Source organism: Flavobacterium noncentrifugens, from assembly GCF_900100375.1.
Classification (GTDB): Bacteria; Bacteroidota; Bacteroidia; order Flavobacteriales; family Flavobacteriaceae; genus Flavobacterium; species Flavobacterium noncentrifugens.
The window spans coordinates 115,344-346,029 of the sequence record NZ_FNEZ01000002.1 but is presented as its reverse complement, the minus strand read 5'-3'; the positions used below and the strand labels follow the sequence as shown (position 1 = coordinate 346,029).

At 40.9% G+C, this 230,686-nt stretch carries 213 protein-coding genes, 2 tRNA genes and 1 pseudogene (2 of these 216 only partly in view); 65 read left to right on the top strand and 151 right to left on the bottom strand.

The window, feature by feature from the left end; translation table 11 throughout:
- Positions 1–190: the 3' portion of a glycosyltransferase family 2 protein gene (locus BLS32_RS06240; protein WP_245699352.1), read on the top strand. Its footprint begins 779 nt before the window's first position; only the last 190 of its 969 coding nucleotides appear in the window; its start codon lies off the left edge, out of view; the stop codon is at positions 188–190.
- Positions 108–1,112, top strand: coding sequence for a polysaccharide deacetylase family protein (locus BLS32_RS06235; protein ID WP_170227541.1), 1,005 nt, complete (start codon positions 108–110; stop codon positions 1,110–1,112). The genes BLS32_RS06240 and BLS32_RS06235 overlap by 83 nt, the downstream gene beginning before the upstream one ends.
- On the opposite strand, the gene lpxK is transcribed toward BLS32_RS06235, so the two are convergent.
- Positions 1,107–2,144: a tetraacyldisaccharide 4'-kinase gene (gene lpxK / locus BLS32_RS06230; RefSeq protein ID WP_091392970.1), complete on the bottom strand. Its 1,038-nt coding sequence runs from the start codon at positions 2,142–2,144 to the stop codon at positions 1,107–1,109. The genes BLS32_RS06235 and lpxK overlap by 6 nt on opposite strands.
- 74 nt (positions 2,145–2,218) lie before the next feature.
- Between lpxK and BLS32_RS06225 the strand changes: the two genes are divergently transcribed.
- From BLS32_RS06225 to rluF, 5 genes are all read left to right on the top strand, one after another.
- Positions 2,219–2,788 (top strand): hypothetical protein, encoded by a 570-nt coding sequence (locus BLS32_RS06225; RefSeq protein ID WP_091392968.1) that lies wholly within the window; start codon positions 2,219–2,221, stop codon positions 2,786–2,788.
- Positions 2,789–2,797: 9 nt separating this feature from the next.
- Positions 2,798–3,892 (top strand): Nif3-like dinuclear metal center hexameric protein, encoded by a 1,095-nt coding sequence (locus BLS32_RS06220; protein WP_091392966.1) that lies wholly within the window; start codon positions 2,798–2,800, stop codon positions 3,890–3,892.
- A gap of 5 nt (positions 3,893–3,897) precedes the next feature.
- Complete coding sequence (locus tag BLS32_RS06215) at positions 3,898–4,677, top strand: zinc ribbon domain-containing protein (protein WP_091392964.1); 780 nt, start codon at positions 3,898–3,900, stop codon at positions 4,675–4,677.
- A 32-nt stretch (positions 4,678–4,709) separates the two neighbouring features.
- Positions 4,710–5,555 (top strand): alpha/beta hydrolase, encoded by an 846-nt coding sequence (locus BLS32_RS06210; RefSeq protein ID WP_091392962.1) that lies wholly within the window; start codon positions 4,710–4,712, stop codon positions 5,553–5,555.
- A gap of 214 nt (positions 5,556–5,769) precedes the next feature.
- On the top strand, positions 5,770–6,732 hold the full coding sequence (gene rluF, locus BLS32_RS06200; RefSeq protein WP_091392957.1) for a 23S rRNA pseudouridine(2604) synthase RluF: 963 nt from the start codon (positions 5,770–5,772) through the stop codon (positions 6,730–6,732).
- A gap of 53 nt (positions 6,733–6,785) precedes the next feature.
- On the opposite strand, the gene BLS32_RS06195 is transcribed toward rluF, so the two are convergent.
- Both BLS32_RS06195 and ffh read right to left on the bottom strand, forming a co-directional pair.
- Positions 6,786–7,673 carry a bifunctional 5,10-methylenetetrahydrofolate dehydrogenase/5,10-methenyltetrahydrofolate cyclohydrolase gene (locus tag BLS32_RS06195; RefSeq protein ID WP_091392955.1) on the bottom strand — a complete coding sequence of 296 codons (888 nt, stop codon included), beginning with the start codon at positions 7,671–7,673 and terminating at the stop codon, positions 6,786–6,788.
- 75 nt (positions 7,674–7,748) lie between these two features.
- On the bottom strand, positions 7,749–9,086 hold the full coding sequence (ffh, locus tag BLS32_RS06190) for a signal recognition particle protein (protein WP_091392953.1): 1,338 nt from the start codon (positions 9,084–9,086) through the stop codon (positions 7,749–7,751).
- A gap of 201 nt (positions 9,087–9,287) precedes the next feature.
- On the opposite strand from ffh, the gene BLS32_RS18430 reads away from it, so the two are divergent.
- Positions 9,288–9,461, top strand: coding sequence for a hypothetical protein (locus tag BLS32_RS18430; RefSeq protein ID WP_170227540.1), 174 nt, complete (start codon positions 9,288–9,290; stop codon positions 9,459–9,461).
- 60 nt (positions 9,462–9,521) lie between these two features.
- Here BLS32_RS18430 and argS read toward each other — a convergent pair whose 3' ends face one another.
- Positions 9,522–11,300 (bottom strand): arginine--tRNA ligase, encoded by a 1,779-nt coding sequence (argS, locus tag BLS32_RS06185; protein WP_091392951.1) that lies wholly within the window; start codon positions 11,298–11,300, stop codon positions 9,522–9,524.
- Between the two features lie 294 nt (positions 11,301–11,594).
- Between argS and BLS32_RS06180 the strand changes: the two genes are divergently transcribed.
- Complete coding sequence (locus BLS32_RS06180; protein WP_091392949.1) at positions 11,595–16,196, top strand: T9SS type B sorting domain-containing protein; 4,602 nt, start codon at positions 11,595–11,597, stop codon at positions 16,194–16,196.
- Between the two features lie 140 nt (positions 16,197–16,336).
- Positions 16,337–18,739 (top strand): TonB-dependent receptor, encoded by a 2,403-nt coding sequence (locus BLS32_RS06175; protein WP_091392947.1) that lies wholly within the window; start codon positions 16,337–16,339, stop codon positions 18,737–18,739.
- 114 nt (positions 18,740–18,853) lie between these two features.
- Here BLS32_RS06175 and BLS32_RS06170 read toward each other — a convergent pair whose 3' ends face one another.
- From BLS32_RS06170 to BLS32_RS06145, 6 genes are all read right to left on the bottom strand, one after another.
- Complete coding sequence (locus BLS32_RS06170; RefSeq protein WP_091392945.1) at positions 18,854–19,861, bottom strand: 3-oxoacyl-ACP synthase III family protein; 1,008 nt, start codon at positions 19,859–19,861, stop codon at positions 18,854–18,856.
- Positions 19,862–20,025: 164 nt separating this feature from the next.
- Complete coding sequence (locus BLS32_RS06165) at positions 20,026–20,973, bottom strand: ABC transporter ATP-binding protein (RefSeq protein WP_091392943.1); 948 nt, start codon at positions 20,971–20,973, stop codon at positions 20,026–20,028.
- A gap of 169 nt (positions 20,974–21,142) precedes the next feature.
- Complete coding sequence (locus tag BLS32_RS06160; protein ID WP_091392942.1) at positions 21,143–22,459, bottom strand: ABC1 kinase family protein; 1,317 nt, start codon at positions 22,457–22,459, stop codon at positions 21,143–21,145.
- 30 nt (positions 22,460–22,489) lie between these two features.
- Positions 22,490–23,164, bottom strand: coding sequence for a TetR family transcriptional regulator C-terminal domain-containing protein (locus BLS32_RS06155; protein ID WP_091392940.1), 675 nt, complete (start codon positions 23,162–23,164; stop codon positions 22,490–22,492).
- A gap of 165 nt (positions 23,165–23,329) precedes the next feature.
- A complete protein-coding gene (locus BLS32_RS06150) occupies positions 23,330–24,019 on the bottom strand; it encodes a YiaD family glycine zipper/OmpA-like lipoprotein (RefSeq protein ID WP_091392938.1) in 690 nt (229 codons plus the stop codon).
- Positions 24,020–24,039: 20 nt separating this feature from the next.
- The gene (locus tag BLS32_RS06145) at positions 24,040–24,522 is read right to left on the bottom strand and encodes a lipocalin family protein (protein ID WP_091392937.1); all 483 of its coding nucleotides are present in this window, start codon (positions 24,520–24,522) and stop codon (positions 24,040–24,042) included.
- A gap of 342 nt (positions 24,523–24,864) precedes the next feature.
- On the opposite strand from BLS32_RS06145, the gene htpG reads away from it, so the two are divergent.
- Together htpG and BLS32_RS06135 are read left to right on the top strand one after the other, a co-directional pair.
- Positions 24,865–26,766: a molecular chaperone HtpG gene (htpG, locus tag BLS32_RS06140; protein ID WP_091392935.1), complete on the top strand. Its 1,902-nt coding sequence runs from the start codon at positions 24,865–24,867 to the stop codon at positions 26,764–26,766.
- A gap of 120 nt (positions 26,767–26,886) precedes the next feature.
- A complete protein-coding gene (locus tag BLS32_RS06135; protein WP_139171702.1) occupies positions 26,887–27,369 on the top strand; it encodes a TlpA family protein disulfide reductase in 483 nt (160 codons plus the stop codon).
- Between the two features lie 6 nt (positions 27,370–27,375).
- Here the strand turns inward: BLS32_RS06135 and BLS32_RS06130 are convergent, their stop codons facing one another.
- The gene (locus BLS32_RS06130; protein WP_091392932.1) at positions 27,376–28,362 is read right to left on the bottom strand and encodes a GlxA family transcriptional regulator; all 987 of its coding nucleotides are present in this window, start codon (positions 28,360–28,362) and stop codon (positions 27,376–27,378) included.
- Positions 28,363–28,504: 142 nt separating this feature from the next.
- Here BLS32_RS06130 and BLS32_RS06125 point away from each other — a divergent pair, with 142 nt between their 5' ends.
- The 14 genes from BLS32_RS06125 (at position 28,505) to BLS32_RS06060 (ending at position 40,783) form a co-directional block, all read left to right on the top strand.
- Entirely contained in the window at positions 28,505–28,876 is a 372-nt protein-coding gene (locus BLS32_RS06125; protein ID WP_091392931.1) for a DoxX family protein, read from the top strand.
- 131 nt (positions 28,877–29,007) lie between these two features.
- Positions 29,008–29,235: a hypothetical protein gene (locus BLS32_RS06120; RefSeq protein WP_091394619.1), complete on the top strand. Its 228-nt coding sequence runs from the start codon at positions 29,008–29,010 to the stop codon at positions 29,233–29,235.
- Positions 29,236–29,251: 16 nt separating this feature from the next.
- Positions 29,252–30,061, top strand: coding sequence for a mechanosensitive ion channel family protein (locus BLS32_RS06115; protein ID WP_091392928.1), 810 nt, complete (start codon positions 29,252–29,254; stop codon positions 30,059–30,061).
- An 89-nt stretch (positions 30,062–30,150) separates the two neighbouring features.
- Positions 30,151–30,444 carry a hypothetical protein gene (locus BLS32_RS06110; RefSeq protein ID WP_091392927.1) on the top strand — a complete coding sequence of 98 codons (294 nt, stop codon included), beginning with the start codon at positions 30,151–30,153 and terminating at the stop codon, positions 30,442–30,444.
- A 420-nt stretch (positions 30,445–30,864) separates the two neighbouring features.
- Positions 30,865–31,299, top strand: coding sequence for a hypothetical protein (locus BLS32_RS06105; RefSeq protein WP_139171701.1), 435 nt, complete (start codon positions 30,865–30,867; stop codon positions 31,297–31,299).
- A gap of 187 nt (positions 31,300–31,486) precedes the next feature.
- A complete protein-coding gene (locus BLS32_RS06100) occupies positions 31,487–32,863 on the top strand; it encodes a T9SS type A sorting domain-containing protein (protein WP_170227539.1) in 1,377 nt (458 codons plus the stop codon).
- Between the two features lie 135 nt (positions 32,864–32,998).
- Positions 32,999–33,916 (top strand): EamA family transporter, encoded by a 918-nt coding sequence (locus tag BLS32_RS06095; protein ID WP_091392921.1) that lies wholly within the window; start codon positions 32,999–33,001, stop codon positions 33,914–33,916.
- A 45-nt stretch (positions 33,917–33,961) separates the two neighbouring features.
- Positions 33,962–35,314 carry a sensor histidine kinase gene (locus BLS32_RS06090; RefSeq protein ID WP_091392919.1) on the top strand — a complete coding sequence of 451 codons (1,353 nt, stop codon included), beginning with the start codon at positions 33,962–33,964 and terminating at the stop codon, positions 35,312–35,314.
- A gap of 127 nt (positions 35,315–35,441) precedes the next feature.
- Positions 35,442–35,807 carry a DoxX family protein gene (locus BLS32_RS06085; RefSeq protein ID WP_091392918.1) on the top strand — a complete coding sequence of 122 codons (366 nt, stop codon included), beginning with the start codon at positions 35,442–35,444 and terminating at the stop codon, positions 35,805–35,807.
- 21 nt (positions 35,808–35,828) lie between these two features.
- The gene (gene aqpZ, locus BLS32_RS06080) at positions 35,829–36,548 is read left to right on the top strand and encodes an aquaporin Z (RefSeq protein WP_091392916.1); all 720 of its coding nucleotides are present in this window, start codon (positions 35,829–35,831) and stop codon (positions 36,546–36,548) included.
- A gap of 206 nt (positions 36,549–36,754) precedes the next feature.
- Positions 36,755–37,591: a sterol desaturase family protein gene (locus BLS32_RS06075; RefSeq protein ID WP_091392915.1), complete on the top strand. Its 837-nt coding sequence runs from the start codon at positions 36,755–36,757 to the stop codon at positions 37,589–37,591.
- A 97-nt stretch (positions 37,592–37,688) separates the two neighbouring features.
- The gene (locus BLS32_RS06070) at positions 37,689–37,967 is read left to right on the top strand and encodes a DUF2805 domain-containing protein (RefSeq protein WP_091392913.1); all 279 of its coding nucleotides are present in this window, start codon (positions 37,689–37,691) and stop codon (positions 37,965–37,967) included.
- 133 nt (positions 37,968–38,100) lie between these two features.
- Positions 38,101–39,957, top strand: a complete 1,857-nt coding sequence (locus tag BLS32_RS06065; protein ID WP_091392912.1) for a M61 family metallopeptidase — start codon at positions 38,101–38,103, stop codon at positions 39,955–39,957.
- A gap of 106 nt (positions 39,958–40,063) precedes the next feature.
- A complete protein-coding gene (locus tag BLS32_RS06060) occupies positions 40,064–40,783 on the top strand; it encodes a DUF4369 domain-containing protein (protein ID WP_091392910.1) in 720 nt (239 codons plus the stop codon).
- Between the two features lie 113 nt (positions 40,784–40,896).
- Here BLS32_RS06060 and BLS32_RS06055 read toward each other — a convergent pair.
- The 7 genes from BLS32_RS06055 to BLS32_RS06025 form a co-directional block, all read right to left on the bottom strand.
- Positions 40,897–40,973, bottom strand: a tRNA-Thr gene (locus tag BLS32_RS06055).
- 75 nt (positions 40,974–41,048) lie between these two features.
- Positions 41,049–41,318: a hypothetical protein gene (locus tag BLS32_RS06050; protein ID WP_091392909.1), complete on the bottom strand. Its 270-nt coding sequence runs from the start codon at positions 41,316–41,318 to the stop codon at positions 41,049–41,051.
- 57 nt (positions 41,319–41,375) lie between these two features.
- On the bottom strand, positions 41,376–42,344 hold the full coding sequence (locus BLS32_RS06045) for a type I phosphomannose isomerase catalytic subunit (protein ID WP_091392907.1): 969 nt from the start codon (positions 42,342–42,344) through the stop codon (positions 41,376–41,378).
- 73 nt (positions 42,345–42,417) lie between these two features.
- A complete protein-coding gene (locus BLS32_RS06040) occupies positions 42,418–42,828 on the bottom strand; it encodes a 6-pyruvoyl trahydropterin synthase family protein (protein ID WP_091392906.1) in 411 nt (136 codons plus the stop codon).
- A 73-nt stretch (positions 42,829–42,901) separates the two neighbouring features.
- Entirely contained in the window at positions 42,902–43,438 is a 537-nt protein-coding gene (idi, locus tag BLS32_RS06035) for an isopentenyl-diphosphate Delta-isomerase (RefSeq protein ID WP_091392904.1), read from the bottom strand.
- A gap of 83 nt (positions 43,439–43,521) precedes the next feature.
- Entirely contained in the window at positions 43,522–45,084 is a 1,563-nt protein-coding gene (locus BLS32_RS06030) for an NAD(P)/FAD-dependent oxidoreductase (protein WP_091392902.1), read from the bottom strand.
- Positions 45,085–45,182: 98 nt separating this feature from the next.
- On the bottom strand, positions 45,183–46,730 hold the full coding sequence (locus BLS32_RS06025) for a T9SS type A sorting domain-containing protein (protein WP_139171700.1): 1,548 nt from the start codon (positions 46,728–46,730) through the stop codon (positions 45,183–45,185).
- Positions 46,731–46,816: 86 nt separating this feature from the next.
- On the opposite strand from BLS32_RS06025, the gene BLS32_RS06020 reads away from it, so the two are divergent.
- Positions 46,817–47,059: a hypothetical protein gene (locus BLS32_RS06020; protein WP_091392900.1), complete on the top strand. Its 243-nt coding sequence runs from the start codon at positions 46,817–46,819 to the stop codon at positions 47,057–47,059.
- Positions 47,060–47,158: 99 nt separating this feature from the next.
- Here the strand turns inward: BLS32_RS06020 and recQ are convergent, their stop codons facing one another.
- Positions 47,159–49,354, bottom strand: a complete 2,196-nt coding sequence (recQ, locus tag BLS32_RS06015; protein ID WP_091392898.1) for a DNA helicase RecQ — start codon at positions 49,352–49,354, stop codon at positions 47,159–47,161.
- An 86-nt stretch (positions 49,355–49,440) separates the two neighbouring features.
- Between recQ and BLS32_RS06010 the strand changes: the two genes are divergently transcribed.
- The 5 genes from BLS32_RS06010 (at position 49,441) to BLS32_RS05990 (ending at position 52,658) form a co-directional block, all read left to right on the top strand.
- Positions 49,441–50,406, top strand: coding sequence for a KpsF/GutQ family sugar-phosphate isomerase (locus BLS32_RS06010; RefSeq protein WP_170227538.1), 966 nt, complete (start codon positions 49,441–49,443; stop codon positions 50,404–50,406).
- Positions 50,406–51,269: a twin-arginine translocase subunit TatC gene (tatC, locus tag BLS32_RS06005; protein ID WP_170227537.1), complete on the top strand. Its 864-nt coding sequence runs from the start codon at positions 50,406–50,408 to the stop codon at positions 51,267–51,269. Before BLS32_RS06010 ends, tatC begins: the two co-directional genes overlap by 1 nt.
- Positions 51,262–51,609, top strand: a complete 348-nt coding sequence (locus tag BLS32_RS06000; RefSeq protein WP_091392897.1) for a carboxymuconolactone decarboxylase family protein — start codon at positions 51,262–51,264, stop codon at positions 51,607–51,609. Before tatC ends, BLS32_RS06000 begins: the two co-directional genes overlap by 8 nt.
- Before the next feature lie 87 nt (positions 51,610–51,696).
- Positions 51,697–52,437, top strand: coding sequence for an LPS export ABC transporter ATP-binding protein (lptB, locus tag BLS32_RS05995; protein WP_091392895.1), 741 nt, complete (start codon positions 51,697–51,699; stop codon positions 52,435–52,437).
- Between the two features lie 2 nt (positions 52,438–52,439).
- Positions 52,440–52,658 (top strand): DUF5808 domain-containing protein, encoded by a 219-nt coding sequence (locus tag BLS32_RS05990; protein ID WP_091392893.1) that lies wholly within the window; start codon positions 52,440–52,442, stop codon positions 52,656–52,658.
- Here BLS32_RS05990 and BLS32_RS05985 read toward each other — a convergent pair.
- Together BLS32_RS05985 and BLS32_RS05980 are read right to left on the bottom strand one after the other, a co-directional pair.
- Positions 52,651–53,508 carry a glycoside hydrolase family 25 protein gene (locus BLS32_RS05985; RefSeq protein ID WP_091392892.1) on the bottom strand — a complete coding sequence of 286 codons (858 nt, stop codon included), beginning with the start codon at positions 53,506–53,508 and terminating at the stop codon, positions 52,651–52,653. The genes BLS32_RS05990 and BLS32_RS05985 overlap by 8 nt on opposite strands.
- Positions 53,509–53,515: 7 nt before the next feature.
- Positions 53,516–54,220 (bottom strand): CDP-alcohol phosphatidyltransferase family protein, encoded by a 705-nt coding sequence (locus tag BLS32_RS05980; RefSeq protein WP_091392890.1) that lies wholly within the window; start codon positions 54,218–54,220, stop codon positions 53,516–53,518.
- A gap of 184 nt (positions 54,221–54,404) precedes the next feature.
- Here BLS32_RS05980 and BLS32_RS05975 point away from each other — a divergent pair, with 184 nt between their 5' ends.
- Both BLS32_RS05975 and BLS32_RS05970 read left to right on the top strand, forming a co-directional pair.
- Positions 54,405–55,472: a putative type IX sorting system protein PorV2 gene (locus BLS32_RS05975; RefSeq protein ID WP_449404071.1), complete on the top strand. Its 1,068-nt coding sequence runs from the start codon at positions 54,405–54,407 to the stop codon at positions 55,470–55,472.
- Between the two features lie 47 nt (positions 55,473–55,519).
- Positions 55,520–56,650 carry an Lnb N-terminal periplasmic domain-containing protein gene (locus BLS32_RS05970; RefSeq protein WP_091392888.1) on the top strand — a complete coding sequence of 377 codons (1,131 nt, stop codon included), beginning with the start codon at positions 55,520–55,522 and terminating at the stop codon, positions 56,648–56,650.
- 2 nt (positions 56,651–56,652) lie between these two features.
- Here BLS32_RS05970 and BLS32_RS05965 read toward each other — a convergent pair whose 3' ends face one another.
- From BLS32_RS05965 to BLS32_RS05835, 27 genes are all read right to left on the bottom strand, one after another.
- Positions 56,653–58,053, bottom strand: a complete 1,401-nt coding sequence (locus tag BLS32_RS05965; RefSeq protein ID WP_091392886.1) for an exopolysaccharide biosynthesis polyprenyl glycosylphosphotransferase — start codon at positions 58,051–58,053, stop codon at positions 56,653–56,655.
- Between the two features lie 54 nt (positions 58,054–58,107).
- A complete protein-coding gene (locus BLS32_RS05960; RefSeq protein ID WP_091392884.1) occupies positions 58,108–59,124 on the bottom strand; it encodes a glycosyltransferase family 4 protein in 1,017 nt (338 codons plus the stop codon).
- A complete protein-coding gene (locus BLS32_RS05955; protein WP_091392882.1) occupies positions 59,090–60,442 on the bottom strand; it encodes an O-antigen ligase family protein in 1,353 nt (450 codons plus the stop codon). Before BLS32_RS05955 ends, BLS32_RS05960 begins: the two co-directional genes overlap by 35 nt.
- A complete protein-coding gene (locus BLS32_RS05950; RefSeq protein WP_091392880.1) occupies positions 60,443–61,516 on the bottom strand; it encodes a glycosyltransferase in 1,074 nt (357 codons plus the stop codon).
- Positions 61,513–62,631 (bottom strand): glycosyltransferase family 4 protein, encoded by a 1,119-nt coding sequence (locus BLS32_RS05945; RefSeq protein ID WP_091392878.1) that lies wholly within the window; start codon positions 62,629–62,631, stop codon positions 61,513–61,515. The genes BLS32_RS05950 and BLS32_RS05945 overlap by 4 nt, the downstream gene beginning before the upstream one ends.
- The gene (locus BLS32_RS05940; RefSeq protein ID WP_091392876.1) at positions 62,628–63,641 is read right to left on the bottom strand and encodes a hypothetical protein; all 1,014 of its coding nucleotides are present in this window, start codon (positions 63,639–63,641) and stop codon (positions 62,628–62,630) included. The genes BLS32_RS05945 and BLS32_RS05940 overlap by 4 nt, the downstream gene beginning before the upstream one ends.
- Complete coding sequence (locus BLS32_RS05935) at positions 63,638–64,633, bottom strand: glycosyltransferase family 2 protein (RefSeq protein ID WP_091392873.1); 996 nt, start codon at positions 64,631–64,633, stop codon at positions 63,638–63,640. The genes BLS32_RS05940 and BLS32_RS05935 overlap by 4 nt, the downstream gene beginning before the upstream one ends.
- Complete coding sequence (locus tag BLS32_RS05930; protein ID WP_091392871.1) at positions 64,630–66,171, bottom strand: glycosyltransferase family 2 protein; 1,542 nt, start codon at positions 66,169–66,171, stop codon at positions 64,630–64,632. The genes BLS32_RS05935 and BLS32_RS05930 overlap by 4 nt, the downstream gene beginning before the upstream one ends.
- Positions 66,172–66,201: 30 nt before the next feature.
- Positions 66,202–67,428 carry a hypothetical protein gene (locus BLS32_RS05925; protein ID WP_091392869.1) on the bottom strand — a complete coding sequence of 409 codons (1,227 nt, stop codon included), beginning with the start codon at positions 67,426–67,428 and terminating at the stop codon, positions 66,202–66,204.
- Between the two features lie 58 nt (positions 67,429–67,486).
- Positions 67,487–68,647 (bottom strand): glycosyltransferase family 4 protein, encoded by a 1,161-nt coding sequence (locus tag BLS32_RS05920; protein ID WP_091392868.1) that lies wholly within the window; start codon positions 68,645–68,647, stop codon positions 67,487–67,489.
- Complete coding sequence (locus BLS32_RS05915) at positions 68,644–70,041, bottom strand: glycosyltransferase family 28 protein (RefSeq protein WP_091392866.1); 1,398 nt, start codon at positions 70,039–70,041, stop codon at positions 68,644–68,646. The genes BLS32_RS05920 and BLS32_RS05915 overlap by 4 nt, the downstream gene beginning before the upstream one ends.
- Positions 70,042–70,145: 104 nt before the next feature.
- On the bottom strand, positions 70,146–71,855 hold the full coding sequence (gene asnB / locus BLS32_RS05910; protein WP_091392864.1) for an asparagine synthase (glutamine-hydrolyzing): 1,710 nt from the start codon (positions 71,853–71,855) through the stop codon (positions 70,146–70,148).
- Between the two features lie 3 nt (positions 71,856–71,858).
- Positions 71,859–72,554 (bottom strand): acylneuraminate cytidylyltransferase family protein, encoded by a 696-nt coding sequence (locus BLS32_RS05905; protein WP_091392862.1) that lies wholly within the window; start codon positions 72,552–72,554, stop codon positions 71,859–71,861.
- The gene (gene neuC / locus BLS32_RS05900; RefSeq protein WP_091392860.1) at positions 72,554–73,714 is read right to left on the bottom strand and encodes a UDP-N-acetylglucosamine 2-epimerase; all 1,161 of its coding nucleotides are present in this window, start codon (positions 73,712–73,714) and stop codon (positions 72,554–72,556) included. Before neuC ends, BLS32_RS05905 begins: the two co-directional genes overlap by 1 nt.
- Positions 73,711–74,718 (bottom strand): N-acetylneuraminate synthase family protein, encoded by a 1,008-nt coding sequence (locus BLS32_RS05895; RefSeq protein ID WP_091392858.1) that lies wholly within the window; start codon positions 74,716–74,718, stop codon positions 73,711–73,713. Before BLS32_RS05895 ends, neuC begins: the two co-directional genes overlap by 4 nt.
- A gap of 28 nt (positions 74,719–74,746) precedes the next feature.
- The gene (locus BLS32_RS05890; protein WP_091392856.1) at positions 74,747–75,646 is read right to left on the bottom strand and encodes a glycosyltransferase family 2 protein; all 900 of its coding nucleotides are present in this window, start codon (positions 75,644–75,646) and stop codon (positions 74,747–74,749) included.
- Positions 75,647–75,668: 22 nt separating this feature from the next.
- Complete coding sequence (locus BLS32_RS05885) at positions 75,669–76,766, bottom strand: glycosyltransferase family 4 protein (RefSeq protein ID WP_091392853.1); 1,098 nt, start codon at positions 76,764–76,766, stop codon at positions 75,669–75,671.
- Between the two features lies 1 nt (position 76,767).
- Positions 76,768–77,787 carry a glycosyltransferase family A protein gene (locus tag BLS32_RS05880; RefSeq protein WP_091392852.1) on the bottom strand — a complete coding sequence of 340 codons (1,020 nt, stop codon included), beginning with the start codon at positions 77,785–77,787 and terminating at the stop codon, positions 76,768–76,770.
- A 10-nt stretch (positions 77,788–77,797) separates the two neighbouring features.
- Positions 77,798–78,949, bottom strand: coding sequence for a glycosyltransferase family 4 protein (locus BLS32_RS05875; RefSeq protein WP_091392850.1), 1,152 nt, complete (start codon positions 78,947–78,949; stop codon positions 77,798–77,800).
- Positions 78,950–78,980: 31 nt separating this feature from the next.
- Entirely contained in the window at positions 78,981–79,811 is an 831-nt protein-coding gene (locus tag BLS32_RS05870; RefSeq protein ID WP_091392848.1) for a glycosyltransferase family 2 protein, read from the bottom strand.
- On the bottom strand, positions 79,808–80,644 hold the full coding sequence (locus BLS32_RS05865; RefSeq protein WP_091392846.1) for a glycosyltransferase family 2 protein: 837 nt from the start codon (positions 80,642–80,644) through the stop codon (positions 79,808–79,810). The genes BLS32_RS05870 and BLS32_RS05865 overlap by 4 nt, the downstream gene beginning before the upstream one ends.
- On the bottom strand, positions 80,641–81,555 hold the full coding sequence (locus BLS32_RS05860; RefSeq protein WP_091392844.1) for a glycosyltransferase family 2 protein: 915 nt from the start codon (positions 81,553–81,555) through the stop codon (positions 80,641–80,643). Before BLS32_RS05860 ends, BLS32_RS05865 begins: the two co-directional genes overlap by 4 nt.
- 2 nt (positions 81,556–81,557) lie before the next feature.
- Complete coding sequence (locus tag BLS32_RS05855) at positions 81,558–82,205, bottom strand: acetyltransferase (protein WP_091392842.1); 648 nt, start codon at positions 82,203–82,205, stop codon at positions 81,558–81,560.
- On the bottom strand, positions 82,202–83,275 hold the full coding sequence (locus BLS32_RS05850; protein ID WP_091392840.1) for a DegT/DnrJ/EryC1/StrS family aminotransferase: 1,074 nt from the start codon (positions 83,273–83,275) through the stop codon (positions 82,202–82,204). The genes BLS32_RS05855 and BLS32_RS05850 overlap by 4 nt, the downstream gene beginning before the upstream one ends.
- Positions 83,276–83,278: 3 nt before the next feature.
- Positions 83,279–84,502 carry a glycosyltransferase family 4 protein gene (locus tag BLS32_RS05845; RefSeq protein ID WP_091392839.1) on the bottom strand — a complete coding sequence of 408 codons (1,224 nt, stop codon included), beginning with the start codon at positions 84,500–84,502 and terminating at the stop codon, positions 83,279–83,281.
- Between the two features lie 4 nt (positions 84,503–84,506).
- Positions 84,507–85,775 carry an ABC transporter ATP-binding protein gene (locus BLS32_RS05840; protein WP_091392837.1) on the bottom strand — a complete coding sequence of 423 codons (1,269 nt, stop codon included), beginning with the start codon at positions 85,773–85,775 and terminating at the stop codon, positions 84,507–84,509.
- Positions 85,775–86,635 carry an ABC transporter permease gene (locus tag BLS32_RS05835; RefSeq protein WP_307725610.1) on the bottom strand — a complete coding sequence of 287 codons (861 nt, stop codon included), beginning with the start codon at positions 86,633–86,635 and terminating at the stop codon, positions 85,775–85,777. The genes BLS32_RS05840 and BLS32_RS05835 overlap by 1 nt, the downstream gene beginning before the upstream one ends.
- A 179-nt stretch (positions 86,636–86,814) precedes the next feature.
- On the opposite strand from BLS32_RS05835, the gene BLS32_RS05830 reads away from it, so the two are divergent.
- Entirely contained in the window at positions 86,815–87,558 is a 744-nt protein-coding gene (locus BLS32_RS05830) for a tyrosine-protein phosphatase (RefSeq protein WP_091392834.1), read from the top strand.
- On the opposite strand, the gene BLS32_RS05825 is transcribed toward BLS32_RS05830, so the two are convergent.
- The 32 genes from BLS32_RS05825 to recR form a co-directional block, all read right to left on the bottom strand.
- Entirely contained in the window at positions 87,555–88,679 is a 1,125-nt protein-coding gene (locus BLS32_RS05825; RefSeq protein ID WP_091392832.1) for an acyltransferase family protein, read from the bottom strand. The genes BLS32_RS05830 and BLS32_RS05825 overlap by 4 nt on opposite strands.
- 12 nt (positions 88,680–88,691) lie before the next feature.
- Positions 88,692–91,061, bottom strand: a complete 2,370-nt coding sequence (locus BLS32_RS05820; RefSeq protein WP_091392830.1) for a GumC family protein — start codon at positions 91,059–91,061, stop codon at positions 88,692–88,694.
- Between the two features lie 17 nt (positions 91,062–91,078).
- A complete protein-coding gene (locus BLS32_RS05815; RefSeq protein ID WP_091392828.1) occupies positions 91,079–91,840 on the bottom strand; it encodes a polysaccharide biosynthesis/export family protein in 762 nt (253 codons plus the stop codon).
- Between the two features lie 77 nt (positions 91,841–91,917).
- Positions 91,918–93,852 (bottom strand): polysaccharide biosynthesis protein, encoded by a 1,935-nt coding sequence (locus BLS32_RS05810; RefSeq protein WP_091392826.1) that lies wholly within the window; start codon positions 93,850–93,852, stop codon positions 91,918–91,920.
- Positions 93,853–93,919: 67 nt separating this feature from the next.
- The gene (locus BLS32_RS05805; protein ID WP_091392824.1) at positions 93,920–95,062 is read right to left on the bottom strand and encodes a DegT/DnrJ/EryC1/StrS family aminotransferase; all 1,143 of its coding nucleotides are present in this window, start codon (positions 95,060–95,062) and stop codon (positions 93,920–93,922) included.
- 55 nt (positions 95,063–95,117) lie between these two features.
- The gene (locus tag BLS32_RS05800) at positions 95,118–95,774 is read right to left on the bottom strand and encodes an HAD family hydrolase (RefSeq protein ID WP_091392822.1); all 657 of its coding nucleotides are present in this window, start codon (positions 95,772–95,774) and stop codon (positions 95,118–95,120) included.
- Between the two features lie 2 nt (positions 95,775–95,776).
- Entirely contained in the window at positions 95,777–96,748 is a 972-nt protein-coding gene (locus BLS32_RS05795; RefSeq protein ID WP_091392821.1) for an ATP-grasp domain-containing protein, read from the bottom strand.
- A gap of 136 nt (positions 96,749–96,884) precedes the next feature.
- Entirely contained in the window at positions 96,885–97,895 is a 1,011-nt protein-coding gene (locus BLS32_RS05790; protein WP_091392819.1) for a glycosyltransferase, read from the bottom strand.
- A gap of 9 nt (positions 97,896–97,904) precedes the next feature.
- Complete coding sequence (locus BLS32_RS05785) at positions 97,905–98,513, bottom strand: sugar transferase (RefSeq protein ID WP_091392817.1); 609 nt, start codon at positions 98,511–98,513, stop codon at positions 97,905–97,907.
- Positions 98,506–99,453, bottom strand: coding sequence for an NAD-dependent epimerase/dehydratase family protein (locus BLS32_RS05780; protein WP_170227536.1), 948 nt, complete (start codon positions 99,451–99,453; stop codon positions 98,506–98,508). The genes BLS32_RS05785 and BLS32_RS05780 overlap by 8 nt, the downstream gene beginning before the upstream one ends.
- Positions 99,450–100,577 carry a glycosyltransferase gene (locus BLS32_RS05775; RefSeq protein WP_091392813.1) on the bottom strand — a complete coding sequence of 376 codons (1,128 nt, stop codon included), beginning with the start codon at positions 100,575–100,577 and terminating at the stop codon, positions 99,450–99,452. The genes BLS32_RS05780 and BLS32_RS05775 overlap by 4 nt, the downstream gene beginning before the upstream one ends.
- Positions 100,578–100,641: 64 nt before the next feature.
- Complete coding sequence (locus BLS32_RS05770; RefSeq protein WP_170227535.1) at positions 100,642–101,637, bottom strand: glycosyltransferase family 2 protein; 996 nt, start codon at positions 101,635–101,637, stop codon at positions 100,642–100,644.
- The gene (locus BLS32_RS05765) at positions 101,634–102,704 is read right to left on the bottom strand and encodes an EpsG family protein (RefSeq protein ID WP_091392809.1); all 1,071 of its coding nucleotides are present in this window, start codon (positions 102,702–102,704) and stop codon (positions 101,634–101,636) included. The genes BLS32_RS05770 and BLS32_RS05765 overlap by 4 nt, the downstream gene beginning before the upstream one ends.
- Positions 102,705–102,759: 55 nt before the next feature.
- A complete protein-coding gene (locus BLS32_RS05760) occupies positions 102,760–103,878 on the bottom strand; it encodes a glycosyltransferase family 4 protein (protein ID WP_091392807.1) in 1,119 nt (372 codons plus the stop codon).
- A gap of 1 nt (position 103,879) precedes the next feature.
- On the bottom strand, positions 103,880–104,602 hold the full coding sequence (locus tag BLS32_RS05755) for a glycosyltransferase family 32 protein (RefSeq protein WP_091392805.1): 723 nt from the start codon (positions 104,600–104,602) through the stop codon (positions 103,880–103,882).
- Positions 104,599–105,717, bottom strand: a complete 1,119-nt coding sequence (gene wecB / locus BLS32_RS05750; protein ID WP_091394609.1) for a non-hydrolyzing UDP-N-acetylglucosamine 2-epimerase — start codon at positions 105,715–105,717, stop codon at positions 104,599–104,601. Before wecB ends, BLS32_RS05755 begins: the two co-directional genes overlap by 4 nt.
- The gene (locus tag BLS32_RS05745; protein WP_091392804.1) at positions 105,717–106,709 is read right to left on the bottom strand and encodes a polysaccharide pyruvyl transferase family protein; all 993 of its coding nucleotides are present in this window, start codon (positions 106,707–106,709) and stop codon (positions 105,717–105,719) included. The genes wecB and BLS32_RS05745 overlap by 1 nt, the downstream gene beginning before the upstream one ends.
- 7 nt (positions 106,710–106,716) lie before the next feature.
- Entirely contained in the window at positions 106,717–107,994 is a 1,278-nt protein-coding gene (locus BLS32_RS05740; RefSeq protein ID WP_091392803.1) for a hypothetical protein, read from the bottom strand.
- Between the two features lie 3 nt (positions 107,995–107,997).
- Complete coding sequence (locus BLS32_RS05735; protein WP_091392801.1) at positions 107,998–109,503, bottom strand: lipopolysaccharide biosynthesis protein; 1,506 nt, start codon at positions 109,501–109,503, stop codon at positions 107,998–108,000.
- Positions 109,504–109,522: 19 nt separating this feature from the next.
- On the bottom strand, positions 109,523–110,491 hold the full coding sequence (locus BLS32_RS05730) for a Gfo/Idh/MocA family protein (protein WP_091392799.1): 969 nt from the start codon (positions 110,489–110,491) through the stop codon (positions 109,523–109,525).
- Between the two features lie 7 nt (positions 110,492–110,498).
- Complete coding sequence (gene rffA / locus BLS32_RS05725) at positions 110,499–111,644, bottom strand: dTDP-4-amino-4,6-dideoxygalactose transaminase (RefSeq protein ID WP_091392798.1); 1,146 nt, start codon at positions 111,642–111,644, stop codon at positions 110,499–110,501.
- 175 nt (positions 111,645–111,819) lie between these two features.
- Positions 111,820–112,482: an acetyltransferase gene (locus BLS32_RS05720; protein ID WP_091392796.1), complete on the bottom strand. Its 663-nt coding sequence runs from the start codon at positions 112,480–112,482 to the stop codon at positions 111,820–111,822.
- Position 112,483: 1 nt separating this feature from the next.
- A complete protein-coding gene (locus BLS32_RS05715; protein WP_091392795.1) occupies positions 112,484–113,407 on the bottom strand; it encodes a glycosyltransferase family 2 protein in 924 nt (307 codons plus the stop codon).
- A 190-nt stretch (positions 113,408–113,597) separates the two neighbouring features.
- Positions 113,598–114,710, bottom strand: a complete 1,113-nt coding sequence (locus BLS32_RS05710; protein ID WP_091392793.1) for an ATP-grasp domain-containing protein — start codon at positions 114,708–114,710, stop codon at positions 113,598–113,600.
- A 10-nt stretch (positions 114,711–114,720) separates the two neighbouring features.
- Positions 114,721–115,089 (bottom strand): EamA family transporter, encoded by a 369-nt coding sequence (locus tag BLS32_RS05705; RefSeq protein ID WP_091392791.1) that lies wholly within the window; start codon positions 115,087–115,089, stop codon positions 114,721–114,723.
- Positions 115,089–116,135 carry a dTDP-glucose 4,6-dehydratase gene (rfbB, locus tag BLS32_RS05700; protein ID WP_091392789.1) on the bottom strand — a complete coding sequence of 349 codons (1,047 nt, stop codon included), beginning with the start codon at positions 116,133–116,135 and terminating at the stop codon, positions 115,089–115,091. Before rfbB ends, BLS32_RS05705 begins: the two co-directional genes overlap by 1 nt.
- 20 nt (positions 116,136–116,155) lie before the next feature.
- On the bottom strand, positions 116,156–117,436 hold the full coding sequence (locus BLS32_RS05695; protein WP_170227534.1) for a nucleotide sugar dehydrogenase: 1,281 nt from the start codon (positions 117,434–117,436) through the stop codon (positions 116,156–116,158).
- A 17-nt stretch (positions 117,437–117,453) separates the two neighbouring features.
- On the bottom strand, positions 117,454–118,848 hold the full coding sequence (locus BLS32_RS05690) for a UDP-glucose 6-dehydrogenase (protein ID WP_091392787.1): 1,395 nt from the start codon (positions 118,846–118,848) through the stop codon (positions 117,454–117,456).
- Positions 118,849–118,869: 21 nt separating this feature from the next.
- Positions 118,870–119,853, bottom strand: coding sequence for an SDR family oxidoreductase (locus BLS32_RS05685; RefSeq protein WP_091392785.1), 984 nt, complete (start codon positions 119,851–119,853; stop codon positions 118,870–118,872).
- Between the two features lie 9 nt (positions 119,854–119,862).
- Positions 119,863–122,328, bottom strand: a complete 2,466-nt coding sequence (locus tag BLS32_RS05680) for an exopolysaccharide transport family protein (RefSeq protein ID WP_091392783.1) — start codon at positions 122,326–122,328, stop codon at positions 119,863–119,865.
- A 9-nt stretch (positions 122,329–122,337) separates the two neighbouring features.
- Entirely contained in the window at positions 122,338–123,126 is a 789-nt protein-coding gene (locus BLS32_RS05675) for a polysaccharide biosynthesis/export family protein (RefSeq protein WP_091394604.1), read from the bottom strand.
- A gap of 73 nt (positions 123,127–123,199) precedes the next feature.
- The gene (gene recR, locus BLS32_RS05670; RefSeq protein WP_091392782.1) at positions 123,200–123,820 is read right to left on the bottom strand and encodes a recombination mediator RecR; all 621 of its coding nucleotides are present in this window, start codon (positions 123,818–123,820) and stop codon (positions 123,200–123,202) included.
- A 230-nt stretch (positions 123,821–124,050) separates the two neighbouring features.
- Between recR and BLS32_RS05665 the strand changes: the two genes are divergently transcribed.
- The gene (locus BLS32_RS05665; protein ID WP_091392780.1) at positions 124,051–125,580 is read left to right on the top strand and encodes a sodium:solute symporter; all 1,530 of its coding nucleotides are present in this window, start codon (positions 124,051–124,053) and stop codon (positions 125,578–125,580) included.
- A 197-nt stretch (positions 125,581–125,777) separates the two neighbouring features.
- On the opposite strand, the gene BLS32_RS05660 is transcribed toward BLS32_RS05665, so the two are convergent.
- Positions 125,778–126,143 carry a CoA-binding protein gene (locus BLS32_RS05660; RefSeq protein WP_091392779.1) on the bottom strand — a complete coding sequence of 122 codons (366 nt, stop codon included), beginning with the start codon at positions 126,141–126,143 and terminating at the stop codon, positions 125,778–125,780.
- A 181-nt stretch (positions 126,144–126,324) separates the two neighbouring features.
- On the opposite strand from BLS32_RS05660, the gene BLS32_RS05655 reads away from it, so the two are divergent.
- Both BLS32_RS05655 and BLS32_RS05650 read left to right on the top strand, forming a co-directional pair.
- On the top strand, positions 126,325–126,957 hold the full coding sequence (locus BLS32_RS05655; protein WP_091392777.1) for a MarC family protein: 633 nt from the start codon (positions 126,325–126,327) through the stop codon (positions 126,955–126,957).
- A 60-nt stretch (positions 126,958–127,017) separates the two neighbouring features.
- On the top strand, positions 127,018–128,445 hold the full coding sequence (locus BLS32_RS05650) for an SDR family oxidoreductase (protein ID WP_091392776.1): 1,428 nt from the start codon (positions 127,018–127,020) through the stop codon (positions 128,443–128,445).
- A gap of 56 nt (positions 128,446–128,501) precedes the next feature.
- Here the strand turns inward: BLS32_RS05650 and BLS32_RS05645 are convergent, their stop codons facing one another.
- From BLS32_RS05645 to BLS32_RS05630, 4 genes are read right to left on the bottom strand one after another with little or no spacing between them, the layout of a single operon-like run.
- Complete coding sequence (locus BLS32_RS05645; RefSeq protein WP_091392774.1) at positions 128,502–129,719, bottom strand: T9SS type A sorting domain-containing protein; 1,218 nt, start codon at positions 129,717–129,719, stop codon at positions 128,502–128,504.
- Between the two features lie 20 nt (positions 129,720–129,739).
- Complete coding sequence (locus BLS32_RS05640; RefSeq protein WP_091392772.1) at positions 129,740–131,149, bottom strand: HmuY family protein; 1,410 nt, start codon at positions 131,147–131,149, stop codon at positions 129,740–129,742.
- A 2-nt stretch (positions 131,150–131,151) separates the two neighbouring features.
- The gene (locus tag BLS32_RS05635) at positions 131,152–133,269 is read right to left on the bottom strand and encodes a TonB-dependent receptor plug domain-containing protein (protein ID WP_091392770.1); all 2,118 of its coding nucleotides are present in this window, start codon (positions 133,267–133,269) and stop codon (positions 131,152–131,154) included.
- 6 nt (positions 133,270–133,275) lie between these two features.
- Positions 133,276–133,764, bottom strand: coding sequence for a DoxX family membrane protein (locus BLS32_RS05630; protein ID WP_091394602.1), 489 nt, complete (start codon positions 133,762–133,764; stop codon positions 133,276–133,278).
- A 113-nt stretch (positions 133,765–133,877) separates the two neighbouring features.
- Between BLS32_RS05630 and BLS32_RS05625 the strand changes: the two genes are divergently transcribed.
- The gene (locus BLS32_RS05625) at positions 133,878–134,777 is read left to right on the top strand and encodes a DUF6607 family protein (protein ID WP_091392769.1); all 900 of its coding nucleotides are present in this window, start codon (positions 133,878–133,880) and stop codon (positions 134,775–134,777) included.
- Between the two features lie 127 nt (positions 134,778–134,904).
- Here BLS32_RS05625 and ctlX read toward each other — a convergent pair whose 3' ends face one another.
- The 13 genes from ctlX to BLS32_RS18745 form a co-directional block, all read right to left on the bottom strand.
- The gene (gene ctlX, locus BLS32_RS05620) at positions 134,905–135,840 is read right to left on the bottom strand and encodes a citrulline utilization hydrolase CtlX (protein WP_091392767.1); all 936 of its coding nucleotides are present in this window, start codon (positions 135,838–135,840) and stop codon (positions 134,905–134,907) included.
- Positions 135,841–135,983: 143 nt separating this feature from the next.
- The gene (locus tag BLS32_RS05615) at positions 135,984–136,898 is read right to left on the bottom strand and encodes a dimethylarginine dimethylaminohydrolase family protein (protein ID WP_091392765.1); all 915 of its coding nucleotides are present in this window, start codon (positions 136,896–136,898) and stop codon (positions 135,984–135,986) included.
- Positions 136,899–136,973: 75 nt separating this feature from the next.
- On the bottom strand, positions 136,974–138,305 hold the full coding sequence (locus BLS32_RS05610; RefSeq protein ID WP_170227533.1) for a peptide-N-glycosidase F-related protein: 1,332 nt from the start codon (positions 138,303–138,305) through the stop codon (positions 136,974–136,976).
- A 161-nt stretch (positions 138,306–138,466) separates the two neighbouring features.
- Entirely contained in the window at positions 138,467–138,943 is a 477-nt protein-coding gene (locus tag BLS32_RS05605; RefSeq protein ID WP_139171699.1) for a GNAT family protein, read from the bottom strand.
- Positions 138,933–140,012, bottom strand: coding sequence for a GNAT family N-acetyltransferase (locus BLS32_RS05600; protein WP_091392761.1), 1,080 nt, complete (start codon positions 140,010–140,012; stop codon positions 138,933–138,935). Before BLS32_RS05600 ends, BLS32_RS05605 begins: the two co-directional genes overlap by 11 nt.
- Positions 140,012–141,628, bottom strand: coding sequence for a hypothetical protein (locus BLS32_RS05595; protein WP_139171698.1), 1,617 nt, complete (start codon positions 141,626–141,628; stop codon positions 140,012–140,014). Before BLS32_RS05595 ends, BLS32_RS05600 begins: the two co-directional genes overlap by 1 nt.
- A 169-nt stretch (positions 141,629–141,797) precedes the next feature.
- Positions 141,798–143,081, bottom strand: coding sequence for a citrate synthase (locus tag BLS32_RS05590; RefSeq protein WP_091392758.1), 1,284 nt, complete (start codon positions 143,079–143,081; stop codon positions 141,798–141,800).
- A gap of 202 nt (positions 143,082–143,283) precedes the next feature.
- A complete protein-coding gene (locus tag BLS32_RS05585; RefSeq protein WP_091392756.1) occupies positions 143,284–145,656 on the bottom strand; it encodes a T9SS type A sorting domain-containing protein in 2,373 nt (790 codons plus the stop codon).
- Positions 145,657–145,796: 140 nt separating this feature from the next.
- Positions 145,797–148,145, bottom strand: coding sequence for a DUF7619 domain-containing protein (locus BLS32_RS05580; protein WP_170227532.1), 2,349 nt, complete (start codon positions 148,143–148,145; stop codon positions 145,797–145,799).
- A gap of 137 nt (positions 148,146–148,282) precedes the next feature.
- Positions 148,283–149,575 (bottom strand): phosphopyruvate hydratase, encoded by a 1,293-nt coding sequence (gene eno / locus BLS32_RS05575; protein ID WP_091392752.1) that lies wholly within the window; start codon positions 149,573–149,575, stop codon positions 148,283–148,285.
- Positions 149,576–149,891: 316 nt separating this feature from the next.
- Entirely contained in the window at positions 149,892–150,152 is a 261-nt protein-coding gene (locus tag BLS32_RS05570; RefSeq protein WP_170227531.1) for a LytR/AlgR family response regulator transcription factor, read from the bottom strand.
- An 84-nt stretch (positions 150,153–150,236) separates the two neighbouring features.
- Positions 150,237–150,392 carry a hypothetical protein gene (locus BLS32_RS18425; RefSeq protein WP_170227530.1) on the bottom strand — a complete coding sequence of 52 codons (156 nt, stop codon included), beginning with the start codon at positions 150,390–150,392 and terminating at the stop codon, positions 150,237–150,239.
- Positions 150,393–150,402: 10 nt separating this feature from the next.
- Positions 150,403–150,531, bottom strand: a complete 129-nt coding sequence (locus BLS32_RS18745) for a hypothetical protein (protein ID WP_255314659.1) — start codon at positions 150,529–150,531, stop codon at positions 150,403–150,405.
- A 94-nt stretch (positions 150,532–150,625) separates the two neighbouring features.
- On the opposite strand from BLS32_RS18745, the gene BLS32_RS05565 reads away from it, so the two are divergent.
- The gene (locus BLS32_RS05565) at positions 150,626–151,177 is read left to right on the top strand and encodes a Kelch repeat-containing protein (RefSeq protein WP_170227529.1); all 552 of its coding nucleotides are present in this window, start codon (positions 150,626–150,628) and stop codon (positions 151,175–151,177) included.
- 131 nt (positions 151,178–151,308) lie between these two features.
- Positions 151,309–151,521 (top strand): T9SS type A sorting domain-containing protein, encoded by a 213-nt coding sequence (locus BLS32_RS05560; RefSeq protein WP_139171697.1) that lies wholly within the window; start codon positions 151,309–151,311, stop codon positions 151,519–151,521.
- Between the two features lie 149 nt (positions 151,522–151,670).
- Here the strand turns inward: BLS32_RS05560 and carA are convergent, their stop codons facing one another.
- From carA to rpsL, 33 genes are all read right to left on the bottom strand, one after another.
- Complete coding sequence (carA, locus tag BLS32_RS05555) at positions 151,671–152,774, bottom strand: glutamine-hydrolyzing carbamoyl-phosphate synthase small subunit (protein WP_091392743.1); 1,104 nt, start codon at positions 152,772–152,774, stop codon at positions 151,671–151,673.
- Positions 152,775–153,134: 360 nt separating this feature from the next.
- Positions 153,135–153,647: a 50S ribosomal protein L17 gene (gene rplQ / locus BLS32_RS05550; RefSeq protein WP_091392741.1), complete on the bottom strand. Its 513-nt coding sequence runs from the start codon at positions 153,645–153,647 to the stop codon at positions 153,135–153,137.
- A gap of 62 nt (positions 153,648–153,709) precedes the next feature.
- Positions 153,710–154,702, bottom strand: coding sequence for a DNA-directed RNA polymerase subunit alpha (locus BLS32_RS05545; protein WP_091392740.1), 993 nt, complete (start codon positions 154,700–154,702; stop codon positions 153,710–153,712).
- Between the two features lie 20 nt (positions 154,703–154,722).
- Complete coding sequence (gene rpsD, locus BLS32_RS05540; RefSeq protein WP_091392738.1) at positions 154,723–155,328, bottom strand: 30S ribosomal protein S4; 606 nt, start codon at positions 155,326–155,328, stop codon at positions 154,723–154,725.
- 90 nt (positions 155,329–155,418) lie between these two features.
- Positions 155,419–155,802 (bottom strand): 30S ribosomal protein S11, encoded by a 384-nt coding sequence (rpsK, locus tag BLS32_RS05535; protein ID WP_091392736.1) that lies wholly within the window; start codon positions 155,800–155,802, stop codon positions 155,419–155,421.
- An 8-nt stretch (positions 155,803–155,810) separates the two neighbouring features.
- A complete protein-coding gene (gene rpsM, locus BLS32_RS05530) occupies positions 155,811–156,185 on the bottom strand; it encodes a 30S ribosomal protein S13 (RefSeq protein ID WP_091392734.1) in 375 nt (124 codons plus the stop codon).
- Positions 156,186–156,187: 2 nt separating this feature from the next.
- Entirely contained in the window at positions 156,188–156,304 is a 117-nt protein-coding gene (gene ykgO, locus BLS32_RS05525; RefSeq protein ID WP_073370549.1) for a type B 50S ribosomal protein L36, read from the bottom strand.
- An 11-nt stretch (positions 156,305–156,315) separates the two neighbouring features.
- Positions 156,316–156,531 carry a translation initiation factor IF-1 gene (gene infA, locus BLS32_RS05520; RefSeq protein WP_007136545.1) on the bottom strand — a complete coding sequence of 72 codons (216 nt, stop codon included), beginning with the start codon at positions 156,529–156,531 and terminating at the stop codon, positions 156,316–156,318.
- Positions 156,532–156,535: 4 nt separating this feature from the next.
- Positions 156,536–157,882, bottom strand: coding sequence for a preprotein translocase subunit SecY (gene secY / locus BLS32_RS05515; protein ID WP_091392731.1), 1,347 nt, complete (start codon positions 157,880–157,882; stop codon positions 156,536–156,538).
- A gap of 13 nt (positions 157,883–157,895) precedes the next feature.
- A complete protein-coding gene (rplO, locus tag BLS32_RS05510) occupies positions 157,896–158,348 on the bottom strand; it encodes a 50S ribosomal protein L15 (RefSeq protein WP_091392729.1) in 453 nt (150 codons plus the stop codon).
- 12 nt (positions 158,349–158,360) lie between these two features.
- Positions 158,361–158,543: a 50S ribosomal protein L30 gene (gene rpmD, locus BLS32_RS05505; protein WP_035637325.1), complete on the bottom strand. Its 183-nt coding sequence runs from the start codon at positions 158,541–158,543 to the stop codon at positions 158,361–158,363.
- 12 nt (positions 158,544–158,555) lie between these two features.
- The gene (gene rpsE, locus BLS32_RS05500) at positions 158,556–159,083 is read right to left on the bottom strand and encodes a 30S ribosomal protein S5 (RefSeq protein WP_091392727.1); all 528 of its coding nucleotides are present in this window, start codon (positions 159,081–159,083) and stop codon (positions 158,556–158,558) included.
- A 4-nt stretch (positions 159,084–159,087) separates the two neighbouring features.
- Positions 159,088–159,438 (bottom strand): 50S ribosomal protein L18, encoded by a 351-nt coding sequence (gene rplR, locus BLS32_RS05495; protein WP_091392725.1) that lies wholly within the window; start codon positions 159,436–159,438, stop codon positions 159,088–159,090.
- Between the two features lie 14 nt (positions 159,439–159,452).
- On the bottom strand, positions 159,453–159,995 hold the full coding sequence (gene rplF, locus BLS32_RS05490; RefSeq protein ID WP_091392723.1) for a 50S ribosomal protein L6: 543 nt from the start codon (positions 159,993–159,995) through the stop codon (positions 159,453–159,455).
- Between the two features lie 14 nt (positions 159,996–160,009).
- Positions 160,010–160,408 (bottom strand): 30S ribosomal protein S8, encoded by a 399-nt coding sequence (gene rpsH, locus BLS32_RS05485; RefSeq protein ID WP_091392722.1) that lies wholly within the window; start codon positions 160,406–160,408, stop codon positions 160,010–160,012.
- Between the two features lie 147 nt (positions 160,409–160,555).
- On the bottom strand, positions 160,556–160,825 hold the full coding sequence (rpsN, locus tag BLS32_RS05480) for a 30S ribosomal protein S14 (RefSeq protein WP_091392720.1): 270 nt from the start codon (positions 160,823–160,825) through the stop codon (positions 160,556–160,558).
- A gap of 3 nt (positions 160,826–160,828) precedes the next feature.
- Positions 160,829–161,380: a 50S ribosomal protein L5 gene (gene rplE, locus BLS32_RS05475; RefSeq protein WP_091392718.1), complete on the bottom strand. Its 552-nt coding sequence runs from the start codon at positions 161,378–161,380 to the stop codon at positions 160,829–160,831.
- Positions 161,381–161,382: 2 nt separating this feature from the next.
- Positions 161,383–161,697 (bottom strand): 50S ribosomal protein L24, encoded by a 315-nt coding sequence (gene rplX / locus BLS32_RS05470; RefSeq protein ID WP_091392716.1) that lies wholly within the window; start codon positions 161,695–161,697, stop codon positions 161,383–161,385.
- Between the two features lie 11 nt (positions 161,698–161,708).
- Positions 161,709–162,077: a 50S ribosomal protein L14 gene (gene rplN / locus BLS32_RS05465; protein WP_091392714.1), complete on the bottom strand. Its 369-nt coding sequence runs from the start codon at positions 162,075–162,077 to the stop codon at positions 161,709–161,711.
- A gap of 2 nt (positions 162,078–162,079) precedes the next feature.
- Positions 162,080–162,340, bottom strand: coding sequence for a 30S ribosomal protein S17 (rpsQ, locus tag BLS32_RS05460; RefSeq protein WP_091394599.1), 261 nt, complete (start codon positions 162,338–162,340; stop codon positions 162,080–162,082).
- Positions 162,341–162,354: 14 nt separating this feature from the next.
- Positions 162,355–162,546, bottom strand: coding sequence for a 50S ribosomal protein L29 (gene rpmC, locus BLS32_RS05455; protein WP_091392712.1), 192 nt, complete (start codon positions 162,544–162,546; stop codon positions 162,355–162,357).
- Positions 162,547–162,558: 12 nt separating this feature from the next.
- Entirely contained in the window at positions 162,559–162,984 is a 426-nt protein-coding gene (gene rplP / locus BLS32_RS05450) for a 50S ribosomal protein L16 (RefSeq protein WP_007803637.1), read from the bottom strand.
- A gap of 20 nt (positions 162,985–163,004) precedes the next feature.
- On the bottom strand, positions 163,005–163,787 hold the full coding sequence (rpsC, locus tag BLS32_RS05445; RefSeq protein ID WP_091392711.1) for a 30S ribosomal protein S3: 783 nt from the start codon (positions 163,785–163,787) through the stop codon (positions 163,005–163,007).
- 5 nt (positions 163,788–163,792) lie between these two features.
- On the bottom strand, positions 163,793–164,203 hold the full coding sequence (gene rplV / locus BLS32_RS05440) for a 50S ribosomal protein L22 (protein WP_091392709.1): 411 nt from the start codon (positions 164,201–164,203) through the stop codon (positions 163,793–163,795).
- Between the two features lie 6 nt (positions 164,204–164,209).
- Positions 164,210–164,488 carry a 30S ribosomal protein S19 gene (rpsS, locus tag BLS32_RS05435; RefSeq protein ID WP_014085019.1) on the bottom strand — a complete coding sequence of 93 codons (279 nt, stop codon included), beginning with the start codon at positions 164,486–164,488 and terminating at the stop codon, positions 164,210–164,212.
- Positions 164,489–164,498: 10 nt separating this feature from the next.
- Complete coding sequence (gene rplB, locus BLS32_RS05430; RefSeq protein WP_091392707.1) at positions 164,499–165,323, bottom strand: 50S ribosomal protein L2; 825 nt, start codon at positions 165,321–165,323, stop codon at positions 164,499–164,501.
- A gap of 14 nt (positions 165,324–165,337) precedes the next feature.
- Positions 165,338–165,628 carry a 50S ribosomal protein L23 gene (gene rplW, locus BLS32_RS05425; RefSeq protein ID WP_091392705.1) on the bottom strand — a complete coding sequence of 97 codons (291 nt, stop codon included), beginning with the start codon at positions 165,626–165,628 and terminating at the stop codon, positions 165,338–165,340.
- 7 nt (positions 165,629–165,635) lie between these two features.
- Positions 165,636–166,265, bottom strand: a complete 630-nt coding sequence (gene rplD, locus BLS32_RS05420; protein WP_091392703.1) for a 50S ribosomal protein L4 — start codon at positions 166,263–166,265, stop codon at positions 165,636–165,638.
- Entirely contained in the window at positions 166,265–166,882 is a 618-nt protein-coding gene (gene rplC / locus BLS32_RS05415) for a 50S ribosomal protein L3 (RefSeq protein ID WP_091392701.1), read from the bottom strand. Before rplC ends, rplD begins: the two co-directional genes overlap by 1 nt.
- 358 nt (positions 166,883–167,240) lie before the next feature.
- Entirely contained in the window at positions 167,241–167,546 is a 306-nt protein-coding gene (gene rpsJ / locus BLS32_RS05410) for a 30S ribosomal protein S10 (RefSeq protein WP_011963470.1), read from the bottom strand.
- A 12-nt stretch (positions 167,547–167,558) separates the two neighbouring features.
- Complete coding sequence (fusA, locus tag BLS32_RS05405; RefSeq protein ID WP_091392700.1) at positions 167,559–169,715, bottom strand: elongation factor G; 2,157 nt, start codon at positions 169,713–169,715, stop codon at positions 167,559–167,561.
- Between the two features lie 9 nt (positions 169,716–169,724).
- Positions 169,725–170,201 (bottom strand): 30S ribosomal protein S7, encoded by a 477-nt coding sequence (rpsG, locus tag BLS32_RS05400; protein ID WP_091392698.1) that lies wholly within the window; start codon positions 170,199–170,201, stop codon positions 169,725–169,727.
- A gap of 22 nt (positions 170,202–170,223) precedes the next feature.
- Positions 170,224–170,607, bottom strand: a complete 384-nt coding sequence (rpsL, locus tag BLS32_RS05395) for a 30S ribosomal protein S12 (protein WP_007136570.1) — start codon at positions 170,605–170,607, stop codon at positions 170,224–170,226.
- A gap of 271 nt (positions 170,608–170,878) precedes the next feature.
- Here rpsL and BLS32_RS05390 point away from each other — a divergent pair, with 271 nt between their 5' ends.
- The 4 genes from BLS32_RS05390 (at position 170,879) to rlmB (ending at position 178,122) form a co-directional block, all read left to right on the top strand.
- The gene (locus BLS32_RS05390; RefSeq protein ID WP_091394597.1) at positions 170,879–172,546 is read left to right on the top strand and encodes a BamA/TamA family outer membrane protein; all 1,668 of its coding nucleotides are present in this window, start codon (positions 170,879–170,881) and stop codon (positions 172,544–172,546) included.
- A 98-nt stretch (positions 172,547–172,644) separates the two neighbouring features.
- On the top strand, positions 172,645–175,833 hold the full coding sequence (locus BLS32_RS05385; RefSeq protein ID WP_091392695.1) for a SusC/RagA family TonB-linked outer membrane protein: 3,189 nt from the start codon (positions 172,645–172,647) through the stop codon (positions 175,831–175,833).
- Between the two features lie 10 nt (positions 175,834–175,843).
- Positions 175,844–177,319, top strand: coding sequence for a SusD/RagB family nutrient-binding outer membrane lipoprotein (locus BLS32_RS05380; protein WP_091392693.1), 1,476 nt, complete (start codon positions 175,844–175,846; stop codon positions 177,317–177,319).
- 68 nt (positions 177,320–177,387) lie between these two features.
- Positions 177,388–178,122 carry a 23S rRNA (guanosine(2251)-2'-O)-methyltransferase RlmB gene (gene rlmB / locus BLS32_RS05375; protein ID WP_091392692.1) on the top strand — a complete coding sequence of 245 codons (735 nt, stop codon included), beginning with the start codon at positions 177,388–177,390 and terminating at the stop codon, positions 178,120–178,122.
- Here rlmB and BLS32_RS05370 read toward each other — a convergent pair.
- On the bottom strand, positions 178,119–178,886 hold the full coding sequence (locus BLS32_RS05370; RefSeq protein WP_091392690.1) for a rhomboid family intramembrane serine protease: 768 nt from the start codon (positions 178,884–178,886) through the stop codon (positions 178,119–178,121). The two genes, rlmB and BLS32_RS05370, sit on opposite strands and share 4 nt — an antisense overlap.
- Before the next feature lies 1 nt (position 178,887).
- Here BLS32_RS05370 and BLS32_RS05365 point away from each other — a divergent pair, with 1 nt between their 5' ends.
- A complete protein-coding gene (locus tag BLS32_RS05365) occupies positions 178,888–179,082 on the top strand; it encodes a hypothetical protein (protein ID WP_091392688.1) in 195 nt (64 codons plus the stop codon).
- An 84-nt stretch (positions 179,083–179,166) separates the two neighbouring features.
- Entirely contained in the window at positions 179,167–180,444 is a 1,278-nt protein-coding gene (locus tag BLS32_RS05360; protein WP_091392686.1) for a replication-associated recombination protein A, read from the top strand.
- On the opposite strand, the gene BLS32_RS05355 is transcribed toward BLS32_RS05360, so the two are convergent.
- The 3 genes from BLS32_RS05355 to radC all read right to left on the bottom strand — a co-directional run bounded on the left by BLS32_RS05355 (position 180,441) and on the right by radC (position 182,648).
- Positions 180,441–181,193, bottom strand: coding sequence for a hypothetical protein (locus BLS32_RS05355; protein WP_091392684.1), 753 nt, complete (start codon positions 181,191–181,193; stop codon positions 180,441–180,443). The two genes, BLS32_RS05360 and BLS32_RS05355, sit on opposite strands and share 4 nt — an antisense overlap.
- A gap of 1 nt (position 181,194) precedes the next feature.
- The gene (locus BLS32_RS05350; protein WP_091394594.1) at positions 181,195–181,881 is read right to left on the bottom strand and encodes a YjjG family noncanonical pyrimidine nucleotidase; all 687 of its coding nucleotides are present in this window, start codon (positions 181,879–181,881) and stop codon (positions 181,195–181,197) included.
- Between the two features lie 71 nt (positions 181,882–181,952).
- Complete coding sequence (gene radC / locus BLS32_RS05345; protein WP_091392682.1) at positions 181,953–182,648, bottom strand: RadC family protein; 696 nt, start codon at positions 182,646–182,648, stop codon at positions 181,953–181,955.
- Between the two features lie 131 nt (positions 182,649–182,779).
- On the opposite strand from radC, the gene BLS32_RS05340 reads away from it, so the two are divergent.
- Positions 182,780–183,310 (top strand): DUF1287 domain-containing protein, encoded by a 531-nt coding sequence (locus tag BLS32_RS05340; RefSeq protein ID WP_245699348.1) that lies wholly within the window; start codon positions 182,780–182,782, stop codon positions 183,308–183,310.
- A 125-nt stretch (positions 183,311–183,435) separates the two neighbouring features.
- On the opposite strand, the gene BLS32_RS05335 is transcribed toward BLS32_RS05340, so the two are convergent.
- Positions 183,436–184,794: a UDP-N-acetylmuramate--L-alanine ligase gene (locus BLS32_RS05335; protein WP_091392678.1), complete on the bottom strand. Its 1,359-nt coding sequence runs from the start codon at positions 184,792–184,794 to the stop codon at positions 183,436–183,438.
- 68 nt (positions 184,795–184,862) lie between these two features.
- Entirely contained in the window at positions 184,863–185,558 is a 696-nt protein-coding gene (locus tag BLS32_RS05330) for a tetratricopeptide repeat protein (RefSeq protein WP_091392676.1), read from the bottom strand.
- A gap of 209 nt (positions 185,559–185,767) precedes the next feature.
- Here BLS32_RS05330 and BLS32_RS05325 point away from each other — a divergent pair, with 209 nt between their 5' ends.
- The gene (locus BLS32_RS05325) at positions 185,768–192,193 is read left to right on the top strand and encodes a fibronectin type III domain-containing protein (RefSeq protein WP_091392675.1); all 6,426 of its coding nucleotides are present in this window, start codon (positions 185,768–185,770) and stop codon (positions 192,191–192,193) included.
- Between the two features lie 94 nt (positions 192,194–192,287).
- Here the strand turns inward: BLS32_RS05325 and BLS32_RS05320 are convergent, their stop codons facing one another.
- From BLS32_RS05320 to hpt, 5 genes are all read right to left on the bottom strand, one after another.
- A complete protein-coding gene (locus BLS32_RS05320) occupies positions 192,288–194,435 on the bottom strand; it encodes a S46 family peptidase (protein WP_091392673.1) in 2,148 nt (715 codons plus the stop codon).
- 392 nt (positions 194,436–194,827) lie between these two features.
- Positions 194,828–195,829, bottom strand: a complete 1,002-nt coding sequence (obgE, locus tag BLS32_RS05310) for a GTPase ObgE (RefSeq protein WP_091392670.1) — start codon at positions 195,827–195,829, stop codon at positions 194,828–194,830.
- A gap of 162 nt (positions 195,830–195,991) precedes the next feature.
- Positions 195,992–197,269 (bottom strand): hemolysin family protein, encoded by a 1,278-nt coding sequence (locus BLS32_RS05305; protein ID WP_091392668.1) that lies wholly within the window; start codon positions 197,267–197,269, stop codon positions 195,992–195,994.
- Positions 197,270–197,451: 182 nt separating this feature from the next.
- Positions 197,452–198,024: an adenylate kinase gene (locus tag BLS32_RS05300; RefSeq protein WP_091392665.1), complete on the bottom strand. Its 573-nt coding sequence runs from the start codon at positions 198,022–198,024 to the stop codon at positions 197,452–197,454.
- A gap of 43 nt (positions 198,025–198,067) precedes the next feature.
- Positions 198,068–198,598, bottom strand: coding sequence for a hypoxanthine phosphoribosyltransferase (gene hpt / locus BLS32_RS05295; RefSeq protein ID WP_091392663.1), 531 nt, complete (start codon positions 198,596–198,598; stop codon positions 198,068–198,070).
- Between the two features lie 183 nt (positions 198,599–198,781).
- On the opposite strand from hpt, the gene BLS32_RS05290 reads away from it, so the two are divergent.
- From BLS32_RS05290 to BLS32_RS05235, 12 genes are all read left to right on the top strand, one after another.
- Positions 198,782–200,056: a PQQ-dependent sugar dehydrogenase gene (locus BLS32_RS05290; RefSeq protein ID WP_091392661.1), complete on the top strand. Its 1,275-nt coding sequence runs from the start codon at positions 198,782–198,784 to the stop codon at positions 200,054–200,056.
- A 4-nt stretch (positions 200,057–200,060) separates the two neighbouring features.
- On the top strand, positions 200,061–202,136 hold the full coding sequence (locus BLS32_RS05285) for a TonB-dependent receptor (protein ID WP_091392660.1): 2,076 nt from the start codon (positions 200,061–200,063) through the stop codon (positions 202,134–202,136).
- A gap of 66 nt (positions 202,137–202,202) precedes the next feature.
- On the top strand, positions 202,203–202,790 hold the full coding sequence (locus tag BLS32_RS05280; protein WP_091392658.1) for a biliverdin-producing heme oxygenase: 588 nt from the start codon (positions 202,203–202,205) through the stop codon (positions 202,788–202,790).
- 3 nt (positions 202,791–202,793) lie between these two features.
- A complete protein-coding gene (locus BLS32_RS05275) occupies positions 202,794–205,073 on the top strand; it encodes an ATP-binding protein (RefSeq protein WP_091392657.1) in 2,280 nt (759 codons plus the stop codon).
- A gap of 10 nt (positions 205,074–205,083) precedes the next feature.
- Positions 205,084–205,608 carry a hypothetical protein gene (locus tag BLS32_RS05270; RefSeq protein ID WP_245699347.1) on the top strand — a complete coding sequence of 175 codons (525 nt, stop codon included), beginning with the start codon at positions 205,084–205,086 and terminating at the stop codon, positions 205,606–205,608.
- 54 nt (positions 205,609–205,662) lie between these two features.
- Positions 205,663–206,112: a hypothetical protein gene (locus BLS32_RS05265; RefSeq protein ID WP_091392653.1), complete on the top strand. Its 450-nt coding sequence runs from the start codon at positions 205,663–205,665 to the stop codon at positions 206,110–206,112.
- 278 nt (positions 206,113–206,390) lie between these two features.
- Positions 206,391–207,698, top strand: a complete 1,308-nt coding sequence (locus BLS32_RS05260) for a tyrosine-type recombinase/integrase (protein ID WP_091392651.1) — start codon at positions 206,391–206,393, stop codon at positions 207,696–207,698.
- Position 207,699: 1 nt separating this feature from the next.
- Positions 207,700–208,323, top strand: coding sequence for a hypothetical protein (locus BLS32_RS05255; RefSeq protein WP_091392650.1), 624 nt, complete (start codon positions 207,700–207,702; stop codon positions 208,321–208,323).
- A 73-nt stretch (positions 208,324–208,396) separates the two neighbouring features.
- Positions 208,397–208,675, top strand: a complete 279-nt coding sequence (locus BLS32_RS05250; protein WP_091392648.1) for a helix-turn-helix domain-containing protein — start codon at positions 208,397–208,399, stop codon at positions 208,673–208,675.
- Between the two features lie 34 nt (positions 208,676–208,709).
- Entirely contained in the window at positions 208,710–210,008 is a 1,299-nt protein-coding gene (locus BLS32_RS05245) for a hypothetical protein (protein WP_139171696.1), read from the top strand.
- A 210-nt stretch (positions 210,009–210,218) separates the two neighbouring features.
- Entirely contained in the window at positions 210,219–210,692 is a 474-nt protein-coding gene (locus tag BLS32_RS05240; RefSeq protein ID WP_091392645.1) for a lipocalin-like domain-containing protein, read from the top strand.
- Between the two features lie 2 nt (positions 210,693–210,694).
- Positions 210,695–211,030 carry a helix-turn-helix domain-containing protein gene (locus tag BLS32_RS05235; RefSeq protein WP_091392643.1) on the top strand — a complete coding sequence of 112 codons (336 nt, stop codon included), beginning with the start codon at positions 210,695–210,697 and terminating at the stop codon, positions 211,028–211,030.
- 640 nt (positions 211,031–211,670) lie between these two features.
- On the opposite strand, the gene BLS32_RS05230 is transcribed toward BLS32_RS05235, so the two are convergent.
- From BLS32_RS05230 to BLS32_RS05215, 4 genes are read right to left on the bottom strand one after another with little or no spacing between them, the layout of a single operon-like run.
- Positions 211,671–212,156 carry a hypothetical protein gene (locus BLS32_RS05230; protein ID WP_091392642.1) on the bottom strand — a complete coding sequence of 162 codons (486 nt, stop codon included), beginning with the start codon at positions 212,154–212,156 and terminating at the stop codon, positions 211,671–211,673.
- Positions 212,157–212,158: 2 nt separating this feature from the next.
- Positions 212,159–215,692: a DUF6443 domain-containing protein gene (locus tag BLS32_RS05225; protein WP_091392640.1), complete on the bottom strand. Its 3,534-nt coding sequence runs from the start codon at positions 215,690–215,692 to the stop codon at positions 212,159–212,161.
- 3 nt (positions 215,693–215,695) lie between these two features.
- Positions 215,696–218,728, bottom strand: a complete 3,033-nt coding sequence (locus tag BLS32_RS05220) for a hypothetical protein (protein ID WP_139171695.1) — start codon at positions 218,726–218,728, stop codon at positions 215,696–215,698.
- A 13-nt stretch (positions 218,729–218,741) separates the two neighbouring features.
- Positions 218,742–220,691, bottom strand: coding sequence for a T9SS type A sorting domain-containing protein (locus BLS32_RS05215; RefSeq protein ID WP_245699346.1), 1,950 nt, complete (start codon positions 220,689–220,691; stop codon positions 218,742–218,744).
- A 425-nt stretch (positions 220,692–221,116) separates the two neighbouring features.
- On the opposite strand from BLS32_RS05215, the gene BLS32_RS05210 reads away from it, so the two are divergent.
- A complete protein-coding gene (locus BLS32_RS05210; RefSeq protein WP_139171694.1) occupies positions 221,117–223,360 on the top strand; it encodes a hypothetical protein in 2,244 nt (747 codons plus the stop codon).
- Between the two features lie 434 nt (positions 223,361–223,794).
- On the opposite strand, the gene BLS32_RS05205 is transcribed toward BLS32_RS05210, so the two are convergent.
- The 5 genes and pseudogenes from BLS32_RS05205 to BLS32_RS05190 all read right to left on the bottom strand — a co-directional run bounded on the left by BLS32_RS05205 (position 223,795) and on the right by BLS32_RS05190 (position 227,699).
- Positions 223,795–223,876 (bottom strand) — tRNA-Leu (locus BLS32_RS05205).
- A gap of 115 nt (positions 223,877–223,991) precedes the next feature.
- Positions 223,992–224,372 carry a DoxX family membrane protein gene (locus tag BLS32_RS05200; protein ID WP_091392634.1) on the bottom strand — a complete coding sequence of 127 codons (381 nt, stop codon included), beginning with the start codon at positions 224,370–224,372 and terminating at the stop codon, positions 223,992–223,994.
- 37 nt (positions 224,373–224,409) lie between these two features.
- A pseudogene (locus BLS32_RS18740) lies at positions 224,410–224,574 on the bottom strand (hypothetical protein); the annotation flags it as partial.
- Between the two features lie 297 nt (positions 224,575–224,871).
- Entirely contained in the window at positions 224,872–225,309 is a 438-nt protein-coding gene (locus BLS32_RS05195) for an SRPBCC family protein (RefSeq protein ID WP_091394591.1), read from the bottom strand.
- A 104-nt stretch (positions 225,310–225,413) separates the two neighbouring features.
- Positions 225,414–227,699 (bottom strand): GH92 family glycosyl hydrolase, encoded by a 2,286-nt coding sequence (locus BLS32_RS05190; RefSeq protein ID WP_245699340.1) that lies wholly within the window; start codon positions 227,697–227,699, stop codon positions 225,414–225,416.
- Between the two features lie 305 nt (positions 227,700–228,004).
- Here BLS32_RS05190 and BLS32_RS05185 point away from each other — a divergent pair, with 305 nt between their 5' ends.
- The 3 genes from BLS32_RS05185 to BLS32_RS05175 form a co-directional block, all read left to right on the top strand.
- Positions 228,005–229,159 carry a 5-(carboxyamino)imidazole ribonucleotide synthase gene (locus BLS32_RS05185; RefSeq protein ID WP_091392632.1) on the top strand — a complete coding sequence of 385 codons (1,155 nt, stop codon included), beginning with the start codon at positions 228,005–228,007 and terminating at the stop codon, positions 229,157–229,159.
- A gap of 123 nt (positions 229,160–229,282) precedes the next feature.
- Entirely contained in the window at positions 229,283–229,765 is a 483-nt protein-coding gene (gene purE, locus BLS32_RS05180; RefSeq protein WP_091392630.1) for a 5-(carboxyamino)imidazole ribonucleotide mutase, read from the top strand.
- Between the two features lie 112 nt (positions 229,766–229,877).
- A protein-coding gene (locus tag BLS32_RS05175; protein ID WP_091392628.1) for a M3 family metallopeptidase crosses the window boundary here: on the top strand, positions 229,878–230,686 show its 5' end (the start). Its footprint extends 1,219 nt past the window's final position; the window shows 809 of its 2,028 coding nt (coding positions 1–809); the start codon lies at positions 229,878–229,880; its stop codon lies off the right edge, out of view.

The window sequence follows — 230,686 nt, the reverse complement described above, 5'->3', positions numbered from 1 at the left end:
ACCAATAGCAATGGCCCTTTTTGACCTTGTTGCTGCAATCCCCAAAATCATCAAATATAAAAACAGGTTGAGCCAACAGCAATATGCCTCATACAAACAGTTGGAAAGTGCCAAATTATATTGGAAACCCGAAAATGAAAAACAATCCGGCATCATTGCAGATCAATATGACAAAGCGGCTGTATTATAAAGCATTAAAGCTAAAAAACAGGCTGATACAAGGGAAACCGGTGCTCGTTTTCATGTACCATCGAATTGACAATGACGTCAGTGAAGAGTTGGGATTGCAGGTTACGTTGGACAATTTCGAACAGCAGCTCATTTACATCAAAAAAAACTATACCGTTTTGCGCCTCGATGATCAATGGGCGATTGATAAAAAAGCAGGTGCAGTCCTGACCTTTGATGATGGTTATGCCGATAATTTTCTTCACGCTTTGCCGCTTCTTGAAAAATATAATATTCCGGCTGCATTTTTTATTACCACTGCACACATTGGAACTTCAAAAGAATTTTGGTGGGATCATCTGGCATCAGATTATGCAAATTGTGGTGGCCATTTTTACCTTCCCGGAATGGAAGAAAAGGTTTCCAAAGCCGATTATTCGTATAAAAATTTGGCAGATCTGATTTTGAACTTCAAAAATCCCGAAAAAGAAAAATGGCTTGAAACATTTGAAAACCTGAATCAGATTGCTTTTAAAGCTCGTGAAGGTTACAGGTCTATGTCGGTCAGCGAGCTTCAGGCACTTGCAAAACATCCGTTGGCGAGTATCGGGTTGCACACGCACCATCATTATCCTTTGGGAACTTTATCCGAAGAGAACCAAAAAAAAGAGCTTTTAATGTCAGTGCAGAAATTACAGCAATTAACCGGAAAACCTGCCGATTACCTTGCTTTGCCTCATGGTTCTTACAATGAATCCACAGAAAAACTGGCAAAAGAAATCGGGCTAAAAGGCATTTTGCTTGCCAATAATGGCTATTCTAATAATGCAAACAGGCTTTCGGGTAAAATGAACCGGATTTTTATGCCTGACTTTACTGGTAAACGGCTTGAAAAATTCCTGGCAGGCTTTGAATTTAATTTTGGGTCGCTGAAGGATTTATAATTTTGCAGACCTGGATTCATCCTTTGTTTTTTCGGTGTATTTCAATAAAGTTTTATCAAAACTTTGGCTTTCGCTTATAAATTTGCTTTGTATCGGAAGATAAAAAAGTTGGCGGTCATCAATTTTTCCTTTGAGTCGGACGTAATCTTTTTCGGTAGTCACAACGATTTTTCCGTCGGCTTTATTTCTGATCGATGCAATATCAGCATCAGAAAAATCGTGGTGGTCGGGAAATTCCAGAATGACATCATTTTCATTTTTCAAATAGTCAAAAAACGGTTGCGGTTTCGCAATTCCGGCAAGCAGCACTTTTTTGGTGTTTTTTATCTGCACGACATCCAAAACCAAATCTTTGGAAAAAACCTGATGGTCATAATCGATGTAGGTAAAAAACAACTGCTGGTTGAAATTTGGATCAATTCTCTTCCAGATTACATCTTGTTCCGCCTCTGATAAATTTGGAGGACATTTGGTGACAATGATGACATTCGCCCTTATTGCCCCGCTTCTGCTTTCGCGTAAATTTCCCGTTGGCAGCATCCAATCGTCTGCATATAAATCGCCATAAGCCGTCAGCAGAATATAAAATCCGGCATTTACTTTCCGATGCTGGAATGCATCGTCGAGCAGTATGATTTCCGGTTTTGATTGTACCAACAATTGTTCGATGCCATTTTTCCTGTCGGCATCAACAGCCACATTAATTTGCGGGAATTTCTGGTAGAACTGAAAAGGTTCATCTCCTAAAATTTCAGCCGAAGCATTTGCATCAGCCAAAATAAATCCTTTCGATTTTCTTTTGTAACCGCGGCTTAACGTTGCTATTTTATATTTTGGAGCGAGCAAACGGATCAGGTATTCGATTTGTGGCGTTTTCCCGGTTCCGCCAACACTTAGGTTCCCAACGGCAATTACAGGAATTTTAAAAGCATGTGATTTTAGAATTCCGATGTCAAACAAAAAATTCCGCCCCTGCGTAACAAAGCCGTATAAAACGGCAAACGGAAACAGTATTTTTCTGAGGAAATTCATTCTACGAAAGTATAATATTTTATCTTTGAAAGGAAAATTAATTTGGAAATCCCATCTGAATCCAAAATATGAGAATGAAATATTTTACCCGGATTTTTCTGTTTCTGTTGCTTTTTTCGCGGCAATTTTTAGCGGCACAAACCGATGACGCACAAGTTCTTGAAATCATTTTACAGCGTTATTACAAAACCGAAAAGCCCGTTTACAAAGGCCGCAGCCAATTGTTGTATTTATATTGCAACCGCGCCAACAACAACGAAGAAATTTTTGAAGCGATTAAAAACCGCAAACTTCCGAACGATTTTTTACAGCAAATGCGCGTTCAGGTTGTAAATGACCAAGTCGAAAAAGACTGGTCGGCAGAATTGAATTCGATCTATGAAAACGACAAATTCAAGCTCAGGCAAAAAATCGTAGAATGCCTGTCGCTCGAAAAATACCAGGAAGTTTCGAAGCGGCTTCATTTAAACAATCAGCGGTTCATGATCATCAGCAAACCGCTTTATTATCCAAAAGACAATATCGCACTCGTAAAAGTCGTATTTTACAGAAATATCGAACACAACAGCGGCTCGATTTTATTGCTCGAAAAAACCGCAGCCGGCTGGGAAATCAAAGAATATTTGAGTCCGTGGGCTACTTAAAATCCAAAAATGAAAATCAAAGAAATTATTGCAGTCCTTGAAGAAATGGCGCCGTTGGCGTATGCCGAAGATTTTGACAACGTTGGGCTTTTGTTAGGCAATGCCAACGATGACGCGACCGGAATTCTCGTTTGCCACGATGCTTTGGAAAATGTCATTGATGAAGCGATTGCCAAAAACTGCAATTTCATCGTTTGCTTTCACCCGATTATCTTCTCTGGACTCAAGAAAATCACTGGCAAAAATTATGTCGAGCGCGTCGTGCTCAAAGCGATCAAAAACGACATTGCAATTTATGCGGTTCACACTGCTTTGGACAACCATCAAAACGGCGTGAATAAAATTTTCTGCGACGCTTTGGGTTTGGTCAACACCAAAATCCTGATTCCAAAGCAAAATTTCATCCAAAAATTAATCACTTATACGGTTCCTGAAAATGCTGAAAAACTCCGGAATTCGTTGTTTGAAGCCGGAGCTGGAAACATTGGGAATTATGAAGATTGCAGCTTCAATTCGACGGGAATCGGAACGTATATGGGAAATGAAAACAGCAATCCTGAAATTGGCGAACGTTTTGAATTTGTAGAATCGAACGAAATCAAAATCGAAGTGACATTTGAAAAGCATCTGCAAAGCAAAATTTTAAAAGCATTATTTCAGAATCATGTATATGAAGAAGTGGCTTACGAAATTTACAACCTTGAAAATCTGCATCAAAATATTGGCCTCGGAATGGTCGGCGAACTGCCGACGGCTTTATCAGAGCGTGATTTCCTCCAAATGATCAAAGATAAAATGCAATCGGACGGCATCCGCCACAGCGCATTGCTAGATAAAAACATCAGGAAAGTTGCCGTGCTTGGCGGTTCGGGAAGCTTCGCGATCAAAAACGCAATCCAGGCCGGGGCCGATGCTTTTTTAACCGCCGATTTGAAGTACCACAACTTTTATGAGGCTGATAATCAGCTGCTTTTAGCCGATGTCGGGCATTTTGAAAGCGAACGGTATACAAAAAATTATATTGTTGATTTTCTTAAGAAAAAAATCCTTAATTTTGCAATCATTTTATCAGAAGAAAATACAAATCCTGTTAAGTACTTATAAAAGTTATGGCGAATACGAAAGAATTAAGTGTTGAAGAAAAATTAAGAGCGTTATATGACCTCCAATTAATTGACACAAGAATTGATGAAATCAGAAATGTAAGAGGTGAACTTCCTTTAGAGGTTGAAGATCTCGAAGATGAAGTTGCTGGTTTGACCACTCGTTCTGAAAAACTGAAACAAGATTTAGACGGTATTGATGAGCAGATCAAATCGAAAAAAGCCGCGATCGAAGACCATCAGGCTGCGATTAAAAAATACACCAAACAACAGGACAGCGTTCGCAACAACCGGGAATTCAACTCTTTAACGAAAGAAGTGGAATTTCAGGAACTCGAAATCCAGTTGGCTGAAAAGCAGATCAAAGAATTGAAAGCTTCGATGGAGCACAAAAAAGAAGTGATCTCGAATTCAAAAGAAAAACTAGAGGCCAAATCAAGCCACCTGAAACATAAAAAATCAGAACTCAGCGACATCATGTCGGAGACTGAAAAAGAAGAAACGTTCCTGGCACAAAAATCTGCAGAATTCGAAGCCTTGATCGAAGAAAGATTGTTGGCCGCTTACAAAAGAATCCGCAGCAGCGTAAGAAACGGACTCGCAGTGGTGTCTATCGAAAGAGGCGCATCAGCAGGTTCCTTCTTTACCATTCCACCACAAACACAGGTAGAAATTGCAGGGAGAAAAAAAATCATCACTGACGAACACTCCGGAAGAATTTTGGTAGACAGTTCGTTAGCCGAAGAAGAAAGAGAGAAAATGCAACAGTTGTTTGCACAAATCTAAAAATAGCAGCCTCGTTTAACGGGGCTTTTTTTATGCGAAAATTAAAGTATTTCCTGCTGACCAAATCGATCGGATTGTACATCAACTTCCTAAGTTATACACATCCGAAAAAAGCGACATTGCTGGCATACAAACTTTTTAGCAACCCGCGCGAAGGAAGATTGTCTAAAGAAAACTTACCCGAAATCCTCAAAGAAACCGAACACAAAACATTAGCTTTTGAAGGGCAACAATTTCATTCCTACACCTGGAAAGGCAACGACCACATCATTTTATTGATCCACGGCTGGGAAAGCAACGCATCTCGCTGGGAAAAAATGCTGCCGTATTTACAGAAATCGGGAAGTACGATCGTGGCCATTGATGGCCCGGCGCATGGATTGTCTTCGGGATTGGAATTCAACGTACCAACTTACGCCGCATTTATCGATGTTGCCGCTAAAAAATTCCAGCCACATACAATCATAGGACATTCTATTGGCGGTGCGGCTTCGGTGTATTACCAGTACAAATACCAAAACATCAAACTTCAGAAAATGGTTTTGCTTGGCACACCTTCTGATTTGCGGACTTTAATCGCGAATTACGTGGCGCTTTTAAGCCTGAATTCCAAAATGGAAACGCTATTGGATGACTATTTCCTTCAAAAATTCCAGTTTCAATTAGACGCTTTTTCGGGGAAAATTTTCGGCGAAAAATTAAACCTTAAAGGCATCATTGCTCATGATCTTGATGACACCATAGTGGCATTCGGCGAAAGCCAAAAAATCGCGTCAGGCTGGAAAAACGCCACTTTCATCGAGACCAAAGGCCTTGGACATAGCATGCATGATGATGTTTTGTACAATCAGGTCATTAAATTTTTATTTGAGGATTAGGAGCTGTTTCCTGCTGTCCGCTGTATCTTTTGTTCCATTGCATTACACAAAAGGATACCGCTTTCCATCAGGGCTAAAACACAATTCAATAATCAAGATTGGTTTCCAGTTTTACTGCACTTATGTCGGTAATCCAAAATTCGCATTAAAAAAAACAAAAGATGATTTACGGATTTGAAATAAGCCAATCCGCAAATTTGCGTACTTTTGCCAAATGGAAGAGAATCTCAAACGACTCAATAAATTCATCGGCGAAACCGGATTTTGTTCGCGCCGTGAAGCCGATACTTTTATCGAACAAGGCCGCGTGACCGTGAATGGAAATGCTGCCGAAATGGGAATGAAAGTCACCAATGATGATGAAGTACGCATTGACGGCAAACTCATTCGCGAGAAAAATGAAAAACCGGTGTATTTGGCTTTCAATAAACCCGTAGGGACTGAATGCACGACAAATCTTGATGTACGCGAAAACATTGTCGATTTCATAAATTATCCGAAACGTATTTTCCCGATCGGAAGATTGGACAAAGCCAGTGAAGGCTTGATTTTCATGACCAATGACGGCGATATTGTCAACAAAATTTTACGTGCCCGAAACAACCACGAAAAAGAATATACGGTAACCGTAAGCAAACCAATCACCGATCGATTCATTGAAAAAATGGGCAACGGCGTTCCGATTTTAGATACGGTAACGAGAAAATGTAAGGTAGAACAAATCAGCAAATACATTTTCAAGATTATTTTGACACAAGGCTTAAACCGTCAGATTCGCCGCATGTGTGAATATTTGGGTTATGAAGTTACCGCACTAAAAAGAATCCGGATCATCAATATTTCACTCGATATTCCTGTTGGCCGATACCGCGATTTGACAGATGCCGAAATTCTTGAACTGAACAAATTGATCGAACCTTCCAGCAAAACCGAAGAAGCGAGTTTTCTGGAAGACAGGGCGAAAAGAAAAGAGCCAAGGGAACGCAGCGCATTTCCAGCAAGAAAAACGCATGAGCCTTTTGGAAATAAAAGAGAAAATGAAAGCAGGAAAATAGTTCCAAATAAAGATAAAACTGCAGAACAAAAACCGGAAGAAAATCTGAAACCCGCTTCAAGATGGAAAGTCAAAGTCATTAAAAAAGACGATCCGAATTATAAGAAAAAAGGCGATTATTAAGTAATCGAATGCTTATAAAAGTGAAAAGCCTCCATGAAAATGAAGGCTTTTTTTTATTTAGAACTTGCAAATTTTCGTTGTTCTCTCGCTAGCAATGTGTTTTTCAACAGCATCGCAATCGTCATCGGCCCAACGCCGCCGGGAACAGGTGTAATATGCGATACTTTTTTGCTAACATTTTCGAAATCGACATCGCCCGTAATATGGTAGCCTTTTTCAGAATCGTCGGCAACGCGTGTGATTCCTACGTCAATAACAACCGCGCCGTCTTTGACCATTTCGGCTTTAAGGTAATTTGGTACACCAAGCGCTGTAATGATAATATCGGCCTGGGTTGTGATTTGTGCAATGTTTTTAGTGTAACTATGCGTTAGGGTGACTGTTGAATTTCCGGGAAAGCCTTTTCTTCCCATTAAAATGCTCATCGGACGGCCAACAATGTGGCTGCGGCCAATGACAACCGTGTGTTTTCCTTTGGTTTCGACATTGTACCTTTCCAATAATTCTAAAATTCCGAACGGTGTGGCCGGAATGAATGTTGTCATGTCTAAAGCCATTTTCCCGAAATTCTCCGGATGAAAACCATCAACATCTTTGCTCGGGTCGATTGCCATCAAAACTTTTTGCGTGTCAATTTGCTTTGGAAGTGGCAATTGCACGATAAATCCGTCGATGTTATCATCTTCATTGAGTTGCTTGATCTTTTTAAGCAGTTCAGTTTCCGATGTCGTGCTTGGCATTTTGACCAAAGTTGATTCAAAACCCACACGCTCGCAGGCTTTGACTTTACTGCCAACGTAAGTCAAACTGGCGCCGTCGTTCCCTACAATAATCGCTGCAAGGTGCGGCACTTTTTCGCCATTTTTTTTCATCAGGTCGACTTCGGCTGTGATTTCGAGCTTGATGTCTTCAGATACTTTTTTTCCGTCGAGTAGTTGCATAGTTAGTATGTAGTTAAAAGTTGTGTCCGAAATTCTATTAAATAAAAAAGACGCGTTTGCACACGTCTTTAAGTCTTATCGCATTCCTTTCATGCCGCCCATCATTTTCATCAGGTTTTTTCCGCCCGGACCTTGCATCATTTTCATCATTTTGCTCATCTGGTCAAACTGTTTCATAAGTTGGTTGACCTGCTCTATTTTTGTTCCCGATCCTTTTGCGATGCGGGTTTTTCGTTTCACATCGATGATTGCGGGTTTGCTTCTTTCTATTGGCGTCATCGAATGGATAATTGCCTCAATATGTTTGAAAGCGTCGTCTTCGATCTCGACATCTTTCATCGCTTTGGACGCGCCCGGAATCATTCCGACCAAATCCTTCATATTACCCATTTTTTTCACCTGTTGGATCTGGGTCAGGAAATCGTCAAAACCGAATTCGTTCTTCGCGATTTTCTTTTGTAATTTGCGTGCTTCTTCTTCGTCAAATTGTTCCTGTGCACGCTCTACCAAGGATACCACGTCACCCATTCCGAGGATTCTTTCGGCCATACGAACCGGATAGAACACATCGATCGCGTCCATCTTCTCGCCTGTACCAACAAATTTGATTGGTTTGTTTACCACAGATTTGATCGAAATTGCCGCTCCACCACGTGTATCACCATCTAATTTTGTCAGGATCACACCGTCGAAATTCAGTCGGTCATTAAATGCTTTTGCAGTATTTACGGCGTCCTGTCCAGTCATTGCATCGACAACAAACAAGGTTTCCTGGGGCTGGATCGCTTTATGAACATTTGCAATTTCGTTCATCATTTCCTCATCGACAGCCAAACGTCCGGCAGTATCGACGATGACTACGTTGAAACCGTTTGCCTTGGCGTGTTTGATTGCGTTTTGCGCAATATCGACCGCGTTTTTATTGTCAGGTTCAGAGTAGACTTCAACGCCTATCTGGTCTCCAACAACGTGCAGCTGGTTGATCGCCGCCGGACGGTAAATGTCGCAGGCCACCAATAACGGCTTTTTATTTTTCTTTGTTTTAAGATAATTTGCAAGTTTTCCAGAGAAAGTAGTTTTACCAGAACCTTGTAAACCCGACATCAAAATCACAGTCGGATTTCCGGAAAGGTTGATTCCGGCCACGTCGCCACCCATTAACTCTGTCAGTTCGTCTTTAACGAGTTTTACCAGCAATTGCCCAGGCTGCAACGTAGTCAATACGTCCTGTCCAATCGCTTTTTCTTTGACTTTAGTCGTAAAATCTTTGGCAATTTTAAAGTTGACATCGGCATCAAGCAGTGCGCGGCGAACTTCTTTTAAAGTTTCGGCAACGTTGACTTCGGTGATTTTTCCGTGTCCTTTTAATATATGGAATGCTTTGTCGAGCTTGTCGCTTAAATTATCAAACATAATGTGTTCTTTTTTGAAGCTGCAAATATAAGGGAAAAGTGTAAAGGTTCAAAGTGGCAAAGTGGCAAAGTTTGAGGCTGTTGGCTACAAATTGAAGTTTTTGGTGAAAAGTATTGTAATCATGCAAAAAAAGTAAAATAACTTGTACGCTTCAAGTTATAAATACAGTGTAAATTTATTTAAATTTAAAATTTCCGGATTATGAAAACCATTCAAAAACTTAAATGTCTGGTGATGCTTTTTTTTCTGATTTTTATGATTTCGTGTGCCGGAACTAATAAAGGAACGGCATCAGACAGAACTTCAAACGGAAACACAAACGGCAATGGAAAAGTCCCAAAATCAAATGCCGTACACAATTTCAACAACAATTAAATAAAAAAAACAGCCGTTTCTGACTGGTTTTTCTTGATAATTGATTTGCTTTAAGCCGAATTACATTCTTTCGGGGACTGAAATTCCAAGCAGGTTGAAAGACAATTTAATCGTATTGGCTACTTTTTGTGAAAGCTGTACGCGGAATGTTTTTTTCGTCAGATCTTCCTCTCCCAAAATCGAAACCGTCTGATAGAACGAGTTGTATTCTTTGACGAGTTCATAAGTATAATTTGCGAGTAAGGCCGGACTGTGGTTTTCAGCGGCATTTTGAATTACTTCCGGAAAAAGTTCGAGTTGTTTCAGCAGTTCTTTTTCTTTTTCGTGCAGCTGGATGTTGTCGAAATTTGCAGACAGGTCAAAATCAGCTTTGCGCAGAATTGACTGGATCCTGGCGTACGTATATTGGATAAACGGGCCTGTATTTCCTGCGAAATCTACCGATTCTTCGGGATTAAAAAGAATCCTTTTCTTTGGGTCGACTTTTAAGATGTAATATTTTAGTGCACCAAGCCCGATCGTATTGTACAATTTTGCTTTTTCTTCGTCAGAATAACCGTCTAGTTTGCCGAGTTCCTCGGAAATTTTTTGTGCCGTTTCGGTCATTTCTTTCATTAAATCATCGGCATCGACAACTGTTCCTTCACGGCTTTTCATTTTTCCCGATGGCAGGTCAACCATTCCGTAAGACAAATGGAATAAATGATCAGACCAGTCGAAACCCAATTTTTTCAGGATCAAAAACAACACTTTAAAATGGTAATCCTGTTCATTTCCAACGGTGTACACCATTCCGCCAACATCGGGAAAATCTTTCACCCTTTGAATTGCGGTTCCGATGTCCTGCGTCATGTAAACTGCCGTTCCATCTGACCTCAGCACGATTTTTCGGTCAAGTTCGTCTGCAGTTAAATCGATCCAAACCGAACCGTCCGGATCTTTTTCGAATACGCCTTTTTCGAGTCCGAGTTGTACCACTTCTTTACCTAATAAATAGGTGTTGCTTTCGTAATAATACGAGTCAAAATCGACCCCGATATTTTTATACGTTTCGTCAAATCCTTTGTAAACCCAGCCGTTCATTTTGTTCCAGAGCGCCATGACGCTCTCGTCTCCGGCTTCCCAATCAAGTAGCATTTTCTGGGCTTCGAGCATGATTGGCGCTTGTTTTTTCGCTTCATCTTCGGTTTTGCCATCGGCTATCAATGCGACGATTTGCGCTTTGTAATTTTTATCGAATTCGACGTAATATTTACCTACAAGTTTGTCGCCTTTGAGGCCGGTGCTTTCCGGAGTTTCATTCAAACCAGATCTTTCCCAGGCCAGCATCGACTTGCAGATATGAATGCCACGATCGTTGATGATTTGTGTTTTATAGACTTTTTTTCCGGCTGCTTTTAGGATTTCGGCGACAGAATAGCCAAGAAGTACATTCCTGACATGCCCGAGGTGCAATGGTTTGTTTGTATTTGGAGAAGCATATTCAACCATGACCGCTTTTTCATCGGCTACAGCTTTGGCAAACCCGAATTTTGGATCTTGTTTGATTGCATTGAAAAATTTCAGGTAATAAGCATCTGAAACTACAATATTCAGAAATCCTGAAACCACGTTGAACGCGCTGACTTCAGAAACATTATCAATTAAATACTGTCCGATTTTATTGCCGATTTCTGCCGGATTTCCTTTGATGATTTTCAATAACGGAAAAATTACCATCGTAATATCGCCTTCAAAATCCTTGCGTGTGGCCTGAAATTCTATCTTCTCGAGCGAGACATTAAAAATATCGGCTAAGGCTTTTTGAATTTGCGGCGTAAGGATTTTCGGGAGTGACATAATATGATTTTTAAGTCTGCAAAGATAGTCATATCAGATGCAAATCTAAAATAGAATTGAATTGCTAAAGATAAAAATCTTCAAATTTAAATCCCACTTGATGAATGTGTTGCCGTTCCACTGATTCAAATCTTATTTATCAACAATTTTATAAACCAAAAATGTAAGAATTTTATTTGTTAAAACATTCAAATTATGCATTTCATCGACTTTATTTGTATTTAAACGATAAAATTACAAATCTTTGAAGTGTCAAAACAAATGCCCTGAAAAGAAAGTTTAATTAAGATTAACATGAAAAGAACCCTACTCCTTTTTGCCCTCATGTTTGCCGTTGCCGGATTTTCCCAATCCATTACTGTAAACACCTCAACCTACACCATTCCCCAACTGGTAAATTCGGTACTGATTAATTCTCCCTGCGTGAATGCGACAAACATTACGTGGAAGACGGGAACCAACTATGGTTCTTCAAACGGTATCGGATTTTTCCAGAACACCAACCCGAATTTCCCGATTCCGTCGGGCGTTATTATCAGTACCGGAGATGTTGCCCATGCTCCGGGACCGAATAATAACAATGCGGAACTTGAAGACGGAAGTGCTTCCTGGCCAGGAGATTCCGACCTCGAAGCGACATTGGCAGCAGCGTCAATTCCGATGAATTCTGTAAATGCTACAGTATTGGAATTTGATTTTTTGCCAAAATCACCCAATTTTAGTTTTGATTTCCTTTTTGCCTCAGAAGAATATGGAAATTACCAATGTGAATTCTCGGATGCCTTTGCATTTTTGCTTACCAATACGGTAACAGGCGAAACGAAGAACCTTGCTGTTGTGCCTGGTACGACAGCTCCGATTTCTGTAATTACCATCAGGGATTTTCTGTATAATTCAGGATGCCCTTCGGTAAACAGCCAGTTTTTTGGCGCTTACAATGGTGGAATTTCCGCTGCAGCTTCACCTACAAGCTACAACGGCCAAACCACTTTGTTGAACGCGTCGGCAGTATTGGTACCCAATACGCCTTACCACATTAAACTGGTTATTGCAGACCGTGACGATTACAAATCTGATTCTGCCATTTTCATTGCTTCAGACAGTTTTAATATCGGACAAAATGTTTTGGGGCCAGATATTACCATTGCCAGCCAGGCGGCCCTTTGCTATGGGGATCCACATACGATCAATTCAGGATTAGACCCGTTAACCCATACTTTTGACTGGAAAAAAGACGGTCAGCCTCTTCCCGATCACGGGCCTTCTTTAGGAATCAATGGACCAGGCCGTTATGAATTAATTTATCAGGCCGTTGGATGCCAGCCGGTTAGTGATGTCATCAAAATTGAATATTACCCACAAATCGTGACGGGAACACCTGTGAATTTATACAAATGCAACTCGGGTGCAGCAACTTATAATTACGATCTTACTTACAATACTACGTTGATCAAGACCGGGATGAATCCTGGAACGGTTGTTACATACCATAGTTCTTATCCTGATGCGCAGAATGGCGTTGGCGAATTGCCGCTGAATTATCCAAGCGCCGGTGGCCAAACCATTTATGCTAGGGTAAAAAGTTACAATACCACCTGCTATACGATCAAGCAATTTGATTTGGGCACTGCGCCAGCACCTGTTGCAAACAGGCCGCCGGACATGACTTTATGTGCCAGGTCGACTGCTTTAAACAACGGTATCTTTTTGATTTCTGACCAAACTTCGGATATTTTAGGTACGCAGGATGCTCAAATGAACCTTGTTTCATATTATACTTCTGAACCCAATGCACTGGCCGGAAATAACGAGCTTACTGCCGTAAGTGGTATGATTCGTTACATTGGAACTAATAATTCAGTAATATACGTCAGGGTTCAAAATGCGAGTGACAGGAATTGTTTCAGTACCACGAGCTTTACCTTATTTATCAAACCATTGCCACTAGTAGACAAACTTCTTGATGTTATCGTATGTAGCGATTATACGTTGCCTCCATTGGTAAACGGAAATTATTTTACCGGAACGAATGGCACCGGAACACCAAAATTTGCTGGGGATGTCATCAGTACGACCCAGGTAATTTTCATTTATACGGCGCCTCTAACGCCGAATGACTGTAGCAACCAGACTTCTTTTAAAGTGACGATCTTAGACCCAAATACGCTGTCTCCCGGAAACCAGATTTCATGCGGACCATATCGTTTGCCTGCCTTGGTAGCCGGAAATTATTTTACCGAGCCACACGGCGGTGGTACAAGACTGCCTGTAGGAACAGCAATTACAGAAACCCAGACTTTGTATGCCAACTATACATCGACGAATCCTGTATGTGAAATTGACGCCGGATTTACTGTCACTGTTGTACCTGTAATTGATTTGGGCACTTTTAGCGCGGTGTTTAGCTGTACTTCTTATACTTTACCTACATTATCCGCAGGTAAATATTTTACACTTCCTGGCGGACAAGGATCTGAAATTCTTGCCGGAACAGTAATAACCACGACACAAACAGTTTACGTATTTGCAGAGACAACTGAAGGCTGTAAAACTGAAAAGCATTTCGACGTAGTGATCGGTATCGATACGCCTGCAGATGTTTACCAATGCAACGGTTATACATTGCCAACGCTACGCATCGGGAATTATTTTACCGGAAGAGCCGGAACCGGAACGATTATCCCGGCCGGAACTGTGCTTGAAGCTACGGCTACCGTTTACATTTATGTGCCAACATCTGAAACGCCAAACTGTACGGATGACATTCATTATACGATCAATATTGCACAACCGCCGATCGATCATTTGGAGAGCCGCAGGGTTTGCGACGGATTTACATTGCCTCCGCTTACCAATGGCGAATACTATTTTCGTGCTGGCGGAATTGGAACACCAGTCCCAGCGGGAACTTACATCTCAATAGGAAGAACGATTTACATCTTTAAAAGATCGACACCGCAATGTTATAACGAATCGAGTTTCGTGATTATCATCAATCCGAAACCGGCTATCGATTCGCGTGGCGACCTCAACGTTTGTAATTCTTATACCCTCACAACATTGGATGTTGGGAAATATTATACCGGCCCAGGCGGAACCGGAGACGTCATTCCTTTCGGAACCGTATTGACCACTTCGCAAAGGGTTTACATTTATGCAGTTGGAAACGCAACTCCGGCACCTGCATGCTCGGCTGAAAGCAGCTTTTTTGTATCGATCACTGTCCTACGAGCAGACAAACCTGCAGATGTTGTAGAATGTGACAGCTACAGATTGCCAGCGCTGACCATTGGAAATTATTATACTTTGTCCGGCGGCCCAAGCGGCGGCGGGATCATGAAACATGCTGGCGATTTGATCACCACATCGCAAACACTGTATGTATTTACAGAAAACAACCAAAGGATCAATTGTACAGATGAAAACAGTTTTAACATTACGATCCATCATACACCTGTCGTAGCTGCTGTATCTGATAAATATGCCTGTAATTCTTACACGCTTCCCGCGTTAACCGTTGGCGATTATTACACCGGATCATTAAAAACCGGAAGGTTGCTGCACGCCGGAGATGTGTTGAGCGTAACGCAAACCATTTATGTGTATGCTGAAACAGGAACAACGAAAAATTGCTTCAACGAAAAAAGTTTTAAAGTAACTATTTTCAATGTGGATGAAATTGCCGATGTAACCATCTGCGAAAGCTACACCTTGCCACCACTAACCATTGGAAAATATTATACAGGACAAAACGGAACTGGGACAAACCTTGCTGTAGGCTCACATATCAATACGACACAAACGATTTATGTATATGCAAGATCACCGTTTACACCAACTTGTTATGACGAAAGTTCATTTATTGTTACCATCGTTGACACGCCAATTGCACATCCGGTAACGGCTGCAATGACCACGGTTTGTGATGAAGACGGAACAAATGACGGCGTGACAGCTTACAATCTGACACAATTAAATGCCACTTTATTGGGAAGCCAGACCGGCACCGAATTCACGGTGACTTACTTTGCAAACCCGACTGATGCTGCCACAAATGCAAATCCGATTACTTCAACCACAGCGCGTACTGCAGTGGCAAGAGTTTCGAATACACTGACGGCAAATTGTTTTGATTTGAGAGCTATTTCGATCACGGTTCATAAATTACCGGAACCGAAACCTCTTGGCGGAATCATCTGCTACGACAGTAAAAACCAAGTAGTTTTGAGGCCTTATAAAATCCTTAGCGGACTTGGTACAGGCTATACTTTTGAATGGTTCAATTCGAATGATGAACTTTTAGGAACCGCAAGCAGTTATACTGCAGTTTTACCCGGAGACTATTATGTAATCGCTACGAGTAATGTTACTGGCTGCCCATCGGAAGAAACGCATGTAACGGTTGCGCCATCTGAACCTGCATTGGTAAGTTATACGATCACCGATGATTTTGTAGACAGCCAGGTCATTACGGTTCAGGCTACAGGAGTTGGCGGGGATTATGAATACCAGCTTGATTTTGGCCCGTTCCAGGACAGCCCGGTTTTCGAAAATGTATCATCCGGATTCCATACGGTTCACGTGAGAGATAAAAACGGTTGCGGCATGTCGGATGCGGAAGCATTGGTTATCAATTATCCGAAGTTCTTTACACCAAACGGCGACGGATTCAATGATACCTGGAACATTGTTGACCTGAAATCCCAGGCGACAGCCAAGATCAATATCTTTGACCGATATGGAAAATTCATCAGTCAGATTACGCCAAGCGGCGCAGGCTGGGACGGAACGCTTCACAGCAAGGAACTGCCTTCTACCGATTATTGGTTTGTTGTAAACTATGAAGAAGACGGCATTCAAAAAGAATTTAAAGCGCATTTTGCGATGAAACGATAATCAGATAATTTGGCAAAAAAGCGGCTTCCAAAATATGGAAGCCGTTTTTATTTATATCCATTTTAAATTTAGAAACTGTTGTAACAATTATCTTTGCACCAAGTCTTGTATCGGGATTTAAAAAAATTTACAACAACAAAATGAAGCTAAAATTACTCTTACTTTTTTTCCTCGGAAGCCTTTTATCCGCAAATGCACAAAAGATCGGAAGCCTTTCCGGTAAAGTATCCGATAAAAATAACACGCCAATTTCTTATGCCAGCATTGTACTCAAAGCCGATAATAAAGTCATAACCGGCGGCATTACAGACGACAACGGCTTATTTGAAATCAAAAACCTGGAACTCAAAAAATATGCGGTCGAAATCCAGTTCATCGGCTACAAAGCCTATTCTGGCACGGCCGATTTCAGTTCAGGTCAAAAATCAATTGCGATTCCAAAAATTGTCCTTGAAGAAGAAGCCACACAATTGAGCGGCGTAAATGTCGTTGCAGAACGTTCGACCATCGAACAGAAAATCGACCGGAAAGTCATCAATGTAGGCAAAGACCTCACAACGGCCGGCGCAACAGCATCTGATATCATGAGCAACATTCCATCGGTAAATGTCGACCAGGACGGAAAATTATCGCTGCGTGGAAATGAAAACGTGCGTGTTTTGATTGACGGACGCCCGACGAATATCGATGCATCGCAACTTCTGAAGCAGATTCCGTCATCATCGATCAAAAAAATTGAGCTCATCACGAACCCAAGCGCAAAATACAATCCTGAAGGCATGTCGGGAATCATTAACATCGTGCTCCACAAGAACGCGAACGACGGATTTAATGCGACGATCAATGCCGGATTAACGGTAGCGCGCACGCCAAAACCAAGCAGTTCGATCGATTTGAATTACCGCACCGGAAAAATCAATTTCTTCGGAAATTACGGAAACAACTTTGGCGAACAATACAACCACGGACTTGTAAAAAGGCTCAGCGACAGCTCGTATCAGGAATTTGACGTCATCAACAACAATAAAAACCACCTGTTTAAAGCCGGAATGGATTATTTCATCAACGACAAAAACACGGTTTCGGTGTATACCAACCAGAATATTTTTTCGGGAACCGGGCCGGTGAATACCAATTTTTATTTTACTGAAATCGACAGCAATTTTATTTCACGCGACAATTACAGAAATGCAAACCGCAACGGAACTTACAATCTGGCTTACAAACATTTGTTCGAAAAAGAAGGCCATACTTTAGATTTTGAAGGCAATTACAACGATTACCATTCGACCCAAAACGCGGCTTTCTTTACAGATAAAACGCCTTTGATTTTGGATGATCCTGCATTTACTTACAACGACAATATTATTGATGACCGTAAAAATTCGACTGTAAATGTGGATTATGTGAATCCGCTTTCGGAAAAATCTACGTTGGAACTGGGTGCCGAATCGCGAATCGTCCGTACCGATAATGTCTATCGCACCTCTGGAAAAAACCTTCCAAATTCAAATTATTCGTATGATCTTGACATCTACTCTGCGTATGCGACTTTTGGCCAGAAATTCAAAAAATTCAGCTACCAGCTTGGCGCGAGGTTTGAAAGTTACAAGGTCAATGCGACTTTAGACGGCGCAACAGCTTACAAAGACGATTACATTACGATGTATCCGTCGGCTTATTTGAGTTATGCCTTAACGGATAAAAACAACTTCCAGCTGAGTTACAGCCGACGCGTAGACAGGCCAAGTTTAGAGCAAACCAAACCGATTCGCGAATTTAGCACCGCAAGGCTCACTTCAATCGGAAATCCGGCACTTGACCCACAATTTACGAATTCTGTGGAGTTAAATTATACGCGAACAATAACCAAAGGCTCGATCAGCGGAGGTGTTTTTTACCGCATCATCAATGACGAAATCGCTCGTGTTTTATTTCCGGATGAGAACAAACCAGGTGCCCAAATCATGACTTTCACCAATTACGACCGAAATTCCTCTTACGGATTTGAATTGTCTGCGAATTATAAAATCAATTCCTGGTGGGACATTCAGCCGGCAATCGATTTTTCAAGCCTGAGCCAAAAGGGCGCGGTTTCGATCCTTATTCCAAGGCAGCCTGGCGAAACTGTAGATAATTTTGAAACGGTCCTGAAAGAAATTACGGCAAATTCCTTTAATGCCAGAATGAACAGCAATTTCAAAGCGACGAAAAACCTGCGTTTGCTGTTGTTCGGATTTTACCGCGGTGCTGTTGACGGAATCCAGTTCAACCGAAAAGAAATGTACAAGATCGATGCCGGCGCACGTTACAGTTTCCTGAACAACAAAGCGACGATCAGCATTCGTTCGAACGACGTTTTCGATACAATGAAATTTGCATTTGAAGGCGACAATCCGTATCCTCAAAATGGAGAATTTAAATGGGAAAGCCAGTCGTTGTTTTTCGGGTTCAATTATATGTTTGGTTCCGGAAAAAACAAAGCACTACAAAGAAAAAAACGCGACGACAATACCAAACAAGGCGGCGGCGGATTATTTTAAACTATTTATACTATTTGAACCAGAATGCCGTTTATAATAATTATTTGAGTTTATTACAACAAAAAGCCCCGACTGTGCAAAGCGGGGCTTTTTTTTATTTGCCTTTTTGTCAGATTACCATCTGATGATGGCGCTTCCCCAGGTAAATCCGCTGCCGAAAGCGGCAAGCACTACCAAATCGCCTGATTTGATTTTTCCTTGTTCCCAGGCTTCAGTTAATGCAATCGGGATTGAGGCTGCGGTTGTATTTCCGTATTTCTGAATGTTGTTGAATACTTGGTCATCTGTCAATTTGAATTTTTGCTGGATGAATTGTGATATCCGGAGATTGGCCTGATGCGGAATCAGCATATTGATATCAGAAACCGACAAATCATTGGCTGCCAAGCCTTCATTGATGACTTCTGCAAAACGAACGACGGCGTTTTTAAATACAAATTGCCCGTTCATATATGGAAAATAACTTTCATCGTTCGGGTCGTTATCTGCTACAATATCCGAAACCCAGCGTCCGCCCATTCCCGGTGCTTTTACGATCAGTTCTTCGGCATGTTGCCCTTCTGAATGCAAATGTGTTGACAAAATTCCTTTTGACAAATCATCTTCTCTTGACAAAACTGCCGCTCCTGCCCCATCGCCGAAAATTACGGAAACGCCGCGGCCGCGCGATGTCATGTCCAATCCGGTAGAATGCACTTCGGAACCAATCACAAGGATATTCTTGTACATTCCTGTTTTGATGTATTGGTCGGCAACTGAGATCGCATACACAAATCCAGAGCATTGGTTCCTGACATCAAGTGCGCCAACGGTTTTGATTCCGAGGTCGCGCTGTACCAATACGCCTGGGCCAGGAAAATAATAATCCGGACTTAAGGTCGCAAATACAATAAAATCGATATCGTCTTTAGAAATTCCCGACCTATCGATCGCGATCTTAGCCGCTTTTACGCCCATGGAAGTCGTCGTATCTTCGCCTCTGATAATGTGGCGGCGTTCCTGGATTCCGGTGCGCTCCTGGATCCATTCGTCGTTGGTATCGATTAATCTGGAAAGGTCGTCATTGGTGACCACATTGTCCGGCACATAATAACCAAGCCCTGATATTTTTGAATGATACATTTTAGTAGTTTTAGTAAAATTGTGCAGCTAAATTTAAGCAGATGGCAAAACTGTAGGCACAAGATAGGATAATTTTAGAAAATTGCAATTTTAAAACATTCGGAAATAGTAGAAATGTTTTATTTTTAAACACATTAAGTTCATTACGATAAGTAACTTAATGGTCAATTTTTCACCAAATGAACAGTAGTTGCTTTATTCAAATTATTTTCATTTTCAAAAAAAACGATTAAACCAGAATTTGAAATTGCTTCGATCAGCCAGAAATTTCCTCTAAAATAAGATTTCTGAGCTTCAACTTTCAGTTTAGAATTTTCCGTTATTTTGAGCTGGTGCGGATATAAAAATACGGTTTCATCAGAATCTGAATCGGCTTCAAGCAAATATTTCGGAATTACGTTTACTTCATCAAATAAAGTTGCAGTGTAAAAATTTTGTGGATTGTTGTATACATTCTGAGGCTTGCCTTTTTGGATAATCTCACCGTTTTTCATGATCGCAACGGCATCGGCGAAAGCCAGAATATCTGTGCTGTCGTGCGTGGCCATGATGCAGGTAATGTTTTTTTCTTTCAGATATTGGAACAAATTCCGGCGTAGTTTATTTTTTCTGAAAGTGTCAATTTGGCTGAACGGTTCATCGAGCAGTAAAATTTCAGGTTCTAATGCCAAAACACGTGCGATTGCGACTCTTTGCTGTTGGCCACCGCTCAGAAATTTCGCTTTTACTTTTGCAAATTCTGTCATTTCAACCATTTCTAAAAGTTCGTGAACGCGCGCCGCTTTTCTGTCTTTATAAATATTTGACAGGAATTTCCCGATGTTTTCTTCGACGGTGATAAACGGCATCAGGTCGAAATCCTGAGCGAGATATTTGATGTAATCTTCGCCGGGAATTAAGTTGAATTTTGGGCCGAAGATCGGTTTTTCATCATACGAAATCGTGCCTGCATCCAAATCATATTGGCCGTAAATTAATTTTAATAAAGTACTTTTTCCGCAGCCGCTTTCGCCGATAATTGCAACACTTTGTCCTTTTTCAACTGAAAGATGGATGTTTTTTAAAACCGGGATGTTATCGTAGGAAAAAGTAAGCTGGTCGATTTTGAGCATAATAAAAGGATAGATTGCAAATTTAAGGAAATTTTTAAATGTACGATTCCAGATCTACGATTTACGAGCGCGCAACACGTAAATCGTAGATCTGAAATCGTAAATAAAAAATAAGAGCGAAAAACCTTTCGATTCTCCGCTCTTACAACCTAACCAATAAAACAAACATTTATTTTTGAAGCATGTAACTTCTGTATTGTTGTGTGTCAACGCGCGCTTTGAGGTCGTGCATTAAATTGTACAATCCGAAAAACGTTCGGTTGATGTACAAAAAGTGTTTCGATCCTCGGTTGCCGTTCATTTTCCGCAATTGGGTGTCTTTTGCAAACTCCTCGCCCATGGTTGCGATTGCTCCAAAAAAATCTTCATCTGAGAAATCAAAACGTTCTGAATGAAATGGTTTTGTAAATAAGCTCAATAATCGGTGAAATAATTTGGTAAAATAAGCCACTTCTTCAGGAGAATCATCGGTTCTTAAAATTTCCAACTGGTATAATTTTTCGCTGAACAAAGCCGGATTGTTGATAAATTTCGGATTCGCCAGTTCGAAATACGGAATGTAAAATTCGTTCGGCACTTTCTTGATGCATCCAAAATCGATCGGCATCAGGTTTGCATTTGCATCGATCAGGAAATTTCCCGGATGCGGATCTGCGTGAACCTGTCGCAGTTGGTGCATCTGGAACATATAAAAATCCCACAACGCTTGTCCGAGCTGGTCGCCTTTTTGCGTGTCGGTGTTGTGCGACGCGAATTCAGATAAATGCTCGCCTTCCATCCAATCCATTGTCAGGATTTTTTCAGATGATAATTCGGGATAATACGTTGGAAAACGCAAGTTTTTGATGTCTTTGCAGGCTTCGGCCATTTCTACCGATTGCTTTAATTCGAGAATATAATCGGTTTCTTCGAGCAATTTGTTTTCAACTTCCTTGAAATATTTCTCGGAATCTTTGCCTTTTAAGTTGAACATGCGCGTCGCAAATGGTTTCACCAAAGCCAAATCGGAACTGATACTATCGGCTACTCCGGGATATTGGATTTTCACAGCAAGTTTTTTCCCATCTTTATGCGCGACATGGACTTGCCCGATGCTCGCGGCATTTATAGAATCCGGAGTGAACGAATCATATATTTCTTCAGGAAATTTTCCAAGGTATTTTTTAAATGTTTTGCGAACCAATGGCGCTGATAACGGCGGGACAGAAAATTGCGACAGAGAGAATTTATCTACATAAGCCTGCGGCATAATGCTTTTGTCCATGCTTAGCATTTGTGCCACTTTTAGCGCAGACCCTTTTAAGTTTTGCAATCCGTCGTAAATGTCTTCCGCGTTGTTTTCGTTGAGTTTTTCTTTCGTTAAAGACGGATTGACTATTTTTTCGCCATAATAAGCGATGTAATTGCCGCCAACTTTAATTCCGGTTTTCATCAATTGCCCGGCGCGTTCTATTTTATTTGTTGGAATCGAATCTAATGTTTTCATGTAGGGAACTTTATCTGAGGCTTATAAAAATCATCTCATTTTGCTTTCTTTCCAAAGGAATTTCCCGAGGTCGAAAAGGTTTTCAAGCGGCTTGGTATCGAGTAAATCAACTACAGTATTGACCGATTTTTCGATCACGATGTCTGTTTTTTCGAAGCTTTTGGAATTGTCGTCCATCCAGAATTTCAAGATGAAAAGGAATTGGAGCCAGCCGCCTTCAGAGAAAACTGGTCCGGTTACTTTCGCTACTTTCCTGTCTTTCTCTGAGGTATCTGACTTTAAGAGATTTACGATAAAATCCTTGAAGTGGTTTCTGAAAAGCTTCAGGTCTTTGAGATTTTTCAATCCTTCATTGTTGTCTTTGAGCGAATACATGATGTAAGTTCGGTTCAGAGTCAGGATTTCAAAAAGCGTGAAATATAAAGTCAGCAGTTTGTTTTTATTGGTAAACGAATAATACGTCGGTTCTTTCGAAATGGCTTCGGTCGCATTTTCAAAAAACTTCACCCAAATGGCTTGTTTCACCGCATCGAAAGATCCGAAAAATGTATAGAATTCAGTTTCTTCAATATTATTCTGCTTGCAGAAAAGGTAAATATTCTTTGGTGGCTCATTGTTTTCAAGCACCGAAGTGATGTATAAAGTAATGATCTGTTTGTCATCGAGCAATTGCTTTGTAGCTGCGATTTTTTTTACGAGTGCCATAGTTTGAAGGATTTACAAAAGTCCCGTAAAGATACAATCTGTTTAAGTATAGTGAATTATGATTAAACAAAATCTTTTGTTAAACTTCGTTCATATATTTTGAAAGTTTACTGCATAAAAAAAGCTGCTTCGTTAAAAACAGCTTTTTTTATGATTATTGGAAAATTATTTTCCGTTTTGCGCGTCCTGAACCATTTTATCATTTGCGGTAATCGCAAACTCTACACGGCGGTTTTGGCTTCTGCCTTCAGGCGTATCGTTTGTAGCAATTGGATCCGCAATTCCGAGTCCGCTTACAGAAAAACGGGTTGCTGAAACGCCTTTTCCTGACAAATACGATTTTACTGACGCAGCCCTTTCTCCTGATAATTTCAGGTTATAATCTGCTGCACCGGTGTTATCAGTATATCCGTAAATCACAATATTGGTATCAGGATATTCACTAAAAACAGAAACCAGTTTGTCTAAGTTTGTTTTCGCTGCAGCGGTTAACGTTGACTTATTCGTGTCAAAACGAACCGAATTTTCACCTAAAACAAGTTTAATTCCTTCTCCAACACGAACGACATCTGCACCCGGAAGCGCATTGTCAATTTCACGTGCCTGTTTGTCCATTTTGTTTCCGATGACGCCACCGGCAACGCCACCGACAACACCACCAAGAACTGCTCCAAGCGCACCGTTTCCGCCTTTTCCTAAGTTATTTCCTAGTATTCCGCCAATTACAGCGCCACCAACAGCACCAATTCCGGCACCTCTTTGTGCTTTATTTGTATTTTTTGCCGCTTCGCAGCCTGAAAGTATAGAACCTGAGATCATTAAAATAGCAAGTCCTAATATTGAGAATTTTTTCATGAGTGGTAGATTTTATTTTTTTATTGATTTACTTTCTGAAACTGGTATACGACGTTTGTCAATTTTCCGCCAACGTCAATATGGTCAACCAGTTGGAAAGAATCCGGAGATTGATTGGCAACATCCAACACATAACCGTCGCGTACTTTTTTGGCTTTTTCCCCAGCGTTCAGTACTTTGAGTACAAATTTCCCTTCTTTGTTCACGAACCATTTGATTGGCGAACTGAACGACGGACAGTTGGCTTTTACAATCGCCATTTCTCCCGAATCATTATTGGAAACGAACTTCCAGGTGCTGCCTTCAAAACATTGCGAATCGGCAAGCCCGAAAGACGTTACTTTAATGTATTCTGAACCGGGATATGTTACAGAACTTACGACCCAGTTTCCTTTCATTCCAACTTGGGATTTGTTGTCAACTTTCGTATTTGTTGCCGGCGCAGTTGACTTGCAGGAAAGCATCAGTACGAACAGCGCACTCAATAGCATTAATTTTTTCATGTTAGATGGTTTTGAATTATTAATCGCTACAAAGATACATTTGTTAAAATCTTAAATTGTTTTAAAATTTGATAATTTAATATTAAAATTAACACTTGTCCGAACTTGAATAAAGTTGTATAAATGGAAATTACATGGTTTAATTCGTGTCTGTGTTAGCGATAGCAGCGGAAATCCTTTTTGTGTCATTGCGAGGCACGAAGCAATCATGAAAAAAGATTGCAGCGGATAGCGCGGGCCGCAGGCAACGCCATAAATGAGTACACGACAATTTGTCACTTTTAACAAAACGGTATCTTATTTGACTGCCGCGAACCAGAAAAAATTTAAACCTTATATATTATGACAACAGGAAAAATCAATGTTTCAGTAGAAAACATCTTTCCCTTAATCAAGAAATTCCTATACAGCGACCATGAAATTTTCCTGCGCGAACTGGTTTCGAACGGAACGGACGCGACTTTAAAATTGAAGCACCTGATTTCAATTGGCGAGGCGAAAACGGAATATGGCAATCCGATCATTGAAGTGAAGATCGATAAAGAAGGAAAAAAACTTCATATTATCGATCAAGGTTTGGGAATGACTGCCGATGAAGTGGAAAAATACATCAATCAGGTGGCGTTTTCTGGTGCTGAGGAATTTTTGGACAAATACAAAGATTCTGCTAAAGATTCCGGGATTATCGGACATTTCGGACTCGGATTTTATTCGGCTTTTATGGTTGCAGAGAAAGTGGAAATCATTACGAAATCTTACAAAGACGAACCGGCAGCGCACTGGACTTGCGATGGCAGCCCGGAATTCACATTAGAACCAGCTGACAAAACTTCACGCGGAACGGAGATCATTTTGCACATTGCTGAAGATTCTTTGGACTTTTTAGAAGAAAGCAAAATTACTGAATTGCTGAACAAGTACAATAAGTTTATGCCGATTCCGATCAAATTCGGGACACGTTCTGAAAAGATCGAACAGAAAAAAGGTGAATTTGTGGATTCTGAAGACAAAGACGAAGTTTTTAAAACCGTAGAAGTCGACAACATCATCAACAATCCAAATCCGGCATGGACCAAACAGCCGACGGAATTGTCTGACGAAGATTACAAAAGCTTTTACCGCGAATTGTATCCGATGCAATTTGAAGAACCGCTTTTTAACATCCATTTGAATGTCGATTATCCGTTTAACCTGACCGGAATTTTATATTTTCCAAAGTTGGGTTCAGATCTGCAAATCCAAAAGGATAAAATCCAGTTGTACCAAAATCAGGTTTATGTAACGGATAATGTGGAAGGAATTGTTCCTGAATTTTTGACGATGTTAAAAGGTGTGATCGATTCTCCGGACATTCCGCTGAACGTTTCAAGATCGTATTTGCAGGCTGACGGCGCGGTGAAAAAAATCTCGAATTATATTACTAAAAAAGTTGCTGATAAACTTAAACTCTTATTCACAGAAAACCGTGAAGATTTTGAGAAAAAATGGAATGACATCAAAATCGTATTGGAATACGGCATGTTGTCTGAACCAAAATTCTATGAAAAATCAGGTGCTTTTGTTTTGTATCCAACCGTTGACGGCAAATATTTCACGCTTGATGAATTAAAATCAACACTCAAAGACAACCAAACGGACAAAGACGGAAAACTGGTTGTTTTGTATGCTTCGAATAAAGATGCGCAGCACAGCTACATTGCTTCGGCGACAGAAAAAGGTTATGAAGTGGTTCTCTTGGATTCTCCGATCATTTCGCATTTGATCCAGAAATTAGAAGCCGACAATTCAGATCTGACGTTTGTTCGTGTTGATTCGGATCACGTGGAAAACCTGATTAAAAAAGATTCTGATTCGATTTCGAAATTGTCAGATGAAGAAAAAGAAACGTTGAAAAGCGTTGTAGAAACCATTGTTCCAAAAGCGAATTATTCGGTACAGATGGAAGCGTTAGACAGCGAAGCATCGCCATTTATTATTACCCAGCCTGAATTTATGCGCCGTATGAAAGAAATGAGCCAATCTGGCGGCGGCGGCATGTTCGGAATGGGGAATTTTCCTGAAATGTACAACTTGGTAGTGAATACAAACTCTGAATTGGCAACGAATATTTTGAATACTTCAGACAAATCGCATCAGGAACATCTGGTTAAGCAGGCATTGGATCTGGCAAAATTATCTCAGAATTTACTCAAAGGCGAAGAACTTACTGCTTTTGTAAAGAGAAGTTTCGAACTGATCAAATAATAAAAATAAAGGGTTAATAATCGGAAGCCTGTAAGTGAAAACTTGCAGGCTTTTTCGTTAATATGATTTCCAGTGTCGGCAAAAAGCCGTAACATTGCGCTTCTTCAAAAAACCATTTTCATGAAAAAAGCCTGGATATTTATCATCATTGCCGTTTTAGGCATTACCGGATTTTATGCCTGGAGAAAGATGGCTGGCGCTCCCGACATCCGGCTTGAAAATATTGCGTTGCAAAATCTTTCAGGTTTAGAGATCGATCTGGCACAACGCAACAGCCAGAAACCGATGATCATTACATTTTGGTCTGTTTCTTCAAAAGACAGTAAAGATGCATTTTTGCTTTTAAAAAATGCATACGCGAAACATGGAAGCAGCATCAATTTCATGATGGTTTCAGACGACGAAATCGAAGAGATCACGACTTTTAAAATGAACTACAGGTTGCCTTTTTACTTTGCCCGAAGTGTGAAACCTTTGGATGACTACAACATTTACAACCTGCCAACGGTTTATTTTTTCAATGCTGCCGGAAAATTGGTTTCCAAAAAATCGGGTCTGTTGACCCAAGCCGAAATTGAAACTGAGATTTCAAAAATAGATTGAATGATTTTAAGCGAAGATGACCGCTTCTTTATTGTATTTGTTTCGGTATTCAATCGGCGTAAGCCCGCTGATCTTTTTAAAAACATCCCGAAAAGCTTTGGTGTCATTATAACCTACGTCAAACATCACTTCGCTGATATTTTTCCGGCTGGTTTCAAAACTGCGCTTTGCCGCCTCGACTCTCACGCGCTGCATGTATTCAACAATCGTGTTGCCGGTCGCTTTTTTAAACCTGCGCTCGAGGCTTCTGCGCCCTGTTGCGAATAAAGCGGCGAGTTCGTCGATCGGGGTTTTATCTTCAAAATTGGTTTCAATATGCTCCTGCAGATTTTTGACAACCAGGTCTTCGTGGTCTTTTTGGCCTTGGAACATGATGAAAGGCGACTGACTGTTTCGGTCGATGTCGATCATGAAAGTCTTTGAGATCATGATCGCCATTTCACGTCCGGCATGCTTTTCAATCAGGTAAACCAGTAAATTCAGGAATGAATACGCGCCGCCACTGGTGTAAATACGGTCTTCATGCGTCATGATCTTGTCGTCAACTACGTGGACTTCGGGAAACAACTGCCTGAATTGCTGGGCTGCGGCCCAATGTGTCGCGCATTTTTTTCCGTTTAAAAGCCCGGTCGCAGCCAGAAAAAATGCCCCGATGCAAAAACTGGCCACTTCTGCCCCATCATGATATTGTTTTTTAATCCATTCCAATATTTCAAAATTGGCTTCGATAGCCGAAGCGATATCGCTGTGGATCGCTGGAATGATGATGATATCGGTTTTTACAACATCTGAAATCAGGCAATCGGGAACAATCGTGTAAGCACCGTTTCTTTGAATGATCTTTTCATTTATGCCTACCAGTTGCACTTTAAACAACGGTGGCATTCCCATTTTTGCTGCAAAAGCATTGGCTTCAGAAAATATGTGGTGCGATCCGTCGATGTTGGGAATGCTTGAATGGCCCTGCGGAACAATGATGGAAATGTGTTTCATTTTGCTATTAGTTTGGTTGATCTGATACAAATATAAAAAACAGTTTGTCGCGATCGACCTGCGGATAAGACGTTATTGCATATTTTATTTTATGAAGACTATTGTTAAATTTGTATAATCGACTTAAAATCAAACCAATATTATGAAAAATATTAAAATCACCTACTGGACACTGACCATTATTTTTGCAGCACTGATGATTCTTGACGGCATCGGCGGCGTCACCCAACAACAGGAAGGACAAGCAGCATTAAGGCAACTCGGCTATCCGATATATTTGATGTGCATCATTGGAACTGCAAAAATATTGGGCGCCATGGCTTTGGTCCAGAACAAATTCAGCACTTTAAAAGAATGGGCTTTCGCCGGATTTGCATTCAATTTTATCGGGGCATCATTGTCATGGGCTTTTAGTGGCGGACAAGTACTTTTAGTTTTGATTCCGCTGGTCATGCTGGTTTTCATGGCACTGGTCTATTATTTCTGGAAGCGGTTTCAGGAAACTTTACTGTAACAGCATCCTCCCAACGGAGGATTTTTTTGTAAAAATCTGTAACCTTTCCCTGAAATACTATAAGTGTAAAATGCCCATAAAAGAGGAAATTTGGATGGATTGCAATTTCCATAATGCTTTCAGGTTCAGATATGAAAACTTATAAAAATTTGAGCGGGAATTCGGGCATTAAAGCCTATCAGATCAGCCAGCAGAGCATTCGAATTGCTTTTTCTGACGGAAGTGTTTATCTGTACAATTACGCTTCCAACGGAAAACGCGCCGTAGAAATCATGAAAGGCCTGGCTGAAAAAGGAATCGGGCTAACGACTTACATCAACCAGGAAGTCAGGGATCAATATGCAGAAAAGCTCAAATGAAAGCAATTGAATTGTCATGGAAGATTTTGTTAAAGATGTACTCCAGCACGTAGAAAACTACTATTACGGAATTGTAAATGTGACGCCTAAAATTGTTCTGGCGGTTGTCGTTTCGCTTGTTTCGTGGTTTGTCGCTGCAAAAATCCAGCAGATTTCTGACAGAAGGCTTCAGAAAAAAATGCACGATGCCTTGCTGGCGAATTTCATTTCAAGATTGGTCAAAGCGTTTTTTTTAGTGATCGGATTTCTGATTGTCCTGCGGATCATCGGATTGACCGGAATTGCCCAAAGTTTGTTGGCCGGTGCCGGAATATCAGCGTTTATCATTGGCTTTGCCCTAAAAGACATAGGTGAAAATTTCCTTGCCGGCATATTACTCGCTTTTAAACGCCCTTTTTCCATCGGTGAAATTATTGAAAGTAACGGTGTAAAAGGAAAAGTCCTGGCATTGAATCTTCGCGATACGCAGATTAAAAGCGACGGAAAAGACATTTACATCCCAAATGCGCTGCTGATCAAAAATACGCTCATCAACTACAACAGTGAAGGATTTTTGTTGCAGGATTTTTTAATCGGGTTGGAATATGGCGCAGATTACCAACATGCAATTGCAGTCATTAAAAAAACACTTTCGGATATTGAAGATGTGATGAACGAAAACCTGCCGACTTCAGCAGTAGTATCGAATGTAACCGGAAGTACGATCCAGATCATGGTGCGGTATTGGGTTAAAACCGATGCCGATATGACGAATGGGGAAACCAAATCAAAAGTCATCATCTGCATCATGAAGGCGCTGAAAAAGGAAAATTTCGATATAAAATGATCTTTGAATTGTTGTAACAATTTCGCATAATTCAATAACAAAAAAACAAGGCTTAAAACCTTACTTTGTAAAAAACAAAATCTTACATTATGAAAAATATATGGACCACAGCCGCATTTTTGCTCACAGTAACGTTTGCTTCGGCACAACAAGGCGATCAGCAGCCAAACGATGATCAACTGCAACAACAGGCCCCAAGGGAAACTCAACGCACCGTGGAACGCTCTGCAAAAGTAGAAGCGGTTAAAACCGAAGGAAATGCTCAGGTAGAAGCTGAAAAAGAAACCAAAGACAAAAGCCAGACACAAAGACAAACCAAGGTGCAGCCGGTAGGAATTAATCCGTCGGATTCGGATGCAAAAAAACCGAAAAAAGCCAAATAATCTTGGTTTGAATGATGAAAGACGAGGTTATTAAAGTATAAAATTTTAAGTGTCGGAATTGTTATTTTTAACTGTAAACTTTAATTTAAACGCAGATTCCATAAAGCAGGAGGCAAACACAAAAGAATGCACGAAACAGCCAAAAACTGCTTAAGATTCTAAATCACTGAAAGTTTTAAAAATTGCAAAACCCTTTATCTGAATGGAAGCTGTATAAAGGACAATGTAATTCTAGTTTTTCACTATTCAATTGGAAGCTGATAGAGAAATTATAAATCGGATAATTTGCAAGTGCAGATTATCCTTTTTTTTGATCTGAACCTAAAAAATCACGTCTTCTTTTTTGCTTTTTTTAAAAAATCAAATGGCAAATTGTCTTTAAAATGCTACCTTTATAATCCTAACAGAAATCAATCATTCATGGAATTATTCAACAATCTTAGTCTGGAAGAGCAGCAAACTTTATTAAAATTTCCGGCATACATTACCATTTTAGCTTCAAACGCCGACGGCAAAGTTGATGATGCTGAAAAAGAAGCGGCAATCGACTTAACGCACATTCGAAGTTATAAAAGTGATGAAAAACTCTCCACTTTCTACAAAGAAGCCGAAAAAGTATTTGAGAAAAATATGGAAGAACTGATCAGCCAGCTTCCTGAAAATAAAGAAGAAAAAGAAGCGGCTATTGTTAATGAACTAAAAAAGCTGGAGGATATTTTGCTGAAATTGGGTTACAGTTATACAAAATCCATGCATGAAAGCATGCGTACTTTTAAAGAACACGTTTCCAATGCACACAACAATGTGTTACAGGGTTTTATATTCCCCATACCGATCAAAGGAATTACAGAATAAACAAGGCAGCTTCAGAGCTGCTTTTTTATTTGCTTTTAACATATATTCTTTTAAAAATTACCACATCGTTTTATTTCATAACAAAATAACAGTTTTGGCATAAAAATCATCAGTAAAAATACAACTTAGAATGTTTTTCCCTATTTTAGCGCCCTCATACCACAATTTATACCCCCATATTTTGATAATGAAAAGATATTTTCTTTTTCTAAGCCTCGTATTTGCTACTATTCGCCCGGTTTACGCACAATGCTGGTCACAGGTTTCAGGTGGCGGTTATCATGCCGTTGCGCTAAAGTCTGACGGCTCACTTTGGGCATGGGGAAAAAATGTATCGGGCCAATTGGGCGACGGAACTTTTGAAGATAAAACAACACCCGCACAAATTGGCAGCAATAAAAACTGGCTGATGATCTCTGCCGGAAATGAGCATACGATGGCCATTAAAAATGACGGCACCCTTTGGGCCTGGGGAGAAAATACTTATGGCCAATTAGGAGACAGCACTTACATCAGCAGCAATCTTCCAAAACAAATCGGAACGGATACCGACTGGAAATATGTTTCTGCAGGCTCTATTTTTACATTGGCGCTAAAAGAAGATGGCTCATTGTGGAGTTGGGGATGGAATGACCACTATGAACTGGGGACCGGAAATACAGAAAGCGTAACATTTCCAACACATGTTGGAGAAGATACTGATTGGCAGATGGTATCGGCAAGCACGCTTTCGGCCACTGCTATAAAAACAGACCACAGCATTTGGTCTTGGGGCGCAAACGTAGAAGGTTCGCTTGGCGCTGTGATTCTTCAGTTCCAGGAAATCCCGGCGCAAATCGGTGCTAATGTATTTGATTACGGCACCACTTCTTCGGGCGGGTTTACAAGCATGAACATCAAAACCGACGGCACCATCTGGGGATGGGGATTCAATGCTTATGGCACTGTTGGCAACGGTTCAAGCAGTAATGTGCGTGTGCCGGTTAGGATTGGCTCTGACAGTGATTGGGTACAAGCAGTCACCAGCACATCGATTACAAGAGGTATCAAAGAAAATGGACAATTGTGGGTATGGGGAAAAAACGATATTGGGCAATTGGGTGACGGAACAACAATCAATAAAAATTCGCCTGTTTTAATAGAACCTGATAAAAGCTGGAAATCAGTTTCGGGACGCCGTGAGTTCACAATTGCAATTGACAGCAACAATGCGTTATGGGCATGGGGAGACAATAGTTATGGACAATTAGGCGATGGCACACGAAACGACAAAACCACTCCTGTTGCAATCAGCAGCAATTGCCAACTTATGGCGCAACGATTTTCTGGAGCCAAAATTTCATTACAGCTTTATCCAAATCCGGTAAATGACATTTTATTTATTGACAACAGCGAGAAAACCCCGATCGATTTTTATACGATTACTGATATGACCGGAAAGAAAGTAACAGAACATGACGGCAGTGTCTCGGCGGTAAATTTGCAGGAATTGCCGGCAGGGATTTATATTTTTCAGGCTTTTTCAGGCAGCAGTTCTTTTCAATCTAAGTTTGTAAAACAATAATATACGTTTTTTGTTGAAAAGGCCCGGAGACTTTGTTTTTCGGGCCTTTTTATTTCCTGCATTTTTTAGTATTTTGATTTGTAGCTGAATATTCCTGTTGAAATGCTATATTTGCCCGCTTTTTAAAATTCAAAAATGACAAACAACAATCTTATTAAAGGGGTATTTCTTGTAAGCCTAGGCGCAACGAGCTACGGAATGCTCGCGACATTTGTAAAACTTGCCTATTCAGATACCGGAATTACCGGAAATCCTTTTACACCTGCTGAAGTGATTTCTTCACAGTTCATCCTGGGGATTATAGCCATTCTCATCATCAATTGGTTTCAGAAAATCCGAAATAACGGAACTGCCGTCAAAGCCAACCGCCGCGACATTACACAATTGATGGTCGCCGGAACTTCAACAGGGCTCACGAGCATTTTTTATTACCTCGCCGTAAAGTACATTCCGGTTTCTATCGGGATCGTATTGCTCATGCAAACCGTCTGGATGGGCGTATTGCTCGAAATGTTTCTCGAAAAGAAAATCCCTTCTCCTGTAAAGATCGTTGCCGTAGCGATTGTTCTTTTGGGTACTGCATTGGCAACAAACCTGATTCACAACAACAATGAACTTGACTGGCGCGGCATCGTACTCGGCCTTTTGGCTGCCGCTTCATTTACGACAACAATGTTTACTGCGAATCGCGTAGCGGTACACATTTCGTCGGCACAACGCAGTTTGTACATGCTTTTGGGCGGCGCTGTGATTGTTTTCATTTTTGCCTGCGTAACGATTTCAACTCCAATCAACTATGATATCTTTTACAAATGGGGAATTTTATTAGCCTTGTTTGGAACCGTGATTCCGCCGATGTTGCTTAATGCTGGTTTTCCGCATACTGGAATCGGACTTGGCAGTATTGTTTCTTCGTTAGAATTGCCTGTATCGGTAACAATGGCGTATTTTTTACTGAATGAAGAAGTCATCGGACTCCAATGGTTTGGCATTGCATTGATCTTGTTTGCGATTGTGATCATGAACGTTAATTTTAAGCCTAAAAGCAAATAATTTGCGTATATTCGGTACATCTGACTCTCAAATACCACAAAAAAGATGAAGAGATTTTCACTTAAAAATGTGATCGACATTACATTTTTTGTAATTATGATTGCGTTCTCCATATTGGTGTATTCCACTTACAACCGCGCGCAGCAGGTCAAGAAAAACCGGATTATCGTCAACCGCACGAGCAACATCAACAGCATACTCGAAAAAGTATTGTCAAGCGCCATTGATATTGAAACCGGAACCCGTGGTTTTACCATCACGGGAGATGACAACTATCTTGAAGTATACCAAAGCGGGCAAACCAACATCAAAGAGTGGATTGATTCATTAGAGTCTATGACTAAAAGTGACACGCTTCAAATCCTGAAACTCGACACGTTACAACAGCTTATTGATTCCAAGAAAAAAATCAGCGCATTAACGATCAAAACCCGAAAAGAGTTCGGTATGGAACGCGCCGCAGAAATTGTCAAAACCGGCCGCGGAAAAGAAATCATGGATTCCATCCGTGTCATCGTTGCCAATTATCAAAACAATGCTGTAAAAATATTGTCTGAAAACCTCAACGAAACAGAAGAAAACGTAAAAGCCAGAAACCGAAACTTTTCGCTTTTTACGATCATTACTTTCCTGATCGTTTTCTTTGCTTATGTCAAGATCAGGCAAAATGCGAAAAGGCTGATGCTTGACCAGATCATTCAGGAAAATTTGATGGATGAGCTTACCATGCAAAACCAGCAATTGAATGATTTTGCAAACATGACCTCGCACAACCTGAGGTCGCCTGCAGCAAACATTACTTCTCTGGTCGCGGCAATCTATGAAGACAGCACGATCGATGAATACAAAATGATTTTTGACATGCTCAGGAAAGTAGCATACAACCTCAACGAATCTTTGAACCAGTTGATGGAAGTGCTGCACATCAGAAAGAACAAATCCATCGAAAAGGAAACCATCACATTCGAAAATGTTTTTACAAAAACTGTTGAAACTTTACAAGGTGAAATATTGAAATCGGATGCGAAAATCACTTCTGATTTTACAAATGCCAGCCAGATTTTATATTCCCCGATTTATCTGGAAAGCGTGTTCCACAACCTGATCAGCAATGCTTTAAAATACCGAAACCCTTCAAGAACACCCGAAATTCATGTCTCGACCGAATTTAAGAACAACCATGTTTACCTTCACGTCATTGACAACGGACTCGGAATCGACCTTATTAAAAACGGCCACAAACTGTTTGGAATGAACCAGGTTTTCCACAACCATCCGGAAGCAAAGGGCATTGGCCTGTTCATGACCAAAGCACAAATCGAAACGATGAAAGGGAAAATTTCTGTGCAAAGTGAAGTAGGAAAAGGAACGCATTTCACTGTAATGTTCGGAAATTAAACCGTCATGAAATAGTAAAAATGCAATTTCGCGCCTGTTTTTTGGCATCATTTTAACATCTTACAGAAAAAAATCCTACATTAGCTTAAACCATAGTGCTAAAAGTACTTGAAATAAAGCAAAAAGTATGACATTTCCATGGCACTTATATGTAATGGCTCTGGGCTATATTCTTGCTGGAATGAACCATTTCCGGAAGCCGAGGCTGTATATGCGAATGATTCCAGAATTTTTTCCAAACCCAAAATTATTGAACATCATTAGTGGTGCCTTAGAGATCATTCTCGGCATACTGCTTTGCATTCCTGCGGCTTCACCCTACGCTGCCGTTGGGATCATTGCGCTGCTGATTGCCATTTTTCCTGCCAATTTGTTTATGTATATGAACGAAAAAGCAGCGCTCGGAATGCCAAAATGGGCACTCTTGTTACGGCTTCCATTACAAATCGTATTGATCATCTGGGCTTATCAATATTCGAATTTCATTAAATAATTATCAATAAACACAAACATTATGAAGAAATTTGCAGCAGAATTTATTGGAACATTCTGGTTGGTTTTAGGCGGTTGCGGAAGCGCTGTTTTGGCGGCCAACTTCACTTCGGAGCCTTTCATCGGAATCGGCCTGGTAGGCGTTTCACTCGCTTTCGGACTTACCGTTTTAACCATTGCTTATGCTTTGGGACGAATTTCAGGAGCGCATTTAAATCCGGCAGTAACCATCGGATTGTGGGCTGGTGGACGTGTTGAAGCCTCTACGGTCTTGCCATACGTCATCTCACAAATCCTTGGCGGAATTGCCGGAGCCGGCGTTTTATATGTCATCGCAACAGGAAACGGCAGCGGCATCGGGAATTTTGCAGCCAACGGTTTTGGCGAACATTCTCCTGGCGGTTATGATATGATGTCGTCGTTTGTAACCGAATTCGTTATGACGTTCATGTTCCTGATCATTATCTTCGGGGCAACCGAAAAAGACCGCGCACGTGAGGGTTTTGCAGGAATTGCAATCGGATTGGCATTGGCATTAATTCATTTGATCAGTATTCCCGTAACCAACACCTCGGTAAATCCTGCCCGAAGCATCAGCCAGGCCGTTTTCGTTCAAGGCTGGGCATTGCAGCAATTGTGGCTTTTTATCGCTGCTCCAATCCTTGGTGCCATTGCAGGAGGTTTGGTCTACAAACACCTATTGAGAAAAACAGAATTCGAACCGGAAGACAGGAAAGAATAATCATTGATTGCTTAATAATGGATAATTGATAATGAACAATTGATAATTATTTTGATTGTCATCACTTAGAAAGCTTCAATAACTGGAGCCTTGTGTTTATTAAATTTGGAAGATGCTCCATGCTCCGGACGGGGCACATACTTTACATTATCAATTGTCCATTATCAATTGCCTTTTAGTAAATTTGGGTGTAAATCTTTTTGAAAATGAATGACATCATTGCTTATTTTTCGACGATTCCGTCTTTACATCGCGGATTGATCTTGGCTGGCGGCATCGCTTTTTTCTGGCTTTTGGAAAGTATCAATCCATTGTTCAAGCTCAATTATAAAAAATGGAACCACGCCGGAATCAATATCTTTTTCACATTGACTACGATCATCGTGAATTTTGTCATGGCGTTCATTTTGCTCATGGCTGCACATTGGGTGACCAAAAACCATTTCGGAATCCTGCAATGGCTTCCTGAAATGAATATCTGGATTTTTACCCTTATCGGATTGCTGCTGATGGATCTGATCGGCGCCTATCTTGCCCATTGGGCGCAGCACAAAACCCATTGGATGTGGCGTTTTCACCTGATTCACCATACCGATACCTGGATCGATACCACTTCTGCAAACCGCCACCATCCAGGTGAAAGTGTCATCCGGTTTGTATTTACAACTTTGGCGGTTTTAGTTATCGGTGTGCCGATGTGGCTGGTTTTTTTGTACCAGTCGTTGTCTGTCATCTTTTCGCAATTCAACCACGCGAATATTTCACTTCCGAAAAATATCGATCGGATTTTAAGTTACGTGATCGTTTCGCCTGACATGCATAAAGTCCACCACCACTATGTTTTGCCTTACACCGACAGCAATTACGGGAATATTTTTTCGGTTTGGGACCGACTTTTCGGGACATTTTCGATATTGGAACGCGACAAAATTGTTTACGGCGTAGACACGCATCACAAGCCCGAAGCGCACAATAATCTTAAAAACCTGCTTAAAATCCCGTTTCAAAATTACCGTTCGGCATCCGAAAATAAAAATCGGTAAAAAAATTCGCGACAGCTGAAAAAGTGATTATTTTTTTTCTTAATATTGATTCGGAGTTTTAACCGCAATACGTATTTGTCTGAATTAATTTCGATTGATGAAAAAGAGTAAACGCATAGAATTGACCTGGGAACAAAATGAGAGGCTCGTAACGCTGGCACTTGAAGAACGGAATCCGTTTGAAATCATAAAAAAGGAATTTGGCTTTGCCGAAAAAGAAATTCTCGAAATTATGAAAAAAAGGCTCGCCGCAGACAAATTTGAACTGTGGAAGAAAAAAGCGATGGCAAGCAAACCAAAGCCTAAACCACCAAAAATTGACGATTTTGACGAAGATCTTGACGGCAAATATTACATCAAAAATAAAATCGATTAAATACAAACTCCTGTTCAAGCAGGAGTTTTTTTATGGCCGGAAATGTTTAATGTTAAGTCCGTACTAAAAACATTTAACACGCTGTAACTATTTTATACATTCGCGTACTTATTCCTTAAAAAAACAGAAATAAATGAAAAAATTAGTCCTGTCATTGGCATTAGCCACTGCTTTGTTCAGTATAAATGCAAATGCACAATCAAAAAACAGCAGTGACATGAAAGTAGACATTGACCTCAACAATGTCAAAGACGATAAAGTGATGGTTACGGTCACGCCGACAAAAGTAACAGCCTCTGAAATCACTTACCACATTCCCAAAACAGTTCCAGGAACTTATTCTGAAGACGATTACGGAAAATACATCGACAACCTCAAAGCATTCGATGCCAAAGGAAAACCGCTGTCAGTGGCCAAAATGGACGACAATTCATGGACCATTAAAGACGCAAAAAAACTTGCCAAAATTACTTATTGGGTCAATGACACCTACGATACAGAAGAACCCGGACATGAATTTGGCAGCAAATCTGTTTTTTCACCAGCCGGTACAAATATCCTCGAAGGCAAGAATTTCATGATTAATACACATGGATTTGTTGGTTATTTTGATGGAAAAATCACCGAGCCTTATACTTTAACGATCGATCATCCTGCAACACTTTGGGGCGCAACATCAATGACCGATACCGATGCAAGCGCGACAAAAGACAGTTTCACCGTTTCGCGTTATGCCGAATTGGTCGAAAACCCGATCATGTATGCCAAACCTGATTATACGACATTCAACATCAGCGGCATGGAAATCCTCATCGCAGTGTATTCTCCAAACGGTTTGATCACGGCAGAAAGCATCACTCCGGAAATGAAAACCATGATGACGGCGCAGAAAAATTTCCTTGGAAAATTCAATGCTACAAAAAAATACAGCGTCCTGATTTATTTATCAGATGTCAATACGAAAGACGCACAAGGTTTTGGTGCTTTAGAACATCCAACGGCTACGACTGTTGTGATGCCTGAAGCGATGCCGAAAGACCAACTGGCCGAACAATTGAAAGATGTCGTTTCTCATGAATTCTTTCACATTGTCACGCCATTGACGATTCATTCGAAAGAAATTCAGGATTTTGATTATGCAGCGCCAAAAATGTCAGAGCATTTGTGGATGTATGAAGGCGTAACCGAATATTTTGCAAACCTGTTCCAAATCAATCAAGGCTTAATTTCTGAAGATGATTTTTATACGAGAATGGCCGGAAAAATCGCTAATTCCAAAAACCTCGACGACACGATGCCATTTACAAAAATGAGTGCCAATGTGTTGGTAAAACCTTACAAAGACCAATATTTAAATGTTTATGAAAAAGGCGCACTCATTGGAATGTGCATCGATATCATCATCCGTGAGAAAAGCAACGGTGAAAGAGGAATTTTAGATTTGATGCAAAAACTGTCAAGCTTTTATGGTGTCAATAAAGCGTTCAACGACAACGAATTGTTTGCAAAAATCACTGAACTGACCTATCCTGAAGTGGGCGAATTCTTAAATACTTATGTGGCTGGGCCAACGCCAATACCATACGAAACATTCCTTGCAAAAGTGGGCGTGACCAAAGTAGCGACGAAAACCCCGGGCAATGTTTTCATCAAAGGACAAAAACCATACATCACAGTCAATCCGAATACCAAAGAAATCATTTTGTTTCCTGATGCGATTTTGCCTGATTTTTATGCCGCAGTTGGAATGAAAGGCGGTGATATCATTGCAGGCGTAAACGGAAAAGATTACAATCTTGACAACATTTACGACATGATCATGAGCAGCGAGAAATGGAAAGAAAATGATCCGATCGAAGTCAAGATCAAACGCGATGGCAAAGACATGACACTCAAAGGAAAAGTCAAATTGCCTTATGACGATGCCGAAACGTTCAAGGCGACAGACAGCAGCAAAACAAAACTCAAAGAAGCCTGGCTGAAAGGATAATTCCAAAAATCAATCCCCGATTTGTACTGCAGATTGGGGATTTTTTTATTATTTTGCGAACCCGGCGCCAAAGTGGCCGAACGGAACATCGTTAAAACAAAAATTCATGAAATATTCGATTGCTGCACTATTCGCGTCGCTTCTAATCATTGGCTGCAGCCAAAAAGACTCCGGTAAAAACCTTCACATTACCGGAAATATCAAAGGCCTGAAAAAAGGAACTTTATACATCCAGAAAATTGTCGATACGAGCCTGGTTGCCATCGACACGATCAAAATTGACGGCGATTCGCATTTTGCTGCCGAACTTGACATCAAATCCCCGGAAATGTATTATTTGTTCCTCGATCGCGGTGTGACGAATTCGCTCGACAACAATTTGCCGTTTTTTGCTGAAGCCGGAAACATCAATATCGACACCAGCCTAGACTATTTCACCTCCGATTCAAAAATTTCAGGCTCTAAAAATCAAGAGAAATACGGCGAATACAAAAAAGTAGCGGCACGTTTTAATGACCAAAACCTCAGTTTGATCGAAGCCAGGTTTCGCGCATTCAAAACAAACAACATTAAAACGATTGACAGCATTTCAGAGGCGCAGGCGCAAATTTTGAAAAGACGTTACCTGTATGCGACGAATTTTGCATTAAATAACAAAGACCTTGAAGTATCGCCTTACGTAGCGTTAACAGAAATTCCCGATATCAATCTTAAATACATTGATACGATCCAGAAATCGATGACACCAAAAGTTGCCCAGTCGATGTATGGAAAAAAACTGATCAAGTTTTACAACGATCGGAAGAAACAGGAAACCGCAAAATAAAAAAAGCCGCTGAATTTGTCAGCGGCTTTTTTATAATTAGATTTGAAAATTTCCAAGTTTGAAAATATTTCCAAAAACAAAAAACCACCACAACTAAATGTGATGGTTTTCTTTGGAGCCGATAGAGGGACTCGAACCCACGACCTGCTGATTACAAATCAGCTGCTCTAGCCAACTGAGCTACACCGGCGTCTCATTACGGGTGCAAATATAGAAGTGAATTTTAAATTTCCAAAATAAAATCACACTTTTTTATTGCTTTTTTTTATTGCAAATCGTTGATTTTAGCAACAAGTTGATTTGCAGCTTGTTCTAATTCTACATTGATTTGTTTGAAATGCGCTTTTTTGTTCTCTACGTTTTTAGCGTTCACTTTAGTGATTAAAGCATCAAATGTACCAATCGCTTCGTCGATCAATGCATTGGTTTCGTCTGTTGGTTTTCCTGAAGTTGACATTTCAAATAAATATACTGCTTCAATAATATCACCCAATACGTAGTTGATGTCTTTCTTTAAATTCTTAACGTTTGCCATTTTATTTTTAATTTTTAAAATCAGGTGCAAAAGTACACATATTCTTCTTATATATGACTATGAAATGTAAATTTCTAAAACAGAAGCTTTTCCGCTCAGCGCGAATGCTTTTAAAGCGGCTGGCATTAAAACCGTATCGCCTTTTTTATAGTCGAATGTTTCACCGTCGCTTTCAATCGAAAAATTTCCATCGACACACATGTAAACCGTAAAGCAATTGCCGTCTTTTACAACTTCCGATTTTCCGTCAAGCGGAATAAAACTTGTCGTAAAATACGGGCAATCAACCATAACATTCGGCTGGTTCTGTGTTTTGGAATATTGTTTTTGCGTGTCGGTCGTATTGTAATTGATCGCTTCCACTGCCAGATCGGTATGCAATTCGCGGGTATTTCCATTCGCGTCTTTTCGGTCAAAATCATAGATTCGATACGTAATGTCAGAAGTCTGCTGAATTTCTGCAATCACAAGTCCTGCGCCGATCGCGTGAACCGTTCCTGTTGGCAGAAAAAACACGTCGCCCTGCTTTGTTGCTACCGAATTCAAAATTGACAGTATATTTTTCTCTTTAATGCTTTTCAGATATTCCTCGGGGCTCGATTTTTCTTTAAATCCAACAATGATACGTGCATTTTCATCGGCCTGCATCACATACCACATTTCAGTTTTCCCGAAGGAATTGTGGCGTTTTTTTGCGAGTTCGTCGTTCGGATGCACCTGAATCGACAAGTCTTCGCGCGCATCAAGGTATTTGAACAACAACGGAAATTTCTTGCCAAAATCATTATGAATTTTTGTCCCGAGCAATTCGTCCGGAAATTCATTGATGATATCCGCAAGTGATTTTCCTTTTAAATAGCCATTAGCAATGACGCTGACATCGCCTTCAACATCAGACAATTCCCAGCTTTCCCCTGTAATTTTAGAAGTGATCGGCTTGTTTAAAAAGGTTTTTAATTTTTCTCCGCCCCAGATCCTGTCTTTCAGGATCGGCTCAAATTGAAAAGGATAAAGTGTTGTGCTCATATTTTTTTGACAAATTTCAGGATTTTGGACAATTGTTTTGTGATACGATTTCTGCAATTGTTTGCAGTATTTTTTACTTTCCGCTATAGGTCACGAAATTTCGCGGCGTTTCATATAAAACAATTTCCAGATCGAAATCGGGATTGATTTTACTTCGGATTTTATTCCAGATGACAACTACTATATTTTCCGCTGTCGGATTTAAGTCTGCAAATTCGGGAACATCAAGATTGAGGTTTTTGTGATCAAATGGTTTTTCAACTTCTTCAAGAATCAGGTCGGCCAATTCTTTAATATCCATAACATAACCCGTTTCCGGATCGATTTCGCCGGTCACGCTAACGGTCAATTCATAATTGTGTCCATGAAAATTGGCATTGTTGCATTTCCCAAAAACCGCATCATTTTTCTCGAATGACCAGTCTTTGCGGTGCAGACGGTGCGCGGCATTAAAATGGGCTTTCCTGCTTACAGTCACTTTCATCTGATTTTTGATTTACGATGTTGGATTTACAATTTCACTTCGGCTTCAGACATTTGACTTTCGACTTTCGACTCTATAATTTATGGTCTTCAAGATAATGGTAAAATTCGTCGAAAATGATCTTGAACCAAACCGTATAAATTTCGGGATTGGATTGCATGTCGGACTTTACATCTTCGATTGCCATCCATTTCCAGCTTTCGGCTTCTTCGGTATTTATTTTCGGATCATCATTGTAATATCCAATCATAACATGATCGAATTCGTGTTCGGTCAATCCATTGTCAAATGGCGCTTTGTAAATGAAATGGAACAATTCTTTGAGTTCGGTTTTAAAACCCATTTCTTCAAATAAACGGCGCGAACCGGCTTCAATATTGGCTTCGCCTTCGCGCTGGTGGCTGCAGCAAGTATTTGTCCACAACAATGGCGAATGGTATTTTCCGGCGGCGCGTTGCTGCAGCATGATCTCATTTTGATCATTCAGTATAAAAACAGAAAATGCCCTGTGAAGCAAGGCTTTTTCATGGGCTTCTAATTTCGGCATCAGCCCGATTTGTTCGTCGCGGTCATTTACGAGAATGACATTTTCTTCTGGAGTAAAGTTCATAGCTGCCCAAAAATACGAAAAAGTTGTTAAAAACCGATTGGTTTAACGTTCCGTTTCGAATTGTTTGAAAGAAAAATGTGAAATTATTTTTTAATAGTTTCTGCACATTTCAACGCACATTTCTCGCCATCGATCGCGGCAGAAATAATTCCGCCCGCATAACCCGCACCTTCTCCGCACGGATACAATCCTTTGATCTGAACGTGTTCATAGGTGACGACATCACGTGGAATCCGCACTGGCGACGATGTCCTGGATTCCGGAGCATGCAAAATTGCATCATTCGTCAAATAACCCCTGACCGATTTTCCGAATTCTGAAAAACCTTCGCGCATGATCTGCGTTAAAAAACCGGGGAAAACCTGCCCCATTTCTACAGGCGTTGTTCCCGGAACATAAGAAGTTTTCGGAATATCTGATGAGGTTTTGCTTTGTGTAAAATCGACCATCCTTTGTGCCGGGACTTTTTGGGTTTGTCCGGCTAAATGCCATGACTTTTGCTCGATGCTTTTCTGGAATTCCATTCCGGCCAATGCGCCAAATTTGGCAAAGGGCTTGAAATCTTCAAGTTTTAATTCGACCACAATTCCAGAATTGGCTGTAGCCTGATCGCGTTTTGACGGCGACCAGCCATTTGTAACGACTTCGCCCGGACTAGTTGCACAAGGTGCAATCACACCGCCCGGACACATGCAAAACGAATACATGCCCCGGCCATTGACTTGTTTTACAATTGAATAAGCGGCGGGCGGCAAATATTCGCCACGGTAATCACAGCTGTACTGGATTTTATCAATCAGTTCCTGCGGATGTTCGGCACGAACGCCAAGTGCGAATGGTTTGGCTTCGATAAAGATTTTTTTGCGGTCGAGCAATTCGAAAATGTCTCGCGCGGAATGTCCGGTGGCAAGGATAATTTTTGAAGCCGTGATCGTTTCGCCGGTATTGGTGACGATTCCCTGCACTTCATTATTTTTGAGAATGATGTCGGTCAAGCGCTTATCAAACAACACCTTTCCTCCAAATTCGATAATTTTTTCACGAATGTCTTCGATGATTTTCGGAAGTTTATTTGTTCCGATGTGAGGATGTGCTTCGATCAGGATATCGGGTGAAGCGCCAAAAGCTACGAAAAGATTCAGGATCCTGTCGACATCGCCACGTTTTTTGGAACGCGTGTATAATTTTCCGTCAGAATAGGTTCCTGCGCCGCCTTCGCCAAAACAATAATTCGAATCTTCGTTGACAATGTATTCGAGGTTGATCGCTTTCAGGTCGCGTCGCCTTCCGCGTACATCTTTGCCGCGTTCGATCACTATTGGCTTTAATCCGAGTTCAATCAATTGTAAAGCTGCAAAAAGTCCGGCCGGGCCTGCGCCAACGACAATCACTTCGGTAGCGTTTGAAACATTTTTATAGTCGGGAAGTTCTGTTTTTAACGCTTCAACTGTTTCACCTTCAAAGAAAATCAGCATTTTTAAGTTGACTTTGATCGCTTTCTGGCGCGCATCGATCGAACGTTTTAAAATCGTAACATGTGCAATTTCACTAACAGGAACACTGATCATCTTTGCGATGTGTTCTTTTAGCAATGCATTATTTGCAGCGATTTCAGGAGAAACCTGGATTAGAAGCTCTTTTGGCATGTTTCAATTTTTGGCAAAATTAGGACAAATAATCAAGTTGCGGAAATTAAAAAAGGCTTGACTCTCATCAAACCTTTTCTACAAATAATCTATAATTTTTATTTTTTGATGAACTTGTAATTCAACGTTTGGTTTCCTGCCTGGATTTTCACAAAGTAAACTCCGGTTTGCAAATCAGAAACTGAAATTTTATCCATCGCATTTTTAGCCTCTTTCACCAAAACGCCATTTATGGAATATACCGAAACATTGGTAATCGCTTCGCTGCTTTTATTTTCGATGTTTAAAACATCTGAAGCCGGGTTTGGGAAAATAGCAATTGAATTTTTCGCGATATTAAATCCGTTTGTGCCAAGTGCTACGCCAAGTTGCAAATAATCCGGCGTTCCGTTATTGTCGGTATCGTCATCAATTGGATTGTGGTTTCCGTTGTAATCTTCGTTAATCGTAAGCACGCCGTCGCCGTCGTCATCAGCATCGAGATAATCCGGGATTCCGTCACTGTCTGTATCCAGAACTGCATTGCCCGATTTTGGGAACACATATTCGACATTGGTCAGCACCAAATCCCCATCGTCGTCATTGTCGGTGAAATTCGGGATTCCGTCCCCGTCTGTGTCGTCATTGGCAAGATTTCCGTCGTGGTTCAGATCTTCATCTGCGGAAGCGACTGTGTCGGCATCAAAATCATTCGCGCAATCAACAGTGCGTAAGATAATTTGTTTTACCAGACCGCCAATGTTTGTGTAAATGGTTTGCTCGTTAGCGGTTGTGTTGGTATAATTTAAACTCAAAGCATTCGTTTCTGAAACGGCATCTGTTTCAGAACTGTAAAAATGAATGCCCGAAGGATTTGCCGGCCATAAGTCATTTTGCGCAACATTCAGGTTAAAGATTTCGAAACCATCCGTATTTGCGTCGCATTTTGTATAATTGTAAGCAGTTGACGATTCCAAATCCTGAAACCTCCAGCCTTCGTGGAAAGCGGTCCAGGCTCCGGTATTGCGACCAGGCGGCGTTACCGCTTCTGTGCCAGTACTGTTGATGATTCCAGTAACTGCAGCACCTTGTTCCCATCCTGCACATATTGGTTTGTCAATCAGTTGCACATCAATAATATTTGTTGTTTCATACAAGATCATTTGAAACGAGCTTTTCACCGCCTGGCATGAGTAATGTGAGTTGTTGTCAAACATGACAATAAATCTTCTGTAAGGTGCAAATCCAAATGTCCCCATAGTGATCGAACCTACATTTGGGTCTTGTGAACTATTGTACATGTCATGATACGCGCCAAGAATGGAATTTTTCGTTGCGAAATTAGCACTTGGTATGGTTAGTCCATTGAGGTCCCATTCAGACATTAGCCCGGTCATTCCAATCCTGAAGTCAATATATCCATTCGTGCTGATCACGATTTGGCTATACGAATTTCCATAAAAAGTGAAATTAAAAGGCAATGTGATGACTGGAGAATACAGATCGTCCGCAGTTCCCTGAACTTGTGTGTCTGCAGTATAAACCTGAAACGGAATTGGGGTTACAGTATAACTTTGTGCGATTCCTTTAGGTGAAAACGCCAGCAAACCAAGTAAAATGGCTTTTGGGCAAAAAGAAATAATTTTAGATAAGTAGTTGTTTTCCATGTGTTTGATTTTTTCCAAATATACTAAAAAAAACATCCGGTAAAAGACAATTCTTCGGTGCTGCAATTTATATTTGTAAAAAAAACATGTCTAGAAAAATCAAGCTGATTTGGGATTTTCGCGGCCCGGCTGCATTAAAAACTGCTGAGCATCACGAAATCCATCTAAAAGAATACATCACCATTGAAAAAATCGCTTTAAACATCACCGGTTTCCAGATCTTGAACGACATGCATGCCATTGCTTTCATGGTTGTGACCGATGAAAATATGATTGGGGTACGTGATGCGTTGAAGCCGCATCGGGGTGAACTTTATGACAATGAATAATTAACAGTTAATAATGACTTTATTTATGCATAAAAAAATCTCTTTTGGGGATTTTAATTATTAATTATTCATTGTCAATTATTCATTGTCAATTATTCATTAATTCGCGACTTCGCTGATGAATTTAATCCGCATCAAGCGCAGTTCGCTAATGTCATATTCACCATCGAATTCTTTCAGCGCATCTTCAATTTTATCAGATTCAGATTCCATAAAATAGTCGTGGATTTCTTCTTGCTGGTCGTCATCAAGCATGTCGTCAACCCAGTATTTGATGTTCAATTTGGTTCCTGAATAAACGATTTGCTCCATTTCCTTGATGAGTGCTTCCATGTTCAAACCTTTCGCAGAAGCGATATCGGTCAGTGCCAGTTTCCTGTCGATGTTTTGGATAATGTAAAGTTTGTTGGCCGAATTTGCCCCGGTAGATTTCACGACCAGATCGTCTGGCCTGATGATGTCATTGTCTGCAACATAACGGCTGATGAGTTCGATAAAATCTTTGCCGTATTTTTTGGCTTTTCCTTCTCCAACGCCATGAATGTTGATCAATTCTTCATTGCTTATCGGATATTTAAGCGCCATATCTTCCAAAGACGGATCCTGAAAAACGACAAATGGCGGCACTCCGAGTTTCTTCGCGACTTTTTTTCTTAAATCCCGAAGCATTCCCATCAAAGCTTCATCGGCAGTACCTGAAGATTTTGCCGCTGTTACGATTGATTCATCTTCAGATTCGTTGTATTCATGGTCTTCCGACATCATGAAACTCGTTGGATGGTTGATAAAATCGAGTCCTTTATCTGTGACTTTTAAAATGCCGTAGGTTTCAATGTCTTTTGATAACAAACCTTCGACTAAAACCTGCCGGATCAAGGCCATCCAATGCCTTTCTTCAAAATCGACGCCGCTTCCGAAGAATTGCTGCGCATCTGTCCGGTGTGCTTTTATAACAGCATTAACGCGTCCGATTAGCGTAAAAATAATTTCTTTTGATTTGTATAAATGTTTGGTATCGCGCACTACTTTGAGCAGTTTTACGACTTCGTCCATGGCTTCTTTTTTGCCTTTCGGATTGCGCACATTGTCATCCATATCGGCACCTTCGCCGGTTTCACTGCTGAATTCTTCTCCGAAATAATGCAGCAAAAATTTCCTTCGCGACATCGAGGTTTCGGCATAAGCTACGACTTCTTGCAGCAAGGCAAACCCGATTTCCTGTTCGGCTACGGGTTTTCCCGACATGAATTTCTCAAGCTTTTCTACATCTTTGTAAGAATAATAGGCCATACAATACCCTTCGCCTCCATCGCGTCCGGCACGCCCGGTTTCCTGGTAATAACTTTCGAGTGATTTTGGGATGTCGTGGTGAATCACAAAACGAACGTCCGGCTTGTCGATTCCCATTCCGAAAGCGATCGTCGCCACAACGACATCGACATCTTCCATCAAAAACATGTCCTGATGTTTGGCGCGTGTTTTGGCGTCGAGTCCGGCATGATAAGGAACCGCGCTGATTCCGTTGACCTGCAACACTTCGGCGATTGCTTCTACTTTTTTTCGGCTCAGGCAATAAATGATGCCCGATTTGCCTTTGTGTTGCTTGATGAAACGGATGATGTCCGATTCGATGTTTTTGGTTTTGGTGCGTACTTCGTAAAATAAATTCGGACGGTTAAACGAAGCTTTGAACGTCCTCGCATCCGACATATCAAGATTTTTAAGAATGTCTTCCTGCACTTTCGGCGTTGCCGTAGCCGTTAATCCGATCACGGGAACATTGCCAAGTTGTTTGATAATATGTCGCAAATTGCGGTATTCCGGACGAAAATCATGTCCCCATTCTGAAATGCAATGCGCTTCATCTATCGCTACAAATGAAATCGGCACGCTTTGCAAAAACTGTACATATTCTTCTTTAGTCAATGATTCCGGGGCAACATACAACAATTTGGTCAGCCCGGATGTGATGTCTTTTTTGACCTGCGTAATTTCAGATTTGGTTAAAGAGGAATTTAAAACGTGTGCAATGCCGTTTTCTGAAGACAAGCTCCTGATCGCATCGACCTGGTTTTTCATCAGTGCAATTAATGGCGAAACCACAATCGCAGTTCCGCCCTGAATGAGTGCCGGCAACTGGTAACACAAAGATTTTCCACCGCCTGTAGGCATGATGACGAATGTGTTTATTTGTGCTAAAATGCTTTTTATGACCTGTTCCTGTAGTCCTTTGAACTGGTTGAAACCAAAATACTTTTTGAGTTCTTTATGTATGTCAATTTCGCTTGAATTCATTCTTTGTTAATGGTATTTTGTATATTTTTGCAATCACATAAAGATACAACTTTCTTTATCACACACAAATTTTATACATTCTTGTTTTGATCACAAAAGAAAATATACTTGCTGTCGCAAAAAGCGCGATTCTTTCCGAAAGCGAGTCCATTAAAAAGCTGGTTGATTTTCTCGATTCGGGTTTTACTGATTCGGTCGAAATCATCTACCAATGCCAAGGCAGGCTGATCGTTACCGGAATTGGAAAAAGCGCCATCATCGCACAAAAGATCGTTGCCACAATGAATTCAACAGGAACGCCATCGATGTTTTTGCATGCTTCTGAAGCGATTCACGGTGACCTCGGCATGGTTCAGGACGGCGATGTGGTGATCTGCATTTCAAAAAGCGGCAATAGTCCGGAAATAAAAGCGTTGGCTCCGTTGCTGAAACGCTTCGGAAACACGTTGATCGCGATGACCGGCAACATTACTTCTTTCCTTGCAAAAAACTCCGATTATATTTTAAATACAACTGTTGATGCAGAAGCGTGCAGGAACAATCTCGCACCCACAAACAGTACGACCGCACAGCTTGTCATGGGCGATGCATTGGCTTTATGCCTGATGGAAATGCGCGATTTTAAACCTGAGGATTTTGCAAAATACCATCCGGGCGGCGCACTCGGAAAAAAATTATTGCTGCGCGTGGGCGACATGCTCGACCAAACGCACAAACCTGAAGTTTCACCCGATGCATCGATCAAAAAAGTCATTTTTGAGATTTCTGAAAAGCGCCTCGGCGTAACTGCGGTGATCGAAAATGAAAAAATTCTGGGAATAATAACCGATGGTGACATCCGTAGAATGCTGACCGACAGGGATTCGTTCGCTGATTTATCCGCTAAGGACATTATGACCAAAAATCCAAAAGTAATCCAATACACCGATATGGTCGTAGATGCTTTGAACGTGCTTGAGGATTTCTCGATCACGCAACTCGTTGTTGTAGAAAATGGCACTTACAAAGGCGTAATCCACCTGCATGACATCTTAAAAGAAGGAATAGTATAATGGCAAAAAAGATTAAGAAAAGCATCAACGAAATGTCGTTTTTAGACCATCTGGAAGAAGTGAGATGGCTACTCGTGAGAAGCACAATTGTAATTTTGATCACGGCGACCATTGTCTTTTTTATAAGCGACTGGATTTTTGACACGATCATTTTTGGACCAACAAGAGTGAGTTTTGTAACTTATACTGCAATGTGCGAATTGTCGAATTATGTGGGCTTTGCCGACAGCATTTGCGTCACCGAATTGCCGTTTATCATCCAGAATACCGATATGGAAGGCCAGGTCAATATCCTGGTGTGGATCTGTATCGTGGCCGGTTTCATCATTGCTTTTCCTTATATTTTATGGGAATTGTGGCGTTTCATCAGTCCGGCTTTGTATCCAAAAGAACGAAAACACGCTAAACTGTTCATTTTTATAGCTTCACTCCTGTTTTTTCTAGGCGTTTTATTTGGATATTATGTCGTAATTCCAATGTCGGTCAACTTTTTCGCCTCGTTTAAAGTCAGCGACGTTGTTAAAAATCAGTTCACTTTAGATTCTTACATCAGCATGATCAAAACCTCGGTCATTGCCAGCGGATTGTTCTTTGAATTGCCGATCATTATTTTCTTCCTGACTAAATTAGGATTGGTAACACCCGCATTTTTAAGAAAATACTGGAAATGGGCAGTTGTCATCATCCTGATCGTTGCTGCCATTGTAACGCCACCGGATGTTGTGAGCCAGTTGCTGGTCGCCATTCCGATGCTGATCATTTACGAAGCGAGTATTTTCATTTCCAAATGGGTTTACAAACAGCGGTTGAAAGACGAATTGAAAGAAAAACTGGCCAACACAAACCCCACTTCAAATGAGTAATATTGTAAAAGAATTCAATGACTACCGCTCTAAAATGAACGAAAAACTGCTTGATGACAACAACAAGATCATCAAACGGATTTTCAATCTGGATACGAATGCTTACGCAGCCGGAGCTTTGGATGTGAAAACAAAAGAACTGTTAGGTCTTGTGGCTTCGGCGGTTTTGCGTTGCGACGATTGCGTCAAATACCATCTTGAAACCAGCCACAAAGAAGGCGTGACAAAAGCAGAAGTCATGGAAGCGCTCGGAATTGCCACGCTCGTTGGCGGAACGATCGTAGTACCGCATTTGCGCCGGGCCTATGAATTCTGGGAAGCGTTGGAAGAACAGAAATAATTGTTAAAGGTTCATTTGTTGAATCGGTTTATTCGTTAATTTGCACAAAACACAGGCATTCAGTTACTCAGCCACTAAGCGACTCCAATGATTTTAAGAGCAGAAAATTTAGTCAAAACATACAAAGGCCGAAGCGTCGTAAAAGGCATTTCGGTAGAAGTCAACCAAGGTGAGATCGTTGGATTGCTAGGCCCGAACGGTGCCGGAAAAACAACTTCGTTTTATATGATCGTGGGTTTGGTCAAGCCGAATTCGGGAACGATCTACCTCGACGACATGGAAATTACTGATTTTCCAATGTACAAACGCGCCCAGCAAGGCATTGGTTATTTGGCACAGGAAGCTTCGGTTTTCAGGAAACTGAGCATTGAAGACAACATTCTGAGCGTATTGCAGCTTACCAAATTATCGAAAGCCGAACAGGAAGCCAAAATGGAATCACTGATCGATGAATTCAGCCTGCAGCACATTCGCACAAACCGCGGCGATTTGCTTTCAGGTGGTGAAAGAAGGCGTACGGAAATTGCGCGTGCACTCGCCACAGACCCAAAATTCATCCTGCTTGACGAGCCTTTCGCAGGTGTCGATCCTGTTGCGGTGGAAGACATTCAGAGAATCGTTGCCCAACTTAAAAATAAAAACATCGGGATCTTAATTACCGACCACAACGTACAGGAAACACTTGCCATTACGGATAAAACCTATCTCATGTTCGAAGGCGGCATCTTAAAAGCCGGAATTCCTGAAGAATTGGTGGAAGATGAAATGGTGCGCCGCGTCTATCTCGGGCAAAACTTTGAGCTTAGGAAGAAAAAGCTCGAATTTTAAAAATGCGGAAATTCGACCAAAACCAATATAATCAATGGCACAGCGATCCTGAAAATTGGGTTTGGGACATGTTTTATTTCAATCCGATAGACGACCGTTTATTTCCACCAAAAAAAATCAAGGAAATGGGCTGGACAATTAATTTCGGAAATCCAAACTCTGTTTTTCTTTTTCTTATCATACTCTGCATCATTATTTTTTTGGGAAAAACTTTTAGTTGATTGTCAGGTAACTCAACTGTTTTGGCGTTCCGTTGTAAATATTGAGGTCGACATTTCCGGGAATCCCTGCCACCGAAGCCTTTTCGGTAAATTGCCAGAAAAGCCAATCGTCTTTTAAATCTTCGACAAAAAAATTGTAATTCGCGATCCAGAATGTGTATTCGCTGAATTCTTCCTTTAAAAAAGCATTATAGTATTTTTCACCAGAATAAATAATTGGCTTCACTTTATAATGTGAATCTACCCTTTTTAGCCAGCGCCGCAAACCCGATTTCAGGCTGTCCATCGGTTGATTTTTTGGAAGTGATTCGATATCTAGAACCGGTGGCAAATCGCCTTTTTGAAGCTTTACCGTTTTAATGAAATTCTCGGCCTGTTCCAAAGAATTTTCATTCGGACGGTAATAATGATACGCACCGCGAATGATCTTCTTGTCTTTGGCGGAAGCCCAATTTGACTTAAAACAGGCGTCCTTGACATCTTTTCCGGCAGTTGCGCGAATAAAAACAAAGCCTAATTTATAAGTGTTTTCGACATATTGGACTTCGTTCCAATTGATCTCGCCCTGGTATTGTGAAATGTCAAAACCCACGACTTTATCTGGATATTTGCTTAAAACCTGGAAATTCCTGACATCGGAAAGGCGTTTTTGCTCTGCTTCCGTCTTTGGAAGTTTGTGTGATTTGAATCCGAGATAATACGCGATTCCATTCCGGTAATGGTAAATCGATCCGAAAAACAAAAGAAAGATTGAAATTCCAGCGAATATCTTTAAGCTTTTGCCGTTTGAAGTTTTCCTGGCGCGCGGCTTTCTTCTGGCCGGTGCTTTTCTGGCTGGAGCTTTCGGCATCGGAAAATTATTTTTTCAGGAATTTGTTGTTGACCACAGACATCAACACGTATGTAATAATAATCAGTGGAAGTGCCAGATATTGCAAAGTCAGCAACATGATTAAAGCGATTGCAAGAAAAACCATCTGGATTTTATTGGCTGCAAAAGTGAAGTTTTTAATCTTTAACGAAAACAGCGGAATCTCTGCATTTAAAATGTACGCGCTAAAAACTGCAATCGCGAGTAAAATGCCGTGATCGCTTAAAATCTCATCCAAAATAATGGAAGTACTGTGCATTTTAACCAATGGCAAGCTCAGAATAAACAGGGCATTCGCCGGTGTTGGCAATCCAATGAAAGAATCGGTCTGGCGCGTGTCGATATTGAAATTCGCCAACCTATAACACGATCCAAGCGTAATGATAAATCCTAAAAAAGGTACGATCGGCGAATTCCAGCCCGAACCGGTTTTCATCAAATCATACATTATCAATCCGGGAACGACGCCACTTGTAACCATATCTGCCAAGGAATCCAACTGCAATCCGAGCGGGCCGGCGACTTTGAATAATCTTGCGAAAAATCCGTCAAAAAAATCAAGAAAAATCCCAAGGCAAACGAATGCAAAAGCCATCTCAAAGTTGCGTTCAAAAGCAAAAACCGCCGCGATGCAGCCGCATAAAAGGTTGAGAAGTGTGATCGTATTCGGGACGTGTTTTTTAATGTTCATCTGCTTCAATTTTTGAAAAACAAATTTAGTACAATAAGTTAAAGACAAGTGCGTTTTTAGTAGAGATTTTACAAACTGTTTTCGCGATCATAATATTGCGGTTTGCCCCGGTTTCCTCGATAAAAATTTATATTTTTGAGCGCCGTTAAAAAGAACAAAACCCTTTTTGCATAAAAAATTTACCTTGAAAAAAATTCCGCTTTTCCTCTTACTCTTTTTGTTTGCTGCGTCTTACGGACAGGCTGTGCGGAAATATTCGAATGAATTCATGAACATTGGGGTCGATGCCGCTGCGCTGGGAATGGCGAATGCCGTAACTGCAAATACGTCAGATGTCAATGCGGGCTACTGGAATCCGGCCGGGTTGCTTGGCGTTGAAGACAGGCAGGTTTCTTTAATGCATGCGAGTTATTTTGCGAATATTGCCCAATATGATTATGCAGGCTTTGCTACTAAAATTGACGACAACAGCGCCTGGGGAATTTCGGCGATCCGTTTTGGTGTGGATGATATTTTGGACACGACCGAACTGATCGACGACCAGGGAAATATCGATTACAACCGCATCAGCAAATTTTCGACTGCCGATTATGGCGTGACTTTTTCATACGCCAGAAAATTGCCGCTTGAAGGGTTTCAATATGGAGTGAATGCGAAAATCATCCGCAGAATCATTGGAAAATTTGCAAATTCGTGGGGATTTGGAGTTGATGTTGGATTTCAGTTTGAACGCAACGACTGGAAATTCGGCCTGATGCTGCGCGACATTACGACAACTTACAACATCTGGAACATCGACGAAGACGAATACGCCAAGATTAAAAATGCAGTAGAAGGTCAAAACCAGGATTTGCCTGAAAGTACTGAGATCACGCTTCCAAAAGCACAACTCGGCATGTCGAAAAAGTTTGAATTTCACTATGATTACACGCTTTTGGCTTCAGCCAATCTGAATATGGAATTTTACCAGACGAATGACATTATTTCGACAAGTTTTGTGAGCATTGCTCCGGCAGTTGGTTTTGAATTTGGTTACACCGATCTGGTATTTCTACGCACCGGATTTGGGAATTTCCAGACGATCACACAAATCGACGATACGAAAAAACTGAGTTTCCAGCCCAATATCGGACTCGGATTTAAATACAAAGGCATACAGATCGATTACGCGCTGACCGATTTGGGAAACCAGAGTGCGGCCTTGTATTCGAATATTTTTTCAGTGAAAGTCGACCTTGGAATTTTCAGGTAGCATTGCGGAAATTGTCTTAAATTGCAGCGAATTTCTATTTCAACATTATGCGCGGATTAAAGGCTTCATTCCTAATTCTTTTTCTCTTTTTCAGCAGTTTTTCGGTTTTTTCACAAGCCAATACGCTTTCAGAACAGGCGCAGGTCAGCGTGATTACGTGCGGAATTGGCAATGAAGTGTATTCCCTTTTCGGACATACCGCGATTAGAATCAACGATCCGGCGCGTTCGCTTGATGTGGTTTACAATTACGGTGCATTCGATTTTGACACGCCAAATTTCGTACTTAAATTTTCAAAAGGAGATTTGCAATATTTCGTTACCGCCGGTACATTTGCCGATTTTAGGGAACAATATGTCTACGAAAAACGTTCGGTTTCTGAGCAGGTTTTGAATGTATCGCAGGAACAAAAACAAAAATTATTTGATAAACTCAATTCAACCTTATATTCGGATGAACGGTTTTATACTTACAAATTCATTGACCGCAACTGCACGACGATGGTCGTTGACATCCTGAATAAAATCCTCGGGAAAAATGCGATTGTAAAAGTGGGAAATACGGCTGTGACTTACCGCGAAGTACTGTATCCGTATTTCAGCAATCATTTTTATGAACAACTTGGAACCAGCATTATTTTCGGAAAAAAGGTGGATGAAAAGGCGACGAAGATTTTCCTTCCGTCAGAATTGGAAGAAAGTTTAAACGTTGTAAAATATAACGGAAAATTGCTTTCCAATCAAAAAGATCCCATTTTACAGATAGAACCCGAACATCCGTTTTCGTGGTGGAACAATGTGTTTACTTTCCTGATTTTGCTGATTCTTCTCGTCGTTGCAAAGACAAGGAATTTAAATCTTTTTTACTTTTTGATCGTTGGCGCGATCGGACTGTTCTTTTCGGTGGCCGGATTGTATTCCTTTCACCATGAGCTTCAATACAATTACAACATCTTGCTGTTCAATCCGGTTTTGCTGCTGCTGATTGTATTTATTTTGAGAAAAAAAAGCAAGTGGATATTCCGGGCTTCTGTTTTTGCAATGGCCTGCATCGCACTTTACGTGATTTACATGCTGAACAAAGTACATTTACTGATTGTTTCGCCGTTAATTGTTGTTAACCTGATTATTTTGATCAGATTGGCATTGGCAAACAAAACCCAGAAAATAAGCAGATAATCTTACTGGCCTCGGTAGAATAAAACCGTACTGAAGGTTTTGAAAACAATATTCACATCAAGGAAAATGCTGCGGTGTTTGATGTAATACAGGTCGTATTGCAGTTTGATCAAACTGTCATCGATCGTTTCCCCATAGGAATAATTCACCTGCGCCCAGCCTGTTAATCCGGGTTTTATCACATGACGCGTTTCATAAAACGGCATGACTTCGGCGATTTCATTTACAAAAACAGGACGTTCCGGACGTGGCCCAATGACGCCCATATCGCCTTTTAAGATATTGATAAATTGTGGAAATTCGTCAATCCTGGTTTTTCTGAGAAACTTGCCAAAAAGCGTGATTCTGGAATCATTGATCGTTGTAAATACCGCTCCATTGGCTTCAGCATTTTTAACCATTGTCCTGAATTTCAATATTTTAAAAACCTCCCCATTTTTCCCGATGCGTTCCTGCGTATAAAAAAGCCTTCCGCGGTTTCCGAGTAAATTTCCAATAATAATCAGCGGCAATAAAACCAATCCGATTGCAAGACCAGATAATGAAAAAATAATTTCAAGAATCCTGGTGACCAGCAAATACAAATGATTCTGGTTGCTTCGGCTGAACGGGAAATAACGGTAAAAATCACGCGCAACATATTGTACCGGAATTCTTTGTGTAATGTTTTCGTAAACTTGTGTGTATTCCCTGATAATAAACCCTTTTTCGAGCAAATGGATCAGCTGGTTGTACAGATTTACGGTAATTCCGTCGGTTTTCTGCGAAGCAATAACGATTTCTGAAACCGAATTGTGCAGTACAAATTCTTCCAGTTTATCGATGTTGATGTTTGAAATGAAATCATTTTGAAGATTCATCGGCGTATTCTGGACGCTGTCGGAATTGACATAACCCATGACTTTATAATGCGGATCGACACTTTCGAGCCCCAAAACAAGTTCTTCTACCTGCTCCCTATCGCAAATCAGTATTACTTTTTTGATGAAACGGTCTGATGCCAGAAAATGTACATAGAATAACCTCCATAGAAACAATGCCGATAAAATCGCCAGGAAAAAGAACAAAATCTGTATCCTGTTGGAAGGCAATTGTGGCGTATATATTGGCGTAAGCAGGTAAATTAATACGGTAACCGAAGTGGTCAATATGGTACTTTTTATGACCTGAAACTGGTTGCTGGCCACCTGTAGATTGTACATTTCGAATACTGTTCCGATGATATTGATGTACAAACCCAATACAATTGTCCAGTAAAAATTATTTGTGGAAATATTGAAATACTTGAAATCGAACACCACGCCAATCAGATACAAAACCAGAAGCACCGAAAGCACATCGAAAATGCGCAGCAAAATTTTGCGCTCTGAAATTTCGAAATGGATCTTCTTGTTATCAATCATCAGACAGGGGTTGTAAAAGTTCGCAATTTACTAAATTATGAAAGATGTTTGGCATTAAATTAAAATTTCATTCCACTTGGTTTTAACAATACTCCAGTCGAATTTTTCCACTAAATCTAAGGCATTGCCAATGATTTGGTTGCTCAGGCTGTCGTTAAAAATCAATTCTTTAATCGCCGAGACCATGGCGCTTGCATCGTTATCATTTACAAGCATGGCCGTTTTACTGTTTTCGAGCAAATACGGGATCCCGCCAACATTGGTAGAAACAACGGGAAGCCCCAGCGCCATTGCCTCCATGACACTGACTGGCGTGTTGTCAAAATGTGTGGTATTGATGAAAATGTCATATTCTGCTGAAAGTTTCGTCCAATCCGGTTTTGATAATTTCCCGGTAAAATTGACATTTAGATGGTTCACATCGGCAATTTGCTCTAGATCCTGCAGCTTATTTTCCTTATCCGGCCCAACCATGCACAGGCTGGCATCGGCAAAATCATTTTGAAGTTGGCCCAAAACCTGCAACGCCATTTCAGGATTGTAAATCGAAGCCAACGATCTCACCCATAACAATTTAGGCCGAAGTTTTTTGCGTTGCTTAAACGTGTAATTCTGGATTTCCAGCGTGTTTGGGATGAATAATAATTCTGCAAAGCCACGGTTTTCAAAAGCCTGAAGCAGATAATTTGAAGGTGCGACATTTTTGTAAGCATTCTTGAAAATCATCCGGCACAATACCGGATTGTTCTTCAGGCGGTTTGGAAGGTTTCCGCCATGTAAGTTCGCAATGTATTTTGCATCCAATATCCTGCACAATTGACTGATTATAAACGCAAACCAGAAATTACTGGTGCTGTAGGTATCGATCAGCACATAATCCGCTTTTTTAGCATACCGTATGGTTTTCAAAATCATATCGATAAGCCGCAATGCTTTATTTTTTTTTGATGAGGCATACCATAAATGATAACCTTCACTTTCAAGAAGCTGCCCAAGCGACTCGATCGAAGTCATCGTAACGCCATGGCTGGCAAGCTTATTCCCGATGTACAGCAGGTTCCGGTTCTTCATTCATGACAACTTTTAAAAGGGAAAGTGAATAAATATAAGCTGGCAGGGCCATCCGCATTGCAGCATGGTTGATGGTGAACAGCCAAAAAACGACAAAGCAAAACAAGTAAATATTATGGCTGTTGTCCAGTTTTAAAATAATCGGGGTAAACAGCAGTATCATCAATCCAATAATTCCAAGTGCGCCGTGTTCTGAAAGCATCCTGGTAATTTCGCTATGAGACAGTACGCGCTCTCCACCGTGCTTTTCCAAACGCAATTGCACGCTTCGCCCAGCACCCGCACCAAAAATCGGATTTTCGAGAAAAAGGTCGATTTCCTGAGCCGCAATCTCTTCCCTTCCTGTAAACTGGCTCGATTTTTCACGGCCTGCAGCATCCTGATTTGAGTAGCGCTTGTTTAAAAGCCCGTCTGTTTGATTTTGTGAATAGATCCAAACGGCAACCAGTGTCATTCCAAGGAATAAAATCAGGTAATTTATTTTGTTTTTCGCGCTGTTGCCTACTTTCGAATAAGTAAAATACAACAAGATGATGATCATAAATACACTCGTAAGGATTCCGCCCCGGGAAAACGTGACAAGTCCGCGAAAGCCGATAACCGCTACTAAAATCAAATTGACCGCAAGTGTCAGTTTTGTTTTTGAATTGAATAACAGCCTGGAAACGAAAATAAAAATGGCCAATCCAAGTGCGGTTGAAACCTGATTTGGCCCGAAACCGCCAGAAGTCTCACTACTGGAACCCGTTCCCGTTAAAACATCCCTTACGGTTGGCGAATACAAAATTAAAAACACCGTACACGAAACAATGGGCAATGCGACACACAATAGCGTTGTATTGATTTGCTTGAACGTTACTTCTCTTGTATAGGTAAACAACGAGCAAATGCCAAGGCATAACGGCCCTGAAATGGCAAATGAAATTTCTTTCCTCAAATCTCCTGTCCGGTCTATTACAGAAAGTGCGATCATCACACCTGGGATCAGCAACAATAAGAAAATCCAATAGGAAAGGCCGTGTTTCGAGATTCCGCTGTAATAAATCCCCATGAGAATGTATAAGATCACGCCGTATTTCGAAAATTCATATAACGGATTTCCATTGGTCATCCTTAAAATGATCTCGCTCCCAACCATATATGCGGTGGCATATAAAACTTCATTCTTTTTATTTTCAGTAATGAAGATGTAATACACGCCAAATATAATAATCGCAAAACCATATACTTTTGCAAGTAGCGGAAAATAGAAAAGCGCCGCACCCAGGACAATGTGACCCAAAATAAGATATAAGTAATTTTTATCTGAAGCCTGCATTTAGTTCATTTTTTTAATCCATGACAGGAATTGGTTTACAACTGCCTCTTCGGAATTATTTGCCTGTATCACTGAATAAAGTTCATTTCCGAAATCGGCACGCAAATCGGGATTTTCAATCAAACGCGTTAAAGCATCATAAAACAATGGTGCATTTCCGGCCGGAACCGTAAATCCATTTTTTCCATCTTTAACGATTAACGGAATTTCCCCAACATTCGTCAGCACCACCGGTTTTTTAAACAATCCGTATTCAAGCAATGCAACCGGCAAACCTTCTGAACCTGAAGTCAGTATGGCAATTTCCGATTGTTTGATAATATTTTCGGTATCATTTTTAGATCCGTACAAAAACACGTGTTCCTGAAGGTTTTCAGTTAGAATTGCATTCCTGACTTGCTTCGAATACCCATCTTCAAAATCTTTTCCAACCAGATGAAACGTCCAGTCCGGATGGCTTTCTTTGAGTTGTTTTGCTACTTCAATCAATAAAAAATGGTCTTTTTGGGCCCGAAGGTTTGCCAGGCATAAAATCCGTTTTCCATTGGAGCCATTCAAAACCGTTTCGGCGATTTCTTTTCCGTAATTTGTAAAATTGGGAAGATAGACCACTTTTTTACAGTGCAGCTCTTTTAACGCCCATTGTTGCAAAATCGTATTTACCGCTACAATTCCGCTAAAAAAGAACGAAGCAATTTTAAGCGCAGTTGCTTTTCTTGCATCCAGAAATTCGCTCATTCCGTAATGGTCATGCCAGATAATGCTGATTTTTGGATGGATAAATTTCAGCAAAACCGCTGTAAAAAATGATGTGCCGTGTGCCTGTACAAAATCTACCTGATGTGTTTTGCAGAAAGATTTCAGCCGGAAAATGGCGCCCAGATCAAATTTTCCTTTCCGATCCAAAAACAAATAAGCTACATCAGCTGCGATCTGGTTTTTAAGGCTGCCTTCTTTTCTCGTTGCCGCCAAACCCGAGAATGCTGCTTTTTTAGCAAGTGCATTGGCATAGTTTACTGCTACCCTTTCTGCACCGCCGGTTTCAAGCGAATCGATAATCTGGAGTATTCTCATGGACGAAGCAAGGCTTTTATTTGATTTTGGAACAAATCTAAGGTATAATCACGTGACCAAGCCACACTTTTTAAAACTTTATCATCATATTGCTGCTGGTTTTCAAGGATATTTTTGATTTCTGAAACATCCTGGTTTAAATCCATCGCCAGCAAAATGCCCCTTTTTCCATGATCCAGCATCGATGGCACGCAGGAAACTTTTGAGGCAACTGGCAAACAGCCCCAGAACATCGCTTCGGCGAGGACTTTCGGCCAGCCTTCACTTTGGGATGGCAACAGCACGAAATGGCTTTCCTGATAGGCTTTCCTAACGACAGCTTCGGCTTGGTTGCCTTGAAAACGAACAATATCCTGCAATTCGTGTGACAGACAATAATCTTTTAAAACCTGCATTTCGCGCCCTTCGCCAAATAAATCCAAAGACACTTTGAAACCCGATTGCGACAATTGCTGCACAAGCTGAATGGCGTAAAGCGGCCTTTTTCCAATGGCAAGCGAACCTACGAATAAAAACCTGATGTTGTTATGAAGCATCCTCGGCTCAACCGGGATTTTATCGCTGTCACGATATGTAGCCGTAAAAAATGGCTTGATGTTTTTCGAACTTCCTAGCCATTCCCCATAGACCAATACCTGCATGTTTTTTGTCAGGAACGTATTGTTGAGGATCCATTTCTGGATGCGGTAAGTTAGTGGCTGAGCAGCATCCGGATCCCAATTGCCCGCATATTTGGCAGTTTTCGTTTTTCCCGGAAAAAAGATCTGTATGAAACAGCCCAACAGTCCGATATTTCCCGGACAGCGCAAATGAATATGGTCTGCGCGACGCATGGCACGGAAAATTTTATACGCGGTTTTCGGCGTATGCAGCAATGAAGATAAAATCGATTTAAACCCGATTAAATTCATGCTTTTGATATCCGAAAATATTATATCTTTTTGATTGTAATCGATGGCAATGGCAGTTTTTTGCACGAGTTCCAACGGCGCAACAATTTCGACAGCATCGGTAAATTGCGTCCAGATATTCATTTCACGAACATAAGGTGCATAAGCAAAATAAGAATCATTTGCCAAACCGTGCGGAACATGTGTAATGATGGCAAATCTCATTTTTGTGCAGCCGTGTAAAGTATTTCGATGACTTTCTCGGGTGACAAATATGTATCAAAATAGGTTTTGGCATTGGTTTCCATCATTTTCCTATTGGCATCCGAAGCCAGGAAAGTGGCGATCTTTTCGTCAAAATCCCTGCGTTCATTGCCATCGGCATACAACAAATGAACGCCTTCAGTTAATGGCGCAGGCAAAACATTGTGATGCGGCGTAGACAAAATCGCTTTTCCCATCGCCAGGAATTCCCCGAGCTTCCATCCGTGGCAGGAAAAAACTGCGGGTGTGTTGAAAACCATCATCGATTGTTTTGTCTTTTGCATGTATTCTGAAAACGGATACCTTTTTTCGGTGATAATTCCGTCGAAGCCCACATTGTCGCCGTCTTTTCTTGGTGCAAACCCGCCTTCAAAAGTAATTTGTGGATTGGCTTTACAGGCCCGAATATAATTGGATCGGAACAAATTGGTTTGCGGCTCTTTTTTCCAGATCGTCGCCATGAAAAAAACGTAACGTTCGCGAAGCGTTTCCTTTTTAAAATATTCCGAAAGTGGCAGCCTGTTGTATTGGCGCCAATAATTTGCGAGCAATTCCTTTTTTCTTGAAATTCCTTTTCTGAAACGGATCGTATTTTGCAATCCTTTAAATATCGTTTGGGGCAAATTCCATATTTTGATACCGAAATTGGGACCGATAGGCATCACTTTGTCGTGTCCTTCACCAGGAATTGCATTTGGGTGGTAATTTACTTTTCCGTAAACGTCGCACCATTTGAGTTCATCGGGCCTGATGTAATTGGCATCGCGCGAATCAATGACAATTTTTATGGTTTTTCCCTTTGCTCTGACGATTACCGCAAAGGTATGCTGGTAAAAATCCGGGAAGTTCGAGGTATTGAATTCCACATTGCGGATGCCAAAATAATCCTGCAGGCCTTTTATGTAATAGGAATCATAAAAAACATTGCACAAACCATAAACCTGCAAGGAATCAATATTTTTGTCGGTCATATTTTTGGCTTATTAAAAAACAATGAAAACCAGGCGGACGTGCGGCCAAGCGATTCTGTCAAAGCTTCCTTCTTTTTAGCGGCCGTAAAGGTATTACTAAATCTGATGCCTGTCAATAATAAAGTAACTGCGTGCCACTTCATTCTGGCTTTTATGGATGGATTCGGATATTTTACGCGCCAGATGTACCAGCCGTTACGAACCACCATTTTTCCGTATTGGTACTTATCCGGCCTTCCTGAACTGTCGTGATAATGCCCGAGCTGCGCCGCAGTATTCACATATAGTTTCCCGGTTTTAGACAACCGCAAGGTAAAATCGGCATCTTCATACAAGCCGTAGCCGTCAAAATAAACCGAAAAACTAAAATCCTTAAAAACACTTCTCCGGAATGACGAAACGCCGCCCATCAATTGTTCAACCTCATAAATTTTTCCGGAAGGCGGCAGGAAACTAATGCTTCTTCCGTGTGAAAATTCAGGCAAAAAGCCAGGTTTTGCATCGGCATCAAGCCAGAATTTTTTTCTCAATACGAAACGGCTGCCATCTTTTCGCTTCCAGCCGTCGTATACAAATTCGTTGGCCGTCGCATTGTAACCGCTTGTGGCTTGCTGCCATTGGACTTCATTTGAAATATAACCGCCAACGCCAAGCGCTTTAGGATGTGTTTCGTAAGTCTTTAAAATTTCTTCAAAATAACGGGCGTCCAGAATCGTGTCATCGTCTAAAAAGCAGATGATTTCCGAATCGGAAGTGGCTTTTGAGATGCCAAAATTGCGTTGTTTTGTTAAGCCTCTGTCGGCCTTTTCGACCATGAAATATTTCAGGTTCTGAAACAGGTTTGATTCGAGCATGACTGCCGTTTGATTGTTCAGCGATCCATCAACAATGAGGATTTCATTCGGATAGACGGTTTGCGTTTTTACCGATTCGAGCAATTGAAGCAAAGGCTTCGGGCGCATGTAAGTGCAAATGATTAAAGTAAATCTCATGATAATTCTTCAGATTTTCTGGCCCAAAAAACACTGCTTTCCCACTGTTTGCTAAAGGCTTTGTAATATGGAAACGGATTCCGGATATGCTGGTATTTATAGTATTTAAAATACAGATTGGTTTTGTAACCCGAAATTTGTTCTTTAGTATAATATTGACGCAGGTATAACATCACTGTTGGTGCTGGTTTTGGCGGAATTTCAGCATCGCTCCACAACAAAACCGGCTTCGTCCTGAATCCGCCCATAGGCGCTTTCAAGTGAACAATCTGCAAATCAGTAAGATACAAGATGTCAAATCCTTTGTTGCGAAGCTGCATCCCAAAATCCTTGTCTTCATCATAACCAAACTCAAACGCCATATTGAAAGCGACGTCCTGCAAACAGCTTCTGCGTACAAATGCATTTCCGGCACCAAAATTAGGATATTGGTATACAGGCCGTTTTTTAATTTTTTCTTTGGGCTGCGGATATGAAATCTGGAGGCATTCTGCGCCAAACTGCCTGAACCTGTCGAATACTTTTTCAATCAGGTCGGGTTCAAAACGGTTGTCATCATCGGCAAGGAAAACATATTCACTTGTGGTATGAGAAAGGCAAACGTTGCGTGCATTACAGGCTCCGGCCTGATGAGTAAAAATGTGCTTGATCGCAAACGGCCAGGTTTCTGCGTCAAGATAATCCAGTTCAGACGTGCTTCCCGGCAACGGATTTTGTTCGACAATAATGACCTTTTCAGGCAAATGCGTTTGTGCTGCGAGGTCTTTTAATACGTCGTACAAATATTTTTTCCGTCCGATCGTTGGAATGATGACATCGATAGAAGCCGTATTGACAACCTGTTTCGAAGATTGGATGGCAATATTGGAAAGATTGCTTTTTTTAAACGTCCGGCTTTTGTAAAATACCGATTTTAAGAAGGCCGCTAATGGAAATTCGCGTTTGTGCAAAAACAAGTTCATCAGCAGCAACAAGATCCAACGACTTTTATAATGTTGTTTGACAAACCTGAAAACATCGGCTTTGCCTAATTTTTGGGTTTCTGAAATACTGGCGTCGGCGGCAATCAGCCTTGGCTCGGAATAACAGAACAAACCGGCTGGCATTGCTCTTTTTGCAAATGAATTCAGGAAATAATCAAGGGAATCTTTTTCAGAAAAGGCGCTGCGGCAGGCATTTAATACCGAAGTATGCACCGCGCCCACTTCACTACTCATTTGCCAGGTTGGATAAGTGACCTTTTTATTGACTTTGATGTAAATGGATTCTTCAGCGTATCCGATGCTGCTGTCGAGGAAATTTCCTTCAGAAGTGCGGTATGAAAAAAGAAGTTTTTTATGATGGAATAATTTCAGGATCCGGCTGGTATCGAGTACCTGTTTTAAATCGTCATGGCACCAAATCAAAATATCATCCGGATGTTGCTTTGCAAGCTGCAAAATGCCAGATACGATCGAGCCTGATGGCAAAGCATCCACAACGGCATTCCCGACAGCAACGGCTGTAATGGTATTATTTTTATGGTAAACAATGATCATTTGCCCAAATTTACTATTAACCGCTATTTATTAAAACCTCAGAAAAACTTTGTACATTCCATACAATGATAAACCGCATAAAACAAGGTAATTGCACCATAAAATCAGGTTGGCATGCTTGTCTTTTACAGAATAATACGAAAAGAAAAATATGACTGGGATATAAGCCGAACAAAGCCAGCGCAATTCGAGAAATGAAATGATGATGACGGAAAACGTAAAAGTCATTCCGACAAAAACCAACGGTATGTACCAGGAATTGGAAAATTTTCGCCTTACAAACAGTGCAATTCCAATAAAATAAAACGGGAATAAAATCATCAGCCCCAATTGCCTGAAGCCAAAAAACAGGCTTGACGAAAAATCTTTGACAATTTCCTTCATCGTCATTTTTGGGTCATGAAAAACAGCGGCAATCATATTGTCAGGCAGCGAACCCGGCCCGTGTTCTTTAACGTAGGCTTCTGTCTGTTCCCAGCTTGGATGCGACATGTTTTTGATTTTCCCTTCATTGACCCACATTTGCGCAAGATACTGACGTTGCGTCCAGTTGACTGCGACGCCTTCCGGCGGTTTTTTATTGTCATAAGACAATTTGTGGTTTTTGAGGATCGACGGCATATTGATACCGATAAAAAGTATGGCGAGCACTATCGGAATACGGATGTTTTTTGAAAACCGGAATCCATTTCTGTACAGAAAAAAGAAACTCAGCAAAATAGCAGGCGTGTAAACGATCGTCAGGGCACGTGTGAAAAACGCAATGACCAGTCCCGAAAAAGCAAGGGTTTCACTATTCATTTTGCCCTTTTCCAAAAAGTAAAAAATTTCAATAAAGAAAACTACCAGCCCCAGAATGAACAGTGGATCGTTTATTCCCGAAAAAAACAAGCGAATCGTTGCCAGGTAAAAAACAAGGTAAAAGTAAAATGCTTTATTTTCAACTTTCACAATTTTAAGGAAATAGGCAAATAACGCAATCAGGACGAGGATATTTGCCGCCTGAAGCGCCCGGAATGTTTCCATGAAAAGCGCAAAAGGATATGCCAGCATCGTATACGGAATCGAAATCTGGTTTGCTATCGCGGCAATCCAACCCTGATTTATAACCATATTGAGGTCGTTTACAAAGATGGGTTCATCACCCGAAGCCGGCCGCTGTATGAAATACGTCAATGAAATCACAAAATAAACAACTGACAAACAAGCGAATAGTATCGAAAGTTGTTTTGGAAAACGGTTTAATAAATTATTCATATTCTGAATTTATTTTTGCCAACAGGTTTTATTAGGAGCATTCCAGCTTAAAATCTCTTTATTTTGCTTTATATTTTTTCAATGCCAATTCATAAAAACCGACATTTTTACGGCTGATTACAGGAAGGTCAAACACGTCCAGGATCCTTTGCCTTGCCGCTTTTCCCATTGCTGATCGTTCTTCGTCGTTTGAAAGCAACTGATTAATCTTGGCTGCATATTCGGTATGATTTTGCGGATGCGCCAACAATCCGGTTTTGCCGTCTTCTATAATTTCTGTGGCCCAGCCAATGTCTGAAGCCACAACCGCTTTTTCCATCGCCATCGCTTCGAGCCAGGAAACCGGCAGTGCTTCGGCAAATGTAGGAAATATACAAATAGCGGCTTTAATAATATTTTCGCGCATTTCGCTGTAAGGAATGCTGCCGCGGTAGGTGACATTTTTTAACGCGGCGGGATCAAATAATTCCTGCATCATCTTCCATGTTGAGGCGTTTCCGGAAATGACATCATTGGAATCACGTCCAATCAAAATCAGCTTTGCTTTGAGGTTTTTCTTATAAACCTGGTTAAAAATCAATGGCAGTTCCAATGCGCCTTTTTTACGGATCAGCGTCCCAAAATATAAAATCGTATTTTCTTCTACCGAAACCTGGCCTCCCGTCGCGTCAAATGCCTGGCTATTTACGGCATTTGGGATGATCGCATACGATTGGCTTTGCCCAAAAACGGTATTCGTTATCATTGCCGTATATTGGCTCACCGAAAGCAGGTCGGTCGCATTTTGTAAGGCGCGCTTTTCGTGAAATTTATTGATCGCTTTGACAGGACGGTTGTCAAGATGGCAAAAATACGTATCAGAACCGTGAAGCTTTATAATCAGCGGGCAATTGGGTTTGATGAATGAGGTTATTCCGGTCCAGTCGGCCGCTTCAACCAAATCGAGTTCTTGTTTTTTTACGAGGGAATTGATCCGGTTTTCAATCTTTTTCTGGGTCAGGTAACGCGACAAGCCTTTGATCTTTATGTTTTTGATCTGATGGTAAACAATACCGTCTTCTGTAAAAACAGCGTCTTCTTTTTGTCCGTAAATTAAAATCGAAACCTCGTGCCCAAGCTGTGCCAATCCCTTGGAAAGGTTCATGATGCTCGTGCCGATTCCGCCGGCAGATCCGGTTTTTGGATGTGGGAATTCCGGGGTCAGGAAACCTATTTTCATGTGGTTATGATTGTTTTTATGCTGTCTATGATTCTTTCGGATGCCAGATTTACCGGATGCTGGTTGATGACTTTAAACCAATCTGCAGCCGCTTTGACATGCTGGTCGTGATGCTGCAGCAGATTTTTTATTTTCGCCTCGAATTCGGATGGATCATTGACCCAAACGACTGCCGTTTTTTCAGGCATCGACCGAAAGTGAACATATTTGTAAATTTTCTCGATCGTCCATTTCGGAAAATTGCTGTCTAAAACCTCATAGTTGACATAAATGCACGGTTTTCCAAAAGACACATAATCAAAAACCATTGAAGAACCCAGATTCACTACAAATTCGGTGTGCGCGATCGTATTGATCTGCAACGCCATATCTTCTTTTAAAGGCAGGATCGTATTCCAATTCGTGCCCATTTTTTCCCAGGCCGGCGCAATGGATGCGATAATATCCTTGTTAGACTCAAGTACGGCATCATATCGATCTGAAAAGTCAACCGGGCAACGGCGAAACACAATTCCGAGCTTATGCCCTTTTTCATTAAGCTTCCGGATGGCAGTGGCAGTATCGCTTAAATATTGCGGGTCATTTGGTGAAGTCGTAATGTCATCACCTGAAAAACAAATGTATTTTGTTTCCGGATCGAGGCCATGTGTTTTAAAAAATTCGGCTCGTGAAATTAACAATGAAGGATCAAAATGCGGTTCAAACTGGGGCGTTCCTGTAACAAAAACCTGTTTATCAGCTATATATGGATAATAATACAACAGCTCCTTTTTCATATGGCTGCTCCATACAAAATAATAATCGGTTTCGATGACCATCATGGCTTTTGGCAGGTTGTCCCATGAAAAAATGAAAGTAGCGGTTGGGATTCCCAAATCCTGCGCAGCTACAATCGGGGCGATTGCAGTTAAAGGGCGTTGGTTCGTACAGAAAACAATAGCAGGATTTTCTTTTCGAAGCGTTTCCAGGCAATTGGTATAATAGGGTGTTTTGCGCTCTAAAAAGGTGATGCGCTTCCTAAGCGTGGCGATTCCTTTTTCAGAATCAAAGACCGAGATCAAACCCCGCACAAAACTGCTTTTCAGTGCGGTCTTAAAACCTTTGTAGGACAGTGGGAAACGGTACCGGTCGTATACTTTGTCTCCTGATCTTTTGATGTTCTGGTTCAGGTCGATCTGGTTGCGCGCCCTTTTGACCAGATCGGTTAAGGCATGTGATTTTGAATGCGTAATCTTATGTTCTTTAAAACCCATTTCCGACAAATCGAATGGCGTATTGTTCCAAAACGACACATCAAATCCCTGACTTCCGGCATTTTCGTAAAAATTTGTAAAAGCAAAATTCCGCAATCCGACACCGTCTGGAAGCAAAATAAAAATTTTATTGTTTTTCATATATATGGCGTGGATCAAATGGTTTTACAAGAAAAAAACGGCAAAACAAAAAGCCGTTTTTAATAGGAGCCAAATATCGATAAATTTAATGGCTATTCAAAATCTCAGACTAAACCCTGGATCATTTCGAAAAGGCTGATGCATTGCCAGATGTGAAAAGCAGACTGCATATTCCCCTGTTGGTAATGCTGCCATTCTTTTTCAAGTGCCTCGACATCAAACCATCGCGCATAAATAGATCCGGTAATTTTATCGATGCAGGACGTTACCCAGTTTTTCAAATCGTTTCCAAGCCACTCGCGTTGCGGGGTTTGCAACGGGCGTTTGGGTGCATACACGAGGTTTTCTGAAAGGAATTCTGCCGCAATTTCACGCAGCATTACTTTTGTTACGCCTGCCTTTATTTTATACGATTCGGGCAACGAAAAAGCAAACTCCATCAGTCGGTAATCCAGAAATGGCTCCCGGAGTTCTGTTGAAAATGCCATCGAAATCCTGTCGTTAAAGCGCAGGGCACGTGGGATTTTTGTATAAAATATATCCCGGTATTCTTTATTCAGCAACGCTTTTTCAAAAGGCTCGTCATACACCGGCTTTTCGGCTTTATTTAAAAAATCGCCCGAAAGCATATTGATTTTGTAAGGTGATCCTTTCACGCCCTGAATCGTTGCATCCCCTGCCTGGCTGTAATAATCATATCCTGCCCATTGTTCGTCCATGCCTTGTCCGTCAAGCAGCACTTTCACACCGTCTTTAGAAGCCTGTGCAAAAATGGTCGCATACGCCAAGGTAGGGATTCCGCCGAAAGGCTCATCCTGGTGAAAATAAATGGTTTGTGAAAATTCTTCAACATCTTCAGGCCGCAGCAGTACCTTCGTGAGCGGGTAAGTGGTGTCCTTCAGCATCATTTCTACCCAGGGCCATTCGTCATAATTTTCATCTCCGGTATAAAAAGTATACGCATTGATGGCGCTTTTCCCGTGATCAAAATCGTTAACCAGTGCCAGTAAAACCGAACTGTCGAGGCCGCCGCTTAAGTTAAATCCGATAGGAACATCTGCCCTGAAGCGCAATTTAATGCTGTCTTTCAAAAGCGCCAGGTAATGGTTTCGGGCTTCGTCATGGGAAAGGTTTTTTGGTTGTTTTTTGAGTTCATTTTCAAAAAAGTACCATTTTGCAATCTCAAGTTCGCCGTTATTCAGTTCCAGATGGTGTCCGCCAGGCAGTTGCTGTACATTTTCCCAGAACGTTTCGTCAGGTTTTCCGTAAGATCCGTAAGCAAAATAAGAAGCCCAGACCTTTTCATTCGGCACTTTCTCAATTCCGGCAGCATGGATCGCCTTAATTTCAGAAGCAAAATAAAAACCATCGGCAGCAATCGTATAATGAAATGGCTTGACGCCGAAACGGTCGCGCGCTGCAAATAATGATTTATCGGTTTGATCCCAAACCGCAAAGGCAAACATGCCATTACACTTTGAAAGGCAATCTTTTCCCCAATGGATATAGGCTGCGAGCAACACTTCAGTGTCCGATTCTGTTTTAAAATCATAAACCCCGGAAAGCAATTCGCGTAGTTCAATATAATTGTATATTTCTCCGTTAAAAACAATAGCATACCGATTGGATGCATCAAAAAACGGTTGGTTTGCATTTGATGACAAATCGATGATCGACAAACGGTTGTGGCCCAAAGCGGCAAAACCTTCATCGTAAAAAAACCCTGTAGCGTCTGGCCCCCGGTGCTTTTGAGCATCCAGCATCACAGGAAGACGATCCTGAAATTTTCCAATTATTCCTGCAATTCCACACATAAATTAAAAAATATTTTTAGCCATTTGTTCTGCACGTTCCCAATCTGCCATCGTGTCGATGTTGACGTAAAATGCTTTTGGGGATTCTATAAAAGCGATACTTTGTCCGTAAAGTGAATGCTGTTTCTGGATAACATCCGTTTTTGTAATGTAAATCAGTCCGTCGCGATGAAAAGCATCGGGAAGTTCCTGGCGGCGCGTAATGATGTTTTTTTCGCCAGTTGCAATTTTCAGGTTGCCATCTGAATGGATTTCAAAAGTCCAATGCGGATTGTATTCGTGCGGCACTTTTTGGACAGAAACCAATGAATCGCAACCGCTTCTTGTAAATTTCAAAATCGCTTCATTTAAAAATTCGACACTGCGAAACGGGCTTGTAACCTGCAGCAAACACACGGCATTAAAGAAAACATTTTGCTTTTCGTAAAAATCCAGCGCGTGTTTGACAACATCAATTGTGGGTGTATGGTCCTGCGCCAATTCGGCCGGGCGCGTAAATGGAACATGAAGGTTTATTTCTTTTGCAACTTTAATAATCGAAATGTCGTCACTTGAAAGTATGACTTCATGCAACAATTCAGACTGCATGGCCACTTCTGCAGTATAAGCCAGCAATGTTTTTCCGTTTAAAGGCTTGATGTTTTTTCCGGGAACGCCTTTAGAACCGCCTCGTGCCGGAATAATCCCAAGGATTCTCATTAGTATGTGATGGTTTTATGGAATTGCAGCGGCAGCGTTTCGAGCAGGTCTGCAATGGCTTCCCCGGCATCTCCACCGCCATAAACATCCGATCTGGTGCGTTCATTTTTTGATGAGATCTGATTCACGGCAGCAACGATTTCATTCTCGTCATACGACACATCGATCACGTTCGTACCGCGGTCGCGCCTGTTTTGCCTGGATCCGATATTGATCACAGGAACACCCATAAACGAGCATTCGCGGATTCCGACGCTTGAATTCCCGATCAGGCAGATCGCCGAATCAAGCAAATTGAGAAAATCATCGCCTTCCATATTTTTGAAAAAGTGTACATTTTGCATGTCGTATTTTTCACGGAAAGACCGGATCCCTGTTGAAGTTCCGTCGGCACCGGCGTCGACATTCGGCCAAAACCAAAGCGTAGGCACATTCAGTTGCCTGATCGCATTCAGCGTGGCTTCAATATGTTTTCGGGAATCTTTATATTCAGTCGTCACAGGATGTTGCATCACAACCACGTATCCTTTATTCAAATCGGGTTTTGAACCCACGCCGCCATATTTTTCATATGGATCAAACGTCAGGCCTTGGTGTTCCAATATTTTTTTGGCGATGTCGATAGACGGACAGCCGGTATTAAAAACCATTTCAGGGTTTTCGCCAAGCCGGATCACGCGGTTCCTGGCATTTTCTGAAGACGTAAAATGATAATCGGCCAGTTTTGTAATCGAATGGCGTACTTTTTCATCAATGTTGCCGGTGACTTCGCCGCCTTGAACGTGCGCAAGCGGAATATTCATGTAAGCCGCCGCGATTGCTGTGGCCATGGTTTCAAAACGGTCGGCAACGGTCACGACGATATCCGGTTTCAGGTTGTCGAAAACGGTTGACAGTTCAAGAATTCCGATCCCGGTGGTTTTGGCTGCAGCCGTTAAATTCTCGCCTTCAAGCACATTGAACACTTTTGCGCTGATTTCGAAACCGTCCTTTTGAATGTAATTCACGGCACTTCCATAACGGTCCAGCAATGCCGACGCCGCAATGACCAACTGCAATTCGAGCGATTCGTGCGCTTTGATCGCGGTAAGCACCGTTTTGATGCGGCTGTATGATGGGCGCGCCGTGATCACGACGCAAATTTTTCTTTTCTGGCTCATATTAGATCTTCTTCATTTAAAAAATCCCATTGTTGTTTGTCTGATTTAAGGGTTTTCCCAATGAGCCGCTGGTAATCTGCTGCGGGAATCCCGAAACCTTTTGGTTTTTTGGCTTCGAGGTCATCAAACGAAACCTGATGGCCTTTTGGTAAATTTTTATTGAGTGCCAATGATTTTTCGAAAATGGATTTCAATTCACTGAATTCGGCATTGTTGTTTTTATCGATCGGATGGTGTAGTGATGTGTAAATTGCGTTTACAGCAGCAACCAGGTTTTTAGTTTCTTCAAATGTCAGCGAAGCTTTTGCATCGGGGCCGAATATGTCACGGCTGAAAACGACGTGGAATTCGAGAATTTCCGCGCCTAAAGCGACAGCAGCAATTCCGGCTGCGGTGGTGGCCGAATGATCGGAAAACCCGATTGGAACCTCGTACCTTTCTTTAAGTTGCCGGATCACATTCAACCCAAATTGCTCGGGTTTTGTGGGATAAGCCGTTGTACATTGCAATATCGAAAAATCGGCATTTTTACTTTTAAGGAAAGCTACCGTTTGGTCCAATTCTGCAAAACTGCTCATTCCCGATGAAATAATGATTGGCTTTCCGGTATTTGCAATCTTTTCGAGCAACAATAAATTATTGACTTCGCCTGATCCGACCTTATACGATTTTGTCCCGATTTCCTCAAGCCAATCGACCGCCAAATTGCTGAACGGCGAGCAAATGAAATCGAGCCCAACATCATCACAATGTTTTTTGAGTGCTTTCCACTGTTCGAGCGTAAATTCCATACGCTTCCAGTAATCGAATCGCGTATTATCTTCATACGAAAATTTCACCCGGAAAGGTTCATGCGCACTGCTCTCTGCCTCAGCAATGTGCAGCTGGAATTTCACAGCCTGAACGCCGGTTTTGGCAATCGCATCTATATAAGAATGTAGAATCCCTAAGCTTCCGTCGTGTGCCTGTGCGATCTCTGCTATAAGGTAGGGTTTGCTTTTCATCAGAATCAAAATAACGGGGTAAAAGTAATTATTTTTCGGGATTCCAATAAACTTTTGTTTCTTTTAATTGGGTATAACCGTCGTATTGTTTTGAACTGAATGCCTTCCTGTTTTTGATAAGTTTAGGCAAATGCAACATTACATCAAACATGGCTTGCGTAAGTGGTAAAATGACTTTAAAATCACCCTTTAAAATTTTGGATTTTAACTGTACTGCCAAGGAATAAGCGAGTTTTCTCGGGATTTTGGAATACGGGTAAAACATAAAGTACAAATACCAGCCGGCGCGCAATGACCTTCGGTAACGAAAGGCAAAATCATTTTTGGCAATCGACCTTGATTTTAAGTCGACGCGGTGCTGCACCAAAATTTCAGGGACATAATCGACGACAATATTGTTTTTAAAAAGTTCGAGGCTGGCAAAATCTTCTTCGCCATAAAATTCGAACCATTCGGGATAGTTGCTGATCGTGCGCCAGGCTTTCATCCGCCAGGCATGGCCACAACCTACAAAACCTTTGACGCGTTCTGTGAGATCGGCGGTAAAAATATTTTCTATGGCAGTTTCCGACCATAAAATCCTGAAAGCGACCAGGCCGCAATCGGGATTTTCATCAAAATGGGATTTTAAAATATCGAGCGGATTTTCAGTAACAAAATGCGCATCGTCATCAAGGGAAATGGCAAATTCGCCTTTGGCGGCATTCAGCATCGTATTGCGGCAAAACAAATAGCCTTTGCTTGATTCGTTCCGCAGCAATTGAACTTTGGGAAAATCCATCCTGACGGCTTCAAAAGTCCCATCATCCGAGCCATCGTCAAAAACCACGCAATCTACGTCGGGCCGTTGTATGAGCGACGAAATGCGGCTTAATGTAAACATTAAATCTGCTTTCCGGTTTTTTGTAGCTATTAAAATACTGAACATTCGATGGGTTTATAGGGGCAAATCAGGAAATGTTATTTTTTGCATTGCTGATGATGGCATTGATGTTTGAGATCCACTCTGTGATCGTATACATTTCACCATCACCATAAACAGGTTTTTCTTTGCCCGAAAGGTAGTCATTAATTGCGGTTTCCCACTCTGACACAAAATTCGGGTTTTCGATAAGCTTTCCATATTTTCCCTGGTGCAACACTTCTGGTACGCCGCCGGCTTTTGAAGCGATGCAATAACAGCCGCAATTGAGCGCTTCGATGAGGCTCAGGCCGAAACCTTCGTGGCATAAAGTGGGGAAGAGGTAGCAATCGGCCATTTGGTAAAATTCGGGCAATTCCGTATTTGGGATTCTTCCCATGAAAACAACGCCATCGATAGAAACGTCCCTTTTCGCGCCGATGACGAGAAAAACGATATCCTTGTGCTGTTCGTACACTTTTTTCCAGGCTTCAAGCATCAGGCTCAATCCTTTTTTTGGCCGGTCCTGCGAACACCAGATGAATACTTTTTTGCCTTCGTAACCGTGGGCCGCTTTTAAATTTTGCTGCTGAATGTTAGTCGGTTTGTAAAATTTTTTGGTGTCAATTCCGTTGGGAAGCAATGAAACTTTGCATGGAAAAACGGTGTAAAAAGCCTTGTGCGCTTTGTAGCTGCCGTTTGTAAGCAACACCAGCTCATCAATGTTTTCGTAAAAATTTTTGAACTTATGGATGTCGATAAACGGAGCGAAACCGTGGTAAAAAACCTGGATGGCGCAATCTTTCCGAATGCCTTTTCGAACCAGCATTTCATTGATCCTAACCGCGATATTAAAATTATCGATCACCTGGATGATAAATTTCTCCCCTTTGTTTTCTGCAATGACTTTTTCGAGCGCATCAATAAATCCGATACGAAAAAAATTATGCAGCCGCCTTCTGACCTTTAAATAAAAAGTATTTTCAACGATTTCATACTTTACATTCGGGAAGCGTTCTTCAGGGTTTTCGCAAATGATATAATCGATTTGATGTTTTCCCTGAAGGTAACTTTTATACATATTGGTCCAACTTCCAATCTTTGCGTACGGCAGCGGATATTGCGATAAAAGAATTACTTTGGCCATACTAATACGTTTTTGCAGCTGTTTCAGACAGCCCTTTTTTTACAAGCAAGCGGGTCATTATTTTTTTGCGTGACAGCAATTTTGAGAACAATTTGTATTTTATCAAGAATCCGATTTTTGAAATCGCCGTTTTCGGGTAATTCAGATTCTTTAGCAGTATTTGATTTTCCTCCCGGATTGCTTCAAAAGCTATTTTCATCCAGTCTTCATAGGTATTTCCCATGTGAAAAGCGAAATTATCCTCGGTCGACAAGCGCCACAATCCCTTTTTAATTACCGGAAGATCGAGAATTTCCTTTTCGCTGTCGCCACCGAGTTTGTAACTTGAATATTTGATGGGCAGCTTTTCAAAAATCTCATTTTTATAAGTGACCAGGAAATGGCCTGCACCCACTACTGCCTTCAAGTTTCTATTCGAAACGGTAAGATATGTTTTTTTATGAATTTCGTTATAAAAATCCGGATTTCCTATGCTGTTGGCAAAATTCTGAAGCGCCTGCGGGTTTTTAACTTTTGTAAAATATAAAGATTTTGAGAAGAACAACTCAAACCAAATGTTATACGTATAGGTTTTATATGATTTTGACGATGGCGTCGGGCAAACTGCACCCGCTTTCGGAAAGGCATCAAAAACATCATAAGTAGCATTTTGCCAGCCATTTAAAAACATAACATCTGAATCGGCAATCGTGATCAAAGGAAATGAATTTCCGGAAAGCCCTTTTAAAACCGCATTCAGTTTGCCGCAATTTGTCGTATGAATGAGTTCGTGGATTTTTCCTTTCCGCAGCAAATCATCAAGATAAAGTACGGTTTCCGGACTGCTTCCATTGTTTACGACTGTAATGAAAGTTTGCTGATGTGCCGTTTTAAACAGCGAATCCAAACAATAACCGAGGATTTTAAGGCCGTCTTTAAAATAACCTTCGCTATCCGGAAGATATACAGGAATAATCACCTGATGCTGGTATCCCGAACTTTGAAGTGGAGCATCTTTATGTGGATTGTAGCCTATTCTCATGGATGCAAATTTAGGAAATTAAAGTGGCAACCGTATTTAAATATTTACTGCTGATTTTCGCCGCGTTGTATTCGTTGAGATAGCGTTCCCTGATTGCAGCCGACTGTTGCTTTACCTGATCTGCATCAAGCGCTACGGCATCTTGCATCTGCGCGGCCAGATCACTGATGGTATTGTCAAACCAGAAATTGCTGAACGGCAGCCTTTCCTGCATGGCACCGGTTTTGGCCGAAATTATTATCCTGCCTGCCGCCATGGCTTCAATACCGGTTAAAGGGCCGGTTTCAAAATTATAATGGGAGATGATGACACAATCGGCGGTTTCAAAATACTCCGAGATTTTTTCATTCGGAACATGGCCGGTAAAAATGACATTTTCATTATGCGCGGCCATCTGCATCAAATCATTTTTTTTAGGCCCGTCGCCGATAATGTATAATTTGTGTCCTTCAGATTTTAATTGTTGAAAAGCGCCAATCACCACATCGATGTTTTTCTCTTCAACCAACCTTGCAATCGTTAAAAAAGTTTTTATTTTTTGGGATGCGGCCGGAATTTCCAACAGTTGCTTTTCATTTAGGGCACATTGGTCTATGATCCGGTAACCCTGATTTGGCACATCATCCAAAAGCCTGGCATTGCGCTGTGAATGATGCAGAAAGCAATTTACCTGCGCGATAAAATCAAAATTTTTCTCTTTGATCACGCCAGTCGTCCTGAAAACAACGTTTATCCCATGTTTCTTTGCGGCAGCTATGCACTGCGCCAATAATTTTGAGCGAAATTGTGCGCAGATAAAAACCAGGTCGTATTGCTGCACAATTTCCTCGACTACCAAATTTACTTTTTCATTGTATCGAAAATATTTTTTGGCAATCACATTATTTTTATAATCCCAAGGCCTGCCTTTTAACCTATTTTTTACATCGTTGATAAATTCAACTACTTTAAGAATAGGTGCTTTTTTGTATAGCAGTTGCTCTACAGAAAAAATTTTCAGTCCCGGATTCAAATCCAAAACCTGTGTTTTTTCCGATATAGAACCGGTTGAGCATACTTCTACGGTAAAATTTGCCGACAAGGCATTTGCAATGAACCCACATTCTACTTCCCGCCCGCCATAATCTGCAATTGGTCCGAATATCAATACTTTCTTTTTCATGATTGGGATTTATGACTCTGTTTGACCGCCATCAGACCACCATGACCCATCTGTTAAACAAGCCTAAATGGAATTTTATAAAAAGATCAGCTATTTTATTTTTTCGGTACAATTTTTTTGGACTTCCCCATTTTGCATGGAATTTCAAATGGTCCTGCAGGCTTTTTTTATCTGTAAAAGCATTTGCTCCGGCAACATAACCGGGCAATTCCTTAATCGACTTTGCCGCTTTTTCCTGTTGGATTTTATACCAGTCGCCTTTATCAATGTTCGCTTCCTTCGGGTCGAGATGCTTAACTTTTGAATGGTAAACGACAGCATGCCTAATGTTGTATTTTTTAAGCGTCATCGCATAATCGTTATCGGCATAATTAAAATCGAAGGTTTCGTCAAGATCGCCGATCGTATTGAAAACACTTCGCTTTGCAACAAAACACCATCCAAATACATGGGTTCTGACTTTATACCCGGTTTGAAAATCTGAAATGAAATTCGTGGTAAAATTCCCGTTTGGGGAAAAGGATTTGATCTTTGGATGCTGGTCTGCAACTTTTAAGATTTCGGTAAACCAATGGTCGTAAAAAATCAGGTCATTGTTGCAAAACGCAATATATTCGCCTGTTGCCGCATGCAGTCCGATGTTTAAAAACTTGTGGAAATTGAAAGCGGCTTCGGGAATGATCACTTTTACATCATTGGGATAAGCAAAACCAGAAGTGTGGTATTGCTTGTTCGATTCTACCAGAATCACTTCAATATCGAGGCTTTTTTCAGAATCCCGCAGCGTATTGATGCAATCGCTGGTCATTTTAAAAAGTGCATCAGAAATCGTGCGGGCCAGGATTATTACAGAAAGTTTCATTTTTTTGATTTGAATAATTTCTTTAAACGATTAGGCAATTTATAAATTTTATACATTACCGTTGATGTTGATTTTTTATGGAATGCCCTTAAAACCTTTAATTCTTTGTATAATTTTATCGGATTTCCAAAATGTGCCAGATAAAGATCGACATGGTTTTTATAGATGATGTTCAGGTGTTCTTTATGTCTTTTTTTGTCTTTTTCAAAGCTGTTGACCAGCGAACCCTGCTCGTGTTTCCTGTAATAATACAGGTAAGCATCAATTTTATGCACTTTTCCGCCGTGTTGTAAAATCGTGAGCCACAAATCCCAGTCTTCAAGTATCTGCAATGCTTCAGAATAACCGCCTGCTTTTAAAAAAGTCTCGCGCCTGAAAAATGCGCAGGCAATAATGCAGTTTTTAATGAGTAACGTTTCAAAATGATACGGCAGAAGCGTCAATGGTTTCTGGATGTAGCCAAATTGCATCACATTGCAATGCAAAACTTCTACATCATCCTGTGCATCCAGGATTTCGATGGCTCTGGCAAAATAGTCAGTCGCAACATAATCATCTGCGTCAAGCGGAAAAATGTACGTGCCCGTACTGTTTTCAATGCCGAAGTTTCTGGCCGAAGCCAATCCGCCATTGGTTTTTTTGACATATTTGAATTTCGGGCTTTTTGCCGTCCATTTTATTGCCACTTCATCAATATGGTCTGAACTTCCATCATCTACAATGATACATTCCCAATCTGAACATGACTGTGCTTCAACAGATTGTAAGGCCTGATCAAGATACTGCGCCTGGTTGTAACAAGGCACAATGACTGAAATTTTTGGTGCTGTCATCTGATTACCATACTTTTTAAACCCGAAAGGTATTTTTTAAAAGGGATTTTATAGCTGCAATGTTTAAAATTAACAAATATCACAGAAACTGCAGGCATAAACTTTTTGTTTAGTGCCAATATCCTGAATTTGCCAATCAGGTAATTGTTTATGTTGTTTTTGTCGTTGGTGCTGTAATGGCGGTAACCCAGGTATCTTTTCACAAGATTGATCTGCTGCAAATGCAAATTGGCTTTTTTGATGCCCTGAAGCGCAAACGTAGCCCCGCTTTCCTGGATCCGGTACACCGAAAAAACACTATTTTCCCTAAAAGCTTTTAGTCCTGACGTTTTCATCAGATACACATAAAGCGACCAATCCCCAAAAAAACTGTTGCTGAAAAACTGAAACGGCTTCAGATCGATGTTCCTGAAAAGCACCGTACAGGTCACGAGATTATTCTGCGTATAAAAATCGGTAATATTAAAAACAGCGTTGTCGTTCCCGCCCAGGATTTGCGTAGTAAGCATTCCGTTTGTTTCGACCTGTGCATTGCCGCTATGGATGATGTATCCTGGATTGGATTCCAGGAAATCAACTTGTTTTTGCAATTTTAGCGGATCGGTCCAATAATCATCGCCGTCACAGATTGCGATATATTTTCCGGTGCATTTTTCAAGCGCGAAATAAAAATTAGGGATCATGCCCAAATTTTCGGGATGGCTGAAATACTTGATCTTATTGCCGTTTGGATGGTTTTCGATAATCGATTTCACAACAGCATCTGTTGCATCGGGCGATTTATCATTGCAGACGATCAGGTCAAAATCAAAATTGCATTCCTGTAAAAGCACGGCATTGATGGCCTGTTCAATGAATTTTTCATGTCCATAAGTAATCATGCATACGTTAACTACAGCATTATTTGGCATTTTTAGAATGATAAAGGCGTTAATTCCTTGATGATTTTTGCCGGAATGCCAACGACAAGGCAATTATCGGGCAGGTCTTTTGTAACTACAGATCCAGCACCGATAACTACATTTTGACCAATCGTGATTTTAGGCAACACCGTTGCATTGGTTCCCAAAACCGAAAATGCGCCAATCGTACAGTTTCCTGAAATGCTTACTCCAGGCGACATTTCTGAAAATGTGCCAATCTTACAATCGTGTCCTACGGTACAATTCAGGTTTATCAGTACGCCTTTTTCGATGGTGACATCATTGGTGATTACTGTTCCGGTCATAATGTTGCAGCCTTCGGCTATGGTATTTCCATAATTTCCGATGCGCGCCAGCGGACTAACCGTTGAGGTAAAAACACCACCAAGCGCAGTGAATTTATCGTATAGTTTCTTTCTCAAAACCGGATTCCCGATGCCGATCGTAAAGCGGTTGTCTGTATTTTTAAAATAAGAAAGCACTGCTTCTGCAGTAGTCAGGACTGGAAAAATTTCATACAGCAATTTCGGGATGTCTGCATTGACGTCGTCAAAGAAAGCGACATTTTCGAGTTGTTTGCCCTGATGCAATACTTCGAGAACTTCTTTTGCAAATCCTTTAGCCCCAACAATGATCATATATTCGCATTTAAAACTGTGGTAATTCTTCTCAAATCGGTTTCAGTGATACTGGCCGACAAAGGTAGGCATAAAATCCTTGAGGCAATGCTTTCAGAAATAGGCATTGCTGTTCCTTTTGCGTATGGAATCCTATTCAGTGAAGGATAAAAATAACGCCTCGGAAAAATATGGTCGTCATTCAACGCTTTTTGCGCCTGTAATAAAACGGCTTCACTTTCGAAAACAACAGGGTAATAGCTGTAATTCCATGTCGTGTGTTCGCGGATTTTCATTTTATCAAGGCGTGAAAAATCAAGTTCACGGTCATAAAAATCTACGGCGGCTTTTCTTACTTCCATAATGGTTTCAAGGTGTTCGAATACCGCCAGCCCCATTGCGCCCTGAAGTTCGGAAATTTTTCCGTTGATGCCGAGGCCGTGAAAATCCAGCGGACCATTGTGCCCGAAATTGTGGCTGTAAAACAACTGATCGTGTAATTTTATATCGTTTGTAAACATGGCGCCGCCTTCGCCGGTATGAAATAACTTTGTTGCATGGAAACTACAGGTGCTCACATCCCCGGCCGTAAACAAGGATTGTGATTTGTATTTGACCCCAAACGCATGTGCAGCATCATAAATCACTTTTAGGCTGTGCTTTTTGGCAATTGCTGCAATCGCTTCAATATGGCATGGATTCCCAAAAACGTGGGTTGCCAGGATCGCTGTAGTTTTACTTGTTATTGCAGCTTCAATTTTTGTTTCATCAATCGTTAAATATTCCGGATGGATGTCGACAAAAACCGGGATGCAGTTTTCCCATACAATCGATGCTGTTGTGGCCACATAACTAAAAGGCGTGGTGATGATTTCACCCTGGCCGCCCAGCAATTTTAGCGCAATCTGAAGCGGCACCGTTCCGTTATTGGTGATGATGATATTGGGTATGTCGAGGTATTTTTTTAACTTTTCCTCCAGCTCCAGCACCAGTTCGCCGCGGTTTGTAAGCCATTGGTTATCCCAAGCGCGCTGGATTTGCTTAACATATTCGGCAATGGGCGGAAGGAAAGTTTGTGTTACATTGATCATAATTTATCTTTTATCAATTTCATATTGAAGAATGGCCTGCCTTGGCGGAAGCTGCGTCAGATCCGAATATACGTTTAAAAATTTATTTTTTCCTGCATTTGCCATCTGATGCAATTTTTCGGGATTTTCGATGAATGCTTTTATAGCACTCACGATGCTGTCGCTGTTGCTTTCGACGATCACCAATTCGGTTCCGTCATTAAACACGGTATTTTGGAAAAGCTTGTCGCTGATTACTGCCACCACGCCATTAAAAACTGCTTCGACAACCGTGCCCAGCGGAAATCCGTCAAAAGCGCCCTTTCCCAGTAAGAACGGACGATTTGGGGAAACGATCACATCCATATTGTTGTAAATTTCCTGCAATCCGTCAAATTTCTGATAGCCGTAAAAATGGATTTTATCTGCAATTGCTGAAACATCAATGTCGTTGGCATCGAAACCGCCAATGACATGAAATCTGATAAAATCAAACGTTGCTGTTAGCTTCACTGCCGCTTCAATAAAAACATCATAGCCTTTGTCCAGCCCTTTCGGCATGTATTTAGCCGCGCAAAAGCACAGGTCAAGGGTTTGTTTGTCTTTTAAATATTGCTTTTTACGGAAAACATTTTCTAGCGCACTTTGCGGAACAACGCCACCGAAAATATATTCAGCCTGTTCGGGTTTACAAAAACCGTTGTCGAGCAAATAATCCAAAGTGAGTTTTTGTGTGACGATTACTTTCCGAAACATTGGCGAAGCAAGTACTTTTTTAAGTTTGCTATCACTTTGTGTCCCTTCAATTTCAAATCCGCCACCGGGATAAAGCGTAAAAATAAAAGGAATTTGATAGTTCTCAATCCACTTCAGGTTGTCGAAAATGTTATTCAGGAAAATACAGTAGAAAACTTTGGTATTGACGTTAAAGAAACGCTTTTGGATGCGAATTTTCTTTTTCAGGCTAGGGTAATTTTCCGTAAAATCGGCTACATGTTTTTCATGGTCTGCAGCCGGCGTTTTTACCCACGCATACGATTTGGCGCTCCCGATGATTTTTGAATTTTTAAAGTGCTGCAGCAATGCTGTAAATTCAGCAAGCCGAAATCCGGATGACGGATGCGGGAAAAGGTCGTCATAGATGATAAGATCATATTTTTTAAGCCCTTTGTACGCAACCGAATCAAACTTTTTGGAAATTTTCGTTGCAAATCTGTACACAAGTGACCTAAAATATATCACAGCCATGCGATCAGTGTTTTAGTAAAAGATTGTCCCATTTGAGGTAAGGCCTCACTGCTCCGGCCCAATAGCCGAAATATTCTCCTCTTTTTGTACCTTCTTCATCAAAATCTACAGCTACGACTTTATCGAGTTGTGTAATGAGGTCAAAATTATTCCCGATCAGTAAAACTGTAAAATAATATTTTCCTTTATTAAAAAAGTCCTTTGGCAAAACACAGGTACTTTTGTAAATTCCTTTCGGAAGCGGCGATCTGCTAAGATTTGGTGATGATAATATGTAAGTGTCTTTGTCGTCAAAAACCGAAACCGAAACGTTTAGCGAATGGTTGTCGATCAGATTTTCATAAATGACCTCCAAAACCGCATCTTTTTCGATGGCAAAATAATTGTCTTCAGTGACAAGGCGCACAGACAGCACTTTTGCAGTAGCATTTCCTGGAGCCGTATCGATTGTCCATGATACTTCCGATTCCATTTCCTGAAAATTTGAATTGTACACATTCAGCACTTCATCGACACCTGCATTTTTAACAATACGGCCGTTTTCCATTAAAATCCCTTTGCTGCACAAGCTTTTTACGGCAGCCATATTGTGGCTTACAAACAAAACCGTACGTCCTTCCCCTTTTGAAATGTCGCCCATTTTTCCAAGGCATTTCTTTTGGAATTCGGCATCGCCAACCGCAAGGACTTCATCTACGATCAGGATTTCGCTTTCCAGGTGCGCGGCAACAGCAAATGCCAGCCTGACATACATTCCGCTGCTGTAGCGTTTTACAGGCGTGTCGATGTATCGTTCTACCCCGGAAAAATCAATGATCTCATCCATTTTCCGGGTGATCTCTTTTTTTCGCATTCCGAGAATCGCACCATTGAGGTAAATGTTTTCACGGCCTGAGAGTTCGGGATGGAAACCGGTTCCCACTTCAAGCAGGCTCGCGATGCGTCCCATGACTTTGATTTCCCCCGTCGTTGGGCTGGTTACGCGGGATAGTAATTTTAAAAGCGTGCTTTTTCCGGCGCCGTTTTTACCAATGATCCCTACGGCTTCTCCCTGGTTGATTTCAAAATTAATATCTTTTAAAGACCAGACAATGTCACTGGTGCCTTTGGTGCTTCTATCGTTGGTTTCCCCGATTTTTAAAAACGGATCCTCTTTGCGCCTGATTTTTGTAGCCCAGAAACGTTCGAAATCACGTGATACCGTTCCTGTGCCAATTTGCCCGATCTGGTATGCCTTGGATAAATTCTCTACTTTGATAACTTGCTGTTTCATTATATCGTGTCTACAAAGTTTTTCTCTGTTTTATTAAATATGACAATTCCCAGCATCAGGACTACCAGTGTAAAAATAGCTGAATAACCGAGGCTCCAGAGTGAAAATTGTCCTTTTCCCAGGAAAGAAAACCTGAAAGCTTCGATGATCCCAGTCATTGGATTGAGTTCGATAATCCTTTTATACGCAGGAGGCGCAGCGCTTAACGGATAAATTACGGTTGTCCCATACATTAATAACTGTACGCCAAAACTGACCAAAAAAGTCAGATCCCTGTATTTTGTGGTCATTGCAGTAATGATCAAACCGGTTCCCAAACCCAGCAATGCCATCAGGATGACCAGAATCGGAAAGAAAAAGATGCCGTAAGTGACATGGAAATTTTCACCCTTGATTCCAAAGTACGCCATCATGCAAAGCAGCAGCAGCAATTGAACGCCAAAACGCACCAGGTTGCTGACCACGATACTCAACGGCATAATCAGCCTTGGAAAATATACTTTTCCGAAAATGCTGGCGTTGTCGCGAAATACAGTGCTTGTTTTGGTCAGGCAATCTGAAAAATAATTCCAGGCCGTGATCCCAGAAAGGTAAAACAGGTATTGCGGAAGGCCGTCTGTACTGATTCCGGCCAGGTTTCCAAAAACGAAAGTAAATACGATTGTAGTAAAAATCGGCTGGATGAAAAACCAGAGCGGCCCTAAGACCGTTTGCTTGTAAAAGCTCACGAAATCCCTTCTGACAAACATGAACAAAAGATCCCTGTAGTGCCAAAGATCATTGAATTTTAGATCAAAAAGAGAAGTATGCCCTTTTATAACAAGATCCCAATCTTCTGAATTGTTTTTATCCATCATCATCTGTTTCCGAAGAGCCGCTCGATCCGCGTCCTTCTGTTTTATTTTGTGGGCAAATATAGTAATTAAACCAAAACGCCTATTTGTTAATCAATTATAATTTCTGAATGTGAAATGTATTTTTTTCGAAATAAATATCTGGTATTATTATGTAATTTTGCAGTTCATTAAATGGCTTCAAATTGTTTCACTACCTCGTAAAAAAACCATATTTAAAAGACCTGATCCCAAATGGGCACGTCGATTTTCATTCGCATCTTTTGCCGGGCATTGATGATGGTGCAAAATCCGATACCGATACGCTGCAACTCATTTCAAACTTACAGCAGTTGGGTTTTGAGCAGCTCATTACGACGCCACACATCATGAAAAATGTTTGGGAAAATACTTTTGAAAGCATTTCTGAAAAAGCTGAAGTAACCCGTGGGCTTCTTAAAAGCAACGGCTTTGAAATTCCGTTAAAAGCTGCAGCAGAATATCTGATTGATGCTAATTTTAGTGAATTGGTACAAAATGGCAGGTTGCTGGCTTTAAAGGAAAAACATGTATTGGTCGAAATGTCTTACATCAATCCGCCGATACAACTCTATGATATTCTTTTTGACATGCAGGTTGCAGGATACAAACCCGTATTGGCCCATCCTGAACGTTATGTGGTATACCATCACAATTTTGAGGAATATGAAAAGCTGAAACACGCAGGCTGCCAATTTCAGCTGAACCTGCTTTCAGTAGTGGGTTATTATGGTGAAGAAGTGGCTAATGTGGCTAAAAAACTCCTCAAAAAAGGGTTTATCGATTTTGCGGGTTCAGATGTGCACCACCAAAACCACATCGACGCTTTTTCTAAAAAAGTCCTTTTTAAGGATACAACTGCTTTAAACGAGGCTTTGGCCCAAAACCAGTTTTTCCGCTTTGGTATTTAAATTTTATGGCTCACCCTTGACGGGTAATATTTGTCCCTGATTTTAAGAAAATAAGTCTCAAGGTATTTTGTCATCAGGATTCCGGTGAAAATACTGGCTGCAGAGGTCAAAACAAATAAGATTGCACTATTGGGCTTGTAATTTAAAAATGTGACAATAGCAACGGCCAATCCGTTATAAAAAGTGTGGATCACATAAATGGAATAGGATGCAAATCCGATTTTCGCCACAAAATCTACTGCTGTTTTTGAAAAAATGCGGTCGAGTTTTTTATTGATTTCAGATTCGGTAAGAAAATAAAGCAACAATATGGCGAAAGCGATAAACAGGAAAGTAAATCCGAAAGTCCGCACGAAAACAGATTTGGTAAATTCAAAAAATGGGGAGAATGACACCAATAGCAATGCGATCACCAGCAATACCGAAGCCTGTTTTTTAACGATCCTGAACGTCGCTTCTTTCCTGAAATAATACCAATAAGACACCAGGACACCTGCAAATAAAGAATCTATCCTAAGGTGTGTCATTGTAATGTGCCTGATTACATTTTCGGGATCATAGGTATTCGAAAAAATGCGCATGAAAAGGCAAAGCACCATCACGGCAACGATAAAGCATTCAAATCTTGTAACAGCAGCATTGGGTTGCAAAGCCCCAAATTTAAATGCCTTTGTTTTGATTACAACAAACATCAATAAAGCAAACCCAAAATAAAAATGCTCTTCTACGGCCAGTGACCAGCTTGGAACATAGGCAAAACCCCAGCCCCACACATAATTCTGGACGAAGAACATATCTGACAAAAATCCGGTGATGTTAAACCGGTGCTTCATAATCACGATTGCCAAATACAGTAGGTACGTAAGGTAATAAATCGGGTAGATTTTAAATCCCCTGCGAATGAGGAATTTTCCCGGCTTGATGTCGCCAAAGCGCAAATATTCCTTAAAAAGCAAACCGGACACCAGGAATCCGCTGAGGACAAAAAACAAATCGACACCAACCCAGCCCATCTTTGTCGTAAAATCAAAAAGCTGCTGGTGGCGCAAGAGCACCAATAAAATTGCAATACCACGTAGAAAGTCCAATTCGCGTAAGCGCCCTTTTGTATTCGTTGTCAAATTATCTGATTTTTAAAAGAATCTCCTAAACCATGGCTTTTTTTCTACCTCAACATCCTGGCCATACCCATAGCCATAACCGTAACCGTAGCCATAGCGCGAGCTTTTGCTCCACAAAGTATCGTTCAGGACAATGGCCATATTGGTTAGTTTTTTCTCACGGTAAAAAGTTTCTGCCAACTTTAAAAGTCTTTTATCAAGATAATTGGCACGCATCACGTAGATGAAAGCATCTGCATTTTTCGCGATAAGGAGCGTATCTGTAACCACGCTGACCGGCGCCGTATCGACAATAATGTAGTCAAACTGGCTTTTAAATTCGACAAAAAGCGCATCGATCTTTTTATCCATCAACAACTCGACCGGATTTGGAGGAATGACTCCTGACGGCATCACATACAGGTGCTCAAAGTTTTCAAGCTTGATGATAAAATCGTTTGCATCGGCACCGTTTTGCGAAATATAATTCGTAAGTCCGCGATTTGGCAAATTGAAATACTTGTCAATTTTTGGATTTCTAATGTCAAGGCCGATCAACAGCACTTTTTTATTAGACAATGCAATAGTCGTAGCCAGGTTTACAGCAACGAAAGTTTTTCCTTCTTTAGGCAATGTCGAGGTTACAAAAACAGTTTTCGCTTTTGAAGGATCGACATTTCCAAGTATAAATTCGAGGTTCGTCCGAACGATACGAATGGCTTCAGCAGAACTGGAGCGGCTATTGGTGTTGATGACTTCGTCGCTTGATTCAGATTTTGGGATATCACCGAGAAAAGGAATCGTTGTTTTAGACTCCACGTCATAACGCGACTTGATCTTCGTATCCATCAGCTCCAGCAGGTATATGACGGCGAAAGGAATGAGCAATCCAAAAATCAACGCAATCATATAGATCATGTTTCGTTTTGGCGATACAGGGCTGTCTAGCGACATCGCGGTATCGATCACTTTGGCATTTGACGGCGTTACCGCAAGGGAAATTGCAATTTCCTCCCTTTTTTGCATCAGGTACAGATACAGGGATTCTTTGATTTGCTGCTGTCTCCCGATAATTCTAAATTCCCTTTCCTGGCGCGGAATCTGAGAGATTTTCCCTGAATTCATCCTGCTTTGCCTGTCGAGGTCGGTGCGTTTGATCTGAAGCGTTCCTAATAACGTCTTCAGGCTGACCTTAATATTCTCCTTAAGCTCTTCTATTTTATTATCGGCATTGATGACGGTGACATTTTTTAAGGTTCCGTCCTTGATCAACCTCCTGCGTTCCAAAACAAGTGTGTTGTGCTCGGCGATAAGCGTACTGGTATCTTCGGAAGGAATGATATTGATTGGCACCAAATCGTCTTTCCCGATGTTTTTCATAAATTCGACCATCGATTCCACGACCCTGATTTCAGTTTCTGTATCAATGAGTTCTTTTTCGTAGAGCGCTGAATTTTGAAGGTATAGGCCGGCTTCTGAAACGATATCCGTCACTTTATTGGATTGTTTAAATCCTTCGGCATCTTTTTCAACATCGCCCAACTCATCAGAGATCAGCTTTAGCCTGGCTTCGATAAATTTCTCTGTGTTTTGCGAAATGAAATTTTTATCTGCGATCGCGTCTTCATTGTAGATCTGAACAATGGTATTGAGCAGGTCTTCTGCTTTTTCCTTTACAGGGTCAACCATTGTAAGTTCAACGACACTGGTGTTTTTTCCCCTTTCAGAAATGACGAGGCTGTTTTTGTAACGCTGCGTAACATCGTTTAGCTTGTCAAACTGGATGATAATCTTAAAATTGGCATCCGTATTTTTTTTGATGACCTCTGTATTCTTAAGGATCATTAATTTGCCATGCTTTAATTTTATGGCATCGCCGTAAGCATATTGCCCAAGGTTTTTATCGTCTGATAATATTTCGAATTTATTTGCAGAAATAGAGGTTAATGTGAACGACTGATCCTGTTTGTAGAACTGCTCGTCCAAATCAAAAGCGGTACATTTTACAGGGCTGTCTTTATAGAGTTCGATCTTTTTCACCCTGCCTTCGGCGAAATACGAGATGTTAAGATTGATTTTTTTTACGGCATTTTCACTGATCGTATAAGATTTGATAACTTCCAATTCATTGTCTACGTTGCTCTTGACATTTTTCATCAGACCAAGATCTTCAAAAGCCGACAGCTCAGACTGCATCCCGCCTTTTCGTTCGTCTTTTACTAAAATTACTGTGGAAGCTTTATACAACGGAACGCTGTAACGAATGAAAATCGTCGCTACGATGACACAAAGCAAAACACTTAGCACAAACCATTTCCAGTACGACAAATAGGTTTCGAGTTGTTCCCTAATATTCAGGTTTTCTTCGTGTGTTTCTTTATTTAGAGACGGATGTGATTCCATTTAGGATATATATTTTTTTAATTCTTGAACAATACTACTGCGAGTGTAACCAGCAGGGAAAGCGATGAAAACAACACATACATATCCTGTCCGAGTACAGAATTGTTGATTCGGGTTTTGTTTTGCTCGACAAAAACAACGTCATTTTGTGACAGGTAATAAAATGGGGAATTCAGTAAATCAGGCTTTGTAAGATCGACTCTGGTGTACGTTTTTTTTCCTTCTTTGTCGCGGATGACCAATACATTTTCCCTCACGCCATAAATCGTTAAATCACCGGCCATAGCCAATGCTTCTAAAATGGTTACGCGCTCGCCTACTACATTGTAGCTTCCTGGTTTTGTAACTTCTCCGATAACGCTTACTTTAAAATTGGCGATCCTTAAGTTCACGATTGGTTTTCTGATGTATTCAGAGATTGCGGTTACCATCTTGTTGTTTGCTTCTGTTCTTGTGAGCCCGCCAAGCTTGATTTTTCCAAGGACAGGAAAATCAATGTACCCTGTGTTGTCAACCAGGTAGGTTTTCAGGCCTCTGTAATCGGCTTCGTTACTTTGGATTTCGGGAAGGTTAAAAGGTGCTGCAATTTCAGGGCTGTCGCTGCTTACGATAATGCTCAGTACATCATCGGGCTGGATAATGGCTTCATAGTCGGTCGAACTGTCATAACTTTTGGCATTTTCAATTCCTTGGAGGTAAACGATTTTTTTCCTTGATCCACAGGAAAAAAAGGCAATTGAGAGCAATAACAATAAGGCAATCCTATGAAAAATTCTCATATTTTATTTTTAAGTTGGCAAAGATATTACTTTACTCCGGTTATAGACCATACATTGTGCTTTTAACAACCTTTGGATTATTTATCTAAGGTTTGGAAGACCGAATTCATGCTTTTAAATTCAGGAACGATTTTTTTCATTTTCGAAACCATCTCTTCATTACTGATTGCATGAAAATCACTGAGTAATTCTGCTATAGCTGCATTAATCATTTCATAATTGTCTGAAATGTCCTGTGCAATCATGATCTGTTCATTGTGGGTAGAGAGTGTTTTTGAGGTATCATTCAGCAATTCCTCATACAATTTTTCGCCTGGGCGCAATCCGATGATCTTGATCTCTATTTCCTTATCAGGCGTATATCCGGCAAGGCGTATCATCTTTTTAGCCAGATCAATGATCTTGACCGGCTCGCCCATGTCAAAAATAAAGATTTCCCCTCCTTTGCCCATGGCCCCGGCTTCAAGGACAAGCTGGCAGGCTTCTGGAATGGTCATGAAATAACGGATGATCTCAGGATGCGTAATTGTAATTGGCCCGCCTTCCTGGATTTGTTTGGTAAATAATGGCACGATCGAGCCGTTAGAACCCAATACGTTCCCGAAACGCGTGGTAATGAATTTGGTGACATCGGTGCGGTTTTCTGTCGAAAGCGATTGCACGTATTTTTCTGCAATGCGCTTGCTTGCCCCCATGACACTGCTCGGATTTACAGCCTTATCGGTAGAAACCATCACGAAGCGCTCTACCTGGTGCAATACCGAAACATCTGCCAGATTTTTGGTTCCGACCACATTTGTAAAAACGGCCTGCGAAGGGTTTTCTTCCATCAATGGAACATGCTTGTAGGCTGCAGCATGATACACGACATCAGGTTTGTATTCTGAGAATATTTTTTCAAGAATGACTTTGTTTCTGATGTCGGCGAGCATCGAATGCACGATGACATTGCTGGTAATGCTGCTAATTTCAAGGCTCAGGTTATGCAACGGCGTTTCGGCCTGGTCCAGGATGATTATTTTTTCGGGCTTGAACCCAAGTACCTGCCTGGTGATCTCGCTTCCGATTGATCCGGCCGCCCCGGTAATGAGCACCGTTTTGCCGCTCAGCTGCGAGGAGATCGAACGCGTATCGAGTACGATCGGTTTTCTTTCCAATAAATCTTCAATATCAAAATTCTTGACCCGTTTGGATATCTGCTGCTGGTCTTCCCAGTCGGTAATCAACGGAACCGTAAAAATCTTGAAATTAAACTCCAGGCATTCTTCAACAAGCCTGATGGTTTCTTCTTTGCTGAGGCTTTTTTCTGCAATGATCAAAGCGTCGGCTTTCATTGCCCTGAGGATGACGTGGATTTTTTTATTTTGAGTGATGATCGGGATGTTCAGTATGCTTTTCCCTACTTTGTTGTGGTTGAACTTGTCTACAAAACCCACCAGCCTGAAACGGCTTGGTGTTTCTGTTTTCAGGGCATTGGCAACAGAAATGGCATTGGCATCGGCGCCATAAATCACCGCGTTTATCAGCTTTTTCTTGTCTTCAAAGTAGATGTATTGCTCAAAGAAAAACTTCACCAATATCCTGAATAAGAACAGCAGTAAAAATGAGATCACATAACTGATAAACAATGCCGTTGTGATGAACACCTTTTGCCCAAAAATAATTACCCACGAATAATTAAAGATCAGCAGGACAAAATAAGAAGTGGTTGTCGATGTAAGCAATTTTACACCATCGATAAATGTAGAATGCCTCAGGATTCCGGCATAAGTGCGATACACGAGAAAGAAGAATGCGTTTACGATGACAATCATGGCAAACCGTACCGGCATGTTCATATTGTAATAAAAAGAAACATTCAGGCTGGTTATGATAAAATGTGTAGCCATGCTTGCAAAAAGCACAATTGAAACATCGATCAAAAAAATAATCCATCTTGGCAGGTAACCAATATTCCTGAATCTTTTGGCCAATGCACTATTTTTTACTTTCTCAAAAATAGAATTATCCATACAAATTTATTAACCCCCAAAGCTAAAAAAAAATTAACAGTTCTCTAACAATTGTTGGATTTAATTTTTATTTAAAAAAACGGTCCAAAACTTTCTCAATCCTTGTGCGCTCTTCTGTCCCGAGATTTGATCCCGATGGCAAACACAAGCCATTTTCAAACAATTGGGCTGCAACCGAACCTCCGTAATAAGGAAATTCCGCAAAAACAGGCTGTAAATGCATGGGCTTCCACAAAGGGCGGCTTTCAATATTTTCTGCTTCAAGCGCCAGCCTCAAACCTTCACGGGTTTTCCCTGCTGCTTTCTCCGGATCCAGCAGTATTGCTGACAGCCAATGATTTGAAAAATAATTTCCATCAGGCTCTGAAAAAACAAAAACGCCTTCAATGTTTTTAAAATAAGTGCTATAAAAGTCATGCATTTCCCTTCGCAACCCGACGTGTTTGTCGAGAACTTCCATCTGGCCACGGCCAACGCCAGCGCAAATGTTGCTCAAGCGGTAGTTGTAACCTATTTCGCTATGCTGGTAATGCGCGGCCTGGTCTCTCGCCTGGGTTGCCAAAAAAATTGTTTTTTCTTTTACTTTTTTCGATTTGGCTACCAATGCGCCACCGCCTGAAGTGGTAATGATTTTATTGCCATTGAAAGACAAGGCGGCAATTTCCCCAAAAGTCCCGCAATTCCTGCCTTTATAAGTACTACCCAATGCTTCGGCACTGTCTTCGAGCAACGGAATGTCATATTTCTCAGCAACCGCAACGATTTCATCTGCTTTAAAAGGCATGCCATAGAGGTGAACGGCAATGATTGCTTTGGGCTTTTTGCCTTTTGCAATCCGGTCGACAATCGCCTCTTCGAGCTTTTCGGGGCAAATATTCCATGTTTCGGGCTCGCTATCAACAAAAACGGGGATCGCACCCAAATAGCGGATAGGATTTGCCGAGGCCGAAAACGTAAAGCTCTGGCAAATGACCTCGTCACCGGGATTTACGCCAAGCAATATAAGCCCCAGATGAATGGCAGCCGTTCCTGAGCTCAGTGCTGCAACATGAGAATCGCCTTTCAGGTATTGCTCCAGATCGGTTTCAAACCCGGTAACATTTGGTCCAAGCGGCGCTACCCAGTTGGTATCAAAGGTTTCCTGTACGAATTTTTGCTCGCCTCCGCCCATGTGCGGTGAAGAAAGCCAGATTTTTGATTTATTTTCCATAATTTTTAATGCGCATCTCTTTATTGGCAAAAACTTTAAACTGCAATTAAAAGCTTTAAGAATCTGACATTCCGGCTAATAAGTCATTGAGTTCGTGCAAATGGTTGATTTTATATTGCGGCAAATATGCTGCTTCCCTATTAAAATCCTGCCGGTGGATGTTTTGTCCGTCGTCCAGCAGGCAGACCGTTTTCCAGCCTAATTTGTTTGGCGCGATAAAGTCTTTTGAAATATTATCGCTGATGTAAAAGTAGTCTTTTGTTCCAAACTCGTGGAAAACCGAAAAATTCTGTTCAGAAGGTTTTTCAGACCCGAATTCTTCCGAAACCACGATCCTGTCAAATAAATGCCCGATGTCGAGTGCCTTGATCTTGTTGCGCTGCGTAACCGAAAAACCATCGGTTACAAGCCCTAAATTATGGCCCTCCCTTTTTAATGACAACAACAGATCCCGGCTTTCAGAAAGCGCGTCAAATTGTGGGACATGGTTTCGGTAAATGGCTTTCATGTCTTCTTTTACAGCATTTTCATACCTTTGCCCAAGGTTTCCAAAAACATCTTCTTTGGCCTGATACCAGCCGAACATTTCGTCGAAAAGCCCCGAATTTCCTGCATCTACCTGTGCTGCAATCGCACGGAAAGCCGATTTGAGGTATTCGATTTCTTTCACGAGCGTGTCGTCTAGATCAAAAACAAGGGTCATTTTTTGCATGGCTATTCTTTAAAATTGTGCACGAGCACTTCATCGTCATATCGAAGCATCATCAGGTTTTCTTCCCATTGGTTAAAAACCGGGATCGATTCGTTGCCCATCAGATATTCTTCAATGATCCATTTTGGGAAATTGCCGCCTGCGAGGTAGCTCAACGGATAACCGCCGCCAAATCTGGGGTTGATTTCGATGCCGTAAATCGCTTCGGTTTCTGAATGCACAAACACCTGGAATGTGATGCAGCCTCGAAAGCCTTCGATAAATTCCATTTTCTGCCAAAGTTCCTCTACAAATTTGCCGCGTTTGGTAATGGCTTTATTGACCTCGCCGTCTCGGACTTCTATACGCTTTCGCGGAATGAAACATTTTAACCTGCTGCTTTTGTCGTAATAAAGATCGATCGTATATTCTGTGAATTTTTTATGATCAAGGTATTCGAGGAACATCAGTTTTTCGTTTGAAAAATGATAATCGGTCAACTGCGAGGCTTCGGTAATGATAAAATTATCAACGCTGCGGCTGCCGTCAAAAGGCTTTATATACAGTGGAAGTTTATAATCCGACTTGTCAAATTCTTTTGCAAAATTGATTCCGTGTGCAGCAAAAAAATCGTGGGTTGCCCGCTTATGGCGGAATATTTTTACCGTTTCATAATCTGAAACAACAATCTCAATTCCGTTTTCCCTGAACAATCCGATATTTTGGGCCAAAATCAGCAGTTCGGTATCAATGGTAGGAATGATCAGTTTAACCTGATGTGCAATTGAAAGCCGCAGCAATTCGGGCAAATAATCAGGGCTGCTGATTCTTGGAATTTTAAAAAATCCGTCGGCAACGTGGCAGGCCGAAGACAAGTCGGGCATGGCATCGGCAGCGATGACCTTAGCTTCGGGAAACCCTTTTTTTAGCTCAGACTGAAAAAAACGCACCAGGGAAACCCTGCGCCCGGCTGATGTAATCAATATATTATTCATTTTTCTTTGTGTTCAGATATTAGCATCAAGGTTCAACCGGCCTGGATGTATTCTTTTTGATATCGAATATTCTTTTAAGTATAAATTTCTTGAAATCATTCCTCTTTTCAAGGCTCATCAGGTCAAAACCTGAATTTTACCGCACAATTTTAAATATCGAATTTGCTTTCAGAAAGGTACGCAACAGCAATGGGCTGTTAAAAATGCCGGTAAAAAGCTTTTCTTTTGGTGAACAATAATCTGTCCCGATGAAATTCCGGATCGGGTAAACCTTCAGGACGCGCATTTCATCAATTATTTTCCTGAATTCACGATATGGCATTTTTGATTTTACCAACCTGACAAACAGGAAAAAAGCATACGATTCCTGGCGTGCTTTTAATCTTCTGATTGCATTTTCATTTGCCTTTTTTTCATTTGCCAACGCAACAAGGCCCGAAAATTTCTTAATGACAAACAAAAAATCATTGTTCATTTTCTCGAGATGTTTTCTATCGCGGATCGTCATGATTGAATTGTCATTGACAAAATAACGGTAAACGCTCACTTTTACATAAGCAGCCCTTTGGCAACGCAACAGCAATTCGGTTGTAAACATGCCGTCTTCGACAAGCCTGCCGGGCTCGAAGCGCAAATTCATTTCTTTTAAAAATTGGGTGTTGACCAAATACCAAACCGCATTATTTGGATAATTGTATTGAGCGATGTAGTCACAACCGTTGTAGATTTTGAGGTTTTCAGCCGATGGGAGTTCGCTCTTCACAGACAAATTTGATTCACGCGTCATGACCAGGTCAAATCCCAGAAAATCCAGCATGCCTGTATCTGCGGTAGCTGTCAGGTATTTCAAGATATCTTTTTCGATATAATCGTCAGAATCTACAAAAAAAAGGTATTTCCCGGAAGCATGATCGATGCCGGTATTTCGTGCGCCGCTTAACCCTTGATTCTGCTGGCTGATCACTTTGATATTCTGGTGTTTTTGTGCGTAATGCGTGGCAATGTCAAGACTTTTATCCGGCGAACCGTCGTTGACAATCACGATTTCATAGTCGCGCTCCTGCAAATCCTGGTCAAGCAGGCTATCGAGGCATCTTGCCAGATAGCGTTCGACATTGTAAACCGGCACTACAATACTTACTAACATAATCTTATTTTAATGGTTATTGCCTTCAAATGGCTCAACCGATTTAGCGTCTGCAGCATTAATCCCTTCGCTTTTGAGGACTTTTTGGATCGTTTTGAAAAAGATCTTTACATCTACAGTAAAGCTTAAATGGTCTACATACCAAACGTCATATTCAAATTTCTTGTCCCAGGAAATCCCGTTGCGGCCATTTACCTGTGCCCAGCCTGTGATCCCGGGCTTTACTTCGTGCCTGCGGTTTTGAAAATCATTGTACAGATGCAGATAAGTCGTGAGCAACGGCCGCGGCCCGATCAGGCTCATGTCGCCTTTAAGGATATTGACCAGCTGCGGCAATTCATCTAGGGACGTTTTGCGTACAAAAGCGCCGGTTTTCGTTAATCTTTGTTCATCGGGAAGCAATTTTCCATTGGCATCGCGCCTGTCATTCATCGTTTTAAACTTGACGATCTTAAATACTTTTCCGTTTTTTCCGGGCCGTTCCTGAAAGAAAAAAGGCTTTCCATCATTCGCAAAATATAAAAAAACAGCCACCGGAATCATCAGCGGAAGCGCAAATAGCAAGGCTATAATTGCAAAGGTAAAGTCAAAGAGCGGTTTAAAGAATGATTTATACATGCTGTTTGTTTTTATAGAATGCCGTTAGGTTCTGTATTGCCTGATCGACGGTCACTACCGTATGATAACCCAGTTCCCGTTCAATTTTTGTGTTTGGATAAACGGCCCTTCCGCTAAGCGCTTTCACACGTGAAACGGTAAGCGGGTTATTGGGGACAATTGATAAGATCTTTGCGGCAAACAACATCAATGCTTTCGGGAACCTAAGTTTTGGCGTTGGCTTTTGCAGTTTTTCGGCTATGTTTCCAATAAATGCTTCCAAAGTGTACCAATCCGAAATATTGAAAATATGGTTCTTTGCTTTCGGATGCATGCCCGAAAGGTATAAGGCCTCAATCACATTTTCGACAGCCACATAATTTGCCGACGCGCCTTTTTGGCCAATGTAAAAATAAATGCCTTTTTCTATTGAATGCATCAGCGCAAAAAGCGATGCGTTGCGCATGCTTGAACCGATGACATTTGAAGGGCGCACAATTGTATATGTAAATGCTCCTGAATTTGAAGCATCGATAACCCGCAAATCGGATTCGAGTTTTGTTATTTCATATTCGTTGACAGGATTATAGGGCTGATTCTCTGTAACTGTTCCTGAAAAAATCGGGCCGTAAACCCCAACGCTGCTGAGCTGAACCCAGTGCTTTACATTTCCAGAAGCTTGTTTGATCAGGTTCTCGGTTCCGGTTACGTTGACCGCTTTCATCAATGATTCCTCCCGGATTTCGGCAGCACAATGGTACAATACATCCGTGTTTTCGACCAGCGAACGCAGGGCTTCCACGTCTGAAAGATCTCCAAAATGAAAATTGACCTTTTCTCCAAAACCCAATCCGGATTTTGGCCTTCTCGTCAGGATATGCACATCATCTCCCAAAGCCAAATGTTTTTCTACAAGCAATCTGCCTATAAACCCTGTTGCTCCTGTGATGGCTATTTTCATAACTTTAAGATGCGTTTGTAAAAAGCGACCCATTCTTTCGAGATCATTTCTGCAGAAAAATTGTCGAGGACATATTGCCTCGCATTTTTGCCCATAGCCTGCCGCAATTCGGGATCCATCATTTGCTCCATGCGTTGTGATATTTCGATCGCATCGCCCACTTTATGGCGCAATCCGGTCTCGCCTTCGACGATGGTTTCCATGAGTCCGTAAGTATCGCTGCTGATGATCGGGATTTCCAATAAGGAAGCTTCAATAATGCTGGTACCAAAACCTTCGCGATAGCTTGGCAGGCAAAAGACATCTGCTGCCTGAAGTACTTCGAAAGGCTTGCTGGTATGTCCGTAAAAAACAACCGCATCGATACAGCTTTTGCATATTTCCTTAATTTTTGGCGTAATGTTTTCTTCATCGGGACCAACAAGTACTAATGCCGATTCAGGGTATTTTTTATGGTGCATTGCAAATGCTTCGGCCAGGTCTAAAAGGCCTTTGTCTGCATTCATCCTTCCGAGAAATAAAAAAACGGCTTTATTGGCAACCTGCAGTTCTGCTCTTTCCTTGTTTCTGATTTGGGAATCCGGTACAAATCGTGACGTATCGACTCCACTAATAGACCCTTTGCCCAGAACCGCCGAATTTTTATCAGTAATAATGCCGTTTTTGATAAGAAATTGGCGTTGCGACTGGCCGTCAACAAGAATGTGTGTCGCGGCGCGCACAATCAAACGATCGATTGTTTTTAATATCTTTTTGAAAAGGCCTGTTTTTGTATGCCAGACCTGTCCTGTAAAAATATGTGTCCGTACTTTTATCCCGGCAAGCTTTGCAGCAAAAATACCGATAAGACCTGCTTTTGGAGTTACGGTCTGGACAGCATCAAAATGCATGGATTTTAAGTATTTCCTAAGCGACATTAAGGCGGCCGCATCATCGGTAAGGGTAATGTTGCGCTTAATCGAGATTGATTTGGTTCCTTTTAAATAGGAGCTTTCAAAATCTACACCTTCAAAATCAGCAACAAGATAAATATCAAAATATTCTGACAGATATTCAAAATGCTTTAAAAGAAATGCTTTCGCAGTAAGCGGTGATGCAACTATAAAACAGATCTTTTTTTTCATACGCCAATTAAAGTTCCAAAATTAGTGATTTGAATCGGTTTTGCTAATTTCTTTGCTTAAAACATCAGTCTGCTATCTTTTTTTTAGGCTTTACCAACAATAAAATCCTAAAGAGCATGAAGTTTTTAAGAAAAATCCGCCTAAACCAATCTTTGTGGCTCGGAATAATTTTATGTCCGATATAATAGAGGTCTTTGTCCTGCAATTCTTTTCTGTAGGCTTTGGCCAATTCGAAGCTTTCCGAATTTTTAAAGAACTGGAAAAACAAAGTAACAACCAATATTCCCAGATACTGCAGGTAAAACCCCTGCTCATTTTTCTTTGAATGGTCAATTTTGATATAATGATCGTGCAGGTTCTGGGCTATGGTCACAATGTCGCGATAGGCTTTTTGTTTTTTAGCTGTACTCGTATTTCTGGTAATGGAATCACCCGATTGGTAAAAACTGGCGACAATTTCCGGGATTGCCTGAATTTTTGAGGCTTTCGGAATCAGGCGCGTAAAAAATTCAAGGTCTTCAAAATAAATGTGTTCCATAAAATACAACGCATTGTCTTTGAGGAATTGTGTGCGGTAGAGTTTGTTGCATGCCGACCACATGTAGTTGTAATGCTGAGTATAATCAAATCCGTTACAGCTTTTCCCTTCAGAAGACAGGGAATTGTGGTAGGTGATTTTACCGTCTGGCGTAATGCCTTCTGCCCCAAATTCGAGCATGTCAACCTGAGCATTCCGTGCTTCTGACAGCGTTTTTGAAAGCATTCCGGGATTGATCCAGTCGTCGGCATCCAGAAATAAAATGTATTCCCCGGTCGCGTTTTTAATCCCGGTATTGCGCGCTCCGCCAAGTCCTTTATTTTGCTGCGAAATGACAATGATATTGGCGTGCTTTGCAGCAATCGATTCTACAATGGCCAGGCTGTTGTCGGGCGTTTCGTCATTGACAACAATGATTTCAAAATCATTTTCGGCAAGGTCATTATTAAGAACCGAACCGATGCATTTTTCAATATACCGCTCTACATTGTAAACCGGAATGATGACGCTCAACTTTTTCACGATATAAAGTTTAATACATATGTAAAGATATAATAGATCACCAATATTTTACCTATGGTTTTGTGCTGTTCCGTAATCAGCTTAATTTTAAGCAGCGGATAAATTATGATAATGGCGATCATAAACCAGGACAAATAGGCAAAGCGGTTTGAAAACCCGGCACGAATGATCAGGATCCAGAAAGTATTTACAATAAGATAAACATTTACAAGACGGGTGTAGAATGGGTCATCGAACTTTTTCTTTACAATATAATACCAGGCTGCAAATATCGCAGAGGCGCTGTAAATGATAAAGTCGAGGCGAAAACCTGAACTTTCAAGAGTTTCAACATCAGATAGATATGTTCCTACCCGATCGTCGTTAAAGCCCAGGCTTGTGAAGAGTGTGATAAAAAGCGTTCCTACGGCAAATGACAACGGGATGCTGATGAGCCAGAATTTCAGGTAGGTCCTAAAATCATTGTAAGCAAAAGTAATGCAAAGCGCCAAAATAGGCAATGACATGCTTTTATGAAATGAATAAGACACAAACAGGATAAGAGCCATAATTATTCTTTGGTTGGCAAACGAAATGGCCAATAAAAAAACAGATGTCGCCATGCCATTCCTGATTCCGTTGACTCCATAAGACAGAAAAGAAAACGACGTAACAAGCAGCAGAAAACTGTAAAACCAGTATTTTTTAAACCACTTGATCGAAACAAAAACCAGCGGAACGATATAAATCATAAAGCATACAAAGAAAAACATCTCAGCAGTCATGATTTTCGAGCAGTATTCCATTAAATAATAGAACCCGACATCAGTTGTTGCATCCCTTGCAAATGCAGAACCGTCGGCATACATTTCGAACATGTGGGCATACATTGGCATGTCGACAAAAATGTAATCGATTGGCCTGAAACCTACATATATGCCAAGAAAAACGGCCAGAAAAGCACCAAGAATATTCCATACCGGGAAATTTTTAGGAGCATCCAACACACTGATGTTCGAATACAAATAGCTCAAGAACACCACCAAAAGCAGAACATTAGCATAAATCGTGTAATAAATATTTATCATAATTAAGTTCTAAATGGCAATCTTTGGCTGTTGTAATCTGAAGCCGGTTTTATTTTTAGCTTGTTTTTATCAATTTGTCCCACAGTTCCATGACATGCTGCACATTAAATCTGGCTACATTCTTCAGCGCATTTTCACTCATTTCAGTACGGCGTTTTTCGTCTCGGATCAACAGAATGATTTGTTGTGCCAATGCGTTGACGTCGCCATTCTGAACTAAAACCCCGTCTTCTCCCGGCGTAAGCATGCTTGCCGGGCCGGTTGGGCAGTCAAAAGATACTGTAGGGAGCTTATTCGACATCGCTTCGAGCAAAACCATCGGGAAAGTTTCAAAGCGCGAACTCATTACATAAAATTGCGATTCGGATAATTTGTAGTTGATTTGATCGGTCGCAGGGTTCAGGTGCAGCGAATGCGACAGCTTCTTGGCTTCGATTTGTTGTACCAAGGCTTTATGGTCTTCCCCGTTTCCAAATATTTCCAATGTCCAACCGGTTCGTTCGCGGTCTACGATTTCCCACGCATCAATCAGCAAATCATATCCTTTTTGAAAACACAGCCTTCCTAATGAAATAATTTGATTCTTTTTTGGCAGATTGGGCAAGTCTTTTATTTCATCGAAGAAATTCGGGATGATGACTGCATTTTTGCGGTTGTAATGTTTGTATTCGGCATCATTCAGGAAAACGATTTTCGTATAAAACGATTCTACGAAAGCCGTCAGCACATAAGACAAACGCCTTTTGATCTTGCCGACAAACGACAGCCGCTCATAATTGAGTTCAAAACCGTAATAAGAAGTATGGTATTCGTTGAATATTTTATATTTTCCCGAAATAAACGGGAGCGCATACCGGATGATGTTCAGCGAAATCAAAAAAACCGCATCGGGCTTAAAATCGTGAATTGCCTTTTTCAGCTTTGAAATATGCCCTGGAAATTTCTTGAGGTTCGACAGGCTTAAAAAACTAACACCTTCTTCATAATTGATTTCAAGATCCATCCATTGCACCTTTTCATTCAGCGGCAGGAAAGATTTTTTCCCGAGCTGCTGGGAAGTGATCAGCAATACATCATAACCGTAATGTTCTACCCAATAATTCAGTTTCTGAATCAGGATTTTTTCGGCACCGCCGTGAAGGTAAACCTGGTCGGTTATGTAAATGATCCTCATGCTATTTTTTTACGACATCAATTAATTTCTGAACATTCTTATAGCCCAAAATCCCCATCACTTTAAGCTTCAGTACATTTTTCCATTTCTTTTGCATGGGCACCCAGGACTGAGCAAAATGGTGGATGCAATAAGAATTTTCGGTCAGTTCTATATTTCCGGTCTTGTAGCTTTTCGGGCAAAAATAATCGTTTGGATAAAATGCCACATAGCCTTCTTTTTCCTGGAATGTATTGCTCATAACAAAGCCTTTTTCAAGCATCATTTTAGTGATGATGATCGTATTGGATTCCATTTCCAGCGATCCGTCAGCGTTGATAAACGGGCGGTTGTCGTAATATTCGAGCAGTTCCCTCACCCATTCGCCGCCTTTTTCGCTGGCCATGATCCCTGTTGGCACAAAATCGTCATTTTCGAATCCGGAAAATGCCGGAAGATGAAGAAAATCATCGAGCGATTTGAGCACCTCAACATCCGTATCCATGTAAATGCCGCCAAATTCCTTCAGCGCATACAATCGGCTGACATCAGATACAAAAGCAAATTTCCTGCTTTCGAGCGCCTGTTTTGCAAAAATGAACCGATCGATTGGAAAATTGCCTTCATTCCATTCCATGATTTCATAATCGGGCAGGAATTTTTTCCAGGACGCGATGCATTTTTCTGCCAATGGCGGCAACGGATTTCCTCCGAACCAGCAGTAATGGATGATTTTTGGGATCATGCTAATTTTTGTTTGATAAAATCGATGATGCGCGCATTGGCCTTTCCGTCGCCGTAAGGATTGTGCGCTTTTGACATTTGGTCGTACAGTCCTTTATTGTTCAGCAATTCAAAAGCAGAATTTGAAATCGCATCAAAACTGGTACCTACGAGCTTTACCGTTCCGGCTTCTAGCGCTTCGGGCCTTTCGGTCGTTTCGCGCATCACGAGCACCGGTTTCCCGAGCGATGGCGCTTCTTCCTGTACGCCGCCAGAATCGGTGATGATCAGATAAGATTGTTGCATCATCCATACAAATGAAGGATAATCAAGCGGATCGGTCAAATGAATGTTCGGATATTCCGACAGCAATTTCATTACGGGTTCCTGAACATTCGGGTTTAAATGCACTGGGAAAACGATTTCCACATCGGCATTCGTTGCAATATTTGCAAGTGCTTTGCAGATGTTTAAAAATCCGTCACCAAAATTTTCACGTCGGTGTCCGGTGACCAGAATCACTTTTTTAGTGAAATCAACTTTGGATTTTAAGGCTTCGATTTTCTCGTTTGAGAAATCTTTCCCGAGTTTTTCAACCGTCCACAACAACGAGTCGATGACTGTATTTCCTGTGACTGTGATATTTTCTTCGGCAATTTTCTCGCCTAATAAATTGTTTTTTGAAATGGCCGTCGGGGCGAAATGGTATTCGGCAATTCGCGCCGTAACCTGGCGGTTGATCTCTTCCGGAAAAGGCGCATATTTGTCATACGTACGCAATCCGGCTTCGACATGCCCGGCTTTGATGCCACGGTGAAATGCTGCCCACGCGCAAATTGCAGACGTCGTCGTATCGCCGTGAACAAGCACCAGATCGGGTTTTGCTTCTTCGAGCACGGCATCCATTTTCATGAAAATCCGGCTGCTGAGTTCGTTCAGCGTTTGGTTCTTTTTCATGATATCTAGGTCATAATCCGGAACGATTTCGAAAAAATCCAAAACCTGGTCCAGCATTTCGCGGTGTTGTGCCGTGACGCAGACTTTCACCTCAAAATCAGTGTTTTTAAGGCTGTGTACGAGCGAACCCATTTTGATGGCTTCCGGCCGCGTTCCAAAACAAACAAGGACTTTTTTTATCATAATGCAGGCTGTGTTGTATTTTCAGAGATGAATTTTCTGCATTTTTCTTTGAGCGGTTCGGCTAAAGCGTGGTGCTTTCCGAAATTTTTCACCATCGTATCTTTGGTAATTTTTCCATCCAATCCGAAATTCGACGTAAATGCGCCGGTATTGGCATCGACATCAATGCGGTTGAACAATTCGAGGATTCCGTCGAAACGGCACGAATCTACAAAACTGTCAAATCCGTTCACGAAAATTACCGGAGTTCCCATCGCAAGGCAAGGCAGGGCGCAGTGAATTCTTGAAGTGATGACCAATTTTGCTTTGGCGTATTTGTGCAGCAATTCTTCGGCCATAGCGAATTTTTCGGCATCGTTATATTTGCCCGCAGGCGGCTCCTGGATTTCGTATTTGGCATTTTTGAGCAAGTCGGCATCAATAAAGTTGCTTAAATGCTTTGCTCTTTTTCCGAGCTTGAAAATATTCCCGCTTTGAACGCTTCTCAAAAATCTCCTGATGTCGTAAAAAGTCTTGTCTTTTGTCGGATAGCTATACAACGGATCTACGATGTAAATGTCGTTGCCCCTTTCGGAATCGTCCACTTTATAAGTGTCTAAAGTCAGCGTCAGGCAGCCTGTAAAATAAGCGTCAATGCCTTTCGCTTTCAGTGTATCTGCCGAAAATTGGTCGCGGCAACCAATCGGTTCATGTTTTTTCAAATAGGCAATCCCTTTTTCCGAAAGCATGTAAGGCGCAGCCGTATTGTTGATGTGAAACGACACAAACAACGGGTTGATGTTGTCATTTGGCACCCAATTGTGGATGTTGTGCGTAAACCAGCCATTCATGATGACTTTGGTTTCTTCCCCTTCATAATCTGCCAGTTTTTCCCTGTTGATGTAAGCATCCACGCGCGGGAGGAACTGTTTCGCAGCAAGGCTCTGGATGTTGTCACCGACGTTAAAAAACCGTTTGTTTTCTTCGTATGTTAATAAACCGTATCGCATATCTTAATTATATTTTTCTCCTGATGTTCAGGTAAACTTTAAACAGTTTCGGAAATTTGGCCATCAAAATATATTTCGCTTTTTTGATGCCCTGTCCTTTTGCCGCATTTTTATTAATGATCTCATCTAATGGCAAGGCGGCAAAGGTATTAATATTATTCATTTCTGAAATTTTATCAGAAATTACATATGGATTTTGCGATTCGCGTGCTTTTTCCTGAAGGCATTTCCATTCGTAGGCAACGCCGGTTGTCATGATTGCATTTTCTCCAAAATTCTTTAAGATCAGGTCGTAGAAATTTTTCCCTACATTAAAACCATAGTCGTTTGGATTTTCTCCCGACAATACAATTCCGAGCATTGTACGCTGGCATTTTGCACATTCGCTGCAATTGTAGCCCTTTCGGAATTCTGAATAGCACACGCGCAACTTCACGTGTTCGCCGGTTTTTTTGGCAAAATCGACTATGTTCTGGATCTTATCGGTGCGCCTTAAATGAAAACCGTCGTGTATGACTTTCGTATTGGCCCATTTGACTTTTTCGTCTGTTTCGGATGTAGAACCCCAGCCAAAACTGACTTCGCCAGTATTTGAAGAAGCAATCATAATCGTGGTGATTCCGTTCAGGTAACTTAACGGAGCGATCAGTCCGATCAGCGCCATGCCATGCTGGATTTTTCCCCACCAGTTGATCTCAACGAGCAAATCGACTTCATAGGTATAAAAGGTACGCAGGTTCGAAGTGACATAACACAATTTGCTGTCATTTACGATCGGTTCTTCTTTGTTGAAGCGTACGAAATCGTCCCAGCGTTTGGTATCGCTGATCTCGATATCGGCACCGTGAATGGAAACCAGAAACGGATCGGCAGCGATATTCCGCGTCAGCGATTCGAAAGAATCCAATCCGCCGCTGAATAAAAGTGCGGAATGGTTTTGTGTGAATGTATTTTGTACAAGCCTGTTCACATGCAGTTTTCCTTCGTTTTTAATATTGGAAAAATGCTTTGAAAATTCGGCTTTGAGTTCGATCAACGATTGGTAAAAAGTCGCGTCTAGCTCATCGACATATACATCAAAGCCAGCAAACCAGGCAATGGGCATGATGTTCGCCAAAAGCGGAATCACGACTATGCTTTCAGGAACGCCGCTTACGATTTTGTCATACGCAGCAAAAAAAGATTCTTTTTTACTGAAATATTTTGAAATGTCGCGGCTCGCTTCATAGTTGTAAACGATCGTTTTGCCATCGCCAGAAAAAGTGGAAGGACTAATTTTAAACATGCACTATTTTTTACGCAAAAAAGATGGTATGGAATCTTTGATTATTTTAAGCTCACTTTCGTTCATCCCGAATTTGTACATCAGCAATGAAAAAATACAGACAAACGCCGAAATTTTGATCAACAAATTAAACCAGTTTGCGCCGGGAATAAAATCGACGGCGTAACCGAGCGCCAAAATTACGATAAATGTTGGCAATAATCTACTTGAGAGTTCTTTAAAGAATCGTAAAATATCGAGGTGCATGACCTTATAATAATAAATGTTCATGATGACCTGGCTTAGCAACCAGCCCGAAGTCGAACCAACAATCAGTCCGATCACGCCCCAAAACCGGATCATATAAGCGCCAACGGCAGTTCCGAGCACGATCAAAGAAATATAAGTAATGGCCTTAAACGAGAATTTACTTTTGGCCTCGAGCAATGAATTGGCAAACGACTGAACAAGCGGCAATGTATAAGAAAACATAATGATGATCGCGATAAGCCAGGAGTTTTTGTATGTATCGCCGATCCAAAGGTGTACAAATTGCCTTCCGTAAAGTAAAAATCCGCCAAGGATCATCAACAGGGTAATCAATGAAAACCGCCCGATCCTGATCATCATCGAAGTCAACTCGTCTCGTGACGCATCCAGTACCGCCATCTGTGTTGCCCGCGGTAAAAATACACCCGAAATGGCTGTTGAAAAGGCACCGTAATAGGTTCCGAGCATAATCCCAACCCCATAAATCGCAACGGCCGTTGTACCGGAAACCACGCCTAGGATGATTTGGCCCGCGCGCCATTGGAATTGTCCTACTATAGCAAAAATAAAAATCCATACCGAATAGGAAAATATTTCCCTGATCAGCGGTTTATTGAAATGGTGCAGATGAAACCTGACTTTAAGCACTTTAATGACGTAATAGAAATCGATCGCAATCACAATAATATTGATCACCGTGTCGAGAATGACAATCGAAACCGATTTTCCGCCATAAAGTAGCAAACCTATAATCATCATGGAACGGCTCACATACTTAATAATGTTGACAGCTCTTGGAAATATAAAATGTTCGTATGCCGAGCAAACCGCCCCGAAAGCGCCGCCGGGCAAGGTGATCGCCAAATTCAAAATTAAAATGGCAAACATGATTTTTGCCTTTGCAAGTTCTTCAGCAGTCAGCTTTTCAAAAACCGATTCGATATTCATGTAAAGCGCCACGCCGGCAATAAGGATAATGCCTGCGATTACGCCATAGATGAGCATGGAAGTGGCGAGGAAATTCTCTTCGCTTTTGCGGTCTTGTTTTGCGCGGTATTTGGCAACAAACCGTATAATGGTGTTGTTTAACCCAAAATCGAGGACGCTGATGTACCCGATCAGCGAACCAATCAGCGTATACAACCCATATTCTGAATCCCCGAGCTTGGAAATCATGAATGGCGTGAGCAGCAATCCAATTCCGTTGGTCAGGATGATCGTGATGTAAGATAAAAAAGCGCCTTTTTTAAGCTGGCTCATAGGATGAAATTTATACTGATTATGCCTTGCTCAGGTCTTTAATTTGTTGTAGCGATTCACTTTGAAGCAAAATCGCGGTATAATGTTCCTCTTTGGATTTAACTCCGGTGATACTATCATAAAACGCTTGCATTGCACCAATGAAATGATTGCATGCCATTTCGGTAATAATTTCCAATTTGCCTTGCTGTTCGAGAATGATTGTTGGCTTAAAATCAGGAGCCGGCGTATACGCGCGTTCCACTTTGATTTTTCCTTTCGTGCCCCAGATCTCATAATTGCATTGGTAAAAATGATCCAGGCCAAAAACAATCTGTGCGCCGATTTCATTTTCGTCTTTTAGGAAAGCGCTGCCATATAAATTGGTTCCCGTTTTGGGATCTGTATATAAATTGGAAGCGGTCACTTTAAAATGATCTCCAAGCATAAAACGCACTGCGCGAAGCGGATATCCGGCTACGTCGAATAATGCACCGCCGCCAATTTTATCGTCATACCTGAAATTTTCAACAGCCAACGGCGGAACGCCAAAAGCACCTCGAAAATTCCGGATTTCCCCGATTGCGCCTTCCGCGACAAGCGATTTCACCTTTTGGTGTTGCGTATGGTACAAAAACATATAGCCTTCCATTAAAGCCACGCTTGATTTTTTGGCGTTTTCTACCATCGATTGTGCCGACGCAAATGAAATGGCAATTGATTTTTCGGCATATACATGTTTGCCCAAAAGCAACGCTTTATTCACCCATTCGTCATGAAGCCCTGTTGGCAGCGGCACATAAACGGCATCAATATCTTCTAAGAGCAAATTGTCATAACCGGTTATGGCTTTACATCCGAAAAGAAAAGCAAATTCCTGTGCCTTTTCAGGCGAACGGCTTGCGATGGCGACCACTTCAAATTGGTCTGGAAGTGCAAGCAAAGCAGGAACAACCGACTTTTTAGCGATTGCCGCACAGCCCATGATCCCAATTCTTATTTTTTTCATTCCAATGCTATTCGTAAATTTCCTGCAAAACCTGGCTGATGGCATTTACAGTATAATCAAGTCCGATTTCTCCTAGTTCTGTATAAAATGGCAGGCGCACAATCCTGTCGGCCTGATATTGTGTAATCGGCAGATCTTCAATTTTGTAGCCAAATTCCAAGCCTTTTGGAGCGGAGTGTAAAGGCTGGTAGCCGATGTAAGCTGCAATATTGTGATCGTCCCGAAGTTTCGCCATAAATTGCTGTTGGTGTTCGATCGTATCAATCACTACCCAGAACGCATGGTGGTTGATCTCTGCATGTTCAGGAACTTTCCGGAAAGTCAGTTTTCCTTTTTCCTGCCACGGCGTAAGCAATTCGATGTAGGCTTTTGTAATGTTGCTGCGCAGGCTTTTCATCTTGTCTTCGGCCTCGAGCTGCGCCAAAAGCATGGCCGCTAAAATATCTGACAATAAGTAACTTGACCCTTTATCGACCCAGTGGTATTTGCTTTTTACACCATTTAATACTAAAGTGCGGTCGGTGCCTTTTTCCTGTAAAAAATGTGCTCTTGCTTCCCATTCCGGAACGTTTACAACCAATGCGCCGCCTTCTCCGGAATTGTAATTTTTGGTTTCGTGAAAGCTAAAAGTGGCAATATGCGCCTGCGTGCCGCAAGGTTTTCCTTTGTAGTAGCTTCCGTATGACTGCGCGCAGTCTTGCATCACGATCAAATTGTGGCGGTTCGCAATATCCATGATCGTATCGATGTCGCAGGAAAGTCCGGCATAGTCAATTGGCAGGATCATTTTTGTTTTTGGCGTGATCAGTGCTTCGATTTTTGTCGCGTCGATGTTCATTGTTTCTGGCTCCACTTCGCAGAAAACCGGAACCGCACCAAACAAAACAACGGCATTTACTGTCGAACTGAATGTAAATGACGGCAGGATCACTTCATCTCCAGGCCCGATATTTGCCAGTACGGCGCCCATTTCAAGTGCTGCCGTTCCGGACGGAACCAGAAAAGTTTCATTAAATCCGTGCTTTTCCCTCATTAACGCGATGACTTTTTTGCAAAAATCATGGTTGCCGCAATGCCTGCCCGAATAGAGCGATTCTAGTAAATATTTTTCCTCGTTCCCTGTAAAATAAACTTTGTTGAATGGTATGATCATCGTTATGATTTTAATTAAAATTTACTGCTGCCAATAAATTTCCTGACTGTATGTTTAAATAATTGTTGGATTATAAAAAAATGCATTTGTAATTTTCCTGAAAAATTAAGGATTTGTAGGGCACTTTTAGCAAATCAACTGGATTTGTAATTCATGATTCTGATAGTGGCATCGGTTATAATTTAATGTCCCTGGAATCTTTGTCGATTTTTTTGGCCGGATTTCCGAGCATTACTGAATAGTCCCCAACGTCGTTCAGCACATTGGCTGCAGCCCCGATAACAGCACCTTTTCCGATGGTTACGTTGCTTCGCGTCGTACAATTCAATCCAAAAAAAGCCTGTTCTTCCACCACGTTTTTCCCGCCGATGGCACAATGAGACGTGATCGTGATATGGTCTTTAAAAATGGTATGGTGCGACAATATATTGTTTACAAAGACCAGGATGTTATTTCCGATCTCGCAAAAAGGCATGATCGTATTGCCTTCCATAATGAAGGTATTCTCGCCCACTTTCAATCCCGGCCATGAAGTTGATTTTGAGGAAACATAAGAGGCAAGCGTGTAGCCTTTGGCTTTGGCTTCGTAAAATTTATCTTTTCGCATTTGGCTCAGATTTGTGTATCCGATCGCAACATACATCGAATGGCTTTCTGGCGAAAAATGCTTTTCTACATCTTCAAATGGAACAACCGGCAAGCCCAAATACCTATCTTCTTTGATATAGTTGCTGCTCAACGTGAACGCGACCACTTCATAATCACTGTCATTTGTAAAATAGAAATGTGCCAATTGTGCCAGTTCTGTGATTCCAAAAATCACAAGTTTCTTTTTCATGCTATAGAATTTTCTTAATTATATAATTGGGCCTGCCCTGTACCTGCTTGAATATTTTGAAAATGTAAATTCCGATAAGTCCCAGAAATGTCGAGACAATTCCAAGGATCATTACATTGATTGCAATAATTGATGTCCATCCCAACTGCACTTCATTGTTGTAAATAATTTTAATGAGAACCAGGTAAATCACAAACAAAAAGCTGAACATTGACACCAGCAACCCGAAATAAAACAAAAATTCGAGTGGTTTACCTGAAAATGAAGTCACCGCCTGTACCATCAATTGCATGCGCATTTTTAAGGAATAGGTACTTTGTCCCTGGCGAAGCCCTTTTTTTACAGCGACGCCTTGCTGATTGAAGCCAACCCAATGCAACATGCCGCCAAGAAAAAGATTGGCATCTTTAAGCGTTAACAGGCTTTCGACATAATTGCGTGTCATGAGCCTTTCGGTCAGTATATTCGCAGGGATTTTTACTTCAGAAATATAGTTGATGACTTTCCAGAATATTTTCCCGGAAAAATTTTCAATGAATCCGCCTTTGCGTTGTTCCTGAAAACCATAAACCACATCGAGTTCTGGTTTTTCATCCATGATCCTGTAGAATTCCAACAATACGTTCGGATGCACTTCAAGATCATTGTCGATCAGGAAAATGCGTTCGCCTGTCACCTGCTGCAATCCGGCCTGGATCGCATAATGATGCCCGAAATTCCGGGAAAAGTCGACGATCTTAATTTGGGGGATTTCTTTTTTTTTTGCGATCAGGTGCGAGAGGGAATCGTCTGGCGAACCGTCATTTACAAAAATCAGTTCAAAATCAGAAATTTCCAGTGTTGTTATGGCCAACAATATTTCCTGAAGAAAGGTATCTAGAAAAGGTTTTGACCTGTATAAAGTGGACACAACAGATAATTTCATTTTGCAAACATTTTAGAATGGAATGTCACAAAAACGCGCCATCGCTTATGCAAGGTTTATTTTGCGAGCTGCAAATATAACTATTTTTAAGATTGAATGTTAACGTGAAAACCGGTATCGGGATTTTTTCAGGAAAATGGGATTTTATTATTGATTTCAGCCATTTCACGTTTCGTCGTGATTACGTCATTCAAAGCATAATCCGATGATCCGACTGGTAAATCAGGAAACCCGACCTGTCGTTGCTGCTTTTTATTGGTTCAATTTGGTCTTTCAGGATTTTTTTCTCCACATCAAAAGCGTTTTCCCGTTGAAAATAAGGCAGTAAATTTTCGGTTTCCTTGGATAAGAAATAGACGCCTGAAAATTTTTGACCCTTAAGAACCGGATTTTCAAACTGTCCGAGCGCCACATCCACAACACCTTTTACAAAGTCATAACCTGTTGAAAGTTTTACCAGATGCGATCCGATAAAATCGCCACCCATTCTGGCTCCAATTTCAATGATCGTGATTTGTCCGTTGGTATCAATTTTAAATTCGGAGTGGCTTGCGCCGAATTTGATCCCAAGCGCATCCAGGGCACTAAAAGTCAGATCCCTTATCGCTGCCTGCATTTCTTCCGGAAACTGCGAAGGCTGATGGTGCTGGAGTTCGACAAAATGGGGTTCGCCTGTTGTGATTTTATCGGTAATGGCAAGTAGAAAATGCTGTCCGGCGTGCGAAATGCACTCCACGCTAATTTCCGATCCATTGATAAATTCTTCCACGATCGCCTTCTTTTCAATCGATTCTGATGCCGCTTCCAAAATGGCTCCTGCAAGCGCAGCCTCATTGTAAACCTTAGTGACGCCTAGGCTTCCCGAGCGATCTGTTGGCTTTACAATCAGTGGAAACTGAAAACTTTCAAATGTTTTAGCTTCATATTTTTGAACGGCTGCAAAACGCGGGGAATCGATCTCATGCTTAAAAAAAGCAGCACGCATTAGTGCTTTATTGGTAGAAGCCAAAGCCGTTTGGTAGGAATTTCCAACCAAACCGAGTTTTTCTGCTGCATAACTGATCGCCGGGATGCAGATATCGGTAGCGATCGTCGTAATGCCGTCAATCCCGATTTTTAAGCAATGTTCATAGATCAGCTCTTTTTCTAGAACCGATATCGGATAAAAAAAATCGGCAGCATGCTTGCAAACCGCTTCCTCATTATCCCAGGCGAAACAATGTGTTTCGATTCCCATGTGCTTCGCTTTTTCTACGAGCGGCAATTGCAGGTAACTGGCTCCGAGTATCGCTAATTTTTTCATTCGATTTGGATTACCATTTTACGGTGACAATCGTTCCGAGGATAATCAGCGCAAGCCCGATCACTTTTCCAATGGTGAACGTTTCCCCGAGGAACAGGATCCCAACAAGAAAAACCAATGCCGGAGCAAGGCTCATAAAAGGATAGGCTTTCGTAATTTCGAAATGCGTCATAGCGCCCATCCAGAACATCGATGCTACAAAAGCTGAGACCAATCCCGAAAAAATAAATGGGTCGAACAGCAGTTTTACCATGAAGAAAAGTTTGTCAAGCAATCCTTCGGGCAACACAATCCTGAGTCCGGACAAGCGCCATTTCAGTATGATTTGTCCGTAGACGGTAAATAGTAATGTTCCTAATATATAAAAATACGGGTTCATTAATTGTACTGCTTCTCGTAGTATTTCTGGTATTCGCCTGAGGTCACGTTTTTAAGCCACGCTTCATTTGACAGATACCAATCGATCGTTCTTTCGAGGCCTTCTTCAAAAGTCACAGATGGTTCCCAACCCAGTTCGGTATTGATTTTTGAAGCATCGATCGCATAACGCAAATCGTGTCCCGGCCTGTCTTTCACGTAAGTGATTAATTCTGACGATTGTCCCGGCGTGCGCCCCAATTTTTCATCCATGATAGTACACAGCAATTTAACAAGGTCGATGTTCTGCCATTCATTAAAACCGCCGATATTGTAGGTTTCGTGGTTGTTTCCTTTATGGAAAACCAGATCGATCGCACGTGCGTGGTCTTCTACAAAAAGCCAATCGCGGGTATATTTTCCGTCGCCGTAAACTGGCAATGGTTTGTTGTTGATGATGTTGTTGATGAACAGCGGGATCAGCTTTTCAGGAAAATGGTTCGGCCCGTAATTATTTGAGCAATTGGTGATCACATAAGGCAGTCCATAAGTTTCGCCGTAAGCGCGCACAAAATGGTCTGAACTTGCTTTTGAAGCAGAATATGGGGAATTCGGGTCGTAAGAAGTCGTTTCGGTAAACAAGCCTTCAGCACCAAGGCTTCCGTAAACCTCATCGGTACTGATGTGGTAAAAACGCTTGCCTTCGAAATTGCCTTTCCATAGATTTTTGGCGGCATTCAAAAGGTTCATCGTTCCGATCACGTTCGTTCTCACAAATGCCAGCGGGTCTTCGATCGAGCGGTCTACATGCGATTCAGCTGCTAGGTGCACGACGCCGTCGAATTCGTGTTTTTTGAATAATTCATTGATAAAAGCTTCATCGGTAATGTCGCCTTTTACAAAAGTATAATTGTTTTGATTTTCAATATCTGAAATATTTTCAAGGTTTCCTGCATAAGTCAGTGCGTCGAGGTTAACGATCTGCGTATCTGGATAATTGGTTACAAAACGCCTTACGACATGCGAACCGATAAATCCGGCGCCTCCGGTAATAAGAATCTTTTTCATAATTTGGCAATCAAAATGGTTTATAAATTTCCGTCGACTTCAGTTCCTAAAACGCCTTTTACATCATATAGGATCGACTTTTCTTTTTTGAGTTTTTGTAAGTCCATACCAAGGAATTCCTTGTGTGCGACGCCCAGAATGATCGCATCGTATTTTTCTTCCGGAATGGTATTGATGGTTTTTAAACCGTATTCTTTCATTACTTCACCAACATTCGCCCACGGATCATAAATCGTCATGTTGACCTCATAATCTTTCAAGGCGCGGATGACATCTACGATTTTCGTATTCCTGACATCGGGGCAGTTTTCCTTGAATGTAATTCCGAGCATCAAAATATCGGAACCGTTGACTTTAATGCCTTTTTTAATCATCAGTTTCACAACCTGTGAAGCGACATATTCGCCCATGCTGTCGTTTAACCGCCTTCCGGCCAATATAATTTCGGGATGATACCCCATTTCCTGCGCTTTTTGTGCCAGATAATACGGATCGACTCCGATGCAGTGTCCGCCAACAAGCCCCGGCTTAAACGGGAGGAAATTCCATTTTGTACCAGCAGCTTCCAGAACAGCATGCGTATCGATTTCCAGAATGTTGAAAATTTTAGCCAATTCATTCACAAAAGCAATGTTGATGTCGCGTTGTGAATTTTCGATGACCTTTGCTGCTTCTGCCACTTTTATCGATGGTGCAAGATGCGTTCCTGCTGTAATGACCGATTTGTAAAGGTCGTTGACTTTGATGCCTATTTCTGGTGTGGAACCCGCTGTGACCTTTAGTATTTTTTCTACCGTATGCTCTTTATCTCCTGGATTGATGCGTTCAGGCGAATAACCAACGAAGAAATCTTCATTAAATTTCAATCCGCTGATGCGTTCCAGGACCGGCACGCATTCGTCTTCGGTCACTCCTGGATATACAGTCGATTCGTAGATGACGATGTCGCCTTTTTTAAGCACTTTTCCAACCGTTTCACTCGATTTGTATAAAGGCGTCAGGTCTGGTCGGTTGTTTTTATCGACTGGCGTCGGAACGGTAACAATATAATGGTTGCAGTTTGAAATGTCAGCCAATTGGTTGCTGCAGAAAAGACCGTTTTCTGATCCCGAAGCATCTGTCAGCAATACTGCTTTTAAATCGGCATCGGTGATCTCAAGCGTGCTGTCGCTGCCCGAAGTCAATTCTTTGATTCTGCCTTCGTTGATATCGAATCCCACTACATTATATTTTGTAGCGAAAAGCCGCGCCAATGGCAAGCCTACATAACCCAATCCGATAACTGCAAGTTTAATGCTCATATTAGTCGTTGTATTAATTAGGAACCTATTGCCTGGTAAACAAAACCGATTTCGGCCAGTGCTTTTCCATTCAACAAATTCCTGCCGTCAAAAATAAATGCCGGCTTTTGCATATTATCATAAATTTTTTTCCAGTCGTATGTTGTAAACTCATCCCACTCGGTCAGGATTGCAATCGCATGCGCGTCTTTGCAGGCTTCATATGGATTTTTAAAAGCAGTCGTGTTTTCCCTGTTGTGTTCCGGGCTGCGCGTTTCAAGATAATCCAGATCTGAAAGCACCTGTTTTTCGGAAACTTTCGGATCATAGACCGCGATCTTCGCCTGTTCGTTGATCAGTTCATTTGCTATGTAAATCGCCGATGATTCGCGAGTATCGTTTGTGTCCTTTTTAAAAGCCCAGCCTAAAAACGCGATTTTCTTATCTGAAACCGTGTTGTAAAGCGTTTGGACGATGTTGTTCGAAAAGCGTTTTTTCTGATGGTCGTTCATAATAATGACCTGTTCCCAGTAATCGGCAACTTCATTAAGCCCGAAGGATTTTGAGATGTAAACCAGGTTTAAAATGTCTTTCTGAAAACAAGAACCTCCAAAACCTACGGATGCTTTCAGGAATTTGGATCCAATGCGGCTGTCCATTCCGATGGCTTTCGCGACTTCATTGATATCGGCACCTGTTTTTTCACACAACTCAGACATTGCATTTATGGAAGAGACGCGTTGTGCCAGAAAAGCGTTTGCAGTTAGTTTTGACAATTCAGACGACCAGACATTTGTAGTCAGAATGCGGTCTTTGCTGACCCAATTCGCATAAATATCAACCAAAGCATTGATGGCATTTTGGCCTTCCGGCGAATGGTTGTCTCCGCCGATCAATACGCGGTCGGGCTGGATTAAATCAGGTACAGCCGTTCCTTCGGCAAGAAATTCCGGGTTTGAAAGAATCTGGAACTGCACGCCATTCCCGGTATTGTCAAGTATGCTTTTGATCGCTTCGGCGGTGCGCACCGGCAATGTCGATTTTTCGACTACGATCTTATCGTCTTTTGCAATGTGGGCAATCTGACGTGCGCAAAGTTCGATGTATTTTAAATCGGCTGCCATGCCTTTGCCTGTGCCGTATGTTTTCGTTGGGGTATTCACCGAAATAAAAATCATCTGGGCTTCGTAAATGGCCTTTTCAACATCTGTAGAAAAAAATAAATTTCTTCCCCTAGCTTCAGCTACGATTTCGCCAAGGCCAGGTTCGTAAATCGGGATGTTATTGATATCAGGATCGTTCCATCTGCTGATCCTGTCTTCATTTAAATCGACAACTGTAACCTGTATATCAGGGCATTTTTGCGCGATGACAGCCATGGTTGGGCCACCAACATAACCCGCTCCGATACAACAAATTTTTGTGATTTTCATTTTATAATAATTTCAATATCCTTATTTCAAATTGTTCCAGTACCATTTTACGGCTTCTTTGAGTCCGTCCTTGATCGAAAATTTCGGGTGGTAATCCAACAATGCTGTAGCTTTATCAATACTTGCCAGCGAATGCGGAATGTCGCCTGCCCTTTGCGGCCCGTAAGTTACCGGAACTTCAGCAATTTTTTCATCAAACTTAGAAAGGTATGTTTTTAAATAACCCACCAGATCGTTAAGTGTGTTGCGATCGCCGTAAGCCGTATTGTAAACCGTATTGATGGCGTCCGGATTTTGTGTGGTCATCGCCAGCTCATTCATCAGGATGACATTGTCGATGTATGTAAAATCGCGTGAAAAATTTCCGTCACCATTGATTACCGGGCTTTCGTGCTGCATTAGCTGCATCACGAATTTAGGGATCACCGCTGCATAAGCGCCATTTGGATCCTGTTTTCTTCCAAACACATTGAAATAACGCAAGCCGATGGTTTCGAGTCCGTAGGAACTGCTAAAAATCTGGGCATACATTTCATTGACATATTTTGTAATGGCGTATGGCGAAAGCGGGCTTCCAATGTGGTCTTCTGTTTTCGGCAAAGCTTCAGAATCTCCGTAAACAGAGGAACTCGCGGCGTAAACAAAGCGTTTTACCCCAGCATCATGGCTGGCAACGAGCATATTCAAAAATCCGGAAACGTTGACGTCGTTGCTCGTAATCGGGTCTTTAATCGAACGCGGCACTGAGCCCAGCGCAGCCTGATGCAGCACATAATCGGCGTTTGCAGCAGCTTTCTGGCAATCGGATAAATTCCGGATATCGCCTTCGATCAATGTAAAATTTGGATCATTGGCAAACCCTTCCAGATTGTGCCTGTAGCCTGTAGAAAAATTATCGAGGCAGGTTACTTTATAGCCTTCCGACAAAAAGTACTCACAAAGATTGGAGCCGATGAAGCCTGCACCTCCGGTAATTAAAATCGTACTGTTGCCGTTGCTTTTCATTAAATGCCTTTAAAGTTTGCTTCCGAAAATTTTTGCATACAATTTTTGCAGGAACGATTGTGGCTTGTCATTCTCATGGTAACCATTTGAATAGTTTCCGTAGCCGTAGCCGTAACCATAACCATAACCGTAAGATGTTCCGTATTTGGCCTTGTTTTCAAAACCGTTGAAGATGATGCTTACATTTTTCAATTCCCCGCTCTGGACGCGGCTGTTCAGTAAGGAAATCATATCTTTTTTGGTATAATTCTGCCTCATGATGTAGAGCGTAATGTCGACAAACTCGGCCAATTCTACTGCATCGGAAACCAGTCCTACCGGCGGCGTATCGAGAATAATGTAATCGTATTTCGACTTTAATTCGGCCATAAATTCCTTCATCGCATCGCCAATGATCAACTCAGAAGGATTTGGCGGAATAGGCCCTGAGGTCACAACATCCAAATGCGGGATGTGCGTTTTCTGGATAATTTCATCGATGCTTTTTTGGCCGATCAAAAAGTTCACGACCCCGATATCGTTCGTAATATTGAAATCGTCAAAGATTTTTGGCTTGCGCAAATCGAGTCCGACGATCACCGTTTTTTTATCGCTCAATGCAAATACGGTTGCGATGTTTATCGAACAGAATGTTTTTCCTTCCCCACTGATCGAAGAAGTCAGCATCAGGGTTTTTGAACCGTCAATCGACTTTTTCTTATACATAAACTGCAGCGAGGATCGGATGGCGCGAAATGCTTCCGATAAAGCTGATTTTGGTTTTTCGTAAACAGAAAGGTTCGACGTGGTATGTTTTTTTCCGATAACCCCGATGAGTGGGATTTTTGTGAGTTTCTGGATATCTTCAGCACTGAGGATCGCATTTTCAACAAAGAAAATAGCGAATACCAAAATCATCGGGATCAAAAGGCCCAGGAAAAATGCCGTGACATAGTTGACCCTTGTATTTGGCCCGATAAGCCCGCCGCCGATGTCTTTCGCAGGATCGATAAAATGAATATCCGAAAGATTGGCTGCCTTTACAATTTCTGCCTCGCTTCTTTTCTGGAGGAAACTGTTGTAAACATTGTCGCTCAGGTCATATTTCCTAAGGATTTTCATGTATTCCTGTTTGTCTTCCGGAAGTTTCCTGATTTCGCCTTCAGCCTGCGCAATTTTATTGGTAATCAATGACAAATCGTACTGCAGTGAATTTCCGGCAGAGTTGATGTTTTCAAGCAAAACCTTCTTCACGGCTTCCATTTGGTTGTCGAATTCCCTGAAAATTTTCTCGCTCTTTACAGAATAGGCCAGTTCAGACCTTTGCGTAGAAAGCCCGATGAGTTTGGCAACATTGCTCAAGACGTTTGGATCGTCGATTCCCGCAACTGTAGGTGCTGGAAGCTTAGAATAATCCTTGCTGTTTCTAAGGTATGACCTTAAGGTATTGTAGTAGGCTATTTTTCTAAGGATCAGGTCTTTATCCACATCATAGCCCGATAATTTACTGTTTACCGCTACTCCGCCACCTTCAATCTCGATGATATTGTTGTTGCGGTTGAAGTTTTTAAGTTCGTTTCCGGTTTCTTTAAGCTGGTTGCCCATGACCGTTAATGTACTGTCTATGAACGCAATGGTATTGGTCGCAAATTGGTTTTTGCGATCCAATTGTGACTTGATCAGCACCTTTACGGTTGAATTAAGGTAATCGACCAAGCGGTTTTTATTTGAACCCGACAAAGACAATGTAATGATCGAAGCGGCCCTGGCATCAAAACCAACGCCTATGCCCTGGTATCTCAATACCGTCTGGTCAAAATTATTAAACCTTATAAAATACTCTCCTCCGGTATACATTCCCGGCTCAGGATTAATTTCAAGCTTTAAGTTTAAAAACGGAAGCGAAACCTGCTCACCAACTTTATATCTTTTTATAAATTCACCCGGCGCGACGCTAACCTTTTCTGGAGTATTATCTGAATAGCGAATCGTTGGTGCCGAACCGCCGTCGAAATTGATCCTGAGCTCATAAACCATCGGGCTTATGAATTTGATACCGATCAGATTGGCAGCAAGCTGCGGTTTGCTTTCGTCAATAACCAGGTTAAACGGTGTTCTTCCGTAAACATCTGTGTAATTGTATTTTCCTTTGACCAGGTAATCGACATAAAATTTCAGTTGCTTGACCACAAGTTCGTTGTGGCTCCTTGATTTTAGTGTAGTGGAAATATTCTGAACCTGGTCAGAAGTTCCTCCCCAGTTAAAAACCAGGCTGGTGTTCGATGTGAAGAAAGGGTTGTTCTCTTCTTTTACCGCTATCATCGTTTCCATAGCGTATATTTTTTCCTTTCTGATATTCACCTGGCGTGCGATCGTGAAGGCAATGATCATGCTCACGACAAACCATTTCCAGTAACTGGCAATTTTTATCAGAAACCCTTTAAAATCAAAGTTTTTCTGGTTTTCAAGAAATGAAAAATCTTTAGTATCGATCATGCCTGTAAATTATCTCGTTAAAAGTAAGTAAGTTGTAGTCACCAGCGACAGCAGCGTAATGACCGTGGTTAATGATTCTATACCTGTTTTTCCGGTACCCCAGGTTTTTTGAGGCAATGCCTTTACATAAATATAATCGTTCGGCTTGACGTAATAATAAGGAGACTGCATGACTTTCACATCGGTCAGATCTATATCATGCATTTCCGTACCTTGTGGAAATTGCCTGATGATCGTTACTGCTTTCCTGTCGCCGGTAATGGTAATATCGCCAGAATTTGCAATCGCCTCCATAATGGTCACTTTTTCCTGATACAGTACTTTTGAGCCTGGGGAACCAATTTCACCATTGATGGTATAGCGCAGCCCGGCCAATTTTACGTTCACAAAAATATCAGCCTCTTTATTGAAATATTCCGAAAGCAGCCTTTTTTCAACATCGAGCCTTACTTCATCGAGGGTAAATCCAAGCACGTTGATCTCTCCTAAAACCGGCATCCTGATGTTGCCATGATCGTCAACCGTAAAGCCGTCAAAATAAAGCCCGGCTTCAGATTTTGCCGATTGCCCTGTTCCGGAAACAGAAAAAATGGAAACCAATTTCGGGTCATTTGCCTTGATCTCTATGCTTAACACATCATTCGTTTGTAAGCGGTAAGGTTTTACATTCACCGGATTTATAACATTTTCAGTATCTGAAGGGTCTTTTTTTTGAAGATAAGTCAGGTCTTTAAGCGGAACGCATGATGCAAACAACAAGCTGGCAACCGCTAGTAAAAACAATAATGATTTATTCATTTTCTTGGAAAAATTTAGCGAACAAAGATAGTTTTTCATTTATAATTACAAAAAAGAACGCGTATAATTTGAGTTAATTGTTTTTGAACGAATTTTCGAATGGAATTCGCTGTAAAATACTGCGCCCCAACGTGACTTCATCGGCATATTCGAGTTCATCACCAACAGCAATTCCACGGGCAATTGTCGAAGTGATCACCGGATAATCTTTAATTTGCCGGTATATGTAAAAATTAGTCGTATCGCCTTCCATGGTGGAGCTCAGCGCAAAAATCAGCTCATTTATTTTCCCGGATTTTACTTTTTCCACCAAGGAACCAATCGTCAGCTGGCTTGGGCCAATGCCGTCAATCGGTGAAATTTTCCCGCCCAGCACATGGTAAATCCCGCGAAACTGACGCGTATTCTCGATGGCCATCACATCGCGGATGTCTTCTACCACACAGATGATTTCATGGTCGCGCTTTGCATTCGAGCAAATTTCGCATACTTCCGCATCTGAAATATTGTGGCAATTCTGGCAGGATTTGACGTCTTCACGCATTTCCGTTAAAGCCTGTGATAAAAAAGCAGTTTGCTCTTTGGGCTGCTTCAGCAGATGCAAGACCAGCCGAAGCGCCGTGCGTTTTCCAATACCGGGAAGCTGTGCCATTTCCTGCACGGCTTTTTCCAACAATTTAGATGAAAATTCCATGGCGTAAATGTAAGGAATTAGTCAATTGGTCACACAAGGCTTTACTCGAACTGACGAAGTAATTAGAAAATTAGATAATGCTGCCGATTCGCAAATCACTCAGAATTAAAAATCTATAATTAGAAAATTCAGATATGTGCTTGTGCCCCCAATCGTCACATTTTCTAATTTTCTAATTGTCGCATTGACTCATTTATTTTTGTATTTTGGCTTCGAATAAAACCACTTCCATGACGCCAATTGCCATTTTATCGCTCATCATCATTTATTTCGGGATCCTGTTTTTCATTTCGCACGTGGTCAGCAAAAAAGACAGCGGCAATGATGCTTTTTTCAAGGCGAATAAAAATTCCAAATGGTATTTGGTCGCTTTCGGAATGATCGGTACGGCGCTTTCGGGCGTAACTTTTATTTCTGTTCCGGGCGAAGTAGGTTCCCCAAACGGCGAGCAATTCAAGTATTTCCAGTTCGTTCTTGGAAATGCGATCGGGTTTATCATGATCGCGACGATTTTGCTTCCTTTATATTATAGAATGAACCTGACGTCGATTTACGGTTACATCGAACGCCGTCTCGGAACGTATTCTTATAAAACTGCAGCGACGATTTTCCTGATCAGCAGAACGATCGGATCGGCATTTCGCCTGTACTTGGTTGTGATCGTTTTGCAGCGTTTTGTTTTTGACTTTTACGGAATTCCGTTTGCCGTGACCGTTTTGAGTTCGCTTGCGCTGATCTTTGCATACACGTACCGCGGCGGATTAAAAACGATTATCATCACCGATACTTTACAGACGTTTTTCCTCGTTTCTTCGGTTTTCCTGACGATTTATTTCATTTGCGACAGCTTGGATCTTAGCTTTGTTGGCGCGTTTGAAGAAGTCAAGAACAGCAATTATTCAAAAGTGTTTTTCTTTGAGGATTTTATTGGAAGCAAGTTTCATTTTGTGAAGCAGATCCTGGGCGGAATTTTCGTCACGCTCGCCATGGTTGGCCTTGACCAGGATTTGATGCAGAAAAACCTGAGCTGCAAGAACATTGGCGAAGCACAGAAAAACATGTTTACCTTTACCGGGATTTTTGTCGTAATCAATATTTTCTTCCTGAGCGTAGGCGCACTTTTATACATATATGCGAACAAAAACGGAATTTCGGTTCCGGCAGATCTTGTGACCGGAAAGCCGCGCACCGATTTGCTTTTCCCTGAAATAGCGTTTCACCATTTGAGTTTTATTCCGAGTGTGGTTTTCCTTTTGGGATTGACCGCTGCGACTTTTGCCACGACTGATTCGGCATTGACAGCATTAACGACTTCCTTTTGCGTGGATTTTCTAGGAATGGACAAAACGGTTTTGATTGATACCGATGCGTCGCGCCAAACCGCAAAAAACCAAGTGCGCACACGACATTTCGTGCACATTGGATTTTCATTCCTGATGTTTGTGGTGATTGTAATTTTTAATGCGATCAATGACAGCTCTGTGGTGAGCATGATTTTCAGGATCGCGTCTTATACTTACGGGCCGCTTTTGGGATTGTATAGTTTTGGATTATTTGTTCAGAACCGTTCTGTGAAAGACAAGCTCGTTCCGATTATTTGCCTGATTTCACCAGCGTTGACGTATTTTTTAAGCGAAAACTCCAAAACGCTTTTCGGCGGTTATGTTTTTGACAACGAACTCATCATTGTAAACGGACTGATCACTTTGATTGGATTGTTTGTGATTAGCAGCCCAACGAAAGAACAAACAAGATTTTAGAAATTTTTTCTTTTCGATGACGTTGCCCCTAGCCCCGATTGCAGCGAAAATCCTTTTGCGTAGCGCAGCGAAGGAAAAGATTGCAGTGGAAAGCGGGAATAGCTCCTAAAAAAATAAACAATTTAGGTATTAAGTTTCCTTAAGAAAAAAAAGTAGTTGTTAATGAAACTTAATACCTTAATGGTAAAATACAAAAGTTAATACTGTCCGGTAGAGAGCATTACCAAAGTACACGCAACCTCAACTTTTACGCCGTTTGCCTTTAACAATTGGTACAATTCGGGGTTTTCTGTGCCCGGATTGAAGATCACGCGCTTGGGTTGTAAAGCAGTAATGTAGTTGTAATATTCCTTTTGACGTTGCGGATTTAGATACAAAGTCACGGTATGAACATTCGTAAACGGAATTTGTTTGGTCTGGATTTTTATTCCCGCAACCTCAGCTTCTTTCAGTCCGAGCGCAACAACAGACTGGTCGTTGCTGACCAAACGGTTGATCGCCATATTGGAATACCTTGACGGATTTGCGGAAGCGCCAAGCACTAATGTTTTCTTGTTTTTCATGTCAGCAATTTTTAGCTTTTGCAAAAGTAGTGCAAAATTCTGGTTTTGATTGTCTATTAAAAATACTACCTTTAGGAGGAAAGATTCTTAAAATCGTTATAAAATGTGCGGTTTGGTAACGGCGAATTGATTTTAAGTTTACTTTGAAACGGCTGGGCGAACCTAATTTTACACGAAAACCATGGAACTTTTCATCTACCTTTTTGCAGCACTTTTTTCTGTTTTGAACCCGATTGGAACCGTGCCGATTTTCGTTGGACTGACGCAGCACGACGACAAAAAAGAACGTTCTCGGATTTCACTTTGGACGGCGATCGACGTGTTTATCATCCTGATCATTTCGTTTTTTATCGGGCAATATGTGCTGACGTTTTTTGGGATCAGCATTGACGCTTTGCGGATTGCGGGCGGATTGATCATCGTGAGTTCGGGGTTTAATTTGCTGTCGGGAAATTTTAGTAAAAAACGCGGCATCAATAAAAAGGTCGAAAATGATGTGCAGACCAGGAATGACATTGCTTTAACACCACTTGCCATTCCGATGCTCGCCGGGCCGGGTTCGATTTCGCTGCTGATCGCTTTTCACCAGGAACACCATTCCAATCTGGAGATCGGGATTTCTACACTGGCTATTTTAGCGGTTTCGTTTTCGATTTTCCTGATTATGAGAAGCGCGCATTATCTGGCGAAAATATTAGGTGCTTCAGGAATTGTAGCCATTTCGAGAATTGTAGGCTTTATAGTTATTGCCATTGGTATTCAATACATTGTGAGTGCGATCATCAGCATCGTCAAAGGCAATCTTATGCAATAATTGTGATTTGTTGAAGAATGCAATCCAAAATAGGTTTGCTATCTTTAATAAAAAGCGATTATGAAAATACTGCTGACTGGTGCAAATGGATATGTCGGCAAACGACTGTTGCCAGAATTGCTGAATTTAGGGCATGAGATTGTATGTTGCGTCCGAAATAAAAACCGGCTTGGGATTGATGAAGCGACCTTGGCAAAAATCACGATCTGGGAAGTGGATTTTCTTGATGAAATTGACTTAAAAAACATTCCGAAAAATATCGATGCGGCGTATTATCTGATTCATTCGATGCGGTCCAAAGGCGAATCATTTGAAAAACTTGAAAGCCAATCTGCTCAAAATTTCAATACTTACATGGATGCCATTGGCATAAAGCAAGTAGTTTTCCTTAGCGGAATCATTAACGATTCGAAACTCTCAAAACATTTGCAGTCACGCAGCAATGTGGAGCAGATTTTATACGATGGAAATTTCAATTTGACAGTGTTACGCGCCGGAATTATTGTGGGTTCGGGCAGTTCTTCTTTTGAGATCATTCGGGATTTGTGCGAAAAACTTCCGGTGATGATTACCCCAAAATGGGTGTTGACCAAAACGCAGCCAATTGCAATTCGCGATGTGATGCAATATTTAATTGGCGTATTGCTGCGTAAAGATTGCTACAATGATTCGTTTGACATTGCCGGCCCGGACGTTTTGACTTACAAAGAAATGCTGCTTTTATATTCGAAAACACGCGGTGTCAAATTGTGGATTTGGACGTTGCCGGTGATGACACCAAAATTGTCTTCTTATTGGTTGTATTTTGTGACTTCAACAACTTACCAACTCGCCGTAAATCTTGTCGATAGCATGCGGATCGAAGTAATTGCGAAAGACCAAAGGCTGCAAAAAATACTAAACATCAAACCGATTTCTTATGTCGAAGCAATCAAGCAGGCGTTTAAGAAAATTGAGCAGAACCTGGTGATTTCAAGCTGGAAAGACAGCCTTTCGAGCAGCCGGAGTTCAGACGATCTTTCAGGTTACATTCAGGTTCCCGTTTTTGGATGCTTAAAGGACGCGCAATCGATAAAAGTAGAGCATCCCGAATTGGCATTAGACAACATTTTTTCAATCGGTGGGCAAAAAGGCTGGTATTACGGCAATTGGATGTGGCAAATTCGTGGAGAAATGGACAAATTATTCGGTGGCGTTGGATTGAGGCGCGGCCGTACACATCCGAGTATTATCTATTCCGGGGATTCGCTGGATTTCTGGCGGGTGCTTTTTGCAAGCCGTACTGAAAAACGGTTGCTGCTTTTCGCCGAGATGAAACTACCCGGAGAAGCCTGGCTGGAATTCCGCATTGACGATGAAAATGTGTTGCATCAAATTGCCACTTTCCGTCCAAAAGGTTTGTTTGGCAGATTGTATTGGTATTCGCTTGTGCCTTTTCATTATTTTATTTTCGGTGGCATGATCCGGAAAATTGCCGGGATTAAATAAAAAGCCTCTGCAAATGCAGAGGCTTTTCGAAATAAAATAAACCAACTTAAAAATTCTTAATTTAAGACGATTTTCTTTGTGGTTGAATAATCGCCCGATTGGAATTGCAATACATAAATACCAGCGTTTAAAGCACCTAAATCAATTTGCTGGCTGAAGAAACCTGACGTATTTGCCATTTTGCTTTCGAATACTTTTGCACCTGTTAAGCTATAAATTGCTACGGTATTTTGTGCTGCTGCGCCTGAAGGCAATTCGTAAACAATATTGATCTTTTTGTCTGTCGACGGATTTGGATATACTCCGAAAGACGCTTTGTTTTCCAATGTCGTTGTAGACAACAAGCTCGTAACGTCTTCAGAATTGAAGGTAATTTCCCCTGTTGCACTTCCTGCGAAGGTGTTGAATTTCAATCTGTAAACCGTTCCGTTTGGATTTTTGATAAAGAACGCTTTTTGCGTATCAACAACATAAGCGCCGCCTGTGAATGTTTTCCAGTCGTAACCAATTTTGTTGATGTCTGCAGAAAATTCAAGATTTGTCGTTGCTCCGTCCGCATTTTCAGCAACCTGAAGGCTCGGATGGTGCAAAACGCCCGTTACGCCATACATCATGATTCCCAAATCGGTGTTGTATTTGGTAAAATTCAGATCCCAATCGGTATTCGCCGGTTCAGCAATGACGGGAGCATTGGTTTCCAAAGAATAGTAATTGAAGTTGTTTGTTGGATTTGTCGCGTTTGCCAATGTTACTGTCGTGTCAGCGCCCCAGCCTGCTCCGTCCCAGGTGGCATAAGTAAAGGTATAACCGCTGAAGAAATCGTCGATTTTGAATTTTTTGTATGCCGTAGCCGAATATTTGATCACGAAAACCACAGCTCCGGTGACGTGGTGGTTTGCAATGTTGTATTCGCCCCAGCCGTAAGTTGCCGATCCGTTGTCGAATGCGCCTTTTTCCCATTCTGTATCGCTGTTGTACAATTGTGTCCAGCTTGATTCCTGGCTGACATTCAATGTTGCCCAATCAGCAGTCGTTCCAGCTTCAAATACCGCAAGATTCTTCGCATCGTTGATTCTTGTTGCAAACCCAAAGTTGCTGGTTCTTAAAAAGGCAACGTCCCAGGAATTCTGCGGATATTGGTTTGTGGTTCCGTTTGACAGCTTGTAATAAACCTGGTTTGCATAGCCTGCGCCCATTGCAACCGATCCTGCTGTTTGTGCATTCGAACCCAATCCGAACAACACTGCTGCCATTAATAGTATTCTTTTTTTCATGGTGATAAATATTTAAGTGATTATTGTACTAGTTTGTATTGGAATTTTGGATAGCCGCGAACGCCGCCTTGATTGACAAAAGCCATCATTTTGATTTTATAATAATTGCCATCGATGTCTTTTAGTATGTAATATCGATCGGTGTATGCCGTTCCTGTAAACACGTCGCGCCATTCTGCCCCAATGATTCTTTGATCGGCTGTAAAGTTGGCGTCGTTAATATCTGTGAGAGCAAAATTTTCAAAGCTTTTTACTGACGTATTGACACGATATACTTTCACGCCTGCTTTTAAATTGTTCAGCACAAAATCGGAATAACCATAAGATCCTGAGCCTACAATTTCATTGGTAAAAACCGTAAAATTCAAATCCCATTTTGCTTTTTCAGGTTCGATGGTCACTACGTTTTGCGTGTTGAAACTGAAGAAAGTAAAATTGTAATCCGGTGATCGCGGAATCGTGACTTCGGTGTGCATCGTGCTGTTCAGATCGGCATATTGCAACACATAATTATCGCCGCTTTTGAGGATCCTGATTTTTTTCCATCCACGTGAACTTCCGGCAACGGCTACACTTCCCACCGGCGGAACATCTGTACCAATGGAATAGCCAAGATTTAACAGATAGACTTTATTGTCATTATCGTTCGCAGAAATTTCAGAAATCGCTGTTTTCCCAATGTCGCCATTTGGTGCGTCAACATAATTGACATTTGATGCTTCGAACGTGCCAACAGCTACCTGGCTTTGGTATTGTTGCACGGTGGCTGCGGTTACTGCATCAATATTGGTCGCATCCAACTGTTTGGCCGCCATGTAAAGCGATCCGTTGATGACGACGCGTGAGAGGCCGTCGCTGTAAAATCCAAGATCCCATTTGTCCCTTACAGAAGTGGTTACGAGTTCGGTACTTAAATCGATGAACACCTGATTGCCCTGGTTTGGCCCGCCAATTTCAGGTTCCAATGTGGCGCCGAGTGAAATTCCGAAACCGACGAGCGTCGATGTATAGCCCTGAATAGAAACCTGTGAATCGTAATTGATCTGGATGATGGAAAATCGTACCGATTTCAATTTGTCATCTTCCACATAAGGCTGTTCGATCTTATTTTCATACGTAAAAGAAATCTCCGTTTGCCCTGCCAGAAACGGCACTTCAAAAGTTCCCGATTCTGATGACGGTATGGTTTCAAAATCGACTGTATACTGCGCGTTTGTTGGGGTAACTTTGATAATAACGCTTCCATTGCTTGTTGCAGGCTCAGACAATTTCATCTTAATTTCAGCCTGCCCGTGCATTCGGGTAATATCATGGCTCAGATTTGCGAAACCTACGACAAAGGGCTGGCTCAGATCGGTTTTATCACTTTCACAGCCCGAAAATGCCAGTGCGATTAAAAATAGCGTCAGGAAATATATTTTTGCTTTCATGCTTAGAAATTAAAATGGTATAGTAATTTGAGGAAATAAGACCTTCCGTAACCCAGCAATTGGTTAGTAGAAGCAGCGGTATGCGTTCCTGCACCCGAAGCCGTTGTATTTACGGCAATGACATTGAATAAATTCCGCGCTCCAGCCGTCACTTCAAACCTGTCTTTGGCAAAAGTCTTGCGAATGGTTGCATCGAAAAAAGTGAAATCATTCTGTTTGCCTTTTACGATAGTATTATCTGACAATGTGACAAACTGATATTCAGGCCCGTTGTACTTAAGGAAAGCTGAGAAAACCGTTTTCCATTTAGGAATCCTGTAGGATACATTAGAATTGAGCTGCACACCGTATAAATAGTCATCATTGGCATCGGCTGCAGTTGCATCAATCACTTTAGAAACCCCGGAAAACGTAAATCCGCCACTAATTGTTAGGTTGTCATAATCCATTGAAGACGTGATCGAGGTTCCGAAAGTCCTATAGATATCGACGTTGTTGAATTGCAATTGCAAAGGTGTTGAATTCACGATGACGAGTTCGATCCTGTTAGCCACGTCCATGTAAAAAGCAGTAAATTTTGTCCTGAACTGCATTTTGTTTTCGGCAATAAATGTTTTATTCAGATGAAGGAATATTGATTTTCCCTGTTCCGGTTTTAAGTTCAGATTGCCTTGTACATCATGGTTTACATCTTTAAGGTACGTATACAATTCGTCGTAACTTGGCAGTTTTGGGGCTGTTCCAACTACCGCGCGCAATTCATAACCGCGGCCTAAATCATATCTGGCGCTTAGGGAAACCGCCGCCTGTGTATCAAACATTGAAGAAAACAACGCTCTTGCGCCGGGGCGCAATGAAAATTTATTGCTGATATTGATCTCTGTCGCTGCAAAAACATCGTAGGAACCCAACTTATTGTCGGTATTCTCACTTCTTCGCAAAAGATTGTCGCCGGTTGCCAGCACACTTGCATAGCCGCTGATGTCACTGACTTCATAACCCACAAGAAAATCTATAGTTTCATTTTTCAGGAAATTGCTGAAATTCCCTTTTGAATAAACCCCTTTGCGCGATTCATACCTGTACCTTTCGGTTTTTATATTTTCGTCACGGCGGATGTCGTAAATATTGTCTTCTGCGTCGCGTTTTTGTTCCTGGTACGACAGGGAAATGTCATAATTCAACGCATCAGCAAAGCGACCCGAGGCATTCAGGTTGTGGAAAAAACGCTTGGTTTTGTAAGTGATGTCGTTTGCCGTCGGGAAGCTTGTAGCGGTTGCCGCCTGGTCATTTGGTGTGACTGTGACATTGTAATTGTAAACATCTTCGGTAAAATATTCGAACTTGTAGAAAATCCTGTGGTTCTTCAGTGAATAGCTCAGCAAGGATTTGGCGGTAAGTTGGTTTTTAGGCCGCCATTCATAACCTCTAAGGCTGTCATTTTCTGAGTATTTCTCCCCTTTCCTATTGTTAAAAAAACCTTTAAAATCATTGGTCGTAACCATTGCATTTGCATAGAATTTACTATTGAAATTGTGTCCGATTTTCAAGGATTGGATGTGCCTTCCCATGTCATTCATATTGTATTCGCCACCTACGGATTCTTCCTGGATCGACGGCGTAATTTCCCATTTGTGGATGGAGCTTTTTTTAGTGATGATGTTGATGATCCCCGAAACGGCATTTGCTCCGTATTCTACGCCCATCGAACCTTCGACAATTTCGATTTGCTGCACGTCGTCGAGGTTCATCTGTGTCAGATCGATATTATTACCCAAGCCTTCATCACTGATCACAGGAATATTATCTACAAGGATCTTGAAATATTCGGCATCAAGCCCAAACATGCTAACGCCTGATTTTCCATTCGGGCTTGGCTTTACCGTAATGTTCAGCGACTGGTTCAGCAAATCGGCAAGATTGTTTCCTGCCTGGCGATCGATGTCGGCACGCGTGATCACATTCACCTGAAATACTGATTTTTTAACCGATTGCGGATTGAATTGCCCGGTGATCACAACCTCATCGAGCCTGTTTGCTTTTGGGATTGTGTCTTGCTGGGCCTGTGTGCAAATTCCGGTAAATGCTGTAAAAAGAAAGTATTTGATATTGAAATTCATCCTGTATTAGTTTGCTTTGAATTGTATTGCAGATTGGTCTACAAGTATTGATTTCCATTTTTCGTATGCCATAAAAACGACCCAGATATTGGCAAATAATAATGCCAATGTCAGGTAAAGTTCTCCGTCTTCACCAGGCTCCAGGAACAAATGAAAAAGAAAGATGTTGATGGTTAGAGGCAATGCGATAAAAGCACCTGCAATAGAAAAGATCTGGCTCAGTATCAAAGTGCCTGCAAACAATTCTGTAAAACCCAGGAATTGCCAGAAATAATTCGTTTGCTGCATGCCGAAAATGTAATTTTTGATCATTAACATATCGGTATCTGCTGCGATTTCCTGTCCGGATTTCACTTGCTCGATCAACGAATCAGGCTTTGGAAGCGGATTTTGGAATTTTGCAATTCCGCCATAAAACAACATCCCGCCAAGGAATAATTTAATGGCTATATTGAAAATTTTGAACTTTAATCCAGCTGTGTAATTGGCTTCCATAAGCATTTATTTAGACTGAGTATAGATAATTTTTTTTGCAAATATATTTATTATTTTTAACTGTTCTAAATAAAAACTGCTATTTTTGCAAAAGAAATTTTTAACCATATACAATGAAAACAGGAATACTTTCAGCTTTGGTTTTGCTATTATCGCTAAACATCAACGCCCAGGACCCGAAGAAAAAAGAAGACATCAAAGCCATCAAATCAATGTGCGGCTGCTATGAAGTGGAATTTAATTTTGCTGAAACGTTTCAGTATTCGAAAGACGAAAAATACGTCCCATCGAAAACCAAATACGATTACGGTTTGGAATGGGTCGAACTTGTGGAAGACCAGCCAAGTAAAATCGTTATGCAGCATTTACTGATCGTAAACGACACGATGATCATCAAACACTGGAGACAGGATTGGGAATTTGAGAACACGAGATTGTACAATTTTTACAAAGACACCAGCTGGAAATACCTTACACTGGATAAAAATAAAGTCAAAGGACAATGGACGCAGCGCGTTTTTCAGGTAGATGACAGTCCGCGTTATGAAGGCTCGGCAACCTGGGTTCACGTTGACGGCAGGCATTACTGGGAAAATAACACCGATGCGCCGCTTCCAAGAAGGGAACATACAATCAGAAAAGATTACAATGTATTGAACCGTACAAACGTACATGAGATCACTAAAGATGGCTGGATCCACGATCAGGACAACATCAAAATCGTTCGCGACGACACCGGAAAAGATGTCATTTTAGCCAAAGAAAAAGGCCATGATGTGTATAAAAAAGTAGCCGATTCAAAATGTCTTGCTGCACAAAAATTCTGGAAAGAAAATGCACCGTTGTGGAAAAACGTCCGTGACAAATGGGCAACGGTTTTTGCAAGGAACAAAGATTTGGATTTGTTCGACAAAGTAGAAAAGAAACCGCTTTACAGCTATTTATTCGATTTGAAACCAACCGCTACAAAAGCAGAAAGCGATAAGATCATTGATACTTTCGTGAAAAACTAAAAACATGTTTTCTCCAATAAAAAATCCAAATGCGAACCTCAACAATTCCCATTTGGATTTTTTATTTGACTTAATGAATCTTAATTCCTTAATGGTTTAAATTTTACCACTAAGGAATTAAGATTCATTAAGCTTTTGGCAAGAAGATTTCAGCCATCATGCAACGTGCACTTCCGCCGCCACAAGCTTCAATCGTGTCAAGGTTTGAGCTCAAAATTTCTACATGCTTTTCTAATTTTGAAATCTGGTCTGCAGTCAGGCTTTGACGTGCCGCAGCGCTCATCACCAAATAGCGTTTGTCATTCGCACCGCGCACTTCAAGCATGTTTCCAGCAAAATTATTGACTTGGTCTTCCGTGATCAGAATGATTTCCTTTTTGTCTTCCTTTAAATTGTCAAGCACCATTTTGCGCTCTTTTTTATCATCGATGCAATCGGCACAAATTACCGCAAAAGTTTCTCCAAGACACATCATGACATTCGTATGATAAATCAGTTTTCGTTCGCCATTCACGGTTTGAAATGCTTCAAAAATCACCGGTGCAAAATCAAAATCCTCGCAAAATTCAATAAACAATTCTTCATCGGCACGTGGCGATAACGCACAATACGCTTTTCCGTTGGCGCGGTCTAATACCAAACTTCCCGTGCCTTCAAGGAAAAATCCGTCATCTTCAGCTTCAGTATAATCCATGATATTTTCGACTTCAAAGCCTTGTTCTTCGAGCAGGTCGAGAATTTCTTCCCTGCGCTCCTGCCTTCTGTTTTCGGCAAACATCGGATACAAAGCCACATCGGCATTTTCATGGAATGAGATCCAGTTGTTCGGGAAAATCGAATCCGGCGTATCGGGATTTTCTGTATCGTTTACAACAATAACATCAACGCCAACCGCGCGCAATTTATCTACAAAAGCATCAAATTCCTGCTGCGCTTTTGCGTTTACGGTTGCAGGCAAAAGTCCGTCAAGCACTTTCTGGTAATAATTGTTTACGGCAGTCTGCTCGTTCATTCTAAACGCCACCGGGCGGATCATCAATATAGAATTGGTCGTTTGTTTCATATGCTATTTTTTTTGGGCGTTGCCCTGCGGGCCAGGCTATCGGCTGTGCGCGGCACTTGCCTCTATCCTTAACGCGGACAACGGTTTTTAATAATATTTCTCAGTTATGGAATGATTTCGTCGCAAAATGACAAACCACAAAGTTAATCGCGGATCAACGGCAAAGTCGAACATCTTAAAAGCCCTTCCTGCTTTGCAATTTCGGCATACGGAATTTCCTCTACCGTAAAGCCTTTTTCACGAAGCCAGCTGTTTAAGCGCGTGAAATTCTTCTCGGAAACCACAACGTCGGGCGCAATAGAAAATACATTCGAATTCATATTGTACATTTCGTCTCGCGTGATGTGGAACAGGTTTTCCTTTCCGAAAAGATCCAGCAAAAATACATAATCGGATTCTTCGCGGAACCCGCTTTTGTAGATGATTCCTTTATCAGTTCCAACCGGCTGAAAGCAGCAATCGAGGTGCAACGCATTGTCGCGCGCTTCAATTTTTGATTTAACAAGGTCAAATTCCTTTACTTTTTTATTCGGAAATAAATCTTTGATGTACTGCACGCCTTGCATGTTCGTGCGCGCCGTGATGTAATCTTTATAATCACTGCCTTTGTACGTCCCGATAAAGATGTAATCGTTCCACAACATCACATCGCCGCCTTCAATGTGCACTTCTTCCGGCGGACGAACGACTTTTTCAGGATTGATCTGGTCAATCACATATTGGATCGCGTCGAGTTCGCGTTCCCTGTCGGGCAGAATATTCGCTTTGACAAACGTATCGTCAATGACAAAACCGATGTCGCGGGAAAAAATCTGGTTGTAATTCTCGATCATTTCAGGGCGAAAAACTTTCACATCGTATTTTTTAAAAACAGTGTTGAAAGCTTCCATTTCATCGCACATGTCGCATTCTAGCGGATAGGTTCCGGCAAGGATGTGTTCGAGGGATTTTGGGTCATAAGCTTCATCGGCACCTGGCGTCGGGCCGTTGTTTACAGCCGATCCGAGAACAACGGCGCGCAGCCTTGAAGTCTCATTTTGTACATTTATATTCAGCATAGAAATCGTTTTCGCTGGCAAAGATAAAAAAAGCCTCCTGAAGTTGGGAAGCTTTTACATTTTAATAAGTTAAAGTTAATTCTTGATGAGTTTTTCGGTAAATATTTTTTGAATCGTACTGATGTTGATGTTGTAAATCCCTTTTTGAAGTTGCGAAATATTAACGGTTTCGCTTGTTCCTTTGGCCACTTCCTGCCCGAGTAAATTGTAGATTTTTATCGAAACGATCGGATCTGAACTGTCAACATGAACGACATCAGACGCCGGATTTGGATAAATACTGTAAGTTACGGTATCATAATTTGCCGTTTGCAGCGAACCGGTAGTAGAAGTTCCCTGCAAATAAAGCGACACCGGAATATAGCCTTGCTGCCCGATAAACCTTGCCTGAGGGACGTCAATCTTAAAAGTATGTTCGCCTGCAGCCAGATTTCCAAGTAAAATTTCCCGATTGGGAATTACCTGTCCAGGGCACCAATTGCTGTTGGATGCCCAGCTGGCATCGGTTCTTGGATTTGGCCCGTAGATTCCGTTGCCTTGGGTGTTGTACATCCGGTAAGGTTCGCATGAAATTCCACCCGGAGTGTAAGTCAGTTTTAATGCTCCATCAAGGTAAATGTAATGAAGCCTCCTGCGGTATTCTTCCCCACCTGAATTGGCACCGTGATTTGAAGTGATCAGGTGAAATTTGGCATCATTTACAGCTTCGGGAAGTATAAAAGTAATCGTGCGGACGGTTTGTCCAATAACATCAGTAGCGCCTTCGGTATAATTGTTCAGGTCTTTTTTAAAATTCAGCGGAAGCAAATAATTGTGTTCGGCATTTACGGCATCTGATCCTGAAACAAATTCGAGCGTTCCGAAAAACACGTCGTTTCTTCCGGCGCAGCCTGTGACCTGTGTGTTTGCGGCATACGGTACTCCGAAAACTTCCAGTTCGGCCCAGATATCATAGTTAGCAATGATGGCAGGATCTTTAAAAATCTGCGCTACATTATCGACAGAAAAAGTATAAGGCACTTGCGTAGGCTCAATATTTTTATTCATAAATGGCGTGATAAAACGGCCCAATTCAATTTTTGAAGGATTTGATGCCGAATATGGAGCACCTTTTGGAAAAAAAGACAGATTGACATTTCCAATGCGGTCGTAATTGTCGCAAGACGCTTTAATGGTGACATTGATCGTCATGGTATTTCCGAAAGACTGCAATTGGGCATCCGTGAGCCTTTTTGCATACAAGTCATTTCGGCCCCTTACGACACCATCGGGCGTTGGAAAATCTACAACCGAAGCATAGCCGTCATAGAATAAAATTTCGTTGAAAACGGTGACCGTTGTTTGCGCCGTTGTTTTAAATATTCCGAAAAAAGTGAAGCAAAAGACAATGAGTAGTTTTTTTTTCATAGTGGTGTGTTGCTATTTTTAGTGTAATTTATGCGATTCTTTTAAATAACCGTGTTGTTTAAAGTAGTGTGTATTTATAAATTTTGTTACTGAATAAAAAAATAGAACTTGATATTTTAGGGCAATTCATAAAAAAACGCTTTACGGAGGCTTTTTTTTGCTCAGGCCTGCTTTTTAATTTTTACATCATAATAAAATAAGAAGAACCTTTTCGCCGTGATTTTTGCCAACAGCCTGAAGCCTGCCTTTTCAATGCCCCTAATCGAACTTGCATTTTCAGGATGAACGAGTATGAATACTTTTCTACTTTGTTTACTTAAAAGGATTTCAGCGGCGATCTGCCTGATCACAAATGGATAGATCGACTTGCCCTTATATTCGGGAATTGTGACGCAATCGCCAATGGCCGGGCCTTTTTCGTTGATCAATTTGAGTACGTTTAATTTGCGAAACAGGAAACTGCTGTGTATGATTTGTCCGTTATCAGTAATGAAATATTTTCTACGGCCTTTGGAATCTTCTTCAGACAGGACTTTATATGGCAGTTCCGGCAGCGGAATAATTTCATCTGCAGTCATGCTGTACACCAGCAGGTCTATCGAGACCGTCCGAAAAGCTTTTTTTATTTTACTTATCATTTCTTTTAGTTAAAGTTGACAGCACTTTAGATATGATTTTTTTATGCGGCTTTAAGTGTTTTTCAAAAAAAAGATAGGCTTTAAAAACAGCTGGTTTTAAGACCCAGTGGTATTTGGAATCGGTGAAATAAAGCTGTGCTTCTGCATAACTGTTTTTTAGGTCTACGACGCCTTTTGATCCGCCAAGCGAAATATTGTAGCCGCTTAAATTTTCCCTGAATGACATTTCTATGGCTTTCCAGTGCAAAAAATGGCCGGCCAGGACATCTGGTTTTTCTTTTTTTGTACCGCCCAAAATATAGGTGTTGTAGTTGCCTGCACGAATGACAAGCGCAGCGCCTTTTAAATCTTCTCCCTGAAACGCACCGATGAATTTTGCAGTTCCGTCTTGAATCATCGCCAGTAATGTTTCTTTAAAAGCTTCCCAGGAACGCAGTGAATACTGGTGTTTTCTTGCATTTTCAAGGCACAAATCATAGCCTCGTTTTACTTCATCATGCTGGGTGAGGAATTTTTCCTGTAGCTCTTTTCGCAGCGAACTCCTGATGTAGCGGCGCACGGAAGGCCTGAAATTGTTGAGCAGGGATTCTTCATCTTCAAATTGCTTCAATCCAACCCAGTTTAATCCATTGGAAGAATAGACATACTTGAATAAATGGCCTTCTTTTGCATTGCTGACAGATGGAAGCGCCGGAAGGTCGTGATACAAATGGCTGTTCAATAGGTCTGAATGCGGCAGCGTAATGTGGCAATAACAGGATTTATAGGTTTTCGCGCGGACTTTTACATGAGCGATCATGTCATCCAGCAGGTATTCGAAATCCTTTGTAACAATTGGCCCGTAAGGCACAATGTAAAACCGGAACATCGCTACTTTTGCAATGATGGCTGCAAAACCGCCACGGATAATTCCGTTTTCCACAAATATTGCCATCTCATAATCAAAACCATAAGACCGGAAGGATTTCACCCAATCGGTCAATAATAAATGGCTGCCGCGGTTCTCGGAAAGTATGAAGGCATCCCACTTTTTTAACCATTCGGCATCCTTTGTATTGATTATTTCCATCAGTTTACTGTTCTATAGGTCAGTGATGCTGCTTGCTTGACGATGATTGTTCCGTCATGGTCGACATCGAGCAGGATCTTTTCAAAATTATTTAAAAAAAGCACAAGTTCATTCAATGTAGGATTCCATATTTTTTGCTCTTTGATTTTTGTTCCGAGGTAATGAAAGTTTTTTGAAACCTCAGCGTCGATTGTATCAGGCGTGCTAAACACCCGTCCGGTGTGATAAGCCATCGGAACTGAAAAATAGGTATGCGCGATAAAAAGCCCGTTTTCGAAAATCAGTTTATTGATATTATCCGAACACAAAGCTTTCCTGAAATCGACCATTTCGAGTGTTTGAAATACATAAAAATCGTCTGCTCCGATGCGATGCCTGAAAAAAACCGGCGCATATTTTGCCAATCGGAAAGGTTTATTTTTATGGACATTCCAATGCAACGCGATTTTAAATAACGGCCCAGCCAATTTTATAATATTCTGAAACAGCGGAACCAAAGAAGAAATTTTTTTCTGATGGGCGAGTTTTTTAAAATGCCCAGCCGTGCGTTTGTATCCGGTGACAAGCTGCTCATCTGCATAATAATGGAACATAATGCTCTTGATCATCATTCCTGCGCGATCCGAAAATTTTAATTTTTTAATGCCTTCGTAAAATCGGCCCAAAGTAAAATCATCGGGATTTATCTGATTGATCACGCCTGTCGTAGCGGTTCCTGAATCAATATAATTCCACAACGTATGAATGTTTTTAGACCGAAGCTTGGCTGCATAAACGGCATCGGTCATAACAGAACTTTGGTATAGCGAAAAATTATAAGGTTGGTAGCCATGGTCGATCCATGTTGGAATATCGGGAAACGGCGGTACAAAACCGCTAAAATCACCAAAACTTTCTTCGTCTGTTTTTATGGATTGTGATAAAGAATGGTAGGCCAGTTCATGCCCGTCGTCTTTCCAGGCAATCAATTCTGCGGCATCATTTTCAAAAGAAGCGTTGTCGGCTCTTTTTGAAAAATGGTTCATAAAAAAACCTTTAGTAACTTTTACCCCGCAGTCGCGGAAAAATTCTCTTTGCAGTTGCAGGCTTTCTGGGGTATCAAAATCACAATGGTCTGTAAAGCACGCGATCGCAGAAAAAGGGTAAACTGATCTGCTAAACTCAATGGCATTTTTGGCAGAAAAAAGCAACGCCGGATTTTCTGGAAAAGAAATATTGCTATTGGCTTTTGCCAGTTTCTTATCGTTGTGCGGCTTGGTATATACAGTTAATGGCGCGGCATCTTTGGGATTAAAACGCCAAAAAAGCACACGGGGCTGTTTCTTTTTAATTTCCCATATTCCGCCAGCAAAATTAGGCTGTACAAAAATTCCATTGCTTAGGCGTATGACCTTTGGCGAAAATCCTGAAGCTACATGCTCTCCGGTAACGGGCAGCCAATTGTAATCGTGGTTGCGGATTTCGGAAATGGCATGCTTAAATGTAAAAACCAGGTCAAACGACTGAATCTCGGGATTTTCAAATCCAGACAGGTCTATAACCACTTTATGACCCGCTATCAAACAAGGCCTGGACTGGCTTCCTGAGGTCGTAACTATTGAGATAGAATCCAGCATATTTGATTGGGTCGGTTAGAATATTGCAGCAATACATTCCGTTATTCATAATGGAATTTGCCTTTTAACTGTGGCGAACAAATATAAAAAAATCCCCTGAGTTCAGGGGATTTAATTTAATAAGTCAACGTCAATTATTACCGACCTGCTTTTGAAATTCTTTTCTGGATTATCTTTTATCCATATCTTTAAAATCCCGCAACGGATATCCGGTGTAAATTTGTCTCGGCCTTCCGATTGGTTCTTTATTGACACGCATTTCTTTCCATTGTGCGATCCATCCCGGCAAACGCCCGATGGCGAAAAGCACGGTAAACATATCTGTTGGGATTCCGAGGGCGCGGTAAATGATTCCCGAATAGAAATCGACGTTCGGGTATAATTTTCTGGATACGAAATAATCGTCTACCAAAGCCGCTTCCTCCAGTTTTTTGGCAATCACCAAAATCGGGTCATCAACGCCTAAATTTGACAACACTTCATCTGCTGCTTTTTTGATGATTTTTGCCCTTGGATCAAAGTTTTTGTAAACCCTGTGCCCAAAGCCCATCAATCTAAACGGATCGTCTTTGTCTTTGGCTTTGGCCAGGTATTTATCGGCATCGCCACCGTTTTTCTGGATTTCCTCAAGCATTTCAAGAACCGCCTGGTTTGCGCCTCCGTGCAATGGCCCCCAAAGTGCAGAAACACCCGCTGAAATCGAAGCAAACAAACCTGCATGTGACGAACCAACCATTCTTACTGTTGATGTCGAACAGTTTTGCTCGTGATCAGCGTGAAGGATGAACAGTTTATCCAAGGCATTGATCACCACCGGATTGGCTTTGTATGGTCCTGTTGGCAAGGCAAACATTAAGTTTAGGAAGTTCTCAACATACCCTTTGGTATTGTCGTAATAGTTTAATGGGAAACCGGAAGCTTTTCTGAAAGTCCACGTGGCCAAAACAAGGAATTTACCCATCGTTTTACACACCGCTTCATACATTTCTTTTTCATTTTCAACATTGACCACTTTTGGGTTAAATGCGGTCAATGCACTTGTCAATGACGATAAAACGCCCATTGGGTGCGCTGTTTTTGGAAAACCGTCGATGATGTTTTTCATCTCTTCGTTGACCAAAGTATATTTTCTAATGTCATTTTCAAACTGCTCCAATTGTTTGGCTGTTGGCAATTCGCCGAAAATAACAAGGTAGGAAACTTCGAGGAATCCGGCTTTATCGGCTAAATCTTCGATAGCATAACCTCTGTAACGCAAAATGCCTTCTTCCCCATCAAGGAACGTAATTTCGCTTTTGCATACGCCCGAATTTTTATAACCCGGATCCATGGTGATCGCTCCTGATAAATCGCGTAACTTGTTAATATCGATCGCCACTTCGTTTTCACTTCCAACGATTACCGGAAGTTCATACTTTTTGCCATCTAATTCTAATATTGCTGTTTTTGACATAATTATTGGTGGATTTTAATCTTGAAAATTATAATTTAACAAATCTATGGAATTTAGTATGAATTAAAAAATGATTCCTGCAGCGAAATCGTTAATAATTCTATAAATGATGTCAATTTGGTATATGTCAGAAATCATGCTTATTCAAAAAAGAAAGCCTGCGAAAATATCACAGGCTTCTTAAATTAACCAAATAACCTAACTAATTTTTAAGGAGCTTTTGTGTTGTCGAACCTTTGTCTGTAATGATTTTCACAAAGTACAATCCTGAAGATTTTAATGACATGTCCAAATGTGCCGATTCTGCATTTGGAAATTGCTTTTCGATAAGCCTTCCGCCAATGTCGAACAACGCAACTGATTTTAAAATTCCGCCCGATTTAATGTTTACGATATCATTTGCCGGATTTGGAAATATTCGTATGGAAAGGTCTGCAACAACATCTTTCACGCTAAGATTTGCAAATCTGGTGTCTGCCCTGTTGGTCACAATCGGGTAATTGTAATCAAAAAAAATGTTTGCCGTGTTCGAAACCGTGGTATTGGGAGCAAGATTTTCAAGCGTTCTAATTTTAAACAACACATTGCCATGCCCGCCGATTGGCAAATGGATGCCTTCAAAAATGAATTCAATGACATTGCCCGTTACTTTTACGCTCATACCATCGGTAGCATCTAAGATCTGAAAGGAATTGATATCGAATTGTACCGCATCAATGACATCTTTCACGACCACATTTTCAGCGACATGCGTTCCGGTATTTTCAAAATTGATCATGTAGTGCAAATATTTCCCGATCTGCGCTGCAGAAACCGCTGTTCCCTCGAGGCATTGTTTGTCATTCGGATCAAACGAACCAACAACGGTTTGGGTATATTGAAAAACATTGTCTTCGGGCGTTTCATCGGTTGCAACCGGATTGATCGTTGCCGAAAATGCCAATTGGTCATCAATGTTCACCGGCGGTGTTTCTGTTGGAGCATTCAGCTTTAGCGAAACATTGATCGAACGGCTTTCAAACGGCATGAGGCTGGTATAATTAAACGACAACAATCCTGTTGCCTGTGCATCTGGCACTATGGAAGCAGCAATAAAATCGAGCAATGCATCGTCAAAATTAAAGCTGATGTTGCCCGATAGCGTTTGATTTCCTTTGTTCTTATAAACGATTTGATATACTGCGTTAAAGCCTGGTCTTCCAGGTACAAGCGGCGCAACAACAATTTCAAGATCAGGATGCACGGCATTTGGTGTCAAGCAGAAATCCTGTGTTGTTACCGAATTGTCATTTTGAGGAAAGTTTACTGTGGCTAAAGTTGGAGTTGTCGTAAAATACGCCGGATTTTCAAATTCAGGTATCAAAGTAAAATTCCCTGCATCGGTATAAAAATAATAATTTCCTGAAGCATTTGTAAATGTTGAACCCTGATTCGTACCATCGTTGATTTTTACTTTCAGAAATGGATGTGGCGCGTCATTTTCATCACAACCATTGTTGCTTTCATCGAATGTGACTTTTCCCTTAATCGTGTTGTAATTTCCGCCGGGCGTAAACAAACAATAGGAATTCACCGGAATATTTAAAACCTGTAACATGGGAAAATCGGCTATCTGTATTTCGTCCATGCAAACAAATTCCAATTGGCTCTCATTGATAAAAACGTTGGTCTCTCTTCTTCCATTCTTTATATTTAAGGTATGCAGGTCTAATGTTGACAGATTGGCCTGATCCAGATTGGGACAATGCGAAAAATCAAGATCTGAAATTGTACTGGTAAAACCATTTAAATCTATATATACCAGCGAAACGCAGTCTGCCAAATCCAGAGTAGAAAGTTTGGTATAAGTAAGTCTCAGGTCATTCATACCTGAACAGCCTTGAAGATTTACGGATACTAATGTTGGCATTGTTCCACAGTCTAATTTGAGCAAACTATGGCAGCCACTGGCATTGATGGAAGTCAGTTTTGTTTCTCCAATGCGCAAAGTTTGCAGTGCCGCACACCCCGTTAGGTTCAACATCCCTGAAATTCTCTGATCATTGACACTACCAAATTCTCCGATGTTTAACTCCTCAAGCTGCGTCAAATTCGACACATCCAAATCGATAAGCGGACTTTCCCTGAGATTCATGATTTTTAGACTCGTACAGCCCGAAATATTCAAATGGAGAAGTGAATTTTGGCTCAGTTCCAGATTGGTCAAAAAATTCATTCCGCTCAAATCCAAAGTATCGAAAGTTGACAAATCATTCTGAGCATCCCAGATACTAAGCTGCACCAATTTATGGTTTTGGGTAAGATCAATAAACGCCACCGGATTTCCCCAATTGTCAAAAGACTCCAGATTTGAGAACGCCTGCAAGCCTTCGAAAGAAACAATGTCCAGGAACTCCAAACGCAGATTAGTTATTGCTTCAGCTTCGGAAACCTGGATTTGCCCATCACTATTGCTATCAATAACCGGATTATAAGTGAGCAAAGCATTCTTAAAATTCGCATCCGGGATGTTTACAACAGGCTGCGCCGCAGCTCCAATACCAATTAACAATAATGAAAGTAAAAGCTTTTTCATGTGGCTTACATTTATATTCCAAATATACTTTTTTTAAATCCGTCGGCATTCAGCCAATGAGAATTCGATGGGTTTGAATTAGAATTCGCATAAAAAAACCGGCTGTTTTTACAACCGGCTTTAGATTATTGGAAGAAGATTTATTTTTTAACGATCTTCTCTGTTTTCGAACCTTTATCCGATGTCACCTTCAGGAAATAAATCCCGGCATCCTTATCTGAAATATCGATCGAAACCCATTTTGAATTTGTCGTTTTGGTTTCGAGTATTCTTCCCTGAATGTCATACAATTCCACTATTTGAATGTTTGTTGCTGATTTGACATTCACGTCTGCACTTGCCGGATTTGGATAAACCGCAATCGAATGATCAACAGCAACCGCTGCAACCGACAGATTTTGAAATCGCGTCAATGCCGGATGGGTAACAATTGGCGCATTGTAATCAAAGAAAATATCTGCGGCATTTGAAACTGATGAGTTTGGCACGAGACTTTGAAGCGTTTTAATTTTAAACAACACATTGCCATGCCCGCCGATTGGCAAATGGATGCCTTCAAAAATGAATTCTACGACATTCCCATTTATGTTGACAGACATACCAGCGGTGGCGCTTAAAATCTGGAGCGAATTGATATCGAATTGCGTCACATCAATGACATCTTTCACGACCACATTTTCAGCGACATGCGTTCCGGTATTTTCAAAATTGATCATGTAGTGCAAATATTTCCCGATCTGCGCTGCAGAAACCGCTGTTCCCTCGAGGCATTGCTTGTCATTCGGATCAAACGAGCCAACAACGGTTTGGGTATATTGAAAAACATTGTCTTCGGGTGTTTCATCGGTTGCAACCGGATTGATCGTGGCCGAAAATGCCAATTGGTCATCAATGTTCACTGGCGGCGTTTCTGTTGGAGCATTCAGCTTTAGCGAAACATTGATCGAACGGCTTTCAAACGGCCTAAGGTTGGCATAATTAAACGACAACAATCCTGTTGCCTGTGCATCTGGCACTATGGAAGCAGCAATAAAATCGAGCAATGCATCGTCAAAATTAAAGCTGATGTTGCCTGAAAGCGTTTGATTGCCCTTGTTTTTGTAAACAATCTGATACATTGCATTAAATCCGGGTCTTGCAGGTACGAGTGGTGCAATGACGATTTCGAGATCGGGATGCACGGCATTGGCGGCAAAGCAAAAATTTTGTGTCGCTACCGAATTGTCATTCTCCGGAAAATTGATCGTTGCTGTGGCCGGAGTTGCCGTAAAATAGGCCGGATTTTCAAACTCTGGCGTTACCGTAAAATTCCCGGCATTGGTATAAAAACGATAGTCGCCTGAAGCATTTGTAAACGTGGAAGCCTGGTTGGTGCCATCGTTGATTTTCATTTTCATCAATGGATGCGGCGCATCATTCTCATCACAGCCGTTGCTGTTTTCATCGAAAGTTACTTTTCCGTTAATGGTATTGAAGTTTCCGCCAGGCGTGAATGAACAATAGGAATTGACTACTACAGCTGGATTTCGAAAGTTAAAGTCATTGTCATTAAGCTGGAATTCATCTGCACAAACAAACTCAAGCACATCTGAATCAACGCTTATAGTAGATTCATTACTGCCATTTTTTATATTCAGTGATTTTAATAGTGGATCTCGCTGTAGAAGCAATGTAGTCAATTTCGGCAAACGAGATAAATCTGCTGTTAGAAATGAGTTGCCGTTCATCCAAACATTTTGCAATATTGGGCAATTAAAAATTTCAAAATCTGTTATATTAAACCCTCCTACGGAAAGGTCTGTCAAACTCGGACATCCCGACACATGCAATATAGATTCAACATCATTATCCGTTAAATCGATCGATCTCAGTAATTGACAATTTGTGATCGTAACTTCTGTGAGGCTCGAAATGGATTCAAGAGACATTGTACTAATACCGGTAATGCGATTACAATTAGAAACCGTTAATGATCCTCTGAGCAAATTTCTCGTGAAAATAAAACCATTCAAATTTGGCAGGTTAATCAGTTTCAGGTTTTCAATAGGAGCAGCTTCCACTTCAAGGTTACTTAACACTGTGCAATTGTCAATATTAAGACTTGTCATTGGATTAAAACTTACCGTTAAAGTTGCCAGCAGCGCGTTATGACTTAAATCAAGGCTTGTAATATTATTTTTTTCAACATCCAAACCAGACAATAAAGGGCAATTGCTGAGATCGATCGTCGAGATTTGGTTGTTGTAACAACGAAATCCACGCAGATTTATAAAACTTCGAATGCCTTCGACAGATGCAATATTTTTACTTGACACATCCAAAAATTGGATTATTTCTGCTTCTGAAACTTGAATTTCCCCATCACTATTAGCATTAATGAATGAGTTTGTCAACAATGCGTTCTTAAAATTCACATCCGGAATATTCACAACAGGTTGTGCCGCTGCTCCAACGCCAAATAACAGTAATGAGAGTAAAAAAAATTTCATGTGTCTTACATTTATGCCCCAAATATACTTTTTTAAACCCGGCAGCATTCAGCCAATGAGAATTCGACGGTTTTGAATTAGAATTCGCATAAAAAAACCCGACTGTGTAGCCGGGTTTCAAAAATATCGTAAAATGATTATTTTATTTTGAATGCTTTTTTTCCAGGGAAATAAGCCGTGTCGCCCAATTCCTCTTCAATGCGAAGCAACTGGTTGTATTTTGCCATACGGTCTGAACGTGAAGCCGATCCGGTTTTGATTTGTCCGCAGTTTAAGGCTACAGCCAAATCTGCGATGGTGTTGTCTTCAGTTTCTCCCGAACGGTGCGACATTACAGAAGTATATCCTGCATTGTGCGCCATGTTTACCGCTGCGATTGTTTCTGTTAAAGTCCCGATTTGGTTTACTTTTACAAGGATCGAATTGGCAATTCCTTTTTCGATTCCGGTGGCCAAACGTTCTACGTTGGTTACAAACAAATCGTCTCCAACCAATTGTACTTTGTCGCCGATAAGGTCTGTCAAATATTTCCAGCCATCCCAATCGTCTTCCTGCATGCCATCTTCAATTGAAATAATTGGATAGTTTGCAGCTAGTTCAGCCAAATACTCCGCCTGCTCTTTTGACGAACGGATTTTTCCGCCTTCGCCTTCGAATTTTTTATAATCGTATTGCCCGTTTACATAGAATTCTGATGCCGCACAGTCTAGGGCGATCATGATTTCATCCCCGAATTTATAACCTGCATTTTCAACCGCTTTTTTGATCGTATCCAAGGCATCTTCGGTTCCGCCGGCTAAGTTCGGAGCAAATCCGCCTTCGTCACCTACTGCAGTTGACAAACCGCGGTCGTGCAATACTTTTTTCAAGTGGTGGAAAATCTCGGTTCCCATTTGCATCGCCTGAGAAAACGTTTCGGCTTTTACCGGAAAGATCATGAATTCCTGGAAAGCGATCGGTGCATCGGAATGCGAACCGCCGTTGATGATGTTCATCATCGGAACAGGAAGCGTGTTTCCTGAAACACCGCCTACATATCTGTACAATGGCATGCCAAGTTCATTTGCCGCCGCTTTGGCTACAGCCAATGAAACGCCTAGAATGGCATTCGCGCCAAGCTCTGATTTATTTGGAGTTCCGTCAAGATCGATCATCATTTTGTCGATCAGGTTCTGTTCGAAAACAGAGGTACCGAGGATTTCCTCTGCAATTCTTGTATTTACATTTTTAACTGCTTTCAGGACGCCTTTTCCAAGATACGCCTTTCCGCCGTCACGCAATTCTACAGCTTCGTGTTCTCCGGTTGATGCGCCAGATGGTACAGCAGCACGTCCTAAAACACCGTTTTCAGTCACTACATCTACTTCGATTGTAGGATTTCCTCTTGAGTCAAAAATCTGTCTTGCATGAATTTTAATAATAATGCTCATTGTATCTGTTTTTTGAATTGTTTACTTATTATATGCAAATATATTGGAAGTTAGGCAATCATACTGCTCAAAAATAAATAATTATCAACTTAATCGATGTAGTAATCCGAAATTTTAGCACCATACTTTTTACCTTTAAAATCCGATGTTTGATGTGAAATCTTTTTTGTAGCAAATTTTTAATATTATTTTTTTTGCTACACTTTTTGTAGCATTTTTTTAAAATTGGATTTTTTGCTACACATTACTTACCTAAACCTAATCACTTGTTTAATCACAATACTCATCTACTAAAGCGTTATTTTAAGTACCACAACTATTCAGTTCCTTTAAATCCCAGCGCTTGAAGTACGTAGCTTTTGTAACTTCGCCCGATCGGGATTTCGTTTTTGCCGATCTCGATGCTGCTGGCGTCAAAAAGATCGATCTTGTTCCGGGCGACGATAAAGGAGCGGTGCACGCGGATGAAATTTTCCGGCGGCAGCGCCTTTTCAACAGCTGCAAGCAGGTAACGGGTAAGAATCGTTTTGGTTTCGGTGACAATTTTGAGGTATTCGCGCTGGCTTTCAATAAACAAAATGCTGTAGCGAAATGCGCGCTTTTTTCTTGTTCAACATAAAAAACAGGCAGGCTTCTTCCTGTGCAACCACCGGATTTCGGTTTAGCTTTTTGGATGTGTCCGATCGACGACTTTGCTAATTGCCGCCATGAAGCGTTCAAACGGAATTGGTTTCAGTAAATAATCGATGACATTGTATTCGTAGCTTTTCAATGCAAATTCATGGTAAGCCGTTGTTATGAACAATTTTTTTTCCATAATCGCGAAGTTATGCATTTTGGTTCTTTTTCGGCATTTCTGAGACAGACAGCGGTTTTATCGATACGAACGGCAATTTAAAAATGATCTTCTTTCGATCAGCATCCAATGGATTAAAATCGCTTTCTGCAGTTTCCATGCGGTTGTTTGCAGCAATCGAAATTTAGGCTGAATCTTATTGGATAACTTTTATTGGTTAAAAAAAATCAGATTACTCACAAACCATGAAAATCATGAAAAAAATATTATTCTCCGTATTGGCATTCACAACCGTTGTAGGTTATAGCCAAAACTGGCATTCCGCAGCTGATATTCCGGTTCCGATCCGCGCAGGAAATACAGCTTCATATTCAAAAAATGGCGAAGGCTTTCTATTTATCGTTTCCGGTGGCGACAACAACGGGAACATCCCGCCGAAGCACCAGCGCTGCCAAATTAGCACGGACAGCTGGATAAGCCTGGCCCGGCCACCCAACGAAATAATGGGCGCAGCGACCGCTATTTTAAAAGACAGCCTGTATGTCATTGGCGGACTGAGAACTACTCCGGGTTCAGCCTTGCGAACGGTATACAAATACAGCATCAATGAAAATACGTGGTCTCAGGCGGCAAATTTTCCGTTTGCACTTGTTGATGCAAAAGCCGTCGCCTACCAGGACAGCCTGATATACATCACCGGCGGAAGCACCAACAATACTTTTGAAACCCATTCTGATGAATGTTATCTTTATGATGTGCGCATGACAGCTGGCAGACGCTGCCTCCGAAGCCTACTTCTTGGCTGACGGGAAACAGCGGCAGTGTGCAAAACAATGGCGAATGGTCGCTGATTTGCAGCAGCGGTTTTGATAGCAGATATTTATCGCAGACCGAAATATACAGCACCGCTTTCAACAAGTGAAAATTTGGCTAACAATTGTGGAAGGACTTCAAAGTGATTTATGGCAAGTACATTACGGTTAGGTTGTGCCACAACCACGGACGGATCGTAAAACAAATGACAGACATTGCCTCTGGAAAAGAAATCCAGGATGTATTGATAGAAAAAGACAGTTTGCCAAAAGGCATTTATTATTGCTCGTTGCATCATCAGGATGTTATGGCAACGAAAAAAATAATAGTGCATTAACCTCCTGAATTTAAAAAAGCCATAACGATAGGGTTGTTATGGCTTTTTTATTTTTAGCATTATCCTAAAATAGCGTGTGATTTAGAATTTTACTTGCCGTGTAAAAAAAAACTTAAGATTACGCGTTATTTAAAGACAGTACATTATTGTCATTTTGATTTGATATTTTCTATGAATTGGTCGAACAAATAAGTCGAATCGTGCGGGCCCGGACTGGCTTCGGGATGGTATTGCACCGAAAAGCAGTTTTTGGATTTCATGCGCATGCCAGCGACCGTTTCGTCGTTGATGTGCAGGTGCGTGATCTCGAAATCGGGATGCGCCATGAGTTCTTCTTTGTTGACGGCAAACCCGTGGTTTTGGGACGTGATTTCGCCTTCGCCTGTCAAAACATTTTTTACGGGATGGTTGATGCCGCGGTGTCCGTTGAACATTTTATAAGTCGAAATCCCGTTGGCGAGGCCGATAATCTGATGGCCGAGACAAATTCCAAAAACCGGATCGTTATTTTCCAATATTTTTTTGGCCGTTTCCTGCGCGACCAAAAGCGGCTCGGGATCGCCGGGTCCGTTTGAAAGGAAAAAACCATCGGGATTGAAGGTTTTCATTTCTTCGTAAGTCGCGTCGTATGGAAATACTTTGATGTAGCAGTCGCGTTTGGCGAGGTTTCTTAAAATGTTTTTTTTGATGCCGAGGTCTAAAGCTGCAATTTTGTAAGTAGCGCTTGCTTCTCCGATGAAATACGGCTCTTTGGTGGATACTTTCGAAGACAGTTCCAAACCTTTCATGTCGGGAACTTTTGCAAGTTCGGATTTTAATTCTTCTATGGATTTTCCGTCTGTGGAAATGATGGCATTCATCGCGCCGTTGTCACGGATGTAACTTACGAGGGCGCGCGTATCAACGTCTGAGATGCAGATTAAATTTTGCTTTCGGAAATAATCCTCGAGGTTTTCTGACGAATTCGCTCTCGAATGGTTGAAGCTGAAATTCTTGCAGACGAGTCCAGAGATCATGATCTTGTCGGCTTCGATGTCCTGGTCGTTGACGCCGTAATTGCCGATGTGGGCGTTTGTGGCCACCATGATCTGGCCGAAATAAGATGGATCGGTAAAGATTTCCTGGTAGCCGGTCATTCCGGTGTTGAAGCAGACTTCGCCGAAAGTGGTTCCGGATATTCCGATGGATTTGCCGTAGAAAATGGTGCCGTCGCTGAGTAATAAAATGGCTTTTTGTCGTGTGGTGTGTTTCATTTTTGGTGTGCGTAGTTATGCTTAGTTGTTGGGTGCAAATTTAGTTGTTTTTTGTTGTAGTTAAAACTTAAGTTTTCAAGTTCGGTTTTTTTGAACCATTAAGGTCATTAAGCAGCTCGCTTGAATTTATTGTGGAAATAACTGTTCCGGTTTAGCCCCGATTGCAGCGGCATCCTTTTGTGCAATGCAATGGAACAAAAGATAGAGCGAAAAGCGGGACAAGTGCTTCTTTTGGATGCTGTTGTTTGTGCTTCTGATTCCTCACTTCGTTTCGGAATGACAAAGAAGCATTGGGACGACAAAAAAAAAGGATAAACTACTAAAAGTTTATCCTTGATTTGTATCGAATAGTGAATTTCATTATTCAGCTGCTTCGGTGTTTTCAGTTTCTGTAGCAGGTGCTTCAGGTGCTTTGGCTTCAGGAGCGGCTTCAACAGCAGCTTCTTTTTTAGTAGCTTTACCACCACGACGGCTTTTTGCTTTTTTCACTTCTTTTTTGCCACCGTTGTACAATTCGTTGAAATCTACAAGCTCGATCATCGCCATGTCAGCGTTATCTCCCAAACGGTTTCCCACTTTGATGATACGTGTGTAACCACCCGGGCGATCTCCTACTTTAGCTGCTACATCACGGAACAAGTCTGTTACTGCATATTTGCTTCTAAGGTAAGCGAAAACGATACGACGGTTATGGGTTGTATCTTCTTTTGATTTTGTAATAAGCGGCTCAACGAATTGTTTAAGTGCTTTTGCTTTAGCAACAGTAGTGTTGATGCGTTTGTGCTCGATTAGAGAACAAGCCATATTCGCAAGCATTGCTGCTCTGTGACCTTTCTGTCTGCTTAAGTGGTTGAATTTTTTTCCGTGTCTCATGACGTGTATTTGTTAACTTCATCTTGCATCGATCCGCTCTGGAGCGCAAAATATGAAGTAATTTATTCTTTATCTAATTTGTATTTTGCCAAGTCCATTCCGAAAGTCAGGTTCTTTACTGCAACGAGTTCGTCAAGTTCAGTTAAAGATTTCTTACCGAAGTTACGGAACTTCATCAGGTCATTTTTATTGAATGATACTAAATCACCAAGGGTATCAACTTCTGCCGCTTTCAAACAATTTAATGCTCTTACAGAAAGGTCCATATCGACAAGTTTGGTTTTAAGCAATTGTCTCATGTGCAATGACTCTTCGTCATAAGATTCTGTTTGAGCGATTTCGTCAGCCTCAAGCGTGATTCTTTCGTCAGAGAATAACATGAAGTGGTGGATCAAAACTTTTGCAGCTTCGGTTAAAGCGTCTTTAGGGTTGATAGAACCATCTGTCTTGATTTCGAAAACTAATTTTTCGTAATCTGTTTTCTGCTCTACACGGAAGTTTTCGATCGCGTATTTCACGTTTTTCACTGGTGTGAAAATAGAATCCGTAAAGATCGTTCCGATAGCGGCATTTTGTTTTTTATTCTCTTCTGCAGGCACATACCCACGACCTTTTTCGATAGTTAATTCGAAGTTCAGTTTGATTTTCGGATCTAAATTACAGATTACCAATTCTGGGTTTAACACCTGGAAACCTGAAATAAATTTTTGAAAATCACCTGCAGTCAATTGGTCTTTACCAGTAACAGAAATCGTAACTGATTCGTTATCAACGTCTTCAATCTGGCGTTTGAAACGGACTTGTTTCAAATTAAGGATGATTTCTGTAACGTCTTCAACAACACCTGAAATAGTAGAAAATTCGTGGTCTACACCTTCAATTCTGACAGACGTAATTGCATATCCTTCTAAAGCGGAAAGCAAAACTCTTCTAAGTGCATTACCAACGGTCAATCCGTAGCCAGGTTCTAAAGGGCGAAATTCGAATTTCCCTTCAAAATCTGTTGAATCGATCATGATAACTTTATCGGGCTTCTGAAAATTAAATATTGCCATAATTTCGACTAAGTCAATTATTATTTGTTGTACAATTCGACGATAAGTTGTTCTTTGATGTTTTCCGGGATCTGCAATCTTGCAGGAACAGAAACGAATGTACCTTCTTTAAGGTCATTGTTCCATGTAATCCACTCATAAACATGACTTGAATTAGATAGTGAACGCTCAATAGCTTCCACTGATTTAGATTTTTCACGAACAGCCACTTTGTCGCCGGCTTTTAAATGGTAAGATGGAATGTTTACCAACTCTCCATTTACTGTAATGTGACGGTGAGAAACGATTTGACGCGCTGCTCTACGAGTAGGTGCAATACCCATTCTGTAAACCACGTTGTCTAATCTTGCCTCACACAACTGGATCAAAACTTCACCAGTTACTCCACGTGCAGCAGATGCTTTTTCGAATAGCCCACGGAATTGTTTTTCAAGGATTCCGTAAGTGTATTTCGCTTTTTGCTTTTCCATTAGCTGGACAGCGTATTCTGATTTTTTACCTCTTTTTTTCGCCTGTCCGTGTTGTCCAGGTGGGTAATTTCTTTTATCGAAAGATTTGTCATCTCCGAAGATCGCTTCACCGAATTTACGGGCGATTCTTGTACTTGGACCAGTATATCTTGCCATTTTAAATTGTTTTGGGTCAGAGATTGTGAATTCAGGTCAAATCCTTCGACAATCTGGGTCTGTCCCGGGTTATACTTACTTATTGTAAAATTAAACTCTACGTCTTTTTGGAGGACGACATCCATTGTGCGGCATTGGGGTAACGTCGATGATCTCTGTTACTTCAATTCCTGAGTTATGTACCGAACGGATGGCAGACTCACGTCCGTTTCCTGGTCCTTTTACATAAACTTTCACTTTTTTCAGTCCAGCCTCTAACGCTACTTTACTGCAATCTTCTGCTGCCATTTGAGCTGCATACGGAGTGTTCTTTTTAGAACCTCTGAAACCCATTTTACCTGCTGAAGACCAAGAAATAACTTCACCTTTTTTGTTAGTCAAAGAAATGATGATGTTATTGAAAGTCGCACTAATATGAGCTTCACCCGTTGATTCAACGATAACTTTACGTTTTTTTGCTGTTGCTTTAGCCATATTATTTATTATTTAGTTGCTTTTTTCTTGTTAGCAACAGTTTTGCGTTTACCTTTTCTTGTTCTGGAATTGTTTTTCGTTCTTTGTCCTCTTAACGGAAGACCAGATCTGTGACGGATTCCTCTGTAACATCCGATGTCCATTAAACGTTTGATGTTCAATGAAACTTCTGAACGCAACTCACCTTCAATTTTGTAAAATGAAACGGCCTCACGGATTGCTCCGATCTGGTCATCATTCCAATCCTGAACTTTGATATCTTCGCTTACACCGGCTTTTGCCAATACTTCTACAGCTCTGCTTCTACCTACTCCGAAGATGTATGTTAAAGCGATAACTCCTCTTTTGTTTTTTGGGATATCTACCCCTGCTATTCTTGCCATAATTATCCTTGTCTTTGTTTAAATCTAGGATTCTTTTTGTTGATTACGTATAATCTGCCTTTTCTGCGTACAATCTTGCACTCGGCACTTCTTTTCTTAACTGATGCTCTTACTTTCATCTTAGTATTTATTAATATCTATAAGTAATTCTTGCTTTTGACAGATCGTAAGGGCTCATTTCCAGTTTCACTTTATCACCAGGTAATAATTTGATGTAATGCATACGCATCTTTCCTGAAATGTGGGCAATTACTATATGTCCGTTTTCTAATTCTACTCGGAACATCGCATTGGACAATGCCTCAATGATCGATCCGTCTTGTTCTATTGCTGATTGTTTAGCCATAAAATTAAGCTACTGCTTTTCTGTTTTTACCACTTTTCATCAAACCGTCGTAATGTTTGTTTAATAAGTAAGAATTGATTTGCTGGATGGTATCGATAGCGACACCTACCATAATGATCAACGACGTACCACCAAAAAACATTGCCCATGATTGCTGAACATCCATAACACTTACAACAATTGCCGGGAACACAGCGATTAGCGCAAGAAATAAGGAACCAGGGAAAGTAATTAAAGACATCACTTTGTCAAGGTAGTCAGAAGTTTCTACTCCTGGACGGATGCCCGGGATGAAACCACCGCTTCTTTTGAGATCATCGGCCATTTTGTTGGTTGGAACCGTAATTGCGGTATAGAAGAATGTAAACACTACGATTAAAGTAGCGAATACAAAGTTATACCAGAATCCAAACATATTGCTAAAAGCGCCTGCGATCGTTTGTGATGCTTCAGATTGTGACAAACCGGCGAGTGCAGCAGGAATGAACATGATTGCCTGGGCAAAGATGATCGGCATTACCCCAGAAGCGTTAAGCTTCAACGGAATCCACTGTCTGTTTCCTCCGAATGCGTCCTGTTCGAAATCACCTGTAGTCGTACGACGGGCGTACTGTACCGGGATTTTTCTTACCGCCATAACAAGCAACACACAAGCAATAATCACCAAAAGCCAGATAATGATCTCGATCACCAATAACATTGGCCCACCGTTATTATTTGTAACCCTTGTTGTAAATTCCTGAATGAAAGCCTGAGGTAGTCTTGCAAGGATTCCCACCATAATTAAAAGTGAGATTCCGTTTCCAATCCCTTTGTCAGTGATTTTCTCTCCAAGCCACATTGCGAAAATGGTACCTGTAACGAGAATCACTACAGAAGAAAACAAGAATGAGAAAGAATCAAATCCTAAGAGGAAAGCACTGTTTGGCAATGTTCTGTACAAGTTGTAGATGTAACCAGGACCTTGTACCAATGTGATTGCAATGGTCAACCAACGTGTAATCTGGTTGATTTTCTTTCTGCCGCTTTCTCCATCTTTTTGCAGTTTCTGAAGGTAAGGAATCGCAATTCCCATCAACTGAACCACAATCGAAGCCGAGATGTAAGGCATAATACCCAAAGCAAAAACAGAAGCTTTTGAAAAAGATCCACCTGTAAACATATCCAGGATCGAGCCAATACCGTTTTTAGTCTGACCCGCTAAACTTGCTAACTGCGTTGCATCGATTCCCGGAAGGGTTACGTGTGCACCGAATCGGTAAACCAAAAGAAGCAATAACGTGAACGTAATGCGGTTTTTTAATTCCTCGATTTTCCAAACATTAGCTAATGATTCAAAAAATTTCTTCATCTTAATAGAAAAATTATAATGTTACAGCTTCTCCACCGGCAGCTTCAATAGCTGCTTTTGCAGTCGCAGTAAATTTGTGAGCGGTTACCTTTAATTTTGCTTTCAATTCGCCACGACCTAAGATCTTAACGATTTCATTTTTGGTAGCCAAACGGTTTGCTACGTAAGTTGTCATATCGACAGCATCCGTTACAATTCCGTTATCCACCAACAACTGAAGCGTATCAAGGTTAACACCTTCATAATCTTTACGGTTGATGTTCGTGAAACCAAACTTAGGCACACGTCTTTGAAGCGGCATTTGCCCACCTTCAAAACCAATCTTTTTAGAATAACCAGAACGCGATTTCGCTCCTTTGTGTCCTCTTGCAGAAGTACCACCTTTACCGGAACCTTCACCACGGCCTAATCTTTTATTCTGATTGTGCGTAGAACCTTCAGCAGGTTGTAAGTTACTTAAATTCATCACTTGTATTTGTTATTTAGCTTCTTCTACAGAAACCAAGTGTTTAACTTTGTTTATCATCCCAAGGATAGCAGGATTTGACTCATGCTCGACAACTTGTCCCATTTTACGGAGACCTAAAGCTTCAAGTCCTCTTTTTTGTGTAAGCGGACAGTTGATTTTGCTTCTTACTTGTTTTACTAATAATTTAGCCATAATTTCCTGTTATTAACCTTTAAAAACTTTCTCTAAAGAAACACCTCTTTGTTTTGCAACAGTATAAGCGCTTCTCATTTGCAGCAAAGCATCGAAAGTTGCTTTTACCACGTTGTGAGGGTTAGACGATCCTTGTGATTTTGACAATACGTCGTGAATTCCTACTGATTCAAGAACCGAACGAACAGCTCCACCAGCGATAACTCCTGTACCATGAGACGCAGGAATTAAGAATACACGTGCACCACCAAATTTTCCTTTTTGTTCGTGAGGAACAGATTGTCCGCTCAAAGGAATCTTTACAAGATTTTTCTTGGCATCTTCCACCGCTTTTGCGATTGCTTCAGAAACGTCTTTAGATTTCCCTAAACCGTGACCCACTACTCCATTTTCATCACCTACGACTACAATTGCAGAAAAACCGAAAGCTCTACCACCTTTTGTAACTTTAGTAACACGATTGACACTTACCAGACGGTCTTTTAATTCAAGACCACTAGGCTTTACCAACTCTACGTTTTTGTATTTACTATTAGACATATTATTAGAATTTAAGCCCAGCCGCTCTCGCGCCTTCTGCTAATGATTGAATACGGCCGTGGTATAAGTAACCGCCTCTGTCGAAGGTTACTGCTTCCAAACCGGCTTTTAATGCTTTTTCAGCGATCAGTTTTCCAACTGCAGTTGCTGTTTCTACATTAGTACCTTTACTTACTTCTTTTTCTCTCGAAGATGCAGCTAATAAAGTTACTCCATTCACATCATCAATTAGTTGTGCGTAGATCTCTTTATTACTTCTAAAAACAGAAAGTCTTGGTTTAGCAGCAGTTCCGCTAACGATCTTTCTGATTCTGAATTTAATTCTCTGTCTTCTCTCAGATTTTGTTAATGACATAATCTTACTATTTTTTAAGCGGATTTACCGGCTTTTCTTCTTAATACTTCTCCTACGAATTTAACACCTTTTCCTTTGTATGGTTCTGGTCTGCGGAAACCTCTGATTTTCGCAGCAACAGCTCCTAAAAGTTGTTTGTCAAATGATGTTAATTTCACGATTGGATTCTTACCTTTTTCAGAAATCGTTTCCAGAACTACTTCCGGAGCCACTTCTAAAACAATATTGTGAGAAAACCCAAGAGCCAAATCTAATTTCTGACCTTGGTTTGAAGCTCTGTAACCTACTCCAACCAATTCAAGTTCTTTAGTAAAACCTGTTGACACCCCTACGATCATGTTGTTGATCAAAGACCTGTATAAACCGTGTTTTGCTCTTTGGTCTTTATGATCCGAAGATCTTTCCACCTGAACCTGATTTCCATCAACCGTCACAGTTACATCAGAATATTCCTGAGTAAGCTGACCTAATTTTCCTTTTACTGTAATCAAATTGTCGGCAACTGAAACAGTTACGCCTTCAAGTATTGTTACGGGATTTTTTCCTATTCTTGACATCTCTTAATAGTTTATTAGTATACGTAACAAATTACTTCACCACCAACGTTAAGTTGTTTGGCTTGTTTTCCTGTCATCAAACCTTTTGAAGTGGAAACAATTGCAATTCCCAATCCGTTAAGGATACGTGGAATTGTCGAAGAACCTGAATACTTACGTAGACCTGGTTTACTAATTCTTTGGATATCTTTGATTACAGGCTCTTTAGTATCTTTGTCATACTTCAAAGCGATTTTGATAGAACCCTGCACAGCATTGTCCTCAAATTTGTAACTCAGGATGTACCCTTGGTCGAATAAAATCTTGGTGATTTCTTTCTTCATGTTAGAAGCAGGAATTTCAACCACTTTATGGTTGGCAGCCACTGCATTTCTAACCCTTGTTAAATAATCCGCGATTGGATCTGTATACATAATTATGGATTTGCGGAAACGGTTTTCGGCATAAAGTAATTTTATGCCGAACCTGTAACCAATTTATACAATTTAATTTGTTAAAGTTTGAGATTTATTCATATAAGAAGTAATTTCTTACAATTAAAATATCAAATTTAAACTTTTTTACCAGCTGGCTTTCTTCACACCTGGGATCAAACCGTTGTTTGCCATCTCACGGAATGTAACACGTGAAATACCAAACTGACGCATGTAACCTCTTGGTCTGCCTGTTAATTTGCAACGATTGTGCATACGAACCGGAGAAGCGTTTTTCGGTAATTTTTGCAAACCTACGAAATCTCCAGCTTCTAACAAAGCTTTTCTTTTCTCAGCATATTTTGCTACCGTTTTTTCTCTTTTCACCTCACGGGCTTTCATTGATTCTTTAGCCATGTCTTAGTTCTTTTTAAAAGGTAAACCCAATTCAGTTAATAATGACTTCGCTTCCTGATCTGTTTTTGCAGTCGTAACAAAAGTGATGTCCATTCCGGAGATTTTGTTCACTTTGTCAATATCAATTTCAGGGAAAATGATTTGTTCCAAAACACCAAGGTTGTAGTTTCCTCTTCCGTCAAAACCTGTAGCTTTGATTCCAGAGAAATCTCTAACACGTGGCAAAGCTGAAGTAATCAAACGGTCTAAGAATTCGTACATTCTTTCGCCACGCAATGTTACTTTAGCACCAATCGGCATTCCCTTTCTCAATTTGAACGACGCAACGTCTTTCTTAGAGATTGTAGAAATTGCTTTTTGACCAGTGATCTTTGTCAACTCATCTACAGCATAATCAATTAATTTCTTATCTGATACTGCTGCACCAACTCCTTTACTCAAAACGATTTTCTCCAATTTTGGAACCTGCATTACGTTTTTGTAACCGAATTCTTCTTTAAGTGCAGAAACGACTCTGCCCTTATATTCTTCTTTTAGTCTAGGTGTATATGCCATCACTATAGTACTTGATTAGATTTTTTTGAAAATCTTACTTTCTTATCTCCTTCCGTTTTCACACCAACTCTTGTTGTTTCTTTTGACTTAGGGTCAATCAACGAGATGTTTGAAATGTGAATAGGAGCTTCTTTCTTAACGATTCCGCCTTGTGGGCTTTTAGCACTTGGTTTCGTATGTTTCGATACCATGTTTACGCCTTCAACGACCGCTTTGTTTTTCTCTTTGTATACGCGTAAAACTTTACCTTCAGCACCTTTATGGTCGCCTGCGATCACTCTTACTACGTCACCTGATTTTATTTTTAGCTTTATCATCTTGCAAATAATTAAAGCACTTCTGGTGCTAATGATACAATTTTCATGAATTGTTTTTCACGAAGTTCTCTTGCAACCGGACCAAAAACACGTGTTCCTCTCATTTCGCCAGCCGCGTTCAAAAGAACACAGGCATTGTCGTCGAAACGGATGTAAGAACCATCGGCTCTTCTCACTTCTTTTTTGGTACGTACAACAACTGCAGTTGAAACAGCTCCTTTTTTAACGCTTCCGTTAGGTGCTGCATCTTTGATTGAAACTACAATTTTATCTCCAACAGAGGCATAACGACGTTTCGTTCCTCCAAGCACACGAATAGTCAAAACTTCTTTTGCTCCCGTGTTGTCTGCTACTTTTAATCTTGATTCCTGTTGTACCATAATTACTTAGCTCTTTCAATGATTTCAACTAATCTCCAACATTTGGTTTTTGACAAGGGACGTGTCTCAGAGATACGTACGGTGTCACCGATGTTGCAGTCGTTTGTTTCGTCGTGTGCGTGATACTTTTTAGTTTTCAACACGAACTTACCGTATAACGGGTGTTTTACTCTAGTTACCTGCGCCACAACAATAGACTTGTCCATTTTGTTAGAGGTTACTACACCTATTCTTTCTTTTCTTAAATTTCTTTTATCTTCCATTTTAGCAGAATCCATTATTGTAATTCTCTTTTGCTGATCTCTGTTGCGATTCTCGCTACGGCTCTCCTTACAGTTCTGATCTGTAATGGATTCTCGATTGGAGAAAGGGAATGAGCCATTTTCAGGTCATTGTACGTTTTCTGAGTCTGGCTCAGTTTTTCCTGCAACTCTGCTACAGAAAGATCTTTTATTTCTGATTGTTTCATAATAAATATAAATTATGCTTCGAAATCTCTAGCAACGACGAATTTAGTTTTCACCGGAAGTTTTTGGGCTGCAAGACGCAAGGCCTCTTTTGCAACTGACAAAGGAACTCCTCCAACTTCAAACATAATTCTCCCTGGTTTAACAACAGCAGCCCAATATTCAACGGCTCCTTTACCTTTACCCATACGTACCTCAAGAGGTTTTTTGGTGATAGGCTTGTCTGGGAAAATTTTGATCCATAATTGACCCTCTCTTTTCATGAAACGTGTTGCAGCAATACGTGCAGCTTCAATTTGACGAGACGTCAAAAACATACCATCTTCGTGTACAGATTTGATTCCGAACATTCCGTTAGAAAGTTCATGCCCTCTTTGAGAGTTCCCTTTCATCTTACCTTTTTGTACTTTTCGGTATTTTGTTCTTTTAGGTTGTAACATTTTTCTTTACTTTAAAAAGTTTACTTTCTTTTACGGTCTCCACCAGGGCGATCTCCACCAGGTTTTCTGTCTTTGTTGAAAGGTTTGCGGTCTCCTCTTGGAGCATCGCCACCTTTACCACCACCGCCAGTTCCGGATTGTTTTTTATCCATTCCTACAAGTGGAGAAAGATCTCTCTTTCCGTAAACTTCACCTTTCATGATCCACACTTTGATACCCATTCTACCGTAAGTAGTGTGAGCTTCAGCAAGTGCGTAATCAATATCGGCTCTGAAAGTTGATAGAGGAATACGTCCTTCTTTGAAACCTTCTGAACGCGCCATCTCAGCACCATTCAAACGACCAGAGATCAAAACTTTGATACCTTCTGCGTTCATACGCATCGAGGCAGCAATAGCCATTTTGATTGCTCTTCTGTAAGAAATACGGCTTTCGATCTGACGTGCAATGCTAGTCGCAACTAGATAAGCATCAAGCTCAGGTCTTTTGATTTCAAAGATGTTGATTTGAACCTCTTTGTCGGTAACTTTCTTAAGTTCTTCTTTCAACTTGTCTACCTCTTGTCCGCCTTTTCCGATAATGATACCAGGTCTTGCAGTAGTGATAGTAACGGTTACAAGTTTTAAAGTTCTCTCGATAATTACTTTCGATACACTAGCTTTTGATAAACGGGCGTGGATGTACTTTCTGATTTTATAATCTTCGGCGATTTTGTCACCGTAATCATTTCCACCATACCAGTTAGAATCCCAACCTCTGATGATCCCAAGTCTGTTTCCAATTGGATTTGTCTTTTGTCCCATCTTAATTAATTGCTTTGTGTGTTATTGTTATCTCCAAGCACGATTGTTACGTGGTTAGAACGTTTTCTGATTCTGTGTGCGCGACCTTGTGGAGCCGGACGAAGTCTTTTCAACATCATTCCGCCGTCTACTCTGATCTCTTTAACAAATAAGCCTGCTTCAGAAACATTTCCATCGGCATTTTTCTGCTCCCAATTGTTGATTGCAGACAATACCAATTTCTCTAATTTTCTTGAAGCTTCTTTTGAGCTGAATCTTAAAATATTCAAAGCTCTTTCCACTTTCTGACCTCTTACCAAGTCTGCTACTAAACGCATTTTTCTAGGTGAAGTAGGGCAGTTATTCAACTTTGCGAAAGCAATCTGCTTGTTAGCTTCTTTGATGCCTTCTGCTCTTTCTCTTTTACGAACTCCCATTGCTTCTTATTTTTTACCTTTATTTTTTGCTCCAGCGTGACCTCTAAAAGATCTTGTTGGTGAAAATTCTCCTAATTTGTGACCTACCATGTTTTCTGTTACGTAAACCGGTACAAACTGACGACCATTGTGAACTGCGATAGTTTGTCCAACAAAATCCGGAGTAATCATAGAAGCGCGAGACCAAGTCTTTACTACTCCTTTATTACCTTTCTCGATATTTTCCTGAACTTTTTTATCTAATTTATAGTGAACAAAAGGTCCTTTTTTTAATGAACGTGCCATGTCTATCTAATTATTTCTTTCTACGTTCTACAATATACTTGTTGCTCGGGTTCACTTTAGAACGAGTTCTATAACCTTTTGCCGGAATACCTTTTCTTGAACGTGGATGTCCACCTGAAGAACGGCCTTCACCACCACCCATCGGGTGATCAACAGGGTTCATTGCAACTGGTCTTGTTCTAGGTCTTCTTCCTAACCATCTTGTTCTACCTGCTTTACCAGATACGATCAATTGGTGATCTGAATTAGAAACTGCTCCAATAGTAGCCGAACAAGTCAACAAGATCAATCTTGTTTCTCCAGAAGGCATTTTGATAGTAGCATATTTTCCGTCTCTTGCCATTAACTGTGCGAATGTTCCGGCAGAACGAGCAATAACAGCTCCTTGTCCTGGACGCAATTCGATACAAGAGATTACGGTTCCCAATGGGATTTTACTCAATGGTAAAGTGTTACCAATTTCTGGTTGAGAGTCAGCACCAGAAACTAATTTCTGACCAACCTGCAATCCGTTTTGAGCAATTACATACGTTTTCTCACCATCTGCATACCACAGAAGCGCGATGAACGCTGTACGATTCGGGTCATACTCGATTGATTTCACTGTAGCCGGAATTCCGTCTTTAGTTCTTTTGAAATCGATGATACGATACCTTTGTTTGTGACCACCACCCGTATAACGCATGGTCATCTTTCCTTGACTATTTCTACCTCCAGAGTTTTTTATCGGCGCTATCAAAGAGCGTTCCGGCTTATCAGTTGTAATAGCGTCAAAACTATTCACAACTCTAAATCGCTGACCCGGGGTAATAGGTTTTAATTTTCTAACTGACATGTTTCTGCCTTGATTTAGATATTATTATAGAAATCTATTGTTTCTCCTGCTTGTACTTGTACAATCGCTTTTTTGTAAGCGTTAGACTTTCCACTGATCAAACCACTTTTAGTGTATTTAGTTGTTCTGTCCGGTCTTACGTTCATCGTATTGACAGAAACAATCGTTACTCCGTAAGCAGCTTCAACAGCTTTCTTAATTTGTACTTTGTTTGCTTTTTTGTCAACCACGAATCCGAAACGGTTTAAAACTTCACTTTCTTTGGTTACTTTTTCAGTTACTATAGGTTTAATTATGATGCTCATATTCCTATTATTTGCTTAAATTTTCTTCAATTCCTTCTAAAGAACCTTCCAAAAGCACTAAATTATTAGCGTTAAGAATGGCGTAAGTACTTAATTCTGAGCTACTTACAACGTTAGAAGCTTTTAAATTGCGTGAGGACAAATATACATTTTTATTTGAATCACCCAACACGAATAATGATTTTTTATTCTCTAACCCCAAAGCTTTCAAAACATTAATGAAGTTTTTAGTGTTTGGTGCGTCGAATTGAAAATCCTCAAGCACGATGATATTGGACTCTTTTGCTTTGATTGAAAAAGCTGATTTTCTTGCCAAACGTTTCAAGCTTTTGTTCAATTTGAACGAGTAGCTTCTTGGTCTTGGTCCGAAAACAGTACCTCCACCTTTAAACAAAGGGTTCTTTGCACTACCGGCACGGGCTGTACCTGTACCTTTTTGTTTTTTGATCTTACGTGTAGATCCCGCAACTTCAGCTCTTTCCTTAGCTTTGTGCGTACCTTGTCTTTGGTTGGCCAAATACTGCTTTACATCTAAGTAAACCGCGTGGTTGTTTGGCTCGATTCCAAATACTGAATCAGATAGAGTGATCGATCTGCCAGTTTCTTTTCCGGTGCTATTTAAAACTTTTACTTCCATTACTTCTGAATGATTACATAAGAGTTATTGTGTCCAGGAACGCATCCTTTTACCAAAAGCAGGTTCTTTTCAGCCACTACTTTTAAAACTCTAAGGTTTTGTACTTTTACATTATCTCCACCCATTCTTCCAGCCATGCGCATTCCTTTGAATACACGTGACGGATAAGATGAAGCTCCTACCGAACCCGGTGCTCTTAAACGGTTGTGCTGACCATGAGTCGCTTGTCCAACACCACCAAAACCGTGACGTTTAACAACACCCTGGAAACCTTTACCTTTAGATACACCTTGTACATCTACAAATTCTCCTTCTGCAAATACAGACACATCAATGATGTCTCCTAATTTTTGCTCAGTTGCGAAATCTTGGAATTCAACGACTTTTTTCTTAGCAACAGTTCCCGCTTTTTTGAAGTGACCTACGGCCGCTTGCGTGGAGTGTTTCTCGTTTTTGTCATCGAAACCAAGTTGCAACGCTTCGTACCCGTCAACACCTTTGGTTCTGACTTGGGTAACAACGCATGGACCAGCTTCAATCACGGTACAAGGAATATTTTTCCCGTTCTCGTCAAAGATGCTTGTCATGCCGATTTTTCTACCAATTAACCCAGACATAAATATTAATTAATGATTACTAAAATTCCCTTCAATTTGAAAACAACAGAAGTTTCCAAACAGGGAGTGCAAAAGTATATATTAAAATTGGATATTCCAAACCCAAAAAAGAATTAAATGGCTGATTATTACATTCTAACGAAAAACCAAACATTTTCAAAGATTACAGCTACCAATAAAACAGCTCGTTTCTTTAATAAGAATAAAATATTCCAGCAATAGAAAACCATTCGGAAACCGCATTATTAAAGGCTTTACAATAAAATTCGTTTAGAGATATTTTTCGGAAAACTCAATTGCAAACAATAAAAAAAGCGAAACATTTCTGTCTCGCTTTTTTGTACAAAATATGATAAAATCACACTTTAATTTCTACTTCTACACCGCTAGGCAATTCCAATTTCATCAACGCATCAATCGTTTTTGATGATGAAGAGTAAATGTCGATCAATCGCTTGTATGACATGACTTCGAATTGCTCACGTGCTTTTTTGTTTACGTGCGGAGAACGCAATACGGTAAACAATTTTTTGTGCGTTGGCAACGGAATCGGGCCAGTAACCACAGCTCCGGTGCTTTTTACAGTTTTTACGATTTTCTCTGCTGATTTATCTACCAGCATGTGATCGTAAGATTTCAATTTTATTCTGATTTTTTGACTCATTTTCTTTTAGAATTAGGCGTTACCTTTTGCTTTTTTGATTACCGCTTCAGATATGTTTGAAGGTGTTTCAGCATAGTGAGAGAACTCCATGGTTGAAGTGGCTCTACCTGATGACAATGTTCTTAATGTAGTTACATATCCGAACATTTCAGACAATGGCACATCCGCTTTAATCGTTTTAGCACCGTTTCTGTCTCCCATATCATTCACCTGTCCGCGACGACGGTTGATGTCACCAACGATATCTCCCATGTTTTCTTCCGGTGTAATCACTTCCATTTTCATGATTGGCTCAAGGATGATCGCTCCAGCAGCTTTAGCAACTTCTCTGTAACCCATTCTTGCTGCGAGCTCAAAAGAGAGTGCGTCAGAATCGACCGGGTGGAAAGATCCGTCCAATAAAGTTACTTTCAAACTATCCACTTGGTAACCAGCTAATGGCCCAAGTTTCATCGCTTCTCTGAAACCTTTTTCTACAGATGGAATGTATTCCTTAGGAACGTTACCACCTTTTACTGCATTGACAAACTGCAATCCTACAGGAACTTTACCGTCAACTTCATCTGCTGGCTCCAGTCTAAATACGATATCACCGAATTTACCACGACCACCTGATTGTTTTTTGTAAGTTTCTCTGTGCTGTGCAGATTTTGTAAAAGCTTCTTTGTATTCAACCTGCGGCTCACCTTGGTTTACCTCTACTTTGAATTCACGTTTCATACGGTCTACAAGGATGTCTAAGTGCAACTCACCCATACCTGAAATGATCGTTTGACCTGAAGCTTCGTCAGTTCTAACCGTAAATGTTGGATCTTCTTCAGCCAATTTAGCCAAAGCCATACCCATTTTATCAACGTCTGCTTTTGTTTTTGGTTCGATAGCGATACCAATTACCGGCGCAGGGAATTTCATTGATTCAAGGATAATCGGGTGTTTTTCATCACACAATGTATCTCCTGTTTTGATATCTTTAAATCCAACAGCCGCTCCAATATCACCAGCCTCGATATAATCAATTGGGTTTTGTTTGTTTGCGTGCATCTGGTAGATACGGGAAATTCTTTCTTTGTTTCCAGAACGCGTGTTCAATACGTAAGAACCTGCATCAAGACGACCTGAATAAGCACGGAAGAAAGCCAAACGACCTACGAATGGGTCAGTAGCAATTTTAAATGCCAAAGCAGCGAACGGCTCTTTAACGTCTGGTTTACGTAAGATTTTTGTCTGGTCTTCTTCCAACAATTCAGCATCATCAGGATGAATTCCTTCGATACCTTCTTTGTCCATTGGAGAAGGCAAATATTTACAAACCGCGTCCAACATAAATTGAACTCCTTTGTTTTTAAATGAAGATCCGGCGATCATCGGGATGATAGCCATATCCATGGTTGCAGCCCTAAGCGCTACGTTGATCTCTTCTTCTGTAATAGAATCCGGATCTTCCATGTATTTGTCAAGCAGGTTTTCGTCGTAATCGGCAACAGCTTCAATAAGGATGTCTCTGTATTCTTTCACTTCTGCAAGCATGTCTTCAGGAATCGGCACAATATCGAATGTAGCCCCTAAAGTTTCGTCATGCCAAATGATCGCTTGGTTTTTAACCAAATCCACAACCCCTTTGAAATCATTTTCTTCACCAATTGGCAAAGTGATCGCAACAGCGTTTGATTTTAGCATGTCTCTAACTTGCTGGCATACGCCTAAAAAGTTAGAACCCTGACGGTCCATTTTGTTTACGAATCCCATACGTGGCACTCTGTACTGATCTGCAAGTCTCCAGTTGGTTTCTGATTGTGGCTCAACACCATCAACTGCAGAAAACAAGAAAACAAGACCATCAAGTACACGAAGTGAACGGTTTACCTCTACGGTAAAATCTACGTGTCCGGGAGTATCGATAATGTTAAAGTGGTAAGGAAGCGTGTTTGGCAAAACTTTACCTTGCTCTGTTGGAAAATTCCACTCACAAGTTGTTGCAGCCGAAGTAATGGTAATACCACGCTCCTGCTCCTGTGCCATCCAGTCCATTGTTGCAGCACCATCATGTACTTCACCAATTTTGTGTGATTTACCAGTATAAAAAAGGATGCGCTCTGTTGTTGTCGTTTTACCGGCATCAATGTGAGCAGCGATTCCAATGTTTCTTGTATATTTTAAATCTCTTGCCATTTCTTATGATTAAAATCTAAAGTGAGAGAATGCTTTATTTGCTTCAGCCATTTTATGAGTATCCATTCTCTTTTTAACAGCAGCACCTTCTTCTTTAGCCGCAGCTAAAACTTCAGAGGCTAGTTTTTGAGCCATAGATTTCTCATTTCTTCTTCTTGCATAAAGGATCATCCATTTCATTGCCATAGAGATCTTTCTGTCTGGTCTGATTTGCATTGGGATTTGAAATGTAGCTCCACCAACTCTTCTGCTACGTACTTCTACGTGTGGCATCACGTTGGTCAATGCATCTTTCCAGATTTCCAATGATGATTTCTCAGCATCTTGCTTTTTTGCTTCTACGATGTCAATAGCATCATAAAACACTTTAAAAGCTGTTGATTTTTTACCGTCCCACATTAAGTTGTTCACAAAACGCGTTACCAGTTGGTCGTTAAACCTCGGATCTGGTAAAAGTGGTCTTTTCTTTGCCGCTCTTTTTCTCATGTCTTTTTCTTAAAAGTTTAAATTACTTTTTTGCTTCTTTAGGGCGTTTAGCACCGTATTTAGATCTTCTTTGCGTTCTTCCTGCTACACCTGATGTATCAAGCGCACCACGAACGATGTGGTATCTAACTCCCGGTAAATCTTTAACCCTTCCACCCCTAACTAATACTATCGAGTGCTCTTGTAGATTGTGTCCTTCTCCAGGGATGTAAGCATTTACTTCATTTCCATTGGTCAAACGTACACGCGCTACTTTACGCATCGCTGAGTTTGGTTTTTTTGGAGTTGTAGTGTAAACACGCGTACAAACACCTCTTCTTTGAGGACAAGAATCTAAAGCAACCGATTTACTCTTCTTAGTTATCTGAGTTCTTCCAGTTCTTACTAATTGTTGAATTGTTGGCATAATTAATACTAAAAATTACTTATATATGATTTTCCCGCTTTTTACGGGGTTGCAAATGTAGTAATTATTTTTAATGAAACAAATCATAATTCATTAATTTTTGCACGAACTAATTATTTGTTTCTGAAAGGAATATACAATAGCTAGGGTATAATTCCAATCTTAAAAAAAATAATTTCCCAAAGACCATTTTAATTGTATTTTCACGGATTTAAAATTTATAACATAGCATGATTTTTTGCGTTACTTTTATCAAAATTTACAATTGATTTTGAAAAGGCTTCTCCTATTTTTTTTCCTATTGCAGCTCACACAAACACTTAATGCACAAAAACTGCACTTAAAGGCTATTGGGAAAACCGTCACCGAAACAAAAATCATTGACTCTATCGGCTATGTACAGGATCACGGGAATGCAAAATCCGTTGTTGACGAATCCAATCTTTTAGCAGACAAACTTATTCGCAGCGGCTACATTGAAAACGAGATTTCAGGAAGCCAAAAAACAAATGATTCCACATTTTTATTTGAATTCACTCTTGGAAAAAAAACCGACTTCATACATATATATATAGGTAGAAATCACGATTTGCAGTTATTGGATATTTTTGATCTAAAAAAAGACACCTTAACCATTCCCATCAGCGAAACCGAAAGTTTCATGAATCAAACTTTGTCGAAACTTGAAAAAAAAGGCTATGCCCTTTCTAAATTACAACTGATCAATGTCCAAAAAAGACAAGGACACCTGGAAGCTGAACTTTTATATGTTGCAGAAAAGCAAAGGCAGCTTAACGAAATTGTCATTAACGGATATGCAAAATTTCCCGAAGGCCACAAAGCCAATATCAGGCGGATTTATAAAAACCAGGTTTTCAATCAGGACAACCTTAAAAAACTGCATGACGACATTGCAAAATTCCGGTTTGTAAAGCAAACTAAATATCCTGAAATCTTATTTTCGAAAGATTCGACCAAAATCTACGTCTATGTTGAAAAAACAAAAGCGAATACGTTTGACGGTTTTATTGGATTTTCGAACAGTGACGAAAAGAAAATCACTTTTAACGGCTATGTCGATTTGCTGCTCAACAACATTTTAAATACCGGCGAAACTTTTACCATTTACTGGAAAAGCGACGGAAACGATCAAAAAACATTTAATGCCGGAGTAGAGCTGCCTTATATTTTTAAAAGTCCGTTTGGATTAAAAGGACAGTTGAATATTTTCAAGCAGGACAGCACGTTTCAAAATACAAGAACCGCAATCGACCTGGGTTATTTTTTTAATTACAACAGCCGGCTTTATCTCGGATACCAATCGACTGAATCAAGTGACATCCAAAATCTGAACACCTCATCTATTAGCGATTATAAAAATTCCTTTTTAACAACAAATTTCGAATTCTTTCAATTTAGCCCCGAAAATCTTTTATTTCCCGAAAAAACAAAAATCATTGTTAAAGCAGGTGTTGGATCCCGTGAATCCAAGTTTAACAAAAACAGCCAATTTTTTCTAAATATTGATGCTGCACATAATATTTACTTGAATGAAAAAAACAATTTTCACATCAGGACACAAAACTATTATTTAAGCAGCGACACATATATCGTAAACGAATTGTATCGCTTTGGCGGCATAAATTCTGTCAGGGGTTTTAATGAAAATAGCCTGCAAGCCAATGCTTTCGCATCTATTTTAACCGAATACAGATATATTGTTGCACCTGCAATTTACGTTCACTCGATTATTGATTATGGCTACTTCCAGGATAAAACCTCAAATACAAAAGGCAATCTTTTAGGCCTTGGCTTCGGTTTTGGATTGCTTACAAAAAACGGTTTTTTTAACATTGTGTACGCAAATGGAAGCAATGGAAATGTCGCCATCAAACTTTCAAATTCAATCGTACACATCAGTTTCAAAACGAATTTTTAGTCTTTTTTTAAAAAAAACTCGATAAAAAGTCGCTCGAACATTAGGATTGTTAACAATTAATTTAGACTTTTGAGGTAACTAATTCAAAATAATTTAAAATGAAACTAAAGTTTAATGGATTTTTAGCGCTGCTACTGGTGCTAATAACGCAGATTACATTTGCGCAGGACATTGCTGTAACTGGTGTTGTTCAAGATCAGGCAGGCATGCCTGTACCTGGCGCGAATGTTCTTGTTAAAGGAACGTCTAATGGCGTTCAGACTGATTTTGATGGTAAATTCAAAATTTCTGCAGCGAAAGGCCAGGTATTGGTTTTTAGCTTTTTGGGAATGAAAACCCAGGAAATGCCGGCTTCGGCAAACATGACTGTTAAATTGGCTGATGATTCAGTACAATTGGAAGGCGTTGTAGTTACCGCTTTGGGAATTACAAGGGATAAAAAATCTTTGGGATATGCCACTCAAAAAGTCGATGGCAGCGAAGTAAACGTTGTGCCAAACACCAACTTCGTGAACAACCTGTCAGGTAAAGTTGCGGGTCTTCAGGTGAAAACCAACAACAATCTTGGAGGTTCGACCAACGTGGTGATCCGTGGTTATAAATCAATCGGGTTTAACAACCAGGCGTTATTTGTTATCGACGGGATTCCTGTAGACAACTCCAACACAAACAGCAGGAACCAAGAAACTGGGCGTTATGGATACGATTATGGAAATGCCGCTGCGGATATCAACCCTGCAGACATTGAGTCGATCAACGTCTTGAAAGGTGCTGCAGCTACAGCCTTGTACGGTTCCCGTGCAGCCAATGGTGCGATCATGATCACGACCAAAAAAGGAAAAGAAGGCACCGGATTTGGCGTGTCTTTCGAATCTAGCGTAAGCGTTGGATCTATTGACAAAGATACTTTTGCAAAATACCAAAAAGAATACGGACAAGGTTATTTTGGTGATCTTTTCAGAACATCAAGAGATATCAATGGAGATGGTGTTGCCGATACTTCAGTTAGAACTGGGGACGATGCGTCATTCGGGCCTAAATTTGACGGACAATTGGTATACCAATGGGACTCATTTACTCCGGAATCTCCATACTACAGAACTGCACGTCCATGGGTTGCTGCTAAAAATGATCCTATTAAATTTTTCCAGACTCCGTTTACACACAGCAACACCGTTAGATTTGATGGAGGAAATGATAAAGGGGCTTTCAGCTTGTCATATACAAACTTAAGCGCTACAGGTTTAATGCCGAACAGCGAGCAAAATAAAAACTCTTTCCTTGGGAATGCAAGTTACAAACTGAATGATAAGTTAACAGCTTCATTCATGGCGAACTACATCAACACAAGAACGCTTGGAAGAAACGGTACAGGTTACAATGGAAACCTTGTGTCAGGTTTTAGACAGTGGTGGGCTACCAACGTAGATGTTAAAGAATTGCGTGACATTTACAATGCAACAGGTAAAAACTACTCTTGGAACCCAACAAGTAATACAAACTTAACTCCGGCATACTGGAACAATCCTTATTTCGAAAGATTTGAGAGCTATCAAAATGATACGCGTAACAGGATTTTGGCAAACACCAGTTTGAACTACAAACTCCTCAAATGGTTAGATGTTACAGGACGCCTAACAGTTGACAATTATTCTGAAGTACAGGAAGAAAGACTAGCTGTAGGCTCTTACGGAGGAAACTCTTTTGGAACTGCACAAACGAATGAGTCATCAGGTTACCAAAGATTCAACAGAAACTACTCTGAATTCAATTACGACTTGATGTTCAATTACAACTGGGACATTACTGAAAAATTCAATTTGAAAGGGGTTGCCGGTGTGAATATCAGAAGACAGAAAATTAATTCGGTAATGGTTTCAACTTCAGGCGGACTATACGTTCCTAACGTTTACTCTTTGGCGAATTCCGTAAATCTACTTGAAGATCCTATTCAAGCTGAACAGAATCGCGGGGTCGATGGATACTACATCAGCGCATCATTTGGATACGATGACTTCTTATTCCTTGATGCCACAGCGAGAAAAGATTACTCTTCAACATTGCCATCGAGAGACAATGGCTATTTCTACCCATCAGTTTCAGGAAGTTTGGTATTCTCAAACTTGGTTAAAGCAGATTGGTTGTCACTTGGTAAAGTTAGAATTGGATATGCAGAAGTAGGTAACGACGCGCCAATCTACAGTATATATGATACCTATCAAAAACCTGCGAAATTTGGAACAACCCTTTATTCTGTGAATTCTACAAAAAACAATCCTGCATTAAAATCTGAGTTAACGAGAAGTTTGGAAGCAGGTCTTGAATTACAGTTCTTCAAAAAAAGAGTTGGATTGGATTTGTCTGTTTACAAAACCAACACAGTAAACCAAATTGTAGACCTTCCTGTTTCTGAAGCGAGTGGCTACACAAGGGTTTTCAAAAATGTCGGTGATGTACAAAACAGAGGTATTGAAGCTACATTGTCGTTAACGCCTGTGAAGACAGAAAGTTTTAGCTGGGACATTACAGCCAACTGGGCGGTTAATGAAAATAAAGTGGTTGAATTGGCTCCAGGGATTGACAACTACCAATTGGCTACTTACCAAGGTGGTGTATCTGTCAACGCTCAGGTTGGAAAGCCTTACGGAATCATCCAGGGATCTGACTACGTTTATGTTAACGGACAACGCGTTGTGGATCAAACAACCGGAAAATACGTGATTTCTGCAACCAACGATAAAGATTTGGGAACTTTTACACCAAAATGGACAGGTGGTTTAAACAACAGGCTTACTTATAAAAATGTTACCATGAGCTTCCTTATCGATGTTCAAAAAGGCGGTAAAGTATTTTCTCTTGACAGATGGTATGGTGAAGGAACCGGTATTTATTCCAATACTGTTGGAAACATCAGAAATCCAGAAGGCGTTGTACTTGCAGGTGTTACGCCTGAAGGAGCTCCAAATACAGTAGCAGTTGATCAAACAACAGGTCTTGATGGTTATTTAGGTTATTTGGGATCTGCCAATTCAGATTACGTATATGATGCTTCTTATGTAAAACTTCGTGAAGTAACATTAGGGTATACATTTACTAAAAAAGCACTGAACAACACTTTCCAAGATCTTTATATCGGTTTGTCTGGAACAAACTTATGGATCATTGATAAAAACCTTCCTGATGCAGATCCTGAATCTGGTTTAGGTTCAGGAAATTTACAAGGATTTCAGTCAGGTGTTCTTCCAACAACAAGAACATTCGCTCTTAATCTAAAAGCAAAATTTTAAAAAAAAAAACATGAAAAAAATAATCATATTATTAGGGATATTTTCTCTAACCATCTCATGTAATGATAACCTTACAGACGTGAACGTGGATCCAATTAATCCTACTGTGGTTCCCGCGGCATCATTACTTGGAAATGCAGAAAAGAACCTGGTCGATTATATGACCAGCACGAACGTAAATACGAATGTATTCCGTCTTTTCTCCCAACAATGGACAGAAACCACCTATTTGGACGAGTCACGCTACGATATTTTACAGCGTAACGTTGCTGACAATACATGGAGAACCTTGTACAGAAATGTTTTAAGGGATTTAAAAGAGGCTAAAACAATTACAGAAGAAGAAAATCCTGTAACTCCAGCAGAAATTGCTTTAAAAAACAACAAACTGGCAGTTATCGAAATGTTAACCGTTTACACTTATAGTGTAACGGTTGATATCTTTGGAAATATTCCTTATACGCAAGCATTAGACCCTTTGGCTAATCCTTCACCTGCTTATGATGATGCAAAAGTGATTTATGCTGATTTGTTTAACAGACTTGATGCTGCACTTGATAACGTTACTGCTGCTTCGGGAAGTTTTGGAGCAGCTGAATTCATCTATGGTGGCGATATGTCAAGCTGGACAACGTTTGGGAATTCATTAAAATTAAGAATGGCCATTACTGTTGCTGATGCACCTACTCTTGCTGCTACAGCAAAAACTGCTGCTGAAGAAGCGGTAGCTGCAGGTGTTTTTGAGTCAAGCGACGAAGATGCCACATTGGCTTACTTGCCGACACAGCCAAATACAAATCCTTTGTACGAAGACTTGGTAACAAGTGGTCGTTATGACTTTATTGCTGCTGAGCCATTCGTAGATAAAATGAATGCACTGAATGACCCAAGAAGACCATTTTACTACATCCCTATTGATGGAGTGTTCATAGGAGGCCCGTATGCTCAAGGTGGGGATTTTGCAGAATATTCTTCTCCTGGAGATCCTCTTGAAGGAGATCAAACTGTTCTTTTAGATCCTACTTTAAAAGGAATTCTTTTAAGTTATACTGAAGTATCATTCTACTTAGCTGAAGCAGCTGAAAGAGGATGGAATGTTGGTAGCAGTGCTGAAACCAATTACAACAATGCAATTACTTCGTCAATTTTATACTGGGGCGGTACGGATGCTGATGCTGCTACCTATTTGGCTCAGCCAACTGTAGCTTATGCAACCGCAGCTCCAACATGGCAGGAAAAAATCGGGAACCAGGCTTGGATTGGTTACTATAACAGAGGTTTTGAAGCTTGGACAACATGGAGAAGACTTGATTTTCCAGCTTTGGTGGCGCCTGCAAATGCTGCATCTGCAGCAGAAGGCCAAATCCCAAAAAGATTTACATACCCTGTATTAGAGCAAACACTTAACGGTGTTAACTATGCTGCCGCAGGTGCTGCGATTGGTGGTGACAAATTGAAAACCAAATTATTCTGGGACATTCACTAATCACACGATTCCTATAATATTTCTAAAACCACCAGTTTACGCTGGTGGTTTTTTTATATCTTTGCACCATGGAAAAAGAACATTTGATTTTTGGAATACGTGCCATTGTTGAAGCCATTCAGTCTGGCAAAGAAGTGGATAAAGTTTTTATACAAAAGGAAGCTTCGGGCGAATTGATGAAAGACTTAATGAAGGTGATGAAACGCGCCAATGTCAACTTTACTTATGTCCCGGTTGAAAAACTAAACAGGCTTACGCCGAACAACCACCAAGGTGCAGTTGCTACCATATCTCCCATCGGATTTATGGATCTTGAAACACTTGTTGAATCAACAATAGAATCGGGTAAAAAACCACTGTTCTTAATCCTCGACCAAATTTCAGATGCGCGTAATTTCGGGGCCATAATCAGGACTGCAGAATGCACAGGCGTTAATGGGATCATTGTTCAAAAAGCAGGTTCTGCTCCAGTAAATGGTGATACCGTAAAGACTTCTGCGGGAGCGGTTTTTAACGTTCCGATATGTAAAGTAGAACACATTAAAGATGCCGTTTTTTACTTACAAGGTTCAGGAATCAAAACCGTCGCAGCCACTGAAAAAACAGATCAGAATATTTACGACATTGCACTTAACGAACCGGTTGCAATCATCATGGGTTCTGAAGACCGAGGTATCAACCCTTCGGTTTTGAAAATTGTAGATGAGAAAGCCAAGCTTCCCATGTTTGGAACGATCGGGTCTTTAAATGTTTCTGTAGCCTGTGGCGCTTTTCTTTATGAAGCTGTGCGTCAGAGAAATTAACTTTCAGCTTTGTTTTCCAACGGATTTTCTGAAGGCCTGAAATTGTAAATCACCGTAACGTTTTCAGGAACTGAAATTTCTATATCAGGTTCAGGAATTGGTAAATTCACAAAATTTCCATTTTCATCAAACCGTTCCAAAAACTTATCGCCAGCCGGATCAAAATCAGATTTCTCCCAATCGTATTTGATCATTTTTTGGTATTCAGGTGTTTTTAAAAGTATGGCAAATGCAAATCCTGTGATCAATCCACCCAAATGTCCTTCCCACGAAATGGTTTTGTCTACATCCGGAAACACATACCAAACCAAACTTCCATAGATCATAATCACCACCAACGACAAAGCTACAAGCCGGTAATATTTGGTGCGCAGGCCTTTGAAAAAGATAAAACTTACCAACACATAGATGAGTCCGCTTGCGCCAATATGATACGAATCACGTCCGATGACCCAAGTGATCAATCCCGAAAACAATATTCCGTAGCCGACAACCTTAAAGAATTGCTCGCGATAAAAATACCTTAATGCCGCAAGCAAAATCAGCATCGGAATGGAGTTGTTGTACAAATGCTGGATACTTCCGTGCAGGAACGGACTAAAAATAACCCCACGCAATCCCTCAAAAGTCCGTGGATAAATCCCTAATTCGCCTAAATTTAAACGAAAAGTAACTTCGGCCCAAAACACGATCCAAAGACTTAACACAAATAAAAAAGGCAGTAAAATGACCGAGGCTGAGAATTTAAAATGATTGTCGTTCATAATGGGAATGCTAAAATTTACAGCGGGTTCTCAAAAATACATCCAAAGAATTTTTAATGCTATTTTGTCAGATGAAATGACTTTCTGGCGCTACTGCCCTAGCCCGGATGGAAGCGGCATCCTTTTGCGGCATAGCACAGCGGAGCCGGAAAAGATAGAGCGGACAGCCGGAAATGCTTCTGATAAAAGAAAATAAGGTGCGAACTGGCGAAGCAAACATGTTCTCATAAAAATAGATTAAATCGAAAAATCAAAACTCAAAAAACTGTAATTTTACAAAATGGAAGCACCATTAGCAGAAAGAATCCGCCCACAGCACCTTGAAGATTACGTAAGCCAGCTACATCTTGTTGGCCCAAACGGTTCGTTGACACAGCAAATTTCGAAAGGAATTATCCCGTCACTCATTTTTTGGGGGCCGCCCGGAACCGGAAAAACAACGCTTGCACAAATCATCGCGCAGGAATCAAAACGGCCGTTTTATATTTTGAGCGCGATCAATTCGGGGGTAAAAGACATTCGCGACGTGATTGAAAAAGCCAAACAAAGCGGTGGTTTGTTTACTGCAAAAAATCCGATCTTATTTATTGACGAGATCCACCGGTTCAGCAAATCGCAACAGGATTCACTGCTTGCTGCGGTAGAAAAAGGCTGGATCACACTTATTGGGGCAACGACTGAAAACCCGAGTTTTGAAGTCATTCCCGCTTTATTATCACGTTGCCAGGTTTACATATTAAATGCCTTTTCAAGGGAAGATCTTGAAGCTTTACTCAACCGTGCGACGAAAACCGATGTTATTTTAAGTGCTAAAAAAATCAATATCAAAGAATCAGAAGCGCTGTTGCGGCTTTCCGGCGGCGATGGCAGAAAGCTATTAAATATTTTCGAACTGGTCGTAAATGCGTCCAATGACGACGAAATTTTGATCACGAATGAAAAAGTGCTTCAAATCGTGCAGCAAAATACCGTTTTATATGACAAAACAGGTGAACAGCATTATGATATCGTTTCGGCTTTTATCAAATCAATTCGTGGAAGCGATCCAAACGGGGCCGTGTATTGGCTTGCACGGATGATTGAAGGCGGTGAAGATGTCAAATTCATTGCACGCCGCATGCTCATTTTGTCGAGTGAAGATATTGGAAACGCCAATCCGACTGCGTTTATCATGGCCAACAATACCTTTCAGGCCGTTTCCACGATCGGTTACCCAGAAAGCAGGATCATCCTGAGCCAATGTGCGGTATACCTCGCGACTTCTCCAAAAAGCAATGCGAGTTATGAAGCGATCGGCAAAGCACAACAATTGGTAAAGCAAACCGGCGACCTTCCGGTACCGTTGCATTTGCGCAATGCACCTACGAAATTAATGAAGGAATTGGGCTATGGCGACGATTATAAATATGCGCACAGCTATGCAAACAATTTCGCAGAACAGGAATTTTTACCCGACGCAATTGCTAACACACCACTGTATGTTCCCGGAAACAATTCCCGTGAAAACAGTACCAGGGATTTTTTAAAAAACCGCTGGAAAAATAAATACGGTTATTAAAATTTGATATTTAGCATTTCTGACATCGGTTTTCCATCGACATAATATTCAAAAATCCAGTTGCCGTTGTCGTTTTTGAGCATGCCTCTAAGTTCGCCTTTTTCTGCAATGTAAGTATCTTTTGTACTGGTATTGTAAATTTTCATCACTGTTTTTGGCGTATTGTCAATCAATTGGTAGCCGTTTGAAATGGGCTGTGCAAAAAGTGTTTCTTTTGCAGATGCATTTGCAGCAACTTCGCTTCTGGCAGGAACAACCTCTTTTTTTACAGTAGTTCCGTCATTTGTAGTTTTAATGGTAGACCGCTCAACCGAAATTCCGGAACCGTTGTATTTGTATTGCAATTCATCAAATGATTTCGAGGCATCGCGCAACGCCATATTGTATGACAGTTGGTAATCTTTTTCCTTGTTTTGCCCTTCGTCTGTAGCAAACAAAACATTTCCTTTGCAATCTTTAAGCTGTACCTGGATTTTTGTCTTCAAAAAACCGCCATTGGAAACCACGTCAGCATACAGTTTGTTGCAATTATAATCGCTTACTTCTGCCGGTAGGTTTTCATTGTCATAAAACACTACAAATCCATATTTTTCAAGCATGCTCTTGGTAAGTACATTCATATTGTACTGATTCGGCTTTTTCAAAAAAGCAAATTGTGCCGGAACGATCACGTATTTGTAATCGTTTACACTTTGTGCAAAGGCGATAGATCCTGTTAAAAACAACAATAAGGCTAAAGCTTTTTTCATATTATAGGAAGTTTTTTAATTCTGATAAATGGTTAATTTGTTTGATATTTCTGGCTGTAGCCAATTTGTTGATGTTGAATAAAATCGCATCGATCCCAAAATCCAAAGCACCGTTAACATCGGCATCAATGCAGTCGCCGATCATAATGCTGTTTTCTTTCCTGGCATTCGCCGATTGCAGGGCATATTCAAAAATCTGTGGATTTGGCTTCTTCACGCCTGCTTTTTCCGAATCGGTTATCGTATGAAAATAATGATGGATGTTTGAATTATTCAGCTTATTCGCCTGGATTTCTGCAAAACCATTTGTAATAATGTGCAGCCTGTATTTTGGTTTCAGATATTCCAATAATTCAATCGTACCTTCAAAAAGATGGTTGCTTTTTGGAAGAAAATAAATGTAATCTTCCGATAAAACCTTGATTTGGTCTACGTCAATGTCGTAATTCACGGCATCAAATGCTTCTTTAAACCTGCCATAACGCAATTCGGTTTGCGAGATTTTTTCGTGCCTGTACCATTCCCAATATTTCAAATTTATCGGAACATAATGCATCAGGAAATCATCTAAATCAATATTGATCTGGTGCTTTTCAAAAATAATCGCGAACGCCAATGCCGAATTTTTCTCGAAATCCCACAGCGTGTGGTCCAAATCAAAAAATACATCCGAAATTACATTTGTCATAAATATTTTCTTTAAAAACTGCTGCAAGATACTAAATTCAGTAAACGCGGCAGCCAAAATTTGGTTAAGGCTTACAAAATTCCTTCATCTGCAAAACTGTAATAAGCGGTTTCGGTAACAATCAAATGATCGAGCACTTTAATGTCGAGGTTTTCCCCTGCAATTTTGAGTTTCCGCGTAATCTGTTTGTCGGCTTCGCTTGCCTTTAATACGCCTGACGGATGGTTGTGGCACAAGATAATCGCGGTTGCATTTTGTTCGATTCCAATTTTGAAAACCAAGCGCACATCAACTACAGTTCCGGTTATCCCGCCTTTTGAAAGCTGGCATTTGTGGATGATCTTGTTCGAATTGTTCAGGTAAATGATCCAGAATTCTTCATGCGGAAGCTCGCCAATTAAAGGCTGCATGATCTGGAAAACCGTTTTGCTGGAGCTGATTTTTGAAAGTTCGATAGCGTCTTCCGATTTTCTGCGGCGGCCGAGTTCCATCGCGGCAATGATCGTGATCGCTTTGGCTTCGCCGATTCCTTTAAAAAGCATCAGCTGCTCTATCGAAGATTTCCCAAAAGCATTGAGGTTGTTGTTTGATTTGGAGAGCATTCTTTTGCTCAGGTCGACTGCAGTTTCGTTGCGGCTTCCCGAACCGATTAAAATGGCGATCAGTTCGGCATCGCTGAGCGCAGATTTGCCTTTGAGCATTAATTTTTCGCGCGGGCGGTCGTCTTCAGACCAGCTCCGGATGGGAAAGGATGAATTTTCAGACATGATTTTGGCTTATAAATTTTAATTGGCTTTGATGGGGATACTTAAAGTTTCGATTGCCGCGTTTAAGTTTCAAATACTAAAATATGAAATCGGCATTGATTCTCGCGGCATTTGTTGTTTTTTCTTCAAAAATGACAGTCAAAAATTTTTCACAGCAGCTTTCGGATGCGGCAATTGCGCTAACAAAAAATGCGGTAAAATACGATCCGAAATATTTTTCGATTCCGTACCCAAATGGCGATGTGCCGCCGACAAGCGGTGTTTGCACAGATGTTGTGATTCGCGCTTATCGCAAAACCGGCGTCGATCTGCAAAAAGAAGTGCACGAAGACATGAAGCGCCATTTTCATTTGTATCCGAAAATATGGGGACTAAAATCGACCGATACGAATATCGACCACCGCCGCGTGCCGAACTTGCAGGTATTTTTTACCCGAAAAGGACAAAGCCTTGGCATTTCAAACCAGGCGGCAGCTTATAAAACCGGCGATCTGGTGACGTGGATGATCAATGCCAAATTGCCGCACATCGGGGTTGTCACGCATCTGAAATCTGCGGATGGCAAACGGAACCTGATCGTGCACAATGTAGGTGCCGGACAGGTTCTCGAAGACTGTCTTTTCAACTATCCGGTTACGGGGCATTATCGTTACGCTAAATAAACACGAACTGGAACAGAAAAGCTGCGGTTTAGCCCTGATGGAAGCGGCATCCTTTTGAGGCTTTTGCCGAAAAAGATAAAGCGAACAGCAGGAAAGTTGTTCGTTATTGCTCAAATGCCGTGCTCCTAAATCAGCGTTTTGATCTCATCAAAATTGAGTCCGCCATAATTTCCCGAGCTCATCAAAAGCAGTGCAATGCCTTTGGTGTCGTATTTTAAATGGAACAAATATTCCTTGAACGCCGCGGGATTTGTGTAAATGATCAGGTCTTTGCGGTTGAATGCTTTCCCAATTTGCTCAGCCGTAATTTCGTCTAGTTGTTTGATTTTTACCGCGTCGGGCGAATAAAAAACCACGGCAACATCGGCGGCATCGAGCGCGCCTTCGTATTCTTTGAGAAACTCGGGATTCAGGCTGCTATACGTGTGCAATTCAAGGCATGCGATCAAGATGCGGTCGGGATATTGTTCCTTGACGGCTTTTGTCGTAGCGGAAACTTTGCTTGGCGAATGCGCGAAATCTTTGTATGCGACGTTGTTTTTATTTTCAGCGATTTTTTCGAGTCGTTTGGATGCGCCTTTGAAACTGGCGATGGCTTCGTAAAAATCGGCTTCGTCCACGCCCATGTTCTGGCAAATCCATTTGGCGCCGGCGAGGTTGTTTAGATTGTGCGCGCCAAAAATTTCGATTGGCATTGGACCTTCGGGCGTTTCAAGCAACGTAATGCCGTTTTCAACGGAATATTTTGGCGTGGTATACGGCAATTTCCGGATTGGATTTGTTGCGACCTCGGCGACGCGCTTGACCTCGGCATCGTCTTCGTTGTACACCAATATTCCGCCGTTTGTAATCAATTTAATGAACGTTTCGAATTGTTCGACGTAATTTTCATACGTTGGAAACACGTTAATATGATCCCAGGCAATTCCGGAAATCAGTGCGATATTGGGTTGATACAGGTGAAATTTTGGACGGCGGTCCATGGGTGAGGACAAATATTCGTCGCCTTCGAGTATGATAAAATCGTTGGTTTCTGTAAGATGAACCATCGTATCGAAACCTTCGAGCTGTGCGCCCACCATGTAATCGACTTCGATGTTGTGAAAATGCATGACATGCAGGATCATTGACGTGATCGTCGTTTTTCCGTGCGATCCGCCGATGACGACGCGGGTTTTATTTTTGGATTGTTCGTATAGAAATTCTGGATAGGAATAAATTTTAAGTCCGAGTTCCTGGGCTTTAAGCAGTTCCGGATTGTCGGCTTTGGCATGCATTCCGAGGATTACCGCTTTGATATCTGAAGTGATCTTTTGGGGAAACCAGCCCATTTCTTCGGGTAGCAAGCCTTTTTTTTGCAAACGTGTTTTTGAAGGCTCAAAAATGGCGTCGTCGCTGCCGGTTACCTGATAGCCTTTGTTGTGTAATGCCAGTGCGAGATTGTGCATGGCGCTGCCGCCGATTGCGATAAAATGGGTGCGCATAAATGTGATTTTAGGATTTGGTTCCGCAGCCAAAAATACATAAAAACTTTGAAGAAAACGGGTTGTTTTTATGAGCCTTTTGATGCAAAAGCGTCCATGACCTGTTTGGCTTTTTCGGGTTGGTGAAGCTTGTTTTTATATAGGTCGGCCAGTTTTTGATAAGTCGTTTTGGAATTTCCGATGGCAATCGCTTTTTTATAATAGCCTTCTGCAATGGTGTAGCGCTCGAAATATTCGGCGATACAGCCTTTGGCGAGATAGCCGTCGACCGGTGAAATCTTTGAAAGTGCATTGGCATATATAGTCGCCTTGCGTTCGCTCCCGCCAAAAATTCCCGGCAATTGCAGGTAATATTCAATGAGTGCCCAATGGGCTTCGATGTGGTTTGGATCTGATTTAACCGCCTGCAAAAAAGCCGATTCAATATCGCTGATCAAGGTTAAAGCTTTGAATTTATTGGTGTTTTGGGCCAACATCGCAAGCGCGCCGCCATATTTGTATTGGTAATTTGCTGAATTTGGCTTCGCCGATTTTAATTTTTGATAGTAAAAACTGGCTTTTTCCCAATTTCCCAAATGGCTTTGGATGTCGCCCAGATATTCGATTGCTTTAAGATGTTTCGGGTTTTCTTTTAGAAATTGTTCAAACAACGGCTGCGCCTGGATGTAATTCCCGGAATAGAATTGTTTCTCAGCATCTACAAACGATTGTTGCGCGAATGTCGAAACACAAACGAATAAAAAAACCAAATACACGTATTTCATATTTCAAATCTGGAACTTCAAAAATAGCATTATTGTTTTTATAAATTATATAATGATTTTTTATTCAAATTAACAACATATTTCATATAGTTTTATATTTTTTATAATTCATTCCATAAAATTACACGTATTTAAGCGACAATTTGACACTTTTTGTCGATTATATGTAATAATCTATTATTTTTGAAAAATACTTTTTTTATAACCCCATGAAAGAAAACTACCACACACAAAAAACGTTTTTGTTTTTCATATTGTCGTTGCTCTTTACTTTGACCTTAGCAAATGCACAATGTTCTAACTATCAGTTTTTTGAAAGCTTTAGTACGACTTTGCCAACCTCTGGGGGAACATGGCAAAACAGCGGTGTTACTTACACTACGACAAATCCTAGAACGGGAAATAACGGTCTGTTGTTTGATGCTACTGGCGAATTTATTAGAACGCCCCAAATTGCAACTCCAGGAATTTTTTCTTTTTGGTATCGGGGAAATACGAATACTGCCACCCACTCTTTCACTTTGGAAACATCGCCAGATGGTGCTTTTTGGACTTCCAGAGGCGCAACGACTACCCCAACTGCCACATACCAACAATTTTCAGTCAATCTTGGTGCATTAGGTCTTACAAATGTTTACGTTAGAATTATTGATACCAGACCAACCGGTGCACAGAATCGGTTTATTGATGACATTTCCTGGACATCGGCAACTGCGGGTAATAATTTGCTGATCCCTGCAATTTCAAACTGCTCACAAACCGTTAACTGCGGGACAACATACAACTTTACGGATGCCGGTGGTTCGAGTGATACTTATAGTGTTTCACAAGATTACACCATAACATTTACACCAAGCGTTGGGACAAACAAAGTACAATTGGTTTTCAGTTCATTTACAACAGAAGCTTATGATGGAATGCTTATCTATAATGGGCCCTCCACAGCTTTTCCGTTGATTTCTTCTGGCTTACCCGCAGGCAGCGGAACGCTTACACCAGCTGGATCTTTTTATGGAACTACAAGCCCAGGAACGATTACATCATCTGACGCAAGTGGGGCAATCACGATCCGTTTTAGATCCGACGTCAGTAACAACCTTGCAGGTTGGATTGCAGCGGTAAGTTGCGTCACCGTATCTGCATGTGTAGCACCATCACAAGCTACAGTTTTCGCGCCTGTAACGGCCACTTCTTCAACGGCTGGAGGATCATTTACCAGTTCTTCGGCAAACGGATATCTTGTTGTTCGTTCGCTGACAAGCACACCGCCATCCCAGCCAGCAAATGGCACAATTTACTCAGCGGCAAATATTGCAACTCTCGGCACTGGCTTCACATTCATTCAAACCGGCACCGCGTTGAGCTTTGTAGAATCAGCGCTTGCAGGAAACACACAATTTTATTATTTTGTTTATGCTTACAACAATACTTTATGTTCTGGAGGCCCGGCCTACAATACTGCAGGCCCATTGACAGGAAATGTGGTGACTTGTCCAGCTGTTGTAAACAGTGTTGCGGTTACCGGAACTACGGCTACAGGATTTTCGGTAAATTGGGCAGCACCAACCGGCGGATCTGCTGCAGGCATTACCTATACATTACAAGTAACAACAGATCCCGGATATGCTACTAACGTAACAGGTTCGCCTTTTACAATAGCCGCGCCGGTAACAACACTATCTGTTACAGGGCTCACTTCCGGACAAATATATTACTATCGCGTCAGGGCTTCAAACGGCTGCAACAGCGCTTGGTCTAGCGGCAACACCACACTAACTTGTGTGGCTCCAGCGAAAGCAACTGTATTTTCACCCGGGACAATTACAAGCACTAGTGTAGCCGCAACATTTTCAGGAACTGCAAACAGCTATCTTGTGATACGCTCGCTTAGCAGCACCGCTCCAAGCCAGCCCGCTAATGGAACTATATATTCTGCCGGGAATATTGGCACATTAGGGACAGGACTGACTTTCATCCAGACCGGAACTTCAACAACCATCTCAAATACTGGATTGATTGGCAATACCCCCTATTATTATTTCATTTATGCCTATAACAATACAAATTGTTCAGGCGGTCCATTGTATAATAATTTAGGTGCGTTAACTGGAAATATGACAACTTGCCCGGCTGTTGCAAACAGCGTTGGGGTTTCAGCAACTACGACTTCCGGATTTACATTGACTTGGGCTGCGCCGACTGGCGGATCTGCCGCAGCCATTACTTATTCAATACAGGTTACAACGGATACCGGATATTCTGCAAACGTTACAGGCTCACCATTTGCGATAAGCGCGCCAACGACTACGATAAATATATCAGGATTGGGTTCAGGAACGATATATTATTATCGCGTGAAGGCTTCAAACGGATGCGACAGTGCCTGGGTTAGCGCAAACACCACAACAAACTGTGCGCCACTACCGCTTACTTATACCGAAGGTTTTAACTCCACAACTTTACCTTTATGTACGATCGTTACCAATGTCGCCGTTCAAACGGCATCAAAAATTTCATTCGTAGCGAATTCAGGCAATGTATCTGCGTCAGCAAATGAAGGCGCTTACTTTTTGAAATATGCTTCTTATAATGACAATAATGGCGGCGCAGGATCTGAGGAGCGTTTTAGAAGCGCCCCATTGGTTACAACCGGCACCGCCAGCATCGATGTAGAATTTGACTGGTTTCAGATGAACGGCCTGGATTACAACACGGGCAATTACCTGAACGAAGGGGCTATGGTACAATGGTCTACCAATGGAACCACATGGAACAACAGCACTTTTTTCCCACGCCAGAATGCAAGTGCCGCAGCAGCTGGGGAATGGAGCAGAAAAGTGGTTACGTTGCCTGCAGGAGCCGGAAACCAACCGCTTTTATATATCGGCCTGAAATTTCATTCCGAATATGGATACAACTGTTACCTCGATCATCTGGTCGTAAAGCGTACTCCCACTTGTTTGGCCCCTAATTTAAAAGATGCAGGGCCTGTCTACGCCACTTCGGCAACTATCAACTGGGCTGCTGCATCAATTGTCCCTGCAAATGGATATCAATATGTCGTTTCCACATCTGCCACAGTACCTACAGGAGCTGGAACACCGGTTACAGCATTATCAGCAAATGTTATCGGGCTGACTGCAAATACAACCTATTATGTTTATGTGAGAAGCGATTGCGCCGGCGGTGATTTTAGCGAATGGTCGACACCCAATTCCTTTTATACAGGCTATTGTTCTGCGACAGCGAACACGACAAATACAAAATATATAAGCAACTTTACAACAACCGGCGGTACCGCAAATATTGCAAACACTTCGGGATATACTGCCGGCGGTTACACCAATTATACTGCGATGAGTGTAAGCCAGCAACCTTATGCTTCTGTTAATTTCTCTACGGCGTTTACAGGCGGAAACTTCGGGTTTAACATCTGGATTGACTGGAATAATGATATGGATTTTAACGATATTGGCGAGAAAGTATACCAATCTGGCGTCACCGTTTCAGGTGCTACCGGAACCATCACCGTTCCCGGTTCCGCTTTAGTCGGCGACCACAGAATGCGTATCAGAGGCGGAAACGGGACAAATCCAAGTGCCTGTGCAAATGTCAACGTGAGTGAAACCGAAGATTATACCTTCACTGTTCTGGCATTGCCCTGTAGTGGAAACCCTTCAAATATCACTACAACAGCCATTGGAATTACAAACGCTGCCCTGGCTTGGACGGCCGCATCGCCAACACCTGCAAATGGTTATGACATTTATTACAGTTCATCAGGTGTCGTTCCAGGACCAGCAACTGCAACAACAGCAAGTTCAACGACTACAACCGTGACACTTTCTCCATTAACAGGCGGGACTTTCTATAATGTGTGGATTCGTTCGAATTGCGGTGGAACAGGTACAGGCGTATGGATTGGCCCACTTACTTTCTCTACTAATACCGCACCGCCAGTAACCACGCCTACATCTGTTTGTCAAGGTGGAACATCTACAATAAGCGCGACCGCAAGTTGTACCGTAGGAACCACAGTTGGAACAACTATAATTGGAGGCTGGAATGCTGGTACAGATCAAATTGCAAACCGTCCCATTACATTCATGAGCAACTCTCCAACTTGTTCATTTTCTACGGTAACTTCCAATTATACAACTATGGATTTTCAGGTAAGCGTTACCGGAAGCTACACTTTCATTATGCAGCCCAATACCGGTTATGACGGAATGGGTTATATCGTTGTTCAGCCATTCACGCCCGGAACCTGCGGCGGAACCTGGATTGTGGGAGATGATGATGGTGGCGGCGACAGTAGCCTGGAAGCGTTGATGACTGCAACATTAACAGCTGGTATAACTTACACACTGGTTTCAACCGTTTGGTCAAGCAACAACATAAGCATTACTGATACCTTCCAGTGGAATATTTCAGGCCCAACCGGAGGATCTGTAACGACTTATAATGACGGCGTAATTCAATGGTATACTGCTGCAACAGGCGGAAATCCAATCGCAACCGGAACGCCGTTTAACCCTGTAGGTGTTACCGGATCAGGGATTACCAATACGAATACACCGGGCACAACAACTTTCTATGCTGCATGTTCAGAAACACCAACGGTAAGGACTGCGACAGATTTCGTTATTACCGGACCAACATCTGTAGTAACAGGAAGCGGATCTGCCTGTTCGCCAACAGGTGCAAAAGTGAGCATCGCGCTTACCGGAACGCCACCGTGGAATTTAACCTACACCGACGGCATCACTCCTGTTACCGTGAACGGAATCACTGCAAGTCCGTACGAATTTTTCATTTCGCCTTCAGCTACAACAACTTACACCGTGACTTCTGTTAGTGATTCCGGTTGTTCAGGCCTTGCGATAAACAATACAGGAACAGCTTCTGTGGTCATCAAATCATGGGGCGGTGCTTCTCCGGATTGGGCGAATGGCGCAAACTGGACTCCAAACGGAATTCCTTCAGCAACAGATTGCGTAGTGATTTCCAGTACAGACGCGAACCCTGTTATCGGAGGAATAAATTACAATGCGCTGGCCTATAACCTTAAAATTCTCAACGGAGGCAAATTAACCATAAATCCGTCTAACTCTATTACTGTCACTGATGCCGTTACCGTAAATACCGGCGGGCAGCTTCTGATCAAAGATTCGGCTTCATTGGTACAAATCAATAGCACGCAAAATGCCGGGATCATGAATATGGAGCGCATTACAAAACCAATATATGCGTTCGATTATACGTATTGGAGTTCGCCCCTGACCCAGGCATCAAACTACACATTGGGAATGCTTTCGCCTGACACGAGGTTTGACAAATATTTTAGCTGGAATCCAACAGTAGGTGGCAATGCCGGTGTTTGGTCGCCGGAAACATCTGCAACGATCATGGATCCTAGAAGAGGATACATCTTACGCGCACCACAGAGTTTTCCGTATTTTGCAACTGACCCGCGATGGAATTACACGGCAAACTTTATCGGGACATTCAACAACGGTGACATTTCTTGCCCGATCGGTTTTGGAAATTTAGGCGCCGCTGTCGAATCTGATAAATTCAATCTTTTGGGAAATCCATATCCGTCAAGCGTAAATGCCACGGCTTTCCTGAACCTGCCAAACAACCGTGCCTTAATCGATGGAACCATGTATTTCTGGACACACAACACACCGGTAACACTGAACGTTGCCGATCCGTTTTATCCAAACAGAACGCTTTATGCATACAGCCAGTCTGATTATGCGACGTGGAACCTGCTTGGATCAACAGGTACCGGATTTGCGGGAGCTGCTGGTTCTGGCGGAGTTGCACCAAATGGATTTATCGCTTCGGGACAATCTTTTTTCGTAAGAAGCCGTAGCGTTTCCAGAAATGCGCTTTTTACAAATGCGATGCGAACGGCCGGAAACAACAGTACTTTTTTCAAAAACAACGAAACCGAGCCTGAGAAGCACAGGATCTGGCTGGATCTGACAAACCAGCAAGGCAGTTTCAATCAAATCCTTGTTGGATATACGCCAGAAGCAACGGCCGATCTCGATTGGGGATTTGACAGTTTGCTGAACAGCGACCTCAACAATACCACATTCTATTCGATGGCAGCGCAAAAAACGCTCGTGATCCAGGGAAGACCAATGCCTTTTGATGATAATGACCGGGTACAAATTGGCTTTACAGCCGGTACAGCCGACCTTTATACGATCCGGATTGACCATTTGGACGGATTGTTCGAATTTCAGAACATTTACCTTGAGGACGATCAATTGCATCTTATTCATGATCTTAAGGCGAGTCCGTATGAATTCCAGTCTTTGGTTGGGAATTTCAACGACCGTTTTGTATTGATTTACAAAGATCAGGCTTTGGGCTTACCAGAACTTGAATCAACTGATCTTGTTGCATTTATCAACAACAGCAAATTGCACATTTCGGCTTCAGATGTTATTGCTTTGGTTCAGGTTTATGATACAAATGGGAAGCTAATCGCTACTTACAATCCGAACAAGCAAGTAAAAACATTTGAAAATGACTTTGTGCATGCAACCGGAATTTATCTGACTACAATCAAACTTGAAAACGGCAATACGGTTTCGAAAAAACTTATGAATAAATAATAGAAAATATTTTATAGAAGTGAATCTGATTCGAATAAAAAACAAAAATCCGGGCTGCATCACAACCCGGATTTTCTATTTCAGTCAGAAATGATTATTTCGCAATCGTCATTTCGTCAACAATGTGTTTCGCTCCTGAAAGCTTGTCGATGATCCATAACACATAGCGAATGTCTACGTTGATGGTTCTTTGCAAAGCCGGATCGAAGATTACGTCACCAGCCATCGCTTCGATGTTTCCGTCAAACGCAATCCCGATCAGTTCGCCTTTTCCGTTCAATACCGGAGAACCTGAATTCCCGCCTGTAATGTCATTGTCGGTGAGGAAATTAATTGGCATATATCCAGCTTTATCAGCATAACGCCCATAATCTTTGGCTTTGTTCATTTCGATCAATTTCACCGGAAGGTCAAATTCCTCATCGCCTTTTTTGTATTTTTTCACCATGCTTTCCATGGTCGTGTAGTTGTTGATTTTCGCGTCAGCATTTCTTTTATCTGCTGGCAAAGCACGTACTTTTCCGTAAGTCAGGCGCAAAGTCGAATTGGCGTCCGGGTATTTGATCATACCAATTTTAGATTCTCTCAAACCATCTACCAACAATCTGAAACCCGCCCCAAAATCGTTTTGAGCCTGTGCCAGTTCCGGAGATTTCATGCCAATATGTGCAATCAAACCTTTAGACAAAGTCAATAACGGATCATTGTCTAATTTTTCCTGTGTTGGCGCATCTAAAAATGCTTTCACTTTTGCAGGCGAAACCACAATACTATTATCGATGGCATCACTTGCATATTTCGTAAAATCGTTGTTGTTTTCTTTAGCCAATTTTTCAACTATTGGTGCAACAGGATAACCTGTAGATTTGGTTGCGTATAATTTCAATTGTGCCGCCAATAAATCTTTTTCAGCCGGAAGGTACATTTCTTTTTGTCCTTCTTCAACGCTTTTCATGATTTCCGGATACATCTCCTTGCGTTTCGCTTCGTCTGCTTTCACATATGCATCAAGGGATTTCCCAAGTGTCGTGCTTACGACGGCAAAAGCAGTCGTACGGAACATTTGCTGCAAATAATTGTCATGACGTGATTTTTCATTCGTCATGGCGTAATATTTATTGATGTTCGCAACAGCATTTCCGTATTTCGCTTTATTTTCAGGCTTGTTTGCCCAGGTATTAAATTTAGTTTCCTGGTCCGTTTTGGTTTTTACCGTTCCGTGTTTAGTCAAAGCATCGATCATTCCCTGGCGGTTTTTCCAGTAATTGGCAGTCGAAGCATATTTGGAAGCATACGCCAAACGAACCGTCGCGTCTTTATCCATATACTTTTTCATCTGGTCCATTCCTGTTTTTGCACCTTCAACCCATGCAGGATACGCATATTTGATATTTTGCTCGATTCCGTTTGCCGGCATCCAACGGTTGGTTCTTCCAGGATATCCTAAGATCATCGCGAAATCATTTTCTTTCACACCGTTTAAACTTACAGGCAAATAATGCTTTGGCTGCAACGGCACATTATTTTCAGAATATTCAGCCGGATTCCCGTCTTTGTCAGCATATACGCGAAACATTGAGAAATCCCCAGTCTGGCGCGGCCATTCCCAGTTGTCGGTATCGCCACCGAATTTTCCGATGCTTTCCGGCGGAGTTCCCACCAAACGCACATCTTTAAAATCCTGGTATACAAAGTAATAATATTCATTTCCCTGGAAGAAAGGACGTACAGAAACGGTATATTTTCCGCCTTCGTTATTTTCCTTTTCAATCACAGCCATTTCCTGCTGGATCGCTTTTCCTCTTTCTTCTTCGGACATTTTATCGTTCACTTTGGCCAAAATCCTTTTTGAAACATCATCCATACGCACGAAAAAACGCACATAAAGGCTTGAAGGTTTCAGTTCAGATTTTCTGTCCGGCGCCCAATACCCGTTTTTAAGGTAGTTTTTCTCAGCTGTAGAAAGTTCCGCTATCGCGTCGTATCCGCAGTGGTGATTCGTTAAAACCAAACCTTCTTTAGAAACGATTTCTGCTGTACAACCGCCGTTAAACTGCACAATCGCATCTTTCAGACTGTGGTGGTTGATGCTGTAAATTTCCTCAGCCGTCAACTGCAGTCCCATTTTTTGCATGTCTCGGTGGTTCAGCCTTTCAATGAACATCAAAAACCACATTCCTTCGTCGGCTTTTACCGGAAAAGCCATGAGGCACATGGTCAAGAATAAAATAATTTTCTTCATTTTGTTTAAATTAAGTTAGTTAATCGCGTAAATAGTCGGCAGAGGTTGAGGTTTGTTACAAATCGTGCTTTAATTTACGTGCTTTTCAGCGGTGCGAATATAATTCATTTCGACAAAAGGCAAATCCTTTAGCAGTGAAAACTAAAACGTTGTAGTTGATTTTTAACTTATTTTTTGGATTTTGGCGAACGGCCGCGCTGTCCGCTGTATCTTTTTCCCTTAAAGAAACGGAAAAAAGGATGCCGCTGCCATCGCTGTCGCGGAGAAGATTAAAGTCGAAAGTTAAAAAGTTAAAAAGTTGGAAAGTTGAGATTAGTAACAAAAAAAAAACACCTTCAAATGAAGGTGCTTAATATCTACAATTCTTAAATCGTAATTCTTAAATCTCAAATCTACTGGTTCAGCATTTTCCACAAACTGTCTTTCAATTCGGTTAAACCCTGCTGTGCCACAGACGAAATCATCATATACGGAATGTCTTTAAATTCCTTGTCCAATTGAATTTTCATCTCGGATTTTAGTTCCTCATCGAGCATGTCGCATTTGGAGATCACGATCATGCGTTCCTTATCCAGAATTTCGGGGTTGTAACGGCGCAATTCATCGATCAGGATTTCATATTCTTTTTTGATATCGTCGGCATCGGCCGGAATCAAAAATAACAGGATTGAATTTCTTTCAATATGTCTTAAGAAATAATGCCCAAGGCCTTTTCCTTCTGCCGCACCTTCAATAATTCCCGGAATATCGGCAATTACAAACGACTGAAAATCGCGGTAAGCGACAATTCCCAAATTTGGTTTTAGGGTCGTAAACGGATAATCTGCAATTTTTGGTTTGGCCGATGTCAGCACTGAAAGCAAAGTCGATTTTCCTGCATTTGGAAAACCTACCAAACCAACATCTGCAAGGACTTTGAGTTCCAGAACCATGTCTTTTTCTTCAGACGGCAAACCCGGCTGCGAATATCTGGGCGTTTGGTTTGTCGAGCTTCTGAAATGCCAGTTCCCGAGTCCGCCTTTTCCGCCAAGCGCAACGATTCTTTTCTCTTCATGTTCGGTGATTTCAAACAGAATTTCATTGGTGTCTTTATCGCGAACGACTGTTCCGAGCGGCACTTCAATGTATTTATCGTCGCCGTCTGCACCTGAACTTCTGTCGCCGCCGCCATCACCGCCGTGTCCTGCTTTGACGTGTTTGGCAAATTTGAGGTGAAACAAGGTCCATAGACTTTTGTTGCCAACGAGGTACACGTGTCCTCCACGTCCGCCATCGCCGCCATCGGGACCACCTTTTTCAATGAATTTTTCGCGGTGCAAATGTGTCGAGCCTTTTCCTCCTTTTCCGGAAGAAACATATATTTTTACGTAGTCTACAAAATTCCCTTCGGTCATTATATTTTAGATTTCAGATTTCAGATTTCAGATTTATAAGTTGCGTAAAAGCAATTTTTAAAATTAAAATCGCATCTATTTTATATTTGAATTATAATTTTAGCCAGATGCTATTCCGCAAGTCATGCGCTTTCGACATTTGACATTTGACTTTCGACAAAATTACTTTTCCCGCAATGATTTTACCATTACTTTATCGATTTTCACGCCGTCCATGTCAATCACTTCGAGTTCAAAATTTTGCCAGATGAGTTTTTCGCCTTGTTTCGGGATGTGCGACAATTCGGTCATGATCAATCCGCTTACGGTTGTAACTTCATAATCATTAATGAGTTCATCAAGCTCGAAATAAGTTAGAAAATCGTGCAGCGAATAATGTCCGTCAACGAGCCAGGTTCCGTCTTCGCGCGCTACCAACTGAAAATCATCTTTATAAAAATCCGAAGCATCGCCAACGAGTGCTTCCAAAATATCATTTAACGTAATAATTCCCTGAAAAACGCCGTATTCATCCGAAACCAAAGCATAATGCACGCCTGATTTTTTAAAATTTTCGAGTGCTTTATACGCCGTTGTCTGCTCCATAATGTAGGGCGCTTCGGTCATAATTCTTTCGAGATTGAAATTTTCTTCACTAAAATGCGCGAATATATTTTTAAGGTTTACAACACCTAAAATGTCATCATGGTTCTTGCCGTAAACCGGATAAATCGAATGCAACTCTTCAAGCATCAATTCACGGACATGATTTTTGTCTGCGCTGATTGGCAAATAGGCCACTGATTTTCTGTGAGTCATCAACGAATTCACTTTTCGGTCGCCAATGTGAAACACGCGCTCTACAATATCCTGTTCAATTTCCTGTACTTCGCCGCCTTCTGTGCCTTCTTTGATGATCGCCTTAATTTCTTCTTCAGTGACTTTTCCGTCGGCTGAAGGTTTGATCATTAATATTTTGAGTAAGGCTTCGGTCGAAATCGTCAAAAGCCAAATAAATGGCGCGGTAATGATCGAGATCCATTTCATGGGAAGTGCGACCGATTTTGCGATTTTTTCAGGATAGTTCAATCCAATTCGTTTTGGCAGCAATTCTCCGAGAACCAAGGAGAAAAAGGTTAAAACGACGACTACAATTCCGACTGCGATCGAATCGGCATACGGTTTTAACGTAGCAAAACCTTCTACAAAAGTCTTCACATCGGTTGTAATTTTATCGCCCGAAAAGATACCCGTTAAGATTCCGATCAGCGTAATCCCGATTTGCACGGTGGATAAAAATTTATTGGGCGAATTGGCCAGGTCGAGTGCGGCAATTGCGCTTGCGTTGCCTTTTTTGGCAGCATTTTCGAGACGGTTTTTTCGCGCCGAGATCAGAGCGATTTCCGACATCGAGAACACGCCGTTGAGAAGGATCAGAAAAAATATTATCAGTATTTCCATAATTGTGCGGAGCCAAATCGCGAATTTGAGGCGGTTGTTTTAGCCCGGATGGCAGCGGAAAGCCCGGAGGCTGAAAAATTAATTTTTGCCGATAAAAAAAAGCGACCAACGGAAGCTCTTTTTTGTCGTGGAAAAATATTTTTTCGGGCGAGGACTTGCAGCGTACAGCCGGATTGGCTTCTTTACAAATTGTCGATGACTTTGCTGAGCCTTTCGGTAATTTCTTCGATCGAGCCGATGCCGTTTACGGCGTGAAATTTCCCTTGTTTATCGTAAAACTCCGTTAATGGAGCGGTTTTTTCATTGTATTCCTGATAGCGGTTCCGGATTTTTTCTTCATCCTGATCGTCCGGCCTTCCGGAAGTTTTTCCGCGTTCGAGCAATCGTTGTACTAAAATTTCATCGTTTGCTTCGAGTGCGATCGTTGCCGTAATTTTCCAGTTTTTTGTCTCCAGAAAAGTGTCTAAAGCTTCGGCCTGCGCAATTGTTCTTGGAAATCCGTCAAATAAAAATCCGTCTTTATCGAGATTTTTGTCCACTTCGTCCTCAAGCATTTTAATCGTGACTGCATCGGGAACCAAATCGCCTTTGTCCATAAAGCTTTTGGCAAGTTTACCCAAATCGGTGTCGTTTTTTATGTTGAACCTAAAAATATCACCGGTTGATAAATGTACTAAATTGTATTTTGTTTTTAAAAATTCGGCCTGCGTTCCTTTTCCTGCGCCGGGCTTTCCGAATAATACGATGTTGATCATTTTAGAATTATAGTTGAGTTGTTGCTTTGTTTTGAATCTTAAATTATTCGGCCAATTGATAGACTTCCGGGAGGTTTCTTCCGTGTCCGTCATAATCGAGCCCGAAGCCTACGATGAATTTGTTTGGGATCCTGATTCCTACGTAATCGAGCTTGATGTCTTTTTTATAAGCGTCAGGCTTTAAGAACAGCGTTGCGATCTTGAAATGCTTTACGTTTTGTTTTTTGAACATGGCTTTGAGTTCTTCGAGCGTGTTTCCGGTATCCACAATGTCTTCAATAACGATCACGGTTCTATCAGTCAAATCCTGGTTTAAACCGATGAGTTGCTTGACTTCATGCGTGGTTTCCATGCCTTCATAAGATGCCATTTTGATGAAACTGACTTCGCACGGCTTGGTGTAATGTTTCATGAAATCGGAAATGACCATGAAAGCACCGTTTAAAACGCCTACGAAAACGGGAATATCATCGGCAAAATCTGCTTCTACCTGACGCGCCATTTCGGCAATTGCAAAGTCGATTTCCTGCGCGGAAATAAACGGGACAAACTGTTTATCGTGTAATTGTATCACTGGTTTCAGTTTTAAAATAATTTGCAAATATACTGAATTAGAATGGAGTACTTTAACAGAAATTGCAGTTTGGGCGCACTTTTTTCAGACTGTTAAATAACCTATAATATTCGGATGTAATTTTTCCGAAAAAATATTTAATGCCTAAATTGTTAGGGATAATTACTTTTTAACAACAACACTATGAAAACCACGACACTATCTTTTACGCTTTTTACGGCAATAATTATGGCTTCCTGCAACGGCCAGGTCAAGAAGGAAGACAAAGAAGCTTTGGCAAAACAGCCCGGAACTACAGTCAAAACGGCGATTGGCGACCTTACATTACCACCGCCATTCGCGACAAAATCCAAAACCAATCGAAACAGCATGGTCGACTGGCCGGAAGGTGCGACTCCAAAAGCTCCGGAAGGATTTACCGTTACAAAATTTGCAGATGGCCTCGACAATCCGCGATGGACATACATCGCGCCAAACGGTGATATTTTCGTCTGCGAAAGCGGTACGATGACAAGCAAAAACCAGATCACGGTTTTTCGTGATAAAGACAAAGACGGCACTTTTGAAACCCGCGAAACCTATTTAAAAGGACTCAACAAACCATTTGGGATGCTCGTTGCCGACAACCATTTTTATGTAGCAAATACGGATGGTTTGTACCGATATCCATACAAAGAAGCTGAATTGAAAATGAGTGCGAAAGCCGTGAAAGTACTCGAACTTCCCGCTGGCGGCTACAACAACCATTGGACGCGGAACTTAATTTCGAATGCCGATGGCTCGAAAATTTATATTTCTGTCGGTTCCGGAAGCAATGTGGGTGAAAACGGCATGGATAAAGAAGTACGCCGCGCGAATATTTTAGAGATCAATCCAGATGGAACAGGTGAAAGAATTTTTGCAAGCGGATTACGCAATCCAGTCGGGATGGACTGGAATCCCGGAAACGGCGAATTGTGGACTGCAGTAAATGAACGCGACGAACTTGGCGACGATCTCGTTCCCGATTACATCACAAGCGTCAAACAAGGCGGATTTTATGGTTGGCCCTACTCCTATTACGGCAATATTTTAGATCCGAGAATGAAAGGGCAAGGCAAAGATTTAGCAGCAAAAGCAATTGTTCCTGACGTTCCGGTTGGCGCGCACACGGCTTCTCTCGGATTGGCATTTTATGACAAAGAAGCTTTTCCTGCGAAATACAGAAATGGTGCATTCATTGGGCAACACGGCTCGTGGAACCGTTCGAAAATCTCAGGATATAAAGTTGTTTTTGTCCCATTTAAAAATGACGTTCCATCGGGAAAACCTGAAGATTTTTTAACCGGATTTATCGCGAATGAAGAAAAAGCCGAAGTTTATGGGCGTCCGGTTGCAGTTACTGTGATGAACGACGGTTCGCTTTTGGTGAACGACGACAGCGGAAATACGATCTGGAAAGTAACCGCAAACAAATAATTTGATGCTTTTTAAAAAGATTTTAGTACTGGGAATGCTTTTGTGTTTCCAGTGTTTTTTTGGACAAAAAGTACGCGATTCCATTCCGGATAAACTCGAAGAAGTCGTTATCAGTTCGCTGCACCTCAACGACAGTTTACTGAACGCACCGGCTGCGATTGGGATTTTGTCGCCAAAAGATTTGCAAAGAAATAATTTAACCGACATTTCAGCTGCAGTGAATTTAATTCCGGGCGTTTTGATGCAATCGGCAAATATTACGACCAGCCGGATTTCAATCCGCGGAATCGGCGCCAGAACGCCTTATGGAACCAATAAAATACGCGCCTTTTACGGCAGCATTCCGCTAACTTCCGGCGACAGCGAAACGACGATTGAAGACATTGACGTTGAAAATATCGATCAGGTCGAAATTATCAAAGGCCCGCTTTCGAGCCTTTATGGTTCGGGTTTGGGCGGCGCGATTTTAATCAGCCCGAAATTATCGGGAACCGCAGGAAACAATCTGAAATTAAGCACGGTTTACGGTTCATTTGGATTGATGAAAAACACCGTCAGTTACAGTTTAAACGAAAAAACGGCAAGCCTGAATTTAAGTTACCACAAACTCGCATCCGACGGCTGGCGAAACAACAGTGCTTATTACCGCGAAGGGCTGACTTTAGCGGGAGAATTGTTACGAAAAAAAGAAAGCAAGCTCACTTATTTTGGAAATTACACGTATTTGAAAGCCTATTTGCCAAGTTCGATCGACAGGAAAACATTCGATGAAAATCCGCGTGCAGCAGCGGCAACCTGGGCAGCTTCGCAAGGCTACAAACAGTACAATTCTTTCCTTGGCGGATTGTCATACGACTGGAAAATCTCCCAAAAAATCAAAAACTCAACCGCAGTTTTCGTCAATTACAAACAAAATAATGAACCGCGCCCATTTGATATTTTAAAGCAATATACTTTTGCTTATGGTGTACGGACGCAGTTTTCGGGCGATTTTGACATTGCGAATATTAAAACAAAATTCAATGCCGGATTCGAATATTTTAAAGATGATTATTCGGGTCGAACGCTTCAAAATTTATACAAACAAAACAACGGACTTGGAAGTTTGGAAGGTTTTCAACTGACAGGAACGCAGCAAAATCGAAGTTTTTTGAATGCTTTTGCGCAACTTCGGATGCAGCTTTCAAAGAAATTTGAAGTCCAGGCCGGAATGAACATCAACAAAACCGAATTTACTTTAGACAATAATTTTCCTGAAATTTCATCTGAGAAATACAGTTATGATGCGATCTGGTCGCCGCAAATTTCATTGCTTTTCAAGCCGACGAATTTCCAGACAATTTATCTTTCAGCAAGCAAAGGGTTTTCATTGCCGAGCGTCGAGGAAACTTTGACCGCCTCGGGAAACATCAATTCAGACATCAAACCAGAAAGCGGCTACAATTATGAACTCGGTGGGAAATTTTATTTTTTCGACAGGAAGTTGTTTGCTGAAATAGCGATGTATCGAATGGAAATCAACAATTTACTAGTTGCCCAACGCGTCAGCGACGATCAATATGTGGGCATTAATGCAGGTGAAACCTTGCATCAGGGAATCGAAATTTCACTAAATTACAATTGGCAGATCAATAAAATATTTGTATTGAATCCGTATGTTGCGGCTTCTATTGGCGAATACAAATTTGAAAGATTCAACAACCTCGGAAACGATTTTTCAGGACATAAATTAACCGGCGTTCCTGCAAATACAGCAAATGCCGGACTGACATTGAACAGCAGTTTTGGCTGGTATTTGTCGGGCGATTTCAGGTTTGTTGATAAAATTCCGTTAAACGATTCCAATGCCGATTTTACGGATGCCTATCAAATTCTGGATTTGAAAACAGGCTACCGATTCGAAATCTTTCAAAATCTTAATGCCAATCTAGCTGCCGGAATCAACAATGTTACCGATAAACAATACGCTTCATTAATTCTGCCAAACGCTACAGGAGTTGGAACTGCCGCACCGCGATTTTATTATCCGGGTTTGCCTGTGAATTATTACGGCAGTTTTTCAGTCGCTTATCATTTTTAATGAATGTCTGATAGAAATCGCTATATTTGGTTGTGATGCAAATGACGAAATCCCATAGATCAAACCATGAATAACATAGAAAATTCCCTTACTTTTTTAGACCAGTTAAGAGCCAATACGGCCGATTCACATAAAAATTTAGAAAGCCTGCCAGTTTCGGCTTCGATCACTTCGACAAAAGTTACCGCTGAAGCGTATGCACATTACCTGAAGCTGATGCATGATGTCATCGAAGATACAGAAAACAACATTTTTCCATTGCTCCAGAATATTTTTCCCGATCTTGAAGAAAGAAAAAAATTGCCGTTGATTGATGCCGATCTGGCTTTTTTGAATGCTTCCAAAACCGATTCAAATTTACCATTTACCCAAAATTCAGAAAATTTTTCCGTTCCGTTTGCTGTTGGGATCTTATATGTTGTTGAAGGTTCGTCACTCGGCGGCAGATTTATCTTAAAAAACCTCCAATCGGTCTTGGGTTATGAAGAAAACGGTGTTTCGTATTTTAACGGTTACGGCAATAAAACCGGAAGTTCGTGGAAAAATTTCCTGAATATTTTAACCGAATACGAAGAAAAAAACGGCAACAGTGATGAAATTATCGCTGGGGCGGATTTTGCCTTTCAGGCCATTCACCAGCATTTTTCCAAATAAAATATGAAGTACAAGGATATTGTCAACCGCAACCTTGTCAACCTGACGAATTGCGAGAATGAACCGATTCATATTCCGGGTAGCATCCAGCCGCACGGTTTTTTGATTGGCATTGACGAGGAAAGCAGGAAAATTACTTTTTGCAGCGGGAACAGTGCCGGATATTGCGGATTATCTTATGATTTTTTGCTGGGAAAAACTTTTGGCGAAGCATTTGGTGATGAAAACCGGACAATTGTAACAGATTATGTACAAAATTTCGGACTTGACTCATCAGTACCGCAAAAACTTTTCATCAACAATAAAAATTTTCTTTGCAGCATTCATAAAAGCGGTCCGACTTTTATTATTGAAGCAGAACCCGAAAATCCCGAAACCAATTTACAGGAAAACCTTTACAAGCAATCGGTGAAGTTTGTTTCGTATATGAATACGACTTCGACCCTCAAGGAATTGTGTGAGCTTGTCGCCAAAGGAACGCGTGAAATTACCGGTTACGATCGTGTGATGATTTACCGTTTTGACAAAGAATACAATGGCGAAGTATTTGCAGAAAGCTGCCGCGAAGACATTGAACCTTTCCTGGGATTGCATTATCCGCACAGCGACATTCCACCGCAGGCGCGCGAATTGTATATGCGAAACCTGTTGCGTTTAATCACCGATATTAATTATACGCCGGTTCCGATTTACACGATTGCCGATGCATCGGATAAAGACCTTGACCTCAGCATTTCGGTTTTGAGAAGCACTTCACCTATTCATGTGGAATATCTGCAAAATATGGGTGTTGGTGCCACATTGACCATTTCGCTGATCCATCGCGGAAGGTTGTGGGGATTGATTGCGTGCCATCATTATTCCCAGAAAAACCTTTCTCCGGAAATCCGGTTGGCAGCGCAATTGCAAGGCCAGTTTATCACTTCGCAAATTGATGTGCGCCAGTCGAATGAGGAATACGAAGTGGCGCGAAAGACTAATATTTCACTCGAAAAACTAACGGCGTTCAATTTGCCTCCGGTTATAGAATCTTTTAAAATTATAAGCATCAGCCCAGAATTGCTGCGGGTTTGCAATGCAGCTGGCGTATCCTTGCTAATCAATGGAAATGTGTATAAAAACGGGCTTGCACCATCAGATGATGACATTCGCTATTTGGCAAATTGGTGTTCTGAATACAGCAACGACAGCACTTTTTTCACAGATAAACTTGTCAATTTTATTTCCGATAAAAAGTCATTATGTGAGCAAATTTCGGGCATTAATTACCATTCGCTGGGCAACGGAAACGCCATCATTTGGTACCGTCCCGAAACACTGACAGAAGTCAATTGGGGCGGCGATCCTGAAAAAGCGATTATTCGCGACAGCCGCGGCCTGCATCCCCGGAATTCATTTAATCTGTGGAAACAGGTCGTGAAATTCCGAAGCAACGATTGGCAGCAGCCAGAACTCAATGCCGCTGCAAATTACGCCCATGCGCTGCAAAAGCAAATTGGCTTGTACCTCATCAGCCTTGAAGAAGAACGATACCGAAAACTAAGCGAGCAACTCAAGGAATCGAATGCCGAACTCGAAAATATCAACTGGATCAGCACGCATGATTTACAGGAACCGCTTCGGAAAATCCAGTTTTTTGCATCGATGCTGCTTACGAGCGAAACCGAAATCCTTCCTGAAAAAGCTTTTGAATCGGTGAAGCGAATGAGCAGTTCGGCCAACAGGATGCAGACTTTACTGATAGACATCTTAAAATATACCCGGATCAAATACAACGCCGAATCATTTGAAGACATTGACCTAAACCAGATTTTGGACGAAGTGTTAACTGACATGAAAGACACTATCGGCGAAAGCAAAGCCTTTGTAAAAAGCGAAAAACTTCCTGTTGTGAACGGCGTTTCTTTTTTATTAAAGCAGCTTTTTATGAACCTGATCCAGAATTCACTTAAATATGCTGATGAAAACCGCGCTCCGGTAATTCAGATTTTATTGGCATCAGAGCGCAAAAAAAACATTCACGCACAGAACCAGTTTTGCCATGAAATCACTTTTTCGGATAATGGTATCGGGTTTTCGGAACAGTATTCAGAATCGATCTTTAATATTTTTACACGCTTGCACGGACATGCCGAATACAAAGGCTCGGGCGTTGGACTGGCGCTTTGCAAGAAAATCATGCAAAACCACGGCGGAACTATAATTGCTGAAGGAAGGCCAGATGAAGGTGCGGTATTTACACTCTTTTTCCCTTGCAAAGATGAGGAACCTGCAACTGTATAATCAAATTGCGGTGAGTTCAGCGCACCGAAAAAGCCGTGAATTCAATTCGGATTACATTTTAAAGCATCCGGAAGATTTCGAGGATTTGCTCGCTATTGCATTCGGCCTGGAAGATAAAAACCATCACAAAGCCTGCTGGATTTTAGAGTTGGTTTTGGAATCGAAACTGGAATGGATTGATGATTATCTGGATGTGTTTTGCAAAATTTTACCATTGTACAAACAAGACGGCGCCGTCAGAAGCATTTCTAAGATCTGCCTGTTCCTGTCGCAAAAGCATATTGGCGAATTAAAAAACGACCGTGTTTACCTGCGTTCCAAACACATCCGCGTGATTACCGAAACCTGTTTTGACTGGATGATCGGCCAAACAAAAGTGGCATCAAAAGTATATGCGATGCGTGCATTGTTTGAATTTGGAAAAATCAAAAAAACCGTATATCCCGAGCTTAAAAACATTATTGAGAAGGACTTTTCTTTGCATACTGCTGCTTACAAAATAGCCACGAAAGACATTTTAAAAAGAATGAAATAGCTTTATTTTGTGGTTTTTAAAAATTTTACGACATTCGCCTAAAAATAAATTGCTATGAAAAAATTAAAAAAATTATTTATTTTACTGATCATCCCAATCATGGTTATTTCATGCGGTAGTGATGATGACGCTATAAAAGAAATCATTCCCGGCCCGCCAACAGGTACAGATGTGCGTTATAAATTTACGGTTTCGTCAGCCGATGTCGTGACAAGTTTTAAATATAAAAGTGTTGATGGCACAATGGAATCTGGTTTTTTCAACGACGTTTCACCGCTTTCATTTTCGAAAACCATTATTGTTCAAAAACCGTTTCTAACAAAAATGGATTTGAATTTTCAGAATAAAACCGGCGTTGACCATAACTATTCGGTAGAAATTTATGTTGATGGCGTGTTGTCTGATACGCAGGTTGGAACCGTGCCGGCTCCGCCAGTTGTTCCCGTAAATCCAGAGGTTCCTTATCCTCCGTTTTCAGTCACGAAAACATATTTGGTAAATTAAATAAAAAAAAGGATAGCATAAAGCTATCCTTTTTTTGTGCCCTAGACTGGACTCGAACCAGCACTCCAGTAAGCACTTCTCAGTTAGTTTTCACCAATTCAGTAAACGCTTCTAAGACAACTTAATCCCCATAATATAAGAACCCTAATGGATTTTTGCAATAAAAGGTTTGGTGATCTAAAAGGAATCAAATAGAATTATAACGCAATTTGGTTGGGCAATTGTTGGTCAGTTATATCAAATCAGATATATTTGCATTGTACCAATCATAATTTTACATGGCATCGATACAATTCCGTATACGCAGTAAGGCAAATAAGCACGTTGCAATTAAAGTCCGACTATCTATTAGTCGTTCGGGTGTGTTCGAATTAAATAGCGGCTTCAACACACATCCTGACAATTGGGGTAAAAATAATTTTCCGAAACAAAATAGTGAAGATGGTAAAAAGCTTTTCTCCAATCTAAAAAAACTGGAGACATTCATTCACGCAAAACTTAATGAAGATCAAGGCAGCGAAACCGTAATTAATTCTTACTGGTTAGAAAAGTGTGTGAATGATTGTTTTAATCGAGTATCCGCGTCCGATAGTAATATCTTTTCTAACTATGTTCAGCATATAATCGACAATGCCAGTACACGTAAAGTTAAAAGAGCAGGAAAGATAAAAATCGGTTTGAGCAAAAACACGATTAAAAACTACCGTATGTTCAAGAACGTATTTACCCGATATGAAGTTTCAATCAAGAGACAAATATCCTTTATGGAAATCAACAACCCGTTCATAGAACGATTTACGACATGGCTTTTGAATAACGAAAATTACGGTGTCAGCTATGCAGGAAAGCACTTAGATATGATAAAAACCGTTTGCTTAGATGCTGATCGCAATGAAATTCGGGTTCATCCACATTCGAAGGTTATTCAGTCATTTAGAAAAACTGACGATGATCGATACATTCAAACCTTATCATTTGAAGAACTCGACAAAGTGCGCGAGGCAATAATTGAAACTGAAGAACTAAAAAATGTTAGGAATTGGATGCTTTTAGGATGCGAAATTGCGCAGCGAAGCGGTGACTTACTCGAATTGAAACCTGAAGATTTTCGATATAAAAACGGCCTACTTTATCTCGACGTTGATCAAGAAAAAGTTGGAAAGGATGTAACCGTTCCAATCATAAAGCCACATATCATTAAAATAATTGAAAATGACTTTCCAAAACAGATTAATTATGACCGATTCAACGACCTAATAAAGGTAGTTTGCCAAGTTGCAGGCCTAACACAAATTGTTGAAGGCGAAAAACGAAATCCGCTTACAAATCGAGTTGAATTTGGCAGGTATCCAAAATGGGAACTTATATCAACTCATTGTCTTCGTCGCTCTTTTGCAACCAACTATTATATGAGGATTCCAACCCCATTATTGATGACTATAACTGGTCATAGCAAGGAAAGCACTTTTTTAGTCTATATAAACAAACGACAGGACAAAGACGCAAATGCCGATTTATTTAGAAAATTAGTACAAGATTGGGAAAGAGAAAAGATAACAAAACTTCAAGTAATTAGAAGCAGTTAAAATGACTAAAATAAAACAAGATAAGAATAGCATCGAAAAGACACATGGATTGAAACCGCTTTCGATTGGCATCTATAATGACTATGTGGACGTGTATGTTCGCAAAAAGATTTTCGCATCAGAGTCAGAATTGGTGGAATCGGAATTGGAACGGATCAAACGGGCAATGAACGAGGAACTAACGATGGATGCGGAATTTACCCCCGAAACCGCGCAAATCTTTGAAGATTATTATAATTACCGCCGCCACTTACGCGAGCGAGGCAAATATTTGGAAACCGAACGAAAAACAAATTTGATCTATGAACGACTATTTGATGCCGATGGCTTAGAAAAAGAAGATCTTAACAGCACACGTTCACTTAACGCTGTACAAAAGGTTATTCTTGCCCAAGAACTGGGACTCTTGTCATTTTTACGTGAAAACGTCGCTTTCTCAACGTCGGTGAATAATCTTGCACATTTCATTGCTTTGTTAACCGGAGAAAAAAGAAGCACTGTGCAACCATACTTGAACGCGCTTCTCAATGACACTTCAGCAGAAAACAAGAATCCATATAATTCCAAAACCTCAGTTGAAAAGGTAAAGGCAATGCTGATATCAAAGGGCATACTATCAAAATAGCCGTACATCCATCTTTTTAGGGAATGCCCTAATTTAAACCTAAAAGTTCTTTGTCTCATAAAATTAAATATTTATGAGCGTAGTACAATTTATTCAGGTAACGCCTGATCAACTTCAAAGCCTAATTGCAGGCGAAATCAAAAGAGTTTTAAACGAATTCTTAAAGAACTTCACTCCGCAGCAACATAACGAGTACTTAACTCGTAAACAGGTTGCTGATCTTTTTGACATCGATTTATCTACGTTAAACAATTGGTCAAAGTCGGGAAAACTTTCGCCTTGTTACAAAGGCAATAGGGTATATTTTCTGAGGTCGGAGATTGATCAAAGTATGGTTCGCTTACGCGATTAGCATGGCAGCATTAGACTACGTAAAACTCGCCCTAATGAACATTGACATCGAGCGCCTTCTCAAAAACAAGGCGCTGGATTTTAAATGTGAGATTTCGACATCAACTGCGGAAATTTTCGAAGAAGTCATTACCGCAGACTATAGAACTTGTGAGATTAAAATTATAACAAAACATGAATTCGGGAAATGCGGAAAATCAAAAAAGAAAATTCAGCATGTGGAATTTTCGGGAAGCGTACACAAACTTTGGAATCACATACATGAAGTAAAAGCACCTAACCACGACCCTAAAAAAAGAGACAAAGGTTTCAATGGCAACCTATTTACGTATTGTTCTATAGCCGAAACGCGTCAGCATTTAATGACCTTATTCGGATGTACTGCGTCCCAAATGATTTTTCAGAATGTGGAATTTGGAGTTAATGTTGAACCAGCTTTCAATCCTCGCTATTTTATTGACGGATTGCTTTTTCACCAAAACATTGGGTTCCAATACGATTACGAAGGTAATTACGCACAGGTAAGACATCAGAGATATCTAATAAAAATATATTTCAAATCTTGGCAGTATGGTATGACGACTGATACGTTGCGCATAGAAGTAAAATATACAAGGATGCAAGACTTAAAATCTATCGGTGTGAGAACTTTTGAAGATATAGTTCCAGATACGCTCGAAAAAGCGGCAAAAATGCTTTTGATCAAATTTGAAGAAATTGTCGCGTATGATTATAGCATTAGAAATCATGAATTATCCAAAAAAGACAGAAGTTTATTGACACAATTTGCCAATCCTCGATATTGGTTACGTGATATATCAGCCAAATATCGCGACCGACCTAAGAAAAAACTTAAAAAAATTATTGAACAGCACTCAGACAACTTGCAAAAACAAATTTTGAAAGAAATCGAGGAAAAATGTGTAACGATTAACCGACACTGTGATGAGTGCAAATGCGTAACCATTAACAGTTCTATTTTAGGCGTATCGATTCAACCAAGAGGAGTTTTCGACATCGCTCAGTCCAGATCAACAACTGTTTGCTCCGTAACCGGACTGGACATTTCGATGCAAAGAGCAGACAGCATTCTTTTGAGCCATACAGGATTAAAGTTTTATAGAGAAAAAGAACCAGGAGTTTTCAGTGCTCTTTTGGAAAAGTATTTATCGCCTTTGTGGAGATACGCTTCGCCGAAAAAGCAAATTAAGGAACTCGCTCACAACATCCGAAATGTGCGAAGCAATCAGCAAATTAGGCAACGACAACTTTATCCAGATTACCAGCCGACAATTTTTAGACTCAGTGCAATTGCAAACGCGGGTCAATATTAAATGAATTTGTATTAGCACCTGAAAATAACGTATTGTTTTCATTATTGCCAGTCGCCGAATTACCACTCAACATGACATGGACAAATAATGATACACTGCGCCCTTTTGGGCGTGGCTGGATCTATTGTTCATGAAGGCTGTGGTAAGCCTGGCGGCGCATGGTGAAAGCTGCGCTCCTTTTTTTAATCATTAACGCTAAATTACCACAAAATGAAAAGACTTATTATCGCAGTTGCCTTAATGCTGCTATTTTCCTGTTCCAGCGATGGAAACAATGATGAAACTACAGAAAACCTATCACCGGCTTCCACAAATCTGACAGGCCATTGGAACCTAATTGCTAAAACAGTAAACGGCCAACCGCAAGCAATTAGTGGATGCGAAGAAGACTATAACTGGTATGAATTTGGAACAGACAACGGTGCTATAATTGGAAAATTTTCTATGTATCAGACCGGCGGAAACAATTACTGTCGGCAGATAACAGGACAAGGGGCGTATTCAGTAACCGGTGATATCCTGACTTATACATCCGGTGAAAACGGCTCCATTACAAAATATAACATCATAAGTGCCAATTCGCTAACTATTCGTTTGGAAAGGTTTTATTCAAAAACCGCGACAGGAGAGGCCACTGTTCCACAAGCTCAAAGAGTTGTCGAAACATGCAATAAATCCCAATAGCGATGACAACTTACAGCAAAGATGATTTCGGCATTGTAATCGATGGACAATTACACTCGGTTGATTGGATGCCCTACCTTGTTGATTCGCTTTCGAACAAAGTGCTAAACAACATCATTAGTAAAATTGACAAAAAGCTTCAAACGAATCCGCCAGATTTTACATCAGACGCAAGAAATTATACTGTTGGTCAGGTAGCGAAGATGACCAACAAATCGGTTTCAACAATAACACGTCATTGTAGAATTGGTCTACTGAAAGCCAGTAAAGTAGGAAAATCATGGCTAATTAGGGAAAAAGATTACATTATATATAGAGATAACGTTGATGACGAATAAAAATCAACCATCGAAACTTTAACAGCGACGTACTTTAATCTACAAAATTAAGCAAGAATGCAGATAAGTTTGAACACCGGAAGCGCATTAAAAACTCATACTGAGTATCGCATTGACGCGATATAGCAATGAATCGGAATCCTAATAAATGCACCATCAAAAGAGTCAAAATTTGGTGGTGCTCTCTTTTAAAGATGACCCCATACCCTATTTTCATTCCGTTTTCTAAAATGTAAATATCGGAGAAATGGGCGCTACCCTACCGAAGTCGGTGACATATAAAAAATACGTTTTATCATTAAGGGGCCGATAACCTTACTATCATCGATTCCTCAGTGATACTATAACAAAAAATGTAGCAGTTGTATTTGCGTGCCTGCGCGTTCGGTGATTTTTACACTTCCGCACGCAGGGATACACAAAAATAAATTTGATTTGTAAAATGATAAAACCGGTTAATATTAAATCTCTGCTCTGTATGATTTTTGAGATTTGAACAACTGAAATCATCACAAAAAAAGTATAGATGCTTGCCGCAAAGTTTTTCTTATAATTAATCACAAAGATTACAATTCTTTGCTATCGTTTTAAAACGAAAACTATATGCCGTATCCGGTTTTAGTCTTATATAATCAGATACTTATTTAGTAACCTCCCTCCAGTAATCTTCTGCATTAGGAACTCTAAAAGAGTTTCCAAATCTTTCTTCTATCGTTGTCTTGGAATGTTCTGCATGTTTCTCATATGCGAGAAAAAGATAGTAATTTGCTAACTTATTAGTTTTGCTCTTTGGATTTTTTAACGAATATAGTAAAGTATACACATCAAAATAGGCTAATGGATAATCTTGTTCAGCAGTTAACATTGCATAATAAAGAAATTCTTTTGAGTGGCCACTATAGTAAAATATATGTCTCAGCTTTCGGTAGGCTAACGTATCCCCTTCCTTTACTTTGTATATTAACTGTTTAATTTTTTCAGTATTTTGAAATTCATCCAAATATGATTGAGATGGACTGGTAACTTTTTCATGTTGAATTTCTGTCGCACCTATATCTTTTTTTCTGTTGCAAGAAATGTAAAAAGCAGATATTAAAATTAGCACGTATGATGACTTTATTTTCATTATTATTTGTTTTTTAAATATGAATTGTACAATTCTCTGTTTACTTCTTTACCATTTTTATAAGTTACAATGTATCCATTTCGATCTTTCATATCGATATTACTGCTTACTCGCGTAATTGACGCTTTTCCATTCGCTTTTGCGTAGCCAACATATCCGTCAAAACCTGTAACTGTAGCATTAGGATGTTCCTTCGATATTTGTTTTGCCATTGGGTTATCGCCACTTGCAGATTCGCAAGTATAAAGAGTTAAACTAAATTTAGTCATTTTTTCAACTTTTCTATAGGCAACACTCATTTCCTTCATAGCAATATCAAATTCTTTTGCATTCATAAGATCTCGATCTGGTTTATGTTTGTTATCTCCAATGTGAACTTCACTACCATGTCCATAAACCGTGAAAACCATATCGCCATTCTTATAATTACCAACTTTATTAGCTTCATCAAAAACATCATTAAACGGTTTTTGATGTATATCTTCGGATGTTGGTTTAAACAAATTTACAGGGGGTTCATCATCATTTTCTTCTTCAGCCGCTACATCATTTCTTAATTTTACAAATGCAATTTTAGCTTCCTGCCCGGTTAGTGTTGTGCCCCAGGCCTGAAAATCACCCGCCTGCATTCCATCTGGGTCAACAAAATAAATTGGATTGTTCAACGCGTAAGTATATGGAGAAAACCTTCGTGATGTTTCAGCTAAAGGGTCAATGTTCATCCACCTACCAATTGCAGGGTCATAATTCCTCGCGCCATAATCATACATATTTAGCCCCAACTCGTCCTGGTATTCTTTTCCACTGTATTTGTATTTGTAAACTGGCTCCAATGCTTGTTCCGGCTGATTACCTCTTAATTTCAAAATGCTAACGTTATAACTTTTGTGCTTTAGCCCGAAAGGATAAAAATGACTTTGCTCCATAATAGCCAGGCCGCTTGGGGATCCTGGGTCAGAAGTATAACTCAATCGCACGTTGCCTAAATGGTCGATATAATTGTAAACATATTTGTAAACGCCTGAATCAAAATTCACATAACCTTCAGCTGTAGGGAAAAACTTTAAAACGTTGCCTGTGTATTGAAAGCCGTCCAGATAATCCGTCAGGATTGTTGTTGATCCCTGCGAAAGGATTTTCTGCACTTTTACTCCCGCCGCATTGTAAATATAATTGATTTTCCGAAGCGGGCTTAACACAGTCACAATTTCCGTAGGCAGATTTAAATGGTTGTATTTGATAGGGTTCGCGCCATTACTATTAATTCCCTTATTCAGATCGGTAATCATGTTGCCGTTTGCATCATACTGGAAATCATCGCCCGTATTGGCTCCATCTGCAAAACCCTGCGTACTGTATTGCCCGGAGTTGTCGGTTACTTTCATCAGGCGGTTACTGTTCGCTTGATATACATAACTGAGCCTGTCGATTTCCAGAGCTTGCGTCGAAGAATCGAAATCGCCATTTCGTATCAAATCTGTAATATTGCCATTTTTGTCATAGAATGCGCTTTCATCGTAGGAATTGGTAACCGCTATAGATGTTCCTGGTTTTTGATATGTAGCAGAAGCTAACCGGTTTAGATGGTCATATTTATAACCGTATTTCCGTAAAACATTATCTGCTGAAGTGCGCCAAAAGGTTTCGGAAATGTTGCCGTTGAACAATGCTGTACCTGTATAATTGGTTTCGTTCTCTACTGTATTGTAATTAATCTTGTAGCCAAATAAATCTTTTTCAGAAGTGTTCAGGACTACTTGACCTGTATCAGGATCATTATTAAGGCCTGTTAACCATCCACGGATATTATAAACGTAATCTATTTTTTGTAATGGTGCAGCTGCTGTATTTCCTACTTTTTTATAAGACAGAACCCCGAGGTGGTTGTAATTGTTTTCAGCCAGCAATTCCACTGTGCCGTTATTCACCTGATGGGTATGGGACAAAAGTCTGTCCTGCCCTGAATATGTAAAAACTTCGGTGGTTTTTAATTCCGTACTGCTGCTTAAACGTTTGTGTCGTGTTTCAGTCTTCAGGATTTTACCTACAAAATCGATCTTACTGTCTGTTTGGGTATATCCACCAAGATAATTTTTTTTATAGTTTCTTACTGCCCTGGCTTTGTTATCATATAAAATATAAGTCGTTTCTCCCAAAATGTTGCTTGCAGCTTGTAGTACGCGCACCCATGATCCAGTTTGAAGACCTCTTGGCTTTTGTGTGCTGTTGTTATAATAAACCGTCTGGCTGTTGTCTGTCAATACTGTCGAGAATAGCGTCGGCGCATTAGCAAAAGCATAATCGTCATAATAGGTTACCGTAAGCAGTTTAAAAGTTGTTGGAACAACCGTATTGCTGTAGCGCACATCAATTCCATCAATATTGCCAGAAGCCAGCTTGGTTTCATTGAAATTATTGGTCACTACATTTTTTGCTTGTTGTAGGGTTGCGCGCGCGCCAGTGTTTACAGTTGCGGCATACCAACCGGTGTAAACCACACGGCTAAGCGCGTCATATTTTGTGATGAGCCAGCCTACATTGTTTGGCGCGGTGGCATCTGTAAAAGGAGAGAAAGCAGGCCCGGTTGCTACAACACGACCAAGGCGATCATAAACGATAAATTCCCAGTCTTTTCCGGGAAGCTTTTTCTCAATCAAGCGATTCTGGTGGTCGTAGCGGTATTGATAACATAAGCCATTTTTAATTTCATCACTGACGCGGTTGCTTGTATTTGCAAGTGGCGGAATCACATAAGTTAGATTGCCATAAATATCATAAACATAATAAGTATCATGCGCTACAGAATTGTTAAAAGTTCGCTTCAATATCATTTGTCCATACAGGTTTTTAAATTCCTGTACCGTATTATTGTCACCATCAGTAGCCCTCCAGTTTTCATTTTTTGTAATACTTTTGTAAAGCTCGTTTGCATTGTAGTAAACATTGTAATCATCCAAGCTAATGCCATAATCGCTTGTTGCAGAAGTGGTTGCAGTATATTTTTTTACTTCGTTTGCTACGTTGGTCTGATACGCAAACTTTACTTCGTTTCCGCTACCCATAGCCCAAGCATTTCCTGTGGCAGACTGCTTCGACAATCTATTTAATGGAGAAAGCTCGAACAATTTGTCGCTATAGGGTACTGTTTGCCAATATTGGTCATTATACTGGTTATTGATGGATTGTATTACTTGTGCATTATCAGAAAAATTACCAGTGTCATAATAAGTATTAAAGGGTAAGTATTCCTTCGTTTGTCTACCTATTGAGTCATACACAACCGGTGTAACTATATCCATTGCTGAAATTGTCTGGCGACAATCGATCTTTTGTTTTAAACGACCCAGTCCGTCAAAGTAATTGATGATTTGCAACTTTTTATCAGAAGTCACTGCTTCTCCACTACCAACAATATTTACACCGTTTTGTGTAGGTACTTTATATGTCTTTGACCAAACAAAATTCTCTAAAACATTCGGAGTTTGCCCTGAAACGACAAGAGGAAATATAAGAAACAGAAAATATGTTTTTTTCATGTATTATGGTTTATAGTTGTATATATTCTCATTTATTATATTGTCATCTTTGTCTTTGACAAATTTAAGCCTGCCTGAAGAATCGTAAAAATATTTAAAAATGTCCCCTTTAGGATCAGTCACTGTACTTACTCCTACTAAGGGAATATGCGTATACGTAGTCACCAATGCTTTGGGCAGTAAATTTCTAAGATTGTTTATAGAAGCTAAATTACCCTCATTTAAAGCATCAAGTCCTTCCCCATCGGGATCAATATTTAATGCTGCTGCAATTTGATAATAGTCGGCGTTTTCGATTTTTGCAATCGGCAAACACTTGTTATATCCCCAGATAATTGACGTTGGCATGTCGTTCTCATATTGATACTGCCATACGTTGCCAAGATAGTCATATTGTAGTGCTAATGTTTTTTGCTCCGAAGACGTTGGGGCATATGGCTTTGCAGATGATATATATTCAGGCAGATACAATGAGCCAAGTACAGTATAAGAACAGCTCTCTGTAGCGGTAAGCACGTTATTTTTATAATATTGTGTACTCACTGGGATTGCTGAAACAACCTCAGAATAGGCTATTTCTTTCTTTTGAGAATCGACACCATTGGTTGTAGTAATGGACGCAATATCCCTATTTGAGTTGTAAATGTAGTTTGTTGTGGTCACCATCGGATTTCCATCAAAATATTCTGTCTGGACGCTACTTTTAAGCAAAGTCTGTTTAGAAAAAATAGGATATGAGCTGAATAAAAATCGGGGAATCATTCTAAAGAGACTGCCATTATTAGAACTGCATGATGGTGAAAAATAGGTTCCGTAAGGGGTAATTTTTACTCCATAGTCGATTACACTGAGATAGTTATTGTAATCAAAAATCGTATTTTTCAATAATTGGTTAGAGCCATTATATATATTTTCTTCCATAACTGACCCGTTATCAAACCCCGTTTGTGGTGATGTAAAATTGCCATTTAATTTCTTTCCAGAAGCGTAAGCCACATTTTCTGGTAGGTTACGGTAGTTCTTATCAATATATCCGGAATCACTATCGGTTTCCTGCGTAATTCTCACTCTATCGTAACCGATATAATTTGATACTCCGATTGGAGATACATTAAAATAACTTGCAGCTGACAATTCACGCACTTCAGTATGATAGAGATAGCCCGCATAATCCGGATGTTGAGCTGCCGCGTCATATTGTGTGCTTTTTCCAACCAATAATGGTAACATTGTTTTTCCTCCAAAATACTCATATAATTTTGAGGTAATCAGCTTGCCGTCTGAATCGTAGTTTTGGATTTTTCTAATTCTTAATCCATTTCCTTTTGTTCGCGCTTGTGCCGTAACCTGTTGATTAAAAAATAAATTTACCGCTTCGTTCAGTTCATATTTAAAAGAAGTGTAACCTTTGGTGGGATATGTAATTTTTTCCAAAATATAGGCCTTTGCAAAAGTTTCATTAGCATTAAGGTTGTTTCCTTGATTTACCATATCGGCGTACCCTACAAATTGATTCGGGTTAGGTGCAAACGACGTGTTGCCTACGCTTCCGTTAAAATACCCCCAAAAATCAATTGCGAAAGAATTTTTCTTAGGAAGACTCTGAGGATTGTAGGAGAAAGTATATAATTGGTTGTTAATATTGACTGAGTTTAGTTTCAACCTATACATCGCTTCATTCGCTGTATGTCCAGTTACAAGAGTATTTGACGTTGCCGAAGTAAAATAGTCATAGGCAAATTTGACGCTCTTTATTCTATTTGCATTATAATCTCGTACAACAATTGAATCCAATTTCTTTAATAGCGGACTGTCTGTGCGGGTGGAGTAGTGGAAATTGACTTTACCTTCATTCCAGGTAATTGAATTTATCAGCTTCACATTTTGTTTTGTAGATGACGTATAAGTTGTTGACTTTGTAGTCGCCGTTATTGGAGCGTAGTTATTAGCATCATAACTTACCGAATTGTCACCCCAATTTTCCATTGTCAAATTGCCAAAAGTCTGACATCTGGTTCCGGAAGCGTACGTCTGACTGGAGATTGTTGTTTGACAAAAAGTCTGCGAAACTGCGGGCGCGTTAATCACATTGTTAATATCTGAATAATCTATTGTGACTGTTTTTCCCTTTATGTCAGTAATGTTTGTTAATTTCCAAGTTCTCGAACTGATGACATTTGTAAAATTAGTTGTGGGTTGTGAATTAAGGTAGCCTTTAACATTTTCTACAGCTTCAAATGTGTAAGTTGTTTCTTCAGGATCAATAATTACAAAACTTGTTTGTTCAGGATTGGTTAACCCGAATTCAATTCGGTATCCCACTCTATTTAAACATTTGAAATTTACCACGTTCTCAGCCGAAAGAAAATCTGTTGTAAATACAAGTGAATGTCCAAGAAAATTTGCTGTAAAAATATCCGGCTCTGAATCATACCACTCCTGAGCAATCATGTCATACATTTCAGTCAGCGCTCCGTTTGCTATTCCATAATATCCATATGTGACTGTATTTCCCACCGTTGCACTTGGTGTTGACAAAGGATATTGGCTTCCTGGAGCATAACATAATTGATTCTGATAAGATACATAAGGACAAGCATAAGGTGCATTTCCAGGATAAACAAACCCTTGATAATCTGGTCTCTGTTTTCGATATCTGCCAATTTGATAATCATACAATGCTCTAAAATCATCGATATCATTAACCGTTTGGACTATAGAGCCAAAATTAATATCCCAGCCCAGCCCCACCATTGTAGCATCGTCTGCCACACGATTTCCACTGGTGGCCTTATAAGTAAGGTTAAGTGGAAAAAGTGGTATATCTACTAAAGGTAAATTGATACTTGCAGAGCCGTTGTATTCGTTTAATCCTATTTCCTGAAATTTAAACATTGATGCCGCCGAAGGACTTGAAGGCATGTTTGGCATATACTTATCCTGAATCTGTTGGCCGCTTTGCGCGACAGAAGTTTGCGCAATCAGAAGACAGAACATCAACGCTCTAAAAATTGGTTTTTTTGATTCGTTTTTCATTTTAACTATGTAATTACTTTTTAACCACTTTAATTCCGTCACTCTGTACATTTGTCTTAATGTTTATTATGTAAATACCTTCCGGATACGCACTTAAATTTATCGGAATAGTCCTTCCTGTAATTTCAAAGCTCTGTAAAGTATGCCCAGCTAAATCAACCACAGTTGCAGTTCCGTTTTCAAATTCATACCCTACAATCACGTTAGTAAAATCACCTGCCGGGTTCGGGAACGCTTCAATTGTTGCTTTTACAACTCTCGGCTTTTCTTTATCTAAAAGTTTTACAACCCAAAAATCGCTGTTTCCATAATGTGTTTTCTTATCGCGTGATGGTGGGATGTTCGCTTTTCCTCCACCAAGGGCTGATGACAACCCATCCATAGCTTTTCCAGCATCCATTCCTGAGCCGCTATTTCCACCGCCGATAGAAGGCACATTCCCTAACGGACTTTTGGGGGCGTTTACGCCGAATTTTAGAGGAGAATCTGCACCTAAGTCAGTTGCTTTGTTGATTTGATCAGCGGCCGCTCCGACCGTTTCAATATAACCTTTGTTAAAACTTTCCGCCGCTTCAGCAATTTTGCCATTGGCTTTGTCTGTCACGTCTTTTATACCTTGTAATTGCTCGCCATTTCCCAAGCCAATTGAGGAACCGTCACCCACACCTGAGTTTGTTCCCGCGATTCCCATTGCACTTCGCACCGGGTTTGAAGTCCCGGCAAGCAAATAACCGCCGTCCCTGGTTTCCACTACTTTTGTCAGAATGTCCTCTCCGTCGCTACCAACGGTTTTATCCCATAGTTGCTCTCCTGTTTCTGATATTTTTAAGGCGATGTAATCATTTATTCCTTTCTCATCTTTTTTCTTGTTATTCGCTTGTGATTTTGCGAAACCTCCGATTAGTAGAGTATGGTCTTTATTTTCTACAATTGAAGTCAATATATCTGAGACACCGAAGTCATAGGTTTCCTGCCAAAACATTGCGCCTTCCTTATCAAGTTTAACAACCCAGAAATCAGTACCTTTACCATTGCTTTTCTTTTTGCCGTAATTTGATCCCGAATTGGAATTTCCACCCAGAATGTAACCGCCGTCATAAGTCTGGTGTACTACGGCCAATTCATCATCTTTATCACCGCCTATGACTTGTTGCCACTCTTCCTCACCATCTTTATCAAGTTTGATGACCCAGTAATCGCCGATACCTATATTGTCGTCTTTTTTATTGCCTGAAGCTGGCGAATTGGAATATCCTCCTAAAATGTATCCCTGATCGGCAGTTTGCTCGATGCTGCGTAATTCGTCAAGATAAATTCCACCGAAAGTTTTCTCCCACATAACTTTTCCATCTTTATCCAGTTTGACGACCCAATAATCGAGATTTCCGTAGCCGTTTTGTTTTTTGTTTTCGGACTTGTCGGAACCTGATGAACCGCCTACAATGTATCCGCCTTCTTTACTCTGTGCAATGCTTTTTATTTTCTCCTGCCCCAGCCCGCCAATGGTTTTTTGCCATTGTTCGCCTCCACCAGCATCAAGCTTGATAATCCAGAAATCATCCCCGCCGTAAGTATCATCTTTTTTAGATTGTCCTTGTCCAGAATTAGAATTTCCGGCAAGAATAAAACCACCATCGTTGGTGAGCCGTATCGATTGCAGGAAGTCGGAACCGCTTCCACCGAAACTTTTTTGCCAATCCATGTCCCCGCTTTCATCCATTTTCCAAATCCAGTAATCCAAGTCTCCAGCACCTTCGGAAGTTTTATTTCCCGTTTTGCCCGAAAGCGAACTTCCTGCCAAGATAAATCCGTAATCAGCCGTTGGTACAGCATCAAATAAATATTCAGCATTTTTCCCTCCATAGGATTTTTCCCAAAGCATATCCTGAGAATAATCTATCGTGGGTGTTATGAATAATGACACGCCAATAAAATTTCGAACGATTAAAAAAATATTTTTCATAGTATATTAATTATGCAGCCGATGGACGACGGTGATTCATTTGTATTATGCGATAGCCTGCATGGAACAGATTGCAGACATAAAAGAATTCATCAATATGCGCCCAGTCAAGGGAAGGCATCAAGAATGATCCATTAAAAGCGGAAGTGGTATTTGCTTTTATTTATTTGCGCAAACCTATTGAAAAGCTTATTAAGTAGCAACTTTCTTTTATGCTTTTTTTAACAAATTTCGTAGATCAAAATAAATCTACAGAAAAGTTTAATCGGTTAACCTTTTCATCGTGAAGAATATATCGATGTTTTTATTACATTCACGTAAAAAATTATAGTGCCATTAAGTCGAGGAAGAAAATTGCAAAGAAAAAACCGGCAAGCAAGAGTAAAAAAAAGTTGCATAGGCCGTACGAGGTAGTTAAGCAAAGAATGTTTGAAACTCCGAACCCATTTCGAACGGATTTATCTTTTGAAGAAAAAATGGCGGTATTTAAGGATATAGCCGCAGACGCAAACGCGGAATATGAGGTCGAATTCGAAAAAATTATGCAATATTTTAAACGTTACGATCCGTTATATCTCTGTGCTTTTGCTTTTAACTACTTTTTAGATAATAGAGCTGGAATCGATACTGAGGCGATTGAAGGCAAGATAGATTTCCCTCCCTTTTATGTTGAGATTTTACAATGTCTTGCATTGTTTCAAAATCGTCATTATAATGCTGAACCGCTCCATAGCAATGCTCCACATTTCCGAGATACATTAATTAAACTTAATACCAATTTATCCTATTCCTATTACGGATTAACACAGAATGTTAGTTCAATTGATGAGTTACATCTGGTAATGTTACGGATGGGAATGATGCTTCACACATTGGCTGTCAGAAATTGGGCATATGAATCTCAAATGCAGTCCGTAGCGCGTGATTTAGCGTCAATCATTCAAACGCGATTTCGCGATAAGTTAGGTTTCGACCCGCACATATTCTTAGATATATTATTTGGAATCGTAAGTAATACGAGTAGTAAGCTCAATACACATTTTCAAAATATCAGAAAAGTAGTTAAAGGAAAAACGCATGATGAGGTATTTGATAAATATGAAGAAATTTTTGATGTAGAAGTCACGAGTGTCGATCAACGAGAGAAAATGTGGCGGGGTGTTTCTCGAAAACTGATGTCATTAAAGATAGTGCTAATGGAACATTCGGACTTGGCACTGGAAAAAGTTTTCACTTCATCTGCCAAAGAACTGAAAATGTTAACACAGCATGAAATTACGGTTGAAGAATGTCATCTAATTTTTGAGAAAATTTCACTTCGATTTGGTGAACTCCAAGGAACCGACAAAAATCACATTTTTCTAAACAATCCCGTCCACCGAAAGCCTTTTATAAAAACTGATGAGTCTGAATATTTTTCCGTGCTGCCGTATATGTTTTCCCACCTATCGGTTGACCTATTAGAAGGATTTATCAATACCGACAAAGAACTCACCAAATATTATTTAGCTGAAAAAGGAAAATATCTTGAAAAGAAAATTGAAGATTTGTTCCGAACAGCGTTTCCGACAGCACAAATTTTTGTAGGAAGCAAATGGAAATGTCCTGACACTAATAAACTTTACGAAAATGACCTTCTAATAATTGTTAAGGAATTCGCAGTAATTGTCGAAGCCAAATCCGGTACAATTAGTCCGCCAGCCCGTCGAGGGGCAAAAGATCGGTTATTTGAAACATTAAAACAATTGGTGGTAGCGCCTTCAGAACAAGCAATCAGATTTGAAACTTTTCTTAAAAGCAATCCGAAAGTTCATACTTTTAAGACGACCGGCGGCAAATCTAACGTATTCGATTCGAGCGGCATTAAATACTTCATTCCTTTGGGAGTAACTTTGTCGCATTTAGGATCAATTGGCTGTAATTTAAAGAAACTTACCGAGGCAAAAATAATTCCAAACAAAATTAATGAATTAGCTCCATCGATAAGCCTCACTGATTTAGAAATCATTTTTGATCTGCTACCATTACAGTCAGAAAAATTACATTACTTCGCGCGAAGAAGGGAGTTCGACGCACACATGACTTTTCAGGGCGATGAACTCGATTTAATTGGATTCTATTTGGACACCGGCTTTAACATCGGCGAAGATGAATTCAACGGCTCATTTATGAACTTAACATTAAAATCTAAAGAACTTGATCCTTATTTTATGGGAAAGGAGCATGGTGTAGCGGTTAAGAAGCCACATTTAATCAAAACCAGATACTGGCAAGACATTTTGAATGTAGTCGAAGAACGAAAAAGCCCTAATTGGCTTCAGTCATCTTATATACTCTTACACACATTATTGAAAGATCAAATACTGTTCGAAAAAAAGTTTAATGAACTGAAAATGATTGTACGAAAGGGAAAACCGCTGAAGAAACATAACTGGTCACTTTTAAAGACTGGCCCAAAAAGAAGACAATACGCAATAATTGGATATCCATACAAAAATATAACAATTGATGAAAGAAATGATGTGATTAAGATGATTGTCGATTCAGGTGAAGTACAGGACGCGCGCGGAATCGTAATAATTGGTTGTAATCTTGACAATGAACATTATCCTTATTCCGTACTTGCAGGAAGTTCATTAACTGATTTTTTTGATCGATTAGATATTTAAAGGATAAACTTCGAAGACACCCGCCCTTTCTGTTCCAAAATAATTGAGTAATATTGAAAATTGCTTTTCAACTTCAATCTTATTCAAATCCTTGCAACATAAACAAACTCTGTGTTAGCCGCTGCATCAACATATCTTTCTTCAACAATTTTCATTAGTAACGGCAAATATTCATTATCGTCGTAAAATTTGCGTCATATCGCCTTTATAAAATAAACATTGAAATGTTCTAAGGCGTTCAACTTTAAGTATCAGCCGAGTAGAAAAATTCACAATAAATTACCTACGTAATCTAATTCATATGAACGTTTGATGAGTTTGGCAGAAAATTTAAGTCAAATAGAAAAATTTATATATTCGTTGGGCGATTGTTGGGCAAATAACATAAAACAAAAATGCAACTATCTTAAATATAGATAATTGCATTTTAAAAGTACCCCAGACCGGACTCGAACCAGCACACCCGAAAGCGCTGCGACCTGAACACAGTGCGTCTACCAATTTCGCCACTAGGGCATTCAGAGGCACAAAACTACTGTATTTTTTTATTTCGAAATGCAGTTTTCTATAATTTTTATGCCTTTTTTCGTGCAATTAAAATAAGTACGACAGCGTATGGTATTTTAAGCTGTTATTTCGATTCAAAAAGCGGTGCATATTTTTGCCTGTATACATAAAACAAAAACAATTGCGCGACGAACAAAGCTACCGCAATTGGCGCACCTTCGGGCATGTGCATGATGTTTATCAATAAAATATTGATTGTAATCGGAAAAAGGACCACATTGGCAAGCGCCACAAAACGCCCTGATAAAAAGGCCAGGCCACAAAGGAGTTCAATTGCTTTTGCAAAATCCATGATGTAACCCGAAGCGTTGAGCCCATCCATAAATACTTTTGTATTTCCCTGCGGTGGCGGTGGCGGTGGCATCAAATGAAAGAAATAAGTAACTGACGCAAAAAGGAACATTAGTCCCAGCAAAATCCGAACAATAATTGTTGCAATTTTCATAAATATTTGGTTTTGATTAATGTTTGTTGGGTTAAATTTATTTAATTTCCCGAAGCAAATCTGTCAGTCGGTCAAAACTTTCCTTCCAGCCTTCTTCCATTCCGGCAATCGCTTCGTAGGTTTCGGGTTCGGCTTTTATGACTTCAGCGTGAAGCTGCAGCATGGTTTGCCCATGGTTTTCTTCAGATGTAATGGTGTTGCTGTCTTCGAGTTTGTAACCGCCATTCTCATCTTCAAAGCAGCCGTGGAAAACAACAAATGCTCAGGCGGATCGATCATGCGAAACATCCCTATCATTGGGTAACAGTACCATCCGGCACGGTCATATCAATCCGGATTTTACCATTTGGACGCAGATCCAATTCGCAAACCGGATTCGTAAAACCTTTCGGCCCTCACCATTGCGCGAGCAGTTTTTCATCTGTAAAACATTTGAAAACCAATTCGCACGGCGCATTAAAAATCCGTTCGATGCGAACCTCTTTAACCGGCACTTCCATTAGGTCAATGATAAAGTTTCTATTTTTTCAAGCGCTTTGTCCCAAGCCTCAGACATCATATCGAAATATTCTTCGCCCATATCCGACTCGATCGAAAGTGTCGTTGCTCCGTTTTCTTCGGTCAGGAAATATTTTTCGTATGCGCCTTTGACTTTTTGGGCTTCGTCGCTGTCAAAATCCTCTTCTCCATCTGAATAGATTCCGTCATAAGTGATTGACAACATTTCATACGGATGTTTTTCTGCGATCTTACCAATAATTCCTCTTTTTGAATCGTCAACAAACGTTACTTTATGGCCTTCGATCCAATCGGTAATGGCATGCGAACCTGGACTGAATTCTGCAAACCACAAACGATTGAGCTCGTCTTCTACCAAAACATTCCATACTTTTTCTTTAGGCGCGGTAATCGTTACTGTTTTCTTGATCGTTTTCATAATTTTCGTTTTAATATTCATAGCTTTTGAATAAAGTTACAAAATTCTTTTCCTAAAAAATTGTAAAACGGTCATTATTAAGGTTTGAACGTGACTCCATGCGCTTATTTTTTCATCGGTTTCGAATCCATATAAAAAACCAGTTTTCCGCCATTTGTGATATCGCTGTGGCGGATTTTAAAATCGGTTACCGCTTTTCCGTTGAGTAAAACCTTTTTGACATAGACATTTTTATCGCTCTGATTGATGGCTTCCAACGTAAAAGTTTTTCCGTTTTCCAATGTCAATACTGCCGATTTTACTGCCGGGCTTCCGATAGAATATTCGTCCGATCCAGGTGCTACCGGATAAAATCCCAGCGATGAAAAAATATACCAGGCGCTCATTTGCCCGCAATCGTCATTTCCGCCAAGGCCGTCGGGCGCATTTTTATATTGCATTTTTAAGATTTTCCGGATTTGTGCCTGTGCTTTCCAGGGTTCGTCGGACCAATTGTACAAATACGCAACATGATGTGCCGGTTCGTTTCCGTGTACATAACCGCCGATGATGCCTTCGCGCGTGATGTCTTCGGTATCGGCAAAAAAAGAATCGGGCAAATGCATCGTAAATAAAGTATCTAGCTTTTTTCCGAATTGTTGCTTTCCTCCCATTTTCAACATCAGGCTTTCAGGATCCTGCGGAACGAAAAAACTGTAATTCCACGAATTGCCTTCAATAAACCCCTGGTCGTGCGTACTCATCACATCGGGATTTGGCGCAAAACTGCCGTTGCCCAATCTGGCGCGCATAAATCCTGTGGATGCATCATAGTTGTTTTTCCAGTTATGGGAACGTTTCACGTATTCCGAATAAATGTCGGCATGCCCAAGTTTCTTTGCAATTTGTGCAATGCACCAATCGTCATACGCATATTCGAGCGTATTTGAAACAGAAATGCCGTTCTTTTCAGCAGGAATAAATCCTTTGTCAATGTAGTCTCCAATTCCGTCGTAGCTTCTGTGGTTTGACGTTTCAATGCAGGCTTTGAGTGCCGCTTCGGCATCACCGTCATAGACGCCTTTCACGATCGCATCGGCAACTACCGAAACGCTGTGGTAACCGCTCATGCACCAGTTGTCATTGGCATGATGCGACCAGATTGGCAGCATTTTTAAGGTACTTTGGTCGTAATGCGCCAGCATCGATTTGACCATGTCATTGTTGCGTTTGGGCTGGATAATATTGAAAAACGGATGCAAGGCACGATACGTATCCCAAAGTGAAAACGTCGTATAGTTGATAAAACCTTCAGCTTTGTGAATGTTCTGGTCAAGCCCTTTGTATTGGCCATTCACATCGGTATACGTGGTCGGATTAATAAATGTATGGTACATCGAACTGTAAAAATTGACTTTGTCATCTTCGGAAGCATCGATCACGATTTTATTCAATTCTTTGTTCCAATCGGACTGCGCCTGTTGTTTGACTTTTTCAAAATCCCAACCCGGAATTTCAGTTTTCATATTTTCAAGCGCATTGTCCTGGCTCACCGGCGAAAGTGCAAATTTGATCCTGATCTTTTCATTTGCATCGGTATCAAAATCAAAATACATGCGGATTTGCTTTCCGGCGATTTCGGGAAAATTTTTACTTTGGTCGAATTTGCCCCAGAAACCGCGATAACTTTGTTTGGCATCGTAATTTTTCTGTCCGTATTGCTTGAACGGTTTTGAAAACGACATGGCAAAATAAACCGTGCGTGTTCTCGCCCAGCCATTTGTTTGGCGATAGCCGGTAACTAAAGTGTCGTTGATGACGCGCACATACGTCCACACATTTTTTTCGGGATAATTATAAATACCCGACATCAGATCAAAAATAATGTGCGATTGATCGGATTTTGGAAACGTGTATTGATGGAATCCGACGCGCGTGGTGGCCGTCATTTCTGCGAGAATATTGTCATCGTCGAGTCTGACTTTATAGTATCCGGCTTCTGCGGTTTCATTCTGATGCAAAAACGCCGATCGGTAACCGCTTTTCGGATTGCTTGCCGTTCCTGGATTCAGCTGGAGTTTTCCCAGCGTCGGCATGATTAAAAAATCGCCAAGATCCGAATGCCCGGTGCCGCTGAAATGCGTATGGCTGAAACCGGTAATCGTTTTGTCGTCATATTTATAACCCGAACAATATTGATAAACATCACCATTGTATTTTCCGTTTTTTTCGTACGAAATCGTATCGGTTTCTGGGCTTAATTGCACCGCACCAAACGGAACTGTCGCGCCGGGATATGTATGTCCCATTTTTTGTGTTCCAATGATCGGACGTACATATTTGACTAAATTTTGCTGGGCCGAAAGCAACACAGGAAGCAACATCATGCTGTAAAAAAAACTTGTTTTCATCTTAACATTTTATACGGTCTAAGATAAGCCGAAATTTTGAACCATTAAGAGCATTTAGAAAATTAAGGTCTTGAGATTAATGGTCTTAATGGTCTAAATAAAAACAGCCGTTAAATGAAGGTCATTAACGCGCACGGATTGCAAATCCGCGCGATCCTGACTTTGGCTTAATGAACTTAATGTCCTTAATGGTTTAAATAAAATAGGATTCGTGAATCGAAAATTTATGATGATGTAAATCAAAAATCGTAAATCGTAAATCTACTTTGTTCCTTATATTTGCATCACAACACAACGACAATCCCATGAATTACTTTTCCTCCGATTTCAAACTCGGCATCTTAGGCGGCGGCCAATTGGGCAAAATGCTGCTTTCGGAAACCCGCAAATTCGACATCCAGACTTATGTTTTAGATCCATCTCCGGAAGCACCCGGAAGGATCGCCTGCAATTATTTTGAACAAGGCGACCTGATGGATTTTGAAACGGTATACCAATTTGGCAAAAAAGTCAATTTGCTAACAATTGAAATCGAAAATGTGAATCTCGATGCGCTGCAAAAATTAGAAGACGAAGGGTTGCCGGTTTATCCGTCGCCGTCGACTTTAAAAATGATTCAGAATAAAGGTGAGCAGAAAGATTTTTATGTTCATCAAGGCATTCCAACGGCAAGCCACGAAAGGTTTACACATATAGAAGCTTTAAAATCGGCATTAAAAAATGAAGTTTTAGAATTTCCATTAATTTGGAAAAGCGCACGTTTTGGTTACGACGGCAACGGCGTAAAAGTATTGCGGTCTATGGACGATTTCATCGGATTGCCGCAAGGCGAATGCATCGCAGAGGAAATGATTCCGTTTAAAATGGAACTCGCCGTGATCGTTGCGAGAAATGTTTCGGGCGAAATAAAAACCTATCCAGTAGTTGAAATGGAATTCCATCCTGAAGCAAACCAGGTCGAATATGTGATTTGCCCGGCACGGATTCCCGAAAACATAGCACAAAAAGCACGCGAAACGGCTTTGCAGGTTTCTCAGGCTTTTAATCACGTTGGTTTACTGGCTGTGGAAATGTTCCTGACCAATGAAGATGACATTTTAATCAACGAAGTCGCACCACGTCCGCATAATTCCGGGCATTATTCGATTGAAGCGGGTTATACCTCTCAGTTTGAAAACCACATCCGCGCGATTTTAAATCTGCCACTCGGCAATACCGAAAGCAAAGTGGCGGGAATTATGGTCAATTTAGTCGGCGAAGAAGGTTTTTCCGGTCCGGTAGTTTATGAAAATATCGAAAATATTTTAGCGATCGACGGTGTTACGCCACACATTTACGGTAAGAAAGAAACCCGTCCGTTCAGGAAAATGGGCCATGTGACGATCGTAAACGAAGATCTTTCGAAAGCGCGAAAAATTGCTGAGGAAGTGAAGAATACCATTCGTGTAGTTTCGCGTTAGCGATTGAAGCGGAAATCCTTTTTGCGGCGCAGTGCAACGGAGCCGTAAAAAGATTGCAGCGAAAAGCGCGGCCACAGGCAACGCCCAAAAATTATTAATTATTCATTATTAATTGTCAATTAAATGAAAGTAGGAATCATAATGGGAAGCATTTCCGACATGCCGGTCATGAAGGAAGCCATCGAAATATTGAAGCAATTTGGCATCGAAACTGAAACCGATATCGTGTCGGCACACCGAACGCCCGAAAAATTGTTTGATTACAGTAAAAATGCCCATTTGCGCGGTTTTTCAGTCATTATCGCCGGAGCTGGCGGGGCAGCACATTTGCCGGGAATGGTCGCTTCAATGTCGCCATTGCCCGTCATTGGCGTTCCAGTGAAATCGAGCAATTCGATCGACGGCTGGGACAGTATTTTGTCGATTTTGCAAATGCCGGGCGGCGTTCCGGTGGCGACTGTAGCTTTAAACGGTGCGAAAAACGCCGGAATTTTAGCCGCACAAATCCTCGGAAGCCATGACAAAAACATCCTTGAAAAAATCATCGCGTATAAAGAAGGTTTGAAAGCCTCAGTGAATCAATCTTCTGAAAGTTTAAAGCAATAATTTTACATTTTATTAGGAGCAATTTCCTACTATCCGCTTTATCTTTATTGCCATAAAAAATGTCAATAAAGGATGCCGCTGCTATCAGGGCTAGGCCATAATCATCTACAACATGAGTATTTTAACAACAAAATTTACGACCAAACACAATACGGCGCCATTTTCAAAAATCAAAAACGAAGATTTTCTTCCAGCTTTTACAGATGGAATTGCATTGGCAAAGGTCGAAATTGAAGCCATTGTCAACAATCCCGAAACGCCAACTTTTGAAAATACGATCGAAGCGTTGTCTTTTGCAGGCGACACTTTAGACCGGATTTCAAATATTTTCTTCAACCTGCATTCCGCCGAAACCAATGACGAAATCCAGAAAATCGCACAGGAAGTGTCGCCTTTGTTATCGGAATTCAGCAACGATATTACTTTAAATCCGGAATTGTTTGCACGCGTGAAAGCCGTTTATGAACAAAAAGACACACTGAATTTATCGCCTGAACAAACGACTTTACTCGATAAAAAATACAAAGGTTTTGCCCGAAACGGCGCTAACCTTCCCGAAGATAAAAAGAATGAACTGCGCGAAATCGACAAGGAATTGTCAAAACTGAGTTTGGAATTTGGTGAAAATGTGTTGAACGAAACGCATGCTTTTCAAATGCACATCACTGACGAAAAAGATTTGTCCGGTTTGCCAGACGGAACGGTTGAAGCGGCGCGCGAACTGGCAAAAAGCTTGAATAAAGAAGGCTGGGTTTTCACTTTGGATTATCCAAGCTACATTCCGTTTGTGACGTATGCCGACAACCGCGACCTGCGCAAAAAAATGGCGATTGCCTCAGGAGCAAAAGGTTTCCAAAACAACGAACTCGATAATCAGGAAATTGTTTTAAAGATTGCAAAATTGCGTTTTGAACGTGCGAA

What these genes read in the sequence shown, in the direction of transcription:
- BLS32_RS05730 (WP_091392799.1), bottom strand. Translation starts at nt 110,491, where the DNA reads ATGAAAAAAATAAGAATTGGGATCATGGGCTGTGCGGCAATCGCTAAA.
- rplX (WP_091392716.1), bottom strand. Translation starts at nt 161,697, where the DNA reads ATGATAAAGCTAAAAATAAAATCAGGTGACGTAGTAAGAGTGATCGCA.
- BLS32_RS05225 (WP_091392640.1), bottom strand. Translation starts at nt 215,692, where the DNA reads ATGAAAAAAACATATTTTCTGTTTCTTATATTTCCTCTTGTCGTTTCA.
- BLS32_RS05610 (WP_170227533.1), bottom strand. Translation starts at nt 138,305, where the DNA reads ATGAAAAAAAAACTACTCATTGTCTTTTGCTTCACTTTTTTCGGAATA.
- rplB (WP_091392707.1), bottom strand. Translation starts at nt 165,323, where the DNA reads ATGTCAGTTAGAAAATTAAAACCTATTACCCCGGGTCAGCGATTTAGA.
- rpsD (WP_091392738.1), bottom strand. Translation starts at nt 155,328, where the DNA reads ATGGCAAGATATACTGGTCCAAGTACAAGAATCGCCCGTAAATTCGGT.
- BLS32_RS05915 (WP_091392866.1), bottom strand. Translation starts at nt 70,041, where the DNA reads ATGAAAAACAATAAAATTTTTATTTTGCTTCCAGACGGTGTCGGATTG.
- rplD (WP_091392703.1), bottom strand. Translation starts at nt 166,265, where the DNA reads ATGGAAGTAAAAGTTTTAAATAGCACCGGAAAAGAAACTGGCAGATCG.
- BLS32_RS05950 (WP_091392880.1), bottom strand. Translation starts at nt 61,516, where the DNA reads ATGAGAATACTCCAGATTATCGATTCGCTTGAAACCGGCGGTGCAGAA.
- BLS32_RS05215 (WP_245699346.1), bottom strand. Translation starts at nt 220,691, where the DNA reads ATGAAAAATATTTTTTTAATCGTTCGAAATTTTATTGGCGTGTCATTA.
- BLS32_RS06000 (WP_091392897.1), top strand. Translation starts at nt 51,262, where the DNA reads ATGAGTAATATTGTAAAAGAATTCAATGACTACCGCTCTAAAATGAAC.
- BLS32_RS05925 (WP_091392869.1), bottom strand. Translation starts at nt 67,428, where the DNA reads ATGAATAATTTATTAAACCGTTTTCCAAAACAACTTTCGATACTATTC.
- BLS32_RS05740 (WP_091392803.1), bottom strand. Translation starts at nt 107,994, where the DNA reads ATGTTTAAAATTAGTCCTTCCACTTTTTCTGGCGATGGCAAAACGATC.
- BLS32_RS06195 (WP_091392955.1), bottom strand. Translation starts at nt 7,673, where the DNA reads ATGCAACTACTCGACGGAAAAAAAGTATCTGAAGACATCAAGCTCGAA.
- BLS32_RS06025 (WP_139171700.1), bottom strand. Translation starts at nt 46,730, where the DNA reads ATGGAAAACAACTACTTATCTAAAATTATTTCTTTTTGCCCAAAAGCC.
- htpG (WP_091392935.1), top strand. Translation starts at nt 24,865, where the DNA reads ATGACAACAGGAAAAATCAATGTTTCAGTAGAAAACATCTTTCCCTTA.
- neuC (WP_091392860.1), bottom strand. Translation starts at nt 73,714, where the DNA reads ATGAGCCAGAAAAGAAAAATTTGCGTCGTGATCACGGCGCGCCCATCA.
- fusA (WP_091392700.1), bottom strand. Translation starts at nt 169,715, where the DNA reads ATGGCAAGAGATTTAAAATATACAAGAAACATTGGAATCGCTGCTCAC.
- BLS32_RS05245 (WP_139171696.1), top strand. Translation starts at nt 208,710, where the DNA reads ATGAACATTGACATCGAGCGCCTTCTCAAAAACAAGGCGCTGGATTTT.
- asnB (WP_091392864.1), bottom strand. Translation starts at nt 71,855, where the DNA reads ATGTGTGGAATTGCAGGAATAATTGGAAAATTTCAGGATCGTCTTCCT.
- aqpZ (WP_091392916.1), top strand. Translation starts at nt 35,829, where the DNA reads ATGAAGAAATTTGCAGCAGAATTTATTGGAACATTCTGGTTGGTTTTA.
- BLS32_RS05920 (WP_091392868.1), bottom strand. Translation starts at nt 68,647, where the DNA reads ATGAAAATAGGTTTCCTGACCCCGGAATTCCCACATCCAAAAACCGGA.
- ykgO (WP_073370549.1), bottom strand. Translation starts at nt 156,304, where the DNA reads ATGAAAGTAAGAGCATCAGTTAAGAAAAGAAGTGCCGAGTGCAAGATT.
- rpsJ (WP_011963470.1), bottom strand. Translation starts at nt 167,546, where the DNA reads ATGAGTCAAAAAATCAGAATAAAATTGAAATCTTACGATCACATGCTG.
- BLS32_RS05985 (WP_091392892.1), bottom strand. Translation starts at nt 53,508, where the DNA reads ATGCCGAAAGCTCCAGCCAGAAAAGCACCGGCCAGAAGAAAGCCGCGC.
- BLS32_RS05650 (WP_091392776.1), top strand. Translation starts at nt 127,018, where the DNA reads ATGAAAATACTGCTGACTGGTGCAAATGGATATGTCGGCAAACGACTG.
- BLS32_RS05665 (WP_091392780.1), top strand. Translation starts at nt 124,051, where the DNA reads ATGACGCCAATTGCCATTTTATCGCTCATCATCATTTATTTCGGGATC.
- rplR (WP_091392725.1), bottom strand. Translation starts at nt 159,438, where the DNA reads ATGTCATTAACAAAATCTGAGAGAAGACAGAGAATTAAATTCAGAATC.
- radC (WP_091392682.1), bottom strand. Translation starts at nt 182,648, where the DNA reads ATGTCTGAAAATTCATCCTTTCCCATCCGGAGCTGGTCTGAAGACGAC.
- BLS32_RS05735 (WP_091392801.1), bottom strand. Translation starts at nt 109,503, where the DNA reads ATGAGCCAGCTTAAAAAAGGCGCTTTTTTATCTTACATCACGATCATC.
- BLS32_RS05320 (WP_091392673.1), bottom strand. Translation starts at nt 194,435, where the DNA reads ATGAAGAAAATTATTTTATTCTTGACCATGTGCCTCATGGCTTTTCCG.
- BLS32_RS05870 (WP_091392848.1), bottom strand. Translation starts at nt 79,811, where the DNA reads ATGAAACTTTCTGTAATAATCCTGGCCCGCACGATTTCTGATGCACTT.
- BLS32_RS05370 (WP_091392690.1), bottom strand. Translation starts at nt 178,886, where the DNA reads ATGAACGACAATCATTTTAAATTCTCAGCCTCGGTCATTTTACTGCCT.
- BLS32_RS05230 (WP_091392642.1), bottom strand. Translation starts at nt 212,156, where the DNA reads ATGAAAATAAAGTCATCATACGTGCTAATTTTAATATCTGCTTTTTAC.
- BLS32_RS05790 (WP_091392819.1), bottom strand. Translation starts at nt 97,895, where the DNA reads ATGTTAGTAAGTATTGTAGTGCCGGTTTACAATGTCGAACGCTATCTG.
- BLS32_RS05335 (WP_091392678.1), bottom strand. Translation starts at nt 184,794, where the DNA reads ATGCGCACCCATTTTATCGCAATCGGCGGCAGCGCCATGCACAATCTC.
- BLS32_RS05275 (WP_091392657.1), top strand. Translation starts at nt 202,794, where the DNA reads ATGAAGTACAAGGATATTGTCAACCGCAACCTTGTCAACCTGACGAAT.
- BLS32_RS06160 (WP_091392942.1), bottom strand. Translation starts at nt 22,459, where the DNA reads ATGAAAACATTAGATTCGATTCCAACAAATAAAATAGAACGCGCCGGG.
- BLS32_RS05935 (WP_091392873.1), bottom strand. Translation starts at nt 64,633, where the DNA reads ATGAGATTTACTTTAATCATTTGCACTTACATGCGCCCGAAGCCTTTG.
- BLS32_RS06130 (WP_091392932.1), bottom strand. Translation starts at nt 28,362, where the DNA reads ATGAAACACATTTCCATCATTGTTCCGCAGGGCCATTCAAGCATTCCC.
- rpsC (WP_091392711.1), bottom strand. Translation starts at nt 163,787, where the DNA reads ATGGGACAAAAGACAAATCCAATTGGAAACAGACTTGGGATCATCAGA.
- BLS32_RS05200 (WP_091392634.1), bottom strand. Translation starts at nt 224,372, where the DNA reads ATGAAAATTGCAACAATTATTGTTCGGATTTTGCTGGGACTAATGTTC.
- BLS32_RS18430 (WP_170227540.1), top strand. Translation starts at nt 9,288, where the DNA reads ATGAAAACCATTCAAAAACTTAAATGTCTGGTGATGCTTTTTTTTCTG.
- BLS32_RS06220 (WP_091392966.1), top strand. Translation starts at nt 2,798, where the DNA reads ATGAAAATCAAAGAAATTATTGCAGTCCTTGAAGAAATGGCGCCGTTG.
- BLS32_RS05755 (WP_091392805.1), bottom strand. Translation starts at nt 104,602, where the DNA reads ATGATCCCAAAAATCATCCATTACTGCTGGTTCGGAGGAAATCCGTTG.
- argS (WP_091392951.1), bottom strand. Translation starts at nt 11,300, where the DNA reads ATGTCACTCCCGAAAATCCTTACGCCGCAAATTCAAAAAGCCTTAGCC.
- idi (WP_091392904.1), bottom strand. Translation starts at nt 43,438, where the DNA reads ATGAACTTTACTCCAGAAGAAAATGTCATTCTCGTAAATGACCGCGAC.
- BLS32_RS06150 (WP_091392938.1), bottom strand. Translation starts at nt 24,019, where the DNA reads ATGAAAAAATTCTCAATATTAGGACTTGCTATTTTAATGATCTCAGGT.
- BLS32_RS05860 (WP_091392844.1), bottom strand. Translation starts at nt 81,555, where the DNA reads ATGCCAAATAATGCTGTAGTTAACGTATGCATGATTACTTATGGACAT.
- rluF (WP_091392957.1), top strand. Translation starts at nt 5,770, where the DNA reads ATGGAAGAGAATCTCAAACGACTCAATAAATTCATCGGCGAAACCGGA.
- BLS32_RS05185 (WP_091392632.1), top strand. Translation starts at nt 228,005, where the DNA reads ATGAATTACTTTTCCTCCGATTTCAAACTCGGCATCTTAGGCGGCGGC.
- BLS32_RS05590 (WP_091392758.1), bottom strand. Translation starts at nt 143,081, where the DNA reads ATGTCAAAAACAGCAATATTAGAATTAGATGGCAAAAAGTATGAACTT.
- BLS32_RS05605 (WP_139171699.1), bottom strand. Translation starts at nt 138,943, where the DNA reads ATGATAAGTAAAATAAAAAAAGCTTTTCGGACGGTCTCGATAGACCTG.
- rpsS (WP_014085019.1), bottom strand. Translation starts at nt 164,488, where the DNA reads ATGGCACGTTCATTAAAAAAAGGACCTTTTGTTCACTATAAATTAGAT.
- BLS32_RS05930 (WP_091392871.1), bottom strand. Translation starts at nt 66,171, where the DNA reads ATGATCATTGTTTACCATAAAAATAATACCATTACAGCCGTTGCTGTC.
- BLS32_RS05715 (WP_091392795.1), bottom strand. Translation starts at nt 113,407, where the DNA reads ATGAAATTATCTGTTGTGTCCACTTTATACAGGTCAAAACCTTTTCTA.
- BLS32_RS06135 (WP_139171702.1), top strand. Translation starts at nt 26,887, where the DNA reads ATGAAAAAAGCCTGGATATTTATCATCATTGCCGTTTTAGGCATTACC.
- BLS32_RS05690 (WP_091392787.1), bottom strand. Translation starts at nt 118,848, where the DNA reads ATGAAAATCACAAAAATTTGTTGTATCGGAGCGGGTTATGTTGGTGGC.
- ctlX (WP_091392767.1), bottom strand. Translation starts at nt 135,840, where the DNA reads ATGAAACAAACGACCAATTCTATATTGATGATCCGCCCGGTGGCGTTT.
- BLS32_RS05960 (WP_091392884.1), bottom strand. Translation starts at nt 59,124, where the DNA reads ATGAAGAACCGGAACCTGCTGTACATCGGGAATAAGCTTGCCAGCCAT.
- BLS32_RS06180 (WP_091392949.1), top strand. Translation starts at nt 11,595, where the DNA reads ATGAAAAGAACCCTACTCCTTTTTGCCCTCATGTTTGCCGTTGCCGGA.
- BLS32_RS05705 (WP_091392791.1), bottom strand. Translation starts at nt 115,089, where the DNA reads ATGAACCCGTATTTTTATATATTAGGAACATTACTATTTACCGTCTAC.
- BLS32_RS05965 (WP_091392886.1), bottom strand. Translation starts at nt 58,053, where the DNA reads ATGATTGATAACAAGAAGATCCATTTCGAAATTTCAGAGCGCAAAATT.
- BLS32_RS05585 (WP_091392756.1), bottom strand. Translation starts at nt 145,656, where the DNA reads ATGAAAAAGCTTTTACTTTCATTATTGTTAATTGGTATTGGAGCTGCG.
- BLS32_RS05190 (WP_245699340.1), bottom strand. Translation starts at nt 227,699, where the DNA reads ATGAAAACAAGTTTTTTTTACAGCATGATGTTGCTTCCTGTGTTGCTT.
- BLS32_RS05210 (WP_139171694.1), top strand. Translation starts at nt 221,117, where the DNA reads ATGTTTGAAACTCCGAACCCATTTCGAACGGATTTATCTTTTGAAGAA.
- rplO (WP_091392729.1), bottom strand. Translation starts at nt 158,348, where the DNA reads ATGAATTTAAGTAACTTACAACCTGCTGAAGGTTCTACGCACAATCAG.
- BLS32_RS05945 (WP_091392878.1), bottom strand. Translation starts at nt 62,631, where the DNA reads ATGAGATTTGCCATCATTACACATGTTCCGCACGGTTTGGCAAATGAT.
- BLS32_RS05880 (WP_091392852.1), bottom strand. Translation starts at nt 77,787, where the DNA reads ATGAGAATAGGCTACAATCCACATAAAGATGCTCCACTTCAAAGTTCG.
- BLS32_RS05895 (WP_091392858.1), bottom strand. Translation starts at nt 74,718, where the DNA reads ATGAAAAGCAAACCCTACCTTATAGCAGAGATCGCACAGGCACACGAC.
- rplW (WP_091392705.1), bottom strand. Translation starts at nt 165,628, where the DNA reads ATGAGCATCATAATTAAACCTATAGTAACTGAAAAAGTAACCAAAGAA.
- BLS32_RS05645 (WP_091392774.1), bottom strand. Translation starts at nt 129,719, where the DNA reads ATGAAAAAAAGAATACTATTAATGGCAGCAGTGTTGTTCGGATTGGGT.
- BLS32_RS06125 (WP_091392931.1), top strand. Translation starts at nt 28,505, where the DNA reads ATGAAAAATATTAAAATCACCTACTGGACACTGACCATTATTTTTGCA.
- rpsG (WP_091392698.1), bottom strand. Translation starts at nt 170,201, where the DNA reads ATGAGAAAAAGAGCGGCAAAGAAAAGACCACTTTTACCAGATCCGAGG.
- BLS32_RS06040 (WP_091392906.1), bottom strand. Translation starts at nt 42,828, where the DNA reads ATGAAAGTGACTGTAAGCAGGAAAGCCCATTTTAATGCCGCGCACCGT.
- BLS32_RS05385 (WP_091392695.1), top strand. Translation starts at nt 172,645, where the DNA reads ATGAAACTAAAGTTTAATGGATTTTTAGCGCTGCTACTGGTGCTAATA.
- BLS32_RS05680 (WP_091392783.1), bottom strand. Translation starts at nt 122,328, where the DNA reads ATGATCGATACTAAAGATTTTTCATTTCTTGAAAACCAGAAAAACTTT.
- BLS32_RS05810 (WP_091392826.1), bottom strand. Translation starts at nt 93,852, where the DNA reads ATGGATAATTCTATTTTTGAGAAAGTAAAAAATAGTGCATTGGCCAAA.
- BLS32_RS05250 (WP_091392648.1), top strand. Translation starts at nt 208,397, where the DNA reads ATGAGCGTAGTACAATTTATTCAGGTAACGCCTGATCAACTTCAAAGC.
- BLS32_RS05545 (WP_091392740.1), bottom strand. Translation starts at nt 154,702, where the DNA reads ATGGCAATATTTAATTTTCAGAAGCCCGATAAAGTTATCATGATCGAT.
- BLS32_RS05835 (WP_307725610.1), bottom strand. Translation starts at nt 86,635, where the DNA reads ATGATGATGGATAAAAACAATTCAGAAGATTGGGATCTTGTTATAAAA.
- BLS32_RS05970 (WP_091392888.1), top strand. Translation starts at nt 55,520, where the DNA reads ATGCGCGGATTAAAGGCTTCATTCCTAATTCTTTTTCTCTTTTTCAGC.
- BLS32_RS05235 (WP_091392643.1), top strand. Translation starts at nt 210,695, where the DNA reads ATGACAACTTACAGCAAAGATGATTTCGGCATTGTAATCGATGGACAA.
- BLS32_RS06215 (WP_091392964.1), top strand. Translation starts at nt 3,898, where the DNA reads ATGGCGAATACGAAAGAATTAAGTGTTGAAGAAAAATTAAGAGCGTTA.
- rlmB (WP_091392692.1), top strand. Translation starts at nt 177,388, where the DNA reads ATGGAAAAAGAACATTTGATTTTTGGAATACGTGCCATTGTTGAAGCC.
- BLS32_RS05800 (WP_091392822.1), bottom strand. Translation starts at nt 95,774, where the DNA reads ATGCAAAAAATGACCCTTGTTTTTGATCTAGACGACACGCTCGTGAAA.
- rpmD (WP_035637325.1), bottom strand. Translation starts at nt 158,543, where the DNA reads ATGGCTAAATTATTAGTAAAACAAGTAAGAAGCAAAATCAACTGTCCG.
- BLS32_RS05325 (WP_091392675.1), top strand. Translation starts at nt 185,768, where the DNA reads ATGAAAGAAAACTACCACACACAAAAAACGTTTTTGTTTTTCATATTG.
- rplE (WP_091392718.1), bottom strand. Translation starts at nt 161,380, where the DNA reads ATGGCATATACACCTAGACTAAAAGAAGAATATAAGGGCAGAGTCGTT.
- recR (WP_091392782.1), bottom strand. Translation starts at nt 123,820, where the DNA reads ATGGAATTTTCATCTAAATTGTTGGAAAAAGCCGTGCAGGAAATGGCA.
- BLS32_RS05675 (WP_091394604.1), bottom strand. Translation starts at nt 123,126, where the DNA reads ATGAATAAATCATTATTGTTTTTACTAGCGGTTGCCAGCTTGTTGTTT.
- BLS32_RS06050 (WP_091392909.1), bottom strand. Translation starts at nt 41,318, where the DNA reads ATGGCAAACGTTAAGAATTTAAAGAAAGACATCAACTACGTATTGGGT.
- BLS32_RS06095 (WP_091392921.1), top strand. Translation starts at nt 32,999, where the DNA reads ATGACAAACAACAATCTTATTAAAGGGGTATTTCTTGTAAGCCTAGGC.
- BLS32_RS05765 (WP_091392809.1), bottom strand. Translation starts at nt 102,704, where the DNA reads ATGATAAATATTTATTACACGATTTATGCTAATGTTCTGCTTTTGGTG.
- BLS32_RS05805 (WP_091392824.1), bottom strand. Translation starts at nt 95,062, where the DNA reads ATGGAAAATAAATCAAAAATCTGGCTTTCTTCACCGCACATGGGCGGA.
- BLS32_RS06105 (WP_139171701.1), top strand. Translation starts at nt 30,865, where the DNA reads ATGGAATTATTCAACAATCTTAGTCTGGAAGAGCAGCAAACTTTATTA.
- rpsL (WP_007136570.1), bottom strand. Translation starts at nt 170,607, where the DNA reads ATGCCAACAATTCAACAATTAGTAAGAACTGGAAGAACTCAGATAACT.
- BLS32_RS05285 (WP_091392660.1), top strand. Translation starts at nt 200,061, where the DNA reads ATGCTTTTTAAAAAGATTTTAGTACTGGGAATGCTTTTGTGTTTCCAG.
- rpsK (WP_091392736.1), bottom strand. Translation starts at nt 155,802, where the DNA reads ATGGCTAAAGCAACAGCAAAAAAACGTAAAGTTATCGTTGAATCAACG.
- rplC (WP_091392701.1), bottom strand. Translation starts at nt 166,882, where the DNA reads ATGTCTGGGTTAATTGGTAGAAAAATCGGCATGACAAGCATCTTTGAC.
- BLS32_RS05265 (WP_091392653.1), top strand. Translation starts at nt 205,663, where the DNA reads ATGAAAAAATTAAAAAAATTATTTATTTTACTGATCATCCCAATCATG.
- BLS32_RS05355 (WP_091392684.1), bottom strand. Translation starts at nt 181,193, where the DNA reads ATGAAAAAAGCTTTAGCCTTATTGTTGTTTTTAACAGGATCTATCGCC.
- BLS32_RS06045 (WP_091392907.1), bottom strand. Translation starts at nt 42,344, where the DNA reads ATGAGCACAACACTTTATCCTTTTCAATTTGAGCCGATCCTGAAAGAC.
- BLS32_RS05685 (WP_091392785.1), bottom strand. Translation starts at nt 119,853, where the DNA reads ATGAAAAGCAACGGCAACAGTACGATTTTAATTACCGGAGGTGCAGGC.
- BLS32_RS06175 (WP_091392947.1), top strand. Translation starts at nt 16,337, where the DNA reads ATGAAGCTAAAATTACTCTTACTTTTTTTCCTCGGAAGCCTTTTATCC.
- BLS32_RS05980 (WP_091392890.1), bottom strand. Translation starts at nt 54,220, where the DNA reads ATGAACATTAAAAAACACGTCCCGAATACGATCACACTTCTCAACCTT.
- BLS32_RS05795 (WP_091392821.1), bottom strand. Translation starts at nt 96,748, where the DNA reads ATGAATAATATATTGATTACATCAGCCGGGCGCAGGGTTTCCCTGGTG.
- BLS32_RS05220 (WP_139171695.1), bottom strand. Translation starts at nt 218,728, where the DNA reads ATGAAAAACGAATCAAAAAAACCAATTTTTAGAGCGTTGATGTTCTGT.
- BLS32_RS05350 (WP_091394594.1), bottom strand. Translation starts at nt 181,881, where the DNA reads ATGACAAATGTAATTTCGGATGTATTTTTTGATTTGGACCACACGCTG.
- BLS32_RS05840 (WP_091392837.1), bottom strand. Translation starts at nt 85,775, where the DNA reads ATGAAACAGCAAGTTATCAAAGTAGAGAATTTATCCAAGGCATACCAG.
- BLS32_RS05760 (WP_091392807.1), bottom strand. Translation starts at nt 103,878, where the DNA reads ATGAGGATCATTTACATAACCGACCAGGTTTACCTTCACGGCGGTGCC.
- rfbB (WP_091392789.1), bottom strand. Translation starts at nt 116,135, where the DNA reads ATGAAAAAGATTCTTATTACCGGAGGCGCCGGATTTATCGGTTCGCAT.
- BLS32_RS06155 (WP_091392940.1), bottom strand. Translation starts at nt 23,164, where the DNA reads ATGGCACTCGTAAAAAAAATCGCAGCTACAAAGCAATTGCTCGATGAC.
- BLS32_RS05625 (WP_091392769.1), top strand. Translation starts at nt 133,878, where the DNA reads ATGAAAACAGGAATACTTTCAGCTTTGGTTTTGCTATTATCGCTAAAC.
- BLS32_RS18745 (WP_255314659.1), bottom strand. Translation starts at nt 150,531, where the DNA reads ATGGAAACTGCAGAAAGCGATTTTAATCCATTGGATGCTGATCGAAAG.
- BLS32_RS05855 (WP_091392842.1), bottom strand. Translation starts at nt 82,205, where the DNA reads ATGATCATTGTTGGGGCTAAAGGATTTGCAAAAGAAGTTCTCGAAGTA.
- BLS32_RS05195 (WP_091394591.1), bottom strand. Translation starts at nt 225,309, where the DNA reads ATGAAAACGATCAAGAAAACAGTAACGATTACCGCGCCTAAAGAAAAA.
- rpsM (WP_091392734.1), bottom strand. Translation starts at nt 156,185, where the DNA reads ATGGCAAGAATAGCAGGGGTAGATATCCCAAAAAACAAAAGAGGAGTT.
- BLS32_RS05660 (WP_091392779.1), bottom strand. Translation starts at nt 126,143, where the DNA reads ATGAAAAACAAGAAAACATTAGTGCTTGGCGCTTCCGCAAATCCGTCA.
- BLS32_RS06110 (WP_091392927.1), top strand. Translation starts at nt 30,151, where the DNA reads ATGAAAAATATATGGACCACAGCCGCATTTTTGCTCACAGTAACGTTT.
- BLS32_RS06120 (WP_091394619.1), top strand. Translation starts at nt 29,008, where the DNA reads ATGAAAACTTATAAAAATTTGAGCGGGAATTCGGGCATTAAAGCCTAT.
- rplF (WP_091392723.1), bottom strand. Translation starts at nt 159,995, where the DNA reads ATGTCAAGAATAGGAAAAAATCCCGTAACAATACTTGAAGGCGTAACT.
- BLS32_RS05865 (WP_091392846.1), bottom strand. Translation starts at nt 80,644, where the DNA reads ATGACAGCACCAAAAATTTCAGTCATTGTGCCTTGTTACAACCAGGCG.
- BLS32_RS05365 (WP_091392688.1), top strand. Translation starts at nt 178,888, where the DNA reads ATGGGAATGCTAAAATTTACAGCGGGTTCTCAAAAATACATCCAAAGA.
- BLS32_RS06225 (WP_091392968.1), top strand. Translation starts at nt 2,219, where the DNA reads ATGAAATATTTTACCCGGATTTTTCTGTTTCTGTTGCTTTTTTCGCGG.
- rpmC (WP_091392712.1), bottom strand. Translation starts at nt 162,546, where the DNA reads ATGAAACAATCAGAAATAAAAGATCTTTCTGTAGCAGAGTTGCAGGAA.
- BLS32_RS05330 (WP_091392676.1), bottom strand. Translation starts at nt 185,558, where the DNA reads ATGAAATACGTGTATTTGGTTTTTTTATTCGTTTGTGTTTCGACATTC.
- BLS32_RS05565 (WP_170227529.1), top strand. Translation starts at nt 150,626, where the DNA reads ATGAAAAAAATATTATTCTCCGTATTGGCATTCACAACCGTTGTAGGT.
- secY (WP_091392731.1), bottom strand. Translation starts at nt 157,882, where the DNA reads ATGAAGAAATTTTTTGAATCATTAGCTAATGTTTGGAAAATCGAGGAA.
- BLS32_RS06165 (WP_091392943.1), bottom strand. Translation starts at nt 20,973, where the DNA reads ATGCTCAAAATCGACCAGCTTACTTTTTCCTACGATAACATCCCGGTT.
- rpsH (WP_091392722.1), bottom strand. Translation starts at nt 160,408, where the DNA reads ATGTATACAGATCCAATCGCGGATTATTTAACAAGGGTTAGAAATGCA.
- BLS32_RS05635 (WP_091392770.1), bottom strand. Translation starts at nt 133,269, where the DNA reads ATGAATTTCAATATCAAATACTTTCTTTTTACAGCATTTACCGGAATT.
- lptB (WP_091392895.1), top strand. Translation starts at nt 51,697, where the DNA reads ATGATTTTAAGAGCAGAAAATTTAGTCAAAACATACAAAGGCCGAAGC.
- rpsE (WP_091392727.1), bottom strand. Translation starts at nt 159,083, where the DNA reads ATGTCTAATAGTAAATACAAAAACGTAGAGTTGGTAAAGCCTAGTGGT.
- BLS32_RS05780 (WP_170227536.1), bottom strand. Translation starts at nt 99,453, where the DNA reads ATGAAAATAGCCATCACAGGAGCAACAGGGTTTATAGGCAGATTGCTT.
- BLS32_RS05820 (WP_091392830.1), bottom strand. Translation starts at nt 91,061, where the DNA reads ATGGAATCACATCCGTCTCTAAATAAAGAAACACACGAAGAAAACCTG.
- BLS32_RS05640 (WP_091392772.1), bottom strand. Translation starts at nt 131,149, where the DNA reads ATGAAAGCAAAAATATATTTCCTGACGCTATTTTTAATCGCACTGGCA.
- BLS32_RS06170 (WP_091392945.1), bottom strand. Translation starts at nt 19,861, where the DNA reads ATGTATCATTCAAAAATATCAGGGCTTGGTTATTATGTGCCGGACAAT.
- BLS32_RS05630 (WP_091394602.1), bottom strand. Translation starts at nt 133,764, where the DNA reads ATGGAAGCCAATTACACAGCTGGATTAAAGTTCAAAATTTTCAATATA.
- rplN (WP_091392714.1), bottom strand. Translation starts at nt 162,077, where the DNA reads ATGGTACAACAGGAATCAAGATTAAAAGTAGCAGACAACACGGGAGCA.
- BLS32_RS06020 (WP_091392900.1), top strand. Translation starts at nt 46,817, where the DNA reads ATGTCTAGAAAAATCAAGCTGATTTGGGATTTTCGCGGCCCGGCTGCA.
- BLS32_RS05940 (WP_091392876.1), bottom strand. Translation starts at nt 63,641, where the DNA reads ATGACCGACAAAAATATTGATTCCTTGCAGGTTTATGGTTTGTGCAAT.
- eno (WP_091392752.1), bottom strand. Translation starts at nt 149,575, where the DNA reads ATGAGCATTATTATTAAAATTCATGCAAGACAGATTTTTGACTCAAGA.
- BLS32_RS05720 (WP_091392796.1), bottom strand. Translation starts at nt 112,482, where the DNA reads ATGAAAAAGAAACTTGTGATTTTTGGAATCACAGAACTGGCACAATTG.
- BLS32_RS05775 (WP_091392813.1), bottom strand. Translation starts at nt 100,577, where the DNA reads ATGAAAAAAAAGATCTGTTTTATAGTTGCATCACCGCTTACTGCGAAA.
- BLS32_RS05255 (WP_091392650.1), top strand. Translation starts at nt 207,700, where the DNA reads ATGACTAAAATAAAACAAGATAAGAATAGCATCGAAAAGACACATGGA.
- BLS32_RS05290 (WP_091392661.1), top strand. Translation starts at nt 198,782, where the DNA reads ATGAAAACCACGACACTATCTTTTACGCTTTTTACGGCAATAATTATG.
- rplQ (WP_091392741.1), bottom strand. Translation starts at nt 153,647, where the DNA reads ATGAGACACGGAAAAAAATTCAACCACTTAAGCAGACAGAAAGGTCAC.
- rplV (WP_091392709.1), bottom strand. Translation starts at nt 164,203, where the DNA reads ATGGGAGTTCGTAAAAGAGAAAGAGCAGAAGGCATCAAAGAAGCTAAC.
- BLS32_RS05580 (WP_170227532.1), bottom strand. Translation starts at nt 148,145, where the DNA reads ATGAAATTTTTTTTACTCTCATTACTGTTATTTGGCGTTGGAGCAGCG.
- BLS32_RS05710 (WP_091392793.1), bottom strand. Translation starts at nt 114,710, where the DNA reads ATGAAAAAATTAGCGATACTCGGAGCCAGTTACCTGCAATTGCCGCTC.
- BLS32_RS05905 (WP_091392862.1), bottom strand. Translation starts at nt 72,554, where the DNA reads ATGAGAATCCTTGGGATTATTCCGGCACGAGGCGGTTCTAAAGGCGTT.
- BLS32_RS05815 (WP_091392828.1), bottom strand. Translation starts at nt 91,840, where the DNA reads ATGAGAATTTTTCATAGGATTGCCTTATTGTTATTGCTCTCAATTGCC.
- obgE (WP_091392670.1), bottom strand. Translation starts at nt 195,829, where the DNA reads ATGACCGAAGGGAATTTTGTAGACTACGTAAAAATATATGTTTCTTCC.
- BLS32_RS05360 (WP_091392686.1), top strand. Translation starts at nt 179,167, where the DNA reads ATGGAAGCACCATTAGCAGAAAGAATCCGCCCACAGCACCTTGAAGAT.
- BLS32_RS06030 (WP_091392902.1), bottom strand. Translation starts at nt 45,084, where the DNA reads ATGCCAAAAGAGCTTCTAATCCAGGTTTCTCCTGAAATCGCTGCAAAT.
- BLS32_RS05695 (WP_170227534.1), bottom strand. Translation starts at nt 117,436, where the DNA reads ATGAGCATTAAACTTGCAGTTATCGGATTGGGTTATGTAGGCTTGCCA.
- BLS32_RS05990 (WP_091392893.1), top strand. Translation starts at nt 52,440, where the DNA reads ATGCGGAAATTCGACCAAAACCAATATAATCAATGGCACAGCGATCCT.
- BLS32_RS05340 (WP_245699348.1), top strand. Translation starts at nt 182,780, where the DNA reads ATGACAGTCAAAAATTTTTCACAGCAGCTTTCGGATGCGGCAATTGCG.
- BLS32_RS06065 (WP_091392912.1), top strand. Translation starts at nt 38,101, where the DNA reads ATGAAAAAATTAGTCCTGTCATTGGCATTAGCCACTGCTTTGTTCAGT.
- BLS32_RS05875 (WP_091392850.1), bottom strand. Translation starts at nt 78,949, where the DNA reads ATGAAAAAGAAAGTATTGATATTCGGACCAATTGCAGATTATGGCGGG.
- BLS32_RS05280 (WP_091392658.1), top strand. Translation starts at nt 202,203, where the DNA reads ATGAATAACATAGAAAATTCCCTTACTTTTTTAGACCAGTTAAGAGCC.
- BLS32_RS05785 (WP_091392817.1), bottom strand. Translation starts at nt 98,513, where the DNA reads ATGTATAAATCATTCTTTAAACCGCTCTTTGACTTTACCTTTGCAATT.
- BLS32_RS06145 (WP_091392937.1), bottom strand. Translation starts at nt 24,522, where the DNA reads ATGAAAAAATTAATGCTATTGAGTGCGCTGTTCGTACTGATGCTTTCC.
- BLS32_RS06070 (WP_091392913.1), top strand. Translation starts at nt 37,689, where the DNA reads ATGAAAAAGAGTAAACGCATAGAATTGACCTGGGAACAAAATGAGAGG.
- BLS32_RS06115 (WP_091392928.1), top strand. Translation starts at nt 29,252, where the DNA reads ATGGAAGATTTTGTTAAAGATGTACTCCAGCACGTAGAAAACTACTAT.
- BLS32_RS06210 (WP_091392962.1), top strand. Translation starts at nt 4,710, where the DNA reads ATGCGAAAATTAAAGTATTTCCTGCTGACCAAATCGATCGGATTGTAC.
- BLS32_RS05240 (WP_091392645.1), top strand. Translation starts at nt 210,219, where the DNA reads ATGAAAAGACTTATTATCGCAGTTGCCTTAATGCTGCTATTTTCCTGT.
- BLS32_RS06075 (WP_091392915.1), top strand. Translation starts at nt 36,755, where the DNA reads ATGAATGACATCATTGCTTATTTTTCGACGATTCCGTCTTTACATCGC.
- BLS32_RS06100 (WP_170227539.1), top strand. Translation starts at nt 31,487, where the DNA reads ATGAAAAGATATTTTCTTTTTCTAAGCCTCGTATTTGCTACTATTCGC.
- BLS32_RS05850 (WP_091392840.1), bottom strand. Translation starts at nt 83,275, where the DNA reads ATGATCAATGTAACACAAACTTTCCTTCCGCCCATTGCCGAATATGTT.
- BLS32_RS06060 (WP_091392910.1), top strand. Translation starts at nt 40,064, where the DNA reads ATGAAATATTCGATTGCTGCACTATTCGCGTCGCTTCTAATCATTGGC.
- recQ (WP_091392898.1), bottom strand. Translation starts at nt 49,354, where the DNA reads ATGAATTCAAGCGAAATTGACATACATAAAGAACTCAAAAAGTATTTT.
- BLS32_RS06090 (WP_091392919.1), top strand. Translation starts at nt 33,962, where the DNA reads ATGAAGAGATTTTCACTTAAAAATGTGATCGACATTACATTTTTTGTA.
- BLS32_RS05615 (WP_091392765.1), bottom strand. Translation starts at nt 136,898, where the DNA reads ATGCTGAATATAAATGTACAAAATGAGACTTCAAGGCTGCGCGCCGTT.
- BLS32_RS05600 (WP_091392761.1), bottom strand. Translation starts at nt 140,012, where the DNA reads ATGGAAATAATCAATACAAAGGATGCCGAATGGTTAAAAAAGTGGGAT.
- BLS32_RS05260 (WP_091392651.1), top strand. Translation starts at nt 206,391, where the DNA reads ATGGCATCGATACAATTCCGTATACGCAGTAAGGCAAATAAGCACGTT.
- rpsQ (WP_091394599.1), bottom strand. Translation starts at nt 162,340, where the DNA reads ATGGAAGATAAAAGAAATTTAAGAAAAGAAAGAATAGGTGTAGTAACC.
- ffh (WP_091392953.1), bottom strand. Translation starts at nt 9,086, where the DNA reads ATGTTTGATAATTTAAGCGACAAGCTCGACAAAGCATTCCATATATTA.
- lpxK (WP_091392970.1), bottom strand. Translation starts at nt 2,144, where the DNA reads ATGAATTTCCTCAGAAAAATACTGTTTCCGTTTGCCGTTTTATACGGC.
- BLS32_RS05890 (WP_091392856.1), bottom strand. Translation starts at nt 75,646, where the DNA reads ATGTTCAGTATTTTAATAGCTACAAAAAACCGGAAAGCAGATTTAATG.
- BLS32_RS05380 (WP_091392693.1), top strand. Translation starts at nt 175,844, where the DNA reads ATGAAAAAAATAATCATATTATTAGGGATATTTTCTCTAACCATCTCA.
- BLS32_RS05305 (WP_091392668.1), bottom strand. Translation starts at nt 197,269, where the DNA reads ATGGAAATACTGATAATATTTTTTCTGATCCTTCTCAACGGCGTGTTC.
- BLS32_RS05845 (WP_091392839.1), bottom strand. Translation starts at nt 84,502, where the DNA reads ATGGCTGTGATATATTTTAGGTCACTTGTGTACAGATTTGCAACGAAA.
- tatC (WP_170227537.1), top strand. Translation starts at nt 50,406, where the DNA reads ATGGCAAAAAAGATTAAGAAAAGCATCAACGAAATGTCGTTTTTAGAC.
- BLS32_RS05745 (WP_091392804.1), bottom strand. Translation starts at nt 106,709, where the DNA reads ATGCGATACGGTTTATTAACATACGAAGAAAACAAACGGTTTTTTAAC.
- BLS32_RS05955 (WP_091392882.1), bottom strand. Translation starts at nt 60,442, where the DNA reads ATGCAGGCTTCAGATAAAAATTACTTATATCTTATTTTGGGTCACATT.
- BLS32_RS06085 (WP_091392918.1), top strand. Translation starts at nt 35,442, where the DNA reads ATGACATTTCCATGGCACTTATATGTAATGGCTCTGGGCTATATTCTT.
- infA (WP_007136545.1), bottom strand. Translation starts at nt 156,531, where the DNA reads ATGGCTAAACAATCAGCAATAGAACAAGACGGATCGATCATTGAGGCA.
- BLS32_RS05885 (WP_091392853.1), bottom strand. Translation starts at nt 76,766, where the DNA reads ATGGCCAAAGTAATTCTTTTATCGCAATATCCGCTGCCGTACGCAAAG.
- BLS32_RS05595 (WP_139171698.1), bottom strand. Translation starts at nt 141,628, where the DNA reads ATGCTGGATTCTATCTCAATAGTTACGACCTCAGGAAGCCAGTCCAGG.
- rpsN (WP_091392720.1), bottom strand. Translation starts at nt 160,825, where the DNA reads ATGGCTAAAGAATCAATGAAAGCCCGTGAGGTGAAAAGAGAAAAAACG.
- rffA (WP_091392798.1), bottom strand. Translation starts at nt 111,644, where the DNA reads ATGATCATACCATTCAACAAAGTTTATTTTACAGGGAACGAGGAAAAA.
- carA (WP_091392743.1), bottom strand. Translation starts at nt 152,774, where the DNA reads ATGAAACACACCACACGACAAAAAGCCATTTTATTACTCAGCGACGGC.
- rplP (WP_007803637.1), bottom strand. Translation starts at nt 162,984, where the DNA reads ATGTTACAACCTAAAAGAACAAAATACCGAAAAGTACAAAAAGGTAAG.
- BLS32_RS05300 (WP_091392665.1), bottom strand. Translation starts at nt 198,024, where the DNA reads ATGATCAACATCGTATTATTCGGAAAGCCCGGCGCAGGAAAAGGAACG.
- BLS32_RS05655 (WP_091392777.1), top strand. Translation starts at nt 126,325, where the DNA reads ATGGAACTTTTCATCTACCTTTTTGCAGCACTTTTTTCTGTTTTGAAC.
- BLS32_RS18425 (WP_170227530.1), bottom strand. Translation starts at nt 150,392, where the DNA reads ATGGAAAAAAAATTGTTCATAACAACGGCTTACCATGAATTTGCATTG.
- purE (WP_091392630.1), top strand. Translation starts at nt 229,283, where the DNA reads ATGAAAGTAGGAATCATAATGGGAAGCATTTCCGACATGCCGGTCATG.